216 protein-coding genes, 5 tRNA genes and 4 pseudogenes (1 of these 225 cut by a window edge) are annotated in these 230,686 nt (G+C 43.0%); 85 read left to right on the top strand and 140 right to left on the bottom strand.

The genetic code is table 11. The features are described 5' to 3' along the window. The first annotated feature begins 293 nt into the window (after window positions 1–293). Window positions 294–366 (top strand) — tRNA-Arg (locus NIES1031_RS07910). 185 nt (window positions 367–551) lie between these two features. Here NIES1031_RS07910 and NIES1031_RS07905 read toward each other — a convergent pair. Further along, window positions 552–2,138, bottom strand: a complete 1,587-nt coding sequence (locus NIES1031_RS07905; protein ID WP_073548908.1) for a helix-turn-helix domain-containing protein — start codon at window positions 2,136–2,138, stop codon at window positions 552–554. Window positions 2,139–3,993: 1,855 nt separating this feature from the next. Between NIES1031_RS07905 and NIES1031_RS07900 the strand changes: the two genes are divergently transcribed. From NIES1031_RS07900 to NIES1031_RS07870, 7 genes are all read left to right on the top strand, one after another. Then, complete coding sequence (locus NIES1031_RS07900; protein WP_073548907.1) at window positions 3,994–6,477, top strand: phosphoketolase family protein; 2,484 nt, start codon at window positions 3,994–3,996, stop codon at window positions 6,475–6,477. Between the two features lie 297 nt (window positions 6,478–6,774). Beyond that, the gene (locus NIES1031_RS07895) at window positions 6,775–9,345 is read left to right on the top strand and encodes a glycogen/starch/alpha-glucan phosphorylase (protein ID WP_073548906.1); all 2,571 of its coding nucleotides are present in this window, start codon (window positions 6,775–6,777) and stop codon (window positions 9,343–9,345) included. A 551-nt stretch (window positions 9,346–9,896) separates the two neighbouring features. After that, window positions 9,897–12,122 carry a formate C-acetyltransferase gene (gene pflB, locus NIES1031_RS07890; protein WP_073548905.1) on the top strand — a complete coding sequence of 742 codons (2,226 nt, stop codon included), beginning with the start codon at window positions 9,897–9,899 and terminating at the stop codon, window positions 12,120–12,122. A 318-nt stretch (window positions 12,123–12,440) separates the two neighbouring features. Then, window positions 12,441–13,172, top strand: coding sequence for a pyruvate formate-lyase-activating protein (pflA, locus tag NIES1031_RS07885; RefSeq protein ID WP_073548904.1), 732 nt, complete (start codon window positions 12,441–12,443; stop codon window positions 13,170–13,172). Window positions 13,173–13,187: 15 nt separating this feature from the next. Then, complete coding sequence (gene adhE / locus NIES1031_RS07880; protein ID WP_073548947.1) at window positions 13,188–15,809, top strand: bifunctional acetaldehyde-CoA/alcohol dehydrogenase; 2,622 nt, start codon at window positions 13,188–13,190, stop codon at window positions 15,807–15,809. Window positions 15,810–15,967: 158 nt separating this feature from the next. Next, entirely contained in the window at window positions 15,968–18,757 is a 2,790-nt protein-coding gene (locus NIES1031_RS07875; protein ID WP_073548903.1) for a bifunctional acetate--CoA ligase family protein/GNAT family N-acetyltransferase, read from the top strand. 556 nt (window positions 18,758–19,313) lie between these two features. Next, complete coding sequence (locus NIES1031_RS07870) at window positions 19,314–19,523, top strand: TOBE domain-containing protein (RefSeq protein WP_073548902.1); 210 nt, start codon at window positions 19,314–19,316, stop codon at window positions 19,521–19,523. On the opposite strand, the gene NIES1031_RS07865 is transcribed toward NIES1031_RS07870, so the two are convergent. From NIES1031_RS07865 to nifH, 13 genes are all read right to left on the bottom strand, one after another. After that, window positions 19,497–20,117: a class I SAM-dependent methyltransferase gene (locus NIES1031_RS07865; RefSeq protein WP_073548901.1), complete on the bottom strand. Its 621-nt coding sequence runs from the start codon at window positions 20,115–20,117 to the stop codon at window positions 19,497–19,499. The genes NIES1031_RS07870 and NIES1031_RS07865 overlap by 27 nt on opposite strands. Before the next feature lie 183 nt (window positions 20,118–20,300). After that, window positions 20,301–20,597 (bottom strand): ferredoxin III, nif-specific, encoded by a 297-nt coding sequence (gene fdxB, locus NIES1031_RS07860; protein ID WP_073548900.1) that lies wholly within the window; start codon window positions 20,595–20,597, stop codon window positions 20,301–20,303. Between the two features lie 217 nt (window positions 20,598–20,814). Then, window positions 20,815–21,114, bottom strand: a complete 300-nt coding sequence (gene fdxH, locus NIES1031_RS07855) for a ferredoxin FdxH (RefSeq protein ID WP_073548899.1) — start codon at window positions 21,112–21,114, stop codon at window positions 20,815–20,817. A gap of 18 nt (window positions 21,115–21,132) precedes the next feature. Then, on the bottom strand, window positions 21,133–21,498 hold the full coding sequence (locus NIES1031_RS07850; RefSeq protein ID WP_073548898.1) for a HesB/IscA family protein: 366 nt from the start codon (window positions 21,496–21,498) through the stop codon (window positions 21,133–21,135). A 33-nt stretch (window positions 21,499–21,531) separates the two neighbouring features. After that, window positions 21,532–22,320: a HesA/MoeB/ThiF family protein gene (locus NIES1031_RS07845; RefSeq protein WP_073548897.1), complete on the bottom strand. Its 789-nt coding sequence runs from the start codon at window positions 22,318–22,320 to the stop codon at window positions 21,532–21,534. Window positions 22,321–22,329: 9 nt separating this feature from the next. Continuing rightward, the gene (nifW, locus tag NIES1031_RS07840; protein WP_073548896.1) at window positions 22,330–22,647 is read right to left on the bottom strand and encodes a nitrogenase-stabilizing/protective protein NifW; all 318 of its coding nucleotides are present in this window, start codon (window positions 22,645–22,647) and stop codon (window positions 22,330–22,332) included. Further along, window positions 22,644–22,877 (bottom strand): CCE_0567 family metalloprotein, encoded by a 234-nt coding sequence (locus NIES1031_RS07835; protein ID WP_073548895.1) that lies wholly within the window; start codon window positions 22,875–22,877, stop codon window positions 22,644–22,646. Before NIES1031_RS07835 ends, nifW begins: the two co-directional genes overlap by 4 nt. A gap of 87 nt (window positions 22,878–22,964) precedes the next feature. Continuing rightward, entirely contained in the window at window positions 22,965–23,435 is a 471-nt protein-coding gene (locus tag NIES1031_RS07830; RefSeq protein ID WP_073548894.1) for a NifX-associated nitrogen fixation protein, read from the bottom strand. Then, a complete protein-coding gene (gene nifX, locus NIES1031_RS07825) occupies window positions 23,432–23,836 on the bottom strand; it encodes a nitrogen fixation protein NifX (protein ID WP_073548893.1) in 405 nt (134 codons plus the stop codon). The genes NIES1031_RS07830 and nifX overlap by 4 nt, the downstream gene beginning before the upstream one ends. Before the next feature lie 12 nt (window positions 23,837–23,848). Then, window positions 23,849–26,602 (bottom strand): bifunctional nitrogenase iron-molybdenum cofactor biosynthesis protein NifEN, encoded by a 2,754-nt coding sequence (locus NIES1031_RS07820; RefSeq protein WP_073548892.1) that lies wholly within the window; start codon window positions 26,600–26,602, stop codon window positions 23,849–23,851. 78 nt (window positions 26,603–26,680) lie between these two features. Further along, on the bottom strand, window positions 26,681–28,219 hold the full coding sequence (gene nifK / locus NIES1031_RS07815; protein WP_073548891.1) for a nitrogenase molybdenum-iron protein subunit beta: 1,539 nt from the start codon (window positions 28,217–28,219) through the stop codon (window positions 26,681–26,683). A 137-nt stretch (window positions 28,220–28,356) separates the two neighbouring features. Further along, window positions 28,357–29,823, bottom strand: coding sequence for a nitrogenase molybdenum-iron protein alpha chain (gene nifD, locus NIES1031_RS07810; protein WP_073548890.1), 1,467 nt, complete (start codon window positions 29,821–29,823; stop codon window positions 28,357–28,359). Between the two features lie 83 nt (window positions 29,824–29,906). Continuing rightward, the gene (nifH, locus tag NIES1031_RS07805; protein WP_178378079.1) at window positions 29,907–30,785 is read right to left on the bottom strand and encodes a nitrogenase iron protein; all 879 of its coding nucleotides are present in this window, start codon (window positions 30,783–30,785) and stop codon (window positions 29,907–29,909) included. A 14-nt stretch (window positions 30,786–30,799) separates the two neighbouring features. Here nifH and NIES1031_RS24230 point away from each other — a divergent pair, with 14 nt between their 5' ends. Next, window positions 30,800–30,946: a hypothetical protein gene (locus tag NIES1031_RS24230; protein WP_178378070.1), complete on the top strand. Its 147-nt coding sequence runs from the start codon at window positions 30,800–30,802 to the stop codon at window positions 30,944–30,946. On the opposite strand, the gene nifU is transcribed toward NIES1031_RS24230, so the two are convergent. The 4 genes from nifU to nifB all read right to left on the bottom strand — a co-directional run bounded on the left by nifU (window position 30,943) and on the right by nifB (window position 34,986). Beyond that, window positions 30,943–31,824 carry a Fe-S cluster assembly protein NifU gene (gene nifU, locus NIES1031_RS07800; RefSeq protein ID WP_073548888.1) on the bottom strand — a complete coding sequence of 294 codons (882 nt, stop codon included), beginning with the start codon at window positions 31,822–31,824 and terminating at the stop codon, window positions 30,943–30,945. The genes NIES1031_RS24230 and nifU overlap by 4 nt on opposite strands. Before the next feature lie 83 nt (window positions 31,825–31,907). Continuing rightward, window positions 31,908–33,104, bottom strand: coding sequence for a cysteine desulfurase NifS (gene nifS / locus NIES1031_RS07795; RefSeq protein WP_073548887.1), 1,197 nt, complete (start codon window positions 33,102–33,104; stop codon window positions 31,908–31,910). 74 nt (window positions 33,105–33,178) lie between these two features. Next, the gene (locus NIES1031_RS07790; protein WP_073548886.1) at window positions 33,179–33,544 is read right to left on the bottom strand and encodes a 4Fe-4S binding protein; all 366 of its coding nucleotides are present in this window, start codon (window positions 33,542–33,544) and stop codon (window positions 33,179–33,181) included. 2 nt (window positions 33,545–33,546) lie between these two features. Beyond that, a complete protein-coding gene (gene nifB / locus NIES1031_RS07785; RefSeq protein WP_073548885.1) occupies window positions 33,547–34,986 on the bottom strand; it encodes a nitrogenase cofactor biosynthesis protein NifB in 1,440 nt (479 codons plus the stop codon). 1,151 nt (window positions 34,987–36,137) lie between these two features. Here nifB and cysE point away from each other — a divergent pair. From cysE to NIES1031_RS07745, 8 genes are all read left to right on the top strand, one after another. After that, window positions 36,138–36,836 carry a serine O-acetyltransferase gene (gene cysE / locus NIES1031_RS07780; protein WP_073548884.1) on the top strand — a complete coding sequence of 233 codons (699 nt, stop codon included), beginning with the start codon at window positions 36,138–36,140 and terminating at the stop codon, window positions 36,834–36,836. 111 nt (window positions 36,837–36,947) lie between these two features. Further along, window positions 36,948–37,202 carry an Asr1405/Asl0597 family protein gene (locus NIES1031_RS07775; RefSeq protein WP_073548883.1) on the top strand — a complete coding sequence of 85 codons (255 nt, stop codon included), beginning with the start codon at window positions 36,948–36,950 and terminating at the stop codon, window positions 37,200–37,202. Window positions 37,203–37,243: 41 nt separating this feature from the next. After that, a complete protein-coding gene (dpsA, locus tag NIES1031_RS07770; RefSeq protein WP_073548882.1) occupies window positions 37,244–37,807 on the top strand; it encodes a DNA starvation/stress protection protein DpsA in 564 nt (187 codons plus the stop codon). Between the two features lie 37 nt (window positions 37,808–37,844). Next, complete coding sequence (locus NIES1031_RS07765; RefSeq protein WP_073548881.1) at window positions 37,845–38,081, top strand: DUF2949 domain-containing protein; 237 nt, start codon at window positions 37,845–37,847, stop codon at window positions 38,079–38,081. 246 nt (window positions 38,082–38,327) lie between these two features. Further along, entirely contained in the window at window positions 38,328–39,443 is a 1,116-nt protein-coding gene (gene nifV / locus NIES1031_RS07760; protein WP_073548880.1) for a homocitrate synthase, read from the top strand. 108 nt (window positions 39,444–39,551) lie between these two features. After that, window positions 39,552–39,818, top strand: coding sequence for a nitrogen fixation protein NifZ (locus tag NIES1031_RS07755; protein ID WP_073548946.1), 267 nt, complete (start codon window positions 39,552–39,554; stop codon window positions 39,816–39,818). Then, window positions 39,815–40,018, top strand: coding sequence for a putative nitrogen fixation protein NifT (nifT, locus tag NIES1031_RS07750; RefSeq protein ID WP_073548879.1), 204 nt, complete (start codon window positions 39,815–39,817; stop codon window positions 40,016–40,018). The genes NIES1031_RS07755 and nifT overlap by 4 nt, the downstream gene beginning before the upstream one ends. A 14-nt stretch (window positions 40,019–40,032) precedes the next feature. Further along, complete coding sequence (locus NIES1031_RS07745) at window positions 40,033–40,605, top strand: (2Fe-2S) ferredoxin domain-containing protein (protein WP_073548878.1); 573 nt, start codon at window positions 40,033–40,035, stop codon at window positions 40,603–40,605. A gap of 58 nt (window positions 40,606–40,663) precedes the next feature. Here NIES1031_RS07745 and NIES1031_RS07740 read toward each other — a convergent pair. The 8 genes from NIES1031_RS07740 to rpsP form a co-directional block, all read right to left on the bottom strand. Then, window positions 40,664–40,735, bottom strand: a tRNA-Thr gene (locus tag NIES1031_RS07740). 10 nt (window positions 40,736–40,745) lie between these two features. Further along, a tRNA-Tyr gene (locus NIES1031_RS07735) sits at window positions 40,746–40,828 on the bottom strand. 274 nt (window positions 40,829–41,102) lie between these two features. Beyond that, window positions 41,103–42,920 (bottom strand): ABC transporter ATP-binding protein, encoded by a 1,818-nt coding sequence (locus tag NIES1031_RS07730; protein WP_073548877.1) that lies wholly within the window; start codon window positions 42,918–42,920, stop codon window positions 41,103–41,105. Window positions 42,921–43,055: 135 nt separating this feature from the next. Beyond that, window positions 43,056–43,844, bottom strand: coding sequence for a DUF6816 family protein (locus tag NIES1031_RS07725; RefSeq protein WP_073548876.1), 789 nt, complete (start codon window positions 43,842–43,844; stop codon window positions 43,056–43,058). Between the two features lie 29 nt (window positions 43,845–43,873). Then, a complete protein-coding gene (locus NIES1031_RS07720) occupies window positions 43,874–44,281 on the bottom strand; it encodes a ChuX/HutX family heme-like substrate-binding protein (RefSeq protein WP_073548875.1) in 408 nt (135 codons plus the stop codon). 27 nt (window positions 44,282–44,308) lie between these two features. Beyond that, the gene (locus NIES1031_RS07715) at window positions 44,309–45,262 is read right to left on the bottom strand and encodes a PhoH family protein (RefSeq protein ID WP_073548874.1); all 954 of its coding nucleotides are present in this window, start codon (window positions 45,260–45,262) and stop codon (window positions 44,309–44,311) included. 99 nt (window positions 45,263–45,361) lie between these two features. Then, window positions 45,362–45,751, bottom strand: a complete 390-nt coding sequence (locus NIES1031_RS07710) for a KH domain-containing protein (protein WP_236738751.1) — start codon at window positions 45,749–45,751, stop codon at window positions 45,362–45,364. Beyond that, complete coding sequence (gene rpsP / locus NIES1031_RS07705; RefSeq protein ID WP_015188235.1) at window positions 45,732–45,992, bottom strand: 30S ribosomal protein S16; 261 nt, start codon at window positions 45,990–45,992, stop codon at window positions 45,732–45,734. The genes NIES1031_RS07710 and rpsP overlap by 20 nt, the downstream gene beginning before the upstream one ends. Window positions 45,993–46,253: 261 nt before the next feature. Here rpsP and NIES1031_RS07700 point away from each other — a divergent pair, with 261 nt between their 5' ends. Beyond that, window positions 46,254–46,868, top strand: a complete 615-nt coding sequence (locus NIES1031_RS07700; RefSeq protein ID WP_073548872.1) for a chorismate lyase — start codon at window positions 46,254–46,256, stop codon at window positions 46,866–46,868. 185 nt (window positions 46,869–47,053) lie between these two features. Here NIES1031_RS07700 and NIES1031_RS25505 read toward each other — a convergent pair. Both NIES1031_RS25505 and NIES1031_RS07690 read right to left on the bottom strand, forming a co-directional pair. Further along, window positions 47,054–47,282, bottom strand: a pseudogene (locus NIES1031_RS25505) (transposase); the annotation flags it as partial. Between the two features lie 59 nt (window positions 47,283–47,341). Beyond that, complete coding sequence (locus tag NIES1031_RS07690; RefSeq protein WP_269085995.1) at window positions 47,342–48,658, bottom strand: 3-isopropylmalate dehydratase large subunit; 1,317 nt, start codon at window positions 48,656–48,658, stop codon at window positions 47,342–47,344. Window positions 48,659–49,311: 653 nt separating this feature from the next. On the opposite strand from NIES1031_RS07690, the gene NIES1031_RS07685 reads away from it, so the two are divergent. Together NIES1031_RS07685 and NIES1031_RS24225 are read left to right on the top strand one after the other, a co-directional pair. Further along, window positions 49,312–49,608 carry a cyclic di-GMP-binding domain-containing protein, MshE-related gene (locus NIES1031_RS07685; RefSeq protein WP_073548869.1) on the top strand — a complete coding sequence of 99 codons (297 nt, stop codon included), beginning with the start codon at window positions 49,312–49,314 and terminating at the stop codon, window positions 49,606–49,608. A 16-nt stretch (window positions 49,609–49,624) separates the two neighbouring features. Further along, window positions 49,625–49,789 (top strand): hypothetical protein, encoded by a 165-nt coding sequence (locus tag NIES1031_RS24225; RefSeq protein ID WP_178378069.1) that lies wholly within the window; start codon window positions 49,625–49,627, stop codon window positions 49,787–49,789. A 211-nt stretch (window positions 49,790–50,000) separates the two neighbouring features. On the opposite strand, the gene NIES1031_RS07680 is transcribed toward NIES1031_RS24225, so the two are convergent. From NIES1031_RS07680 to NIES1031_RS07665, 3 genes are all read right to left on the bottom strand, one after another. Beyond that, complete coding sequence (locus tag NIES1031_RS07680; RefSeq protein ID WP_073548868.1) at window positions 50,001–50,336, bottom strand: DUF5615 family PIN-like protein; 336 nt, start codon at window positions 50,334–50,336, stop codon at window positions 50,001–50,003. Beyond that, a complete protein-coding gene (locus tag NIES1031_RS07675; protein WP_073548867.1) occupies window positions 50,333–50,557 on the bottom strand; it encodes a DUF433 domain-containing protein in 225 nt (74 codons plus the stop codon). Before NIES1031_RS07675 ends, NIES1031_RS07680 begins: the two co-directional genes overlap by 4 nt. A gap of 1,004 nt (window positions 50,558–51,561) precedes the next feature. Further along, the gene (locus tag NIES1031_RS07665; RefSeq protein WP_073548865.1) at window positions 51,562–53,010 is read right to left on the bottom strand and encodes an MFS transporter; all 1,449 of its coding nucleotides are present in this window, start codon (window positions 53,008–53,010) and stop codon (window positions 51,562–51,564) included. A gap of 65 nt (window positions 53,011–53,075) precedes the next feature. Here NIES1031_RS07665 and NIES1031_RS07660 point away from each other — a divergent pair, with 65 nt between their 5' ends. Next, window positions 53,076–53,603 carry a phosphoribosyltransferase gene (locus NIES1031_RS07660; RefSeq protein WP_073548864.1) on the top strand — a complete coding sequence of 176 codons (528 nt, stop codon included), beginning with the start codon at window positions 53,076–53,078 and terminating at the stop codon, window positions 53,601–53,603. Here NIES1031_RS07660 and NIES1031_RS07655 read toward each other — a convergent pair. Beyond that, window positions 53,589–54,515 carry an AEC family transporter gene (locus NIES1031_RS07655; protein ID WP_073548863.1) on the bottom strand — a complete coding sequence of 309 codons (927 nt, stop codon included), beginning with the start codon at window positions 54,513–54,515 and terminating at the stop codon, window positions 53,589–53,591. The genes NIES1031_RS07660 and NIES1031_RS07655 overlap by 15 nt on opposite strands. A 193-nt stretch (window positions 54,516–54,708) precedes the next feature. Here NIES1031_RS07655 and NIES1031_RS07650 point away from each other — a divergent pair, with 193 nt between their 5' ends. The 3 genes from NIES1031_RS07650 to NIES1031_RS07640 all read left to right on the top strand — a co-directional run bounded on the left by NIES1031_RS07650 (window position 54,709) and on the right by NIES1031_RS07640 (window position 56,337). Continuing rightward, window positions 54,709–55,512, top strand: a complete 804-nt coding sequence (locus tag NIES1031_RS07650) for a M15 family metallopeptidase (protein ID WP_073548862.1) — start codon at window positions 54,709–54,711, stop codon at window positions 55,510–55,512. Window positions 55,513–55,669: 157 nt separating this feature from the next. Then, window positions 55,670–55,912: a type II toxin-antitoxin system Phd/YefM family antitoxin gene (locus tag NIES1031_RS07645; RefSeq protein ID WP_073548861.1), complete on the top strand. Its 243-nt coding sequence runs from the start codon at window positions 55,670–55,672 to the stop codon at window positions 55,910–55,912. Then, on the top strand, window positions 55,909–56,337 hold the full coding sequence (locus tag NIES1031_RS07640; protein ID WP_073548860.1) for a type II toxin-antitoxin system VapC family toxin: 429 nt from the start codon (window positions 55,909–55,911) through the stop codon (window positions 56,335–56,337). The genes NIES1031_RS07645 and NIES1031_RS07640 overlap by 4 nt, the downstream gene beginning before the upstream one ends. 523 nt (window positions 56,338–56,860) lie before the next feature. Here NIES1031_RS07640 and mrdA read toward each other — a convergent pair. Then, entirely contained in the window at window positions 56,861–58,627 is a 1,767-nt protein-coding gene (gene mrdA / locus NIES1031_RS07635) for a penicillin-binding protein 2 (RefSeq protein ID WP_073548859.1), read from the bottom strand. Window positions 58,628–58,760: 133 nt separating this feature from the next. Continuing rightward, window positions 58,761–59,429, bottom strand: a complete 669-nt coding sequence (locus tag NIES1031_RS07630; RefSeq protein WP_073548858.1) for a tetratricopeptide repeat protein — start codon at window positions 59,427–59,429, stop codon at window positions 58,761–58,763. 341 nt (window positions 59,430–59,770) lie between these two features. On the opposite strand from NIES1031_RS07630, the gene NIES1031_RS07625 reads away from it, so the two are divergent. Together NIES1031_RS07625 and NIES1031_RS07620 are read left to right on the top strand one after the other, a co-directional pair. Continuing rightward, complete coding sequence (locus NIES1031_RS07625) at window positions 59,771–60,235, top strand: hypothetical protein (RefSeq protein WP_015188974.1); 465 nt, start codon at window positions 59,771–59,773, stop codon at window positions 60,233–60,235. 15 nt (window positions 60,236–60,250) lie between these two features. After that, a complete protein-coding gene (locus NIES1031_RS07620; protein ID WP_073548857.1) occupies window positions 60,251–60,808 on the top strand; it encodes a glutathione S-transferase family protein in 558 nt (185 codons plus the stop codon). A gap of 58 nt (window positions 60,809–60,866) precedes the next feature. Here NIES1031_RS07620 and NIES1031_RS07615 read toward each other — a convergent pair whose 3' ends face one another. Next, the gene (locus NIES1031_RS07615; RefSeq protein ID WP_073548856.1) at window positions 60,867–61,004 is read right to left on the bottom strand and encodes a photosystem II reaction center protein K; all 138 of its coding nucleotides are present in this window, start codon (window positions 61,002–61,004) and stop codon (window positions 60,867–60,869) included. Window positions 61,005–62,168: 1,164 nt separating this feature from the next. On the opposite strand from NIES1031_RS07615, the gene NIES1031_RS07605 reads away from it, so the two are divergent. After that, entirely contained in the window at window positions 62,169–62,861 is a 693-nt protein-coding gene (locus NIES1031_RS07605) for a hypothetical protein (protein WP_073548855.1), read from the top strand. A gap of 93 nt (window positions 62,862–62,954) precedes the next feature. Here the strand turns inward: NIES1031_RS07605 and NIES1031_RS07600 are convergent, their stop codons facing one another. The 8 genes and pseudogenes from NIES1031_RS07600 to NIES1031_RS07565 all read right to left on the bottom strand — a co-directional run bounded on the left by NIES1031_RS07600 (window position 62,955) and on the right by NIES1031_RS07565 (window position 68,623). Further along, entirely contained in the window at window positions 62,955–63,305 is a 351-nt protein-coding gene (locus NIES1031_RS07600) for a hypothetical protein (protein ID WP_143167726.1), read from the bottom strand. A 117-nt stretch (window positions 63,306–63,422) separates the two neighbouring features. Further along, the gene (locus tag NIES1031_RS07595; protein WP_073548853.1) at window positions 63,423–64,055 is read right to left on the bottom strand and encodes an SAM-dependent methyltransferase; all 633 of its coding nucleotides are present in this window, start codon (window positions 64,053–64,055) and stop codon (window positions 63,423–63,425) included. Further along, the gene (locus tag NIES1031_RS07590; protein ID WP_073548852.1) at window positions 64,055–65,389 is read right to left on the bottom strand and encodes an APC family permease; all 1,335 of its coding nucleotides are present in this window, start codon (window positions 65,387–65,389) and stop codon (window positions 64,055–64,057) included. The genes NIES1031_RS07595 and NIES1031_RS07590 overlap by 1 nt, the downstream gene beginning before the upstream one ends. A gap of 470 nt (window positions 65,390–65,859) precedes the next feature. Beyond that, window positions 65,860–66,015: a HepT-like ribonuclease domain-containing protein gene (locus NIES1031_RS25495; protein ID WP_084544271.1), complete on the bottom strand. Its 156-nt coding sequence runs from the start codon at window positions 66,013–66,015 to the stop codon at window positions 65,860–65,862. A 13-nt stretch (window positions 66,016–66,028) separates the two neighbouring features. Then, window positions 66,029–66,145, bottom strand: a pseudogene (locus tag NIES1031_RS25960) (nucleotidyltransferase family protein); the annotation flags it as partial. A 155-nt stretch (window positions 66,146–66,300) separates the two neighbouring features. After that, a complete protein-coding gene (locus tag NIES1031_RS07580; protein ID WP_073548851.1) occupies window positions 66,301–66,726 on the bottom strand; it encodes a hypothetical protein in 426 nt (141 codons plus the stop codon). A 259-nt stretch (window positions 66,727–66,985) separates the two neighbouring features. Beyond that, window positions 66,986–68,122, bottom strand: a complete 1,137-nt coding sequence (gene tgt, locus NIES1031_RS07570) for a tRNA guanosine(34) transglycosylase Tgt (protein ID WP_073548849.1) — start codon at window positions 68,120–68,122, stop codon at window positions 66,986–66,988. 48 nt (window positions 68,123–68,170) lie between these two features. After that, complete coding sequence (locus NIES1031_RS07565) at window positions 68,171–68,623, bottom strand: hypothetical protein (protein ID WP_073548848.1); 453 nt, start codon at window positions 68,621–68,623, stop codon at window positions 68,171–68,173. A 358-nt stretch (window positions 68,624–68,981) separates the two neighbouring features. On the opposite strand from NIES1031_RS07565, the gene cobS reads away from it, so the two are divergent. Continuing rightward, the gene (gene cobS, locus NIES1031_RS07560) at window positions 68,982–69,752 is read left to right on the top strand and encodes an adenosylcobinamide-GDP ribazoletransferase (RefSeq protein WP_073548847.1); all 771 of its coding nucleotides are present in this window, start codon (window positions 68,982–68,984) and stop codon (window positions 69,750–69,752) included. A gap of 106 nt (window positions 69,753–69,858) precedes the next feature. Here cobS and NIES1031_RS07555 read toward each other — a convergent pair whose 3' ends face one another. From NIES1031_RS07555 to puuE, 3 genes are all read right to left on the bottom strand, one after another. Then, a complete protein-coding gene (locus tag NIES1031_RS07555) occupies window positions 69,859–70,326 on the bottom strand; it encodes a PPC domain-containing protein (RefSeq protein WP_073548846.1) in 468 nt (155 codons plus the stop codon). Window positions 70,327–70,455: 129 nt separating this feature from the next. Continuing rightward, window positions 70,456–71,151, bottom strand: a complete 696-nt coding sequence (locus tag NIES1031_RS07550) for a ComF family protein (RefSeq protein ID WP_073548845.1) — start codon at window positions 71,149–71,151, stop codon at window positions 70,456–70,458. 88 nt (window positions 71,152–71,239) lie between these two features. Next, window positions 71,240–72,166 (bottom strand): allantoinase PuuE, encoded by a 927-nt coding sequence (gene puuE / locus NIES1031_RS07545; protein ID WP_236738749.1) that lies wholly within the window; start codon window positions 72,164–72,166, stop codon window positions 71,240–71,242. Window positions 72,167–72,482: 316 nt separating this feature from the next. Here puuE and NIES1031_RS07540 point away from each other — a divergent pair, with 316 nt between their 5' ends. Next, window positions 72,483–72,974, top strand: a complete 492-nt coding sequence (locus NIES1031_RS07540; protein WP_073548843.1) for a GNAT family N-acetyltransferase — start codon at window positions 72,483–72,485, stop codon at window positions 72,972–72,974. Here NIES1031_RS07540 and NIES1031_RS07535 read toward each other — a convergent pair. From NIES1031_RS07535 to NIES1031_RS07510, 6 genes are all read right to left on the bottom strand, one after another. Continuing rightward, window positions 72,934–73,863 carry a sensor histidine kinase gene (locus NIES1031_RS07535; RefSeq protein WP_073548842.1) on the bottom strand — a complete coding sequence of 310 codons (930 nt, stop codon included), beginning with the start codon at window positions 73,861–73,863 and terminating at the stop codon, window positions 72,934–72,936. The two genes, NIES1031_RS07540 and NIES1031_RS07535, sit on opposite strands and share 41 nt — an antisense overlap. Window positions 73,864–73,880: 17 nt before the next feature. Continuing rightward, on the bottom strand, window positions 73,881–74,456 hold the full coding sequence (locus NIES1031_RS07530) for an L-threonylcarbamoyladenylate synthase (RefSeq protein WP_073548841.1): 576 nt from the start codon (window positions 74,454–74,456) through the stop codon (window positions 73,881–73,883). A gap of 89 nt (window positions 74,457–74,545) precedes the next feature. Beyond that, entirely contained in the window at window positions 74,546–75,457 is a 912-nt protein-coding gene (gene prmC, locus NIES1031_RS07525) for a peptide chain release factor N(5)-glutamine methyltransferase (RefSeq protein WP_073548840.1), read from the bottom strand. Window positions 75,458–75,460: 3 nt separating this feature from the next. Next, a complete protein-coding gene (locus tag NIES1031_RS07520; protein ID WP_073548944.1) occupies window positions 75,461–76,354 on the bottom strand; it encodes a Tic22 family protein in 894 nt (297 codons plus the stop codon). 325 nt (window positions 76,355–76,679) lie between these two features. Beyond that, window positions 76,680–76,753: transfer RNA gene (locus NIES1031_RS07515), tRNA-Pro, on the bottom strand. 81 nt (window positions 76,754–76,834) lie between these two features. Further along, window positions 76,835–77,305: a GNAT family N-acetyltransferase gene (locus tag NIES1031_RS07510; RefSeq protein WP_369792531.1), complete on the bottom strand. Its 471-nt coding sequence runs from the start codon at window positions 77,303–77,305 to the stop codon at window positions 76,835–76,837. A 597-nt stretch (window positions 77,306–77,902) separates the two neighbouring features. On the opposite strand from NIES1031_RS07510, the gene NIES1031_RS07505 reads away from it, so the two are divergent. Next, complete coding sequence (locus tag NIES1031_RS07505) at window positions 77,903–78,868, top strand: alpha/beta fold hydrolase (protein WP_073548838.1); 966 nt, start codon at window positions 77,903–77,905, stop codon at window positions 78,866–78,868. Window positions 78,869–78,904: 36 nt separating this feature from the next. Here the strand turns inward: NIES1031_RS07505 and tsaD are convergent, their stop codons facing one another. Next, on the bottom strand, window positions 78,905–79,957 hold the full coding sequence (tsaD, locus tag NIES1031_RS07500) for a tRNA (adenosine(37)-N6)-threonylcarbamoyltransferase complex transferase subunit TsaD (protein ID WP_073548837.1): 1,053 nt from the start codon (window positions 79,955–79,957) through the stop codon (window positions 78,905–78,907). Between the two features lie 210 nt (window positions 79,958–80,167). Between tsaD and NIES1031_RS07495 the strand changes: the two genes are divergently transcribed. The 3 genes from NIES1031_RS07495 (at window position 80,168) to NIES1031_RS07485 (ending at window position 81,691) form a co-directional block, all read left to right on the top strand. Next, a complete protein-coding gene (locus NIES1031_RS07495) occupies window positions 80,168–80,662 on the top strand; it encodes a Photosystem I reaction center subunit III (protein WP_073548836.1) in 495 nt (164 codons plus the stop codon). A 33-nt stretch (window positions 80,663–80,695) separates the two neighbouring features. After that, window positions 80,696–80,848 (top strand): photosystem I reaction center subunit IX, encoded by a 153-nt coding sequence (locus tag NIES1031_RS07490; RefSeq protein ID WP_015188951.1) that lies wholly within the window; start codon window positions 80,696–80,698, stop codon window positions 80,846–80,848. Between the two features lie 324 nt (window positions 80,849–81,172). Beyond that, window positions 81,173–81,691 (top strand): photosystem I reaction center subunit XI, encoded by a 519-nt coding sequence (locus tag NIES1031_RS07485; protein ID WP_073548835.1) that lies wholly within the window; start codon window positions 81,173–81,175, stop codon window positions 81,689–81,691. Between the two features lie 242 nt (window positions 81,692–81,933). Here the strand turns inward: NIES1031_RS07485 and gmk are convergent, their stop codons facing one another. Together gmk and remA are read right to left on the bottom strand one after the other, a co-directional pair. After that, the gene (gmk, locus tag NIES1031_RS07480; RefSeq protein ID WP_073548834.1) at window positions 81,934–82,554 is read right to left on the bottom strand and encodes a guanylate kinase; all 621 of its coding nucleotides are present in this window, start codon (window positions 82,552–82,554) and stop codon (window positions 81,934–81,936) included. Window positions 82,555–82,638: 84 nt separating this feature from the next. Further along, window positions 82,639–82,899 (bottom strand): extracellular matrix/biofilm regulator RemA, encoded by a 261-nt coding sequence (gene remA / locus NIES1031_RS07475; protein ID WP_015188948.1) that lies wholly within the window; start codon window positions 82,897–82,899, stop codon window positions 82,639–82,641. A 205-nt stretch (window positions 82,900–83,104) separates the two neighbouring features. Here remA and NIES1031_RS07470 point away from each other — a divergent pair, with 205 nt between their 5' ends. Continuing rightward, window positions 83,105–84,847: an Rqc2 family fibronectin-binding protein gene (locus tag NIES1031_RS07470; RefSeq protein ID WP_073548833.1), complete on the top strand. Its 1,743-nt coding sequence runs from the start codon at window positions 83,105–83,107 to the stop codon at window positions 84,845–84,847. 386 nt (window positions 84,848–85,233) lie between these two features. On the opposite strand, the gene NIES1031_RS07465 is transcribed toward NIES1031_RS07470, so the two are convergent. Beyond that, on the bottom strand, window positions 85,234–86,856 hold the full coding sequence (locus tag NIES1031_RS07465) for an iron uptake porin (RefSeq protein WP_407919486.1): 1,623 nt from the start codon (window positions 86,854–86,856) through the stop codon (window positions 85,234–85,236). Window positions 86,857–87,102: 246 nt separating this feature from the next. On the opposite strand from NIES1031_RS07465, the gene NIES1031_RS07460 reads away from it, so the two are divergent. Both NIES1031_RS07460 and NIES1031_RS07455 read left to right on the top strand, forming a co-directional pair. Continuing rightward, entirely contained in the window at window positions 87,103–88,110 is a 1,008-nt protein-coding gene (locus tag NIES1031_RS07460) for a metal ABC transporter substrate-binding protein (RefSeq protein ID WP_073548831.1), read from the top strand. 6 nt (window positions 88,111–88,116) lie between these two features. Next, window positions 88,117–88,893, top strand: coding sequence for a metal ABC transporter ATP-binding protein (locus NIES1031_RS07455; protein ID WP_073548830.1), 777 nt, complete (start codon window positions 88,117–88,119; stop codon window positions 88,891–88,893). Window positions 88,894–89,093: 200 nt separating this feature from the next. Here the strand turns inward: NIES1031_RS07455 and NIES1031_RS07450 are convergent, their stop codons facing one another. Then, the gene (locus NIES1031_RS07450; protein WP_073548829.1) at window positions 89,094–89,279 is read right to left on the bottom strand and encodes a hypothetical protein; all 186 of its coding nucleotides are present in this window, start codon (window positions 89,277–89,279) and stop codon (window positions 89,094–89,096) included. Between the two features lie 279 nt (window positions 89,280–89,558). Here NIES1031_RS07450 and NIES1031_RS07445 point away from each other — a divergent pair, with 279 nt between their 5' ends. After that, a complete protein-coding gene (locus NIES1031_RS07445; RefSeq protein ID WP_218596703.1) occupies window positions 89,559–91,193 on the top strand; it encodes a metallophosphoesterase family protein in 1,635 nt (544 codons plus the stop codon). A gap of 6 nt (window positions 91,194–91,199) precedes the next feature. On the opposite strand, the gene NIES1031_RS07440 is transcribed toward NIES1031_RS07445, so the two are convergent. Then, the gene (locus NIES1031_RS07440; RefSeq protein ID WP_073548827.1) at window positions 91,200–91,628 is read right to left on the bottom strand and encodes a DUF29 family protein; all 429 of its coding nucleotides are present in this window, start codon (window positions 91,626–91,628) and stop codon (window positions 91,200–91,202) included. Window positions 91,629–91,920: 292 nt separating this feature from the next. Here NIES1031_RS07440 and NIES1031_RS07435 point away from each other — a divergent pair, with 292 nt between their 5' ends. Next, window positions 91,921–92,235 (top strand): hypothetical protein, encoded by a 315-nt coding sequence (locus NIES1031_RS07435; protein ID WP_073548826.1) that lies wholly within the window; start codon window positions 91,921–91,923, stop codon window positions 92,233–92,235. Between the two features lie 95 nt (window positions 92,236–92,330). Here the strand turns inward: NIES1031_RS07435 and hemB are convergent, their stop codons facing one another. The 3 genes from hemB to NIES1031_RS07420 form a co-directional block, all read right to left on the bottom strand. Beyond that, on the bottom strand, window positions 92,331–93,311 hold the full coding sequence (gene hemB / locus NIES1031_RS07430) for a porphobilinogen synthase (RefSeq protein WP_015188939.1): 981 nt from the start codon (window positions 93,309–93,311) through the stop codon (window positions 92,331–92,333). A 611-nt stretch (window positions 93,312–93,922) separates the two neighbouring features. Continuing rightward, window positions 93,923–94,939, bottom strand: a complete 1,017-nt coding sequence (locus tag NIES1031_RS07425; protein ID WP_073548825.1) for a hypothetical protein — start codon at window positions 94,937–94,939, stop codon at window positions 93,923–93,925. Between the two features lie 160 nt (window positions 94,940–95,099). Then, window positions 95,100–95,444 (bottom strand): DUF4870 domain-containing protein, encoded by a 345-nt coding sequence (locus tag NIES1031_RS07420; protein WP_073548824.1) that lies wholly within the window; start codon window positions 95,442–95,444, stop codon window positions 95,100–95,102. 519 nt (window positions 95,445–95,963) lie between these two features. Here NIES1031_RS07420 and prfC point away from each other — a divergent pair. Both prfC and NIES1031_RS07410 read left to right on the top strand, forming a co-directional pair. After that, entirely contained in the window at window positions 95,964–97,595 is a 1,632-nt protein-coding gene (gene prfC / locus NIES1031_RS07415) for a peptide chain release factor 3 (RefSeq protein WP_073548823.1), read from the top strand. A gap of 24 nt (window positions 97,596–97,619) precedes the next feature. Beyond that, a complete protein-coding gene (locus NIES1031_RS07410; RefSeq protein ID WP_073548822.1) occupies window positions 97,620–100,994 on the top strand; it encodes a GAF domain-containing protein in 3,375 nt (1,124 codons plus the stop codon). Window positions 100,995–100,996: 2 nt separating this feature from the next. Here NIES1031_RS07410 and NIES1031_RS07405 read toward each other — a convergent pair whose 3' ends face one another. From NIES1031_RS07405 to NIES1031_RS07355, 11 genes are all read right to left on the bottom strand, one after another. After that, a complete protein-coding gene (locus NIES1031_RS07405) occupies window positions 100,997–102,283 on the bottom strand; it encodes a DNA cytosine methyltransferase (RefSeq protein WP_073548821.1) in 1,287 nt (428 codons plus the stop codon). Window positions 102,284–102,374: 91 nt separating this feature from the next. After that, window positions 102,375–103,553 carry a lipid-A-disaccharide synthase gene (gene lpxB / locus NIES1031_RS07400; RefSeq protein ID WP_073548820.1) on the bottom strand — a complete coding sequence of 393 codons (1,179 nt, stop codon included), beginning with the start codon at window positions 103,551–103,553 and terminating at the stop codon, window positions 102,375–102,377. Further along, a complete protein-coding gene (gene lpxA / locus NIES1031_RS07395) occupies window positions 103,550–104,377 on the bottom strand; it encodes an acyl-ACP--UDP-N-acetylglucosamine O-acyltransferase (RefSeq protein WP_073548819.1) in 828 nt (275 codons plus the stop codon). The genes lpxB and lpxA overlap by 4 nt, the downstream gene beginning before the upstream one ends. 87 nt (window positions 104,378–104,464) lie before the next feature. Continuing rightward, on the bottom strand, window positions 104,465–104,989 hold the full coding sequence (fabZ, locus tag NIES1031_RS07390; RefSeq protein ID WP_073548818.1) for a 3-hydroxyacyl-ACP dehydratase FabZ: 525 nt from the start codon (window positions 104,987–104,989) through the stop codon (window positions 104,465–104,467). A 27-nt stretch (window positions 104,990–105,016) separates the two neighbouring features. Continuing rightward, window positions 105,017–105,928 (bottom strand): UDP-3-O-acyl-N-acetylglucosamine deacetylase, encoded by a 912-nt coding sequence (lpxC, locus tag NIES1031_RS07385; RefSeq protein WP_073548817.1) that lies wholly within the window; start codon window positions 105,926–105,928, stop codon window positions 105,017–105,019. A gap of 52 nt (window positions 105,929–105,980) precedes the next feature. Beyond that, entirely contained in the window at window positions 105,981–108,398 is a 2,418-nt protein-coding gene (locus tag NIES1031_RS07380) for a BamA/TamA family outer membrane protein (protein WP_073548816.1), read from the bottom strand. 97 nt (window positions 108,399–108,495) lie between these two features. Further along, window positions 108,496–109,254 carry a phosphoribosylaminoimidazolesuccinocarboxamide synthase gene (gene purC, locus NIES1031_RS07375; RefSeq protein WP_073548815.1) on the bottom strand — a complete coding sequence of 253 codons (759 nt, stop codon included), beginning with the start codon at window positions 109,252–109,254 and terminating at the stop codon, window positions 108,496–108,498. A 197-nt stretch (window positions 109,255–109,451) separates the two neighbouring features. Beyond that, a complete protein-coding gene (locus NIES1031_RS07370; protein ID WP_073548814.1) occupies window positions 109,452–112,850 on the bottom strand; it encodes an EAL domain-containing protein in 3,399 nt (1,132 codons plus the stop codon). Window positions 112,851–113,533: 683 nt separating this feature from the next. Continuing rightward, on the bottom strand, window positions 113,534–114,037 hold the full coding sequence (locus NIES1031_RS07365; RefSeq protein ID WP_073548813.1) for a hypothetical protein: 504 nt from the start codon (window positions 114,035–114,037) through the stop codon (window positions 113,534–113,536). Between the two features lie 132 nt (window positions 114,038–114,169). Continuing rightward, window positions 114,170–116,341 carry a pentapeptide repeat-containing protein gene (locus NIES1031_RS07360; protein WP_073548812.1) on the bottom strand — a complete coding sequence of 724 codons (2,172 nt, stop codon included), beginning with the start codon at window positions 116,339–116,341 and terminating at the stop codon, window positions 114,170–114,172. 192 nt (window positions 116,342–116,533) lie between these two features. Then, window positions 116,534–116,881 carry a hypothetical protein gene (locus NIES1031_RS07355; protein WP_073548811.1) on the bottom strand — a complete coding sequence of 116 codons (348 nt, stop codon included), beginning with the start codon at window positions 116,879–116,881 and terminating at the stop codon, window positions 116,534–116,536. Between the two features lie 422 nt (window positions 116,882–117,303). On the opposite strand from NIES1031_RS07355, the gene NIES1031_RS07350 reads away from it, so the two are divergent. Then, a complete protein-coding gene (locus NIES1031_RS07350; protein WP_236738748.1) occupies window positions 117,304–117,723 on the top strand; it encodes a hypothetical protein in 420 nt (139 codons plus the stop codon). Between the two features lie 33 nt (window positions 117,724–117,756). On the opposite strand, the gene NIES1031_RS07345 is transcribed toward NIES1031_RS07350, so the two are convergent. From NIES1031_RS07345 to petB, 3 genes are all read right to left on the bottom strand, one after another. Continuing rightward, the gene (locus NIES1031_RS07345) at window positions 117,757–118,131 is read right to left on the bottom strand and encodes a hypothetical protein (RefSeq protein ID WP_073548809.1); all 375 of its coding nucleotides are present in this window, start codon (window positions 118,129–118,131) and stop codon (window positions 117,757–117,759) included. Between the two features lie 317 nt (window positions 118,132–118,448). After that, the gene (gene petD, locus NIES1031_RS07340; protein ID WP_015188919.1) at window positions 118,449–118,931 is read right to left on the bottom strand and encodes a cytochrome b6-f complex subunit IV; all 483 of its coding nucleotides are present in this window, start codon (window positions 118,929–118,931) and stop codon (window positions 118,449–118,451) included. Window positions 118,932–119,033: 102 nt separating this feature from the next. Continuing rightward, window positions 119,034–119,702 (bottom strand): cytochrome b6, encoded by a 669-nt coding sequence (petB, locus tag NIES1031_RS07335; RefSeq protein WP_015188918.1) that lies wholly within the window; start codon window positions 119,700–119,702, stop codon window positions 119,034–119,036. Window positions 119,703–119,966: 264 nt separating this feature from the next. Here petB and ctpA point away from each other — a divergent pair, with 264 nt between their 5' ends. Further along, entirely contained in the window at window positions 119,967–121,205 is a 1,239-nt protein-coding gene (gene ctpA, locus NIES1031_RS07330; RefSeq protein WP_073548808.1) for a carboxyl-terminal processing protease CtpA, read from the top strand. 128 nt (window positions 121,206–121,333) lie between these two features. Here the strand turns inward: ctpA and NIES1031_RS07325 are convergent, their stop codons facing one another. Continuing rightward, a complete protein-coding gene (locus NIES1031_RS07325; protein ID WP_073548807.1) occupies window positions 121,334–122,059 on the bottom strand; it encodes an MBL fold metallo-hydrolase in 726 nt (241 codons plus the stop codon). A gap of 221 nt (window positions 122,060–122,280) precedes the next feature. On the opposite strand from NIES1031_RS07325, the gene NIES1031_RS07320 reads away from it, so the two are divergent. The 4 genes from NIES1031_RS07320 (at window position 122,281) to NIES1031_RS07305 (ending at window position 126,516) form a co-directional block, all read left to right on the top strand. Continuing rightward, window positions 122,281–123,759, top strand: coding sequence for a site-2 protease family protein (locus NIES1031_RS07320; protein WP_073548806.1), 1,479 nt, complete (start codon window positions 122,281–122,283; stop codon window positions 123,757–123,759). A 57-nt stretch (window positions 123,760–123,816) separates the two neighbouring features. After that, window positions 123,817–125,187, top strand: a complete 1,371-nt coding sequence (gene trmFO, locus NIES1031_RS07315) for an FADH(2)-oxidizing methylenetetrahydrofolate--tRNA-(uracil(54)-C(5))-methyltransferase TrmFO (RefSeq protein WP_073548805.1) — start codon at window positions 123,817–123,819, stop codon at window positions 125,185–125,187. A 247-nt stretch (window positions 125,188–125,434) separates the two neighbouring features. Then, window positions 125,435–125,899 carry an Lrp/AsnC family transcriptional regulator gene (locus NIES1031_RS07310; protein WP_073548804.1) on the top strand — a complete coding sequence of 155 codons (465 nt, stop codon included), beginning with the start codon at window positions 125,435–125,437 and terminating at the stop codon, window positions 125,897–125,899. After that, a complete protein-coding gene (locus NIES1031_RS07305; RefSeq protein WP_073548803.1) occupies window positions 125,899–126,516 on the top strand; it encodes a LysE family translocator in 618 nt (205 codons plus the stop codon). The genes NIES1031_RS07310 and NIES1031_RS07305 overlap by 1 nt, the downstream gene beginning before the upstream one ends. Window positions 126,517–126,978: 462 nt before the next feature. Here NIES1031_RS07305 and NIES1031_RS07295 read toward each other — a convergent pair whose 3' ends face one another. The 3 genes from NIES1031_RS07295 to NIES1031_RS07285 are packed head-to-tail and all read right to left on the bottom strand — an operon-like array spanning window position 126,979 to window position 128,613. Further along, complete coding sequence (locus NIES1031_RS07295) at window positions 126,979–127,785, bottom strand: serine hydrolase (RefSeq protein ID WP_178378068.1); 807 nt, start codon at window positions 127,783–127,785, stop codon at window positions 126,979–126,981. A 38-nt stretch (window positions 127,786–127,823) separates the two neighbouring features. After that, window positions 127,824–128,204, bottom strand: coding sequence for an ARC6/PARC6 family protein (locus NIES1031_RS26320; protein WP_084544270.1), 381 nt, complete (start codon window positions 128,202–128,204; stop codon window positions 127,824–127,826). Window positions 128,205–128,208: 4 nt separating this feature from the next. After that, window positions 128,209–128,613, bottom strand: a complete 405-nt coding sequence (locus NIES1031_RS07285; protein WP_073548802.1) for a hypothetical protein — start codon at window positions 128,611–128,613, stop codon at window positions 128,209–128,211. A 405-nt stretch (window positions 128,614–129,018) separates the two neighbouring features. On the opposite strand from NIES1031_RS07285, the gene NIES1031_RS07280 reads away from it, so the two are divergent. Beyond that, window positions 129,019–129,091, top strand: a tRNA-Arg gene (locus tag NIES1031_RS07280). Between the two features lie 8 nt (window positions 129,092–129,099). On the opposite strand, the gene mug is transcribed toward NIES1031_RS07280, so the two are convergent. Next, a complete protein-coding gene (gene mug / locus NIES1031_RS07275) occupies window positions 129,100–129,648 on the bottom strand; it encodes a G/U mismatch-specific DNA glycosylase (RefSeq protein WP_084544269.1) in 549 nt (182 codons plus the stop codon). 75 nt (window positions 129,649–129,723) lie between these two features. Here mug and nudC point away from each other — a divergent pair, with 75 nt between their 5' ends. Continuing rightward, entirely contained in the window at window positions 129,724–130,542 is an 819-nt protein-coding gene (gene nudC / locus NIES1031_RS07270; protein WP_073548801.1) for an NAD(+) diphosphatase, read from the top strand. Between the two features lie 81 nt (window positions 130,543–130,623). Beyond that, the gene (locus tag NIES1031_RS07265) at window positions 130,624–132,531 is read left to right on the top strand and encodes an ABC-F family ATP-binding cassette domain-containing protein (protein ID WP_073548800.1); all 1,908 of its coding nucleotides are present in this window, start codon (window positions 130,624–130,626) and stop codon (window positions 132,529–132,531) included. 230 nt (window positions 132,532–132,761) lie between these two features. Here NIES1031_RS07265 and kaiC read toward each other — a convergent pair whose 3' ends face one another. The 3 genes from kaiC to NIES1031_RS07250 all read right to left on the bottom strand — a co-directional run bounded on the left by kaiC (window position 132,762) and on the right by NIES1031_RS07250 (window position 135,102). Continuing rightward, the gene (gene kaiC / locus NIES1031_RS07260; protein ID WP_073548799.1) at window positions 132,762–134,321 is read right to left on the bottom strand and encodes a circadian clock protein KaiC; all 1,560 of its coding nucleotides are present in this window, start codon (window positions 134,319–134,321) and stop codon (window positions 132,762–132,764) included. Window positions 134,322–134,390: 69 nt separating this feature from the next. Further along, window positions 134,391–134,708, bottom strand: coding sequence for a circadian clock protein KaiB (kaiB, locus tag NIES1031_RS07255; protein ID WP_015188903.1), 318 nt, complete (start codon window positions 134,706–134,708; stop codon window positions 134,391–134,393). 55 nt (window positions 134,709–134,763) lie between these two features. Next, window positions 134,764–135,102: a circadian clock protein KaiA gene (locus NIES1031_RS07250; protein ID WP_143167725.1), complete on the bottom strand. Its 339-nt coding sequence runs from the start codon at window positions 135,100–135,102 to the stop codon at window positions 134,764–134,766. A gap of 524 nt (window positions 135,103–135,626) precedes the next feature. Between NIES1031_RS07250 and NIES1031_RS07245 the strand changes: the two genes are divergently transcribed. Next, the gene (locus NIES1031_RS07245) at window positions 135,627–138,785 is read left to right on the top strand and encodes an ATP-binding protein (protein WP_073548798.1); all 3,159 of its coding nucleotides are present in this window, start codon (window positions 135,627–135,629) and stop codon (window positions 138,783–138,785) included. A 138-nt stretch (window positions 138,786–138,923) separates the two neighbouring features. Here the strand turns inward: NIES1031_RS07245 and NIES1031_RS07240 are convergent, their stop codons facing one another. Next, window positions 138,924–140,714 (bottom strand): ArnT family glycosyltransferase, encoded by a 1,791-nt coding sequence (locus NIES1031_RS07240; protein ID WP_073548797.1) that lies wholly within the window; start codon window positions 140,712–140,714, stop codon window positions 138,924–138,926. A 150-nt stretch (window positions 140,715–140,864) separates the two neighbouring features. Beyond that, the gene (locus NIES1031_RS07235) at window positions 140,865–141,380 is read right to left on the bottom strand and encodes a hypothetical protein (RefSeq protein WP_218596692.1); all 516 of its coding nucleotides are present in this window, start codon (window positions 141,378–141,380) and stop codon (window positions 140,865–140,867) included. 128 nt (window positions 141,381–141,508) lie between these two features. Here NIES1031_RS07235 and NIES1031_RS07230 point away from each other — a divergent pair, with 128 nt between their 5' ends. From NIES1031_RS07230 to NIES1031_RS07210, 5 genes and pseudogenes are all read left to right on the top strand, one after another. Then, window positions 141,509–141,841: a DUF565 domain-containing protein gene (locus NIES1031_RS07230; RefSeq protein WP_073548795.1), complete on the top strand. Its 333-nt coding sequence runs from the start codon at window positions 141,509–141,511 to the stop codon at window positions 141,839–141,841. A 97-nt stretch (window positions 141,842–141,938) separates the two neighbouring features. Continuing rightward, window positions 141,939–143,018 carry a glycerate kinase gene (locus tag NIES1031_RS07225; RefSeq protein ID WP_073548794.1) on the top strand — a complete coding sequence of 360 codons (1,080 nt, stop codon included), beginning with the start codon at window positions 141,939–141,941 and terminating at the stop codon, window positions 143,016–143,018. 125 nt (window positions 143,019–143,143) lie between these two features. Beyond that, the gene (locus NIES1031_RS07220) at window positions 143,144–144,457 is read left to right on the top strand and encodes an ABC transporter ATP-binding protein (protein ID WP_073548793.1); all 1,314 of its coding nucleotides are present in this window, start codon (window positions 143,144–143,146) and stop codon (window positions 144,455–144,457) included. A gap of 244 nt (window positions 144,458–144,701) precedes the next feature. Further along, the gene (locus tag NIES1031_RS07215; protein WP_015188896.1) at window positions 144,702–144,881 is read left to right on the top strand and encodes a chlorophyll a/b-binding protein; all 180 of its coding nucleotides are present in this window, start codon (window positions 144,702–144,704) and stop codon (window positions 144,879–144,881) included. 290 nt (window positions 144,882–145,171) lie between these two features. Beyond that, a pseudogene (locus tag NIES1031_RS07210) lies at window positions 145,172–145,300 on the top strand (high light inducible protein); the annotation flags it as partial. A 301-nt stretch (window positions 145,301–145,601) separates the two neighbouring features. On the opposite strand, the gene rpoD reads toward NIES1031_RS07210, so the two are convergent. Next, entirely contained in the window at window positions 145,602–146,774 is a 1,173-nt protein-coding gene (gene rpoD, locus NIES1031_RS07205; RefSeq protein ID WP_073548792.1) for an RNA polymerase sigma factor RpoD, read from the bottom strand. A gap of 747 nt (window positions 146,775–147,521) precedes the next feature. Further along, a complete protein-coding gene (locus NIES1031_RS07200) occupies window positions 147,522–148,214 on the bottom strand; it encodes a polysaccharide deacetylase family protein (protein ID WP_073548791.1) in 693 nt (230 codons plus the stop codon). Window positions 148,215–148,280: 66 nt separating this feature from the next. Here NIES1031_RS07200 and NIES1031_RS07195 point away from each other — a divergent pair, with 66 nt between their 5' ends. Both NIES1031_RS07195 and NIES1031_RS07190 read left to right on the top strand, forming a co-directional pair. Then, entirely contained in the window at window positions 148,281–148,760 is a 480-nt protein-coding gene (locus NIES1031_RS07195) for a hypothetical protein (protein WP_236738758.1), read from the top strand. A gap of 213 nt (window positions 148,761–148,973) precedes the next feature. Further along, window positions 148,974–149,903: an alpha/beta fold hydrolase gene (locus tag NIES1031_RS07190; RefSeq protein WP_073548789.1), complete on the top strand. Its 930-nt coding sequence runs from the start codon at window positions 148,974–148,976 to the stop codon at window positions 149,901–149,903. Between the two features lie 33 nt (window positions 149,904–149,936). Here the strand turns inward: NIES1031_RS07190 and NIES1031_RS07185 are convergent, their stop codons facing one another. Further along, complete coding sequence (locus NIES1031_RS07185) at window positions 149,937–150,461, bottom strand: DUF4330 domain-containing protein (RefSeq protein ID WP_073548788.1); 525 nt, start codon at window positions 150,459–150,461, stop codon at window positions 149,937–149,939. Between the two features lie 277 nt (window positions 150,462–150,738). On the opposite strand from NIES1031_RS07185, the gene NIES1031_RS07180 reads away from it, so the two are divergent. Continuing rightward, window positions 150,739–151,590 (top strand): M48 family metallopeptidase, encoded by an 852-nt coding sequence (locus tag NIES1031_RS07180; protein ID WP_073548787.1) that lies wholly within the window; start codon window positions 150,739–150,741, stop codon window positions 151,588–151,590. Here the strand turns inward: NIES1031_RS07180 and NIES1031_RS07175 are convergent. Then, on the bottom strand, window positions 151,585–152,337 hold the full coding sequence (locus NIES1031_RS07175) for a metallophosphoesterase family protein (protein ID WP_073548786.1): 753 nt from the start codon (window positions 152,335–152,337) through the stop codon (window positions 151,585–151,587). The genes NIES1031_RS07180 and NIES1031_RS07175 overlap by 6 nt on opposite strands. A 611-nt stretch (window positions 152,338–152,948) precedes the next feature. Between NIES1031_RS07175 and psaI the strand changes: the two genes are divergently transcribed. Beyond that, complete coding sequence (gene psaI / locus NIES1031_RS07170; RefSeq protein WP_015188887.1) at window positions 152,949–153,068, top strand: photosystem I reaction center subunit VIII; 120 nt, start codon at window positions 152,949–152,951, stop codon at window positions 153,066–153,068. Window positions 153,069–153,235: 167 nt separating this feature from the next. Here the strand turns inward: psaI and NIES1031_RS07165 are convergent, their stop codons facing one another. From NIES1031_RS07165 to NIES1031_RS07140, 6 genes are all read right to left on the bottom strand, one after another. Continuing rightward, complete coding sequence (locus NIES1031_RS07165) at window positions 153,236–153,355, bottom strand: photosystem II reaction center protein J (RefSeq protein ID WP_015188886.1); 120 nt, start codon at window positions 153,353–153,355, stop codon at window positions 153,236–153,238. 60 nt (window positions 153,356–153,415) lie between these two features. Beyond that, complete coding sequence (gene psbL, locus NIES1031_RS07160; protein WP_015188885.1) at window positions 153,416–153,541, bottom strand: photosystem II reaction center protein PsbL; 126 nt, start codon at window positions 153,539–153,541, stop codon at window positions 153,416–153,418. A 9-nt stretch (window positions 153,542–153,550) separates the two neighbouring features. Next, window positions 153,551–153,694: a cytochrome b559 subunit beta gene (gene psbF / locus NIES1031_RS07155; protein WP_015188884.1), complete on the bottom strand. Its 144-nt coding sequence runs from the start codon at window positions 153,692–153,694 to the stop codon at window positions 153,551–153,553. A 9-nt stretch (window positions 153,695–153,703) separates the two neighbouring features. Then, window positions 153,704–153,958, bottom strand: coding sequence for a cytochrome b559 subunit alpha (gene psbE / locus NIES1031_RS07150; RefSeq protein ID WP_015188883.1), 255 nt, complete (start codon window positions 153,956–153,958; stop codon window positions 153,704–153,706). A 189-nt stretch (window positions 153,959–154,147) separates the two neighbouring features. After that, entirely contained in the window at window positions 154,148–155,158 is a 1,011-nt protein-coding gene (locus tag NIES1031_RS07145) for a photosynthesis system II assembly factor Ycf48 (RefSeq protein WP_073548785.1), read from the bottom strand. Window positions 155,159–155,337: 179 nt separating this feature from the next. Then, on the bottom strand, window positions 155,338–155,673 hold the full coding sequence (locus tag NIES1031_RS07140) for a rubredoxin (RefSeq protein ID WP_015188881.1): 336 nt from the start codon (window positions 155,671–155,673) through the stop codon (window positions 155,338–155,340). 201 nt (window positions 155,674–155,874) lie between these two features. On the opposite strand from NIES1031_RS07140, the gene ndhC reads away from it, so the two are divergent. From ndhC to NIES1031_RS07125, 3 genes are read left to right on the top strand one after another with little or no spacing between them, the layout of a single operon-like run. After that, entirely contained in the window at window positions 155,875–156,237 is a 363-nt protein-coding gene (gene ndhC / locus NIES1031_RS07135; protein ID WP_015188880.1) for a photosynthetic/respiratory NAD(P)H-quinone oxidoreductase subunit C, read from the top strand. Then, entirely contained in the window at window positions 156,228–156,983 is a 756-nt protein-coding gene (locus tag NIES1031_RS07130; RefSeq protein WP_073548784.1) for an NADH dehydrogenase subunit K, read from the top strand. The genes ndhC and NIES1031_RS07130 overlap by 10 nt, the downstream gene beginning before the upstream one ends. After that, complete coding sequence (locus NIES1031_RS07125; protein WP_073548783.1) at window positions 156,976–157,512, top strand: NAD(P)H-quinone oxidoreductase subunit J; 537 nt, start codon at window positions 156,976–156,978, stop codon at window positions 157,510–157,512. Before NIES1031_RS07130 ends, NIES1031_RS07125 begins: the two co-directional genes overlap by 8 nt. A 15-nt stretch (window positions 157,513–157,527) precedes the next feature. Here the strand turns inward: NIES1031_RS07125 and NIES1031_RS07120 are convergent, their stop codons facing one another. Then, on the bottom strand, window positions 157,528–158,016 hold the full coding sequence (locus tag NIES1031_RS07120) for a GNAT family N-acetyltransferase (protein ID WP_073548782.1): 489 nt from the start codon (window positions 158,014–158,016) through the stop codon (window positions 157,528–157,530). A 95-nt stretch (window positions 158,017–158,111) separates the two neighbouring features. Beyond that, window positions 158,112–159,806, bottom strand: a complete 1,695-nt coding sequence (locus tag NIES1031_RS07115) for a right-handed parallel beta-helix repeat-containing protein (protein ID WP_236738747.1) — start codon at window positions 159,804–159,806, stop codon at window positions 158,112–158,114. Here NIES1031_RS07115 and NIES1031_RS23670 point away from each other — a divergent pair. Continuing rightward, a complete protein-coding gene (locus tag NIES1031_RS23670; protein ID WP_143167724.1) occupies window positions 159,792–160,037 on the top strand; it encodes a hypothetical protein in 246 nt (81 codons plus the stop codon). The two genes, NIES1031_RS07115 and NIES1031_RS23670, sit on opposite strands and share 15 nt — an antisense overlap. A 790-nt stretch (window positions 160,038–160,827) precedes the next feature. Here the strand turns inward: NIES1031_RS23670 and NIES1031_RS07110 are convergent. From NIES1031_RS07110 to upp, 16 genes are all read right to left on the bottom strand, one after another. Beyond that, window positions 160,828–162,531 (bottom strand): right-handed parallel beta-helix repeat-containing protein, encoded by a 1,704-nt coding sequence (locus tag NIES1031_RS07110; RefSeq protein ID WP_236738746.1) that lies wholly within the window; start codon window positions 162,529–162,531, stop codon window positions 160,828–160,830. A gap of 1,150 nt (window positions 162,532–163,681) precedes the next feature. Next, on the bottom strand, window positions 163,682–165,412 hold the full coding sequence (locus tag NIES1031_RS07105; protein WP_073548779.1) for a right-handed parallel beta-helix repeat-containing protein: 1,731 nt from the start codon (window positions 165,410–165,412) through the stop codon (window positions 163,682–163,684). 1,062 nt (window positions 165,413–166,474) lie between these two features. Further along, window positions 166,475–167,647 carry an endo-1,4-beta-xylanase gene (locus tag NIES1031_RS07100; protein WP_073548778.1) on the bottom strand — a complete coding sequence of 391 codons (1,173 nt, stop codon included), beginning with the start codon at window positions 167,645–167,647 and terminating at the stop codon, window positions 166,475–166,477. 48 nt (window positions 167,648–167,695) lie between these two features. Further along, complete coding sequence (locus tag NIES1031_RS07095) at window positions 167,696–168,442, bottom strand: WecB/TagA/CpsF family glycosyltransferase (protein WP_236738745.1); 747 nt, start codon at window positions 168,440–168,442, stop codon at window positions 167,696–167,698. 74 nt (window positions 168,443–168,516) lie between these two features. Further along, window positions 168,517–169,572: a glycosyltransferase family 2 protein gene (locus NIES1031_RS07090; RefSeq protein WP_073548777.1), complete on the bottom strand. Its 1,056-nt coding sequence runs from the start codon at window positions 169,570–169,572 to the stop codon at window positions 168,517–168,519. Between the two features lie 129 nt (window positions 169,573–169,701). Then, a complete protein-coding gene (locus NIES1031_RS07085) occupies window positions 169,702–170,886 on the bottom strand; it encodes a glycosyltransferase (RefSeq protein ID WP_073548776.1) in 1,185 nt (394 codons plus the stop codon). A gap of 121 nt (window positions 170,887–171,007) precedes the next feature. After that, the gene (locus tag NIES1031_RS07080) at window positions 171,008–171,898 is read right to left on the bottom strand and encodes a sulfotransferase family protein (RefSeq protein WP_073548775.1); all 891 of its coding nucleotides are present in this window, start codon (window positions 171,896–171,898) and stop codon (window positions 171,008–171,010) included. A 120-nt stretch (window positions 171,899–172,018) separates the two neighbouring features. Next, a complete protein-coding gene (locus NIES1031_RS07075) occupies window positions 172,019–172,933 on the bottom strand; it encodes a sulfotransferase family protein (RefSeq protein ID WP_073548774.1) in 915 nt (304 codons plus the stop codon). Between the two features lie 151 nt (window positions 172,934–173,084). Next, window positions 173,085–174,371 carry an O-antigen ligase family protein gene (locus tag NIES1031_RS07070; RefSeq protein ID WP_073548773.1) on the bottom strand — a complete coding sequence of 429 codons (1,287 nt, stop codon included), beginning with the start codon at window positions 174,369–174,371 and terminating at the stop codon, window positions 173,085–173,087. 84 nt (window positions 174,372–174,455) lie between these two features. Continuing rightward, window positions 174,456–175,367: a glycosyltransferase family 2 protein gene (locus NIES1031_RS07065; protein ID WP_073548772.1), complete on the bottom strand. Its 912-nt coding sequence runs from the start codon at window positions 175,365–175,367 to the stop codon at window positions 174,456–174,458. Next, the gene (locus NIES1031_RS23205; protein WP_084544268.1) at window positions 175,364–176,311 is read right to left on the bottom strand and encodes a glycosyltransferase family 2 protein; all 948 of its coding nucleotides are present in this window, start codon (window positions 176,309–176,311) and stop codon (window positions 175,364–175,366) included. Before NIES1031_RS23205 ends, NIES1031_RS07065 begins: the two co-directional genes overlap by 4 nt. A 28-nt stretch (window positions 176,312–176,339) precedes the next feature. Continuing rightward, complete coding sequence (locus NIES1031_RS07055) at window positions 176,340–177,173, bottom strand: glycosyltransferase family 2 protein (protein ID WP_073548771.1); 834 nt, start codon at window positions 177,171–177,173, stop codon at window positions 176,340–176,342. A gap of 150 nt (window positions 177,174–177,323) precedes the next feature. Next, window positions 177,324–179,528: a GumC family protein gene (locus NIES1031_RS07050; RefSeq protein ID WP_073548940.1), complete on the bottom strand. Its 2,205-nt coding sequence runs from the start codon at window positions 179,526–179,528 to the stop codon at window positions 177,324–177,326. A gap of 191 nt (window positions 179,529–179,719) precedes the next feature. Then, window positions 179,720–181,009 (bottom strand): cytosine permease, encoded by a 1,290-nt coding sequence (gene codB / locus NIES1031_RS07045; protein WP_073548770.1) that lies wholly within the window; start codon window positions 181,007–181,009, stop codon window positions 179,720–179,722. 121 nt (window positions 181,010–181,130) lie between these two features. Then, window positions 181,131–181,622: an ureidoglycolate lyase gene (locus NIES1031_RS07040; protein ID WP_073548769.1), complete on the bottom strand. Its 492-nt coding sequence runs from the start codon at window positions 181,620–181,622 to the stop codon at window positions 181,131–181,133. A 234-nt stretch (window positions 181,623–181,856) separates the two neighbouring features. Beyond that, window positions 181,857–182,492, bottom strand: coding sequence for a uracil phosphoribosyltransferase (upp, locus tag NIES1031_RS07035; RefSeq protein WP_073548768.1), 636 nt, complete (start codon window positions 182,490–182,492; stop codon window positions 181,857–181,859). A gap of 213 nt (window positions 182,493–182,705) precedes the next feature. Between upp and NIES1031_RS07030 the strand changes: the two genes are divergently transcribed. Next, window positions 182,706–183,473, top strand: a complete 768-nt coding sequence (locus NIES1031_RS07030; RefSeq protein WP_178378066.1) for a Stf0 family sulfotransferase — start codon at window positions 182,706–182,708, stop codon at window positions 183,471–183,473. Window positions 183,474–183,508: 35 nt separating this feature from the next. Here the strand turns inward: NIES1031_RS07030 and NIES1031_RS07025 are convergent, their stop codons facing one another. From NIES1031_RS07025 to apcB, 3 genes are all read right to left on the bottom strand, one after another. Continuing rightward, on the bottom strand, window positions 183,509–184,720 hold the full coding sequence (locus NIES1031_RS07025) for a URC4/urg3 family protein (protein WP_073548939.1): 1,212 nt from the start codon (window positions 184,718–184,720) through the stop codon (window positions 183,509–183,511). Between the two features lie 22 nt (window positions 184,721–184,742). After that, window positions 184,743–185,999 (bottom strand): GTP cyclohydrolase II, encoded by a 1,257-nt coding sequence (locus NIES1031_RS07020; RefSeq protein ID WP_073548766.1) that lies wholly within the window; start codon window positions 185,997–185,999, stop codon window positions 184,743–184,745. 221 nt (window positions 186,000–186,220) lie between these two features. Beyond that, window positions 186,221–186,730, bottom strand: a complete 510-nt coding sequence (apcB, locus tag NIES1031_RS07015; RefSeq protein WP_015188858.1) for an allophycocyanin subunit beta — start codon at window positions 186,728–186,730, stop codon at window positions 186,221–186,223. 423 nt (window positions 186,731–187,153) lie between these two features. Here apcB and glnA point away from each other — a divergent pair, with 423 nt between their 5' ends. From glnA to NIES1031_RS06990, 5 genes are all read left to right on the top strand, one after another. After that, window positions 187,154–188,578, top strand: a complete 1,425-nt coding sequence (gene glnA / locus NIES1031_RS07010) for a type I glutamate--ammonia ligase (protein WP_073548765.1) — start codon at window positions 187,154–187,156, stop codon at window positions 188,576–188,578. A gap of 373 nt (window positions 188,579–188,951) precedes the next feature. After that, on the top strand, window positions 188,952–190,007 hold the full coding sequence (locus NIES1031_RS07005; protein ID WP_073548764.1) for a class I SAM-dependent methyltransferase: 1,056 nt from the start codon (window positions 188,952–188,954) through the stop codon (window positions 190,005–190,007). A gap of 228 nt (window positions 190,008–190,235) precedes the next feature. Further along, window positions 190,236–190,736, top strand: coding sequence for a YbjN domain-containing protein (locus tag NIES1031_RS07000; protein WP_073548763.1), 501 nt, complete (start codon window positions 190,236–190,238; stop codon window positions 190,734–190,736). A gap of 75 nt (window positions 190,737–190,811) precedes the next feature. Continuing rightward, entirely contained in the window at window positions 190,812–191,483 is a 672-nt protein-coding gene (locus NIES1031_RS06995; protein ID WP_073548938.1) for a lipoate--protein ligase family protein, read from the top strand. Window positions 191,484–191,782: 299 nt separating this feature from the next. Continuing rightward, entirely contained in the window at window positions 191,783–193,075 is a 1,293-nt protein-coding gene (locus NIES1031_RS06990) for a purple acid phosphatase family protein (protein WP_073548762.1), read from the top strand. Between the two features lie 34 nt (window positions 193,076–193,109). Here the strand turns inward: NIES1031_RS06990 and NIES1031_RS06985 are convergent, their stop codons facing one another. The 6 genes from NIES1031_RS06985 to NIES1031_RS06960 form a co-directional block, all read right to left on the bottom strand. Next, the gene (locus NIES1031_RS06985) at window positions 193,110–194,189 is read right to left on the bottom strand and encodes an ABC transporter ATP-binding protein (RefSeq protein WP_073548761.1); all 1,080 of its coding nucleotides are present in this window, start codon (window positions 194,187–194,189) and stop codon (window positions 193,110–193,112) included. Between the two features lie 203 nt (window positions 194,190–194,392). Beyond that, window positions 194,393–195,871, bottom strand: a complete 1,479-nt coding sequence (locus NIES1031_RS06980) for an aminobutyraldehyde dehydrogenase (RefSeq protein WP_073548760.1) — start codon at window positions 195,869–195,871, stop codon at window positions 194,393–194,395. A 10-nt stretch (window positions 195,872–195,881) separates the two neighbouring features. After that, window positions 195,882–196,640 (bottom strand): ABC transporter permease, encoded by a 759-nt coding sequence (locus NIES1031_RS06975; protein ID WP_073548759.1) that lies wholly within the window; start codon window positions 196,638–196,640, stop codon window positions 195,882–195,884. Then, a complete protein-coding gene (locus NIES1031_RS06970; protein ID WP_084544266.1) occupies window positions 196,637–197,515 on the bottom strand; it encodes an ABC transporter permease in 879 nt (292 codons plus the stop codon). The genes NIES1031_RS06975 and NIES1031_RS06970 overlap by 4 nt, the downstream gene beginning before the upstream one ends. Before the next feature lie 123 nt (window positions 197,516–197,638). Further along, on the bottom strand, window positions 197,639–198,703 hold the full coding sequence (locus NIES1031_RS06965; protein ID WP_073548758.1) for an ABC transporter substrate-binding protein: 1,065 nt from the start codon (window positions 198,701–198,703) through the stop codon (window positions 197,639–197,641). 197 nt (window positions 198,704–198,900) lie between these two features. Further along, window positions 198,901–199,161: a MoaD/ThiS family protein gene (locus tag NIES1031_RS06960; protein WP_073548757.1), complete on the bottom strand. Its 261-nt coding sequence runs from the start codon at window positions 199,159–199,161 to the stop codon at window positions 198,901–198,903. A gap of 164 nt (window positions 199,162–199,325) precedes the next feature. Between NIES1031_RS06960 and NIES1031_RS06955 the strand changes: the two genes are divergently transcribed. After that, window positions 199,326–201,536, top strand: a complete 2,211-nt coding sequence (locus NIES1031_RS06955; protein WP_073548756.1) for a tetratricopeptide repeat protein — start codon at window positions 199,326–199,328, stop codon at window positions 201,534–201,536. A 34-nt stretch (window positions 201,537–201,570) separates the two neighbouring features. Here the strand turns inward: NIES1031_RS06955 and NIES1031_RS06950 are convergent, their stop codons facing one another. From NIES1031_RS06950 to NIES1031_RS06940, 3 genes are all read right to left on the bottom strand, one after another. Then, window positions 201,571–202,173: a J domain-containing protein gene (locus tag NIES1031_RS06950; RefSeq protein ID WP_073548755.1), complete on the bottom strand. Its 603-nt coding sequence runs from the start codon at window positions 202,171–202,173 to the stop codon at window positions 201,571–201,573. Between the two features lie 51 nt (window positions 202,174–202,224). Further along, on the bottom strand, window positions 202,225–202,818 hold the full coding sequence (locus tag NIES1031_RS06945) for an ATP-dependent Clp protease proteolytic subunit (protein WP_073548754.1): 594 nt from the start codon (window positions 202,816–202,818) through the stop codon (window positions 202,225–202,227). A gap of 102 nt (window positions 202,819–202,920) precedes the next feature. Beyond that, window positions 202,921–203,580, bottom strand: coding sequence for an ATP-dependent Clp protease proteolytic subunit (locus NIES1031_RS06940; protein ID WP_073548753.1), 660 nt, complete (start codon window positions 203,578–203,580; stop codon window positions 202,921–202,923). A gap of 296 nt (window positions 203,581–203,876) precedes the next feature. On the opposite strand from NIES1031_RS06940, the gene NIES1031_RS06935 reads away from it, so the two are divergent. Then, a complete protein-coding gene (locus NIES1031_RS06935) occupies window positions 203,877–205,130 on the top strand; it encodes a vWA domain-containing protein (protein WP_073548752.1) in 1,254 nt (417 codons plus the stop codon). An 81-nt stretch (window positions 205,131–205,211) separates the two neighbouring features. Further along, complete coding sequence (locus NIES1031_RS06930; RefSeq protein WP_073548751.1) at window positions 205,212–205,613, top strand: fasciclin domain-containing protein; 402 nt, start codon at window positions 205,212–205,214, stop codon at window positions 205,611–205,613. 96 nt (window positions 205,614–205,709) lie between these two features. Here the strand turns inward: NIES1031_RS06930 and NIES1031_RS06925 are convergent, their stop codons facing one another. Together NIES1031_RS06925 and NIES1031_RS25955 are read right to left on the bottom strand one after the other, a co-directional pair. After that, the gene (locus NIES1031_RS06925; protein ID WP_073548750.1) at window positions 205,710–207,293 is read right to left on the bottom strand and encodes a B12-binding domain-containing radical SAM protein; all 1,584 of its coding nucleotides are present in this window, start codon (window positions 207,291–207,293) and stop codon (window positions 205,710–205,712) included. 96 nt (window positions 207,294–207,389) lie between these two features. Further along, on the bottom strand, window positions 207,390–207,569 hold the full coding sequence (locus NIES1031_RS25955) for an eL43 family ribosomal protein (RefSeq protein WP_269085993.1): 180 nt from the start codon (window positions 207,567–207,569) through the stop codon (window positions 207,390–207,392). 184 nt (window positions 207,570–207,753) lie between these two features. Between NIES1031_RS25955 and NIES1031_RS06915 the strand changes: the two genes are divergently transcribed. The 5 genes and pseudogenes from NIES1031_RS06915 (at window position 207,754) to NIES1031_RS06900 (ending at window position 210,038) form a co-directional block, all read left to right on the top strand. Further along, window positions 207,754–207,981, top strand: coding sequence for a hypothetical protein (locus NIES1031_RS06915; protein ID WP_236738744.1), 228 nt, complete (start codon window positions 207,754–207,756; stop codon window positions 207,979–207,981). A 544-nt stretch (window positions 207,982–208,525) separates the two neighbouring features. Next, window positions 208,526–209,042 (top strand): annotated as a pseudogene (locus NIES1031_RS25480) (IS4 family transposase); the annotation flags it as partial. A 116-nt stretch (window positions 209,043–209,158) separates the two neighbouring features. After that, window positions 209,159–209,329, top strand: a complete 171-nt coding sequence (locus NIES1031_RS24215; RefSeq protein ID WP_178378064.1) for a hypothetical protein — start codon at window positions 209,159–209,161, stop codon at window positions 209,327–209,329. A 37-nt stretch (window positions 209,330–209,366) separates the two neighbouring features. Further along, a complete protein-coding gene (locus NIES1031_RS06905; protein ID WP_073548748.1) occupies window positions 209,367–209,663 on the top strand; it encodes an MATE family efflux transporter in 297 nt (98 codons plus the stop codon). A 45-nt stretch (window positions 209,664–209,708) separates the two neighbouring features. After that, window positions 209,709–210,038, top strand: coding sequence for a hypothetical protein (locus NIES1031_RS06900; RefSeq protein ID WP_073548747.1), 330 nt, complete (start codon window positions 209,709–209,711; stop codon window positions 210,036–210,038). Between the two features lie 4 nt (window positions 210,039–210,042). On the opposite strand, the gene purF is transcribed toward NIES1031_RS06900, so the two are convergent. The 3 genes from purF to NIES1031_RS06885 form a co-directional block, all read right to left on the bottom strand. Next, window positions 210,043–211,530, bottom strand: coding sequence for an amidophosphoribosyltransferase (purF, locus tag NIES1031_RS06895; RefSeq protein WP_073548746.1), 1,488 nt, complete (start codon window positions 211,528–211,530; stop codon window positions 210,043–210,045). A gap of 181 nt (window positions 211,531–211,711) precedes the next feature. Further along, the gene (purL, locus tag NIES1031_RS06890; protein ID WP_073548745.1) at window positions 211,712–214,030 is read right to left on the bottom strand and encodes a phosphoribosylformylglycinamidine synthase subunit PurL; all 2,319 of its coding nucleotides are present in this window, start codon (window positions 214,028–214,030) and stop codon (window positions 211,712–211,714) included. A gap of 65 nt (window positions 214,031–214,095) precedes the next feature. Next, window positions 214,096–214,797, bottom strand: a complete 702-nt coding sequence (locus NIES1031_RS06885) for a hypothetical protein (RefSeq protein WP_236738743.1) — start codon at window positions 214,795–214,797, stop codon at window positions 214,096–214,098. Window positions 214,798–215,619: 822 nt separating this feature from the next. On the opposite strand from NIES1031_RS06885, the gene NIES1031_RS06880 reads away from it, so the two are divergent. Together NIES1031_RS06880 and NIES1031_RS06875 are read left to right on the top strand one after the other, a co-directional pair. Further along, window positions 215,620–216,354, top strand: coding sequence for a sulfite exporter TauE/SafE family protein (locus tag NIES1031_RS06880; RefSeq protein ID WP_073548743.1), 735 nt, complete (start codon window positions 215,620–215,622; stop codon window positions 216,352–216,354). Between the two features lie 194 nt (window positions 216,355–216,548). Further along, window positions 216,549–216,890: an S-layer protein gene (locus NIES1031_RS06875; RefSeq protein WP_073548742.1), complete on the top strand. Its 342-nt coding sequence runs from the start codon at window positions 216,549–216,551 to the stop codon at window positions 216,888–216,890. On the opposite strand, the gene NIES1031_RS06870 is transcribed toward NIES1031_RS06875, so the two are convergent. Beyond that, window positions 216,887–217,630: a rubrerythrin family protein gene (locus NIES1031_RS06870; protein WP_073548741.1), complete on the bottom strand. Its 744-nt coding sequence runs from the start codon at window positions 217,628–217,630 to the stop codon at window positions 216,887–216,889. The genes NIES1031_RS06875 and NIES1031_RS06870 overlap by 4 nt on opposite strands. A gap of 184 nt (window positions 217,631–217,814) precedes the next feature. On the opposite strand from NIES1031_RS06870, the gene NIES1031_RS06865 reads away from it, so the two are divergent. Both NIES1031_RS06865 and NIES1031_RS06860 read left to right on the top strand, forming a co-directional pair. After that, a complete protein-coding gene (locus NIES1031_RS06865) occupies window positions 217,815–218,159 on the top strand; it encodes a hypothetical protein (protein WP_143167723.1) in 345 nt (114 codons plus the stop codon). A 177-nt stretch (window positions 218,160–218,336) separates the two neighbouring features. Next, window positions 218,337–218,891, top strand: a complete 555-nt coding sequence (locus NIES1031_RS06860; protein ID WP_073548739.1) for a thermonuclease family protein — start codon at window positions 218,337–218,339, stop codon at window positions 218,889–218,891. Between the two features lie 234 nt (window positions 218,892–219,125). On the opposite strand, the gene NIES1031_RS06855 is transcribed toward NIES1031_RS06860, so the two are convergent. Continuing rightward, a complete protein-coding gene (locus NIES1031_RS06855; RefSeq protein WP_218596691.1) occupies window positions 219,126–220,661 on the bottom strand; it encodes an ABC transporter permease subunit in 1,536 nt (511 codons plus the stop codon). 149 nt (window positions 220,662–220,810) lie between these two features. Here NIES1031_RS06855 and NIES1031_RS06850 point away from each other — a divergent pair, with 149 nt between their 5' ends. After that, window positions 220,811–221,575 (top strand): amino acid ABC transporter ATP-binding protein, encoded by a 765-nt coding sequence (locus NIES1031_RS06850; RefSeq protein ID WP_073548737.1) that lies wholly within the window; start codon window positions 220,811–220,813, stop codon window positions 221,573–221,575. Here NIES1031_RS06850 and lipB read toward each other — a convergent pair. Then, window positions 221,572–222,297 carry a lipoyl(octanoyl) transferase LipB gene (gene lipB, locus NIES1031_RS06845; RefSeq protein ID WP_073548736.1) on the bottom strand — a complete coding sequence of 242 codons (726 nt, stop codon included), beginning with the start codon at window positions 222,295–222,297 and terminating at the stop codon, window positions 221,572–221,574. The genes NIES1031_RS06850 and lipB overlap by 4 nt on opposite strands. 517 nt (window positions 222,298–222,814) lie before the next feature. Between lipB and hpf the strand changes: the two genes are divergently transcribed. Continuing rightward, on the top strand, window positions 222,815–223,453 hold the full coding sequence (gene hpf, locus NIES1031_RS06840; protein ID WP_073548735.1) for a ribosome hibernation-promoting factor, HPF/YfiA family: 639 nt from the start codon (window positions 222,815–222,817) through the stop codon (window positions 223,451–223,453). A gap of 60 nt (window positions 223,454–223,513) precedes the next feature. Here hpf and NIES1031_RS06835 read toward each other — a convergent pair whose 3' ends face one another. Beyond that, a complete protein-coding gene (locus NIES1031_RS06835) occupies window positions 223,514–223,981 on the bottom strand; it encodes a peroxiredoxin (RefSeq protein ID WP_073548734.1) in 468 nt (155 codons plus the stop codon). Between the two features lie 160 nt (window positions 223,982–224,141). On the opposite strand from NIES1031_RS06835, the gene NIES1031_RS06830 reads away from it, so the two are divergent. Then, window positions 224,142–224,732 carry a tetratricopeptide repeat protein gene (locus tag NIES1031_RS06830; protein ID WP_073548733.1) on the top strand — a complete coding sequence of 197 codons (591 nt, stop codon included), beginning with the start codon at window positions 224,142–224,144 and terminating at the stop codon, window positions 224,730–224,732. A gap of 34 nt (window positions 224,733–224,766) precedes the next feature. Here the strand turns inward: NIES1031_RS06830 and NIES1031_RS06825 are convergent, their stop codons facing one another. Both NIES1031_RS06825 and NIES1031_RS06820 read right to left on the bottom strand, forming a co-directional pair. Then, window positions 224,767–225,663: a metal ABC transporter permease gene (locus NIES1031_RS06825; protein WP_073548732.1), complete on the bottom strand. Its 897-nt coding sequence runs from the start codon at window positions 225,661–225,663 to the stop codon at window positions 224,767–224,769. Between the two features lie 168 nt (window positions 225,664–225,831). Continuing rightward, a complete protein-coding gene (locus NIES1031_RS06820) occupies window positions 225,832–226,572 on the bottom strand; it encodes a metal ABC transporter ATP-binding protein (protein ID WP_073548731.1) in 741 nt (246 codons plus the stop codon). 247 nt (window positions 226,573–226,819) lie between these two features. Here NIES1031_RS06820 and NIES1031_RS06815 point away from each other — a divergent pair, with 247 nt between their 5' ends. After that, window positions 226,820–227,734, top strand: a complete 915-nt coding sequence (locus NIES1031_RS06815; protein ID WP_236738742.1) for a metal ABC transporter substrate-binding protein — start codon at window positions 226,820–226,822, stop codon at window positions 227,732–227,734. Between the two features lies 1 nt (window position 227,735). On the opposite strand, the gene NIES1031_RS06810 is transcribed toward NIES1031_RS06815, so the two are convergent. From NIES1031_RS06810 to NIES1031_RS06795, 4 genes are all read right to left on the bottom strand, one after another. After that, window positions 227,736–228,923, bottom strand: a complete 1,188-nt coding sequence (locus NIES1031_RS06810; RefSeq protein ID WP_073548729.1) for an LL-diaminopimelate aminotransferase — start codon at window positions 228,921–228,923, stop codon at window positions 227,736–227,738. Window positions 228,924–228,988: 65 nt separating this feature from the next. Continuing rightward, window positions 228,989–229,315, bottom strand: a complete 327-nt coding sequence (trxA, locus tag NIES1031_RS06805) for a thioredoxin (RefSeq protein WP_073548728.1) — start codon at window positions 229,313–229,315, stop codon at window positions 228,989–228,991. Between the two features lie 188 nt (window positions 229,316–229,503). Next, window positions 229,504–230,274, bottom strand: coding sequence for a PspA/IM30 family protein (locus NIES1031_RS06800; protein ID WP_073548727.1), 771 nt, complete (start codon window positions 230,272–230,274; stop codon window positions 229,504–229,506). A 160-nt stretch (window positions 230,275–230,434) separates the two neighbouring features. Beyond that, a protein-coding gene (locus NIES1031_RS06795; protein ID WP_073548726.1) for a PspA/IM30 family protein crosses the window boundary here: on the bottom strand, window positions 230,435–230,686 show its final stretch. Its footprint extends 474 nt past the window's final position; 252 of the gene's 726 nt are visible here — the last part of the coding sequence; the start codon falls outside the window, past its right edge; the stop codon is at window positions 230,435–230,437.

Raw genomic sequence — 230,686 nt, 5'->3', positions numbered from 1 at the left:
CCACTGAGTATCATTATAGCGATTATTTTCGCGTTTGCAGCATTGGGGACCAAGATGAGAAGTTGGAGTTATTTTCTGTGCTTTTATCGCTGCGTTTTCATTCGCCTCTGGCGTTGACTCGCTCAATCGTTTCTTTTCTTTCGATACTCAAATTGGTATCCTTGGTATCCCAGCTCGTGAATGGCTGTACGTTAGACATTGCTAAAATTTTGATACTATGAGTAAGGCGTATAAAAATGAAGAAAACGCCAAACAAGGCTATCTTGTTGCTAATATAGCAAAGTAGTTTTTATCCTGCCGTGGCCGAGTGGATGAGGCAACAACCTTCTAAGTTGTATCACGGGGGTTCGAATCCCTCCGGCAGGGCTTAAGTGTGGTGTAGAAGATGGTAAAGTCACGGAATTACAGCATAAAACTGAACAACACTGGTTCAGCGATCGCACTCAAGCTAAACCTGACGCGCACCAGACACAATAAAGGCATATATCTAAATTCTTATGTTAAATAGCCCCCTTTGCGGGGGCTGACTATTTTCAAAGCAGGTCTAAAGACTAATGCATCCCTAAGACCCTTCGCAACAGCATTTGGTCTTCTAACTTAGCTTGGAAACGCCCGTTTTCAATATCGCGAATCCAACTTTGACTTTTACCTGTTAGCTGTGCCAAGTCTCTTTGACTTAATCCTAATTTTTTTCTTGCCTCAAGAATATATTCTGTAGACAGCGTTGCAGGCGATTTTAAGTTTGTTTTGCGGTTCGTACTGCGCGGCTTCTTCGACTTGGCGAGGGATTCCCAGGCGTGTGGTAGCTCAAAATATAAGATACGGGCATTCATCAATCGATTCCATTTACCACGCGGTGCAGCATCGGTTAAACGGTTGTTATTACTGCCATCATCGGTCCAAAATTCTAACGCGGCTTCTGCATCTTCGGGAATATCACTCAGTTTCGCCCACAATGGTTGAATTTCTGCTGGGTAGGTAACTGGATCGAAGGCTGGTTTGAGTCCATAGTGATTGAGGATCTCTAAATCGCTTTCAAATACTCTCAGCAGACGTTGGCGTTCCGGTTGCAAAGCTACTTGATTCAGTTTGCGATCGCCGTAGGCAATTCGCATGAGTGTAGGAACTGTCACGCGCTGTTCTCTGCCCATTTTGGTTTTAAATAATAACCACAGCATCATCCGCGCTGCCCCCTCATGTTGCTGCCAAATACTCATGATGTTGCTGAGTAAAGCTTTGGGTAAAGTACCATATTGATAAAATGCAGTCCGTTCTTTGCAACCTTGCCGATTTAAAAAATACTTTGCCCATTGACCTGCTTTAATTTTGAACGTCAGCCCGACAAGATGTTTACATCCTAGTTCGTCTGCTTGAAAGTGGTGCTGAATATCTAATAAATGCCACACGCGGCTTTTTTCAAGGCTAACTTGTTTAATTTTGCCTTGTCGAGGCAAACTCAGACACACGATGAACTTACACGGTTGTTGCGCAAGTTGTTTAATCAAAGATAGCTTGGTCGATTTGCCCAAATCTTTGCGCTTATCTAGCCCTAGGTATTCCTCAATTTGGCGATCGCTGATAATAAACTCTTCTTCCCAAGGTTTGTCTAGGTTGGTAACATAAGCGGCATAGAGCAAGTGCAAACACGCTGCTCGAATATCAAACGTTTCAATTACTGATAAAGCCTGTTCGCCTTTAAGGGCGACTGATGACTCTGAATTGATTGTGTCTGTTATGCGAAAAGCGATCACTCCTTTACCGCCGTTAATTTGCCGTTGATAATACACTTCTCCCGCCGCATCCGTTTCCCAAGGCAGCGATTGTCGCTGTGCTAGAACGTTGCATAATTCCCAAATGGCGATCGCAGAAGCAAACGGATGGCTTTTCCCATCTGGAAATAGATCCGGACTAGGAACAGTTCTCGCCTCTACCTTGCATCTACCTTTTTTGGCTTGCCAAGGTACTGGTGAATTGACCGGACAAGACACTATACACTGTGGTGCAACATACCCTTGACAGTTATTGCATAAATTCGGGTCGATCCAGTAGTCACCTTCCATAACTTTGATCGCACCTGTTGGACACTGAGGAACACAGTTGTCACACTGAATACAGCGCTTAGTAATGGCATAGGGCATAGGCTTGTGGGTGATTTTCAAATCGAACTATTCACTAAAGCTGCATATCATAGCGAGTCTATTTTAGGTGTGAAGTTTGGCAGTTGGGCTGTCAATGGTTAATAGTTAAGTGCTATTAATAATCAACGATTAACCGTCTTGATAAGACGTTCACAAATCAAATAGAAACACTATATTAGCGATTTTTAATCAACGCTTCATTCCTCACACTTGTAGAGCTTCTGAAACAAATAGATGCGACGAAATACAATGCAATCACATGAGATTATAGAATCAAGTGCTGTCGCAACAGAAAATTTTATAGTTTTAATTTATCGATCTTAGTTTTAACCAATAGACTCTAAAACTTTTGTTCATTTTGAGCCATTAAATAAAATCTTAATATTTACATCACCTTCTTGCGTGAATTATCTTTCTTTCAAAATTCCGTAACTAAATTTACATTTAACAATTCAGTTAAATAGCAACTTCTAAATTCAGCCCAAAATTAATATTGTTAGCTTTGTCGATGGTGTTAAAGGATCGCCTAAGAAGTGGATTCAAGCCTACAACTCTGGAGAGTACAATCATAGTTATACCTATAGCGCTGTTCCATCTGTTGAAGATGCTGACTTTAGCATTACGCAGCAGATCGCAGATGTATTGACATTAGAAAGCTGCACCGGAGATTGGCAATGATTGCTGACGAACACTTAGCTAAAGAATTTACAACCGTCGTTGATCGCGTGTACCCAAAAACTGGACAGTGGACAGTGAAGAGAGTGTGGGAAGGCTTTGTCAACTATCAACTGTGAACTGTCCACCGCTATACGTGTAGGCAAGTATGCTTTTCAGGGCGTTTTTACTAAGCAGAAATTAGGTTGTTCATCAATTACTGTTTCATTGGTTACAAATTTCGTACTCAGCTACTGAAGGTTCTTTTTATAAAAATTTACTTTCTTAATATCTTTGAAAAACAAAAAAACGAGTGATAGAAAAATCTTATCAGTGTCATAAATAAAAACTTACTTATAATTAATAAACAGGTGATTTGATATACAACTACTCGCAGCAATTGCCAGAAATATTAAAATAATCTTAAAAACTTAGTGCATTGATTGAAAATAAGCTTCTCTGGGAGAGAGGTTGTCACAAAAACTAAAGTTTTGAGTTGAAGTAGTCAATGATACAAGAAAATGAAAAGGGATATATTTTTTCAAGCTTCAGTAAACACAATTACTTTTTTGCAAGTTACTATTATGTCAAAGTAATTAAAGAAAGCCTAAACTGTTAATTAAGTAAGCAAAAAGCTTAAGCAGCAGATGAAAACCTTAAGAACGCAGCTAAAGATAAATAGCCTACGTCTGAAGAAAAACAATTAGAAAGTTCTCCAAGTGTTATTTTTCAGAACTAAGTTGATAGTAAATCTAGAAAATTGCTATAATATAGAACTTGAACAGATTCTTGCAAAGCAAGTACCTATTAAACAGAAAAATCGCTGAAACAGTTTAACCTAAATTGTCAATTATATTGATGGAGATAAAAATAGGTAAAAAGTTTTAAAAAGCGATTTATATAATTAAAATATTAGTCGCTACCTGAGAATTAGTTTTTTACGAAAGAATTTCATAATTTATAGAGTGATTTCTGCCTTCAAGACATCTGGCTTGATACATCAAACACAATAACCTCAACTTAAGTGAAGTAATTTAGTAATCCCAAGTTAGATTTCAGTAAATGAGAAAACATTATTTTTTCCTTGGTTCTCTATTTGTATCTACCTTAAAGTCAGTTTTTTCAGCTTAGTGTTTTGCTAAGCATGAAGCAAAAGCCAGTTGATGTAAGTTTGTAAGACTTCAAAGGAGGGTATATCAGTATGGCTCAAGCGATCGCTTCTACACTCCAAGCAGGTACTTTGTCTGCTGAGGAACTCCGCAAAATGAATGCCTACTGGCGTGCAGCAAATTATCTTTCGGTAGGACAAATTTATTTACTTGATAATCCGCTGCTGCAAGAACCGCTAAAAATTGAACACGTCAAGCCGAGACTGCTAGGACATTGGGGGACAACACCAGGATTAAATTTTATCTACGTTCATCTCAATCGCGTTATCAAAAAGTACGACCTCAACACCATCTACATTGCCGGTCCTGGTCATGGTGGTCCTGGATTAGTTGCGAATACTTATTTAGAAGGGACATACAGCGAATACTACCCGAATATCTCGCAAGACGCTGAAGGAATGCAGAAACTCTTCAAACAGTTTTCCTTTCCTGGTGGTATTCCTAGCCACGTTGCGCCAGAAACGCCAGGTTCGATTCATGAAGGCGGTGAGTTAGGCTATGCGGTTGCGCACGCTTACGGCGCAGCGTTTGATAACCCTGATTTGCTTGTGGCTTGCGTTGTGGGCGATGGCGAAGCTGAAACGGGGCCTTTAGCCGCAAGTTGGCATAGTAATAAGTTTCTTAATCCAGTTTACGATGGTGCAGTGTTGCCAATTTTGCATCTCAATGGTTACAAAATTGCGAATCCGACTATATTAGCGCGGGTTTCGCACGAAGAGTTGCAAAGCTTATTTATCGGTTACGGCTACAAACCATATTTTGTGGAAGGGTCAGACCCAGAAACGATGCACCAGTTAATGGCTGCAACTTTAGATACAGTGATCGCAGAGATCAAAGAAATCCAAAATGAGGCACGCAGTCATGGATTTACAAAACGTCCGCAGTGGCCTATGATTATTCTGCGATCCCCGAAGGGTTGGACAGGACCTAAAGAAGTTGACGGCAAAAAAACCGAAGATTACTGGCGATCGCACCAAGTTCCTTTGGCAAATATGGCAAGTCAGCCAGAGCACGTCAAACTGCTAGAAGAGTGGATGAAGAGTTACAAACCCGAAGAACTCTTCGACGAGAATGGTAAATTCATTGCCGAATTGGCAGAACTCGCGCCGCAAGGACAACGACGTATGGGAGATAATCCCCATGCCAATGGCGGTATTCTACTCAAAGATCTCAAAATGCCAGATTTCCGCGACTATGCAGTGGAGGTCAGTAAACCAGCAACAGTTGCAGCAGAAGCTACCCGTGTGATGGGAACCTTTCTGCGTGACGTGATGAAACGCAATTTAGAAAGCCGCAATTTTCGGATTGTAGGTCCTGATGAAACGGCATCGAATCGACTCAATAACGTATTTGAGGCGACAGATAGAACTTGGCTAGCTGAAATCCTGCCAGAAGACGATCAACTATCACCGGATGGTCGCGTGATGGAAATTTTAAGTGAACATACTTGCCAAGGTTGGTTAGAAGGATATCTCCTTACAGGTCGTCACGGCTTATTCTCGTGTTATGAAGCGTTTATTCATATCATCGATTCGATGTTCAACCAACACGCCAAATGGTTGAAAACAACTCGCCATATTCCTTGGCGTAGACCGATCGCCTCGCTCAACTACCTGCTCACCTCGCACGTTTGGCGACAAGATCACAACGGCTTTTCGCACCAAGATCCTGGTTTTCTGGATCATGTGATTAATAAAAAAGCTGAGGCGATTCGCGTTTATTTGCCACCTGATGCAAACACGTTACTCTCAGTTACCGATCACTGTTTAAGAAGTCGTCATTATGTCAACGTAATTGTTGCAGGGAAACAACCTGCGTTGCAGTACCTTGATATGAATGCCGCGATCGCACATTGTACAAAAGGGATCGGGATTTGGGAATGGGCAAGTAACGATCGCGGCGGCGAACCTGATGTTGTGATGGCGTGTGCTGGCGATGTTCCTACACTTGAAACTTTAGCTGCAACAGACCTTTTACGGTATCACTTTCCAGATCTTAAAGTCCGCGTTGTCAACATCGTCGATTTGATGACATTGCAGCCAGAGACAGAACATCCGCACGGTTTAAGTGATAAAGATTTCGACAGTATCTTCACCACCGATAAACCGATCATCTTTGCCTTTCATGGCTATCCGTGGTTGATTCACCGCTTGACGTATCGTCGGACGAATCACAAAAACTTGCATGTGCGCGGTTACAAAGAAGAAGGAACCACAACCACACCATTTGATATGGTTGTCCTTAACGATCTTGATCGCTTCCACCTAGCAATTGATGTCATTGATCGCGTCTCTAAACTCGGATATACCGCAGCTTATGTCAAACAAATGCTTTACGACAAGTTAATTGAGCACAAGCATTACATCAATAAGTACGGCGAGGATATGCCAGAGATTCGTGATTGGAAATGGCGGTACTACGGTGCTGATGGCGATCAAACACCTCCGCAACGCAGTAGTGGTAGTGATCCGACTCCGTCACATGAAGGCGCTGAAGGAGTAGCAACGCGGGGTTAAGCCCACCACCCACGCCAGTTCGCTCAACGGGGGTTCCCTCCGCACGCGACAGGCTCCCCAATTCTGGGGGCTTATAAACCTCCTTACAGCTACTGTTTGTACATATCTATGCCTCCAGGGGTTTGTGAACTAATTAAAGTCCTCCACAAGTAAGGAATTTAGGGAGACTTTTCTCCGCCTTCAACTTGAACTAATACGACTTACGCAAGAACTCTCTAAAACTCCTATTTCTTCGTGTCCTTTGTGGTTCCTTTTTCATCATCTTGCGTAAGTCCTGACAATTTACACGATAAAGCTATGAGTGAATCGTTTGAGCATGACTACCGCAGATTGGCAAGCGAAGATATGCAACTCAAAGAAAGTACCAATCTGAGTAGGGAAGCACTTAAACGTGCTTTTACAGAGAATCTTTATCACATTCAAGGTAAAGATGAATATTTTGCCACACTCCACGATTACTACATGGCTGTGGCGCATAGTATCCGCGATCGCCTGACGCAACGCCGCATTCAAACCGCAAAAACATATGTTCAACAAGATGCCAAAACGGTCTATTACCTATCAGCAGAATTCTTGATGGGTCGCCATTTAGGTAATAGCCTAATCAACTTAGGTCTTTACGAACAAGTCCGTCAGATCTTACACGAGTCTGGACTAGAGTTGGATAATTTATTAGAACGCGAGCGCGAACCAGGGTTAGGAAATGGTGGTTTAGGGCGGCTAGCAGCTTGTTTTCTCGACTCCTTAGCTACGCTCGAAATTCCCGCAGTTGGTTATGGCATTCGCTACGAGTTTGGCATTTTTGAGCAAGCCATTCAAAATGGTTGGCAACGGGAAATTCCTGATAAATGGCTCAGTTTTGGCAATCCTTGGGAAATTCCCCGCCCTGATTATCGCGTTGCAGTCAAACTCGGCGGTCATACCGAACACTATACCGATGCACAAGGTCATTATCGCGTGCGGTGGATTGAGGGGCAAACTGTTTTAGGAATTCCCTACGATACGCCTGTTCCTGGCTACGACACCAATACAGTTAATACCTTGCGGTTGTGGAAAGCTGAAGCGAGTGAAGAGTTCAACTTTCAAGCGTTTGATGCGGGAGACTATTTCGGCGCAGTCGCTAATAAGATGTTTTCCGAAAATATCTCTAAGGTTCTCTACCCTAATGACAATACAATCCAAGGACGCGAACTACGCCTAGAACAGCAATATTTCTTTGTGTCTTGTTCGTTGCAAGATATCATCCGCTTGCACCTACGCACGCATGAGAGTTTAGATAACCTACACGAAAAAGCCGCGCTGCAACTGAACGACACTCACCCAGCGATCGCAATTGCCGAATTGATGCGCTTGTTGATCGACGAACATCAAATGACTTGGGAGCAAGCTTGGCATATCACCCAAAATGCTTTTGCTTACACCAATCATACTTTGCTACCAGAAGCTTTAGAGCGTTGGTCTGTGAGTCTCTTCGGTCGCATCTTACCGAGACACCTCGAAATCATCTACGAAATCAATTACCGCTTTCTCAATTATGTTTATACCCGTTATCCTGGCGAATTTGATCGCATCACGCGGTTATCGCTCATTGAAGAAGGTCACGAAAAGCAAGTCCGCATGGCGCATCTGGCGTGTGTGGGAAGTCATGCAATTAATGGTGTCGCCGCATTGCATACCGAATTACTGAAAAACGTATTATTGCGGGATTTCTACGACCTATTTCCCGAAAAGTTTAGTAACAAAACAAATGGCGTCACGCCGCGTCGTTGGCTGTTGCTGGGAAATCCTCGCCTGGCAAACTTGATTACGGAAAAGCTCGGCACAAACTGGATCAGAAATCTTGAAGATCTCAAGCAACTTGAAGCCTATGTAGATGATGCCGATTTTCGCGATCGCTGGTGGCAAATTAAACTCGCCAACAAGCAAGATTTAGTCAACTATATTCAACAGCATCACGGTGTCGAAGTCAATATCAACTCGCTGTTTGATATCCAAGTCAAGCGGATGCACGAATACAAGCGGCAGTTGTTAAACGTATTGCACATCATTACACTCTACAACCGCATCAAACGCCATCCAAAAATCGAGATTCTCCCCCGAACTTTTATCTTTGGTGGCAAAGCAGCGCCTGGTTATTACATGGCAAAGCTAATTATCAAATTGATCAATTCCGTTGCCGATGTTGTCAACCGCGATCCCGATGTTCAAGGTCGTTTAAAGGTTGTCTTTTTGACAAACTACAGTGTATCACTTGGTCAACGAGTTTACGCCGCTGCTGATCTTTCCGAACAAATTTCGACAGCGGGAAAAGAAGCTTCTGGCACAGGTAATATGAAGTTTGCCATGAATGGCGCACTCACAATTGGTACTCTTGACGGTGCGAATGTTGAAATTCTTCAAGAAGTGGGCGCAGATAATTTCTTTCTCTTTGGTTTAACTGTTGATGAGGTTTCGGCATTAAAAGCATCAGGATATCACCCGCAGCACTATTACAAAACAAATCGCGAACTTCAGGAAGTACTGCAATACATCGCGCACGGCTACTTTTCGCCTGAAGATCCTAATTTATTTAGACCAATTGTCAACTCGCTGCTACATCATGACGAGTATATGCTGATGGCAGACTACCAATCTTACATCGACTGTCAAGAACAAGTTAGCCAAGCTTACCGCGATCGCGAAAATTGGATCAGAATGTCGATTCTCAATACTGCACGCACTGGGACTTTTTCGTCAGACCGCACAATTAAGGAATACTGCGAAGAAATTTGGCGTGTCAAGCCCGTTAAGGTTGATATGAATTCTTGTGAAAATGCGGAATTAAAGGTACAGCCTGCGTTTCAGTTGAGCGATCGCAAGATTAACTAAGCAGAGGAGATGTAAACTTATGTCATTATCTATTAAGGCAAAAGTCTTATTTCTCAATTCTAATTTTATTTTTGGTGTTGATGCTAATAAAAACCTTTTTGAATTCATTTTTTACTTAATTCTTCACATTTTTCTAATCTAGTAAGAATATTTGTGTGAAATGGCACATCACAATTCTACTTGACTAGTCAGATGTCTATTTTTTTGATATTTTACTCTTGAGTTAATATAAGATTAATTACTAAGCAATTGCAGTACGTTACAATTAATCTTAAGCTAGTGTAAGCCTCTTGGGGCTTGGATTTTAGCTTTTTTCTTAAGTGAAATTTTTACTTGTAACTTTCTTGCAACTGTAGAAAAAGCGAAAAGCAAATTTAATTTAAAATAATAAAATAATTGTTTTATAAAAATATGTAAAGTTATATTTACAAAACATCAAATAAGTCTTTTATTAGCAAGAACAATAATAAAATAGAGGTAGCTACAAAGAATAGAGAGTTAACCGAAGAAACGACTGATTTACTGTTAGTAAATTAAGGATGGTTAAGTCTATGACGCAATGGCAAGGTTTTATACCAGGTGAATGGATGGAAACAATTAATGTTCGTAATTTCATCCAAAAAAACTACAAACCCTACTTAGGCGATGAATCTTTTTTAGTATCTGCTACAAACCGAACTCAAGCGCTGTGGGATAATGTGAAAGCGCTAATGAGTGAAGAAAGAAAACAGGGAATTTTAGATGCAGATACCAAGGTCGTATCAAGCATCACTTCGCACAGTCCAGGTTACATTGATCGCGATTTAGAACAAATTGTCGGTTTACAAACGGATAAACCTTTAAAACGGGCGATTATGCCGTTTGGTGGAATCAGAACAGTCAAAGCATCGCTAGAAGCTTACGGTTACAAGCTAGATCCGCAAACCGAAGAAATCTTCAAGAAGTATCGCAAAAGCCATAACGATGGGGTATTTGATGCATATACCAAAGAGATGCGCTTAGCAAGACATTCTGGCATTATTACAGGTTTACCCGATGCTTACGGGCGCGGTCGAATTATTGGCGACTATCGTCGAGTCCCACTTTACGGAGTTGATTTCTTAATTACCGACAAAAAGCAACAACTCGAATCTTTAGACGTTGATTGCATCGATGCGTGTATCATCAGACGTCGAGAAGAAATTTCTGAGCAAATTCGTGCTTTGTTTGAACTCAAAGAAATGGCGGCTAGCTACGGATTTGATATCAGTCAACCAGCGGCTAATGCCAAAGAAGCAGTACAGTGGCTATATTTTGCGTATCTCGGTGCAGTCAAAGAACAAAACGGCGCGGCGATGTCTTTAGGACGAGTCTCGACGTTTTTAGACATCTATTTTGAACGTGACTTGCAAAATGGTACAGCAACCGAAACGCAATTGCAAGAACTAATCGACCATTTCGTAATGAAATTGCGGATGGTACGTTTTTTACGAACTCCTGATTACAACGAACTATTCTCCGGCGATCCGACTTGGGTGACAGAAGCGATCGCAGGTATGGGCGAAGATGGCAGAACTTTAGTAACAAAAACAAGTTTCCGCTTTTTGCACACGCTGTACAACTTAGAAGCAGCACCTGAACCTAATTTAACCGTTTTGTGGTCAGAACAGCTACCAGTGAACTTTAAGCGTTTCTGTGCCAAGGTTTCGGTTGATACTAGCTCAATTCAGTACGAAAATGATGATTTGATGCGTCCGTACTACGGCGACGATTATGCGATCGCTTGCTGTGTGAGTGCGATGCGTGTTGGTAAGCAAATGCAGTTTTTTGGGGCGCGGGCGAATCTTGCTAAGGCACTACTTTACGCCATTAACGGCGGTAAAGACGAAAAATCTGGCGAACAAATTGCACCACAATTCGAGCCGGTAGCCGCTAATTACTTAGATTATGACGAAGTGATGGCGAAGTTCAACCAGATGATGGACTGGTTAGCCAAGCTATACATCAACACTTTAAACGTCATTCACTATATGCACGATAAATATTGCTACGAACGCCTAGAAATGGCGCTACACGATCGCGATGTTTATCGCACAATGGCATGTGGAGTCGCAGGGTTATCGGTAGTAGCTGATGCCTTATCCGCAATTAAGTACGCCAAAGTCAAAGTATTACGCAACGAAAGTGGTTTGGCTGTTGACTACGAAATTAAGGGCGATTATCCCAAGTTTGGCAACAACGATGATCGCGTCGATCAAATTGCTACAGATTTAGTGACAACGTTCATGAATAAACTGCGGGCGTGTAAAACTTACCGCGATGCTGTACCCACACAATCAATTTTGACAATTACCTCAAACGTTGTGTATGGCAAGAAAACAGGAAGTACCCCCGATGGGCGTAAAGCAGGAGAACCCTTTGCACCAGGGGCGAACCCCATGCACGGAAGAGATACCAAAGGTGCGATCGCAAGCTTAGCTTCTGTTGCCAAACTTCCCTACGAACACGCACAAGATGGCATTTCTTACACTTTCTCAATTGTGCCACAGGCGTTAGGAACAACTTCCGAAGCTCAAGTTAACAATTTAGTCGGAATGTTGGATGGTTACTTCCACGATAACGGTCATCATGTTAACATCAACGTCCTGCAACGCGAAACCTTGCTAGAAGCAATGGATCATCCGGAAAAGTATCCGCAATTAACAATTAGGGTATCCGGTTATGCAGTTAACTTCATCAAATTAACCCGCGAACAGCAGCTAGATGTTATTAAACGCACATTCCACAATTGCCTTTGAGTTTTCGCCCCCACTCCCTAGATTCTTCAATTCTAGGGGACTCAGGTTTGTTCACGGCTAGCTATAAGAATCTGCTGGAGAACGTTATCTAATCCCTCTTTTGTTATATTTGTGAGAGACAAATATCATGCCTACTCTAAACCTTAAGTAGAATCACGAGCAAGCGCAATCATCTCTCGTTTTTGCTATTCAACTACTCTTGTTACGAAAGTGTGTGATTACAAGGGTATTAGATTATTTTCCGTCAAAAGTGACAAAAGAGGGCTAATACCATCTCTCTAAAACAATTAATTTCTCCTCTGCACCTCTGCTACCTATATGACTACCATCGGCAAAATCCATTCCATCGAAAGCTGCGGTACAACCGATGGACCTGGTATTCGCTTTGTCATTTTCACCCAAGGTTGTCCGCTGCGTTGTCTTTATTGCCACAATCCTGATTGCCGAAATATTACAGATGGTAAGCAAGTAAGTGTGGATGAACTGATTGCCGAAATTCAAAAATATACTTCCTATATCCGCTTTTCTGGTGGAGGTGTCACTGTTAGTGGCGGCGAACCATTAATGCAGCCGCAATTTGTCAAGGAAATCTGTAAACGCTGTCAAGAAATTGGACTTCATACTGCACTAGATACTTCTGGTTTTGTTGATTTGGATACTGCAAAAGATGTCTTAAAATTTGTAGACTTAGTTTTATTAGATATCAAGTCTTTCGATCCCGAAATTTATCGAAAAGTAACGAGTGTTTCCCTAGAACCTACTTTAAAATTAGCTCGCTATCTTAGTGAAGTTCATAAGCCTACATGGATTCGCTTTGTCTTAGTTCCTAACCTCACTGATGCTCATCATAACGTTACAGAATTAGCTCATTTTGTCTCTAGCTTGAGTAACGTAGAAAAAGTCGAAGTTCTCCCGTTTCATAAAATGGGCGAATATAAATGGGAACAATTAGGCTATGAATACCAACTTAAAGATACGCTACCACCATCACCAGAGTTAGTCCAAAAAACAATCAACATTTTCAGAAGCTACAATCTTAAAGTCAACTGAAGAATGAGGAAGAGTATAATGGTTACAAATATGCAAGAATTGGAAGAACTCATTCAAAGAGTAAAAGCAGCACAGTTGGAATACGCACATTTTACTCAAGAACAAGTTGACACTATATTTAAAAAAGCTGCGCTTGCTGCCAATGCAGAACGAATTCCTTTAGCAAAAATGGCAGTAGCTGAAACAGGAATGGGGATTGTTGAAGATAAGGTGATTAAAAATCACTTTGCTTCAGAATACATTTACAACAAATATAAGCACGATCGCACTTGTGGCGTCATTGAAGAAGATCAGACATTTGGCATTCAGAAGATTGCCGAACCTGTTGGGATTTTGGCAGGAATTGTCCCAACAACAAATCCCACATCAACAGTTATTTTTAAAGCTTTACTAGCGCTAAAAACCCGTAATGCAATTATCTTTTCTCCGCATCCTCGCGCCAAGAAATGTACGATTGAAGCCGCACAAATTATTTTAGACGCTGCTACGGCTGCTGGCGCACCTGCGGATATTATTGGTTGGATTGATGAGCCGACTGTGCCACTTTCTCAAGCATTAATGCAGCATCCAGATATTAAGCTGATTCTGGCAACAGGTGGTCCAGGAATGGTCAAAGCTGCGTATTCATCAGGTCATCCTTCGTTAGGTGTGGGTGCGGGTAATACTCCTGCGGTGATTGATGAAACTGCCGATATTAAAACAGCAGTCAGTTCAATTCTCATCAGTAAAACTTTTGATAACGGGATGATTTGTGCTTCTGAGCAATCCGTTATTGTTGTTGATGAAGTTTATGAAAATGTTAAACAAGAATTTTGCGATCGCGGTGCGTATTTCCTCACAGCAGAAGACAAAGAAAAACTAGGCAGTAAAGTTATTATCGATGGTCGCCTTAATCCAGAAATCGTCGGGAAATCTGTTAAAAAAATTGCTCAAATTGCCGATCTGAAAATTCCAGAAGCAAAAGTTTTAATTGGTGAAGTAGAAGATATTAGTAAAAGTGAGCCATTGGCATATGAAAAACTATCACCAATTTTAGCAATGTACCGTGCTGAAAGTTTTCAAAAAGCAGTAGATAAAGCTGTTCAATTAATTGACTTTGGCGGACGCGGACATACTTCAGTTCTCTACACCGATCCAGCCAATAAAGAACATATTGACTACTTTGAGTCAATGGTAGAAACTGCCCGCGTTTTGATTAACACACCTTCTTCACAAGGTGCGATCGGTGACTTATATAATTTTAAACTCGATCCCTCCCTAACTTTAGGATGCGGTTCTTGGGGAGATAATTCGGTATCAGGAAACGTCGGCGTCCACCATTTATTAAATATTAAAACCGTGTCAGAACGACGCGAAAATATGCTATGGTTCCGCATTCCACCGAAGATCTATTTCAAGTATGGTTGCTTACCCATCGCCTTACGCGAATTAGCAAGTAAAAAACGCGCCTTCATCATTACCGATAAACCCTTATTCGACTTAGGAATCACGAAAAAAATTACCGATGTTCTTGATGAAATTGGGGTAGGTTATTCAATGTTTTACGAAGTTGAACCTGACCCCACACTTGCAAATGTTAATAAAGGATTATCATTACTACGAAACTATCAACCAGATGTGATTATCGCCGTTGGTGGTGGTTCGCCAATGGATGCGGCTAAGGTAATGTGGCTGATGTACGAACAACCAGAAATTGAGTTTGAAGGTTTGGCAATGCGGTTTATGGATATCCGCAAGCGCGTTTATGAATTGCCAGAGTTAGGTAAACAAGCGATGATGGTTGCGATTCCCACAACTTCAGGAACGGGATCAGAAGTCACGCCATTTGCAGTTGTTACCGATGACTCAGTAGGAATTAAATATCCATTAGCAGACTATGCACTCACACCAAACATGGCAATTGTTGACCCAGAATTAGTGTTAACAATGCCGAAAAAACTCACAGCTTATGGAGGAATTGACGCTTTAACTCATGCACTTGAAGCTTATGTTTCTGTATTAGCCACAGAGTTTACTGAAGGATTAGCATTAGAAGCGATCGCACTCTTATTTAAATACCTACCGCGTTCATACAAAAACGGCGCAAACGATCCCGAAGCGCGCGAAAAAGTCCACTATGCCGCAACGATCGCCGGAATGGCTTTTGCCAATGCCTTTTTGGGAATTTGTCACTCAATGGCGCATAAACTCGGTTCAACGTTCCACGTACCGCACGGTTTAGCAAATGCATTAATGATTTCGCACGTCATTCGTTACAACGCCACCGACGTACCCTTTAAGCAAGCAATATTTCCCCAATATAAATATCCTAATGCAAAAGAGCGCTACGCACAAATTGCCGATCATTTGCGACTTGGTGGCAATACACTCGATGAAAAAGTAGAAAAATTAGTCGCAGCAATAGAAGACCTAAAACGCGCATTAGACATTCCCGCTACGATTAAAGAAGCATTACCAGAAGATGAGCAAGAATTCTACTCACATCTTGAAGAACTAGCAGATCGCGCCTTCGACGATCAATGTACAGGTGCAAATCCCCGCTATCCTCTCATCCGCGATTTAAAAGAACTCTACACTCTAGCTTACCGAGGATGTCGAGTTGATGCCGCTTTATATCACCCAGAAGTTGTAGGATGAGGGGCTTCAGGTGCACAGGAGAGAATATTTGTATTGTATTGTGTCTTGCTCACTCAATAAAAAATCTTTGCACAATCTCTCATAATTTCTTTTCTCCGCGTTCTCTGCGTCTGTGCGGTTCGTTAAAAATCAATTTCCACAAATCAGATTGCTATATTATGCAAAAACTCATCCCATCCACTATCGAGGCTGGTGCGGATCTTAGACAGCGCAATCGCCACCCTCTAGATGCCATCTTTGCACCGAAAACCGTTGCTATCATTGGGGCGACCGAAAAACCCGATAGCGTTGGGCGAACAGTATTATGGAACCTAATTAGCAATCCCTTCGGAGGAACAGTATTCCCCGTCAATCCTAAACGATCCAGTGTTTTGGGAATTAAAGCTTATCCTAATATCGCCACAGTTCCCGAACCTGTCGATCTCGCTGTTGTTGTCACTCCTGCTGTAACCGTACCTGGTATAATTCGTGAATGTGCGGCAGTGGGAGTAAAAGGTACAATTATCATCTCTGCTGGATTTAAAGAAACAGGTGCAGCAGGAATCGAACTCGAACAACAAATCTTAGCAGTGCAAGCATCCAGCAAGATGCGTATTATTGGTCCTAACTGCTTGGGTATCATGAGTCCGATAACCGGATTAAATGCCACCTTTGCCCCACACACAGCGCTTCCTGGTAGTGTGGGATTTATCAGCCAAAGCGGTGCTTTATGTACCTCCATTCTTGATTGGAGTCGTCGTGAAAACGTCGGGTTTAGTGCCTTTATTTCTATTGGTTCAATGCTAGATGTCAATTGGGGTGACTTAATCGATTACCTCGGTGACGATCCCCATACCAAAAGTATTGTAATTTACATGGAATCAATTGGCGATGCGCGTTCTTTTCTCTCAGCAGCACGAGAAGTCGCACTGACTAAGCCAATTATTGTGATTAAAGCAGGTCGAACAACCGCAGCAGCCCAAGCAGCAGCCTCGCATACTGGTGCTTTAAGCAGTCGTGACGAAGTTCTTGATGCAGCTTTCCGGCGTTGTGGCGTATTGCGCGTTAATAGCATCGACGACTTATTCAACATGGCAGAAGTTCTTGCCAAACAACCACGTCCCAAAGGAAAAAGACTCACCATTCTCACAAATGCTGGCGGTCCTGGCGTAATTGCCACTGATGCTTTAATTGCCCAAGGTGGCGAACTTGCAGAATTAGCCCCAGACACGATCGCTGCACTCAATCAGATACTACCACCGCAATGGAGCCATCACAACCCAATTGACATCTTAGGCGATGCAGAACCCGACCGCTATGCCAAAGCTTTAGAAATCGCGGCGCAAGACCCCAACAGTGACGGGTTATTGGTGATCTTAACACCCCAGTCGATGACCGATCCCACGCAAACCGCCGAGCGATTAAAGTCCTATATTGACAAGAACCAGCAAGCGATCGCCTCTAAAATTGGAATGCCAATCCTTGCTAGCTGGATGGGTGGTGCAGATATAGCAACTGGCGAAAAAATTCTCAACTGCGCCCATGTTTCGACTTTTGCTTTTCCTGATACTGCTGCGCGTGTATTTAATTATATGTGGCAGTATAGCTACAACTTGCGCGGATTATACGAAACTCCAACCTTACTCGCGGGCGATTCTGGAATTTTACACCGCGCTGGTGCTGAGGAAATTATTTATAAAGCACGTCAGCAACATCGCACGATCCTCACCGAATGGGAATCAAAACAACTGCTTGCGGCTTATGGTATCCCGACGGTAGAAACTTACATTGCAACCAACATTGAAGAAGCTGTTGCTCTTGCAGAAGCGATCGCTTATCCTGTGGTTCTCAAGTTATTTAGTGAAACGATGACGCACAAAACTGATGTCGGTGGCGTGCAGTTAAATTTACACGATGCTGATGCGGTACGGAGTGCTTATCAAGCGATCAAGTCAGCGGTGTGTGAAAAAGTCGGTGCTGAGCATTTTATAGGCGTTACCGTTCAACCAATGATTTCCCTCGATGGTTACGAACTGATTATTGGTAGTAGCATCGATCCACAGTTTGGTCCAGTCCTACTATTTGGTACAGGTGGACAACTTGTCGAAGTTTTTCGAGATCGGGCGCTAGCACTACCACCACTCAATAGCACCCTAGCACGGCGGATGATGGAACAAACGCAAATTTATCAAGCACTCAAAGGAGTACGCGGGCGTCCAAGTGTTGATTTAGCTAGCTTAGAGCAACTTTTAGTTCGATTTAGTCAACTCATTATCGAGCAACGTTGGATCAAAGAAATTGATATCAATCCGTTATTAGCCAAGCCAGGACAAGATAATAATTTTATCGCCCTCGATGCGCGGGTTGTCCTCCACGAATCAACAACCACAGACGAATTACCAAAACTCGCAATTCGCCCTTATCCAACGCAATACGTTTCATATTGGCAGCTAAAAGACGGAACAAACGTGACGATCCGCCCGATTCGTCCTGAAGATGAACCATTGATGATTCAGTTTCATCATTCACTTTCCGAAGAAAGTGTTTACTTACGCTATGCCCATGTGACAAAGTTGAGTTATCGCACTTCCCACGAACGATTAACGCGGATTTGCTTTATTGACTACGATCGCGAAATTGCTTTAGTAACTGAGTATGAAGATCCCCAAACTCAAGTGCGACAAATTATCGGAGTGGGAAGATTAAGTAAATTACATCAATCGAATGAAGCCGAGTTTGCTTTAGTCGTGAGCGATCGCTACCAAGGTCAAGGATTAGGAACTCAATTACTGCAACAATTATTACAAATCGGTCGAGACGAAAAACTCAGCCGCATGACTGCTGATATTCTCCCCGACAATATAGCAATGCAGCATTTGTGTAAAAAACTCGGTTTGCACGTCTTTTGCGACTCACAAGAAGCAATGGTGAAAGCAGAAATTGAACTTCAAACTAAATCAGAGGCATAAAAGCTAGTGGTAAGAGTTCTGAGCTTTTAACATGTTCTAAGCATTCTTTCAATCGCCATAGCAGTAGTAAATAAACTTGGCTTAGACTTGACGGATTTTCCACTTAGCTGTTGTATAATTGATTTGCGTCATTGCTCGGTTAACTGAAAATCAAGTCGGTCGAGTAGTACAAGTCCTTCTGAGTTGCTCTGATGTCCTAATACCAAATCTCCAAAATCGGGCAACACATTCAGACTCTGAAACTTTGATTTTGCGAGACTTTTGTCATTACGAATTACGAATTGGTACAACTATATTGCTATAATAGTCAGCACAATTGATGCAATTTAATCACCGTCGTGTATCAAAATCAGCCGTAAGGGATCTAAACGCACATACCAGGGAAAAGGACGCTCTTAGAGGTTTACCCATTTTTTAAACGTTTCTTTGTTAAAAAAATAGATTTTAAAATTGAAATACCCAAATAATTCTTAATCTTAAAAAGTGTGTTAATTAACAATGAAAAAAATTAAGCAGTAAATAATAGAGCAAAAAAGTAATAAATAGGAATTAAACTATGAAAATTAGCGCTCGTAATACCCTAAAAGCAACTGTGAAAAAAATTGTACCAGGCGCTGTTAATACTGAAGTTACGTTAGAAATTGCACCAGGGGTAGAAGTCGTTGCAATTATTACAAAATCCTCTGCTGAAAATTTAGGACTTACAGAAGGTAAAGAAGCTTACGCAGTTGTAAAATCATCAGATGTCATGGTTGCTGTTGATTGATTTCTTGCAAGCAACAATGTGAAAGATATGCCAATACTTCTGCTCGCCTAACGCTGTTGTACCAGGGTGTTGTTCTTCTTGCAATACTTCAACGGTAAATGGTTGCAGTAATTCTTCTACTTGTGATCGCGTGTGATGACTCATATTTGGATACGTCGCCCACGAATCGCGATCGCCAAAAAATTGACCGCAAAATCGTCCCCCGACTTGTAACGCTGAGACAATCTTATTCCACAAATCAGAAAAATGCTCTGGCGGACAGAATGGCAAACAAAAGCTAGCATTAATCAGATCCACCGATTTTGGTAATACTAAGTCTTGAAAGCGCATCACGCGAGTTTCTAGGCGATTGAAGTCGATATAAGGACGACTTCGGAGGCGGGCGATCGCTTCAGCTTCACCATCAATTCCAAGTACCCGCCAACCCCGCTTGAGGAGTTCTACTGTATCTCTTCCATCTCCACAGCCTAAATCTACTGCAAATTGAGGTTCTTCAAACTTTTCTAGCGCCATTAGTAGTGTTTCGCGCGGCGGACGCCCTTCTACTGCTTGATAGTAGTCAGACCACTTGCGTTCAAAAACTTGGTTGTTCATTAGTTGTTTACAGGCTGAATAATTCAAGCTTAGCGACTACAGTCGCAGCTAATCAAACGAAGACCACCTGCGTGGTCTACCGTTTCATTTTAAGGTTGTGACAAATGGGTAGCAGAGGGGCTTCATAGTTATCGATTAGTAAAATGGTCTAATCGATGAAATGAATCGCGATGGTTTTCAGGTTTAGTTTTGTGCAAACGGGGTATGGGTGTAACAATTTTTGGGGCAAACCCTAGCGCAAGCTTGACAACCAATACAGTATTCTGGATGAATAATCGACATAACTTTACGCTCGATTTCCTCCGCCTCTTCATCTTCGACAAACTCGCTATCTTCATTGAGTGCTTGCAGTAGTAGCACATTGCGACCACACGCCTTAAAGCATCTACCACAGCCAATACATTTATCTTGGTTAATATCTTGCACAAACTGAGGTGTCCAGACATGACCCCCTAAAGTTAAACCAGTCAACATTGCCATAGTGTTATCCTCAATCGACAAATAGTGATACAAAGCTATTGGTGTTGCAGAATTGGAATATAATTCGCCCCTATTCCTTCTAAATTGCGAGAACCATTCGCACAATGTTATGCAGACATCCCTTTCAAATTCCCCCATTTCTGGGGAATTTAGGGGGCTTAGAATGTCATAGTTACTCAACGATTCACACGTCGATTCAGCAGTACCAAATAAAGTATCAAACTAAATAAGCCTCCTGATGTGTGCGAATCGTACAATCAGAACGGGGATAGGCGACACAGAGAAGTACAAATCCTTTAGCAACTTGATCCTCATCAAGAAATACTTGATCTGATTGATCAATTTCACCTTCAACAACTTTACCGACGCAACTCGAACAAGAACCAGAGTGACAGGAAAAAGGTAAATCGAGTCCTTCCTCTTCTGCCGCATCAAGAATCGTGGTATTTTCGTCAACAGGAATTGTGACGTCAAGCGATCGCTTTTTATTAATTAAATGCACTTGATAAGTCGTCATTATTTTATCCTCCAAAAATTAGCTACAAGGGACACCAGCAGGAGTACAATCGCCCGCTTGGAATGATTTCCCACAGCCACAGGTATCAGTAGCATTAGGATTGCTAAACTTAAAGCCGCTTTCTAGCAAACCATCGACAAAATCGATGACAACACCTTCGAGTAAGGGCGCACTTTGTGCGTCAATGTAAATCTGTAACTTACCTTGTTGGATCACAATGTCATCCGCCTGCGGCGCACTGGTAATATTTAAAGAATACTGATAGCCACTGCAACCACCATCATTAACTGCAACACGAATACCCCGTTGGCTAACGTCTTTGCTAGAAGCTTGTAAAAAGGTACGAAGTCGAAATTCGGCTGCTTCGGTTAAGGTTAAAGCCATAAAATCTCCTAATTGGTAATTTTGTGAGTAGAATTAATGCGTAGCAACCGCAACTCGCTCAACTTGTAGAGAAGTAGAATAATGTGAATTACCGCAAACTGGACAATTGCGATCGCGATAAGAACGACGCTTTGCAAACGTCATCTGATTCAAATCCATCGTTAATAGTTGCGATAAAAGTGGCTGACTAAATCCCGTGATGAGTTTAATAGCTTCTAGCGCCGTTAAACACGCCAGTGTACCAGAAACCGCACCCAGTACAGAAAAACCACGCCGATCCCATTCGGGTTTTTCAGGAAACAAACAAGATAAGCACGGAGTCACGCCAGGGACAATTGTCGTTAGGTAAGCTTCCATCCCATCCATTGCGGCTTCTACCATTGGTTTACCCCAACGCACGCAAGCTGCATTTAATAAGTCACGTTCCACAAAGTTGTGGGCGCAGTCAAGGGCGAGATCCGCAGATTGAACCAAGAAATCGACATTATCTGGAGTGACATAATCAAACACTGCTTCAACTTCAACATCAGGGTTGATACTCTCCAGCGTTTCTTTAGCTTTAAACACCCGTGGCTTACCTACCCAATCGTCACTCATGAGAATCTGTCGATTCATATCATCTCGCCGTAACTCACCACCGCGAACCAGAATCAGCCGCCCAACACCAGCTACCGCTAGATACAGCGCTGCTGTACCGCCTAATCCTCCTACACCTGTCACGAGTACTGTTGCTGACTTGAGTTGCTGCTGCGCCGCCTCACCAAAATTGGGGAGTGTCATTTGGCGACGGTAGCGTTCTAATTCGATCAGTGTGAGTACCATTGTTTTCTCCTAATTTGTCGTGATTTCTGTTAACATGACAATGTTTTTAGGCTTCTCGTTAAATACTTTGAACAACTTTTGTTCGAGGGGTGTTGAATTTAGAAAAACTTCGTAAGCTCGTTCAAGCGCTTGACGGTACAAACTTAGTTTTTCTGTTTGATTAAGGTCTGGATTATTCGCATCAATTTCACGAATATATTGCGAAAACAACTTCAAAATATGTAGGCGATTCACTTGCACAATTCGAGCATCATAAGGAAGTCGAAAAAATTCAAAATATTCTTCTGTATTTACAAGTGAATTGAAACGATCAACATCCCATTTCATATTCTTTTCTCCCAATCTTTAAGCTGAGACTTTAGCTCATGCAAACGATGATAAATTTCATAGGTTTGGGCTGCTAATGTCGTCAGATTTTGGTAATCTTTGGGCAAGCCTTCAGCTAAATCGTGAAGATCCATCTTCATTTGACCAGCTTTACTATTAAGTCGCTTAATTTGCAGTTTGAGATCTTCAATCGTTTGTTCAGTAGGCTCAATTTCTGCTGCTTGTACCATAAATCTCTCCCTTTCAATCTCGTTTAGGAACACACAATATATTACATTGCGTCTCTATATTGAAAGTTCCTTTTACCTTCTGCCTTCTTAAACTTTGGCAACTTCAGTGTATTTCTGTGCTAATTCAATACCTTTTTGTGTCATCTTTTCTCCCTCAGCTAACAGTTTCTCTAAGGAATCAAAACCAAAACGTTGAGCATCGCGTAAAGTTCTAGCAACGAGTAATAAACGACCTGAAAAAATCAGCGCCCAGCCGAAACCTTCATGACTCAAATCGATGACAACTTGCGAAATTAAGCCTGTTTCTTGCTCGATTTGAGCAGCGATCGCGCGATAGAATGACATAATTCTAGCTTTTGTCACAGGGTCAACATCACCCTCAACAGAAATTTTACGCTTAGCTTCTTTGCTGATAACATAAGGTTTAACGAGCAATTCATTCGACCAATTGCGATAAAATCCATAAGAATCTTGAGCGCGAATTTGTCTAACTAATTCTTGAAGAAACGGAGAATTTAGAATTTCTTCATTAATTTGATTAACGGTTTCAGTCGTCATACAGTTACTTCCTCTTCTAAAAAGTTCGATGATTTTTGTTGCAAAGCTTTTCTTAACCAAGGAGGAGGACTACCTTTTAATGTCTGGACTAATCTTTCCAAAACATCAGTAATTTTGTCATCTTCAGATCTTGCCTTGATTGGTGTAATGCGTTTTTTAATCAATCGAGCTGCTGCACTGCCACCAATGGCAGATACATAAACAATTGTGCAATCAGCCAAAGCTTCAATTTTTGGTACTAATTTATCCTCATTGCCATCTTCTTTAAGATCGCCATCAAATCGCAGAGTTTTGATAAACTTATATTCATCTGGTGTCACTTCATAAACATCAATCTTTCTCGCCCAGCCAAAATGAGCATTAATATGAATTTGATCGTTTGTTGTGAAGGCAATTTTCATAATTATCCTCCGTTAGATAAGTGATTGGTAATTAGTAGTGACTTTCCCTGCACCCTCTGCTTCTTCTGCTTCAAGAAACAAGTTGCCAAGATCAAATAGCAGTTGCGTAGTTCCTCGGTAGCCGACAGTACAGCGCTGTCCGTTACCCAAGCGATCAAAGATGGGAAAACCAAGACGATAGAAAAGAGTATGCAAACGATGGCTGATCGCTTTTCCATGAGAATTCGCAATTAATAAGTCAGAACCGACTGCAAGTTGCTCAAAATCTTCCAAATCGCCAACCGTGACGCTTGCAACAGGAAGTTGCTCTAAAAGTGGTGATTTTGTCGTTGTCACAGCCGCGTGAATTTCACTACCCATCGAGCGTAAAAACCAAGCAATTGACCATAGTAAATCAGGTTCAAGTGCTAACGACACTCGCTTGCGCCCGAAGTAAAAGTGAGTATCAAGCATCGCATCTTGCAACTGGCGGCGTTGGTGAAAGTACTTTTCTGGCACTGAGTTACCACTAAGATCGATTAATCCTTGCAAGAAGTCATCGACTGCGGCTAATCCTGTTAGTTGCCCAAACACCTCATAAGGTATGCCAAACTGTTTTTGCAAGCTTTCTGCTGCACCACGTACGCTTTCGCCAAGTGCGAGCGTAAATACCGAACTACCCATTTGTCGTAGTTCTGCCAAAGTTGTTCCCCCACCTGTCACCGCACTATAAGAATCATCCAAATGACCGTCAAGTGAAGCGGAAAGATCCGGTACGACAATCGGTTTTAATCCAAACGCAGATACAATCTCTTTAATCTCGTGTATATCCCCTGGAGTAAACGCCGAACTCGCTAGAATATTGATTTGGTCTAATTTGATTTCGCCAGGCTGCGGTAGTTCTTTGACAATGCTTTCAATCGCAGCGGCAAAACCATCTTGCAATGCACCTTTAAAATCAGGTGTAGCCGCAAAGACAATTGGCAAATCGTATAATTCTGGGTGACGGTTGCGGATATTTCTGAGGATACCCTCCATATCATCACCTCTCGTTTCTGTAAGTCCAGTAGTACACAGACCAAGAATTTCTGGTTTTGACTTTTCCATCAGCGTTATAATTGCTTGTTCGATATTGTCCTCACCACCCAAGATTGTGCTAACTTCAGTCATTGCCGTAGTCGATAGCGGAATAGCTTCACGAAAATGCCGCACCAACATCACTTTGGCAAAAGCAGTACACCCTTGAGAACCATGAAACAGTGGCATAACACCTTTTAATCCCAGAAATGCTAAGGCTGCACCCAAAGGTTGGCTTTGTTTCAAAGGATTGACTGCAACTGATTTTTTGGAATTTTGGATTTTGGATTGGTGATTGGTAATTGCTAACTGGTAATTGGTAATTGGTAATTGCTCCTCTGCTTCCTTTTCCCAAGGTGCAGATTTGCGTACTTGTGCCCAGACAGGGCTGTAAAGGGCTTCATCGAGTTCGCGTGCCATTTCAATCATTCCTACATATCCGGCGTAAGGATGATGGCGTTCTTGATTGATATCCAAAAAGGGAATGCGGGCTTTGAGTGCGGTGTATTGATTGCGACCGCCAGCAATTAACATATCGGCTTTTGTTTGGGCGATCGTCCGTAAAAGTTCTTGAGCATTACCTTTTTCCAGCATGATGCCATCTTTACCGAGTAACTCTTTAATGCGGGCTTTGTCTTCCTCGGTACTTTTTTTCGTGCTAGTGGCAACAACTTCCATCCCCAAGTCTTTAGCCGCAGAGATAATCGACCAACTTTTCACGCCTCCGGTATAAAGGACAACACGCTTACCTTTGAGTCGAGCGCGGTAAGGAGCCAAGGCAACATCTAAAGCCGCCGTTTCTTCAGCAATTAATTGTTCTACTCGCGCTTGCATCGCCGCATCACCCAATTTTGCCGCAATATTCCGCAAACAGCGATTTATGTCATCTACGCCATAGAAAGATGCTTCGATATACGGAATACCGTAGCTTTCCTCTAACTTTCTTGCCACATTGATCAACGCTTTGGAGCAGATGATCACATTCAGCTTGGCACGGTGAGCGTAGCAGATTTCGTTGTATTTAGCATCACCTGTAATCTTGGCAAGAACGCGAACCCCGACTTTTTCGAGTAAAGGTAGAACTCCCCATAATTCTCCGGCAATGTTGTACTCGCCAATTAAATTGATATCGTAAGGAGTCGTATATTCAGGTTCAGCACTACCGATAACGTATTCGAGTAAAGCTTCTCCACCCACGCGATTACCAAGATTTTTACTACCAATAAACCCTGGGGAATTGACAGGAATCACAGGTACACCTGTTTTCTGAGCAGCGGCTTCGCAGACTGCGTTTAAATCATCGCCAATCAAGGCTGTAACACAAGTGGAGTAAACAAACACAGCCGCAGGTTGATAGCGTTGTTGTACTTCTAAGATGGCTTTGTACAGCTTTTTCTCGCCGCCGAAGATGATATCGTTCTCACTCAAGTCAGTCGTAAAACCCATTTTGTAGAGATGAGAATCAGACGAGAGACTACCACGACTTCCCCAAGAGTTTCCCGCACAAGCGATCGGTCCGTGGACTAAATGCGCTGCATCAGTAATCGGGACAAGAGCGATCGCTGCTCCATCAAAAGCACAACCGCCTTGAGCCGCCCCTGGCTGTGCTTGTTGTTGACAAGACTTTTTCTTTTGCCCATGCTTGTGGTGATTGTGTTCGCAACCTGGTTCGCTGAGCAGTTCGTTAATTTTGCCTTGGGTGATTTTCATGGCGGGTGATATCTGTGTTGAGTTAAAGACTGCTTGTGAAGTGAGCAGAGGAAGCAGAGGAAACTCCTCAACTTTTGACTACCGAATCAAGTCGTAAGAAATATCCGTCTTAGCCGGAACAATCGTATTGCGATCGAGTTCGTCAAGCAGTGTGTTGACAATCCAGTTGAGGAGATTGATTGCACCTTGATAGCCAAACGTTGCGTAACGATGTAGGTGATGGCGGTCAAAAATTGGATAGCCGATGCGTACGAGGGGAGTGTGCGTGTCGCGCCATAGGTACTTACCGTAAGAATTACCGATGAGCAAATCAACAGGTTCAGTAAATAGAAGCGATCGCATATGCCACAAATCCTTACCACCCCAAATCTTGGCAGTACTACCAAAGGGACTCGCATCTAAAATCGCTTGCAACTCTTGCTCAAATACCTCATTGCTGTTCGTCACTACAATATGTACAGGTTCCGCGCCAACTTCGAGTAAAAATTGCACCAATCCAATCACTAGATCGGGATCGCCATACAGCGCGACACGCTTACCATGCAACCATGCTTGCGAATCAGTTAATGCATCTACTGCCCGCCCGCGTTCGTCTTCGAGTTCTTTAGGAATCGGCTGTCCGGTCAATTCTGCAAGCTTCATCAAAAACTCATCCGTACCTCGGACACCGACAGGACGACAGACAAAGGTTTTTTGCCCCCATTCTTTCTCAAGATATTCCCGCGTCTTAGTAGTGGAGTATGCTTGGAAGGCAATAGTAGCTTCAGCATTGATCGAATCTGCCGCATCTTCTAAATTTGTCCCGCCTTGATACATCCGGTACTCGCCATCATTAGGTGAATCGAGGTAGTCGGAATTATCTGCGAGTAGCGTGTAATTCACACCCATCAACGATGCTAACCGCTTCACTTCGCGCAAGTTACCGATATAAGTTTCAAAACCAGGAATAAAATTGATCTTGCCGTTAGTCGTTGCTTGCTTTTTGCCTTCCGTTAAATTCGACAAAATTCCTTTCATCATATTGTCATAGCCCGTGATGTGAGAGCCGACAAAGCTAGGGGTATGAGCATACGGTACAGGAAAATTTTCAGGAACCGAACCTTTCTCTTTAGATGTCTTGATAAAAGCACCCAAGTCATCCCCAATAACCTCTGCCATGCAAGTAGTACATAGCGCAATCATTTTAGGCTTGTAGAGATTGTAACTATTCGCCAAGCCATCAATCATGTTATTGAGTCCGCCAAACACTGCTGCATCCTCAGTCATTGAAGAAGAAACTGCAGCGAATGGTTCTTTGAAATGACGGGTAAAGTGCGTGCGGAAATAGGCAACACAACCTTGCGAACCGTGAACAAACGGTAAAGTACCTTCAAACCCAACAGCAGCAAGAATTGCACCCAAAGGTTGACAAGCCTTAGCAGGGTTAACCGTCAAAGCTTCACGAGCAAAATTCTTTTCGCGGTACTCCCAAGTTTTCGTCCACTCAGCAATGCGAGCAACTTCTTCTGCGCTATGTCCACCTTCAAACTCCTTCTTCGCCTGAAATAACTCTTGATACTCGCCTTGATGAAATAGCGTTGCGTGGTCTTGAATTTTATCTACATTATTTTGAGCCATGACTCTTCTCCGACATTAAAAGTTGAGGATATGGAATTAGAAATCAATACTTTTCATTTAGAAGCAGATCAAGTTCTCAGATGATGGGAGCTTCAGGAGAAGATTACTTTTAATTTCTCCTGAAGCTCCTCTGCTCCCTATCTCTTCCACGGTGCGCCAATTAAACTCCAGGTAGGACTATTCAGCGCTAAATCCATATCTCTGGCAAAAATTGCAAAACCGTCATAGCCGTGGTATGGACCAGAGTAATCCCAGGAGTGCATCTGACGGAAAGGCAATGCCATTTTCTGGAAGACGTATTTTTCTTTGATACCAGAGGCGATCAAATCCGGCTTTAATTCTTTAACAAACTGCTCGAATTCATAGGCAGAAACGTCATCATAAATCAACGTGCCATTTTCAATGTAGTGAGTAGTACGCTTGTAGTCATCATTGTGACCAAACTCATAGCCTGTACCAATCAACTTCATCCCCAAATCGTAGAAAGCTGGGACGACGTGGCGCGGACGCAAGCCACCAACCATGAGTGCGACTGTTTTACCTTCTAAGCGCGGGCGATATTTTGCTACAACGGCATCGCATTGGGCTTGATATTTCGCGATGACTTCTTCGGCTTTTTGCTGAATTGTTTCGTCAAACTTAGCAGCAATCTCGCGCAAAGATTCTGCAATCTTAGTTGGACCAAAGAAGTTATACTCTAACCAAGGAATACCATACGCTTCTTCCATGTGGCGGCTGATATAGTTCATAGAACGATAGCAGTGAACTAAATTCAACTTCACCGTCGGAGTCAGCATCATTTCGTTTAAAGTACCATCTCCAGACCACTGAGCAACTACGCGCAAGCCGATTTCTTCTAGTAAGATGCGGCTAGACCAAGCATCACCACCAATGTTGTAGTCTCCAATAATGGCAACATCATAAGGTGTTCCTTCAACGCCCAATTCTTTCTTTTTCTTGTCAGCTTGCGGGAAAACCCAGTCACGGATCGAGTCGTTAGCGATGTGGTGTCCCAGCGACTGCGAAACACCCCGAAAGCCTTCGCAGCGTACAGGGACAACAGTTTTACCAGTTTCTTTTGTTGCCTTTTTGGCTACGGCTTCAATATCATCACCAATTAAACCAATAGGACATTCAGACTGAATTGAAATACCGCGATTAAGCGGGAAAAGGTCTTCGAGTTCGGTAATCAGCTTAGCAAGTTTTTTGTCACCGCCAAAAACGATATCGCGCTCTTGAAAATCAGAAGTAAATTGCATTGTTCCGAAGGTATCAATTCCGGTCGTACCGATGTAGTAGTTACGACGACCAGACCACGAGTAATAACCGCAACCTACAGGACCATGACTAATGTGGATCATGTCTTTGATCGGACCCCAAACCACACCCTTAGAACCTGCATAAGCACAGCCACGGGTGGTCATGGAACCAGGAACGGACTTGATGTTTGATTTAACGCCGCAGTCAGATTTGCCTTCTTCGTAAACGTTGAGGTGTTTTTCCCGCTTTTTCTTCGCTTTGTCTGGGTAAACTGCTAAGACTTCTTTGATGAGTGCTTTCTTGTCTACTGTGGTGGTTTCTAAAATGTCTTCTGGAGGTGTCATATTCTGCCTCTCTTTGTTAAAAATGGGGAGTTAGGGGAAAGTGCGGGTAAGGCACTGCCTTACCCCTGTCGCCCCTCTTTGAATTACACAACGGCAACTTCTGCTGCTGTTTTGCCAACGAGATGCTCGTATTCTTTGTCGTCACCGAGGATTCCGAAGTCAACGAGTAGCTCTTCGAGTTCGTCCATTGAGATTGGGGTAGGAATCGTGAGCTTATCGTTTTCCTTGATTTTCTTGGCAAGGGCGCGATATTCGTTAGCTTGGTTGCAATCAGGTGAATACTCAATGACAGTCATGCGACGGAGTTCTGCGTGTTGTACAACGTTGTCGCGAGGTACGAAGTGAATCATTTGGGTGTTGAGCTTCTCAGCTAATGCCTCAATTAATTCAACTTCTTGATCGACTTTACGGCTATTGCAAATCAGTCCGCCCAAGCGCACACCACCAGAGTGAGCGTATTTGAGAATGCCTCGTGCAATGTTATTGGCAGCATACATTGCCATCATTTCCCCAGAGCATACGATGTAGATTTCTTGGGCTTTACCTTCACGAATTGGCATTGCAAAACCGCCACAAACGACGTCACCTAATACGTCGTAGGAAACAAAGTCAAGGTCTTCGTAAGCACCGTTTTCTTCTAGGAAGTTGATTGCGGTGATGATTCCCCGACCTGCGCAACCTACACCAGGTTCGGGACCACCAGATTCTACGCACTTGACGTCTTTGTAGCCTGTGAGCAGAACTTCTTCTAACTCTAGATCCTCAACTGCACCGCGTTCGGCGGCTAGGTGTAGAATTGTTGTTTGGGCTTTGCTGTGTAGCATCAAGCGGGTGGAATCAGCTTTAGGATCGCAACCTACGATCATGATGCGTTCGCCGAGTTCTGCTAAACCTGCAATTGTATTTTGGGAAGTGGTGGATTTACCGATACCGCCTTTACCATAGAAAGCGATTTGTCTAATATTATCAGTCATGGTTGTTTCTCCTGAAATTGGTTTATGATTTGCGTTTTATCGATGCGATCGCTCAACAGCAAATTTTTTGGTGGCGATCGCTCAACAGCAAAAACATGGGTTCGGAAAGAATAATGGTGCATATTGCTCCTGTATTGCCCAAAGACTAAACTGCTTCTACTAGCAAATTTTGGCTAATCCGTTCTTGTAACTTGGCTTCAATCGCAACTTTGAGCGTTGCTGTACTGCTAGAACACGAACCGCAAGCACCTTGCAATGTCACCTGGACGTGATCTCCTTCTACGTCGTATAATTCGACATCTCCACCATCAGCAATGAGCAGAGGTCTAACTTCTTCATCTAAAACTTTTTGAATCAAGGCAATTTTTTGCACAGTCGTCAGCGGACGTTGCGATTGTTCCTGTGCGGTTGCAATATCTGTAGCCATGTTTAGGGCAGATTCCTTAGTCACCGCAGCAATTAAGTCATCGATGTCTGCAAGACATGAACCGCACCCACCACCCGCCTTTACATAGCTTGTTACTTGTTCAGCAGTTGTCAGGTTATTTTCTTGAATGACGCGGCGAATCTTAGACTCGCTGATCCCAAAGCAACTACAGATTAATGCTCCTTCATCTTCTTCATGTACATCTATTGGAATACCTCGGTATTTGAAAATTGCCGCTTCTAGCGCTTCTTGTCCCATTACGGAACAGTGCATCTTGGCTTCTGGCAAACCACCTAAGTATTCGGCAATGTCTTTATTGGTGACTTTGAGCGCTTGATCTAAAGTTAAACCTTTAATTAACTCAGTTAATGCTGAAGAAGATGCGATCGCACTCGTACAACCAAAAGTTTGAAAACGCGCATCCAGGATTTTTTCGTTGTCTACATCTATTTTGAGGTGTAGTCTTAGGGCATCTCCGCAAGCTATGCTACCCACTTCACCAAAGACAACTGCGATTCCTGGTTCTTGATTGTCTTCTAACAATCCCTGGTTTTTCGGATTGTAGAAGAGTTCCATGACTTTATCTGTATAGTCCCACATAGCGAATTTTAGATTGTGTACTAGTTATCAAATACTGGATATAAAGGCTGTTTTCTCCTCTGCTTCCTCTACACATGAAACTTCTATCCAACCAGCACTTCCCGTCCTTGCAACCAGTCGGCTTGATCGTTGTTGAAGGGAGAAAGGGCGCGGAGGCGTTCGACAATTAAAGGCATAACTTCGAGAACGCGATCAATCTCGGCTGCGGTTGTGTAACGTGACAAACTAAACCGAATTGAACCGTGCAAAGTGGTGTAAGGTAAGCCCATTGACCGTAGAACATGAGAGGGTTCCAAAGAACCAGAAGTGCAAGCAGAACCCGATGATGCACAGATACCGTATTGGTTGAGGGATAGTAAAATTGCTTCGCCTTCGATGTATTTAAAACCAATGTTGGTGGTGTTGGGTAATCTGTTTTTGCGTTCGCCGTTGACTTCACAATCTGGAATTGTCTCTAGTAAAGTTTTTTCTAAGCGATCGCGTAGTTGTTGTTCGTGCTTAATATCTTTTATATATGTCTGCGCTAATTCTGCTGCTTTCCCTAAACCGATAATACCAGGAACGTTTTCTGTACCCGCCCTGCGTCCTCGTTCTTGATGTCCTCCTACTAAGAAGGGACGAAACCTCACACCACGTCGTACATACAAAGCACCAATCCCCTTGGGTGCGTGCAACTTGTGACCTGACAACGTTAATAAATCAACGGTGCTAGTCTTCATATTTAAAGGCACTTTCCCTACTGCTTGCACCGCATCGACATGGAAGAGCGCACCATATTCTTTTACGCGTAACCCGATCTGTTCGATGGGAAACACTACGCCGGTTTCGTTGTTGGCATACATAATCGTGACTAACGCAGTATTACCTGTCATTGATGCCGACAATTCATCAAGATCGATTTGTCCCTGGCGATTAACTGAAAGATACGTAACGGTATACCCTTGCGTTTCCAACTGTTTGCAGACATTCAACACTGCGGGATGTTCTACTTGCGTCGTTACAATATGTCGCTTTTCTGGCTGGGCTTGCAATGCGGCGCGAATTGCGGCGTTGTTTCCTTCTGTACCGCAACTTGTAAAGACAATTTCAGAATCATCTGCACCGATTAAGGCTGCAACTTGTTGTCGTGCTTGTTTGACCGCTTTGCCAACTTGCCCACCAAAGGTATGCATACTCGAAGGATTGCCGTAGTATTGAGTCAGGTAAGGCAGCATCGCCTCTACAACTTCGGGATCTACTTTCGTGGTGGCGTTGTTGTCGAGATAAATGCAAGTTTGCATGGTGAGTTCCTAGAAATTTAGTGCAAGAACTTATTGTTAAGGAAGCAGGGGAGCAAAGGTGCAGGTTTGGGGATTTAATTAGCTGGTGTTGATGTTAAGGTTAAGTTGTGATCGCGTTGAGATTGCAATACTCCAGCGAATTTTTGCGAGTAAGTATCAAACCAACGTTCCCAGTAGTCTTGTTTTTTAGTTAACTTGCCAACTAAGCGGTTGTAGGTAATAAACCATGACTCCCAGTAATCGTTTGGTTGTGGGATACAACCATCAAAGGTGGGACAACCTGCAACACATTGAGGGACGCTGTAAGCGCTACCAACACAGTTTGTACAAAGCGTAGAATCAATCCAGTGTTTGCCGTCGGTTACTTTAATTGCGTTAGTAGGACAGGTAGAAAGACAGCGATTGCAGGAAATACATTGGCTAGTAATTGTGTAAGCCATGACTATTCTCCTTGCTGGTTTTGCAAATACTGTGCGTAAAATTCACGGGCAACTTTTTCAATCACGTCGTAAGCTTCAACCGTTTGAATTCCGGCTTTGTGCAATTCTTCTTGCGGACAGTGACCAATTTTAGAAACCAATACTGCTTTGCAATCGGCGATCGCCTTGATAATGTGTTCTAGTGTTGCTGCTTCGCCGTATCCGCTTTGGCAATAGTGGTCAATTTTGCGGTGTCCGACAAATTTAGCTTCATTGGCATCAACTTCAAATACTTGAAATTCCTTTGCGTGACCAAAGTGCTGGTTCACCAAACCACCGCCTTTGGTAGCGACTGCAACTAAGATTTTTGGACTGTTAGCAATTTTCTTAGCAGCTTTCGCTTGTTCTTTAATAGCTTTGATTTCTGCTTTCGATTTTTCAATTCCTGCATGAACTTCTTGGCGTTGTTCTAAGCTGTATTCTGGAGTCATTTCCATGATTTTTTCTTTGGTAAATTCTTGACTCCGGTCTTCGCCTAGCAATCCCACCGCATCAGCGCGACACTGACGACAATGGCGCATCATTTTCATGTTGCTGTCAGCACATTTATCTTGCAGCGCCTTGAGTTCTTTGGGTGTAGGACCGCGTTGACCTGTTAAACCAAAATGCGTACCGTGTTCGGGTGCAGAAATCAGCGGCATAATATTGTGCAAAAATGCACCTTTAGATCGAATCACTGCATCAACTTCAGCTAAGTGTTCGTCATTTATTCCTGGAATCATCACCGAGTTGACTTTGCACAAAATGTCAGCTTCCTTAAGGGCTTGCAATCCTTCCATCTGCTTTTCGTGCAGAATCTTGACTCCTTCAACACCTCTGTAGCGCTTGCGGCGATAGTGAACCCAAGGATAAATCTTTGCTCCAATTTCGGGGTCTACCATATTAATCGTGATCGTGACATGATCGACATTGAGTTGTTTAATGCGATCAACGTAATCGGGAAGCATCAATCCGTTGGTTGACAAACAAAGTTTGATATCCGGTGCTTTCTCTGCAATCAACTCAAATGTGCGAAAAGTCTTTTCTGGATTCGCTAAAGGATCTCCAGGTCCTGCAATTCCCAGTACGGTCATTTGCGGAATTTTGCCTGCAATCACTAACACTTTGTGCGCGGCTTCTTCTGGCGTTAATAATTCGCTGACAACACCAGGACGACTCTCGTTTGCACAGTCATATTTACGGTTGCAATAGTTGCATTGAATATTGCAAGCTGGTGCGACTGCAACGTGCATTCTTGCGTAGTGATGGTGCGCTTCTTCGCTATAACAAGGATGCTTCTCAATCCGCGCTTTGGTTTTTTCATCTAAACCGCTTGTGGTATCTTTACTGCTACAACCACAACTGCTGGATTTGGTCGTTTTTGCCGTAGGGGCAGTTAAAAGTCCTGTAGGTGGTGGTGTCATTGAATTTCGCTGCTAGGGTTAGGGGTTGGGATTTTGGAAGATGCTCTAGCACATCAAAAAAGAATTAAAATCGCGTTGTCTTTGCTGAACCTGTCTACGCTGGTTGTGTAACCTTTTGGGTGATTGTCCTGACAACTGCGACTTCGTTTCCTTAAAAAGAGGCACTGTCGCATCTTTAACCATTTATCGCTACGTCCTTTAATTACCTACCAAGCTTTTTGTTAGTGCATTAGGTGTTTAGCGATATGTGTTTTATATCAGGTGTCTCAAAAGCGAACGGTGCTAGTGTTCGGTATAGAATTTATTGAATTGATTAAGCTTGTACTCAAAAACTGAAGCTTAGAATTACCAAGGTTTGAGCAGCTTTTTAAAAAAGTTTTTAGGGAGAGGTTCTAGTATTTTTTGGACAAGGGACGAGTATTTATGGTGAAGGGGTTCAAGTATTTTTGTACTCGCCTTGAACTCTATCCTAGTAAAGGTTTGAAGGAAATTTTAGGTGTTTTTTGAACTTTTCGATTCTGTACTCAAATCACGTCAAATAATTACTCAAAGTGATGCATTACTTGAGCTTTTTAGAGATAAGAACTGGAGCAACTAACTAAGAACTACCCCAGATGCTTAGCGAAATTTAATTCTGTATCTAAAATATCACTTTTTTGCTAAAATAGCTAACTTAATTTTATTTTAATTATTTGGATAATCGTTTGATTTTGGGTTAAAGCCTGGCGACTAACGTCACGGCTGATAAACAAAGTCCACCTGCGCGGACTAGAAGGAATAAATAATAAATTGTACTTTAATATACAGAAAAAATTCAATAAAATGACTAAGCGAGTGCAAGTGAGTACAAATTAATATAGATAAAAATTCTGATAAAAATATCTACAAATCCCGCTAGGTTAAAAGTTTAGGCTTGAGTACATAAATACTCACTCCCTTCTTTATAAATACCAGTACCCTTAGTCTAAAAATACTAGTACCCCATCCTGAAAAAAGTTTTTTAAGTTGTCAATTGCAGTTAATATCGTGGTTTAGAAGAATTGAGTACACGTTTAATCAATTCAATAAATCCAACCAACGTTGGCGGTATGAGTGTCGCTAGAGTTGCCTGATATAAGCAGATAGTACACGGATTTAGCCCATTAACTCCGATGCAACACTCCAACGCCTTTACTGCACAAAAAACTGACAAACAGTTTGGTTTATCGTTTTTGGAACCACTATTGACAGATTTTCAAATTATTTTTGAACGCGATCCAGCAGCGCGTCATTGGTTAGAAGTGCTTTTTTGTTATCCTGGGTTTCATGCGATCGCACTTTATCGTTTTGCGCATTGGTTGTATTGTCGTAAAGTTGCGTTTATTCCTCGCTTCATTTCTCACCTGGGGCGGTTTTTGACAGGAGTGGAAATTCATCCAGGGGCGCAGATCGGGAAAGGTGTATTTATCGATCACGGTATGGGTGTTGTGATTGGTGAGACGGCGATCGTTGGAGATTACGCGCTGATTTATCAAGGTGTGACGCTTGGTGGAACAGGAAAAGAAAGTGGTAAACGCCATCCTACCTTAGGTAAAAATGTTGTTGTCGGCGCAGGTGCGAAAGTCTTAGGTAATATTCAAATTGGCGATCGCGTTCGTATTGGTGCAGGTTCAATTATCTTACGCGATGTTCCTGCCGATTGTACTGCTGTCGGAGTTCCTGGGCGTAATATTTGTCATAAAGGAGTACGCGATTGTCCTTTAGAGCACGGAAAACTCCCTGATGTAGAAGCAAAAATCATTCGATCCTTAATCGAACGCATCGAGAAACTCGAACAACAATTGCAGTTACACAATCTAGAAATTCATTAGCTGTTCCTAGTTTACTCATCTAAATTAAAAGCTATCAAAATTCCTATCAGACAGTGCTGCTATTTTTTAATACTTAATAATTGACAAAAACTTTCAAAAGGATTGTGACCTATGTTTCAACATACCAATTCCAAATTTAAGGCTCAAATTGTTGAGATACCTGTAAGCGATCGCTGGCGAATTCATCACCGCTTACAAGAGTTGATGATTCCCGCTTGGTGTCCTGCGGATGGTTCTTTAGTAGTTGAAGTCGATAGTGCGATCACTGCAATTCTCGTACGCAGTACCGTGCAACAATTTGTCGCTACTCGTCAAGAATTACTCAATTGGTTAGAACGCTGTTGGACAGCAGAAGTTATTTCTTAATCAGCAGCAATTAGCGAATAGATTACACAAGGAGAAAAGTAATGACACAAGCAACTGTAGTACGTAATTTTGGGGAAGTTTTAGATAATCCCATCGGTTTAGGACAAGAAGTCACTGTTCCCGTTTGTGAAGGATTAAACATTGTCCTAGCAAGTTTTCAAGCGCTTTATCTGCAATATCAAAAGCATCACTTTGTTGTTGAAGGTGCAGAATTTTATATGTTGCACCAGTATTTCAACGAAAGCTACGAACAAGTTCAAGAACACGTTCATGAAGTAGGCGAACGTTTAGATGGACTTGGAGGCGTTCCTGTAGCAAGCTTCAATAAACTTGCAGAATTATGTTGTTTTACGCCAGAAGCAGACGGAGTTTTTTCATGTCGCCAAATGGTAGAAAACGATTTACAAGCCGAACAAGCCGCAGTTGATTTAATTCGACGTCAAGCATCGCAAGCCGAAAGTTTAGGCGATCGCGCTACGCGTTATTTGTACGAGCAGATTTTATTAAAAACGGAAGAACGCGCGTTTCATCTAGCTCACTTTTTAGCAGAAGATAGCCTGACTTTGGCTTTTGTTCCATCTTTTAATGGCAAGGGTAATGCGTAAATTCAATTGAATAATTCATAGCAAGGGAGTTAGAACAATGAACAAGCGTTACAGCGATAGAGAATTTATCAACTTTTTGCAGACTGAATTAGCCATTTCACCGGCGGATATTGGCGTCATGCTGCGCCATCGCGAGTCAGATTCTGCTCCCTTACCTATGATTCTTTGGCAGTATGGGCTAGTTTCTTTAGCTCAATTAACGCAAATTTTTGATTGGATAGAAGCCAAAACTTATGTTGGTATTTATTCATGGGCAATAGAGATGGAAATCTGACCGTAATTTCTTAAACATCCACTATCATTTTTATCAAAAACAAGGAAAACATCATGTTTACAGTAATAATTGCAGGTATCAGTTTGATAGTTGTTCCAATAGTTGTCAACATATATTTTGCTTATTTTTTGTTGCGAGCGAAGAGGTGAGCTAAGTAAAGTTGAATGTTCGATTTTAGGCAACATACCTAACGTCAAAATTGGCTCAAATGCAAACAACTAAAATGTCATGAGAGGTGTTGTGAATATGAACACGATTGTTATTAACGACACTACACTACGAGATGGCGAACAAGCAGCGGGTGTTACCTTTAATATTGAGGAGAAAGTCGCGATCGCTAAATTTTTAGATGCGATTGGTGTGAACGAATTAGAAGTCGGTATCCCTGCAATGGGTGAAGTGGAAACAACAGCGATCGCCGCAATTTCTAACTTAAATTTGCAAGCTCAACTTTTAGGCTGGAATCGTGCAAAAATTTCTGATATCCAAGCTTCGATTGCGTGTGGATTGCAGCGCGTACATATCTCGGTTCCTGTTTCTGAGATTCAAATTGATGCCAAGTATCACGGACAATGGCGCGTGATGTTGCAAAAACTCAAAGAGACAATTAGCTTCGCGTGCGATCGCGGACTTTGGGTAGCAGTCGGTGGCGAAGACGCTTCTAGAGCCGATGAAAACTTTCTGGTTGATGTTGCGCTTTATGCTCAAGAGTGGGGTGCGTCAAGGTTTCGATTTTGTGACACAGTGGGAATTCTCGATCCGTTTACAACATATACCAAAGTCAAACAATTGGTGATGTATTTGGCGATTCCCGTAGAAATGCACACGCACAATGACTTTGGTTTAGCAACCGCAAATGCTTTAGCTGGCTTGCAAGCTGGCGCTTTATCAGTGAATACCACTGTTAATGGATTAGGAGAAAGGGCGGGTAATGCGGCTTTGGAAGAAGTGGTGATGGCGCTCAAACGCCTGCATAAAATTGACTTAGGAATTGATACAACGCGCTTATTAGAACTATCGCGACTCGTAGCCGCTGCATCCGGTTGCAAAGTTCCCCCGTGGAAGGCGATCGTTGGTGAAAATACGTTTGCGCACGAGTCTGGTATTCACGCGCATGGCATTTTGCAAAATCCTGTAACTTACGAACCGTTTGCACCCGAAGAAGTCGGTTGGGAAAGGCGCTTGGTTGCGGGTAAACATTCAGGGCGACATTTGGTAGCTAATTTACTACAGCAGCAAGGGATTAATGTCAACATCGATGAAACGCAATCGCTTTTAGACGCAGTGCGACAACAGTCGATCCAAAACAAACGCAGCCTCGACATACAAGAACTTTTGAGTTTATACCATTGCACCAGATGAAATAGATAGCCCCTTAAATCCCCCACGAGCGGGGAACTTTGAAACGAAAGGGATGTACTTCCCCTCTTATTCTAATACGAACTTTTAAGTGAAATGGTAGGAAATCCTATGCAAGCGGATGAATTGGAACTCGATTTACCCCCAGCTTTTGAAATTGGCGCAAAAGTTAGAACGCGCAAACTAATCCGTAATGACGGTACTTATCCTGGTCAAGAAATTGGGGCTACACTCGCGAAAAAGGGAGAAATTGGCTACGTCATTAGTATTGGCACATTTTTGCAAAATTCTTATATCTACGCGGTGCATTTTATCGAAACAGGTTTCATTGTCGGTTGTCGCAAAAAAGAACTAGAAGCTGTTGAGGAAATCAAATGAAAGTCATGCTACGTCAAAATGCTGCTGGACATTTAGTTGTTTATGTTGCCAAAAAAGACCTTGAGGAAGAAGTGGTAAATCAAATTGATGGCGATCAGGGTAAGATTTTTACCTTGGCCAACGGTTGGGAATTAGCAATTCCAAATTTACCCGAACCTTTACGATTACCGCAGACGATCGAAGCTAAAAGACTATCTTAAAGGAAGTAGAAAATATGAGTGACGATCAGCGCGATCGCCTATTACCCTTTCGCCTCGAAGGAAAATTCTTAGGCTTTATCACTGATGGATATGGGATACCTAAATACTTGCAACTAGAAATTGAAACAGGAAACCTGAGTATTAAACTCGCGAAACAGTTGCGCTTCAAGCTTGGTTTAAGTTTACAGCCTAATGATTGGCTCGAAGTTGTCGGCGAAAAGAAGCTGAAATCCAAAACAGGTGAATTACGCTGGAAAGCCGATCGCGTTAATCATCTGACAGCATCAGAGAGTAACAGCGTAGAAAATAAAATTAAGATTGTTGCTTGTTATCAATCAGGTTGTCTAAAAAAAGGTGCTAGCAGGTTGTTGTCGAATCTAGAAAGAACATTACACGAGTGGGGTTTGAGCGATCGCGTTGTCATTCAAGCAACCGGCTGTTTAAAACGCTGCTCTCAAGCGCCCAATCTCCTCCTCAAACCTGGGAATGTTCGCGTAAACGGTATGACTCCTGAGGTGATCGTCGTTACGTTACTCGATACAATGAGGACAACTGCAGTTCTCAATCAGGCTAGCAGCATTGAGTAAGAAGCTTGCGATCGCATTGCGCACAATTTAATCTAGCTAGACGCTGACAAATTTCTAAAGCCCGTGGCGAGGATTGAACTCGCGACCTCACCCTTACCAAGGGTGTGCTCTACCACTGAGCTACACGGGCAAAAATGAGGTGGGCCGAGCTGGATTTGAACCAGCGTAGGTGTAAACCAGCGGATTTACAGTCCGCCCCCATTAACCACTCGGGCATCGACCCTTTTAACCCACGATTTATTATGATAGCGCAAGCTTTTGAAAAGTGGAAGTAGTCTTTTACAATTATTTGTCTTTCGCAGTGAAATTTCTAGTATTGGGTAATATCATTCCGGTTAAATAACTTTTCTTTGTGACTAGTGGCTAGCCACCATTTCTATTATCACTAATCAACCGGATTTAATATAGTTGGTAATTGGTCACTGAAAGAAAACCCATTACCGATGACCGATTACCCGTTACCTAAAAAAGTGGAACCTTTAACTATACCCGCTGATTTAATGCAAAAGTTCTCCAGTTTCTTGTAGCGAGTGCAGACGGTGGTAAATACCTTGTTGACGAAGTAATTCATCATGACTGCCAACTTCGACGATTCTACCTTGGTCGAGAACAACAATTTTATCAGCTTCACGGACAGTACTGAGACGGTGCGCAATAATGATTGTAGTCCGCGTACCCAGAATTGAGCGCATAGCAAGTTGAATCGAACGTTCCGACTCGTAATCAAGACTCGAAGTTGCTTCATCAAAGATCAAAACATCAGGATCGACTAACAGCGATCGCGCAATTCCTAATCTTTGTCTTTGTCCGCCAGATAAGCGCAAGCCTCTTTCACCAACTACCGTATTGTACCCTTGCGGCATTTGTTGAATCACTTCATCTAACCTGGCAATTCGGCAAGCTTGCTCAACTTGTGCAAAACTCACGTGCGGATTACCATAGGTCAGGTTATCAAGCAAAGTCCCATTAAAAACATCAACTTCTTGATGCACAATTGCCAAGCGGCGACGATATCCAGCGATGTCTAAATCACGAATATCTTGACCGTCAATTAGAATCTGACCTTGATTCGGTTCAAAATAGCGAAACAGTAGCTTCACCAAAGTCGATTTACCCGAACCTGATCGCCCGACAAGCGCCACAGTTTGATACGGTTCAATCAATAAGTTAATATCCTTTAAAACCGGACGATTCGGGTCATAACCAAACGTCAGGTGCGAAAACTCAACTTTACCTGTAAATGCATACATCGCTGTATTTGCGGATGTACTCACCAAACTTGCAGCATCTTTCCCAGTCGGTTGCTGCATAAATTCATGAAAGCGCAGCATTGAAGCATAGCGACGCGCGAAGATCTCTGCTAAGTTGCTAATTGGTTCAAGTTCAGCATACGCCATGCTAGAAATCGTTAAGGTCGTAACAAAGTGTCCCAGCGAGATTTGTCCGCCTACAGTAGCCGCAAGCGCTAAACCCAAGACACCGAAGACACAAAACTGAACGACGGTTCTTTGCCAAGTTGATAACTTGATGTAACCCAAGTGGATGCGATAAATGACCACATTTAATTCGCGATCTAAGCGCTGTCTTTGGCGTTTTAACTCAGCAGCTTCTGTTGCAAAGGCTTTGACAGTTTTGATATTGGTAATAATCTCTGACGTGCGGCTTTGCGTATTTTCCATATACCGATCTAGCCGTCGTTCTTGATCCATCAACTGCTTTAAGTCTTTCAAACTAAAGCTGAGAATGAATACGAAAGAGACAAGAAACAACAACGCAATCCGCCACTCAATAAACCAAATAATTAGGAAAATTCCTAAGACGCGGAATAATTTAGGAATCAATTGTCCAGCAATTTCTGGATAAGTCCAAGTATGGTTTTCGAGTCCTCGCGCGACGCGTCCTGCAATTCGCCCAGGATTATTTTCGTCATAAAATTCTAGTGGTAGCGTGAGGATTTTCTCTAGCGTTTTTTGCGCGTGATCACGACGGGTACGTAAAGCAATATCCCAGTGAAACCAAAAGCTTAACCAAACTTGTAGTGGTGCGCGAACCACAGTCACTAAGAACACTAAACCTAACAGTACCGCCAGCGAAAATAATCGATTGATAGGTAATTGCGTTAATTGAGAAAATGCGATCACTACACTTTGTACTATCCCGTCAACAGGTTGATTCGATAGTACATTTAAAATTTGTCCGATCGCATACGGCACAACCAGATCAATAATTTCAAATACGCTCGCTGCCGCAATGCTAAAAATTGCGATCGCTCTGTAGTTTTTGTAGTATCTGAGGATGTCCCGCAAATCTGCCATATTGCTGTCTCGATTTCTGCATCGCTGCGATCGCAGCTAATAATACATTATAATACAGATACTACAAAAAACGGCGCGACTTCCTGCGCGAGATAAACAAACCCATTGTGTAAAAACCTGTGAAGACAGTTTTGTCTATGTAGCTGCGGTTTTAATCGCTAGCTCAACATCAACACGAGTAAATTCTAATCGATAGCGATACAGCGCGACAGGCCGAGAAGCCGCCGCGAAGTAATTTGGATCTTGAGGCGATAAATAGACAGCAGTAACTTGATCGGCTGTAATCGCAGGCTCAGATTGTGGAAGATAGTGATAAGCAGTTGTCGATTCAACCTCGTTAAAATAAGGACGCGAATCCTGACTACGAAAGAACTGCTGAAACACCTCAGTTGTAATAAATTGATCGTTTCCTAGAGTTTCTGTCGCACGACCTGAGACAATCGAAACTAGCTGGCGATCGCCCTTAAGTAAAGTAATCTGACGATTCGGAGACTGAGGATCGACTTTAACCGCAATTACTGCATCGCCTAAATACGCCCTCGCCAAACTTAAACCATTAAAAGCGCGATCCGCAATGACCGCGGAACGCACCGTAGTAGGAGCAAAAGAACGAGATTTAAACAATTTATTTTCCCCAAACCGTACAGGAAAACGAATTGGCTGCTGTAGATTACGACGATTACTCTCAAACCCAGGAGACACAATATCAGGCGCTAACGGCGCAACCGCATCAACCAGCGTACTTGTCACATTCCAACTACCAGCCATCCAATCAGGATAAACCATATCTCCCTGCGCTACCTGCACGACAGGTTTATTCCAATGTGGAAAACTTGCCAATCGATCAGCTAATTGCCCAGCCACCGCCTTGCCACCACCTAAAAATAAAGCAATAACAAGACACAATTCCCAAAAAACTCTCACTTTCTCTTATCTCTGCGGTTCAATTCCCACTACAAACTCTCCACAAAAGCCGGTTCCCAAACTTCGCCGTATTGTTCGCGCAAAGCTTGCCAAGCCTCAACTTGACCTGGTTCATACTCTCCAGGTTTACCCCATTGCAAAAACGCACTCAGCGCAGGCTTTCCCTCTTTATCCAAAAACCGAATCGCGTACGTTGTAAAATTACCGCGTTTCGCTTCACCCGTTTCAAACTTCACTTGCTGAATTTCATCCATGTTGAGATGAAACTCAAAACCCTCGGTATGCATATTCGCATATTTTCCTTTCGGCAACTCGGCATAAAATATCTTTTCTAGCTTGCCACGTGCTTCTAAAACCGCTGCACTACTCGTTACAATCAAGCGCAGTGTAGATAATGACTCACAAGCTTCGAGAAATTCTTTCAATGTCGCACTCATAAGAAATTGGTAATGGGTAATAAGGACTTATTTTTCGTAGTGTTCGTAAGCTTCGACGATTCTTTGAACGAGAGGATGGCGCACAACGTCTTTTTGTGAAAATTCGCAGAAGCCAATACCTTCGACATGGCGTAAGATATTGAGCGCGACAGCTAATCCTGACTCTTGGTGTCCAGGTAAGTCAGTTTGCGTCATATCTCCCGTTACTACCATACGCGAACGAAAACCAAGGCGCGTTAGCACCATTTTCATCTGCGCTGGTGTCGTATTTTGAGCTTCGTCAACAATCACAAAAGCTTTGTTTAAGGTACGCCCGCGCATATAAGCTAAGGGAGCAACTTCAATCACGCCGCGTTCCATCAAGCTGGGCATTTTTTCAGGATCGATAAATTCATGCAACGCATCGTAAAGCGGACGCAGGAAAGGATTTATTTTTTGTTGCAAGTCTCCTGGTAAAAAGCCGAGTTTTTCACCTGCTTCGACGGCTGGACGCGTGAGGATAAGCCTTTCGTACTGATTTGCTAAGAGTGCTTGCGCCGCAATTACAACCGCGAGAAAGGTTTTGCCTGTACCAGCAGGTCCTGTACAAAAAGTCAAGTCATTTGTATGAATTGCCTGAATGTACTGTCGCTGTTTGAAGGTTTTCGCACGAACTTCTTCTCCCTGGCGGGTTCGCGCTAGAACACTGCGCTGTAAGTCTTGCAGGTCATTTTCGCGGTGCGTATCTAAGGCTTGACGAGCAGTAAGAATGTCAGCTAATGCTATGCTATTGCCTTTGAGCCATAGATCGGATAGCGATCGCACTAATGTTTGGGCAAGTTCGATTTGCTTTTCAGTTCCAGAAATATGGAGTTCTTGCCCACGCAGTACGATATTTGCGCCAGTTTGTCGCGCTAGAGTTTTTAAGTTTTCTTCATGCTCTCCAGAAAGCGCGATCGCACTTTCTTTACTCGGCAGCTGAATCGTTGATGCCTCTGCCATAAAATCTTTTAAGTCTTGATGTAAGATTAATAATTAAATTTCAGGGGTTAGTCCGAGCAACTGAACCAACCCCTAATTTGTAACTTCGTGCTGCTGTGATCAATTAACGCTCGATTGCGATCGCTGTCTAACGTTAGGCTTAGTTGTTCTGCGCTTTTCTGGAGATGAAGTCACATCGACTCGTTCTTTAGTTACAACAGCTGGTACATCGCGTTCTTGAGCTTCTCCACCATAGATATCTAGGTAAACTGATTGCTCTGCTATTGCGCCGGCTGCTGCGATCGCAGTTCTAATCGCCTGAATATTTCGCCCGCCTCGACCGTATACTCTACCTTTATCATCGCCTTCAAAGGCTACGCGTATCCACACCTTGTTAGTACTACGAGACACTTCACAGTCTACGCTTAAGGAGTTGGGATTTTCTAAAAATGGCTGAATTAGAAACTTAACTAATTCAGTATATTTGGGGCTACTGGTTTGCTGAGGCACTGACTTGTTCAAAGACATTTGCTTTTTCAAGGATGCGACGCACGGTATCGGTGGGTTGAGCGCCCTGTTGAAGTCTTTTCACAATTCCTGGAACATCCAACCGTGTTTCATCGGTTCTTGGATTATAGAATCCCAATTCTTCTAAGGGGCGACCGTCACGACGAGAGCGGCTATTGATAACAACAATCCGGTAACTCGCTTCCCGTTTTTTACCGAATCTCTTTAATCGCAGTTTGATCATGTTAGAAATTAATTTCTCCTGTTTCTAGAAATCAGCTACCAGTTTGTACTTTATGATTGACTGAATAAATTATAATACCACTTTTTCTACTTCAGCTTTAAGCAAATAACAACAATAAGGGTTAAGCAGTGCCTTACCTCTTAATAACTCATCACTCGTCTTTCCCTAACCTCTGACCTTTGACCTTTGATCCCTCCTATCGATAGCGCAGCAGAATTGTTTATAATCTGATGCATAGGGTATAAAGTTTTGTAAAAAAAATTGACTGCAACTTATAGATCAGCCGACAACGTAAGCGCGACAACTTGGCACCGTCTAACACCACTGTGGCAAGGAGGAGAAGAATTTGTACAGCAAGGCTTACCGCATACTCAGCTAGCGCCTGCTTGGCAGTTGCTGTTGTTGGGGGATGGTTCTCCGACAAGACACCTGCAATTGTTAACAGGGGAACCGACCGAAGTTGACGTGATCGATATGTCTGCGATCGGCATGAACTTGGATGGCGCACCAACACAAATTCAAGCTGTTCCAGGACCGCGTTTGCGGCGTCAAGTCTGGCTGCGTACTGCTTCCGGACAAAGACTAGCGTATGCGACTTCTTGGTGGGAAGCAAGTCATGTAGATGAGTATTTACAGAATCGCAATTTACCCATCTGGGCTAGTTTAACTCGCCTGCGTACAGAGTTGTATCGCGATGTCCAAGGACTTTACTACGGTCACTCAGAAGCTTTAGAGTCGGCTTTTTCTGAATCGGGTCCATTTTGGGGTCGCCATTACCTATTTTGGCATCACGGACAGCCGCTAACACTTATTTACGAGGTTTTCTCACCTTACCTAACAAAATATCTCGGCGCAACGCATTTAGAAACTGATTAGCTGTTTGCTATTTGTCAAAAGATCATCTCCAAACAAACGCTGTTGCGTGCAGTTAATATGAGATTTTTATGTATTGCATTTGTAGACAAGCTACTATGTATTTATGAGTAAATACATAGTAGCAATGCTGGACACATCTAACGTGTTTCTAATAGGTGTTGCGTTAGAAGCGCTGTCTGAGACGATGGCATCACAGTAGACAATGAGGTAGAGCGCATCGAGCGGGCGGTTCTGCCCAAGCTTGCGTTCTTCAACTGCAGCGGTGACGTTCGAAATTAAACCAGCCGACACTTCGACACCGTATAACTCCTGCAATTGAGCTTGAATATCGCGGGTCGTCATCCCACGCGCATCTACGGCTAAAATCTTGTCGTCGAACCGGTCAAATCGCGTTTGTCCTTTAAATGGTAGAACAGATTTGCTGTTCCACAATCATAGTAAGGTGAGCAATGCCCACCCTACTATTTTGCTCCCTAACCGATAAATTCGCGCGGATCGGTGACGTAACCTGTCAATGCCGAAGCCGCAGCAGTGTAAGGCGAAGCAAGATATATTTGCGCGGTTTTTTCGCCCATGCGTCCTGGGAAGTTGCGATTAGTCGTGGAAACGCAGACTTCAGGTTTGTTCATGCGTCCAAATGTGTCCTTAGGTCCTCCGAGACACGCCGCGCACGAAGGTGCAGCAGGTTCGATGCAACCAGAATTAAGGAAAATTTCGGAGAGCGTTTGTCCGTCGTATTTGTACGTAAACAAGTCTTCGTAGACTTTTTGTGTCGCGGGAACGATGTATGTCGGAACTTTGACTTGATGACCTTTAAGAATTCTTGCCGCGTTTACAAAATCTGTGGTTTTACCCCCAGTACACGAACCAATATAAACGCGATCTATCTTGACATCGTGACATTCTCGTGCGAGGGCGCGGTTGTCTGGTGAATGCGGTTTGGCGACAACAGGTTCGAGTTGCGAGACATCGTAGGTGCGTTCGCTATAAAACTTTGCATCGCTATCGGTGTAAAATGACTCAAAAGGTTTATCAGTCCGCGCACGGACGTACTCAAACGTTGTTTCATCGGGTGCGATCGTGCCATTCTTTCCACCAGCTTCGATCGCCATATTGCAAAGCGTCATTCGTTCTTCCATCGTCATTAGTTGCACGGCTTCGCCTGCAAATTCCATCGTCCGGTAAGTTGCGCCCGAAACGCTGATATCTCCAATGATTTGCAAAATCAAATCTTTTGCTAACAAGTAATCTGGCATTTCGCCATTGAGAACAAACCGCATCGTCGCTGGAACTTTGATTAATAGCTTACCTGTTCCCATGATGAAACCTGCATCGGTATTGCCAATACCTGTTGCAAATTGACCGAAAGCACCCGCATTGCAAGTATGTGAATCAGTACCAAATAATACTTCTCCAGGACGAGTATGACCTTCTTGAGCTAAAGCAATGTGACAAACGCCTTTGTAATCTGGATTCGCTTTGAAGTTAGCACGATCAGTAATATCGTAGAAATATTTAATACCTTGCTCTTGCGCAAAATCACGCAAAATATCGACGTTGCGATTTGCACGTTCGTCGGTGGTAAAAATATAGTGATCGGGAATTAAAACAATTTTCTCTGCATCCCAAACTTTGGCATCCTCGCCAAATTCGCGCTTGAATACGCCAATCGTACCAGGACCGCAAACATCGTGTGTCATCAAAACATCAACATCGACCCAGATATTTTCTCCTGGTTCGACAACCTTTCGATTTGAAGCTTTAGCCAAGATTTTTTCTGTGAGGGTCATACCCATAGCGATCGCGTTCTCCCTTATGACAAGCTCATTAAATCTATATTAGTTAGTATTTCTACTTTAATAGCCATTGCCGACGGCTAACCAAGTCCTTGCTACTTCTTAAAGTTCGCTGAGTGCAAAAACCAATTACGCTTAGTACTCAAAGCGATCGCACACAGCTAGCTGAAGCATTCCTACGATGTAGAGTAGAAACCAAGAGCAATTGTCATATACGACTTATAATGAGCAACGCGATCACTTTTCAGCGATGAACTCTACAGCTAAGATGCTTCAGCAATTAATTAAGAAGGGTTTATTAACAATGGTGCGATCACCATAATCTTCAATCTGGGCTGGGGCGATTTTTTAAATTCAAATGTTGCAAAGTTTTGGATTTTGAGTTCATCTCATTCATAGCTTTGCGCAGTCGTAGAAATAGTTCTTTTATTATTTTTAGAGTATTTTAATCTTTAGTGGAATCTTATGATATCAAGTATTAATACGTAGGTATTTACTAACTCTTTATATAAATGTTTATCATTTCTAAACCACATATAGAGTAAGAACAGAGAATATATAATAAACACAATTAATAAACTTTGCATAATTTATTTAATATTTAATTTATATCAATTCATCAAAACAGCTATAAATAGACAGATCTGATGATTCAAACACATTTACAACAAGAATTATTAGAAATTCATAAAAAGAATCAAGAACTGGCTGCTCAGTTACTTGCCAAACGAATAATTTCTTCAGAAGAACTCAAAAGAATCTTGACTCCTGACCGAATTAAACTTGGTGAAATTCTTATAAAAGAAAGATTAATTTTAAAATACGAATTAGAGCAAGCTTTGAAAGAACAGAAGATGAGTCAGAAGAAGTTAGGCGAGATTCTAATTGAAAGGCGTATCATTTTCCCTTTTCAGTTAGAAAGAGTGCTGAGAAAACAAGGGTAATAAATTAAATAGCGCTTTGCAACTGCTATACGAAAGCAAACTACAACTTGCAGATGATATGATCGCGACACATCAAGACTTTAAAGTCTTAATAGCGTTGAACTTAATAGCGATCGCCTGCTTAAGTTGGATGCAAGGAAAATCACCATCTGAAAAATCGCTTAGAGGAGCATTATATTAAGTGATTATCATAGAAGGCGATCGCCCCGCTATAAAATTCAAATCCTTCCCTCACCGATAACTTTCCATAATACTTAGGGCTTGCAGGAATATATAAACTACCCCACACAAAAACTTACAGGATACGGCTAAATTCAGATGCCACTAGCAATATTTTCAACTCAACCAATAGACTCAATATCATCGGCTACAATACGGTGTTGTACTGCGGCTCACCAACTCAACACTAGAATACTTTCTTGCTGTGCATCCCCAAACTGGCTAATTGTGGCGAAATTGTCCCGCAATACTTTTACGATTTTAGAAGTTGGGCAGTTACCGACACGAAGATAGATAAATTTTGGCGGATGACCGTAGAGAAGACTGCGTTGATGGAAATCAGAGTCTTTAGAAACAATGACGAATTTGTTAGCTTTGGCACATTCCCAAATCAAGACATCATCGCTTTGGATCAGCGCCAATGTCTTAACGTGTACTGACTCAGGATATAAATCTATGATCTGAGCAACGATTCGATCAGAAAGATTTTCGTCCAAAAGTAGTCTCACAGGGAAGCCACAAATAATTTCTTCTCACGATCAGCAGCAAAGGCAAGACAAGCTTTGATATCTTCAGGTGTCAGTTCAGAAAAATCTTTCAGGATTTCTGCTTCCGTCATACCTCCTGCAAGATACTCTAAAATATCATACACCGTAATCCGCATTCCTCGAATACATGGCTTACCACTACGTTTGCCAGGTTCAATCGTAATGAGTTCTTGGTAGTTCATAACATGGAGACGCTGTTTGCTTGATATACATCATATCGAGAGGATAGAAATTTAGGAAAATTATAACTGCGTGAGCCACAGGCTGACTGCAATGTAAGCGATTATCGTAAACCCAAGGAAATTTTGCTCTGGCGTAATTGTATCTACTAATCTTGCATACCAAACTATAAAAGCAACAACGAGAGCAGAAAAAAAAGTTACAGGAACTACAAAGAGCCATAAAACCACATATGAAAGTACAAACCCACAGAATAGAAATACAGAAATAATGCTACTTTGAACTAATGGATGCAATAAAATAAAAGAATTAAACCCAAAAATTGTAGCAAGCTGCTCAAACCCTGATAACAGTGAAGGGGTTCAAGCTAGTAGGTTCAAGCAGAAACAACAGGGTTATCAGGAAGGGCGTAAGACTATATACTACAATCCATGGTATAAGCTGCTTGAGCGTTGTTCTATGCTCGGTACACCATTTGATAGAAAACCAACTACAAGATGAAAACAAGAACAGGTAAGCAGCAACTGTGATAGCAACAATGCTAGAGCCTTTGAACAATAGACTATAGATTATGATAATCATAAGTAAAACCGCTGCGCTCCTACCATACAATATTTTGAGTAGTTTAAGACCAGCGGAAACTGAGCCATCCTTAAGTTTTGAGTTGAAGCGAGCATAGCCTTCTTCTACTAATCGAACCACCTCATTAATTGCTGGATTTTGTCGTACCGTTGCTCCGAGCCAGTAGATACTTATCAAAGTTTGAATTGTTGTAAAAACAAGTTTAAGCATATTTAGAGAATATCTGACCATTGAATTCGCTAGCAACAGTTCAAGTATAGTTCGACATCAATTTCAAGGATGATTGGAGAACAGCTAACTTGTTATGAGTTCGTTCAGCACTGTCGATATAATTCAATTATTTTGGAGATAAGACCAGGTCTGGACTTGTAAAGCCAAATACCTCATAAATCACGATCGCATTCCTCAAAATCTCATTTCCCAATTAGCCATTACCTCGATTACGTTCTTTTAATTGCAATAAAATCTGTGCGTGAACTTCGCGGGTGATGGGATAAAAATACGCTAAAACCAAACCTAAGATTAGGCAAAGTGTTGGTATAGGAGCGATCGCAAAACGAATTGCTTGCAATGCACTTTCAGGTTGTACAGGAATTGGCTGTCCTGGAACGCTTTCTTGAAAACCCGACCATTCGAGGATAACTCCTAACAAAAATAAGCCAAATGCCAAGCCAAATTTTTGCAGTAGCACCATGAAACCATAAAAAATTCCTTCGCGCCGTTGTCCGGTTCTTAACTCATCAAGTTCAATTACATCTGGCATCATTGACCACGGTATCAGATATGCAGTGGAAACACCAAAGCCTGCTAACACTGCGAGGACATACATAAAAGTTAACTGTCCTGGTTGTAAGAAAAACAATCCAGTCTGCGCAATAATCCACAAACTCATCCCCATGAAATAAACTGCTTTCTTACCGACACGTTCGCTAATATAGCTCCAGACAAATAACATCAGTAAAGCTGTACCTTGAACCGCAATAATTACAGAAGGAACTGTGGTGTCACTAAAACCCATGACATTGACCACAAAGTAGGGAATAATTGCAGCTGTTACCTGAACGCCTAGCCAAGAGAACAGATAAATACCAATGACAAATAAAAACGGGCGATTGCTGAAAACGATTTTTAGTTGCTGTAAATAAGGAAGGGATTCTTCAGTAGAATAATGATCGCGACGCTGGGCTTCAAGTGCAACCACGCGATCGCGTGTTCCCCAAACGCACCAATACAAAGGTAATACTGCCAAAACGCCAATAATTATGGCTAACACAAAATATTGTTCTCGCGGATCGGGAATTGAGGAGAAGACAATTTGGGCGAGTATAACTGAAATAATACTACCACCAATTGAAAAGGCAAAGCGAAAACTTGTGAGACTCGTGCGTTCGTTGTAATCTTGGGTAATTTCGGCAGTGAGTGCAGTGTAAGGGAGATTGACAACGGTATACATCGCATTCAAAAAAATTGAAATGATGACGTAGTACCAAAACAAGCCCCACTGTTGCGCGGTGGGATCAGTGCTAAATTGTGGAATCACCCACTGCAAAACATAGAAAATGCCAAAAGGAATCGCGCCCCAAAATAGCCAAGGTAAACGACGCCCCCAGCGCGATACGGTGCGATCGCTCCACACGCCAACAATCGGATCGTTAATCGCATCCCAAATTTTACCAATCAGTAAAATAGCACCCGCTAACCCAGGGCTAATTCCCGCAACGTTGGTAAAAAATACTAATAAGAAAAATGCGGTAATATTTGCGGTAATTGCTGGACCTAAATCTCCTGCGCCGTAAGCTAATTTTGTTTTTAAATTCAACTTTTCACTCGACTGTGATTTGGCAGGATAGGCTTCAGGAGATGATTCACTCATAGTACTATTGCACTCATACTAAAATAAACTTCCCACCCTAGTATCCGCCCTTGATCGCACTTCCTATGGCAGACCTTTACGTTTCTTGGTCAGATTACAACCGTACAATTGAACAGCTAGCCGTTAAAATCTATCAATCAAATTGGCACTTCAACCAAATTGTCTGTCTCGCGCGCGGTGGACTGCGCGTTGGCGATGTTCTGTCGCGGATCTACAAGCAACCGCTTGCAATTTTATCAACTTCCTCGTATGCTGGCGCGGGTAAGCAGACGCGGGGAAAACTCGTTTTTGCGCGTAGCTTGACGATGACGACTCCCGAAATCGGTTCGCATATTCTGTTAGTTGACGATCTCGTCGATTCGGGCGTGACACTGCAACAAACCATTCCTTGGTTGCACGAAAACTTTGGTGATCGCATCCAGGAAATTCGGACTGCTGTATTGTGGTACAAAGCTTGTTCAGTCATCGTTCCAGATTACTATGTAGATTACTTACCCGATAACCCGTGGATTCATCAACCGTTTGAACACTACGAAAAAATAGACCCCGCAGAACTTGCAGCAAGTCATGAATCGGCTTCAGTTACCAAATAGATAAATCCACATTGGTAGCAAAAACAGAATACCAATTGTACCAACAGCAAGCGCTGTCACAGCTAAATCGCGGTCGAGGTCGTAAGCTTCGGCAATTACAAGTGTGGCAAAAGCTGGTGGCATTGCGGTTTGCAAAACTAAAACAAGCCGAGTGACACCATTAATCCCTAAAAGCGATAAGCTACTGCCTAGGATAAGTGGGACTAATAGCATTTTAATCAATAAGCTCGCCGAAGCACGCGGCAGACTGTGCCAAGAATGCAACTGGCTAAGCCGCATCCCAATTAAAACTAAAGATAGCGCTACCATTGTCCAGGCTGATCCTTGAAGAATTGCAGCGGCGGATGCTTGCAAAGGTACTTGCCGAAAAAAGAACCCAAATCCAAAACTCCACAATGAGGGGTTAATCAAAATTGCTTGTGCAAGTTCTCGATAGTTGTGAACGCTACCCCCAAACCTCGCTGCCATAGCAACACCCAAGCCGTAAGCTCCGAGCGTTGTTCCTAAGAGATCGTAAAATAAGGCAAAACCAAAATATTGCGTACCTGCGATCGCTAGCGTAATCGGATAACCAAGATAACCTGTATTTCCCACCATTGCGGCTAACAGAAAACTACCTTGAGTCGGTCGCCGCCAAGGTATGGCGTTTGTTTGCACGTATCGCCGAAAGTGAATTCCTATTGCAGCAAAAACGACTCCAAGGATCATGGCAATCCAGGCGATCGCTGGTGCAATCCAAACTTGTCCTGAGAGGTCTGCTTGGCGCAAAAATGCCACAATACTTATAGGTACGCCCACCCAAAACAGAAATTGACCTACACGCGTCGCAACAACTTTTGGCAAATATCGTCCGAGTATTAATCCTAATAAAACTAATCCGATGAGTGGTGCGTAGATGGCAATGAGATTCATGGAACAGAGGGGCGAGGGGTAATAAGGGCAAGGTAGTGCTTTGCCCGAATCGAGAAGCAAAAAGAAGCGAGAGTCACTCCCCTATATTTACAAAATATTTCTAAAATCCTGAGTGCTTTTTGAATTTGATTTTTCCTAGGGCGTTGCTAATCTAAAATGAGCTAGTGCTAAAGTCTGATGCAGGAGTGAGCGTGTGAACACTGAATTTTCTAGAAGAAAAGGACAAAATTTGACAACTCACTCAGGAGATGATATCCCAGAAGCTTTGCGGGATGATCGCGCTGTTGTTACTAAACCTCGCAAAAGAGCGCCAGCGTTGATTTTGAGCTTACTCGGTTTGGGTGCGATCGCAGCTGTTAGCGGTGTCTTTTATTTCAATGCAGTACAAAAAAATGCGGCTCCTGTGCCCGCGATCATTGCTAGTCCATCTCCTACACAGTCTGTTGCACCTGTCAACCCCCTAGACAATGATTCTGAATTACTTTTAGGGCATTTTGCCTATGAAGAAGCGCCGCAATCTGAACTTGAACCGATTACGTCTGATGGGCGAATTAAACTACGCTCATCCGCAGCCAAGCAATTTAAGGCTATGGTAGCAGCCGCCAGGGCTGATGGGGTGCAATTAGTACCAATTTCGGGATTTCGCTCTACAAATGAGCAAGAACACCTGTTTTTTGACGTGAAAGCGCAACGCGGACAAGCGACAACAAAACGCGCCAGTGTCAGTGCGCCGCCAGGCTACAGCGAACATCATACCGGATATGCAGTTGATATCGGTGATGCCAATGTCCCCGCCACAAACTTGAGTACTATGTTTGAGAATACCAAAGCTTTTAAATGGCTCGAACAAAATGCTGCACGTTTTAGCTTTGAACTGTCATTTCCGCAAGATAATCCCCAAGGGATAAGTTATGAGCCTTGGCACTGGAGATTTGTAGGCGATCGCCACAGTTTAGAAACATTCTACAAAGCTCGAAATATTAAACCGACTCCTTAATTCCTCATAAGCAATATGCTCATTACAACAAGTGCTGTATCCAGTCTCTTTACAAATAAATTTTAGTAAAGACAGTTTCAGATATCTCTAGTCAAATCATTAGCCAAAATATAGACTAGTGTTAGACTAGTTTAACGAAACAGAATTGTGATTAGCAATGAAGACTGTTGGTTCCTACGAAGCGAAGACTCACTTATCCCGACTACTAGAAGAAGTTGAAAAGGGCGAAACGATCATTATTACTCGGCACGGTATTCCCATTGCCCAACTGACACCATCAACGGCTACTTCTAAAACAACGATTGCACAGGCGATTGAGCAGTTGCGATCGCTCCGACAGGAGATTTCTCTAGATGGAACATCCATTAGAGAAATGATCGAAGAAGGAAGGAGATTTTGAGTCAATTTGTTTTAGACTGCTCGGTAACAATGAGTTGGTGTTTGACGGACGAGACTAACAGTTATGCTGATGCGGTACTAAATTCCTTTAATACTGATAGGGTAGAAGCACTGACGCCGCAGTTATGGTCACTGGAAGTCGCAAGTGTGTTGCTAGTTGCCGAACGCCGAGGGCGAATAACGCAAGCACAAACAACTAGAGCAATCACTCTACTGCGAGCATTACCGATTGTCATCGATCTCCAAACCGCACAACGGGCAATGGGAGATACAATAGCACTAGGTCGGAGTTTGAGGATATCTGCTTACGATGCTACTTACCTAGAGTTAGCAATGCGGGAAGGTTTACCATTAGCCACTATAGATGAGCGGCTAGCTTATGTTGCAAATAGTTGCGGCGTACAGACATACTTGTCAGCAACTTAGAAGCTAGCGCAGGCGATCGCCTTCATGCCAGAGGTCTATTAAGTTGCTAGGTAAAATAGAGATATGGTAAGCCAAATGATACAACTACCATCTCAAAAAAAGGAAAACATAGTGCAATTCAGGGAGAATTGGTATCAGTTATCAATAGTGTAGTTAAATCTAAGCGCATCGCACGTACATTTCCTGAGTTACGTTTGCCATCGTTTGCAAGTGAGCTAGTCTTGACAATAAAAGATTTGCGTGCTTGGCTACTAGAGTAAATATTAGGTTTCTTGCATAAATCGCAGATGCCCTTCGGCTGAAGTCGGGGCTACTCAAACGAAGTGTGCTGCTGTGCACACTTTCAGTAAGAGTTTTGTTAATGTCCACGGAGGTGGACAGGATTAGTTTAGCTGCGAATTTATTCGCACTAGCGTTCATGCAAGATGTCTATTGAACTGCATTGTAATGGACTAGTAGGAAATGTTGGCGCTGACTCAGAGGTTAGTCACAATCTCAAATCATCTTCTCTACACTTGCCAATTCACTTCTTAAAATACGCCTCTAACACTTTTAACACCATCGGTGCAGCTACCTTACCACCGCCACCGCCAGAGTGTTCAGCAAACGCGACAACAACAATTTCTGGTTTATCCGCAGGGGCGTAAGCACCAAACCAAGCATGAGCCTGCTTGCGAAAAGTTTGTGCAGTACCACTTTTTCCGGCAACAGGTGGAAGTGTTGGTACATTAAGAACTTGTCCTGTACCGCCAGAGATGACTTGGCGTAATCCTTGACGCAGTACGCGCACTGTTTCTGGTTTCAAATTCAATGATTCGCGCCATTTTGAGACTTCATTGTCTTTTAATAAATGCGGTTGAACGCGATCGCCACCGTTAGCAGGGACAGCAAACATCACCGCAAGTTGAAGTGGTGTGACTTGCAAAAATCCTTGCCCAATCGACATATTAACGGTGTCGCCTACACTCCAAGGTAAATTGAGATTTTTCTGCTTCCAGGAATTGTCCGCAACTAATCCTGCTGATTCTTCGGGTGCTAATTCGATTCCTGTTTTCTCACCAAAGCCATAACGACGCGTCCAGTCGATTAGCGTTGCTTCGCCGACTCTTTGAGCAATTTGATAATAAAAGGTATTGCTACTCCACGCCAGCGCCCCGACAAACCCCAAACGACCAAATCCTGCACGATTCCAATCGCAAAACGTCGTTCCACCGATATTCATGCAACCATACGTTGGTAGTGTTGCGTTAGGCGCGAACTTCCCTGATTCAATTCCCGCAGTAGTTGTAATCACTTTAAACGTACTAGCTGGCGGAAAACTTTGTAAAGCGCGGTTAACAAAGGGATGCTGTTTACTTTGTAGCTGCTGCCATATTTCAGGAGTTACGCGTTTAGAAAAAATATTAGGATCGAACGCAGGGCGACTGACCATTGCTAAGACTTCACCATTGTTGGGATCGAGGGCGACGATCGCACCTTGACGTTGTCCTAAAGCCGCTTCCGCAGCTTTTTGTACGTTCAAATCAATCGTTAAATGGACATCGCGCCCTGGTTTAGCTGGTTTTTCGCCCAAAAGTCGCAAAATTCGCCCAGCACCATCAACTTCAACCTGCTGACCGCCCCATTCTCCGCGTAGCTGCTGTTCAAACGCGGCTTCTACACCCATTTTGCCAATCACATCTCCTAAGCGATACCCTTCACTACGCTTTTTCGCTAACTCTTCATCGTTCATTTCTCCTGTATACCCAAGAACATGAGCCGCAATTTCTTGGTTAGGGTAATTGCGTACAGCTTCGATATATACTTCAACGTCGCGTAGTTCGTTGCGATATTCAGCCAAAGCGGTAATTTGAGCCGGATTAAGGTCGCGCGCAATTCGTACTAATGTAGGTGAATTATCTCCAGCTTTGTCTAATCGCTGTTGAATTTCGGTTTCTGGGATGTTGAGAATCTTTGCTAGACGAGTTCGCGTAGTTTGCCAAGTTGCTTTTTTAGGCGCTTGCGGCCAAATATAGACAGCATGAGATAGACGACTACTTGCTAGGATTTTGCCATTACGGTCAAAAATGTTGCCACGTTCGGGTTGTTTCGGAATTAACCGTATCCGATTACTGTCTGCTAGCTGTCGCAGTTGCGCCCCTTCGATTAACTGCAAATATGCTAAACGGCTACCTATACCGCCGAATAAGATTATAGTGATACTCAACACGATCGCTAAAGATTGGCGATCACGTCCTACAGTCCTTGCCGCAATATTTTTCCCAGTAAACTGAGGCGAGAATAAAGCCATAGGTAAGTACGTGACAACAGGCTTAATTCAAAAGTTGGTAAACGGTCATTGGTAATTGAAAAGAATATCTATCAACTATCCCCTGTTACCCATTACCTCACAAAAGACAGTATCTTAACTTAAGAATGATTAGCTAGCTACTGATCAACTGCGCGAGCCAATTTTCGACTTGATAACGCAGGTGTGGAGTATCTTTTGATATTAGCTCAAGCGCGCGACGATAGTCAGCGATCGCTAAATTCCAGTCTCCCCATAGATGATACGTCCGACCGCGTTCAGCGTAAATATTTGCGGGCAATTGACCTAAAATTTCAGCAATATCAAAGTTTTCAATAGCTTGTTCGTATTGTCCTAATTCGCGTAATGTAATTCCACGGTTGATCCAAGCTCGCACATAACTAGGATTGAGGTCAATCGCTGTATCATAGTCGGCGAGTGCTTCTGTTAATTGCCCACACGCAGCATAACAATTCGCGCGATTGTTATAAGCACTAGCTAATGTCGGTTTAAGTTGAATTGCGGTGTTATAATCAGCAAGTGCAGGATACAGTTGCCCACTTTGGAAATAAATCAACCCGCGATTATTGTAGTCAATCGCATCTTCTGGATGGCGGGTAATTAGCTGGTCGAGTAAAGCGATCGCTTCTGTATAGTCTCCTTGTTCCGCCTTGGAGCGCGCATAACTACGTAAAAATTTGTCTGGCAAGATTCGTGACTGAGACGCCAACGAATCTTGCTTCCAGGTAAATGGTTGGCGTTGATGTTGATAAGCTTGAGGCGATTTTAATGATTGACTATTCATAATTAGTATTGACTGAGCAATAGCTCAATAACCTATAATGTATAACTTTCTTAGTAGTGATGATGTTGGTTTTGTGTCAGTTATTCAGGTGTCTGAATGTTGATCTTCAAACATGAAATATTCATACTTTCATACTTCACCTCTATGCTTGATCCTTCATCCTTCGTTGGTCCCATTCCAGAAGTGTAAAGATTAATACAGTGGCTAGTAACCTAATACTTGCGACTTCAGATCAATCTTTACGATAGATATGAACTCGTTAGGAGCAGTACATCAAATTGGTACAATGCAACCACTACCACTCTCGTGTGTCAGTCCTTTGAAGAATTGATGGCAATCTTATGGCAACAGCTTCTGTCTATCCTGATGCTCCCGATTTAACGGAAAACGATTATCTTGTGCTTGGCTTAGCGACTTGCTTTGTCAAAGCAGAGGGAGAGGTACATGAATTGCAAATTATCGAACCAATTCCGTCAGCGGCGTTAGAAGCGATCGTCAAAGGTATTCCAACTTCCTATCAACAAGCTTGGGGAACGACTTTAGGTGCGGTACTCGCAGGCGATCAACCCCAGAAACCCGCAGAATGTCCCGCTGCGGCGCAGTTTAGTGAAGAGTTTGTGCAACGCGCGATCGCCGCTGCACGTACCTACAAAGCTCGTCCTGTCGCGCAGGAACATATTCCGCAAGGTACAATCCGTAGTGACTTTAATTACTCGACTGAGCGCAAGCGCGTGTTGAATATGCAACGTGTTGTCACGAAAGAAGACAATGTGAAGCAGCACGACTATACTCACAAAGTCCTGTAAATATCAAAGCTAATTATGCTCAAACTCTATGGTGGCGCGCGTAGCCGTGCGTCGATTGTTCAATGGTATTTGGAAGAATTAGCCGTTCCTTACGAATTTGTCTTGCTGGATATGCAAGCTGGAGAACACCGCCAAACTGATTTTCTCGCGATCAACCCGATGGGTAAAGTTCCGGCGATTGTTGATGGAGATGTTCGACTTTGGGAATCTGGCGCGATTTTGTTGTATCTTGCCGAAAAGTATGGTAAAGAAATTTCGTCACTTGAAGAACGCGCAATTGCAGCGCAATGGGTGTTATTTGCGAATGCTACGCTAGGACCAGGAATTTTTGTCGAAGCAAGTCGCGATCGCGAAACGCCTCGCTTATTAATACCATTGAATGAAATTTTTTCTCGACAACCGTTTTTGTTGGGCGATTCTTTTGGCGTTGCCGATGTCGCCGTCGGCTCGATGCTTTGCTACATCCCAATCATGCTCAAGTTAGACCTTAGCGACTATCCCGATGTGCTCAATTATATGAAACGATTGTCCGAACGACCTGCTTTTCAAAAATCTATCGGTAATCGCAGTTAAACAATGAAGAACAGGCAAAGCTACCTGTCCTCATAAAATTTTGTCTAGTAATTTGTGCTTATCTAAAGCCGATAGCTGCTTGCCACACAAACGCTAGCAACAAGAAAAATACTGGGATTATAGGAAGAACGTCTACCAAGGGGTCTAGAATCGAATACGCCTCTGGGAGTTTTGCTAACAACATTGCAGCTTCCATGTTTAAATCAACCTTTTCAACACAGCTTTCAGAATTGATAAGTATTTTAACACGCTTTGGGAGAGCAAAGTCATCATAAATAGTTTTAAGCTCAACTAGCGCGATCGCGCATATATGTATAACAGCAGGCTGATTCAGAAATACAAAAGTTATTTTTTACTGCTTTTGCTGTTGTCTGTACTCTTACATAAAAAAGTTTATGTTGAACTACACAAATTCGCGACTAGTAATGGATAGATAGAATAGAATGAATTTAATAAGTACTTTTGTACTCGCTCAAATTTCTTTAAAGATAGCAGATGGAGCAAGAAGCACAGATTAGAAAGCTTTTTGGTGATGAGGATCTCAATATCTAGAAGTTAAGGCTAGGGGTGGAAGAAATAACACGAAAGGTAATACATACGAAAATTACTTTGCTATTTATCAAATACCTCTTTTATCTCCAGAAGCGCTTGAAGAACATAAAGAAATACAAATAATATCAAGTCAAATCTTGGCATTTGTTGACGATTGATTTAGTCATTGAGTATATAGACGAAAGCATAATACGGCACTATCAGCTTAAAAATAGTTTAGATACCACTTGAGGTGAAGGTAAAAAATCTCATCAATCAATAACTGAGGATTTTCGCAAGCATTATCAGTTAAACAAGTCGCAATCAAAAGAATCAGAGTTACACTTAGTAGTTTCTTACGAACATCTCCTAGATAAGTTAAAAACAAACATCCCGACTTCTATTGAGAATTAGAAAAAGTTATTAAGAAAGAAGATTCCTTTCGACAAGCGATAAAGTACCTATGTGCTTCTAATAATCCACCAGATAAAATTGAATGTGTAGCATCTGTACTGCTAGGAGCCTGGACTTCTAGCAATAATTCCGATTCTGTTAAGGATATTTTAAAAAAAGCTCAAGCATCTACACCTTCCTTTATTCATTCTTTTAGTAAAGAATGGCAATTAACCCCTGAAGTCGAAGATATTTTGAGCAAGATCGACAATTTCCAATATAATCTGACTAAGGGGTTTCTACATTGGAAGTACAAAAACGGACTCGACGCGGTTACTGTTCCTTATAGTTGTGACACAGAGGAGTTTAAAAGATTTCAGGAAGTTATTAAACGGTGTAAACCTACTTGCTTCGAGGAACTTGAGGGATTCCTAATATGACAAGAACATACTCAGAGTTTGCCAATGAAAGCATCAAGGTATTGTTAGATACTCTAGCAGATAAGAATAGTGCGCCGGAGCTTTACAGAACTACTATGATGAAACTTGGTATGGCTCTGGGAGATGTAATCTTGGCTCAAATTAGTCACGAGCAATGCAATGTATATCTCGCCTGTACAGTTGAAGATGCTGATTTTCTAGCAAAAGGTATGCTCTCGCGCCTAGAGCAACAGCTTCCAAAAGTTGCATTTGTGTGTTTTTGGAATCAGCGTTTTTCTCCATTTGATGTTGAAGATCTTACTGTTGCTCCAATCTTAAGAAAATATCAAGAACCTTCAAGTAGCGTTAACTATTTAATTATCCTCAAGTCTATTATTTCGGGAGCCTGTGTAGTTAAAACTAATCTTGTTAACCTAATTCAGAACATCGAGCCTGAAAATATTTTTATAGTAGCTCCAGTTATGTATCAGGAAGCACAAGAAAAACTACGCAATGCATTTGAAAAATCTATTTATGATAAGTTTCAATTCTTTTATTTTGCTAAAGACGATCAGCGAACTGCTAAAGGAGAAGTTATTCCTGGGATAGGTGGTAGTGTTTATGACAGACTTGGATTTCAAGGACAAGACGATAAAAATAGGTATACACCTGAGATAGTCAAATCTCGCAGACACTTAATAAGTGTTTAAAATGACATTCAGATTGTTTAAAGAAATAGTGAGGCGATCGCTTAGTCGCGGTAATATAGCTAAAGCGTCGCCGTTGCATTAACTGGCAAGAAATTATTGCGTATTCGGAATTTCTAAAGCGTCTAAATTGGCGTCAACGGCATTAATAAATCCTCGATCATTTAATGTTTGTGCAGGTAGTTCCCCAGCATTAACCGCCGCCTGTACGAGTTTTTTGGCACTAATTCGCCCGTCGTTACTATCCGCAAACATACCACTATATCCACGAATACCTTGACTGCGATAATGTCCTTGGTACGCTAAGGAAACCAAAGTAAATGGTGTAAGTTGTATCCTATTAGACCGAATTACTGTAGCATTTGATGCTGTTTCACCTCGCGCAACAGGTACATACATAAGGGTCGTTAGCAGAAATCCGAAAGCAGCGAACGTATAGCGATTCATAAAATAGCTCCTTGTTCAAGATGCGAAATGACTTCCTGTCTCGTCGAATCCTTGCCCTTCTTTTGGGTAATCGGTAAATGATAACTATTCTTTCAATTACCCATGACCAATTACCATTTATGTATTCGAGTCTGTATTGCGTAAATTTGCTGGAATCTGTTCGGGAATTACCCAATAGTAAATTGTTGAACCTTCTTGTGTTTGCACAACTTGATCGGGTTTCCAGTCACCCATATCAAAGTCGTGGGAAACAATCCGTGTACCTGGTTTAAGTTGTTTGAATAATTGAGGACGTAGCTTAACATTCAGTTCCGGTAGTAGATACAGCGTTACTACGGTTGCTTCACTAAAGTCGCTTTGGAACAAGTCTTGTTGGAGAAATGTAACGCGATCAGTGACCCCTGCTTTTTGAGCGTTTTCGTTAGCTTCGCGAATCCGTTCAGGATTAATATCAATACCTACACCACGCGCACCGAACTTCTGTGCTGCGGTAATCGGTATTCTACCATCACCACTACCTAAGTCATAAATAACGTCATCTTTTGTAACTTTGGCAAGTGCGAGCATTTCATCTACGACTGTCTGCGGGGTTGGTACGTAAACGACATCAGGTTGACGTTCGGGACTTTGAGTAGGAGTTTCAACTTGCGGGGTTTGCGCATTCGTTAGAGTTTGTGAGTTACATCCTGCAACTCCTACAGCCAAGCCAATACTTGCCATTAACACCCACGCTGTTCGTCTTAATTGCATTACTCTCTCCTTATGCTACTGTCACGCATCATCCGCGTGATGACTAATAACGGTACACCAGCTAGCAACACTGCAACACCTACTAACGCTCCAACTCCGGTATAAGCCAAGCTAGATTGCAGCATATAAGCGCAGAACACACAAAATAATAGCGGAACGAATGGATACAGCGGAACGCGAAACGGACGGATAATTTCGCGATCGCGTCTGCGCAAAACAAATAGCGACACGCCCGTCAGTAAGAAAAAGAACCAAAACACAGGGGCGGTATAATCTACCATTGTTTCAAAACCGTTACGCGTAATTGTGCCGAGTAATACAAGTAATATGGCGATCACCCCTTGTACAAGTAATGCTGCGGCTGGCGTACTTCCTTGCGTTTTCCATTGTCCTAAAAAGCGAAATAGCGAAAAATCTCGTCCTAGCGCGTAGTTTGTCCTCGCACCTGTGAAAATCGTTGCATTAGTAGAACACAAAGTCGTAACAACAACCAGCAAGCTAATAAATATCGCCCCTGGTTCGCCCACCGCCTGACGCATCAACTGTGCGGCTAAGGCTTCAGATTCTGCCATACCTGCTAAACCTAACCCTCGTAGGAAAGCTATGTTAACGAGCAAGTAAATTGTGGTGATCATGCCAATACTCCACAACAGCGATCGCAGCATATTTTTTTGCACATTGTGTAACTCGGCAGAAATAAACGCGGCTTCGTTCCAACCACCATAAGTTAATAGTACAAACACCATTGCTAAGCCAAAATTCCCTGATGATGTTGTTGCTGGCGCTGTTGTTGTCGCTGCGGGTGTTGCCAACGCAAGTCCAAAGAAAATGAGTAAGAGTAAGCCGAGTACTTGGGCTGCGGCTAACCAATTTTGCGTCCATTTTCCCAAGCGTACACCCAGGATATTTAAACCAGTTAGCAAGGCGATCGCCACTGCCGCATAAATTGAAGCCGAATAAGTTCCCAAGCGCCATAGCTGTGAAGCATAATCGCCAAAAACAAACGCTAAAAGAACAATCGAACCTGTCTGTATGACTGCTAACCGCGCCCAGGCGAATAAAAAGGCAATACTATTGCCAAACGCCCGTTGTAAGTAGTAGTAGTTACCACCTGGATGAGGATAGGTTGTTGCCAGTTCTGCATAGCACAAAGCACCAACTATAGATACGCCACCGCCTAACAACCATGTCAGCAGCGCCATAGTGCTATTACTCGCATTACCAGCAACAAGCGAGGGTGTTTCAAAAATCCCAGCACCGATAACAACACCAACAATAAGCGCAACAGCATCCCATACTAATAGTGTCGGTTTAATCGTATTGACTGTACCCATAGTTGTTGTGAAGTGACATTTAGCAGATTTGCTTTACAGTGTATTCTGCGTACTCCCACCGCAAGTCAAGCAGTGTTCTAAGTGAATGAAAATTTTGATTATGCTAAACGGTAATCGGTCTATGGTAGTATAACTTGTCTGTAATTTACGAGCTATTTGTCAAAGTTCCTTCAATGCTATGACTGCGACAAATATTTTCCAATCACTACTTCGTATTGGTTAAAAAAGTTGCGTGTCATATGACATAACTTGTGACATCCTTAAGCATTAATTCTTGTTAGACTTTATTGGCAAAGCATTCTGTAACTTCGCATTTAAAGGGGGTAACGTTATTCCCAGGCTTTCATGAAAAATTGATTATCCTCCAATAGCGAGTGCAGAAAAAGAAATATTATCTTCTTATTCTCCTGCTTGAGGTAAAAATGGTTCTAGAGCAATAAAAATTCAGGAATGCTTATTTTTACTGTAAGCTAAAGTCTTTGAGTATTAATACCGTGATAACCGTGAACTAATTTATCACGCATTCCAGCAATTGATGTCCAAGGAATATCTAAATGTTGCTCTAGTTCTTGTTGCATATTCACTAAACCTAGTAATGTCCAAGGCACATCTGAAGTAAAAGCCACTTAAAACATCAATATCACTATCCGAACAATCATCTCGCAGTACAGAACCAAACAGCGAGATTTCTATAATTTTCCAACGTTGGCAAAACTCATTAACTTTCTCTTGCGCTAAAAATAAATTATTTTCTATTTTTGGTAGTTTATCTATTTTTTTCTAAATCATCATAGATACATCTACGAATCCAATTACTATTGTTGAAGCCCATTTCTACTCTTATGAAACAAATAAATTTCTTAACTCTTGCAAGTCATGAATAGTAATATTACTTGGTTCATTTTGAATAGCTAATATTTTTCTTTTCTTTTTATAGTCCATAAATGAAGCACTTCATCGGAAGCGTATATTTTAACTCTTTCATCAATTTTTTCTATGAAAGCAGATGTTTCTTCGATAAAAACATACCTTGATCGATTCAAAAAAACTCTAATTTTTTCATAATCATTAACTATTTTACTGATTCTATCTTTCTGCTGATTGGCTAAAATTTCTTTGTGTTTTATCTGAGTTTGAATCGCAATAGATACTACCATACCTATAAGCGCAATGAAAGCACCTATAATAGTTGCACCTGTAGTATTGCCTTCAAATATTTGTTGTAAAAAATCAATTGTAATAACTACTATAGATATGAAGCCAGCAACTATAAACAATTGCAATACATTAGAAAAGATAGACTGAAAAAAAACATAACTGTTCTCAATAGAATGCATGCAGGCAAGCGATATCTTTTCTCTTATATCTTTGAAAAAGTTTCTTATATTAGATTGATCTTGAACATTAAAAATAATCTTATTAAATTTAAAATTTTTGTATTGTAGCTTATTATTCTCTTTAGTATCTGAATCTTGAGTCGATAAATAATCGTTTGCTTTCTAGCATCTACTTCTCTAATTCCTCCTAGAAGGGCAGTCTCCGCTAAATATTGCTCGTTTTGTTTATAAACAATTATATTTACTTTCATAACAACAGCTATGAATTAGATGAATCTGTTGGCGCAGATTGTGTTAGCCAAGGTGCAAATTCGGTTGCAAAAGTATCGCTTAATATTGCTTCGCGCATTCGTTGCGTAAAGCGGATGAGTTCGGTAATGTTGTGAATACTCAAAAGCGTATAAGCTAAAATTTCGCGCGATCGCACCAAATGACATAAATACGCGCGGGTAAAATTTTGACATGTGTAGCAAGGACACGTTTCATCGAGTGGTGTAAAATCTTCGCGAAACCGAGTATTTTTGAGATTCCAGCGATCGCCTTGTTGAACTAACGCCGCACCATGTCGCGCTAATCGTGTTGGAATCACGCAATCAAATAAATCCACTCCTGCGGCGACGGCTTTTGCCATTTCCCGATACGTCCCCACACCCATCAAATAACGCGGTTTTTCACGCGGAAGTAATGGCACAGTTGCTTCAACAATTTGATGAATCAATTCGGGTGGTTCTCCGACACTCACACCACCGATCGCGTATCCTGGTAAATTCAATTTTGCAACTTCGAGTGCAGCTTGGGCGCGTAAATCTAAATGAACGCCGCCTTGAACAATGCCAAACAATGCTTGATCTTGACGTTGATGTGTAGCGATACAACGTTCTAACCAACGGTAAGTCCGATTTGTAGCATCTTCGACTACTTCGCGACTTGCAGGGTAAGGCGGACACTCATCGAATGCCATAATTACATCCGCACCCAGCGTATTTTGAATTTGAATTGATTTTTCTGGTGTGATATTAATCACTTGACCATCGCGCGGCGAACGAAACGTCACGCCGTCATCAGTAACTTGCCGCAATTCACTTAAGCTAAAAACTTGAAATCCACCCGAATCGGTGAGCATTGGTCCGTGCCACTGCATAAACGAGTGCAAACCGCCAGCTTTTGCTACAATTGCTTCGCCTGGTTGCAGGTGGAGGTGATAGGTGTTAGCTAACACCATTTGCGCTCCGGTTTCTCCCAATTGTGCTGTAGTAATAGTTTTTACATTAGCCAGCGTTCCTACTGGCATAAACCGTGGTGTTGCAACACGACCATGCGGTGTAATAAAAAATCCAGCGCGTGCTTTCGTTTGACTACACTCAGCCAAAACCTGAAACGAGAATTTCTCACTCAAAATAGCAACTACTTTTTTTGATATGTAGCGTTTTATTCCTCACCCCTTCTAAAATGGACAAGCCCCGTCATCGTCATTTTCTGCATCCCATCTTGCAGAAAATACTTGCTCCATCATGACTTCTAAAGCTGTTTCATTGAAATTACGTGAAGCACGCTCTTGCATCGGGGTGGACAGCGGAATCAATCGCAAGCAACGGTTATCTTGGACTAAATCAAAATAAGTTTCCTGCTGCGGTGACTGTTGTAATTCAACGTAATCAAAACTATAAACATTTAAATAAAGCGCGTGGTTAGCTACGATTGTAGACTGGTCTGGACTCGCAATGACTTCCACGACATCACCTTCACCCTCGCTTTGTATTTTGCCTTCCTGAATATGCAAATAGCGGACGCGCCCTAAATCAGCCAGCAGTCTCCGCATATCTATTTTGTTAACGACTATACCAGTATGAATAATGCATGGTGCTGGTAATCTAGTGTCGGAGCTATGGTGATTCATAATCAAACAGCCTTTTAGCAATTACAGAGAATACAAACAGAGGGGCAGTTCTTCCGTTAGAGTGTGAAGTACTCAATTACATAACTTTTTTCTGACGTTACACATTAAGACATCTACGAATTCTATATAGATAAGACGTAGATTATGTCATTGATTGACATCAAACTACATCTATGTAACGCAGTCAATAAGTTGGTAGAAGCTTTGTTAGAGAGGCATAGAAAAGGTAAGATGACTGATAGAACAGATTACTTAATGCTCTGTCCCTGTCAATCTTATCTCAAGATTTGGATTACGATCCTGTTGCTGACATCTGATTTTCTATTTATTTTTGTTTACTTTATGTTGATACGCGCTAGTGGTGGATAAGCAACAGTGGTGGAAACAACTCTGGTGTGATGTTGCAGCGGCGCTTGTTTTCTATACTTGTCTTCCGATACCTTGGGCGACAAAGCTAGATTTCTGTCGCGTATCTCGCTACGTACCGCTAGTCGGATTATTGATTGGGGGAATTCTCGGATTTTTAGATGCGGGATTCTACTTTGTCGGAATACCCGTGCTAACTCGCAGTGTTTTAATTGTCGTTAGTTGGATTGCCTTGACTGGCGGATTACACTTGGATGGGGTAATGGATACCGCCGATGGCTTAGCCGTACAAGATCCACAACGCAGGCTGCAAGTCATGACAGATAGTGCGACAGGAGCATTTGGCGCGATCGCAGCAGTCGCCTTATTACTTCTGAAAACGGCGGCGTTGAGTGAAATCAGTTCTGATCGTTGGTTAAGTTTGATGGCTGTCTGCGGTTGGGGACGCTGGGGCCAACAAATCGCGATCGCGCGTTATCCTTACCTCAAACCAACAGGTAAAGGTTCGTTTCATAAAGCCGCATTGCAGCCGCGAGATATTCTGCTAGGATTATTACTTTTACTAGGCTTGAGTGGATTAAAAATTGTCCTCAGTCGCGATGCGGCGATTCATGCGGTAGTTATGGCGACGAGTGGAATTGCGATCGCATTTTTGACAGGTGCTTGGTTCAATCGCAAACTCGGTGGTCACACCGGAGACACCTACGGCGCAGTCGTAGAATGGACAGAAGCACTATTACTATGTGTGCTAACGGTGCCATAATCGTGATGCGTAATTCACAATACTCTAATTCTCTCAATGAGTCCACGAAGGTGGACTTAGTTTGCGCAGCCGCGACCGCCAGGCTATCCCCTAAAATCCAGTTAAATCATATTGGTCGTAACCGCGTCACCCGTAACACAAACGCCCCGCCACCTGTTTCACCAAACGAACGAACGCGGATGATGTAATTTCCAGTTTGGTTGATGCGAGTAAAGAGCAAAGAATTTGTTGTTCCATCAGGACCATCATCATTTTCTGCGAGTGTTGCGCCTTCGGGTGACATCAAGGTAACAATCGTATCAAAGTTATCCGAGGTGAGATCGATCGCAATATTATCGCCCTGGTTAAACCTTACGAGGTAATCGCGCGCAAATCCCCCATCTCCGGTAGGGATGTCTCTTTCTGAGAGCGTATCAGAAACCTGATTACTCGGTGGTAAGGGAATCGGATTATATAACCTTGTTTGTTGAGTTTGTTGGGCGATCGCTGAGGGAACGAAACTTGTTGCACCTGCTAGCAACGTTAGGGAAACAAGGAGATTACTCACCCCTGTTGCCAAAGCTTTTATGATCATTTAACGCAATATTCCGGCAAAACAGCTTAAGTGGGTTTATTATAAGGCGCGTTTAAAGATATTTGCCTATGCTTTCATTAAATTGCTGCATGGCACAAACGCAGAAAGCAGAGAATGACACATTAAACTTTACACTTTATTGTTTCCTGTTGGAACTATATTTCGACTAGAAGTGGCGATCGCGACAACACCATAGACAGAGATTCCTTGTTTTTGTAACGCTTGAACTGCTGAACGCACAGTTGCTCCAGTGGTATAAATATCATCAAGCAACAGCACTAGATCATTTGGACGTTGGCGGTGAAATTCGGTTCCAAGTACAAATGCATCTGCTAAATTGTGTTCTCTTTGCGATGCGGATAAACTAAATTGTGCGTCTGTTGCCTTAATCCGTTTTATCCCCTGAGGCTGCAAAACTAGTCCCGTAAAATCACAAAAGCTCTCGGCTAACAATTCGGCTTGATTGTAGCCGCGCATTTTCAATTTATCGGCGTGTAAGGGTATGGGTACGACAATTAACCTCTGTTGGGGTTGTGAATCAAGCCAGGCTTTTGCCAGCCATTGACCTAGCGGTTTAGCAATTTGCGGTTGATTGTCATATTTTAAAGCAGCGATCGCGCGTTTAAGCGTTCCACTATAGTTTCCCCAGGCGAAGACGGGTAACTCTCCTCGCCAAAATTCTTGAGGATTCGATAATTTACAACGTTGTAGCTGTCTTGTACAGTCTTGACAAAATTCCTGTGGAGTCGGACGCTGACAAAGTGGACACTGCAATTCTAGAAATAAATTGAGTAAGCTATGAAAATTTTGCGTCCAATTTGGCATTTTATGCCTACGGCCATCTTTGAATAAATCGTTTTTGGTTTTAGCAAAATATTAGTGATAGTCGTGTAGCTCAGATCACAGCAGGTAGCTAAGGTTGATGATGCTTGTGCCAGTGTTGGGCAATATCAATGCGACGACAAAGCCAAACGCGATCGTGTTGCTGTACGTAGTCAAGAAAACGAGCTAAAGATGCAGCGCGTCCTGGTCTACCTGCTAAGCGACAGTGTAATCCGACACTCATCATTTTAGGTGCAGTTTCGCCTTCGGCATAAAGAACATCAAAAGCATCGCGCAGATAAGCAAAAAACTGATCGCCAGAGTTGAAACCTTGAGTTGTCGCGAAACGCATATCATTGTTATCTAAAGTGTAAGGAATCACCAGATGCGGCTTACCGTAGTCATATATCCAGTAAGGTAAGTCGTCTGCATAGCTATCTGAATCGTAGAGAAAGCCGCCTTCTTCTACAACTAATTTGCGCGTGTTAGCACTTGTGCGCCCAGTGTACCAGCCCAGTGGGCGACTACCTGTTACTTGTGTATGAATTGCGATCGCTGTGTGTAAATGTTCGCGTTCTTCCGCTTCCCCAAAATACTTATAATCGATCCAGCGCCAGCCGTGACTTGCCATTTCCCACTCAGCTTCGCGCATTGCCGCAACTGCTTCGGGATTGCGTTCTAATGCCATAGCAATACCATAAACGGTGACAGGAATACCGCGTTGAGTAAAAATCCGATGCAATCGCCAGAAGCCAGCCCGACTACCGTATTCATAGACTGACTCCATATTCATATGCCGCAAACCCATCAAAGGTACTGCACCAACAATTTCTGACAAGAATGTTTCTGACGCTTGATCGCCATGTAAAATGCAGGTTTCTCCTCCTTCTTCATAATTAATCACAAACTGCACGGCAATTCGTGCTTGGTTTTGCCATTGCGGATCGGGTGGCGTGCGCCCATAACCAATGATGTCGCGAGGATAATCTGCTGGCATTCTCGTTATGCTTTCTATCATTGCGATTTTCGATATTCCAACTTAGCAGGTTCTGAAGAAAATACTTGCTCTAGATTGGTCTAAGTCGGCGAATCCTGACAATTGGATTTAGAAATTGGACGGTTCTCCCCATCACAAGAATTAATTACCACACACCTCAATTAACCCTAACCTCCGACCTCTGACCCCTGATACCACCATATCAGTAGTTTAATTGGTAACAGTTTTACAAATAACCCTGTGGCAAATTCAGTTTAGTGAATCTACCCAGTAACAACTTTTATTTTGCAAAATATAAAGCAAGCGTTACGATGTATGAAGCTCAAATCAAGACACTATGGACTACAGCCATATTCAATTCTGCGATAGTTCGATTGCGGCAGATGGTCACTGCCAATCTCCGGTCGATATCCATCAACTACACGACTTGTTTCACGTAGCGGCTTTTTGGGCGCAAGATCGCAGTCTTGAAGATTTGCAGCTAGCGATCGCTAATAGTAAACCCGTCATTAGTGTCTGGGATGGCGAAAAATTGATTGGTTTTGCTAGAGCAACATCAGATGGTGTTTACCGTGCAACAATTTGGGATGTAGTCATTCACCCTGATTATCGAGGTGCTGGGCTTGGGCGCAAGCTTGTTGAAAGTGTTTTAAGCCATCCACATATGAACCGCGTGGAACGTGTTTACTTAATGACAACACATCAGCAAAGCTTTTACGAACGAATTGGTTTTGAGTGCAACTCAAGCACGACGATGGTTCTCCATAACCAGCCAAAACTAGGTTTCCCTACTCAAGAAATTCAGCTTCAGGAATTACCAAGGGGATAGTTACCTGAATACGAGTACTTTGAGCTACATCAACATCACGAGCAATTGGCAAAAAGCTCAACTTGGCTTGCATCAGTTCTAACACGGTTTGATTCAATAAAAGTTTGCATCCGGCGGAAAGCGTGTGATTGTCTGCCGCCACAGTAGTGCTAATCTGTTGCTCGAACTGCATTGCGTCTAATGGTTCAGACCAAGTGTCTATTGGTAGTGGTACATCAAAGAAAATATCAACCGATTCGGTATCGAGTGAGGTTTGAGATGATATCGTAATGCTACCGGCTTCCATTTTTGGAATGCAAATATCTACTAAGTTTAAAAGCACTAAGCGCAACCACTGCGGATCTGCCAAAATATAAATTTCTGGATCGGCGGGCGATACTTGTATTTTGATACTACGGTCGGCTGCTACAGTCTGCGTCAAATGAGCGATTTCCTCGATAACCGCTGTTAATTGTAACGGCTGAATTTCTAGGTGATTACTGCTATTTTCAATGCGGGCGACATCGAGAATTTCATCGAGCAATTTTACTAGTTTCAACGCTAGCTGATGCGCTTGGGCGACAAATTCACGCTCTTCGGCTGGATTGTCACATAAATCAGACAGAATTAACTGATGCAATCCAATTAAGCTATTGAGTGGCGATCGCAACTCGTGCGCAGTGCGTACCAAAAATCCGGCTTTGAACTGACTGAGTTCGCGTACTAAGTGATATGCTATTTGTGTTTGTTGTAATTTTAATACTATTTGGGTATCGGTATCAATTACTGATGATGAAGAATGCAAAGGCGTTTTAGCTAATTTATTACCAAACGCTTGTGCAATACGCCGACTTCCCAGCCCTAACCCTAGCCCAAATGCTAGATACACCCAATTCATCCAGCTTGTCATTCGTGTTATGTACAAATTTAAAATTCTAACTTGACTGAGCCTTGGCGCAAAATTTGCCAGCCTTGATCTGTCCATTTCGCGACAGTCGAAGGAACGCCAATATTTGGTGTTGTCGCTTGTGATTGTAATGTTAAGACATCAGGAAACTGAAGGGCGATTTCTGCCATCGTGCGTAGCGGTGGCTGACCGGATAAATTAGCACTTGTTGTCGCCAAAGGACCGGTTTGTTCTAGAATACTTTGCGCGATCGCACAATTTGGCACCCGCAATCCAATTGTACTCGGATCGCTCGGATTCATCTGCTTAGGCACGCGTGGTGAGGCAGGCAAGACAAGCGTTAAAGCTCCAGGCCAATATAACTTAGCAACTTGTTGCCAGGGCGTGCGATCGTCTCCAGCAACAAAATCCCACAGGTCGCTTGCCTTTGCACCCATCAGAATTAACGGTTTATCTTGACTGCGTTGCTTGAGTGCAAAAATTAAATCTGCTTTTTCTGGTAAAGCCGCCAGCGCGGGTACGGTATCTGTTGGAAAGCTAACAACATAACCAGAACGTACTCTAGCGATCAGTTCGTCAAGAGAAACTTGGGGCATAACATCTAGAGGTCAGAGATCAGGGAAGTTATAAGTTGAGAGTGTTGAGTTAAGAAAAATCTGTATAACTCAAAATTCACGCTCCTGCATCATTCCTTGTTGCTGCGATAGGCTAAAGCAAAGCGTTCGATGCCTGCAAGATCTGAATGAATTTTAATGTTGCCGTAGCTACCGTGATTTTGCAACAGTGTGGCAACAACTTCGGCTTGCCCTGCCATCATTTCAATCAACCAAATACCACCAGGTCTTAGGTACACTGCTGATGTAGATATGAGATGACGAATACAGTCTAAACCGTCGACACCGCCATCGAGTGCTAACCACGGTTCGTGCAGTGCGACTTCGGGTTGTAGCTGTGGGACAAGTTCGCTCGGAATGTAGGGTGGATTGGAAACAATACCGCTGAGTTGACCTTTGAGAAACTCTAAAGGCTCCCACCACGAGCCTTGATAAAACTGAATTCGGTGAGTATAACCAATGGCTTGGGCATTTTGGCGCGCGACGGCTAAGGCTGCTGCGCAGCAATCAACTGCGTGAATTGTTGCCTGTGGCATTGCTTGAGCAAGTCCGATAGCGATCGCGCCACTACCTGTTCCTAAGTCTGCCCAGTGTCCTAATTCATGGTGTTTATCGCTTTTTTGGGCTGCACTTACAGCTAAATCAATTAAACACTCTGTTTCGGAACGGGGAATGAGTACAGATGGAGAAACCGCTAGCTTAAACTGTCGCCAGGGTGTCGCTCCTGCAATGTATTGCACTGGTAGGCGATCGTGAATACGTCGTTGCCATAGGCGATCTAAATCGCTCAGCGGTAGTTGCAGTTGAATTTCCGGCAAGTTTTTGAACGAGCCTAAACGCAGTGAAAGGCGGTCTAATCCGGCGACTTCTTGCAGTAACCAGTCTACTTCAGTAACAGGAATACGAGCAGAAAGCGCTGCTCGTTGAGCAGCACTACGCCATTGCCAAAGTGCTAAACCAGATGTTAGCAACTGATCGTTCATGTATTAGCGGGCTGGGCGCTGCGGCGCGGCTTGTTGTGGTGCTGGGCGCTGTGGTTGTGCTTGTTGACCGGCAGATTGTTGGAGCGATCGCACGTACTGAATCGACTCTTGCGGCGGAACCAGCACAATTTGTTGTACGCCTTCGTCGTTGCGAGTTCTCAGAATTTCTAACATTCCTTCTAAATTGAGAACTTGGATATCAACGGTAGAAGCTAACTCAGGTTGCTGCTTCTTGAAGCGATCGAGCATTCCTTGTAATTCTTCTTTGTTGAAGTAGAAAGGAATGACTTCAACTTCTGCTTGCTGATTATTGGCTTGTGGACGGTTTATCTTCATCGTCAGGTAGCCTTTTTCTTTTCCGGCTCGTGCGACAAACAGCGGAGTTCCTACGCAGTCTTCTAATCTTCTTTTATTTTGTTCGCACGCTTTACGCAGTTCTGAGTTGCTACCACTTTGCCGTAGTAAAGTTAAGGCAGCATCAAATTGCTGTTTAGCTGGTATGTAAGCTATATCTAAAGAATTTGGTTGATTTGCGTTGGCTTGTTCAAGCTTGTAGACCTCTCCTAACGGTACAGGGACAACGCGTACTGTATTACCTAGCTGTGGATTTGTTTTCTTCAGGTTGTTGACAAATGCTTGCGCATCTTTTTGGCTAATAAAAACGCCTGCGACGGGACTTTGATTTTGTTGATTTTGGTTTTGTGCGTTCTGCGGCGGAGTCGCGACTAGGGGAGCACCCTTACTATCAGTGATCGTAAATACGGGGACAGACCCTAATTTCTGCAAAATTTGCTCTTGTGGCAAAGCCAGCGCCCGCAGATTACCTGCGAGGGCAGAACTCATAACGGCGCTTCCTAATATTCCTAAAGTTGCGCCCCAACGAAAAATTGATTTCATAACTGCTCCTGGCATCAATAGCCCACTAGAGTATGACAAAGTATCTGATTTGTAAACGCGCTGTCGTGATTTTTGTTATGTTAGCGCTTTGGCGATCGCTTTGTTGGTTGTGTGAGTCATTAACTGATAACATCCAAGCCAGACGTTACAAATAGGTAGATCGTTCCGCACTACATTTGCTTTTGGTTTTAGTTGACAATTGAGTCATTTGCTGAGCAATGACGATTATGACTGCTTGGAGCAATAGCGTTGTGAAAGTCAACAAGGCAGATATATCCCTATTTGCCCTTTGCCTTTCTAGCTAAGTTATTTTACTTCCTAACTATCGGGATGACAGGATTTGAACCTGCGACATCCTGCTCCCAAAGCAGGCGCGCTACCAAGCTGCGCTACATCCCGTTGCTTTAATTCGTATCGTCGCTAGTATAGCATAGCAAAGTTTGGCACAGAAGAGAAAACCTTATGTTAATTTCGTCTAGACTAATTTGGATACCAAAACATTCCTTTAATACCTTCGGGGTCAGACATAAATCCTAAGCCTCGGTAAAAATCTACGACATGGGGGTCGGCAAATAATGTGATATTGCTGATGTCTTCACTTCTGAGTTTTTTAATCATGTACTTCATCAATGCCTTACCCAAACCTTTACCTTGAAACGAGGGATGCACAACAACATCCCAAATTGTGGCATTAAAGGCATGGTCTGAAGTCGCCCGCGCAAAACCGATAAGTCTTCGTTGAGTACCGCGAACTTCCCACATTGACGCCACCAAGAAACTATGCTGTATGGCTTTTTTTACCTTGCGCAGCGGACGACGCGACCAACCGACCGCATCACATAGTTCTTCTAGTTCGTATAAGTCAATTTCACGTTCGCTACTAAAAACAATGCGATCGCCTTCGCCAGATTTTTCTAGGCGATCGCTACTTGGAGAGGAGCCGTTTGCCATTTCAATTGCGTACTCCTCATTTACAGTCGTTTTGGTGCCAGAGGCTATCTCAGAACCGCTAAACCAGCTTTTCCAAAAACCCATGCCAATGTGGTTCGGGTAGATAATTATGATTACAAGTGCATAAACTAGTCTGTCACTTTACAGTTTATTGTGTTAACTCACCTATCTGGTACTCTCAAATTTATTCATTCAGCAATAATGCTGGTGAATACAAGTGTGCCTAAGTCAGTTAAGCAGAATCAATGTATCGTGTCACCAACTAGCTATTCCCAAATGTAGCATTTTTCACTAAAAAGCTGAATTTAGTTTGAGACAGGTTGGATCTTAGGCGTCAGGTGTCAGAAGTTGGGGATCAAACAATCTTAATTTCTCATTTCTGTTCGTTGAAACAAATTTTTCTACAGCGTGCATTCAACGCGTTCGAATCTGATTCCAAGTCACAATCTTTAACCTTGAACCCTAGTTCTGAGAAAAGTGCGTCCCCGCCCTCTGATCTTTGAACTCTTGAGAAATTAGGGAAGCTATATCAAAGCTACAACTCTTTTTTATCGAAAACTCAAGTTTAGTGGGGAGCGTTCAGGATAGGATATAAGCATGGCAACCATTGAAATTCTAGGAGTCCCCCACGCCTACGAGCTAACGACTCCCACAGCAGATACTCATGCTTTAGTATTTATTCACGGTTGGCTATTAAGCCGTGGATACTGGCAGCCTATCATCGAACAGTTATCCCCAGACTTTCAGTGTCTAGCATACGATCTGCGCGGTTTTGGTCAGTCGCAACTGAATCAAGTTAACCGTGAGTTGCCACACTCAGAAAATGTTTCGAGTTTGGTTCCGGCTTCGGTGGGTGCTGCGGCGGTTCACCATTCCTCATCGCGCTACACTGCTGCTGCTTATGCACAAGATTTAATAATTCTCTTAGAGAAACTCAATATTACAAGCGCTTGGTTAATTGGTCATTCGTTGGGTGGTAGTATTGCGTTGTGGGCAGCTGACCAAATGCCAGACCGGATTAAGGGAGTTATTTGTATTAATGCGGGTGGCGGTATTTATCTTAAAGAAGCTTTTGAGCAGTTTCGCAGTTGGGGTTCAAAACTAATCAAATATCGTCCGCGTTGGTTGTGTTATTTACCACTGCTCGATTTACTATTTACTCGTGCTAATGTGGCGCAAGCGATCGCACCTACATGGGGTCGTCAGCGGTTGATTGATTTTGTTGTCGCACATCCTGACGCCGCTTTGGGAACGCTTTTAGATTCAACGACCGAAGCAGAAATTAATCTTTTACCAAAAGTTGTATCCCAACTTCAGCAACCCGTGTATTTTATTACAGGCGACAAAGATCAAATTATGGAGCCGAAGTACGTCCGGCATTTGGCAAGCTTTCATCCGCTATTTGAAGCGTGTGGCAATAATGTCATGGAAATTCCTGAGTGCGGACATTTAGCAATGGTCGAACACCCGCAAACTGTTGCTAATCAAATTCGCCTGCTTCTAGCGCAGCATAACCACAGCAGCAGAGGAGCCGGTGCGGCGCGCAAGTTTCCTCCGTTGTAGCAACTGGCGTGAGCAGAGGAAGAAATGGGACAAATACTATGTCCAACCATTGTGTTGGTATAACTGCATGACTGCAGTCAACGTTAATCGGGATTGGACGCCTAAATTCAGGGGGGAAGTGTGACCGCGATCCAGGTGTTCCGCCGCAGCACAACCAATCATAGCGGCATTGTCGGTACAAAATTTGAGTGGGGGAAATAAGACACGCAAGTTGTGCGCACTCGCAGCAGTCGTCAAATGATGTCTCAAGCCGCTATTTGCAGCAACACCACCACCAACAGCTATTGTGTTGAGATTGTAATCTCGCGCACAGGCGATCGCCCGTTTGGTGAGCGATCGCGCAACACTCGCTTGAAAACTTGCGGCAACATCTTCTACGGGGAGTTGTCTTTCTTTTTCGAGTTGCTGTACTAGCCGCAGAACTGCGGTTTTTAAACCACTAAAGCTCGAATCATACGGATGATACCCGCCACTTGGTTGCGAAACGTTGCCTTCGGGTAACGAAAAGGCTTGTGCGTTGCCTAATTGCGCTAGTTTATCAATTACTGGACCGCCAGGATAACCGAGTTTGAGTAATCGCGCTACTTTATCAAAAGCTTCTCCCGCCGCATCATCGCGGGTTTCGCCTAACGTTTCGTACACACCACAATCTTTGACATAAATTAAACTCGTATGCCCGCCAGAAACGAGCAAACTCAAAAAAGGCGGCTCTAAACTCGGCTCGCTCAGATAATTTGCATAAATGTGTCCTTCAAGGTGATGCACGCCGATAAACGGTTTTTGCTGCACGATCGCTAGCGTTTTTGCGGCGGTAACTCCTACTAATAAGGCTCCAACAAGTCCTGGGGCGCACGTTGCGGCAATTCCATCGATTTCTTGCCACGTGAGATTTGCCTGCGTCAAAGCAAGCTCAATTCCATGATTAATAATCTCTAAATGTTGGCGCGAAGCTGCTTCTGGAACAACTCCACCGTATTGGCTGTGAATCGCAATTTGTGAGTTCACAATACTACTACAAACTTGACGATTTTTAACAATGGCGACAGCAGTTTCGTCGCAGCTAGTTTCTAGCGCTAAAACAGTTGACATAATTTTGAAACAGGCGTCTTAAGTGCGAATTCTAACAATGACAAGCAGAATTTATCCGACTATATTAAGTAGCTTAAACTTTATCCACTGCAAACTTTACTAGGTTCACACGCAAGAGTATGATTGCTTCCATATGAGCGCTTGCCTAGCTTGTCCAGGCTGCTTATCGTACAACAAAATTTAGGTTTTGTAATAAAGGGAAACAATTCCATGCGACGATTGTTTGCTCTAGTCCTTGTCATCAGTTTGTGGTTTAATTTTGTACCGCAGGCATTAGCCGTTGGTGCAGGGCTTGTGCCTTGTAGTGAATCTCCAGAATTTATCCAAAGGGCAGCTTCTGCCCGCAATACTACTGCCGATCCTAATTCAGGGCAAAAGCGGTTTGAGCGTTATGCTCAAGAATTATGCGGTCCTGAGGGTTTACCCCACTTAATTGTAGATGGTCGTCTCAATCATGCAGGTGACTTTCTAATTCCTAGCATTCTCTTTCTCTATATTGCTGGTTGGATTGGCTGGGTAGGACGTGCCTATCTTCAAGAAGTCAAAAAGCGCGACAATACTGAATTGCGAGAAGTCATTATCGACGTGCCTACCGCACTGCCACTCATGCTATCAGGCTTCACTTGGCCCCTCGCAGCTGTGAAAGAACTACTTTCGGGAGAATTAGTTGCTAAGGATGACGAAATCCCAGTTTCTCCACGCTAGTTTGATTTGAATTAATTTTTTGGAGACTGATTTATGCAACAAAAGAAAGGCGAACAACAAAATTATCTACTACGCTATCTTTCTTTAGGTCCAGTACTACTTTTTGCCTTGCTGAGTTTTACTGCGGTTCTGTTGATTGTCTTTAATTATCTGTATCCCGATCTTCTTTTCCATCCGCTGCCATAAATTACAGCGGCTAAGATCATAGTGTTTGTCTCTGCAAAAAATTGTGATGTTTGTGAGGCAAACACTGCTTTTGAAACCTTGAAACTCCATCTATTACTCGTAGATTCTGAGTTTCTTTTTAAAGAATTTACTTTTTAATTGCTAAGGCGCTATATCTCCATATTTAAAATGGTATAGCGCTAGCGCGTTTTGAGTGAGCAATTGTACTTTTTTGAACTCGTAATTACTTAATTAATTTTTCTAAATTTAAGACCAAAGTATGAAAACTAAGGTCATTTATTCCCATAAAATAATGCCACTACCTTATTGAGATTTGACATAAATATGGCACAAGCAATAGATGCATCTAAAAATCGTCCCAGCGATCCGCGAAATCAGGAAGTCGTTTATCCTTCCAAACGAGATCCTCAAATTGGTAATCTGGAAACACCAATTAATAACTCTTCTTTAGTCAAGTGGTTTATCAATAACCTACCAGCGTATCGTCCAGGGATTACTCCGTTACGACGCGGGCTAGAAGTAGGGATGGCGCATGGCTATTGGCTGCTAGGTCCTTTTGCTAAGTTAGGTCCATTACGCGATACTGATGTAGCAAACATTGCTGGATTACTGGCAACTTTGGGCATGGTTGTGATCTCAACTCTAGCAGTATCGCTATACGCTGCAACTGATCCACCGAAACCAGTTGCGACTGTAACTGTGCCAAATCCTCCTGACACTTTTGACACCAGCGAAGGTTGGAATACTTTTGCTAGTGGCTTCTTAATTGGTGGCGTTGGTGGTGCCATTGTTGCCTACTTCATCCTGGCTAATATCGAATTAATTCAAAATATATTCAAGTAATACTGCACGACTCCATAAAGGCGCAAAGGAAAAATTACGCAGTCTTTGTGCCTTTTTATTTTTTATATTTGTGTTAACAGTTATTCAATTGCACCACTAGCTGCATAGTGCGCCCTATTTCTGCTGCTTTGGATTGTCTAACAACTGACGTAACTTTGCGATCGCGTATTCCTAATCCAATCGCAATCAGCGGCCAAAGATCGCGTTCCTATTGTTGTGACAACGATGCGACTCATAGGCGATCATTTAGAAGCATTACCACAAAAACTAAATACTGTAGACGTGATCGCATCCAAAGCTGTCTCAAAATCATCATTGACAATTTGAATATCGAATTCATCCGCAGCACTAATTTCATCTTTAGCGCGTTGCAGACGACGTGCGATCGCATCAGGAGAATCTTGACCGCGACCGCGTAAGCGGTGTTCTAATTCTGCCAAAGAAGGAGGCATAATAAAGATGCGCTTCGCCTCAGGATAAGACTGACAAATTTGGCGCGCGCCTTCGAGTTCAATTTCTAACAAAACGCACTTTCCTTTGGAGATTTGTTCGAGAACTGTATCGCGGGGAGTACCGTAATAGTTACCTGCAAACTCAGCCCATTCCAGCAGTTTGTTTTGTTCGATCATTTGTTGAAACTCACTGCGACTGACAAAATAGTATTGTTTACCGTGAATTTCGCCTGGACGGGGAGCGCGGGTAGTAACAGAAACAGAAAAATATAATTCAGGATGACGCTCAAGCAGCGCTCGTACCAGCGTACCTTTACCAACTCCGCTAGGACCAGTCAAGACAATTAGTTTGCCTTCAGGAAGGCAATTTGGTGGTGTAGCTGAACCCTGAAGCGATAAAACTGGCGTCATCCTAATAAATTAAATACAAACGAGGAAAAGTAACCATAGTAGTCTATTTCCCATCGTACCCCTGATTTCTAGCAATTGAGCAGTCTATTCCGAACTATGATCGCGATTCACCACAAAACGATTCGCCACCGTTTCCGGTTGAATTGCCGAGAGAATTACGTGACTAGAATCGGTAATAATGACAGCCCGAGTGCGACGACCATAGGTGGCGTCAATCAACTGGTTGCGATCTTTAGCATCGCTAATGATACGCTTAATGGGGGCAGACTCTGGACTGACTATGGCAACCACTCGGTTGGCAGATACGATATTGCCAAACCCGATGTTGATTAGCTGAATGTCCATGACATACTAACGCCAAGCGCCGTGTGAGAAGCAATTAGGAACCTAGCTTTCATGGTATCCACAAAAATTTTGACTTACAAGGCAAAATTCACCGAAAAATCAGCTTTTTAGGTTATATGTTCCGAGTTTTTCCACTTTTCTACCTTTAGAAATCGCTCAAAAGATAGAGCAAAAGTTACAAGTTATTGATATTCGTTAATTCATTTTGCAATCTGTTGACTTTACAACACTAACGGCTGCTTCCAGCGACATCTGCGCGAATTGGCTACCGGCGCGGGTGGAACAGGTTTATCAACGCGATCGCTTTTGGATCGTGTTAGGATTACGTACGCTTCAACAGCGCGGCTGGCTAGATATTTCATGGCATCCGCAAGCGGCGCGCATTTGTATCGGCGATCCACCACCGCGCAAACCGGATACGTTTGCTTTTAGCCAACAAATCCTACATCAACTCAGCGGTTTAGCTTTGATCGGCATTGAAGCGATCGCGCCTTGGGAACGCGTTTTAGATTTGCAATTTGCCCGTCGTCCTGGCGAAAACCCCTTATTTCACCTTTATGTAGAAATTATGGGGAAACACAGTAATGTGATTCTCACCGCTGCTAATCAAGAGATTATCACTGCGGCGCAGCAAGTCAGCCCGCAACAATCGAGCATTCGCCCTGTACAAACTGGACAACCTTACGAATTTCCACCGAGTCTGACTAACGACGTTCCCAGCTTGCAAGAATCACAACAACGTTGGCAAGCGAAAGTTAGTTTAGTTCCTGGTGCTTTAAAACGCTGCTTAATTAAAAGCTATCGTGGAACGAGTCCAGCGTTAGTTGAATCAATGGTACGCGCGGCGAATCTCGATCCTGAACAATCGACCGAGACGTTAACACCGTCCGATTGGGAACAGTTATTTCAACGTTGGCAAGAATGGCTAGAAGCATTAGAAAAATCGCACTTTCAACCAGGTTGGACAGCTAAAGGATATACCGTACTCGGTTGGGAGATGATTCAGCCGGTTAAAAATATTCAAGATTTACTCAATCAGTATTACACCGCACTTCTTAATCAGCAGGAATTTCAGCAATTACGCCAGCAGCTAAGTCAGAAATTGAAAAATCTGTTGGAGAAGTTGCAAACAAAAGCGAATAACTTTAGCGATCGCCTGGAACAATCAAATCGCGCCGACGACTACAAACAACAAGCTGACTTATTAATGGCGCATCTCCAAGCTTGGGAACCAGGGATGACAAAGATTACCCTCGCGGATTTTGAGACAGGTGCACCCGTCACAATTGCTTTAGAACCTGAAAAAAATGCGGTGCAAAATGCCCAAAGCCTCTACAAGCGTAGTGGTAAACTAAAACGCGCGCGCGGTGCAGTTGAGCCGTTGCTAGCCGAAGTCAATGCAGAAATTGCATATTTGCAGCAAGTCGAAGCCGCGATCGCCCAAATCGAAAAGTATCACACCGATGCCGATCTGGAAGCCCTCAAAGAAATTCGCGAGGAATTAATTCAACAACGCTATCTCGAAGATTCTGAATACACGCGTCGTAGTGATGCGAATAGCGCTAGCACTAACTTTCATCGCTATCGTACTCCGAGTGGTTTTGAATTGCTCATTGGTCGTAACAATCGCCAAAATGACTATTTGACTTTTCGCCTTGCCGGAGATTACGATTTGTGGTTTCATGCGCAAGAAATTCCTGGTAGCCACGTTTTACTCCGGCTCGATCCTGGCGCAGTACCAGAAACCGCTGATTTACAGTTTACGGCAAATTTTGCTGCTTACTACAGCCGTTCGCGTCAAAGTGACCAAGTTCCAGTTGTTTACACTGAACCGAAATATGTCTATAAGCCCAAAGGCGCAAAACCAGGAATTGCACTCTACAAAAACGAACGCCTTTTGTGGGGACAACCGCAACAAGCCGAAGCGTATCTTAGGGGTGAGGAGTGAGTTTTTTTTACTTAACAGGTGCTACGCAGCGCTACGCTAACAACACTCTTGCCTCATAACTCCTTTGCTTGTTCTGCTTTTCTACTAATAATCCTTGATCCCCAAAACTTGATCTTTGATCCTTTTTTAATCTAAGCTTCACCGTTTGTTTAATTATGCACAACAGAGCATCTATCTCTTGAAAGAGTTATGTCAGGATACTGTAAATTTTGATAAAAAAGTCTGTGTTTCCTGTTACAATGTCTTGATAGAAGACGAGGAATTATCAAGATTTTAACCCGCTATTGCTTTGGGAACGTGTAGTTTGGGTTTCCTCGAATTGAGAAACAACGCATATAAGTTTGGACCAGCTGTGGTAGGCTGGTCATTTTGTATTCTAAATCGATTTAGAACGAGAAAGTCGTGCGGATTGCACCGATAACGATATCCTGATTGGCATCATTAAAATCAGGTGCTGTAATCCAAATTACGCCAGGAGTAATCGCAAAATTGTCGGTGAGTTGTAGCTGATAAAACGCTTCAATGTGCAACGACATATCTTCGTCTTCGCCTAAGTCTGGAAGGACTAAATCGGGATTAGCCGCAATCAGATTCGCCGCTGCAACTGGGTTCAGCGCGACACCAGTGCCCGTTAACCGAGGTTCCATACCGACGATGATACCGAGTAAATTGCCTTCGCGTCCCAAATCAGGGAATGCTAGCGTAACTGCGTAGTTAAAGATGTCGCTATCGCCACGTTCGAGTAGTCCACCTAACGTAGAAAGTAAGCGTGTATTGGTGTAACCCACCCAGCCACCAAGAACAAAGTTGTTACTGATTTGCCACGAAAGCTGTAACCCGTAAGAGTTGCTAATAGTGGGGACATCAACGGGTTCTAGATTCAAATTCTCGAAGAAAGCCTCGTCAAAGCGCGCAAACGATGCGCGGCTACTACCAGCACCAGTATCGCTAGCTTTGTAGGAGTTGATGTAAGTTAAACCAATATTAAAGCGATCGCTCGGTTTTAAGACTAACTGGGCGATACCTGCATAAGGTCCATTAAATAAACCGCTACCGTCGAGAGGACTACTCGCATCGGTTGCTAAATATCCTAAACTCAGTTCCAAGGTATTGCCAAGTTGTTGGCGAATTCCTACGCCTGCGCCGTCACCAAGGTTATATATCGGGTTACGAGTACCAAACGCAGATAGTGCCCCAGAACCACCATCACCATCCATCACGGTTAACGTGTCTGTATAGTCATAGAAAGCACCACCACTAAATCCTAGAACAACTTCTGTTGTTTCTCCCAAAGGAAAGCTATACAAAAGTGATTCGAGTCCAACGTTATTCGCTTCATCTTGCGTAAACGCTAGTTCTCCTTCGGTTATCCCTGTTACATCAGAAAAGCCTGGGAAATTGCCAGTTGAGATTAATGTATATAGTTGGTCGCTACCCGTAAAACTTGTATTAAATTCGAGCCGCGTTCGCTGTCCGAGAATGACTGACTCATCAAGGTCGTTACCGTCGGCGTCTTGTCCAGAAATAATTCCGGCTGCGCCAACAACGACTTCGCCCGTGAGTTGTGTTGTTGTTGAAAATTGATTCGCTTCTAGTTCAGCGACAGTGGCTTCTAAGGCATCGGTACGACCGCGTAGCGTTGCTACTTCCGCTGCAAATTCCTCTTGTAGTCTTTGGAGGGTTGCTAAGTCTTCTCGCGTCACCTGATTGGCGGTGGCTGTCGCAATTAACTCGTTAACGCGGTCGAGACAAGCATTTAAACCGGCGGCGAATTCGTATCTGGTCAACGCACGATTACCGCGATAAGTACCGTCAGGATAACCCGCGATACAGCCATAGCGTTCGACTAACGATTGTAGTGCTTGAAATGCCCAGTCGGTCGGTTGGACATCAGACAACTGCGAAACTGATGTCACTTGTGAAAGCGCGTTTGAGTTGAAGGTTGACACTTCTTGCGCTAATGCCGAATTGCTGACAAGGGCGATCGCACTTGTACTCGCCGCTAGCATCACTCCCGAAACCGCAGAATGAATGAGTAAGCGCTTCGATTTGTGCTGCATTTTATGTTTCCTCACACCAATTAAAATACAAGTTTCCTCGATCTGATGTCAGATGACAATTACTTTTATAAAGAATGAAAAGCGAAAACACCGCTTGATTCTTGTTAAAATAAGATTCATTCTCATTATTGTGATAATAATACCCATATTCACAAGTAGCAGCTATTACCTTTAGCAAAAGAATTAGGAGGGATTGTGATTCGCCAGAAGCTACAACAACGTCGTCACAAGCGTAATGTCTTGTCGCTGGTTGCACTTTTACTGTTATCAATGGCTTCAGGTTGTAATCAAGCGACACAAGAAACTCAAGCACAACAAACACAAGAATCTCCCGCGCCGCAGTCTGAACAAATTCGCGTGGTCGCGACGTTTTTGCCGATATATTGGTTTACGAGGGCAGTTGCAGGCGACAGGGCACAAGTAGAAATTTTAGTACCACCAGGTAGCGAAGTCCATGATTATCAAGCAACACCCGCAGACGTACAAGCGATCGCAACGGCGGATGTGTTAGTGAAAAATGGCTTGGGGATGGAAGACTTCTTAGAAGGTACGATTAAAAACGCTGGAAATCCAAACTTACAGCAGATCGATGCTTCGAGTGGAATTCAAACTATAGGAGAAATTTCACCTGTTGAAAAAGCGACAGATCATGACCATGATCATGGACATAGCCACGGTCACAGTCACGATCATGCAGATGGAAATCCGCACGTTTGGCTCGATCCGGTATTAGCAAGACAGCAAGTCGAGAATATTCGCGACGGCTTAATTGCGGCTGATCCGGCGAATAAAGATACGTATCAAGCAAATGCGGCTGCTTACATTCAACAGCTAGACCAATTGCACAATCAATTTCAACAAAGTCTCCAACAATATCCTAATTGCACTTTTATTACGTTTCATGATGCGTATCCGTATTTAGCGAATCGCTATCAACTCAAGCAAGTTGCTGTTGTTGAAATTCCTGAAGATCAACCGTCGCCAGGCGATATTCAACGCGCAGTTAATGCAGTTAAAAAGTACAATGCACAAGCAATTTTTGCGGAACCTGGAGTTGATAATCGATTGCTACAAAGCTTATCTCAAGATTTAAATTTAACAGTGCAATCAATTGATCCTTTAGAAGCGGGACCAACCGATCCGCAACATTACTTCACCGCGATGAGCGAAAATCTACAAAACATCAAAGCGGCTTGTCAGTAAACTAGGATGACATCGCGTATTAATAACTCACATCCAATTTTAAAAGTCGAAAACCTGACTGTTTACCAGCACAACTATTGTGCGGTGCGTGATGTCTCTTTTGAATTATCACCAGGGACAAATACGGCGATTGTTGGTCCTAACGGTGCGGGGAAAAGTACTTTAGTACAAGCTATTTTAAATTTAATTCCTTACTCCACTGGTAATGTAGAAATTTTTGCTCGTCCCCTCGAACGCCTCGGACACTTACGCCACTTACTGGGATATGTACCACAAAACTTTATCTTTGACCGCACTTTTCCACTATCGGTGAGTGAGTTAGTCGGTTTAGGTTGGGTAAAAAAAAGGAAAAGTCCTTTTTGGTGGAATGCTGAAAAATCAGAAACAAAAGCTGCGATCGCCCAAGCCTTGCGGCGCGTTGGAGTTTATCATTTACGCAATCAAGCCATCGGGACGCTGAGTGGGGGAGAGTTGAAGCGGGTGTTACTCGCTTATTGCTTGGTCATACCCCGAAAACTACTCGTTTTAGATGAAGCGTTTGCGGGTGTGGATATGCAAGGTGCCGCAGATTTTTACAATTTACTCCACGAACTTCAGCAAGAAGAAGGCTGGACAGTACTGCAAGTTTCGCACGATATTGATATGGTTAGTCGGCACTGCGATCGCGTTATTTGCCTTAATCAAACGCTTGTTTGCACCGGAACTCCAGAAGTCGCACTTTCTCCAGAAAACTTACTCGCGACGTATGGTCCACGTTTCAGCCGCTATCACCATCAGCATTGAAGCAAGCATTGTCTTCAGTAAGGGTCAGAGGTCAGAGGACAGGGAAATTGACTAGGGCTATATCAACACTGTGTCTGGTTTCCTGCACTCAAATGAGTATATAAAACAGTCCCAGTTACTGCACTGGGACAGGAATGATATTCACCTGATAAGTTAAGTACAGCTAAGACTCAGTGCAGCGACATCCTCAAGCTTTAACTTCAAACTTGGGCTGTTTCATCTTCACCTAACTGCTGTTCTACTTTACCAATCGCTGCATTGATACCAGCTAATTTGGTTTCTAAGTCATCTCGCATCCACTTCAGAAACCGCAGCCTACGCTCTAAAAAGCTTTTGCGCGACATCGGTTCGCTACCATAGCAGCTACTACCCCAAAAAGGAAACATAGCTTACCTCACAAACTATAACTCTATTTACAATTGTGTCTCTAGAGTTACTACGGCGGGTAGGAAAATCGTAGAGAGAAAACCGATCTAACTCTCAGATTGCTTTAATTATTGAAATAGAAAGTAGAAGCATTATAACTGTGCTACGGCGGACGAAGGAACACTATGTTCAGATCCAAACGTTACTTACAGCATCTGGGTCGCAATGTTATTCTGGCTGCGCTACTTGTGCTGATCTGCTCTAATCTATTAGAGGTGCGCTCATCTGAACAACCAATTATGAATTCTGCGCCACAACTATTAAGCGATCCCTTTTTGCAATTACCAACCGAAACGACGGTTAATGTTGTTTGGTTTACCGAATTTGCGGGAACTGAACACAACGTCTTGTATGGCAAAAATTTAGAACAAAGTGCGATCGCAACGACAACAAAACTCAGCCGCATGCGCGAAGATCAAGATTCTCACGCTAAAAATCAATATCAACAGCCGACGCCACGCGACATCTGGCGACATGAAGCGACTGTTCGCGATTTAACTTCTGGCGATCGCCTTCCTTATCAGGTTACGAGTACAACAGAGGATGGAACAACCGTTAAAAGTCGCGAATTTACTCTCGCACCCAAACCCCAGCTAGGAACACCACTCAAAATTCTTTTAACTTCAGATCACCAACTCAAACCAATGACGGCGGCGAATTTGCAGAAAGTCGTAGAAACCGTAGGGCGAGTAGACGCGGTATTTTTTGCGGGTGATATGGTAAATGTCCCTGATCGCGCCTCTGAATGGTTTGATGATAGTCGAGGTTGTGCTTTTTTTCCTTGTCTTCAAGGTCGTGGCAGTTACGATTTAACCAAAAATGGCACTAAGACGACTTACACAGGCGGAGAAATCATTCAACACGCGCCGCTATTTTCTACGATTGGTAATCATGAGGTGATGGGGCGCTATGCGTACAGCGATAGCTTAGATGGTGAATTTGATGATGCGGTTCCCCGCGCGATCGCCAAAGCAAGACTAAAAGATGCAAGCGATCGCACACTCAAAGATCATTCGTTTAATACCGACACCTACGAAGAGATTTTTACTTTACCCAAAAGTGAATCGGGCGGAAAAACCTACTACGCGCTTAGTTTTGGCGACGTTCGCTTAGTCGTACTCTATGCCACGAATACTTGGCGCTATCCTCATCTTAATGGCAAGTTTAAGGGTAAATATCGCGAACGCGAAGCCGATTTAAATCAACCTGAAAAGTGGGGTTACGGACAGCATATTTTTGAAGCGATCACGCCTGGTAGCCCTCAATATATCTGGTTACAGCAAGAACTTTGTAGCCCAGCGTTTCAACAAGCAAAATTCAAAATTGTGATGTTGCATCATCCACCGCATTCGCTGGGAGGAAACATTGTTCCTGCTTACACCGATCCAGTGCAAAGTATTGAACGCCACGAAGATGGCACGATTAAAGCTATACGCTACGAATATCCCCAAGATGCCGATTATCTCATCCGCGATGTTGTTCCTTTACTAGAAGCAGCAAACGTACAACTTGTATTTTATGGTCATTCGCATTTGTGGAATCGTTTTGTGAGTCCTAATGGAACGCACTATTTAGAAACTTCAAATGTGGGTAATTCCTACGGCGCACACGTCGGCGAAAATAAACGCCCTATCCCTGAGGGTTATCAAGAACACTATGCAGCAATCGGAGATCCCAACGGGCGGGAACCAGTCATGCCAACAATTGCACCTTTCTCGAATGAGAACAGTAAACCCACTCCTTACATTGCCAGTAATGATATTACAGTTTTTAGTATTTTCGATACAGCAAGTGGTTTGATTACTAGCTATGCGTTTGATACGCGAGAAACTAACTCAAAAGTTGTGAAATTTGATGAGTTTCAGTTGAAATAACGATAATTATTTTTGAGACAAAATTAAATGTAATGCATTTTCTAAAATGATTTCCTTATCAACCATTTGAGCAATTTCATCGACTTCATATCGACCCTCAAAAGCTTCTACAGATGCTTTTCTTAGGGCTGATTCATAAGCATCTTGTAATGTTTCTGCTAATTCCTCTTCAGTAAGATAAGTCCCTTTCACTTTATGACGCTGATTAGTTCGTTGAATTTGCTTTACAGCGTTAAAAATAGAAGTCTCCCAAGATTTGGTAGAGCGGTTTTCAGCCGATTGTTTGATTAAATGTAATAATAATATAATTCCATAACTAAAAATTTTATTCAGTTTATCCGATTTACTCATTTCTTCTAATTCTTCAACCAACTCCAGAGCCTCTGTCACTTTGCCCTCATGAAGAAGTTGTTTAAGTGTTATCAATTCTTCCATTAGTCACATATTGAATTAATAAAGCTTTTAGTATTAAATTATAACTTGCTTCGGTAATGGGTAATAGGTAACAGATATTTTTCCCAATTAGCAATTACTAGCCTTCAAGTTACGTCGATCTTCTCTACTTTATGTATTTTGCATCTTTATGCAGTGCGCGATCGCCACTAGCTCTTACCAATCTCTTCGTTTTGTAAAGTCCTGTTGCAAACCTGTCAAAAACCTTTAGAAATCATCTACAACACAGTCAGGGCTTTAAAATTTAGAACTTTAAACAACCTTGCAGAAGATTATGATGAGTAACATCCAAAAGTATCGCTTTGTCTGTACTTTGACCTTTGGTGATATCTACGGTCAAATCATCGTTTGGCTGATTACGATCACCGTGAGTTTAGCTTCAGCAATGGCGCTAATGGGCGCTAGACGTCCAATTTATGCTCTCGCTACAGTAGGGCTAATTATCTTACTCTCACTTCCTTTCCTACTGTTTGCTTTCGTAACAACGCTGTTGAATCATATTGAATTGTCTCCCGTAGATACAGCCACCAAAAAACAACCAATACCAGGTAATGTATCCCAAAAACAGCCCGTAGAGGCTGCTAGCTAAAAAAAAATGCGCATTTGACGGCACAATGCTTGATAGTGAGTCCCTACCAGGAGGTAGGGATTTTGCTTATGACAGCTAAGAGTCACCAATTGAAACTACTGTAACCACCGCGCCGCGTCTTTAGCATGATAAGTCAGAATTAAATCTGTCCCAGCACGTTTAAAGCTGGTTAATGTTTCTAAAACAACGCGTTGTTCGTCAATCCAACCATTAAGCGCAGCGGCTTTAATCATGGAATACTCGCCAGATACGTTATATGCTGCAACAGGTAAATTACTTGCTTCCTTGACACGCCAGATAATGTCCATGTATGCTAACGCAGGCTTAACCATCAGCATATCTGCACCTTCTGCAATATCCAGCGCAATTTCTTTTAAAGCTTCCCGTGCATTACCAGGATCCATTTGATAAGTTCGGCGATCGCCAAACTGCGGTGTTGATTCCGCCGCATCCCGAAAAGGACCATAATACGCCGATGCATACTTCGCCGCATAAGACAATATCGGTGTATCTTGATATCCCGCATCATCCAACGCACCGCGTATTGCCTGCACAAAGCCATCCATCATTCCAGATGGTGCGATAATATCTGCGCCTGCTTTGGCTTGAGATACTGCGGTTTTCTTTAATAATTCTAGTGTCGGATCGTTTAATACTCTTCCTGTCAAGTCTCCAACTTCTAAATAACCACAATGCCCGTGCGCAGTATACTCGCACAAACACGTATCTGCAATGACAATCAAATCTGGAACTGCTTCTTTAACGGCAGTCGCAGCTTTTTGCACAATTCCGCAATCGTGCCACGCGCCAGTAGCATCGGTATCTTTATCTTCAGGAATCCCAAATAAAATAATCCCAGGAATACCTAAGTCATATACTTCCTTGGCTTCTTCAACAATCTTATCGACTGATAACTGGTAAACACCAGGCATCGATTTCACTTCTTTGGCAATACCGTCACCAGGTACAGCAAACAAGGGATAAATTAAATCGCTAGTTGTTAAAACAGTTTCACGTACCATCCGGCGTAACTGCGGATGCGTTCTCAAGCGGCGAGGGCGATGAATGGGAAACATGGCTTTTATTTAAACAATCAAAAATGAAGCTCAAGAAAATTAGCGCGAATTGAGTAGCTTCTTTTTTGCAGTATAGTACGCTCAGTTGCTAAGTTTCCCCCAAAATAGTGATTCTGATAAATTAAGATATATTTCCTGAATACTAGGGAGTTAAGTGCTTGAAATCTTACCTGAGATCTGATAAAATTTTCTTTATAATGGGGATCTATGCTTAGACAAAATTTAATCAAAGTTCTATTATAAAGAAAACACTAATTAATAATACTATAAATAGCTTCCACTAAACAAGAAAAATATCTCAATTTTGTGACTTTTATAATAAAATACAAAGCGATTTGAGTTCACAATAAAAACTGGCAAGTTTCGTTTTAATCAACCGCAAATCTGCTAGTGTGATCGCTCGCGCAACGACTGTGGAATGCACTCTATCAAGGCGCGGTTAAAGACAATCTCCTCCTCAATCATGCTGAAGGGCGATCGCACTAGCTTAAATCTCTACTATGAAACCTTCTCAAGTCTATTTTGTCGATAGTTTGCATCAGATACAATGGCGATATTTTTGTAATCATTGATGACTTATTGAAATACCTAATTGCCTGAATTAGTGTTCGCTAGGTACTAACAACAGCAGTAGACGGATGAGCAGCTTCTTGCAAAATAACTTGAGTAATCGCTTTAACAACATCGCGACTTTCCCAATAGCTACCGTGCGCGTCTCCACCATGTAATAATGCTAAAAACGAGCGGCTAATGGATTGCACTAAAAAGTCTGACAAGTCTGCATTACTAGTTAGAAGGTCTTGAATATCTAAACACTGTCGCTTACCATCGACTAAATCAGGCATGATTGTTGCGAGTGGATACGCAACCGGATCGCCTGGATGTATAAAATTGCGCCACGGTAATGTTTTTTGTCCGCGTTCATTATAAAGCTGCTCTAATAACGCTTCTAATTGTGGCGTAATATCGTGAGTAGCGATTTTTTTGGCTTGCTCTTGTGTGAGTTCGCGTTCGCCCTTCGCTTGATCTTCGCCAGAAACAACATTGATCAAGTTGAAAAAAGCAATCGGCGAACCCATAGTATGGATACTCGAAAGCCGAATTCCATGAAGCGGTTCAGGCTTAACGCCAAAAATTCCTTGACGAATTCTGCGCACACTTTCATACGTGGGTAGATCGGGATTATCCCACCGCGCTGCAAACAAGACGTCAAACAAAATAACAGTACCCCAGCTATGCGCAATTAAGTGCATACGATCGCCTGGTTCAGGATTCGCAGGAAGTGCTTTCTTGAGTTGTTCTGCGATCGCAATAACAACTTTAGAACCAACATGGCGGCTAATATAAAGTGCTGCATCACCAACAAACTGCATCAGTTGCTTTTCGCGGAACTCCTGAAACCACATTTTTTTCCACGTTGGTGACTGTTTTAGTTTGTTCAATAACTTGTCTTCTTCCGGCTTATTAACATCACCCCAATAAAGAGGAATGTATTTGCGAGTGATATTCGATGAATGACTTGCAATTTCTCGATCAATTCGCTCAATTAGCTTATCTGCATAAGTTTTGACTTCGCGTTCCTCACGTGTATTTACACCATGAACGAATACAATGTATTCTGTAGCCATGCAACACCTCTGTAGCGAGTGACAATGGCTAGAGCTTCACTTTAGTGCTAGTAAAATCCGGTGAAAGTTTATAAAAATTCAAATAAGCCTTGTTGTGAAGCGGTGGAACAAGAGTGCAATCACCTAAAGCGTCATAGCGCGTAAGGCGAAGCACTCAAGGTTAAAATACTCGAAAAATAAAAGGATAGCGATAAACTTGATCAGGATTATTCAAAATCTGCACAATTCCTAAAATTGGCAGTCCCCAATGAAATAGAAATAAGATTGGTCCTAAAATTAGCCCTAATGCACCCAAGGTCACAAAAGCAAGGATTGCAATAATGATGCCATATAACCATACATTAAAGTGAAAGTTAATTGCCTCTTTAGCATTATCTTTTACTACAGGATCTGACGATAAAAATAACGCAGCTATCGGAATTCCTACCGAAACTAACGTCGTACTAAAAAAAATTGAGATGTGGCATAATACTGAAAGAATTTTCCTTTGGTCTGAGTCGTACATTACATTTCCTCAATTCTTACTTATCAGCTTACAAAAAGATAAACTCACGATAGTACTATCTTTAGTTATATTTTCTATAATTGTCTAGAAAAAATCCAAAAATATTCGCTTTGATAGTACTTTAAGTAAGTGAAAAGATACCCTTTGTTGAAAAATATACTCAACCCAAACCCAAAATAATCTTGTAGTTCTTTAAAAGAGATTATTTTAAAAGTTTATAAAAGACGTACTCGTAAAGAAAAGGCATAATCTAAAAAAAATACATAGATTTTCAGCAATGCATGAAATTTTCTTTTAAACTCTTTCCTCTGTGTTAACATTCTCCTGACAGAGACGCTACGCGAACGGCAAGCCGTTACCTGCGATAATGCTTCGCCAACGCGTCTACGTAAAAAAATCTTACACCGCAAACAAGAATACTATCGCACCGACCAATAAATAAAAATTTGCTCCAGATAACTTTGTATAATTATCAAAGAACGAAAAGCATAATTCCCATAACACATTAGCATAGCATTCATGACATCTATTGAATTTCAGCCTGAATTGTACACAGAGGTAGAACGTCGGCGTAATTTTGCAATTATTTCTCACCCAGACGCGGGGAAAACGACACTAACAGAAAAGCTATTACTTTACGGTGGAGCAATTCACGAAGCAGGATCGGTAAAAGCACGACGCGCACAGCGTAAGGCAACATCAGACTGGATGGCAATGGAGCAACAGCGGGGAATTTCGATTACCTCAACCGTCCTGCAATTTGAATACAACGATTGTCAAATCAATCTGCTTGACACACCAGGACACCAAGATTTTAGCGAAGACACGTACCGCACGCTCGCAGCCGCCGATAATGCTGTGATGCTCATTGATGCGGCAAAAGGGTTAGAACCACAAACACGAAAGTTGTTTGAAGTTTGTAAAATGCGTCAGCTTCCTATCTTTACATTCGTCAATAAGCTTGATCGCCCAGGAAGAGAACCCCTGGAATTATTAGACGAAATTGAACAGGAATTAGGGCTACAAACTTATGCGGTAAACTGGCCGATTGGAATGGGCGATCGCTTCCAAGGTGTTTTTGACCGTCATCAGCAGCAAATTCACTTATACTCGCGTGTCGAACATGGTAGCCGCGAAGCCGTCGATACGGTAATCGATGTTGGCGATCCCAAAATTGAAGAACTTTTAGAGCAAGATTTATATTATCAACTTAAAGACGAACTTGAACTTTTAGACGAATTAGGAGCCGAACTCGACCAAGATTTAGTTCACCAAGGCAAAATGACACCCGTATTTTTTGGAAGTGCCATGACAAACTTTGGTGTCGATCTGTTTCTTAATTCTTTTCTCGAATACGCGCTCAAACCAGGTAGCCGTAGGAGTACAGTAGGAGAAATTGCGCCAACGTATCCAGAATTCACGGGATTTGTGTTTAAACTGCAAGCAAACATGGACCCGAAACATCGCGATCGCGTCGCGTTTGTCCGCGTGTGTACAGGAAAGTTTGAAAAAGACATGACTGTCAATCACGCCCGTACCGGAAAAACAATTCGACTGTCACGCCCACAGAAATTATTTGCCCAAGATCGCGAATCAATTGATATCGCGTTTCCTGGGGACGTCATTGGTTTAAACAATCCTGGCGTATTTGCGATCGGCGATACAATTTATACAGGTCAAAAAATCGAATACGAAGGCATTCCTTGCTTTTCACCAGAATTATTTGCGACGCTGCGCAACCCCAACCCTTCCAAATTTAAGCAATTTCACAAAGGAGTTTCGGAAATCCGCGAAGAAGGTGCAGTACAGATTATGTACTCTGCGGATGAGTCAAAACGCGATCCGATTCTCGCCGCAGTTGGACAATTACAGTTTGAAGTTGTTCAGTTTCGCTTACAGCAAGAATATGGCGTTGAAACTCAACTGGACTTGTTACCATACACCGTTGCACGTTGGGTCGTCAATGGTTGGGAAGCTTTAGACAAGGTAGGGCGCTTGTTCAACACCGCGACTGTGAAAGACAGTTGGGGTCGTCCTGTGTTACTATTCCGCAATGAATGGAATTGTCAGCAACTACAACAAGATCATCCAGAACTAGAGTTAGCGGCGATCGCGCCTGTCGTCTCCGGTCAACAGCCAGTTGATGGATAACCGCCAAACAATGGCGTGCGGTTTATGGAACCCTGCAAGTACACTAAACCCAAAATTCTCATTCTTGATGACCAATCAGTGTATGAGGAACTTTGTCATACTCTCAAGCAATATGAGGTACTGATTGCATCTGAAACGGCTTTATGGGAAATTTTAACTCAACACGATGTAGCCGTTTTGATATCAGATTACCCAATTTCCTGGGGCGATTGCGCCGCACCTACCGCGACAAAGTATCCGTATCTTCTTTGGCTCATCTTGACGGAAAATACTGACACACCTGAGTTAGTCGAGGCGCTGAGTACAAAGAAAGTATTTAAATGCCTCGCTAAACCTTGCCCGATTGAAGCTTTAGCAACAACTGTACGCCAAGCTGTTGATACACATAACATTCTCAAGCTGCGAACACAAGAACTTTGTGCCACACTCCATCACCAATCGCGGTTGAATACAATTACGAATACAATTCGCAGTGCTTTAGACTCGCGGCAAATCTTACAAACGATTGTGGATACCGTTGGTCAAATGCTAGAAGTCAGCTACTGTATTCTACGTCCCTTTCATGATAATCGCGCCGTTGAGGAATCCTTTATCTATCAAACTGAAGATTGCGCTGCTGCAATCAAAGGTCAAAGTTGGATTTTAGGACAAACACTATGGGAAACGCGAGAATTACAAGTCATCAATGATGTTAGTAACGACGGGCGGATACAAAATGCGATCGCCTATCAACAAGCCAATATTGCTTCTAGCTTAATCGTGCCGCTGATTTATCAGCAAGAACTCCTAGCAATTATGGCGATTCATCAATGTCGCCAACCACGACAATGGCAAGATGATGAAATCGAGCTAGTGACCATCGTAGCAGACCAAGCCGCCTTTACTTTGTCGCAAGCACGCGCCTACGATTGCATTTCTGCACTTGCGCAACGCGAAGCCTTGATTAACAAGATTACCGCAGCGATTCGCTCAAGTCTCGATCCGCAAGATATCTTTGCCGCAATTACCCAACAACTCGGACAAGCGTTACACGTAGATGGTTGTGCTTTATCGTTATGGACTGAAGAAGATGAATTTGTCCAATGTGTTGGCTTATACAACCGTACCGAACCTGAATCATTCTTAAGCCCGCAACAACTACCACAATCGCGATCGCCGATCGCCGGAAACCCCGTTTTACAACTTTTGCTACGCACCCAGCAGCCTGTTGTCATTAACGATCTCAACCAACAACCGCAAATGCGCGGACTCGATTTACCACTTTCCTCACCAGCCGCGCGGGCGTTATTGGTTGTGCCTCTCCTTGCGGATAATACAAGTATTGGTAGTATTACGCTACGCTCATTTTACAAACCACGCCACTGGCAAAAAGAAGAAATTGAATTAGCGCAAGCCGTTGCTGCGCAAGCGGCGATCGCAGTACAACAATCGCGACTCTATCAAAAAAGTTGTGCCTTAGCCGATCGCTTACTCGAATTAGACCGGCAAAAAACGCACTTTTTTCAAAACATCTCACATGAGTTTCGCACCCCCCTCACATTAATGCTTGCACCGCTCGAATCAGCGGTCAATCAACAACAAGACTTACCCGTAGAACAAGCGGCGATCGCTTTACGCAATTCTCGCCGTCTTTTGCGATTAGTCAATCAACTGCTAGACTTGCAACGGCTTGATGCAGGAAGAATGCAGCCGAGTTTCCGCCCCTGCGATTTACTAGAGTTGGTGAGTCAAATTGTCGAATCGTTTCGCCCTTATTGTGAAAAAAAGGAACTCGAACTCATTACCGAGTTCAATCCTTGCCCTTTAGTATACTTAGATACAGAAAAATTTGATAAAATTGTATACAACCTTCTGTCAAACGCAATGAAGTTTACTCCTCCTGGGGGTAGAATTACAATTCGCGTTGAAACGGCAGGAGACCATTGTTTAATCCAGGTTGAAGACACTGGAATTGGAATCGCCAAAGAACAGATTCCGCACTTATTCAAACGCTTCCATCAAGCCGAAGCCGCAGTTAACCGCTCGTACGAAGGAAGTGGTTTAGGTCTTGCGTTAGCAAAAGAATTAATAGAACTGCACGCCGGTCAAATTTCTGTAGAATCAGCCTACGAGAAAGGCAGTAAATTTACCGTTTGGCTCCCCATTGGCAAAGGACACTTACCACTTGACCAAATTTTAGAACTTCCGACTCAAGTCCAACTGCGTAGTGCTGCGATAGAGTTAGCCGATTTAGAGACAGTAGAAGCCGATAAAAATGAGCCAGGACTAGAAGAACAAGAACCGTTAATTCCTCATTCGCTAGCTACTCGTCACCAGCAACCAGCTTCGATTCTTGTTGTCGATGACAATCTCGATTTAAGGACTTACGTTACAACGATTCTGACGCAACAAGGTAGTTATCGAGTTTATACCGCACGTAATGGTATTGAAGGATTGCATTTAGCCTACAGCGTTCTTCCCGACTTGATTGTCACTGACTTAATGATGCCGCATCTGTCGGGTTTAGAAATGATTTGGCAGATTCGCAATGACGAGAAGCTTAAGGGAATCCCCATTGTTCTCCTTACCGCAAAAACGGACGAAGAAACGCGAATTGCAGGAACCGAAAGCGGTGCAGATGCGTATTTAGCAAAACCTTTCAACGATCGCGAACTCCTTGCCGAAGTCCGCAACTTACTGGCGTTGAAAGAAAATGAGCGCCGCGTTGTAGAGTTGAATACCTACCTCACCGAGTCTGTCCTCAAGCGTTTTTTGCCACCGGAGATGGTGAAGAAAGCGGCAATGGGCGATCTAGCACTCGATTTACGTCCAGAACCGCGTTTAATTACGATTTTATTTAGCGATATTGTCGGGTTTACGCAACTTGCTAATACATTGCGATCGCGCCGCGTCGCCGAGTTATTGAACGAATACTTAGAAACGATGATCCGCGCCGTATTTGATAACGGTGGAACCGTGGATAAATTTATGGGCGACGCACTTTTAGCGATCTTTGGTGCGCCCGAAGACATGATGCCCAATGAACAAGTCCGCCGCGCGATCGCCACCGCCCGCGCGATGCATCACGCTTTAACTCGACTTAACCAACGCTGGCACGATCAAGGAATCTTAGGGAAAAACCAAAGTCATCTCATTCAGTTTCGCTGCGGAATTCACCAAGGTACCGCAGTTGTAGGAATGTTTGGGAGTGCGGAACGCGCTGATTACACGGCAATTGGTCCGAGTGTCAATATTGCGGCACGGTTGCAACAAGCTGCTGCACCAGGGCAAATTTTAGTTTCTGCGGCTGTCGCCGATTATCTTGATGACGATGAGATTATTAAATATAGCCCCTTAGAACTCAAAGGCGTTGATGAAACCGTTTTAACATTCTCTGTACGTTCAAAAGAGTTTGGATAGTGCTATTCGCAGCCCAAGTTCCAGTACGATGTCGCCTCTGTAGTTCTAAATCGCAGTAACTGCGTGCTACCCAGATTTAATGACATCGCTGGAATTGAAGGGGTCATTTCTAAAGCGGCGATCGCTTGACGTCCGAGCGCTTGTGCTAAAAGTGGCGGTACTGCATTACCGACTTGCCGAAAACCGTGCCATTTCGTTTGATGAAAGCGAAACCAGTCAGGAAAAGAGTGCAACCGTGCAGCTTCGCGCACCGAAATTACCCGTGATCGCGTTGGATGAATCGGACGTGGAGAAGTATAACTACCGCGTTCTGCACCTGTACCCGCGCGTAAAGTATGGCTCAATCCGTTGAGATCTAAACGGCGTAAATGGCTAATCGGTTCGCGTTGATTCGGCAACATGGAGGCAAACCGTTCGATACTATTTGCTGTATGCTGCGTCCGCATCGAACTTGTTAATAACTGCGGATTCCACGCTCGACGATAGGAAAAATCGGTTGATGCGATTTCACCGCGCAGCAATTTAGCGTAATCGCTAGCTTTTTGTTGTAATTCCAGCAGGTGGCGATCGCTTAACAACACTTCGTCAGTCCACAACAATTCAGGAAATTCTTCAACCTCAGGAAGATCGGCGATTGCCTCTTTGACTGTGACAAAGGTCTTATTGGGATTAGGTAAACTCACAGGTGTCACTTTCTGTTGAGAACCCAGAAAAAACAACCGTCGGCGGCGTTGCGGAACACCAAAATCTGCGGCATTCAGAATTTGCACTTCGACTTGATATCCAGCTTGTTCAAACTGCGTTTTGAGTTGCGCACACCAAAGTTTATACTGCCCAATCGCCATTCCTGGAACATTCTCCATCAGAAAATAGCTAGGGCTTAATTCTGTCACCAAGCGATGAAAATGAAATACCAGATTGTTGCGTTCGTCATCAAGCGATCGCTTACCCATGATCGAGAAACCCTGACACGGCGGGCCACCAAAGACTAAATCAATTCGCCCATCCCAACTTTGATTTGCTTGCGGGTAATGCGATCGATACGCACGCGTCGCCGCTTCTCGAATATCATCACCGCTAATCTTGCTAACATCTGCGGCTAAAACCCGTGTCAGCGGAAAGTTAAACGCGTAAGTACACGCATGAATCGGATCGTGCTCTACCGCCACTAATACATCAAATCCAGCTTTTTCAATCCCTAGAGAAAATCCCCCCGCACCCGCGAACAAATCGACGGCAACCGGACGAGTTTTCGTAGCGAGTAATTGTTGCTTGCTGGCTCGAACCATCGGTATAGTAGGGTCAGAGGTCAAAGGTCAGAGGTCAGGGGATGATCGTGCTAGACCTATGGTTCAGATTACCCATTACTTAATACTCACTTCATTTTGGCAACGTTTGGAGAATTTCTTGGGCTGCGCGATCGCAGACTCCTACTTCACCTAAAGCACGTCGCATTTGTTGATAGTTTGCCAAAATTTGTTGACGACAGCTAGGGTTCAGCAACATATCTAAAGCATTTTGGACAATATTTTCGGGTGTGGCTTGCTCTTGCGGTAATTCTGGCACAATTGATTTCATTTCCACTAAATTTGGCGGCGACATAAAGGGAATTGAGAACTTGAGGATATGCCGCGCAATCCATGCCGTCATTGGACTGACGCGATAAATCACAACCTGCGGTACATCCAATAGTGCAATTTCCAGGTTAACTGTTCCCGATTTGGTAATCGCTAAATCTGCTGCTGCTAAGATTTCTAGTGTTTGACCGGATCGCACCGTAGCTTGCAAACCATAACGCGCGATCGCTTGTTCGATGGGTTGGCGATAAATTTCTAACGATAATGGAATCCAGAAATGCACTTGCGGCAATTTGTCTTGCAGCGTTTTCGCCGCTTGCAACATCACGGGGAGGAGATATTTAATTTCCTGGCGGCGCGAAGCGGGTAAGAGGGCGATCACCGTTTGTTCGGGAGGAATTCCTAACGCTGCACGCGCTGCATCGCGACTAGGGGCAGATTGCATCCGATCAACTAACGGATGACCTACCCAAACGACTTTGCCGCCATGTTGTTCAAAATACCGCGCTTCTTCGGGAAAAATCGCTAAAACCTTATCTGTAATTTTGACAATTTGCTCGGTATTGCGCGAATTCATGGCCCAAACCCACACCTGCGGCGCGATGTAGTAGACTATTGGCACGTTTGGTAGTTTGCGGTGGAGATAGCTACCGATATTTAAATTCGGTTGCGCGTAGTCAATCAGCACAACCAAATCAGGAGGATGTTGCTGAAGAAAAGTGATCGCGCGTTTTTGTAGCTGTAGCGTTGGTAACACAAACGGTAGTGACTCAAATATCCCGACTGAACCAATACTGCTTGTATCTCCGAGTACTGTTGCGCCCGCCGCCGCCATTTTCTCGCCACCCAGCGCGACGATCTCAAGTTTCCAGCCTAAACGCGCTGCTTGACGCTGTAATGCTGCAATTAACAACGCGCCTTGTAAATCTCCTGCAACTTCTCCTGTACTGATGAATACTCGTCGCTTCTCCTGACTTCTCATTCATCGCTCCTTGTATCCAGAGTGCGACCAGGAATCAAGCCTCGACGTCCTGACATTTGTGAAAGTTGCAAAAATTGCCGCAGGTGTTGCAGGTGTTCGTTGTCTTGCAACAAGTCTAATTTTTCTAAAGCTTGATTGAGCGTTAAACCAGAGCGATATAACGTGCGGAAAGCTTTCTTGAGCGTTTGCAAGACTTTTCCATCGTCGAGTTCGCTAATACCCGCCCGCTTTAGCCCGATGAGATTGAGCGATCGCACTCTGGCGGGACTGCCTTCAACTAACATATAAGGCGGCACATCGCGGTCAATGCGGCTCATACCGCCCACCATCGCCAACTTCCCGATATGAACAAATTGATGAATTCCCAGAACTCCACCAATCGTGGCGCGCGATTCAATGTGAACGTGACCTGCCATCGCGACAGCATTCGCAATCACTACCGAATCACCTATAACACAATTGTGCGCCACATGAGCATACGCCATGAGTAAATTATTATTGCCAATCAGTGTGGCTTCGCCCGCACCCGTGGCGCGGTTAATCGTTACATACTCGCGGATGCGGTTGTTGTTACCGATTTTGACATACGAAACCGCACCTTTGTACTTGAGATCCTGCGGTTCTAAGCCAATCGCCGCACCAGGGAAAATATGGTTGCCTACACCGATTTCGGTAGGACCATCCAAGACAACGTGCGCGCCGATGATTGTGTCTGAACCAACTTTAACGTGCTCGCCAATAACCGCGTAGGGACCAACTTGCACCGAAGGGTGCAGATCTGCGCCAGGATGAATTACAGCAGTGGGATGAATCAGTGTTTTCAAGAGTTCGTCTCCGCAAGGAACTAGGGTTCAGGGGTTAGGGGCTAGGGATATGAATAAGTAGCCACTACCTTTTTCCGCTAGCCTCCTTTAATCCACCAAGGAAAACATCAATTCGCCTTCAGCAGCCAGTTGACCGTCTACTTCAGCACGAGCTTGCATCTTACCGAAACGACGCCGCTTAACGCACAACAGTTCCGCGCGCATCACGAGTTGGTCGCCAGGAACGACTTGACGGCGGAACCGCACTTTGTCGATTCCCGCAAACATAAACAAGCCGCCTTCGACTTCGGGGAGTTGCGTCAACACAACGCCGCCGACTTGCGCCATTGCTTCGACAATCAGAACGCCAGGCATAATTGGTCGTCCTGGAAAGTGTCCCTGAAAATGAGGTTCATTGAAGGTAACATTTTTGATGCCAACTGCACGTTCTCCAGGAATATACTCAATAATGCGATCAACAAGTGCAAACGGATAGCGATGTGGCAACAACTTTTGAATATCTTCTACCGTGAAAATTGTTTTACCTGTAGCTGTTGCACCATTTGGAGATTGATGCTTTTCAGCAATGGGGGTAGAAGATTCGGAGGAGTTAATGGGAGTGAGGGTGGACATGGGGTTTTTGAGTTAGAAATTGGGATTTCAGTGTGAAGCTAAAATCTTTTGGGCAAGTTGAATGTGTAGGTTGTGGCTTGCTTTGTAAGCAAAGAAATGAGCAGTTGGTAAATTTCCTAACAAGCTCAAATCTCCCACTAAGTCTAAAATTTTATGACGCACTGGTTCATTTGCAAATCTCAAAGGCGGATTAATCCATCCTTCTTGACCGCAAACGAGTGCATTCTCTAGACTGCCTCCCTTAATTAAACCTTGCTGCTGCAAAAAATCAATCTGATGCGCTAAACCAAAAGTACGTGCAGGGGCAATTTCTGTAGCAAAGCTTGACGTTAATGTTGCTGCGATCGCCTTTCCTGGAGACCAACTGTACCACTGATTCCCAATCGCAGGTAATTCAAAATCAATTCCGTAGGTAAAACGGATTTCAGATGCGGGTAATGCGGCAACAAAAGCATCATCATGACGTACCCAAATTGGTTCTGAAATTGCCGCAGGAGCGACGCGGGATTCACCTTGAGCGACAACACCAACTTGGGCGATCGCCTCTACCCATAATGCTGCTGAACCATCGAGTAAGGGCACTTCTGCCCCGTCAATTTCGATGCGGACGTTATCTATCCCCATAGCTGCTAGCGCTGCCAATAGATGCTCTACGGTGCGCACCGTCGCGTCTTCTTGACTTAATTGGGTCGAAAGCACGGTTTGATTAACAGAACTCACCGCCGCCGCGATCGCGGGTTGATGGGGCAAGTCCATGCGGACAAAGTAACGCCCAGCGCCTACCGGTGCCGGAAGCAGTCGCACAGAGGTTTTTTCACCACTATGTAACCCCACTCCTGACTGCTGAATTTCACCTGCTACAGTGTGCTGTAAGGACGCTGGAGATTGATTCTCAGGGCTACTAGGTGTTGTCTGATTCGTCGTTAACTGTGTATTCATGTTGATTTCACCTCTCCCTTCTTCCTACCCTAGCCCCAACGCTACCTCTGAATTAGAAGCGTTCGCCAATCCCAAAGTGCAGGCGATTGTCACCTTCGCTATTGAAACCGTAGTCAATCCGCAGTGGTCCTAGTGGAGACTGAACGCGCAAACCGATACCATAGCCAAAACCACTACCAGGTTTATCGAGTTGTCCGGCTGGGTTTCCAGGTACATTCTCACCTGTACCTAAATCTGAGGCGACATCAACGAATAACGCACCGCCAACGACGGAGAAAATGGGGAATCGATACTCCGCAGTGGCTTGTACAAAACTGCGACCAGTTCCCAAATCGCCTTCGTTAAAACCTCGTACCGAGTTTACACCTCCTAACGCAAAAGCTTCATACGGTGGTAGGTCGCCTAGAACAGTTCCCGCTTGGATATTAAACGCGAGGGTTTCGGGTCCTTCGGCGAAGTTAGTAAAGTTGACTGGTAGGTATTGACTATAGCTGCCGCGTAGGCGATTGAGCAAGATACTTCCTGAACCGATGGGAACCGATTGCTCAACCCCAAACCGCAGTAGTGAACCAGCCGTCGGGCGCAATACGTTATTGCGGCGATCGCGCACTAATCCAACTTGCAAAGTCAACAAGTCATCAATTCCTGTACCCGAAAAACTAAGGTCAGTTGGTTCGCCATCAGGTCCTACCTGTCCTTGTGGTCTTAAATCGCCATCGGAATCGCGAATCGAAATTCTTTGATATTCCAACCCAGCTGAGGCGGTCCATTCGGATCTTTCTAGCGGATTTCGTGATAAAGGACGCGTAAATGTCACGCCACCACCGAGGCGTAATACACGGGGGCGATCGCCTAAAAGCTCACCGTCATTATTGATAACTTCAAACTGCTCGTCACTACTATCAAACACCAAAGAAATCGAGCGGCGACGGAAGGCATTCACGGTATACGAAGTACGAAATGGATCTCCCGCAATCCAAGGATCAGTAAAGCGGACATCGAACAAGACTTCGCGCTGTCCTACTTGTAATTCGGCGCCAACTTTTTGGTTGTTCCCACCCAAGTTTTGTTCTTGGTAACTCAATGTACCAAACAAGCCACTCGCTGAGCTAAAACCAGCACCAGCCGCAATCGAACCACTATTACGTTCATCCACATTAACAACAACGACAACTTGTCGTGGGTCTTGACCAGGGTTTAAAGAAACATTAACGTCTTCAAACAAACCCAAACCAAAGACGCGCTGCAAATCTTGTTGCACTACCGTGCGGTTAAAAACTTGTCCTGGTCGCAGTGCTAATTCGCGGGTAATGATAAAATCACGCGTCCGACCTTCAATGGGTCGTCCTTCATCGTCTGTTGCTTCGCCTTCGCTAATAAAGCGAACTTGAATATCTTCGACAACACCTTCAGCGACTTCCAGCGTGACCACTCCATCGGCGGAAACTTGCGGCGCTGCCACAACTTGTGCCAAAACATAACCATTATCTTGATACCAGCGGTTTAACTGCTGAATTCCTTCTTGTAGCTGCCGCAAATTCAAAATTCTGCCGTACTGCGGCTGAAAGATATTATTGACAACCTCCGCTGGCAACACCGAAGGAACATTAGTACCTGGGTTAGCTTGCACTTGCACCGAGCGTAAAACTGGGTTAGGTTGCACAATAAATGTAACGCGAACTCCCAAGGGCGTGTCTGTGGGTTCTGCACGGACGTTCGAGAAGAAACCTGTCGCGAAGATCGCATTAATATCTTCTTGTAACTGCGTGCGTGTTGTTGTCCTTCCTGGAACCGTACGCACTGCTTGATAAACTTGATTTTCTAGTTCAGGATCTAATACTCCCGTTTCTGCACTCACAACAACTTCAGAAACAAGAACTTGTGGCGCGGTATCTGGTGGGGTGGCTTCTGGTTGCGTTTCTGGCTGGGGTGTTACTGGTGGGGCGACTTCCGGTTGCACTCCTTCGGGTAGGGGAACCGGTTGCGGAGGCGTTGCAGGTGCTGGAACACTCTCTTCACCTGGTGGTGTATCTAGCGGTGCTTCTGGAGTAATCGGCACTTGTAGGCGATTTGGTGTTTCTTGGCGCGGTACTCCTCCTGCACCTGGAGGCGGAGTTACTGGAACTGGCTGTTGCGGTGGAGTTGCTGGAACTCCCTGAATATTCGGCGACGGAAATACTGGCGATGGTTGTGGCTGCGGCGCAGGGCTTGGTGCTTGCTCGTTTGTTTGATTTGGTATTGTTGGAGTTACGGGCGTTTGTCCGAGGAGCAACTTTGCCTTGTGTTGTCGTTGTTCCGTCTTTGTTTCGACAACAACACCTGTTGCTGAAATTGGCGCTTGTGCCATTTGTGGTGGCTGAGATCCTGATTTGATTTGAGATGGATCTACCGTTTGTCCCGCAGCCGGAACTGTTAAGCTTAACGGAGCAGCGATCGCTACTGTTGCTGCCCAAAAAGGGGATATACGCATTTTCTTCAACCTATTCAGCACGTCCACACACCATGTCTACTTTTAACAGGGACTAGGGGTTAGGAGCGAGGGACGAGAGGTTAACTCAGTCCTTGCTCTAATTTCCCTGACCTCTGACCTCTGACTCCTGACCTCTCAGTTGAATCCGTTCTAAAACTTGTTGGTAAGCGTTTTCCACATTTCCTAAGTCGCGGCGGAAGCGGTCTTTATCCATGACGCGGTTGTTAGGATCGGTGTCTGCGGAGTTCCAGAGACGGCAGGTATCAGGACTGATTTCGTCGGCTAATCGAATTGTGCCTTGGGTATCCAAGCCAAACTCTAGCTTGAAGTCTACCAAGGTTATGCCGCAGCTTTGAAAAAACTCTGAGAGATAACGATTAATTTGCAATGCTTGCTGCTGTAATTGGTCTAGCTCATCAGGAGTTGCTAATTCCATCAGTAACAAGCGATCGCGTGTCAACAGCGGATCTCCCAGTTGGTCATTTTTATAGTAAAACTCCACTAATGGCTGTTTCAAAAGGGTACCGAGTGGCAACCCTGTTTGTTGACAGAGACTACCAGCAGCAATGTTCCTGACAACAACTTCTAAAGGCAAGATTTTCACTCGCATCACCCGCATCTGATTCGGTGCTGGGCAGTCAATGAAATGAGTGCGAATGCCGCGCGCTTCTAAATACTGAAATAATGCTTGAGAGATTTTGCAGTTAATCTCGCCTTTTCCCACAATTTTGCCACGCTTTTGAGCATTAAAAGCCGTAGCATCATCTTTATAATGTGCCAGTAAAATTTCTGGCTCATCGGTTGTGTAAATGATTTTCGCTTTGCCTTCGTAAAGCAAGTTTTTCGCGACAGACATTAGCAATTATCGGCTACCAGCAGGTCTAAACGGGCTTTATTATTGTATCGTTCTAACGTAGACAACAGCTGCTTGAAACGAAAAGGAGTTACGGAACTATGAAGTTAGTAATTCGTTGCTAGTGCTACTAGCTCGTGTGAGCAAAAGAAGTAAAGCAGACGTTCGTGTAGAGACTTTCCTGCACTTTTTTACACTCTCTACACCCACATACATTCTAATTTTGCAGCAATTAAAGCTTCGGTTGCTTGCGCGTCGAGTGGACGCGAAAATAAAAAGCCTTGCCCAAATTGACACTTAAGTTCTTGAAGAAGATAGGCTTGTTCAGCAGTTTCTACACCTTCGGCAATAACATCAATGCCCAAATTCTCTGCCAGAACGATCACTGTATTAACAATTTTGCTTTTTTCCCCATCAGTATTAAAGTCCTTAATAAAGGATTTATCAATTTTTAAGGTATCAATTGCAAAGCGGTGTAAATAGCTTAATGATGAGTACCCAGTTCCAAAATCATCAATTGATAAACCAATTCCTAAAGCTTGCATTTCTTTCAACATGCTTGCAACTAAATCAGCATTTTCGACAAGCGTACTTTCGGTAATTTCTAGCTTTAAATCGCGGGCGTTGAGTCCTGTTTCTCGCAAATTTTGCTCGACTTGCGTTACTAAATCAAGCTGGCGAAATTGTTTGGGCGATATATTGACACTCATTTTTAAATTGCGCGCCGCAGTAAATTTCTGCTGCCATTCATACATTTGACGACAAGCTTCGCGCAGTACCCAGGTACCAATTTGAATAATTAAGCCAGTTTCCTCCGCCACAGGAATAAATTCTGCTGGAGAAATGAACCCGCGTTCTGCGTGCCAAAGACGGATGAGTGCTTCAAAACCGACTAACTCTCGCGTTTTTAAATTAACGATCGGTTGATAGTGAAGCTGAAATTCTTGACGTTCTACGGCGCGGCGGAGATACGTTTCCATTTGTAACAGTGCCACGGCTTGAGCGTGCATACTCGTATCAAAAACGGCGTATCGTGCTTTACCCAATCCTTTGGCACGGTACATAGTTGTATCAGCATCTCGCAATAAATCTTCGGGTTTTTCGTAACCTGTCGTACTAAAAGCAATGCCAATACTTGCTGAGGTAAAAACTTCGTGTCCTTCAAAGTTAAATGGCAAAGCTAATGCGTTTTGAATGCGTTCGGCAATTTGCGTGGCATCTTCTACTTTACGAATATTTTCTAGTAAGATGGTAAATTCGTCACCACCAAGGCGCGCAACGATATCTTCAGGACGCACGCACATTTTGAGGCGACGCGCGATCGCAATCAATAGCTGATCGCCAATCAAATGACCAAGACTATCATTGACAACCTTGAAGCGGTCAAGATCTAAAAATAACACCGCAAACGAATAATCTTCTTGCTGGCGGACACGTTCTATGCTTTGCTCTAACTGTTCGGTGAACAAGAGGCGATTCGGTAATCCGGTTAAAGCATCATGAAAAACTTGATGCAACAATTCGGTTTCTGCGGCTTTGCTGGCGGTAATATCAGCTTGCGAACCTGCGAGGCGATAAGGTTTACCATCGCGATCGCGTACCGCTAATCCGCGACTGAGCATCCAACGATAAGCACCATCTTTGTGTAAAATCCGGTATTCTTTTTCTAGTTGTGGTGTTTGTGCTTGTAAATGCGATGCGATCGCCGCTTTTAGGTGGTCAATGTCTTGTAAATGCACCAAATTAAACCAGTCTTCTACCGTGTTACCAATTTCTCTTTCCTGATAGCCCAACATCGATTTCCAACGCGGAGAAAAATAAACTTCATTTGTATTTAAATCCCAATCCCACAATCCATCGTTAGTACCACTCGTGGCTAGCGCATACCTTTCGTCGCTTTCACGTAAAGCTTCCTGAATTTCTCGGCGTTGTTCTTCAACTCCAATTGCTGCGGCAATAATCCCAATAATTTTTTTATCCGCTTCAGTTAAAGTCAAATTGTGCTGATATGCACACAGCGCACCAACAATCGTCTCTTTACATTTGACCGCTTGACATATATAAGTTTTGGCTTTTTTAGTTAATATCTTTAGATGTATGTTGGCTTCATGTGATTTTTGTGAATCGTGACCCACATAACGATCTTCACAGCATTGTTGAATCAACTGCTCAAAAACACTTTCGGGTGAATTAACCTCAAGCTTGTCTTCTGATGCAATTTGCCATTGTCCTACTAAACAAACTTTTGCCTTTTCTAGCTGATAATAACTAGCACCAACTGCGCCTAAAAGTTCACCACAAAGCGCCGTTAGTCGATTAATATTTGCTGTTGGATCTGTACCGAAACTCAAAAAACATTCGTTAATCTTCGTCAGTCTTTCTTGACTTTGCTTGCGCTCTGTTATATCTTGTGCTACACAAACTATTCCTTGTAGTTTACCTTGCTGATTGTACATGGCTGTAGCTGAAAACGATATAGGTTTCTGTTTGCCTGTATTTGTCAGCCAGTACGTTGCCAAGATTTCTATCTTTCCCCTACTTAAAATTTCTTGAATACTTAATCTTTCAAGTTTTTCTTCTTGTGGAAATAAAGCTTTTATTGATTTTTCAATAATTTTATCTGGGCAAGTTTCTAAAATTTTAGCTGTAGCTAAATTAACTCTAAGAATTACTAAGTTAGTATCTAAAACAATCAAAGCATCTGCCATGAATTCAATGATACTATCTAGATAAGATTTAGATACCATCGTAGTATTCAAATCATCTAGCATTTGATTAAAAGCAGCAGCCAAAATACCTATTTCATCTTGATTTTTGATATTTACTCTTGTAGAAGTCTCTCCTTCACCTACTCTATTTGCTGCTTGAGTAAGTTTAATTAATGGTTTAGCAATTGAACTGGAAATAAAAGACCCTAAGCCAAGTGCAGAAGAAAAAGCCAAAGCTGTTGAGAAAAGTATAAGTTTATTTGCTCGATTGAGCGCTCCTTGAACTTGTTGAACTTCGGTTAAAAGTTCTCCTCTTGCATCGTGATTATATTCCACAATTAGAGGTACTAGCTGTGTTTCAAAGTGAGGTTCTAATTCTTCTTCAAAAAAACTGGCAGCTAATTCAATATCTTGATTAGCCAAACTAAATAAATGAATGATATTATTTTCGTACCCTAAAACCCTAGATTCAATTTCTTCTAAATCTTCTAGTTTTTCCTCTTCTTTTAAACGCTTTTTTACGTCTATGGCAGCAAGTTTAATTCCTTGGGTAGTTGCTTGCTTACTTAGATCTATATGACCACTAACTTTTGATAAATCTTGTAGTACTGTTTTCTTGAGATTGATTATTCTAGTTTGAGTTTCTTCTGTTTTGTCTGTCTGATAACTACTGTGATGTTTTTCCTCTAATAATTCTCGTAATGTAGCTTGTATTTTTTGTAATACTAGCGAAACTTCATTCGAGTTAGCGAATTCTTCTAAAGAGCTTTTTGTTACTTGGTTAATACTATATCTAACTCTTATATTATTTAATAAAGAAATACTACTAGTCACTCCCAACAAGAAAGAAGTACCTAAAAAAGCACAAATTAATTTTTGCTTGAGTTTCATGCGGCTTGACTATTGAATTAGCAATCTTCTTATTGAGTAGTTGCTATCTATAAAAATTTAAAAAAGCAAATTGCGGTTCAACGTATAAAGACATTTTACTTTCAAAGTTTTAGATTGTCATTTGTACGGTTTTTGCTTTAATTTTGCAAAGCAGTAAGCGTTTATCAATTTAAATTAGTTTAATTTATTTTTTCGTAGTGAGCACTATAGTAGATGAATGGCACTATATAATAAATATTTCTTGGTGACTGTAAATTCAACGATAAAAATACTGAACTTCTCAAGAATTTTCGGATTTTACTTAAATTTAGGTAGTTGTAGTAAGCTACCAATCTGAACTATGGTCACTATGGCTAAGTAGAATTTTGTCATTTAACTTAAAACTCTGATAGGTGAAATGTGTTAGATGTTAGAAGGCAATTTAGAGTTGAAGTTTAACATTAGAGTTTGATGCGTTTTACATTGACTGAATGCGAATGATGAATTTCCCTACGCGCAAAAGTACGACTAACTTTTTATATTAGATAGTTAAACTCATAATGACTTGAGAATACCTGTGTCGTATAAAGTAGTTTTATAGAAGGTAGTATTTGCTAGGTCAATAACGATTAACTGCTCCTGAGATATTCATCAGCAGCAGTACCGACGCTTCACCCGCACTCAAGCGGAAAGACAATAGCGAATTACCTAAATCTCAAACCAACACCGCCTTGAATGGATATCGCATTACCACCGCCATCACGGAAAGCATCAAAAGCAATGACTGCATTACCAAATATGACCGTATTGCTATTAGGAACAACGTAATCAATTCCTGGCTGTAGCGCAAAACTGACTTGATCTCCTACCGGAGAAGGCGTATTTCCGTTAGTAAAAACAATTCCAGCCCCGATATATGCATCAGTTTGCCAACTCAGCGGGACATCATACGAAACTGTAGGGACAACAGCAGTATTACTGCCGATAAATGCTTGTGTCCGTAAAGAAAAAGGTGCTTCTAAAATTTTGTATCGTACGGCAACTACACCACCGAGTTGACGACCATCGCCCTCAGCGTCTCGACTTAATCCTACCGCAGGACCAACACCGATATAACTACCATAAGCAGCCTGGGCAAATGCTGGTTGTGTCAAACCGCTGATGAGTGCGATCGCACCTACTCCCACAAAATAATTCAAACGTTGCATTATTCACCACTCCTCACATCAATCGGGGCTAGGGCTTTAAAATCAAAGCAGAGAAGTCATCACGGATGAATGTTGAGTTAATTCAACACTCAACACTAACTACCAATCACTAGCCACTCATCACTCAACAAATTAGGGACAACGAGGATGACGACCACCCTGTGTACAAATATACGCTAGTTGTTTCGCATCTAAATTCTTCGCGTTGCTAAAATCAACACCCTCGATAATCGCAGACAGCATCGCTTCGGGAGGGGCTTGAATAAATTGATCGGGAGAGGGCGATTTAAAAAGAATTGCACCTTGCATATCAGTTTGGACTAGCTGCGCGCCACGTAAATCTGCTTTTCTCAAATCCGCGTTACGCAAGTTTGTATTTTGCAACTGTGCATTGCGAAAACTGACACCACTCAATCGCGAATCACTTAAGTCAGCATCTTTCAAATTAGCGTGAGAGAGATCTGCGCCTGATAAATCAGCACCGCGCCAGTCAGATGCTGTCGCATTAGCATATTGTAACTGCGTCCCTAAAGCACTCGCACGACCTAATCTTGCTGCGCGGAGATTTGCACGCGATAAATCAGCAGCGGCTAAATCGGTACCTGTCAAACTGGCGTTTTCTAACACGACATCTTGCAAGTTAGCTCCGACAATTTGTGTACTACTGAGATTAGCACCCATCAAGTTTGTGCCAGCGAGATTCGCGCGGTTAAGAATCGCATGGGTGAGATTTGCGCCATGCATCGCGATCCGGCTGAGGTTAGCTTCCGTTAAGTTTGCAGCTTTGAGTTGCGCGTCACTCAAGTCAGCAATGCGATCGTCAGCGGTGTTCCAGCGCCGATCTTCACCCACCGATCGCCATTGCGTACCGCGCAAGCTTCCTTGGTTAAGATTGGCACCGCGCAGCTGAATTCCTGATAAATTGACATTATCGAGAAACAGCGCGAAGGGTAAAGCCGAATCAGTCAAGTTTTCTCCGAGAATTGTCCGGCTTAAGTCAACGCCGTTGAGATGACCACTATAGATACTTAGGAGATTGGCGATCGCGCGTTGTGTTGCTTCGAGACGTTGTTGATGCAGTGTCAGTTCTTCGGGTTTACTGCTGTAGCGCACATAATCTAACGCATTAGCTATAGACTGATTGGAGCGCCGCAAATGTGGGATGACGCGTAGCCCAGTACTCGCGATTGTTTGTTGAATCGTATCCAGCAAAAGCGGATCAGTTTCTTGCCCTAAAAGATCGACAAGCATTTGTAGGGCTTGCGGATCGTTGATTGTTCCCAGTGCAGTAATTGCTTTACGACGTTCTTCTACAGTCGTAGGTGCATTGTCACTAAGTTTTTGCACCAATTCTAAAAATTGTTGACTATTTTGCTGTCTTAGCTGACGTTGGTTTGCTTGTGTTTGAATGTAAACTTGAGTACCGACTAAAGTACCAAGCACAGCCGCCATACTGCTAAGAGTAATAAATAGTATCACAAAACCAGGATTTCGCCGCATCCAACGCCACCAATCGGGTTTTTGGCGTTTGCGGGGTAGTACAGCTGTTGCCATTGTCACAGTTGGCGAAACAGGATGCGCGGCATATGGTGCGTACTGGGAAATCAACGGACTCGTTGCGGGGCGTAAATTGCCAAGTAACGCCGCATAGCTGCGATTGGCGTCAACAACATAAGTTCCTGCTAGTAGATCGTGCCAGCAGCGACGGTAACGGTTAAATCGCGCGCTGATGCCTTCTCCGAGTAGTGTCAGTAGCGAAAACCCTGCCAACATTCCCAGCGAAGGAAACGTACTGCTAAAGTGCCACAATATATAAGCGACTAGCAGTGGTACGCCCCAAGCCCCAACGACTTCGCGTAGCAGGATACGTCGCATTCCCGCAGGATTTCCCGCAGCAGTCACAACGCGCACGCCAAACCAACGCTTAGGGAGAGTACTACCTGTTTTGGCGAGGAGATATAGCTGCCAACTACTCAGGATAATCGGGGCGACTAACGCGCCCGTCCAAAGCCAATTTGTCAGTGGGGCGACTTGTTGCGGGCGGTTACTTGGCGGCAGCGCCAAGGTTGTCGTGATCGCGTCTTCGGCTATTGCTAGTACTGGATTTATCGGCTGCGTTCCTTCAGTGCGTGCTTGAGTATAGACTCCTAATCCGAAAGGAACTACAGCACTCGTAATAATTAAAGATACTTCGACTGTCCAAGCCGCAAAGCGCCTCGTTATGAGTGGCAAGGATTTTGATTTTTCTTGCCCCGCACGGCGGCGATCGCGATTGACACTTCTCCTCACAGTTGAGTTCGCCATCACACCTTCCTCTTTGATATTTTGTTTGACACCGTAGCGATCGCCGACACAATTTTAAGAACGTTTCTCGTACAGAGTTCTAAATTATGAGTTGACTTGATTAACTCAGTTTCAACATTCATAACTGATAAATCCCGATTAGCAATTACCCATTACCAATACGTGACATTTATTTTCACCCACTTAACTTAATCAGCTTTTAGTGTCTGAAGTACGCGCCAACAAAAACTGATAGACAAAGTATAGTAGCACCGCCAAAAATGCCAAGCTAATGACAGCAGCAACAAGTTTGAGGACTGCACGCAAGACGGCAAGCCCGATGACCAGTCCGACAGCGACGACAATCAGTTTCCCGATATTCGATAAGCCACTAAACCAGTTGACAAAACGATACAGCACCCTAGGTATAACTGAAGCGCGATCAGTTAGCGATGCGGGTGGTTGCGGTTCGACAACAACAGGCGGTGAGGTAGGAGAATTTAATTCTGCCTCCAGTTGTTGCAGTCGTTGTTCTAATTCCTGCTCAGGTTGAGAGTTCATGTTAATTTCCGCTGCACTGTTTGCATGATGTTAAACGAAAGCGCTTGCTTCGGCAAACTATCATGTTTTAGCGACATCTTAGCGGATATTAAGCTTTTACATACTACGATTGCCGCAAAAAAGCAAATTAATTTCACATGAACAATATAGATGCTATAGCAGTGAACAGAGTGTGGGAAGTGTGGGAAGGCTTTGTCAACTGTCAACTATCAACGCGCGCGGGAAGTGTCAAACCATGTCCTAAGCATCGCTGCAATTGCTATATTTGGCTACTTCAGAAAGTGGCATACATCGTTCGATAATCGATTTTTTGCCTTTGTAGAATGAAGTAACAAAAGGAACTAGGGTAAATACCCAATCTTCTTAAAAATCACGCTCAATTGCGTGGAAACAGTCGGAGCAAAATTAAGATGAAGATGCGCATGAATTGGCTGGTTGTTCCCACAGCGTTAGTCGCTAATTTAATTCTCACCACTGCTGCACTAGCTGATGCACCTGTCATCAAAATTGCGCCCAACTTTCAACCAGATCCGATTGTTGTGCAAGGAACTTCTGGCGGCGCGAAAAATAGTAATTGCGGCAACATTTCTGGGACACCCAGTCAAGTTATCCAGGTAACACAACCACTACCGTACTTACAACTACAAGTAAAAACCGAAGGGCAACCAACACTACTGATTGAGGGACCAGGAGGGCGCTTTTGCGTACTCGCCGACCAGTTTTCTGGCGGAAGCGCTCAAATCTCTGGCTTTTGGCAACCAGGAAGATACTCGCTGTACATTGGTGAAAGATCGCCAGCAAGACATCCTTACACGTTATCGATCTCGCACACAAAAAAATAATTGCTATCAATTGAGGTGCGATCGCGTTGTTACTCAATCTTCAACCCGTTGACTTTTAACTTCAACTGCTTGGACTTCAATTGTCCCAGGTGGTGTCAAGCGGTGAAAATGACCTTGCTCAATTTTCAGTGGTTCACCGCAATTAGGACACTGTAACTCGGTTTTGTTTAACCCTGTAAACTCATAACGACATACAGGACACTTATCTTGAATTAAGTTACGCTCAAGCCACCAACGAAAACCGACAAAGGCAATAACGGGTGCAAGCAGCAATAGCCCAAATAAAATTAAAAACGAATTAACTAACCAGCCCAATCCCACTGCACCTAACAGCCAAATCACTGCAAAAATAGCAAGCCAACGGGCTAAGTTCCCTAGAGTAAATTGTAGTGATGAATTCAATCGCATTTTTTTATCCGGCTCTGCCTCTAGGATAGCTAGTTCTGGCAAATGATCAACGGTAGGTTTTCCAGAGTATGAATCACAGATGCGCTTCGATCCCCTTCGGGGCTACCTCAATGAAGTGTGCGCAGCAGTACACTATAGGACAAGGTAGGTCTTACCCGTCTAGTCCACAAAGGTGAACTTTGTTCGTCTAGTAGCGAATTTATTCGTAAGCTCTCTATTTAAGCTACAACAAAGAACGCCTGTAAATGTTTCTTGCACAGTACCTCAGTACTTAAGAAGAAACCTACAGGCGTCATGAGCGCGATCGCTCGGCTAGATTAGAACAATCCTAGTGTAAAAGACTTATCAATAGGGAATGTCGCACCAATTCCGAGCCAAAGCGTCACTAAAGTACCAATCATGAATACTGTGGTTGCAACTGGACGACGGAAGGGATTTTGAAATTTGTTTACATTCTCAATAAACGGTACCAGGATCAAGCCCAATGGTACAGCTGCCATTGCTAGCACGCCTAGTAGTTTATTTGGCACCGAGCGGAGAATCTGGAATACAGGGTACAAATACCACTCAGGTAAAATTTCTAGCGGTGTTGCAAATGGGTTTGCTGGTTCGCCTACCATTGCTGGGTCTAAAACCGCAAGCGCAACAATGCAAGCACCAGTCCCTAAGATCACGACAGGGAAGATGTAGAGTAGGTCATTAGGCCAAGCAGGTTCGCCATAGTAGTTATGGCCCATGCCCTTGGCTAGTTTTTCGCGCAATTTTGGATCGCTTAGATCCGGTTTTTTCAATGTTCCCATTGTTAAGAGTGCTCTCCTTTATCGGTGAGTCAAATAACTTATTTTAGATTTTGCACCTAGGCAGCGGCAAACTTAATGCTTACCGCTTGCTTAGCGCTACGATTACAACGGACCAGAAATACCTTGCTTACGAATCATGATAAAGTGCAGCAGCATGAAGACCGCAGTCAACCACGGCAGCACGAACGTGTGGGCGCTGTAGTAACGAGTCAAGGTTGCTTGACCGACACTCGAACCGCCACGCAACATATCAGAAATCAAGGTTCCGACAACTGGAATCGCTTCGGGTACACCGCTAACGATCTTTACCGCCCAGTATCCAATTTGATCCCAAGGTAAAGAGTAACCAGTTACACCAAATGAAACCGTCAGCACCGCCAGAACGACACCTGTTACCCAAGTGAGTTCTCTAGGCTTTTTAAAACCACCAGTAAGGTAAACGCGGAAAATGTGCAGGATCATGATCAGAACCATCATACTGGCAGACCAGCGGTGAACCGAGCGGATCAGCCAGCCGAAGTTAACATCGGTCATGAGTGCCTGTACAGAGGTGTAAGCTTCCGCCACTGTTGGCTTGTAATAAAATGTCATCGCGAATCCAGTAGCAAACTGGATTAAAAAGCAAGTTAACGTCATCCCGCCGAAGCAGTAGAAGATATTAACGTGGGGAGGGACGTACTTGCTGGTAACGTCTTCAGCAAGTGCCTCAATTTCTAGACGTTCTTCAAACCAATTGTAAAGTTTTGAGTCGGTTACCTGCTTGGAAAACATGAAGCAAGAGTTCCTAAAAATAGATTGCGGTTGATAAAACTCCCAGTCTTAAACAAGAAAGGAGAGGCTGTGTCATGATTTGGCAATTACTGGAAATCCAGTTTGTTGTCAAATAAGCGCAACTGAGAGCAGTTGCAGGTGCTTTGTACTTTCCCCAATGAGGGTCAGCAGATAGGTTTGACTGCACTCGTACTATAAAAAAAGTAACATAATCGAGAGAAGGATTTCATAATTCGGGGCGGCAACCAAGGTTAGATACGTGTGATGTATAAAAAAGTATTTCAGATTGGGCTATTAGCAATTTTGCCAATTTTGCTAGCTGTAACTTGTTGGGTACAACCAGCAGCTGCATTGACCGAAGAACAAAAGTTAGTATCTGAAGCTTGGCGAATCGTTAATCGCGTGTATCTGGATGACACTTTTAATCATCAAAACTGGTCAAAACTGCGGCTGAATACAATTAAGCAGCCTTTCAAAGACCGCGAAGCGGCGTATGAAGCGATCCAAAAAATGCTTGCAACCTTAGACGATCCGTTCACGCGATTTTTGAAACCAGAGCAGTACCGTAGTTTACAGGTAAATACGTCGGGCGAATTAACCGGAGTTGGCTTACAAATTGCGCTGGAGCCAAAAACCGGACAGTTAGAAGTTGTCGCGCCGATCGCTGGTTCTCCAGCAGAAAAAGCGGGAATTCGTCCCCACGATCGCATCCTCGCGATTGATGGCGTTTCAACCACTGAACTAACCTTAGACGAATCCGCAGCCCGAATGCGCGGTCCTGCGGGGAGTAAAGTTTCTTTAGTACTGCAACGCGCGCCAGCCCAAGAAAGTACCGAAATTCAACTTGTGCGATCGCGGATTGAATTAAATCCTGTTGTCGCCGAGTTACGTCAAGTTACAGACGACCTTAAAATTGGTTATCTTCGCTTAACACAATTTAATGCGAATGCAACAGCAGAACTTGCTCATGCGATCACCAATCTCGAAAATCAAGGCGCAAATGCTTATATTCTCGATCTCCGTAACAATCCAGGCGGCTTGCTGCAAGCAGGCATTGAAATTGCGCGTTTATGGTTAGACGAAGGCACAATTGTGTACACCGTTAACCGTCAAGGCATCCAAGGCAGCTTTGAAGCGTTTGACTCAGCAATCACACAAGATCCACTCGTCGTTTTAGTCAATCAAGGAACCGCGAGTGCAAGTGAAATTTTAGCAGGTGCGCTACAAGACAACGGACGTGCTCAAGTTATCGGCGAAACAACTTTTGGTAAAGGATTGATTCAGTCACTATTTAACCTATCCGATGGTTCAGGTTTAGCGGTGACTGTGGCTAAATATGAAACTCCACAGCATCGCGATATCAATAAATTGGGTATTACTCCTGACTTGGTTGTTTCACAAGAACCGATTACCCCCGAAAAAATGGCAACCGAGGCAGATCGGCAGTATTTAGCTGCAATAGAACAGTTTGCGACACATTCAGTTTTAGCAGGCAAGTCTTGAACTAGGGGTGAGGAGTGAGGAGTGAGGAGTAAGGAGTGAGTTTTGAATCCTCAAGAGTTTTGTTCGCTAAGAAAGGTACCAGAGGCATTCATTAAAAGCATTTTCTTACCTCATAACTCAACACTCTCTTAAAGTGGGGCTTGAAACTGCACCAATGCTGCTAAATCCAAAGCCGCTAAATGCTGATATGCCTGGTCAATGACTTTCTTACCCCGAAGAAAGCCAGTATTCGCACCAGGACAAATATACTGGAGTGTTTCTGGAGTAAAACGCTGTAAAAGTTTCTCTACGCTGTTGATTTGGCGTCGCCAGTGAAAAGTTTTGGCGGTGCGTAGCGGCGTTGGCTCACCTTGTTGATTTGGTAGCAAATGGCGACCAGAAAACAAAATACCACCGCGACGCTGGTAGTAAAGGCACGCTGAACCAGGCGAATGTCCTGGTGTCCAAATACCTTGTGTCGTTGGGCTGAGTGATATTTCGTGTTGAAACGATGTCAATTGAACTTTTGGAAGTAAATAAGCTTCCTGTTCTTGAATCACAACTTCACAATTCAAAAAAGTTTGAATTTCTTTGACGGATTTGCTAATAGCACCTCGGTGCGTGAGAAACAGCCACTTCACTCCCAAGAGGGATTGCAAAAATTGTTGAATATCTTCATTCCAAGGCGGACAATCGATCAGGATATTCCCATCGTTTTCTACAATAAGATAAGCGGTTCCTCCTAAAGTGTCCCGATTAGGTGGAAAAGCAAAGATGTGGTTCCAAATAGCCTGTGGTGGTTTGGAGCGACTCGCCTGCTGAGGCAACGTGTTTTGAGCATTATGATTAGCAAGCTGTTCGGGATTTTGTGTCATTAGGCAGCGATCGGGGTTAACAACTTTGTTAGAAATATCGGCTTTTAGGGAAAAAAGGTGTGGAGGTCTACTTGATTAAAGGAGCGAGGGATTAGGGGCGGGGAGCGAGGGAAGAATAACTAGTTTATCTTTAGCTCTAAAAGTGGTTTCTAGCCTCTCGATTCTTTTAACTAACGCAAATAGAACAAGTTGGACCAATTTTTAAACTAACTAAAATCAGCATGAACTTTTGGCTTCTCCTCCTCCTGGGAATTTTTACATACTTGATTGTGCAGCGCAGCGTGACGCGAATTACACGCACACCAGTGTGGATTTTATGGCTGGTTCTCATGACACCGGCGTTCATCTGGAGCGCTTGGACAGCTAGCGCCGGTTCAAATCAATCGATTCCATTACCGTTGGTTATTGGACCATTTATTATTTGCCCAATTTTGTATTGGTTGCTCATCCAGTGGGGGCGTAGAGACGCAAATTCCGCCTCAGCACCGCCAAATGAATCTTCTGAAATCAAACCTGCAATCGCACAAAAAGCCGAACCCACACCACCAGTACGACCGATTGACTCTTCTGAAGAGAAGCAGTTGCGCGATTGTTTTCCTTGGTCGATATTTTACATTCATAATATCGAGTATCGTCCCCAAGCGGTGATTTGCTACGGACAGTTGCGAACGACGCCAACCGCTGCTTACCAACGAATTAAAGAAAATATTCAAGCTCAATTTGGCGATCGCTTCCAACTAATCTTACAAGAAGGTTTAAACGGCAAACCATTTTTTGCCTTAGTCCCCAACCCTCAAGCACGGGCAAATCGCGCTCAACAAAAATTAACTCGACCTGTTCTCGCGCTAGGACTATTACTAGCAACGCTTTTGACAACAACCATCGTCGGCGTAGAAATTGCCGGTGCTAATATTACAACTCTTAGTTCAGATCCTAGTGTTTTGTTGCAAGGCCTGCCGTATTCCCTCGCGTTAATGACAATTTTAGGAATTCACGAACTAGGACACTATAGCGCAGCACGATACTACAAAATTCGCGCCACATTGCCTTACTTTATTCCCGTGCCGTTTTTCTTGGGAACTTTTGGGGCGTTTATTCAAATGCGTAGTCCAGTTCCCAATCGTAAAGCATTATTTGATGTCAGTATTGCCGGTCCCCTTGCGGGGTTTATTGCGACGATTCCCTTTTTGGTATGGGGTTTAGCGAATTCTACTATCGTACCGCTGCCAGAGCAACCAAGTTTATTCGACCCCAGTGCATTAAACCCAAATTACTCATTGTTACTCGCGCTATTGAGTAAACTAATGTTGGGCGCTCAACTAACGGCTAACACTGCGATCAACCTCCATCCCGTAGCGTTTGCTGGATTTTTGGGACTCGTCGTTACTGCACTAAACTTAATGCCTGTAGGGCAACTTGATGGCGGGCATATCGTTCATGCTATGTTTGGACAACGCAGAGCAATCGTTGTTAGTCAGATTGCGCGATTTTTGGTACTGGCGCTCGCTTTACTACAGCCAGGATTTTTGCTATGGGCAATTATTTTATTCTTTATGCCCATCTACGATGAACCTGCATTAAACGATGTTACCGAACTTGATAATTTACGTGACTTCTTCGGTCTACTTGCTTTGGCTGTGTTGGTTGTGATTGTTTTGCCAGTCCCGAATGCGATCGCGCAGTTGTTGCAAATTGGTTAGATACGGTAATGGGTAATCGGTCATTGGCAAAGCGAGTCAAGAAAATTGGAGGGATTAATGCAAGAACCTATTCATGTTATAGGTGGAGGAATTGCAGGTACAGAAGCTGCCTGGCAAATTGCCGTTTGGGGAGTGCCTGTAATTTTACATGAAATGCGCCCGACAAGGTTTAGTCCAGCACATCACTCGCAAGAGTTAGCTGAGTTGGTTTGTAGCAATTCTTTTGGGGCGCAAGCAAGCGATCGCGCCGCTGGTTTATTGCACGAAGAACTACGCCGTTTGGGTTCGGTTGTGATTTCAAAAGCCGACGAACACGCAGTTCCTGCGGGTGGCGCATTAGCGGTGGATAGAGGACGCTTTAGCCATGATTTAACCGAAACTTTGGCAAATCACCCCTTGATTGAATTGCGGCGTCAAGAAGTACCAGAAATTCCGCAATCGGGCGTTGTTGTCCTCGCAACTGGTCCTTTGACGAGTCCTGCTTTAGCTGAAGCGTTGCGGCGCTTCACTGGGATGGAATACCTCAGCTTTTTTGATGCTGCTAGTCCAATTGTGGTTGGTGAGTCAATTAATCGCGACGTTGCGTTTCTAGCTTCGCGTTACGACAAAGGCGATGCGGCATATCTCAATTGTCCGATGAATCGTGAGCAGTATTTGCGATTTTGGCAAGAACTATGTACAGCAGAACAAACTGAACTGAAAGACTTTGAACGCGAAACCGCGAAGTTTTTTGAAGCGTGTTTACCTATTGAGGAATTAGCGCGGCGTGGCGAAGATACTATGCGTTATGGTCCCCTCAAGCCTGTAGGATTATTTGACGCACGTCAGGGAGATTTCCGCGCCCCAGAAAATCAATCGAAGCGTCCTTATGCTGTGGTGCAACTGCGTCAAGAAGATAAGGCAGGTAAACTGTGGAACATGGTAGGATTCCAAACAAATCTTCGTTGGGGCGAACAAAAACGCATATTTCAGTTGATTCCTGGTTTAGAAAATGCAGAATTTGTGCGGCTGGGTGTGATGCACCGCAATACTTTTATCAACGCCCCAGAGTTACTATTATCTACTTTGCAGTTTAAACACCGTGCGACTTTACTTGCTGCGGGACAGTTAATTGGTACAGAAGGTTACACCGCTGCTGCTGCTGGTGGTTGGTTAGCCGGAACAAATGCGGCGCGGTTGGCATTGGGTAAAGAACCGTTAAGATTACCGCCAACAACGATGATGGGGGCTTTGTTTGAGTTTATTAGTTCTGCATCACCGAAGCATTTTCAGCCAATGCCTCCCAATTTTGGGATTTTACCAGATTTAGCCGAGAGAATTAGAAATAAGCAACAAAGGTACGGAATGTATCGCGATCGCGCTTTAAATGACCTGAATTGCTGGCAGGTAGAAAATATAGTATCTAACACAATTCAAGTCGCTGTTTAAATATTATCGTTGTGAATCTTAGACGCTCTCTGACTTTAGTCAGGGGCTATTTAAGCGAAGTGTACCTTCGTACACTATAAACAAGAATTTTAGCGGTCATTCCACGAAGGTGGACTTTGTTTGTGTAGCAGCGAATTTATTCGCCTAGATCTGGAATTAATCATTCCAGTTTTTTATTGAAAGTTTTAAATTTAAATTACCTTTTTAAATAATCTTTTTTAGCTTTTACACCTTATAATATAAAGCCATGGATGAAATAGATATGAAAATCGTTGAGCAACTTATGGCTCAAGGTAGAATCACTTGGTCTGAACTTGCAGGAATTTTGGAACTGTCAGCCCCAGCGACAGCGGATAGAGTGCGTCGTCTTGAAGGTGGAGTTATTAAAGGCTATACAGCCATAGTTGACTCAGAAGCGATTGGTTATAGTCTGACTGCTTTTATTGCTGTCACCTTAGAACGCCCAGAACATCGAAGTGCTTTTTTGCAAAGAGTCAACGACTTACCACAAGTACAAGAATGCCATCATGTCACTGGAGATGACGATTACTTACTTAAGGTACGCTGTCGCAATACTAAAGATTTAGAACGGTTGATTAGTGAATCACTCAAAGAATTACCAGGAATTGTGAGAACCCGCACTACGGTAGTTTTATCCACACTCAAAGAAACCGCAGCAATGCCTTTACCGCCAAATAATTCTATACACTAATGAATATCAGCTTTTTGCTGCAAGGTATTATTCTAGGCTTTTCGATTGCAGCACCAGTAGGACCAATTGGTGTACTGTGTATCCGACGCACTCTTGCACATGGGCGTACTGCGGGTTTGATTTCGGGTTTGGGTGCGGCGACGGCTGATGCTTTTTATGGTTGTATTGCTGGTTTTGGATTAACTCTAGTTTCCAATTTTTTAGTCAATCAGCAGTTATGGATTCGTGTAATTGGGGGAATTTTTCTCTTTTATCTCGGTATTAAAATATTCTTGAGTAAACCAGCAGAAGTTTCTGCTTCGGTTAAAAGTAATAGTCTATTTGGTAGTTATAGTTCTACATTGTTTCTGACATTAACTAATCCTGCAACAATTCTTTCATTCGCGGCAATTTTTGCGGGGTTGGGAGTGTTAGAAGGAAGTTATTTTGATGCAATAATTTTAGTGATAGGTGTGTTTGTTGGTTCAACTTTATGGTGGTTGTTTCTCAGTTTTGGAATTGATGTTGTGCGAATGCGCTTTTCTCAACGCGGTTTTGTCTGGATTAACAGAATTTCAGGAATGATTCTTGTAATGTTTGGTGCGATCGCCTTGGGAGGTGGGCTGTTCTCGTTATAATTTAGTTTGTGATACCAAATAATGCTATCACGTTATAGTTCCATAAAACGGAAGAACGAGAATCTTTGACTGTGCGTTTTCCAGTAGGATTACTTACTTAGTTGAAATTGCACAAGTCGCAAGACGAGTCTTTGAATGATGTGGTGATTAAAGCTCTGGAGCGAGAGATAAGGTACCGTAAAGGTTTAGCCGCGCATCATAGGATTGGTGCTAGACGCGAAAGCATAAGGCGAAGAACAGGAACTCAACAAAAATCTTAATTCGTCAGCTTAGAGAAGGCGACGGACGAGATAACTAAAGCTTTGTGTTTAGATAGTAGTGTTCTTATTCAGTAGCTTGTTCCAGAAGAACTACAACCCCAAGCGGAAGCTCTTGTCTTATTAAACAGTTAGCAAAAAGCCGTCCTCCCTATGTCAGAGAACTAGGAACGTAGATGGGTAAAGTTTTTAAGAGCGATCGCATTCATTTAGGTTCATACATATCTTCAGAGGGAATAGGAAAAGTTTTTTGACTAATATTGATATTTTCATATCCTGCTTTTTGAAAAAATCTATTGACAGAGTATCGTTGATTTAACCAACTTTGATATTCTTGCGAACTTAATTTAGCCCCAGATTTAGTGTTAGTGATTGAATTTAGTAAACGACTGGCAGCTTCGTTGTCAGATTTTTTAAGCATTTTGTATAAATCAGGATGAAATTGCTCTAAATTTTGTAAAATGCCTGCTTCAAAATAGCTATAGATAGCTAACAACCAAAATAATTTGACAACACTAGCTGGATATCTCAATTTCTCTGCTTGATACTCCGCTACTTCCCCTGAGTTAACTTTAATGAGACTAATTGATAAGTTTTCTGTTGATAAATTCTTGCTTCTAATAAAACTAACAACTCTGTCTACAACCTTTTGTAATTCTTGGCTACTTTGCAAGCTGGAAGGATAAAACTTATAGAAGTTTTCTTGGCTTAAGTGGTTGCCTTGCGTTGCAAACTCAGAAGAATAAAGAGAAGGTTGAGTTATAGGACTAATAATACTTGGTGTAGGTGATACAAGTGAGGTTACTTGAGGTAAGGGAAAAACTACATCATTTTCTTGAGATAAACTCTTAGAATTATCTAACAAGTGTTTATCCTTAAATTGTATTAATAACACTCCTAAAATAGCAAATACACTAGCTACAAATGTGGTAATTATTAAGAAGCAGATTTGATATATTAAGGAAGGATTTAGATCTAAATCTTTCCTTCTTATTCCTGATTGTTTATTCACAGAATTAAGTGTTTTTTTATATTGAATAAAAACTAAATTTATCTTCTTGGGATAGTTCTAACTGTGTGATAATCTGCAATTTTCCACTGTCCATTCACCGATTGGAGGTTGTATCGGACCAATCTTGTATCAAAAGCACTACCGTTGCGATCTATTCTGGCACTACTGCCATATAGAGTACGTTGTTCAGTGACTATTAACTCAATAGTTGCTTGACTACCACTTGCGGCAAAGCTTTCAATAGAATCAATACTTTGTATGCCATAGGTATAGTAAGAACCATTATTTTCTAACCATTCTGAGGAACTTTCTTTACCATCTGCTCTACTAATATTGTCGTGATAAGCTTTATCTGTTAGTATTTCATCACCTAAATATCGCTCGTAAGGTGGTGCAAATAATCGGCGTTTGTATTCCAGCCATCTATATAATTAGTGCTACTGCTTCTTGTTGGGAAATTGATGATGGCGGTGGAGAATAAGAAACTTGATTTTGATTAGAAACTTCTTGTTCAACTGATACTAGACTTGAAATTAATGGTGCTTCCTCGATTGTTCTAATGCTAGGTTCAACTGAAGATGAAGTTTCTAGCGATGGCGAGGGTTCTTGTTGTGCTACTGGTTGTGGTGGTGATGCTTGAATATATTGTGGTTGCTGTCTTGTTAAAAGCAAACCAACAAAAAGAAATACTCCAATTATGCTGCCAGTAAGAACTGCTTTTTGCCATTCTGGCAAACTAGCTTTTGTATTTTGAGCTAGCTGTTGAGGTAAAGTAGTTGCAGGTATAGAGCTACTGAGAGACTGTGAAATTGATGGTATTGATGGCAATTTTGTAGTGTTCTGACTAGCTGTAGATACACGAGAAATTCCTAAAACCGTAGGTACTGAAGCTGTACTAGGATTACCAGGAAAAATATCGACGCCAAGCGTTGCTTTTCTCTCACACCAGTAGCACTTTCCATAACTACGACTATAGTGATGACTGTCGAGTGTGTTGCAGGCGGCTAAATCATTAACTGCAACTATAAGCGCATTGTGCCAATCTTCAGCAGTGGGGCGCAGGTGAGGCGCAGTGTGTCCATCGTTAAAGCATTGTAGAAAGCAGCGTTTGATTTCTGGATGAACAACATCAAGGGGAATTGTGTTTAAATTGCCAAAGGGCGATCGCTTCCCAACACAATTAATTTGATCGCACTTCCAGCCGCGAGAAATGCTATGCTTTTATAAAGATAAGGGCATGTAGCTCAGTGGATAGAGCATCAGATTCCGGTTCTGAGGGTCGGGGGTTCGAATCCCTCCATGCTCGTAGATCGCTCAAGTTTCAATTGCAACGAGCAATTCTCGATATACTCGTTTGAGATCTGCGAGTTGATAATGGGCATTTAACCCACTAGGGTTAGGTAATACCCACACGATCGCACTATGTAAAGACTCATCCTGTTTCCCCATGACAGCCTTGGGACGATAAAATGCAGTGCGATAAGCACTAATACCCAAGATGGCGAGAAATCGCGGTTGATACTGCTGTACTTTTGCGCTTAACTGTTGTTGACCTTGAATGAGTTCTTCAGGTGCTAATTGATCGGCTCGTGCGGTTGCGCGATCGACAATGTTGGTTAAACCATAGCCAAATTGCAGCAAGTCGCGATCTTCAAAGGGAGAGAGTAATCGATTTGTAAAACCTGCATTGTGTAGCGATCGCCAAAAGCGATTTCCTGGGCGTGCAAAGTGATGTCCCACAGCAGCACTATAGACGCTAGGATTGATACCACAGAACAAAACACGCAAATTCGGGGCAATAATATCTGAAACCGTCTTCCCCGTTGCGGCAATAATTTCTTCTGATGTGGGTTTGCGCTGCACAATTTATCCATCAAGATACTTTTTTCGCGGCTTAATCGCAGTGATATTATAAAGGTCGATTGCTTTCTACTAATAATGCATCGTATCTTTAATCCTGGCATTGCCCCACCTGTACAAACTTCTGAACCTGCTTGGTGGTTTGCTTTTGTCGGCAATCAGCTGCTAGTTCGCCAGGAAGAAACTATTGGTCATGTACCTTATCTCATTAGCTTAGAAGAAATTGGCTTAACGCCTGTACGCACGCAATTTCTCGGAACATTAGACGATCAACCGTGTTATTCAGCCGAATTACCTAAAGATACGCTCCTGCCTGATGGAATGTCTTTGTGTGGACTGCGTGAATTATACGGCATATTAGACGAAGACTTATTTATGCTCAGTGGTCGGGCAATTCAAATCGTTGAATGGGACCGCACTCATTTGTATTGCGGACACTGCGCGACGCCAATGACACAACTACCGCACGAACGTGCTAAACGTTGTCCTAGCTGTGGATTAGTCAATTATCCACGTCTTTCACCCGCAATTATTGTCCTTGTCTCGCGTGGTGAAGAGTTATTGCTAGCCCGCGCGCATCGATTTCCCCCAGGAATGTACAGTATACTCGCTGGCTTTGTGGAACCAGGAGAATCTTTAGAAGAAACTGTAGTGCGGGAAGTGCGTGAAGAAGTTGGCATTGAGATTACAGATATTCGCTATTTTGGCTCACAACCGTGGCCTTTTCCTAATTCTTTAATGATTGGATTTACTGCGACTTATGCAGATGGTGATATCACAATTGAACCGCAAGAGTTAGTCGATGCTGGCTGGTTTCACAAACACAATCTGCCAAAGCTTCCACCACCGTTAAGTATTGCTCGAAAACTGATCGACTGGTTTATCGCGACACACTGAGGTAGTTTATAGGGTGGTAATTGTTGCTATTCATTACGCATGAACTCGTTAGACTGGTTACTAGTGGATAAGCTGTGACCAATGACTATTTTTACGCTGCGATCGCTCAAAAAAGACTTTGGTATCAAAGAAATTTTTAAAGATGCCAGTTTTAGCCTTGAAGAAGGTGATAAAGTTGGGCTAATTGGCACCAATGGTTCTGGCAAATCAACGCTACTGAAAATGATTGCTGGCTTAGAATCAATCGACAGCGGGGAAATTTGGGTCAATTCAGGAGCAAAAATCGTTTATCTACCCCAACAGCCAGAGTTAGACGAAAGTCACACCGTTTTAGAACAAGTCTTTGCGGATAGTGGCGAACAAGTGGCGTTGGTGCGCGAGTATGAGGCACTATCTGAACAACTTACACACCAGCAAGGCGATACCGAAAAGCTAATAGCGCGCCTTTCTAACTTGTCGCAACAAATGGAAGCAGCAGGGGCGTGGGATCTCGAAACGAATGCTAAAATCATTCTCACAAAGCTGGGTATTCAAGACTTTGATGCCAAAATTGGCAATTTATCTGGTGGTTATCGCAAACGCATTGCACTTGCGGCGGCGCTGTTGTCAGAACCTGATGTGTTACTGATGGATGAACCGACAAACCACTTGGATGCATTATCTGTGGAGTGGTTGCAAAGTTATTTGAATCGCTATCGGGGTGCATTACTACTCATTACACATGATCGCTACTTTTTAGATCGCGTCACCAATCGCATTCTCGAAATTGATCGCGGCGATCTCTACGCCTATGCAGGTAATTACACTTACTACTTAGAGAAAAAAGCTGAAGCCGAAGAAACCGCAGCCAGTAGCCAACGCAAACACGTAGGAGTATTGCGGCGCGAACTCGAATGGCTAAAAAGAGGACCAAAAGCGCGTAGTACCAAGCAAAAAGCGCGGATTGACCGCATTCGGGAAATGCAAGCGCAGGAATTTAAACAAGCGCAAGGTAAAGTTGAGATTTCTACCGCCAGTCGTCGAATTGGTAAGAAAGTTATTGAGCTAACAAACATCAGTAAATCTTATAACGAGCGGACAATCATTCATGACTTTACTTATACTTTTAATCCCGAAGATCGCATTGGAATTATTGGTAGTAATGGAGCCGGTAAGTCTACACTGATGGATATTATTACCGGACGCGTGCAACCTGACGCAGGAACGGTAGACATTGGCTCGACAATTCACATTGGTTATTTCGATCAGCACTCGGAGGATGTCACCGTCAACGAAAATCAACGAGTCATCGAATACCTCAAAAGCGTTGCGGAACTTGTCAAAACAGCCGATGGTAGTGTTATCACTGCATCGCAAATGTTAGAACGATTTCTCTTTCCGCCAAATCAACAGTATGCACCAATTCATAAACTTTCTGGTGGTGAAAAGCGGCGGTTGTTTCTCTTGCGCGTGCTGATGAGTGCGCCGAATGTTCTGATTTTGGATGAACCGACAAACGATCTCGACGTGCAAACGCTGGCAGTTTTAGAAGAATATCTTGAAGATTTTAACGGTTGTGTGATTGTCGTCTCGCACGATCGCTATTTTCTCGATCGCACGGTTGATACGATTTTCGCCTTTGAGCCTGGCGGTAACTTACGGCAATATCCTGGTAACTACTCGGTGTATCTAGACTATAAAGCAGAAGAGGAGCAGGGGAGCAAGGAAGTAAAGCATAAGCAGGACATCAATTCAAAACCTGCATTTCAAGAACCAAAATCAGATAAGCCACGTAAGCTTTCGTTTAAAGAAAAGCGCGAGTATGAAACGCTAGAAACTCAAATTCCGCAGATGGAAGCAGAAAAGGAAGAACTTGAGAAAACTCTCTATAACAATCCTCCGAGTGGCTTTACCCAAATGCAAGAATTATCCGAACGCTTAGCACAACTTATTCAAGCAATTGATACTGCAACAGAGCGTTGGTTAGAACTTGCTGAACGTGAAAATTAAATAGCCTAGCGCATAAATATCGCGGCTTAATATCTGTCTCGTGGACTCTTTCAAAACCTGTGAAGATAGGTTTTGTTGATGTAGCTGCGGTTTCAACCGCTAAGCTTTTATCCGTCTATCGTAGCAATTGAAGAGATGCTTAGGGAATGGTAAAAGGTCAATTTTATTGCTAATTAACCCTGTCTGAACCGTAAGTCTGCGCTGCGGCGCGTCCTCTAAACCCTGCTATATCACGAACCGGCGCTATCTTGAAAACCTTTAACAATGCGCGATAATTCAGCTTTTTCATCGGTGCTAACACGCGTTGGAGAACCACTGATAATACCTTCGTAATGGCGGAAGGAATCACTAATTTCAGGTCCATCAGCGCTAATAATATACTCACGAATTCCTTTATCGTGCCAAGAACCGCGCATTTTAAACACGTTGATTGCCCGTGACATTTCACCACGAATTTCTACGTATTGCAGCATAATAATAGTGTCTGTAATCGTCGAAATATGCGAGTCAGTAATCGAATGCGAACCCATAAATTGATCGGTGGTGTTCGTAAAGAATCCGGTAATTTCTTCTTGCTTTGCATATCCAGTGACACCGATTACGAACTGACGAAACGCGTTATTACTAACTCCACGCGCTAAGGCGGAAAGCGAATCGATCGCAATCCGCGAGGGTTTGAATTGCGCAATTTCGGATTTAATACTTTGTAAGTGATCTTCTAAACCTGCGGATTCAGGATAAGCACAAATAATTTTGAGTAATCCTTGACGTTCTAAATCTTCAAAATCAATTCCCCACGAGTAAGCATTTCGCGATAGCTGCGCGCGCGATTCTTCATAAGCAAACAAGATCGCGCGATCACCGCTAAGACACGCATTTTGCAAAAACTTACTGACTAATAGAGTTTTTCCAGTTCCCGTTGCGCCAGTTGCGAGAATAATTGAATCTTTGAAGAAGCCACCGCCACACATTTCATCGAGTGTCTTGACACCTGAAGAAACGCGAATATTAGACGAGCGTTGCGTTAAGCGCATTGCTCCTAGTGGGAAAATACTAATTCCGCCTGTGGCGATCGTAAAAGGATATTCGCCTTTCATGTGCGATGAACCGCGCATTTTTAAAATTTCGATTGTGCGTCGTCGCCGTTCGCCTTCTAAAACATTGCGGACAACTACCACATTATCTGAAACAAATTCTTCGACGCCAAAGCGAGCGATCGCACCATATTCTTCGGTTCGCTCGGCTGTAATAATGTTTGTAATGCCAATTTGCTTCATGCGCGCAATTAGTCGAAAAATTTCGCGGCGCACTACCGAAGCCGCTTCGTATTGCTGAAAGAGTGCGGTAATTGAATCAATAGAAACTCTTTTAGCTCGGTATTTATTAATTGCATATTGCAGGCGCTCAATTAAAGCCGAAAGATCGAAATTACCAACAACCTCTTGCCCTTCAGGATCGGGTGTTGCATCTAAAATAAACAGTTTTCCTTCATTGATTAACTGTTGTAAATCCCAACCAAAACTACCGGCATTTTTGATAATATCAATGGGATCTTCTTCAAAAGTTACAAAAATTCCAGGTTCATCAAAATAAACGATACCATTATAAAGAAAGTGCATTGATAATAAAGTTTTACCCGTGCCAGACGTACCACTTACTAACGTTGTTCTTGCCAAGGGAAGTCCGCCGTGACTAATGTCATCAAATCCTTCGATCATTGTGCGGATTTTTTGCACGCCCTCTGGTAATTTGGTATTTTTTGAAATAACTTGATTACTAATATCATCCATTTTTTATTGCTGTAATGCTTACTCAAACCAGGTTGTAAACAACTAATTTTTCTTATGGAGCAAAAGGAGTTACTCGCTAGCGTCCTCACCTTCTCTTAACTCTTCGTATAGTAAGTCTAACCCAATGAGTACTTTTTCCCTATCAGATAAGTCACCGATAATTTTACGCACCGGTAGTGGTAGTATTTTAGCTAAAGTTGGCGTTGCGAGAATTTTATCCTCTTCGGCTAACTGCGGATTTTTCAGTACATCAATGACTTTGAGCGCATAAATACCTTGAAACTCTTCTTCCAAAATTTTTTTGAGAGTTTTAATTGCTTGTACCGATCGATATGTATTTCCAGTTACATAGAGCTTCAGCACATAAGTCTTTTTGAGTACGTTCATAACAGCAAGGTTTGAGTCATGTAAGATGATTAAGCACTACAGGTGTTACTATAATCTAGCGATGCGAACAACGATACATTTCGCATAAATGCGCCAAAATATCGATGAGTGTCAAACGATAGTCGAGTAATATATCATCACTCCGCCCTTCGACTTTTAACTGCTTAGATAATTCATCAATCAAATCCATATGGATTTCTATAATTTTCGGTATAGGAAGGTTATAATCAAACACTTTATTAATAAATTTATCAATTCTCTCCCTAGATGCTTCATTATTGACAAAGTAATTTATGATAATTTGGCGATAGTCTAACTTGAGTTGTTCGAACAGATTTTGTTCTAAAGACATTTGTTGAAAAACTGGCGCTTCTTCGTTATCGCGGTCATCCATAACTCCAAAACAGACATTCTATTGCTCTGCAAGTGGTTCAATCGTGACAAAGTAGTATGACTTAATTTAAATAATTTATGTAATGCTCAGATAAAAAATTGCTTAAATATAAGCTGGATAAAAATAGCAAGCGTTACTATCTCAAGGTAAGCCTTCGCGTTCTTAAAATAAAGGGCACTCTCAACTGAGTAAGGTCAGCCGTCGTGCGATCGCATCTGTTGACAAACCCACTTCGCAAAAAGTCACTTTTTTTGAGTGCGGCAGTACTTGTATAAATTGAGGTGTGTCTGTTAGATAAATTAAGAAATTTGAACTAAGTTAAACCATTATCGCATTGTAATTCATTATAATTCCCCAAGGCTCAGATTCTCGATCTTGGCAGTCATAATAATGGTAATTGCATTGCGGTACGAATCTGTAAAAAGCATAGGAAAGCTGACAAAGGAAGCATCCTCAACAAAGATCATCTTAAAGCGGTTTACTGTATCGTCAAGCTAACCAGAATACCCCACTGCATCGAATCAATGTCAAATCCTGAGCTATATGATTTCATCACTAATATACCTAGCTGTAGGCAGACAACACAGCTAAAAGCAGTGCTGGAAATTTTGCAACAGACGCAGTGCGATCGCGTGGTAGTGGTCAATAATGAACAGATTCCTGTAGGAGTCTTATCCGCAGCACAACTTTTATTGCATTTATTGCCTCAATTCCAGGCAGGTCGATATGAACAAACGATACACCAAGCAGTAAAGACCATCGGTAGAGAACTCATCAAGCCGATCGCAGTCTTACCCGCAAACTTAAGTATTGCAGAACTCAGCTTGCGTTTGCAATCTTTACACGAACGTCAAAACACGCGTTGTGACTGGGTAATAGTTGATACCGAAGGAAAATTTCTTGGTGTCATTGATCGCGTGCAGCTATCCGAATTTTTCTGCTTAAACTTAGCGCAAGTTAGTAGCGAAGCCGTTAAACAGGTAAGCGATCGCCAAAATCAGCTGGTCTTAGATTTACTCGTACAGCTACTCGAAAAATTACCATGTCCGCTGATTTTGCAAACAACTACCGGAGAAGTGGTGATGCAAAATTCTGCATGGAGTCGGCATTTTGGTGGACTCAGCGATCCGGAAGAAGTGCGGCGCAAAGTCGAGTCGATTTTAGATGCGGCATACACACAAAATTCCGAGGCGGTGGCGACGTCGGCTTATCGGCACCATAGTTTGGTAAATAGCACCTTTGGGACTCAGCAGTTATTATCAACCCGAACTTCTGATGAGTATGATGCTGTAAGCGTCAGCGATCGCACTTCGGAATTCGAGCCAGCAGAATTTATCGCAACCGCAAATCGCTGTCAGTTAGGTACACAGGCTAATACTTGTATTTGTATTTGGTCGCTACCCAACGGTCAAGAGCGCGTGTGGGAATTCATCAAAATTCCTTTACAAGAAGATCGACAAACGAACGATACCGAGTCTGAAGCAAAAAGTGACTTTGCACATCTGTTACCCGTGAGTTCTAAATTGTGGTTATTACTCGCGACAGATATCACCGAACAACAGCAGCTAGCCCTAGAATTAGCCGCAAAAAATGCCGATTTGATTCAACTTAATCGGTTAAAAGATGAATTTTTGTCGTGTATTAGCCACGAACTGAAAACACCGTTAACCGCAGTCCTCGGCTTATCGACGCTACTAAAGGATCAAGCTTTAGGAGAACTCAACGAGCGACAAAGCCGTTATGCAAAATTGATTCATCAAAGCGGTCGTCATTTGATGAGTGTCGTCAATGACATTTTAGATTTGACGCGGATGGAAACGGGACAAATTAAGCTGAATTTTGAGCAAGTAAAAATTAGAAATATTTGCGATCGCGCGCTAGAGCAAGTGCGAGTGATGCAAGCGCAAGATCGTCAAGCAACAACAGAAGCGATCGTCCAAGATGAATTAGAACATCGCTTTTCCTTAGAAATTGAACCAGGCTTAGATACGATAATTGCCGATGAATTGCGGCTGCGACAAATGCTCGTTCATCTTCTAGGCAACGCATTTAAGTTTACAGAAAGCGGAGAAATTGGATTACGCGTTAGTCGTTGGGCAGGTTGGATTGCTTTTACCGTTTGGGATACAGGAATTGGCATTCCTGAACAACAACAACACTTAATTTTTCAAAAATTCCAACAACTCGAAAATCCTTTAACGCGTCGCTTCAAAGGCACAGGACTGGGCTTAGTCTTGACAAGAACATTAGCACGCTTACATGCGGGTGATGTTAGCTTTTTATCAAAAGAAGGCAAAGGCAGTGCTTTTACGCTGCTACTACCACCGCATCCACCGACAGATTTTCGGCTCACAATTGCCGATCAGGAATTGCAGAGTACGAACAACTCACAAACGCTACACTATACTCCAAACTCGACGCAAAAGCCAAAATTAAGTCACCGTTTGGTGTTACTTGTCGAAGCTGCGCCGCGATACATTGCCACTTTAACCGAACAACTTAGTAGTTTAGGTTATCGCGTTGTCAATGCGCGTTCTGGAACCGAAGCTTTAGAAAAAGCGCGCCGACTTCAACCGGAAATCATCTTTTTAAATCCTTTACTACCGTTGCTTTCGGGTTGGGATGTGTTGACTTTATTAAAATCTGACCCGGCAACGCGCCAAATTCCAGTGATTGTGACGGCGACAAGAGCCGAGAAAGAGCAAGCATTGGCGAATCGAGCCGATGACTTTATCAATTTGCCCGTGTCCTCAGAAATTTTACCACAAGTTCTGGCGCGTTTTTGTCACGAGCCAGTTGCTCATCCTCAAGCCCAAACTGAGATGGGGATGACTAAAGACCGCATTACAATTCTCCGGCTAGTATATGGTGACGCTCTACCCCTCGTCCCACAACCGTCACAAATTCATTACCGAATTTTAGAAGCTGATGACTTAGAACAAGCGGAAATTTTGGTAAGTATTTGGCAACCTGATGTTGTCTTACTCGATGGCGACATTGCTGAACCTGTTACATATCTAGAAAGTCTCAGTCAGTTTTCTAAGCTAGCAGCGCTACCAATTGTTACCTTAGATGCCGCAACGACGCAAGCTGCCAATCAAATCGAAGGGCTAGCGGTTTTTCCTTGCTTGCTTCCCCGCGATCAACGCGATCTAGAGACATTGCTATCGGTGTTGCAATTTGCCGCAGGAATGCCATGGAAGCCTAATATTTTAGTTGTTGATGTGGCGACGCTACCTGATTTGCAGACGAATAGTCCGCTTTGTCGTGCAAGTCATTCCTCCGCGCACGGTACTGAGTGGTTTCAAGCGTTAATTCCCTATCTAGAAACAGCAGGTTTCAATGGTGCGATCAGCCACTCTTGGGCAGAAATGTTAAACCAAATCCGCCAAGCGAGTGTTGATTTAATTTTGATTTGCCTAGCAGATATACAGCTAAACGCGGACGTTTTGCAAGCGCTGCAAAATCTAGAAAATGAGAAGTTACCACCTATTTTGGTACTTAATGGACAATTACATCCACAACTTGATACACATCAGGTAAGCTTAAATCGTAGCTTTGATTTGCAAACAACGCTTGATCGCGTTTTACAAGCGATCGCCACAGAAATTCTACCGCCGCTGTCAATCCAAGAATTATTAGACAAGATTGTTAAAACATTAGCACTCAGCGCCGCGCGCTAACACGCTTTCCTAGCCCTGTATTCAGTGTTTGTGCGGAATAATACTCGCCCCCTAAATCCCCCATGAATTGGGGACTTTGAGTGATTTAGAAGCCCTCCGCTTCTCAGTTTTCCTCAATGCTGGGAAACAAGATCTGATTTATGCAGGTTGTCTAATGCGGACAAGCTGATACGCACCAGCTGCCCCAAGGGTTTGATACTGTGGTAGCTGCGGTTGGAGTTGTTGCAGTCTTGATGGATAAGACAATAGCATCACCGAAAAAGGTTCTGTTGTTTGAGCTTGGAGTTCTTGAAGATGAGCGATCGCCTTTTCGATTTCTCGAACATAAGTCACTGGGCGTTGGCTGTAAAAAACAACACTCGGCTTTTTGAACCCGATCATCATTAATTCTTCGGTGGGTTCGACTTGACGGACAATCGTAGATAATTCGCGTAGTGGTAACTGGCGTGCTTGATCCATCCAAAAATAAGCGGGTGTGACAACGAAAACAAGAAACACCACAAATCCGAGTAAGTTTACGGCTAATAAACCTTGCCAGCGCTTCCGGACAATAAAGACTATGCCAGCGATTGCCGCGACTAGCCAAATCATCGCCGCGAGTATTGGTAAACCGGATTGTTGAATCGATTCGCGTAAGTTTGGAATTGCTGGATCAGATCCAACAAGATGAGGAAGCGCAAACAATCCAGCCGACAAGCTTAATAAGAACACAATATTGAGCCAATGACTCCACAGCAGAAACGGCGAATTTCGTTGAATATCACCGACACGAGGATGAAGCGGATTGCTCCAAAGAAGTGCTACTAATATAGCTGCCGCAGGCATCAAAGGTAGAACGTAGCTCGGAAGTTTCGTCACGGCGATGGTAAAAAAGCCAAAGATACTGGCAAACCAAAACAGTGCGAATAAACCTAGGTGCGTTGATCGATGAGTAGAACGCCAATAAGCACGCTGCCAAAATCGAGTTTGGGCGATCGCCACCGGTAAATAAATCGACCAAGGCGCAAAACCAAGGAGAACAACCACAAAGTAAAAGTACCAAGGTGCCGAGTGATTATTCACAACACCCGTAAAGCGTTCGATATTGTGGTAACCAAAAAACGCGTTGATGTAATCCCAACCATTCGCACCGATTACAAGAATATACCAAGGAATTGCGATCGCCAAAATCAACAAACTGCCCCAAACAATCCGCATCTCGCGCAGCACTTCGCGAAATTTCCCAACATACAGGAGAAATAAGCCGATAATGATTCCTGGCAAAACAATGCCAACAGGTCCTTTGGCTAAAATTGCTAATCCTACAAGTACATAAAACGCAAGATACCACCGCGTTTGAACTTGGGGTTTTGATGGTTGCGCGTATCCCACAAAAAAACACAACAACGCACAACACATACACCCTGTCAACAACATATCCGAAACGCCAATTCTTGCCCAAGCAATTGTTTCGGGATTCAAGGCGATGAGCGCTGCACCCAACCCAGCACAGAAGAATGATCGCGGAGTTAACGAAGAGGAACGAGTGTAAGAGTCAGAAGTCCCAACGCCGAAAAATAAGAGTGTATAAAAGCCTAAGCAAATTAACACAAAAGCACTGATCGCCGAAGGTAGACGTACTGCCCATTCATTTACGCCGATTGTTGAGTAAGCGATCGCCATCAGCCAGTAAACCAAAGGCGGCTTATCGAAACGTGTTTCCTCGTTAAAGTACGGCGTGATGTAGTCCCCTGTAACTGTCATTTGCCGCGCCGCTTCTGCAAACAGTGGTTCTGTTTCATCCACCAAACCAGTACTGCCCAAATTCCAGAAGAAGGCTAGCCAACCAATGACTAATAACCACAGGATTGACACAACCCAAGCCAAAATTGGGCGGTCTACGGTATTTTTTCCCCAAGCATCTAAAGCACGGTCGAACCTAAGTTTCATGCAGCTAACTGTATATCCTTGTGGGCAATTGCAAATTGTAACCCCATGATAAATTAGATGACTCGCTGAGAGTTTGGCAGTTCCAGAAAAGAGCAGAGGGGCAGAGGAAGAATAGTGTTTTCTATATAACTAACCACTCACCACTCACCCCTATTTCAAAGTCAGTTGCCATTCTTGGGTTTGACTGTTCCAAACTGGAGTAGGCGTTTCACCGACAACGTACGGTCCCCAATAGCGCCCAGAACCATCTTGCGCGAAGGCGACGATAATATCTCCTTTGTTGAGTGTGAGATTACCCTCTGGTAGAGATAAAATTAACCCTCCGGTACTACCTTCATAGGGAGTAAAATCCCAATGCGCTGGGTTTTCACTGTAAGCGTTGGGCGATCGCTTCGCGAGTAGCGCTACACGCACGGGCTGATCAGTTTGGTTACTCATGCGCAAAGATCCTGGAGTTGTTCCCGCCATCGGGGTGGGTGCAGCACTTTGTGCTGGTGTTGTTGGAGTCGGAGTGGGTGATCGCGTGGCGGGAATTGTCCCAACTGGTGAAGGTTCCGGTTCAATCTCAATTGTGACGCTAAACTGTAGCGCGAACCACACTAAACCTAAAATTCCTAATACTGAAGCAATAATAACCGCAGGATGCACCAACGATTTCATATTCATAATTTTAAGGATTAAAAGAGTAACAGGTTGTATTCTGTATCTATACGCGGTAAAAAATCCTCCCTCCTCCTATTACCATTGAAACAGGCTAAAGCCAGCTAGCAGCTTATTTTGAGCATTTACTGAAGATGCAAAATACTCGTCTCAACGATCTTTTTAATTCCATAACCGGACAACTCGGAAGATGGTTTCTCAATCCTTGGCGAAAGCTATCCCTACTAATTATTAGTTTATTGTTTGGCTTTTTTCTTGGCTCGGCAATTTCGACGATCGCAGGACAAGCGGCTGACTGGGATATCATTGGTGCAGGCGTTTTAGTCGCGTGGAGTGAAATCGTTGACCGAATTTATTACAGTCGTACCTGGCGCAAACAGCGGGGACTCTGGTTAGAAGCATTAAATGCTGGCAAAATTGGTCTAACTTATAGTCTGTTCTTAGAAGCGTTTAAACTTGGTTCTTAAATAGGGCTGGTAATTGGTAACTGGTAATTGGTCATGAACATAAAATTTACCTATCTATCACCCATTACCCATTACCGGATAAACAAATCGTTAAGTTATGCAAACGGCGATCTGGTTAAGTCAAATTCTCGCGGGAGCATTACCCGACGAACGTCTAGCACAACTAATGCTTGCCGATCCTCTACGCGCTCAAGCTTTTGATATTACAGCAGCGAATGTTGAGCAAGTTGTGCAAAAGCGATCGCATTTACTACGTGCGGTTTATCCAGCTTTTAGCGAATTTTGCCAAACGCGGTTGCATCTTGCACCAAACCAGTTACTCGATACACTGTGGGATTTTTGGCTACCGTTAGCGATGCAGCTAGCATCATCGCGCCAACAATTACAAAGAACGCTCATTCAAGGAATTTTAGGCGGACAAGGTACAGGCAAAACCACCTTGGGGGCAATACTGACGCTCATTCTCGCGCACCTGGGATACCGTACTGTTAGCTTATCGCTAGATGACTTGTACAAAACCTATCACGATCGCCTAGCGTTAAAACAGCAAGATCCGCGCTTAATTTGGCGTGGTCCACCTGGAACACATGATATTGATTTAGGGTTAACAGTACTAAAGAAGCTACGTCAGCCTATTGAGCAACCAATCGCGATCCCTCGGTTTGATAAGTCGGCGTACGATGGCGCTGGTGATCGCGCGCAACCTGAACTTGTCGATTCTATCGATATTGTTCTATTTGAAGGCTGGTTTGTCGGCGTGCGACCAATCGACCCTGCACACTTTGACACGGCTCCACCACCGATTGAAACTCATGACGATCGCGAATTTGCCCGCGATATAAATGCTCGATTGCACGAGTATCTACCTTTGTGGTCACAACTCGACGCGTTAATCTTGCTCTACCCTGATGATTACCGCCGCAGCTTGGCATGGCGTAAAGACGCCGAACGCGATATGATTGCCGTCGGTCAATCAGGAATGAAAGACGCAGAAATCGAAGATTTTGTCAAGTACTTTTGGCGATCGCTTCACCCAGAGTTATTTATTAAACCTTTATTAACTCCTCCTACCTGGGTTGATTTAGTCATAGAAATTAACCCAGACCATTCTCCAGGCAGCGTTTATCGTCCAGGCGATCTTGCTAGCTATGGCAGGGATCAAAGGTCAGAGCAATGATTCTGAAATTCTCTAATGTCTAAACGATATCAACCATTGCTATAGAATTCAGTATAAATCGGTTCGCTACTTTGACGCGATGCTGAGTTTCATCAAGAAAACGCAAATAGTAGGAATTAACGATCGTGGCGCAGGTTGTTCTGGAAAACGTTTATAAAAGCTTTCCCACTCGACATAACGAACGAGTTACTCCGGTAGTCGCGCAGTCATCTCTCCTTGCGCCAATCGATGCGCCATCAGTGGTTGAAAAAGAAACTCAAGAACCTAAGCAAACTGTGAGTGTCCTGCGCAATATTAACTTGAGCGTAGCTGATGGTGAATTTATGGTCTTAGTGGGACCTTCCGGCTGCGGTAAAAGTACGTTGCTGCGCTTAATTGCAGGGCTAGAGAAGATATCTGGCGGGAATGTTTGGGTAGGCGATCGCTTAGTTAACGAATTACCACCCAAAGCTAGAGATATCGCGATGGTTTTTCAAAACTACGCGCTTTATCCGCACATGACAGTTTACGATAACCTAGCATTTGGACTGCGGCGGACATTGAGGAGTGACAAGCAGCGCACGCCATCGTTAGATAATTTGTTAGTGAGAGTGACGCGAGGATTACCTAAGCAGCTACGTTATACTACGGCACGCGAACGCGCAGTTGACGACCGAGTACGGAATGTAGCGCAATTACTGCAAATTGAAGCACTACTCAATCGACTGCCAAAACAACTTTCTGGTGGACAAAAGCAACGTGTAGCCTTAGGACGCGCGATCGCCCGCAATCCACAAGTTTTTTTGATGGATGAACCTCTATCAAACCTCGATGCCAAACTCCGCGCCGAAACGCGCGCGCAAATTGTGAAGCTACAACGTCAACTTGGTACAACCACCGTTTACGTTACCCACGATCAAACCGAAGCAATGACAATGGGCGATCGCATCGCGGTGATGAATCAAGGACAAATTCAACAAGTCGCGCCTCCTCTAGAACTTTACAATCGTCCCGCAACGCGCTTCGTCGCCGAATTTATTGGCTCACCTCCAATGAATTTTCTCCCAGTGCAATTTCACGCGCCGTTGTCAATTACTCACCCGCAGTTTCGCTGCACACTCCCAGATCGCTGGGCAAATGTCTTACAAAATTATGACCAGCAAACACTGATTCTCGGTATTCGACCCGAACACTTTCACCTCAGTACACCTGCACCAGAAAATCTCTTAGTTCAAATAGACTTAGTTGAAGCGTTGGGTAACGATACGTATCTCGCCGTCAGCTTTGTCAAACAAGGTATACAACCATCTTTAATCGCGACTACCGCGACAAACACTCTACAAGTACGAATTCCACCCGACCAAAAAGTATCAATTGGCGAGCAACTATGGCTATCGCTGTCACTAGATAAACTGCATTTCTTTGAATATGAAAGCGGTAAAGCAATTTGGTCTGACTAGTCAATGTAAGAGGCGTCAGGATTCAGAGGGCGCGCTTTGCAAACTGAAACAGCCAAAGCTTGAAAATCAATTCGCTGCTTGCTCACTTAACTCCTCAAAATTCTTGTGCTGACGGAGGCTTCTTCACTGGGCAATAACCTCGTCTTTCATACCTTAGAGAGAGATATTCTTAATTTCTCCACGTTACATTTATTTACAGATTGAGCTACATTACTTAACAAACAATCTTTTTGGAGCCAAAACCATGCAAGACACAACCAAAATTACACCTCCCGTCGTGGACGATCGCAATGCTTGGCGCTATGGTTTCACTCCCCAAGCAGAAATTTGGAATGGTCGTTTGGCAATGATTGGTTTCCTAGCCGCAGTCCTTATTGAGCTATTTTCTGGTCAAGGTTTCCTTCACTACTGGGGCATTATGTAATTTTCTGTCTTCTGGTACCGACACAAGCGCTCTCAAGGTTCTGTATGTACTTTCAGGGCGCTTTATCGATATGAGTTCGCTATAACGCCTTACAGTAGTCCTCGCCGAGTTACATAAATATTGCCCCAGCGCTCACCTTTGACTTTAGAAACTTATTTGTTGCTTTTTCGTAAATATTTGTTATATTAATTTACAGAGCGAAACAAACCGTTACCGAAATCAATTCTGGAGTGCCAACTATGCAGAACACAACAAAGGTTACAACTCCCGTTATGGAAGACCGCAATGCTTGGCGTTGGGGATTTACTCCACAAGCAGAAATTTGGAATGGTCGTCTGGCAATGATTGGTTTCTTGGCCGCAGTTTTAATCGAACTGTTCTCTGGTCAAGGCGTACTACATTTCTGGGGTCTTCTGTAAGCGACACGTAGCTAGCTAGTAATTTGACCTACAAATTTTCAGTGGTGTGAGTTTTAGTGTAGAGAAATTCTCTAGTCCTAACTGATAGCAACATAGACCGATTCAAATAATCCAAGCAAAGCAGATTAATAGAGCAAATACCAAAAAACGCCACAGTCTTATTGTGGCGTTTTTCGTTAATGTGTATTGAGCTTTAGTTGATGAGGTACTGTATAGTAAAGTCAATATAGTTAGGACATGATAGAGAAATCCAGAATGAGTGCTCTGACCTTTGATCTCTAACCCTTGACCTCTGCTATATCTATCGGATATACTCCTTCAGCACGCTATTACGGTTAGGATGACGTAGCTTACGTAGTGCTTTCGCTTCGATTTGACGAATGCGTTCACGAGTGACATTAAAAATCTGTCCAATTTCTTCTAGCGTTTTCATTCGTCCATCATCTAATCCATAGCGTAGTCTTAAAACATCTCGTTCGCGAGGGCTAAGACTATCTAAGACTTTTTCAAGATCTTCGCGCAAAAGGCTCTTGGAAACTTGATCTTCAGGTGTTTCACCATCAGACTCAATAAAATCGCCCAAGCGAGAATCTTCTTCTTTACCGATGGGCGTTTCTAAGGAAATTGGCAACTGAGCCGATTTAGCGATAAAGCGTAGCTTCTCAATCGTCATTTCCATGCGGGTAGCAATTTCTTCTTCAGTAGGCTTGCGACCCATCTCTTGCGAAAGTAGCTTGGTAGTTTTCTTAATGCGCGAGATTGTTTCGTAAAGGTGAACGGGTAAGCGAATTGTCCGCGACTGATCGGCGATCGCGCGTGTAATTGCTTGACGAATCCACCATGTCGCATACGTCGAAAACTTGTAACCTTTCTCGTGGTCAAACTTTTCGGCTGCGCGAATTAGCCCTAAGCTTCCTTCCTGAATCAAGTCTTGGAAAGATAGACCGCGATTCATGTATTTCTTAGCGATGGAAACCACCAAACGCAAGTTTGACTGTACCATTTTGTCTTTTGCCCGCCGTCCTACATGGAGGCGATAGCGGAAAGTTGGTAAAGACAACTGCACAGCTTCTGCCCATTCGCTATCTTGTGGTTCGCGATCTAACTGTTCTAACAGTCGTTCGCGGACTCTTTCCATTTCCAACAACTCTGCGATTTTCCGCGCAAGTTCAATTTCTTCATCTGCCCGTAGTAGCCGAATCCGTCCAATCTCTTGTAGATAGAGGCGAATAGAATCTTCTGTATAGTGCTTTTTCTTGGTTTGCGCCCGCCGACGAGATTTAGCGGCTTTACCAGACTTAGCGTCGTCCTCATCAGGCTGAGTTTCTAGAAAATCATCAGTGTCCTCCGTGTCAAGGATTACTAAATCCTCGTCATCTTCGAGTATGAGATCTAAATCGCCTTCGGGTTGATTAGCAGTTTCTTCGATTTCAGGCTGATGAATGGTTTCGAGTACGTTGTTAGCCGGGTTCATGCCGCGTTCCTCATGCTCCTTAATGTCAACAATCAATTACTCATGATTTTGGTAGGTGTCTTTGTCAATAAGCTGTTACTTATTGGAAAGAGCGTTTACTAAAAAAGGTTTTTGGCGATCGCAAGCATCAAGCAGTGAATAATATTCCTCACAACAATTTGTTGACGGATTGGTTTCCTACGGGAAACTACTTGCTTGTATAACTTAACGTCCAACTGATTGAGCTATGCCTCATACAACTCTTTAAAAGAGTCGTAAAGATCGTTTTGATTGTAGCCTGTTTCACAAAAATTGCACGGATTTTATGTGTTGAATCATCTAAATTTTTGCGGGAATAGTGTGATTTTTAATAAAGTCACGTTATGTAAGATTGTTTTTTTAGTTGTGACTCGTCTGAATCGCTTTAAAAATTAAACAATCTAGGCATTGTTTTCAGCACACTCAACAACTGTTTTGCTGAATTGCGATGTCTTTACTTTTCTTCATGTATCCTCGCTGAAAATTTACTTTGTGGAAATTAAGCGATGTTGCTGACTAGAACAAATGAGCTAGCTTTCATCGGCTATTTTAATTTCAACACGCTGCCTTTACCTCAACTTAACCGAGGTATCATGCAAATTTCAACCCAAATAACCTTGACAAATTAGTAAACAGTTCCCTGATATTGTAATGAATTCTATATCCGAGTGACAGCCCACACGGAAGAATTTAATTTGATAAAAGTAAGGATGCAAAAGAGAAAAAACGCTAGGAATGTCTCCTTGTAAAGGCTTGGGCTTGTTGCCACAAAGTATCTACCGTTACAAATTGATAGCCTTGATGCAGCAATTGAGGCACTAACTGCGCAGTCGTTGCGGCGACATCTTGCCCACCACACACGCCATCGTGTAAGACAATCATCGAGCCATTACTAACTTGCTGAAGTACGCGCTGCACAACCGTTGCAACTCCTGGGCGTACCCAATCTTCAGGTACAACACTCCACATAACAGCGCGATATTGCCATTGATTTAAGGAATTTAAGATTTGTGGAGTAAATAACCCGTTGGGTGGTCTGACATCGCGAACCGAATTAGGGTCGATACGGCAAGCTTTGGCGATCGCATCTTGTGTAGCGCGTAAACTTTGCTGAAGTTCAACTGTCGTGAGAACTGGAAACGACCGATGATCGTAGCCGTGAAGTCCAATCCAGTGTCCGCGATCATAAACTTGCTTAGCAGTAAACGGCGCGCGATTGACGCACGCGCCTAACCAAAAAAAACTGGCTGGGATAGCATAGTAATCCAAGACTTCGAGCAATTCGGGCGTGTAGGTCGGGTGTGGACCATCATCAAAAGTCAGCGCGATGGTTTTTAAGTTAGGGTTGCCAGCCCAAAGACAGTGCGGAAAGGTGGGTTGTAAAATTCGGTAAAGGATTGGAAAAAAAGGAGCCAACTGCATTGTGATTGTTTGGAATTCTGTAGTGAGTGTGAGTAGGTTAACGGTTTGAAGAATATTTTGAGAGTTGTGGTTGGAATGATGAGCGCGATCGCCCTCACAAGCTGCTCCACTATGACGATTGACCAGTATGAAGCAACAGCACAAACGACTTATACCTGGCAAGTTAGGTATTCGACGAGTCCGAGCGATAAGCTACCACGCTTTGAAACGTTTGCTACCACTTCTTTACTCAATCGCAACGGTCAACAGCCTGCTGCCGCAGTGACAGGACCCGATGACCAAGGTTTGTGGTGGCCTGCATTACCACCTCGACCAACGGTCGATCAAATTGAACAAAGACAAAGACCGCAAGAAAAACCCAGCACACCTGAATTATTAAAATCTGTAAATTATCAAATCACGTATATCGAGGGTAGCAAACAAAGAACCCTCCCAACTAACTCTCAGGTCTATCGTCAGGTCGTAAAAGCCTACCAATCACAACGTCCTTTACGCTTAACTTTAGGAGTCAACAATGCTTCGGTGGAAAAAGCTGAACCGCTGTAGAGGTCAGAGATCAGTTGATAGTGAAGATGTGGAAAGACTTTGTCAACTATCAACTGTCAACTTAGCGTGTTCGATGTCCTAATTACCTCAACGAGACTGCTATATGTATAGTTGATGTAAATGAGTGGAAGATGTACGGATATCTGCCCAGATGACGAATAATACTAGAAACGCGCATCATAGAAGAAAGAGTCAACCGCGGGAGATAGAGTTATGTTTCTGCCACTCGGTTTTGAGCAGCGATCAGTGCTGACTTCACTTGGCAGAATGGTTTACTACACTGCAAGTGATACGCCTTGGCGTCAAACATCTGAAGACGACAATCGAGAACGATTAGTTTTTTTGCACGGTTTTGGTGGCGGTTCTTCTGCCTATGAATGGTCAAAGGTTTATCCGGCGTTTGCGGCAGAATATCAGGTAATTGCGCCTGATTTGATTGGGTGGGGGCGTTCGGAGCATCCTCCGCGCAATTACACGATTGATGATTATCTGACGATAATTACGGAATTTCTCGAACAAACCTGCGATCGCCCCGTTACAGTTGTGGCATCTTCGTTAACCGCAGCGTTTACAATCCGAGTCGCGATCGCGCGCCCAGAATTATTCAAATCGTTGATTTTGACTACTCCTGCGGGATTATCTGATTTTGGTGAAAACTACTCGCGGAGTTTCTTTGCGCAGATAGTCAGCACTCCGATTTTAGATCGCTTGCTTTATAGTGCTGGAATTGCTACTAGTAATGGCATCCGCAGCTTTCTTGAGCAACGTCAGTTTGCGCGCGCCAACCGGATCTACCAAGAAATTGTTGAGGCTTATTTAGAGTCAGCACAGCAGCCGAATGCTGAGTACGCAGCACTTTCGTTTGTCCGTGGCGACTTGTGTTTCGATTTATCGCTTTATGTGCCGCAGTTGCGCGTTCCTACCGCGATTATCTGGGGTCAAAGGTCACAATTTACAGGTCCAGAAATTGGACGCCGATTTGCAGCGATGAATCCCCAAGCAATTCGCGTATTTCAATCGCTCGATGACGTTGGGCTAACACCGCAATTGGAACTCCCAGCGGTCACAATCGGTCTGATTCGACGTTTTTTGCCCATCCTTACGCAGGATACAGAGCCACAGGAGGTAGAAGCCAGAGGTTAAGCAAATGTCATACCCTGACCTCTCGCCCCTAGATCATGTCCGAACGTCAATTACGGTAGCGTTAAAGTTGTAGTTAAAGCCTTCGAGTTCGACGGGCATACCAATTTTCAGCTTACTGTTGCCTAATACGGGTCCTGTACTGGTAATTTGCGCCCTACCGTTGAGCGTTAATAGCATATCAGTGCTGAATTGATTGGCGCGCGGATCGGACATCTCTCGAATTGAACCATCAGGTTGGGGTACAAGGATAGTTCTAGGTAGTTGTTTAACCGATTTAACTTCAATCTGACCGTAAGGCTGGTTACGAATAATAATGTTGGTTTTACCTCCTTCTTTCAATCCTTCGCTGAATAGTTGTTGAGGATCGCGGACGTTTAAACCCCGAACAACTAAATCAACTTCGATGGGTTTTGTTGTTACACCAACTTGCGCAACCGAACCGGAAGTTCCTGGAAAGAAAAAGATGCCAACGATCACTAGGAGGATTACTAAAGCAGCCCCTAAGTCGAGAATACTAAGCTTGCCAAACAAGCGTCCTTTAGAATCCAAAATAGCCATGATTCTTAAAAGTTAACTACCGTCGCCCAGCTTATCACGTCTGCTGTCGGATGTTAGGTTTAGTTGCAGATTATGTTACTCGATAAACTCGATAAAGTCGCTAATTGGTTAACAGTAAGGCTCACTACTATTTTGTTTGAATTGCAACATATAGACAAATCATAACGTCTGGTATTTTAGTGATTTTCATTTTCAGCAGCGTCGTTTACTCGAAAAATCTTGGGTAGGAAGAGCATTATGATCGCTGTTCATCTCGTTTTAGCTTCAGCAACGGAGTATGTTTAATTTTTCTTTTATTTTGCATCGTTTCCGACGTCGCTTAATTTATCCGCTATTGTCGCTGTTTGTGGTGCTGGCGCTGTTGTTGGGTACGCCAGCGGTATCACAAGCGTTTTCGATTTTTGATTTGCTCATTCGTGGAGTTCAAATTATTCAGCTATCAAACATCTCTGACAGTCAAGAAGTTCAGCTAGGAAGACAAATTAATCAACAACTTGTCAGCCGCGAAGTTCGTCTCTATCGCAATTCTGATATCAATCGCTATATCAATCAAATTGGTCAACGGTTAGTTCCGGCGAGCGATCGCAGTGGAATTCCTTATACGTTCCAAGTCGTTGATGATAATGGTATCAATGCTTTTGCAACAATGGGTGGCTTTGTCTATGTCAATACGGGTTTAATTCGACTCGCTGACAATGAAGCCCAACTCGCTAGCGTACTTGCGCACGAAATTGGTCACATCGCAAGTCGTCACGCGATTCAACAGATGCGTCAAATGGCAATCGCGGGTGGTGTTGCTTCGGTTGCGGGCTTAGATCGTAGCCGTGCTGTCCAAATTGGTGTAGATTTAGCACTACGGCGTCCGAACAGTCGTGAAGATGAGTTTGAAGCCGATCAACGTGGATTAGCGAACTCTAGACGCGCAGGTTATGCTCCATCGGCGACGATCGCTTTTATGGAGAAACTCCTTAGGCAAAACGGGCGATCGGTTCCGACTTTCCTGAGTACCCACCCCGCAACGGGCGATCGGATTACGCGGCTACGCAATGCGATCGACTCGCAAACGGCTAATGTCGGAGATGGCTTAGATACTGCGGCTTATCGTGCGAGGATTCGACCGTTGTTATAGCCGTGCTGAAGCACGATTTACGACGTCTATCGGGTTAACTGCGGTAACAATTTCAGTTAATGGTAAAGTCCGCAAGACGTTGCGAAATACGTTTACCTGATAGACTAGGCTATTTGTGATGTCTAGTCCAGTTAACCAGCCGCTTTTACGATGATATGCACCGGTGTCAATGTCCAACCAACCTCTACCTTGGGCAATTTCTCCAGAGTTTACTCCTGGTAGAGTAAAGGTGATCGTATGTCCAGTAATGATGAGTTTATCGGGAAAGTAGGGTTCAAGCATACCATGAAACTCATCGCGTACCCAGCAAAACTGTTCAGCGGATTGTTTCTCTAGCGGAATTTTGGGGTTTACCCCCGCATGGACTAACCAAACATCTCCTAAGTCTAAGTATGTTGGTAGATTTTGCATCCATTCCGCATGACTTTGAGGAATTGTAAAGTCTTTGTAGCTACTTAACGTCGCATTGCCCCCACTATACAACCATGCTTGCTTCATGTGGTTTGAGGCACGATCGCTCAGAACGTTGAGTAACATCTGTTCGTGATTGCCAAGTAAGCAAGGGTAAGAATTTTGTTGTACAAAGTCTACAACGAGGGCGCTTTGTGGTCCTCGATCAATTAAGTCCCCCAAAAAGTATACTTCGTCGCTGGTTCCAGGGGCGATCGCTTCTAGTAGTTTGATTAAACCGTCATAGTGACCATGAATATCGCCTATGACAATGCGACGGTGGCTTGTCTCGCTCATGCGATAACCCCGTAAAAAATATAACTTAAGTGTTTAAATATAATTTGCATAATGGGCGCTGCCTCAACTCATCAATTTGATGTGAAGCAGTTATGCACAGACATAGTTTCATTCTAGTAGTTTCTCGGAGTAGAAATTTAAAGATTTGCCAGTATTTTATTAAAGTATACGTATATTTTTTTACGGCACTCTTGATAGAGAACGCTATCATTATCCGTTAATATAACTACAGTTTAAATGAGGAGAAACACTGAAATTTTCCGGTTTTATCTACTTTTATACCCAAATTTACGGTTGTCTTGTTTCAAACTCCTCAAGAATTTTCTGGCGATCGCTCTTGTATAAATTCTCTAGTGTCGCTCCCGCCTCCAAGCCAGAGCCAAAGGTTTACGCGTGCAGTTGTTACAAATTTTACGACTAGCAGGAAAAACTTAACACTGAGTTTAATATTATAAAGAAAGATTAAATTGAACTGGAAACTTATTCTGGACGTGCTACTTCTTCCAGTCAATAACTTCAAAATTTGTTAAAAATTTTGAGATTTTAGAAATCTGGAGAGAAATTGCAGTACATTCATTCTCAATCGTGACTTGATTGTAGTAGGATTACATATGTTTTCAGCTTCTTTTCTCCCCTCGATTTTAGTTCCGTTAACTGGCTTAGTATTTCCTGCTGTTGCTATGGCATTGTTGCTCATCTACATTGAGCGTGAAGATCCATCAGGAATCTAAGGGTCAAGGCATTGCCCCGTCCATAATTGGAGCTATAGCTTAATCGTTAATTACCTTCAATAATGAGCTAAAAACCGCTTATCTTAGTAAGATAGGCGGTTTTTCCTGCAATGTTGCCAATTAACTACAGTTGTATTACTTGGCTATGATTCATTTAGTAAATTGCTCTATAAAGAAGAGCCTAAGTGAGTGTAAGAACCGTAGAAGAAAGTTCCTACAATCGTGATTACACCCAAACCGGCAATGGTCGCAACAACCCATAAAGGAATTCGTCCACTTCCAGACACAGCTTAATTCTCCTTCAGCGATAACAATTTAAATTGACAAAGACACGGCACAAGTTTCAACTAGTTAAAGAAATAGCTAGAAAACAGGATACCGAGAACGAAAACGAGTAGTAAACCGAGGTAAAGTGAAGTGCGGTTTAGTTCAACAGGTTGGTTGTTAGGATTCGGTGTTCTTTGCGGGGGCATAAGTTCCTCCTAGCGTTGAATAAACTGCATAGCGGCGATCGCACCCAAGAAGAAGATCGTTGGTACAGCCAGGGTGTGAACCGCCAGCCATCTTACCGTAAAAATTGGATACTGAATTGGTTGATTGATGTTACTTCTAGTATTACTCGTCATGATTTTGAATTAATCGTTGCTATTGATAAATTGTTTAATCTCTTGTTTTGCTTGATAGCGATCGCCAATGATCGGCAATTCTTGTCGCTCTTGGGGATAGTACTCGTTAGGTCGAGGTGTGCCAAACACATCATATGCTAGACCTGTACTAACAAACAGCCAACCAGCAATAAATAAAGCTGGAATGGTAATACTATGAATAACCCAGTAACGTACACTTGTAATAATATCCGAAAACGGACGTTCTCCTGTTGAGCCTGACATTGTGATTTCCTCCCGCTACAACTCTTATGACTAAATTATCCTATGAAACCTTAAGAAAAAGTAGCTAACCCACTATCTTTTCGCTTATTAGGTACCAATGCTTAGAGCATTGCTAGAACGCAGAGACACGATAGGAAAAACTACCTTTGTATTACATAATCTGGCTTCATTCATCTTTTGAGAATCATTTCATGCAGTTGCACTCGATCCTTGATATTTGAGCAAAACTCCGCGTTGACCGACAATAAATCCCTTTTCTGGTGTCAGAAAAACTATTTTGTAAAGGTTAGAAGGAACTTCTTCTACATCGCGGTCTTTTTGCCAAGTTTTACCACCATCAAAACTACATAATAAATTGCCGCTACCTCCCGCTATCCAGATTTCTTCTGGAGTCCGATATGCTAGATCCAGCAAACCCCAACTCGTAGAAAACTCAGGGTATTGAGCTTCTTCCCATTCATCAGGATTATCAGGTTTAGTAAATTGCACTTGACCACCACGTGCTAGCATCCACAAGCGCCCATCTGGAGCAAAACCCATATTCTGTACGCGGCGGGAACTATTGCGGTTATGCCCTTCCCAAGCTTCTTTACCAGGTTCCCAAACCGAATAAAAATTTCCTTTTGCCGAAACCGCCAAGTACCTGCCATCTGCGGCGCGGGCAATATTACGGACGACGCCAACAGCTTCTTGCACCATTGCTTTCCAGGTTTTACCGCTGTCGGTTGTGCGATAGATTGCGCCTACATCCGTCGTCATTTCGGCTGCGTGCGATCCTAAAGCAACGATCATGTTGGGATTTCCAGGAAGTTTCTCACTCAAAGGAATTTGTTCCCAAGATTTTCCGCCATCGGTAGTGTGTAATAAAAGCCCCGGTTCACCGACAATCCACCCTTCTTGTCCTGCAAAACTCACTGAAGAAAAAAGATAGTTCTGCTCACCTAAATCTAAGGTTCTAGGTTGCCAGGTTTCCCCACCGTCGGTTGTTTCCAAGAGTGTTGCCTTACTACCTACAAGCCAGCCATGTTTATCGTCGGTGAAGGCAATATCTTGAAGGTTAGATTCTGTTGGTACAGTAATCACCTTCCACGGGTTATTACTGATGGAAGGCGTGTTACTACACCCAACACATACAACACATAACAGAATAACTGTTAATAAAACAATGGCTCGTTGCCAAACTTTGAATAATGAACGCATTAGTATCTGTATATCTTGTAACAAAAATCAAAAAATTAAGGATCAAGGTTCAGCCGTTAGAGCAAGAGAAAAATTTTCCATTGTAAGTTTATAGCTTACCTAAGACGAGTGAAATTTGGTTCAAGACAACAATACGTCCTGCTCTCTGAACCCTGAGCTATATCAATCAAGAAGCGGACTTATTTTAGCCCATAAAGGCTCATAAACAACAAAAAACCTAGTGCCAAACCGCCAAAAATCAAAAGATTTTTTTGGGCTGGGGTTAGCTTGTTTACGCCAATACCATAGCCAAGATTTGATTCAAAGCCAGAGGCTTTTCCAGTCGGACCAATATTTTCAAATTGGGAAGTCCTTGCGCCACAAACAGGACACCGCCAAGAAGATGCTAGTTCTGTAAAAGGTGTGCCAGCAGGAACCTCTTCCTTGCTATCTCCCTTTGTCGGTTCATAAACGTAGCCACAGACGCGACACTCATAGCGATCTAGTCCTTGGCTCTCTACAACTGATTCGCTCATAGCAAAAGACAAAGTGGATAATGTGGGGGCAATTCTTAAATATACGTTAAAAATTATGACACAATTTCACTTTAGTTATTACCTTTGGCTATCTAGCTGAAAACTCAGTTTAATCAGTTGGTGTTAAGTTTTGCCAGGCTCCGTAACCACTGGGGATATATAATGTAAAAGTAAGTAACAAAATTATTTACATCAACAATTGTGTTTGTTCTTAGTGGTTACGAGTACCTTTTAGGCTTCCTATTAGTCTGTAGTCTGGTGCCTGCACTTGCGCTTTCTGCATCTAAGCTACTGCGACCAAGTGGTGGTGGTCCTGAACGGCGCACTACCTACGAATCGGGCGTAGAACCTATCGGTGGAGCTTGGATACAATTCAACATTCGCTACTATATGTTTGCCCTGGTCTTTGTGATCTTCGATGTGGAAACAGTCTTTTTGTATCCTTGGGCGGTTGCTTTCCATCGACTAGGGCTTTTGGCGTTTATTGAAGCTCTCATTTTTATTGCAATTCTGGTTGTTGCCCTTGTCTATGCCTGGCGCAAAGGAGCCTTGGAATGGTCATGAATCCAACTAACATCACGAACCAAGCGAATGATGGGTGGGATCAACAAAAAGAGAAGATCCTCAATCCTATTGAGCGCCCCACAGTTACACAAGATCTCTCAGAAAATGTCATCCTGACAACAGTCGATGACCTTTATAACTGGGCAAAGCTATCGAGCTTGTATCCGCTATTGTTTGGTACAGCTTGCTGCTTTATTGAGTTTGCGGCACTAATCGGCTCAAGATTTGATTTTGACCGCTTTGGCTTAGTTCCGCGTTCGAGTCCGCGACAAGCCGACTTGATCATCACTGCCGGAACAATCACGATGAAGATGGCACCTCAACTTGTACGTCTGTACGAGCAAATGCCTGACCCAAAATATGTCATCGCGATGGGTGCTTGTACGATTACGGGCGGTATGTTTAGCGTTGATTCGCCAACAGCGGTAAGGGGTGTTGATAAGCTTATGCCTGTAGATGTTTATCTCCCTGGCTGTCCACCTCGTCCAGAGGCAATTATGGACGCGATTATCAAGCTACGTAAAAAAATCGCCAACGAATCACTTCAAGAGCGGGGTCAAGTTAAGCAAACACATCGCTACTACAGTACAACGCATAGTATGAAGAGTGTTGCGCCGGTGCTTACGGGTAAGTACCTCCTCTCAGAGACGCGCACCGCAGCACCAAAAGAATTAACTGAAGCAATAGGAATGCCTATACCACCTGCACTTCAAGCAGTTGAAAAGGAGGAAGCAAGCCGTGGCTGAAGAACCCGAAAAGTCAGAAGCAGTTGAAAGCAGTGAAGCATCGCAGATCGTCGAAGCGGGCAAGATTTCGCAATGGTTGAGTGAAAATGGCTTCGAGCATGAATCGCTGGAGCCTGATCATTTGGGCGTAGAAATTATTAAGGTAGAGAGCGAGTATCTCTTACCAATCGCTACGGCGTTATATGCTTATGGGTTTAACTATTTGCAGTGTCAGTGCGCTTACGATTCGGGACCTGGACAAGATTTGGTAAGTGTTTATCACTTGATTAAAGTCAGTGACAATGCTGACCGACCCGAAGAAGTACGGCTCAAAGTCTTCTTACCTAGGGAAAATCCGAAGGTACCTTCGGTGTATTGGATTTGGAAAACTGCCGACTGGCAAGAGCGAGAGTCTTATGATATGTTCGGTATCATTTACGAAGGACATCCGAATCTCAAACGTCTCCTCATGCCAGAAGACTGGGTAGGTTGGCCGCTAAGAAAAGACTATATTTCACCTGAATTCTACGAATTGCAGGATGCTTATTAATTAATTGAACAGTTGTCAACAAGACACTATTTGCTTAACGTAAACGCGATCGCACCGTGCTGTTTCTACGCCGCTGGCAGGCTGATATCCATAACTTTCGTACAGCTTGACCGCCGTAGTTAAAACACTCGCAGTTTCAATCCAGATCTGTCTAAAACCACGTGCCGCGATCGCTTTTTCCAGCTGTTGTAATAAGTACTTTCCTAATCCTAAGCCTCTAACATGAGGCAGCAAATACATCTTCCGGATTTCTACTGCTTGTTCGCCACGCATTACAGGGTAGTATCCGCCCGTACCAACCAAGCGATCGTCTTGTTGAATGACCCAGAACTCGCCTTTTGTTGTTAGATAATAGTTTTCAACATCGACAACATCACAATCGGCGGCATGAGGCTCAAAATCAAGATGGTACTCGGCAAGAACCGAGCGGATAATGTCAGTAACAGGAGTGCGATCGCTTGGTTGCCAGTCGCGAATCAAAAAGTTTTGATACACCGCTTCCATTCACACTCCTTCAACTACAAATCGTAGAAGCAAAGGTGCAGTTAGCTGCGAGCCTCTTACGTCTATCACGTCACATGAGTTATCTCATTATAGTGCTAGAATTTAAGCGCTCCTAAGTTGACGGTGGTACCAGCAGCGACACCGATCGCATTCGCAATATCAGCAGGTAGCGGTTCGCCGCGCCCAATCGCTGGACTACCTGATTTGAGGCGAAAGTCATTGTCATTGGCATTCACAAAGAATGGGTCGCTGGAGTTAACCACATCAAGACTGTTCGATTCTAGACCTGTTGACGACTGGAAGCTTGCTAGCGAAGTGAACGATTGCGAACACTGGCTGCTACTGAGTCCCCATATCAGATTTGCTGGTTTTGTAGCCGAAGTTCGATAGTACGCGTTATTGTTTGTTGTTGGCACCATCAAGCTCGATGGTTCTTTGACTGGACAGCCAGAAGCAAAAAACATCGTACCACTAGAGTTCCAAAAGATGTTGTTTTTGACAATCGTGTTGCGTGTCACCCACGTGATTCCTTTGGAGATTTCGTTAGATTTGGTATTATTGCGCGAGGTTTCTTGAACTAAAAGATTAGCTTGGTTGCGGGCAAGCGTGTTGTTGTAGATGCGTGCGCTTGAGGAGTTGAGAATAATAATACCTGCGGGTGCATTGCCACTAATCACATTCGAGGCAATGATGGCATTATGCGATATTTCCATCGAAATGCCATTGCTGCTGTTGTTGCGAACCACGTTATTCACCACGGTCGAATTGGTTGAGGACTCATCAATCCACAAGCCGATTGACTTGTTGTTGTTGACCGTGTTGCCACGCATCACCGCACCATCGGTCCAAATTATTTTCGCACCCCCAGCACTCCAAGACTTCGAGAAATTTTCGGTGTTATTGTGGCTAATCACGTTGTTTTCCAACTGCAAGCGGTGTGAACGCACACCGTTGACTCCTCGGCGACCGTTGTAGCTGATTGTATTACCGCGTAGTTTGGCATCAGAAGATTGAACTATAAGACCATCCAGACCATTCCAGGCAAGGGTGCTGTTTTCCACGGTGATTCCCGATGCACCAATTTTGAGTCCTTGATTAGCGTAGTGTGCTAAGCCTAGTCCACGGATAACTGAGCCTGAGGCAGCACTATTCCATGCCATAATGCCTTCGGTTTGCGTCGTAGCTTCTACCGTTTTGCCACTAGGGTTCGTGCCAATATAAAGCTTATTGTTACGACCATCAACAAAGAATGTTCCAGGTCCGACATTCGCTTTGCTACCCACTTGCTTGAGTGCCACGCCATTGATGTACACCATGTCCCGATGTCCTGCCATCGGATACTTCGGATCAATTGCTTTGCCTTCTTCAACTGGTAAAAACGAGAAGTTCCAACCATCTTTACGCCAAATACTGCCTTCTTGCACCCAACCATCAACCACCGTGCTACCTTTGAGCCACGGTTGCTCATTCGGATATGCTTGCAATGTCAAGCGCTTATTTAATGCGATTTGCACGTTGCGATACGTTCCACCACGAAACACAATTGTTGCCCCACTTGGTGCCGATGCGATCGCTTTGGCTACTGGCCATGGCGAGTCTGCTGATCTTCCTGAATTACTTTCGCTACCTGTGGGCGATACAAAGTAAGCACCGCTGGGAATTGCGTAGTTCGTGTTTTTGATGTTGAGTGTCGCGGAATTTGCTTTTAGTGGTATTGTCGCTAATCCTGCTAGCAGTAGATGCGTGAGTATGAACCAACAAACACGTTTGTCGCCTTGATTGTTCATCATTGCTCTCCAGATTCTTTGGTATTCGACATTTATTCTGCTTTGGCACTGCTGCGTGCAGTTTGTTCGCTTATTGTCATTGCCCTTTTGCTGGTTGCCGATGAAGCGCTGGCACACGGCTTCAATAACGAAATCATTTCACAGCTATCGTTGTCGAAGTTATCGCTATTTAGAGTTATTGATAACCTTCTCAATAAGATGAGCCGTGTCACTATCAATTCCTATAAATTATGAGTTGTAATCTAGATAAACAGGTTACTTAAAACGACTTATTAAGCAAGTTCATAACCTTCTTTATTTTTAGGCATAAAAAACTACTTTCTGTAATTAAGTGGTGCCACCTGGCAAGCCAGAATACAGAAAAATATCTGCTGATTACTTGTTACCTTAATCAAGGAACTTATTTGAGATGAAAACGACTCATATTCTATAGCTCTATTCTATTTTTCAAGTTTAAGCTCGTAGCAAAAAACGATGAATTGCAAAGGAACATTGAAAATCTTCTACATCAAAAAAAATGTCCTCCTATGATGTAAAATTATGAGTCTAAAACAAAATATAATTACCGAAAAAAGCATACAATTTTTTTAATAAAAATTCAAGTAATTTTTTAAGGAAAAATTGAAATATCTCATAACAGCTTTTTGAAGGAGTGAATGCATTAAGGTATCTCAAAAACTCTGTCAAGAACTGAATCAACTATATTATTGATAGGTAATATTATGAAACGAAGACAAATACTTTCTTCATGACGTTTACGCAAATATTTAGTTTAGTATTGTCAATTTCACTAGATATTGACTCTAAATTTAAATACTATATATAGATAAAACTCTACATAGAATTGAATCGTGATAGTGAAAGGAAAGGCGATCGCGTCTCATAAGTAAAAGCCTAAATGTAAAGCAAATCTTACCTCAAAGGAGAGAACTCAGAGTTTTAGGTGCGATCGCCAGAAGGCGACAGGAATATTAGGACCTTGAGAATACTTGAGAAGCACAAATGTCGTTACTTGCAGTACTATTTATCGCAATGCACCAAGATTGACTTTTCGTCCAGCAGCAACACCGATTGCATTCGCAATATCAGCAGGTAGCGGTTCGCCGCGCCCAATCGCTGGACTACCTGATTTGAGGCGAAAGTCATTGGCATTAGCATTCACAAAGAATGGGTCGCTGGAGTTAACCACATCAAGACTGTTTGCTTCTAGACCCGTGGCAGATCTAAAACTTGCCAGCGAACTAAAAGTTTGAGAGCATTGATTGCTATTAAGTCCCCATATCAGATTTGCCGGTTTCCCAGCAGAACGACGATAGTACGCGTTATTGTTCGTCACCGGAATCATCAACTTGGAAGCTTGTTTGACTGGACAGCCAGAAGCAAAAAACATCGTACCACTAGAGTTCCAAAAGATGTTGTTTTTGACAATCGTGTTGCGTGTCACCCACGTGATTCCTTTGGAGATTTCGTTGGACTTCGTATTTCTACGTGAGGTATCTTGAACTAAAAGATTAGCTTGGTTGCGGGCAAGCGTGTTGTTGTAGATGCGTGCGCTTGAGGAGTTGAGAATAATAATGCCTGCGGGTGCATTGCCACTAATCACATTCGAGGCAATGATGGCATTATGCGATATTTCCATCGAAATACCATTGCTGCTGTTGTTGTGAACCACGTTATTCACCACGGTCGAATTGGTTGAGGACTCATCAATCCACAAGCCGATTGACTTGTTGTTGTTGACCGTGTTGCCACGCATCACCGCACCATCGGTCCAAATTATTTTCGCACCCCCAGCACTCCAAGACTTCGAGAAATTTTCGGTGTTATTGTGGCTAATCACGTTGTTTTCCAACTGCAAGCGGTGTGAACGCACACCGTTGACTCCTCGGCGACCGTTGTAGCTGATTGTATTACCGCGTAGTTTGGCACCGCTGGAAAGGACGGCAACACCATCCAGACCATTCCAGGCAAGGGTGCTGTTTTCCACGGTGATTCCCGATGCACCAATTTTGAGTCCTTGATTAGCGTAGTGTGCTAAGCCTAGTCCACGGATAACTGAGCCTGAGGCAGCACTATTCCATGCCATAATGCCTTCGGTTTGCGTCGTAGCTTCTACCGTTTTGCCACTAGGGTTCGTGCCAATATAAAGCTTATTGTTACGACCATCAACAAAGAATGTTCCAGGTCCGACATTCGCTTTGCTACCCACTTGCTTGAGTGCCACGCCATTGATGTACACCATGTCCCGATGTCCTGCCATCGGATACTTCGGATCAATTGCTTTGCCTTCTTCAACTGGTAAAAACGAGAAGTTCCAACCATCTTTACGCCAAATACTGCCTTCTTGCACCCAACCATCAACCACCGTGCTACCTTTGAGCCACGGTTGCTCATTCGGATATGCTTGCAATGTCAAGCGCTTATTTAATGCGATTTGCACGTTGCGATACGTTCCACCACGAAACACAATTGTTGCCCCACTTGGTGCCGATGCGATCGCTTTGGCTACTGGCCACGGCGAGTTTGCTGATCTTCCTGAATTTCCTGGCTTACCAGTAGGTGAGACGAAATAGGCTCCATTTGGGATACCATAGTTCGTCCTTTTGATATTGAGTGTCGCGGAATTTGCTATGCGTGGTACTGTCAATGGAACTGCAACTAAGACCGCCAGCGTTAGTTTAGCTAACGTTGACAAAGAAAAGTATGTATTGCATTGATTGTTCATCATTGCTCTCCGTATTGTTGAGGTTTCAGGTGATGGAAGTATTGTGTGGATTAGCTATTTTCGCAAGCTTAAATCTGATGAACTAACTTGCCGTTAAGTCTCCTAAAAGCTGGTTGTTAGATGAAGAGAGAGGGGTGTCAAGTAATACCCAGCAGAAATTCCACAGCTATTGCTGCACAAATGTAGCGTTTGTAAGTTTGCAGTATATTAGCAAAGAGCAAAAGTGAGAGTAGCTTTTTGGAGTGATTGTGACTTGTTCTTGTCTAAGGGTTAGAAGAGTTATGCCTTTGGTAGCTAAACGGCTACACGCACGATGCAAGGCTACAATACAAGTCAAAGAAAGTTATGGGAGGGATACCTAGGATTTCAAACATCTGGTATCTACATAAGAAACAATCCGTGCACCCAATAACTATCTAGTAATGCAAGGTTGTGCAGTGGAGAATAGGTGTTTGTTCAATACTTCAAAATAATAATTAATTTTCCTCCTCTGAGTGACATTTCCACATTTTGAGATATAACAGAATTACACGCTAAACTAACGAAAAAAGATTACGCTTCTTAATAGTGAAGGTTCAAGCGTAATTTTACTGAAAAATTTTGAGCTTTATTGAGTTAGAAAGTTATAACAATTAAGGTAAGTTAGGTATTTCTACTGAGGTAAATTGATAAGCTGCTGGGAACTTGATCGCTAGCTGTAGTAAAGAATTAAAGCTGATTTTAAGACAGTAGTTCCTCATAACATTGCAGACAAATACTATACATTATAACTCCAGTAAAGCTATTGAAAGTATCTTGACAACCTTGATTGCTGTTTAAGCTTGCGAGTAAGCTCTGATGCCTCATCATTGGAGGACAGATAAAAAGGAAATTAAAGCCCAGAAATTTAAAATAAGCGATCGCTTCACCACTTAAGCTATGTATAGTAAATTTAATTAGTAGAAAATAAAATATCTTTTCATAGCAAATATCGCAGGAGAAATATCGCCTGCGATCTTGTTTTAATTGAAGCATTACACTTTGTTATTCTTTTATACAGGTAGCAAATAAGCTTTTTCTAGAAAAGATACCTGCATTATTGTAGATAGTTGACTTCTATCGCATCTAGATAACCAGCATTTAGGTAACTCAGAATTGACAATTTAGTGGATGCTTAATGTGCAAAGAATACCTGAGATTGCACGGCACCCAAATCGACTGCTCTACCCGAAGCTACTCCAATCGCATTCGCCACATCTGCAGGTAATGGCTCGCCGCGCCCAATTGCAGGGCTACCTGCTTTCAAACGGAAGTCATCAGCTTGTGCATTTACAAAAAATGGATCATTAGTATTCGTAATCTCTACTCCATTGGACTCTAAACCTGTAGTTGAGGCAAAAGCACTAAGAGTTCTGAAAGTATTGAAGCATTCGCTACCACCTATTCCCCAAATGAAAAGATTTCGTGTTTGAGTTGCTGATTGACGGTAGTATGCATTGTAGTCAGCCACAGGAATCATGTTTTTTGATGGTTCTCGCAATTCACAGCTAGGAGCAAAGAACGGAGTGCCTTTAGCATTACTCCATAAGATGTTATTTTTAACAACGGTATTTCTCGTAATCCAAGTAATTCCTTTTGCGATTTCGTGTAGCTTTGTATTGTTACGCGGTGTTTCCTTGATTAAGAAGTTAGCTTGGTTACGTGCCAGTGTATTGTTGTAAAGACGTGCGCCCGAAGAATTGAGTATGAGAATACCTGCTGGCGCATTTTCATAAATGACATTTGAGGCAATTATTGCCTTATGCGAAATTTCCATGGAAATTCCATTGTTCTTATTGTAGCGAACAACATTGTTAACAACTGTGGAATCAGTTGTAGACTCGTCAATCCATAAACCAATCGAATTATTATGTTCTACTAAGTTACCACGCCAGACTAGCCCATCAGTCCAAATAGTTTTAACTCCAGCAGCAGCCCAGTGTTGAGCAAAATTTTCAATATTATTGTGACTAATAATGTTGTTCTCCAGAAGCATACGATGCGCGTAGACGCCAGATATACCTTTATGTCCGTTATAGCTAATATTGTTACCCCTTAATACTGCATCTGATTGAGTCACTAAGGCACCGGTGATACCATTCCAAGTGAGCGTGTTATTTTCGAGTGTGACATTTGGTCTTCTAATATAAATTGCGTTGTCAGCATAGTGCGTAATACCCAATCCTCGGATTACAGAATCACCTCCATTTTGGATGATATTAAAACCTGTTTTTTTGGCAGTAGCTTCAACTGTATTACCTATTGGATTGCTACCAATATAGAGTTTCTTATTAGCAGCATCAACATAAAAAGTGCCAGGAACAACTTTAGACTTACTATCTACTTGCTTAAGTGCAACATTATTAATAAAAACCATGTCGCGATGACCGGCTAACGGATATTTTGGATCAATGGCTTGACGCTGTCCTTCAAAAGGAAATGAATGCTCCCAGTTATCTTTGCGCCAGATGTTGCCTTCTTTTACCCAGTCATCGACGATAATACTACCTTTAATCCAAGGCTTCTCGTTTGGATAGGCTTGTAAAGTCAGCCTTTTTGTAAGATTCGCTTCTACATTGCGGTATACGCCACCACGAAATACAATCGTAGCACCACTTGGTGCATCTGCTAGTGCCTTGGCAACAGACCAAGGAGAGTCGGGAGTTCTACCAGTGTTTGTATTTTTTCCATCGGGTGATACGTAATAGGCATCGTTAGGGATTGCGTAATGAGTAGTTTTAATATTCGGAACAGAATGATGACTATTAGTTGCAGCAGCTACTCCAGGAGTAAGCATTAAAATTGTTAGTAAACCTTTAGTAAATAGAATATTCTTGAGATTTTGCAAATTGATTGTATTTTTCATTGTGCGATGATATAAAGTTAGGTTTATGTAGAAGAACAATGATTTTATGTCAATAAGATCTCTTCACTTAGTCTTGACATTGGCACGCACTTATTTAAATCTTTAAGTCCTACTTGAGGAAAAGATTGAAATTCAGTATTTTGCTTGTCTTTTTTAAGAAATTCTAAAAACTAATCAATAGTTCTTTGAATAGTATGAAGACTAATTGAATAACCTCATCTTGGGTATATCCTATTCAATCAATTCCCCAATCATCATTAGTGTAAATACGACTTTTCTGCTTTAAATTCTAAAAGAATAATTCGGTAGATCTGCGGCTGCTCGTAAGCATTGACAACTGCCTACTTATAAGTAAATTACTGTAAGTAAATTACTGAATGATGTTTTTACTGATAAAAAAACTGGTATGTTCATCACTATATTGAACTAACAGGTAAGAATGCTCAAAATTGAATATTGAATGTGTTTGAATAGGAATAGCGACAAGTACTCGATAAGACTGATCGTGTCTCATCGAGCTATCTGTATTACGTATTCATATTTAGTAGTTCTTCCCTATAGTTCCAAAAGGAACAAAGGTACGAAAAGTTTAATAATCAATAAAAATTTCAATGACAGGTAAAAAAATGTTAGTGCTCGCAGAAAAAAAATACTATTAACATTGACTGCATGTTCTAAAGAAATATAATTACAAACACGCAAAACAACTAAGGTAGATATTCGTAACTCGATTGAGTACTTTAAGAGTAGGTAATAGTGAATAATAGCAAGGTATTTTTACGATAAGTAGAATTATCTTTGCTACAGCTTAACTGCGGTAGACCTTTTACGCAAATATTACTAGCCCTCCAAACCTACCGAGTTCGACGCTATTTGCTGCAACGGAAGGAAATAGCATAACGCAGTGGGTTCTCAATATTGGGGGAACTTTAAGTGGTTTAAAAGCTCCCGTCCCCTCTTACTCTGCTCTAATTCCAAAGCAGAAGATATGGAAATACGTTTGTCCACGGATTGAGGAGAAATCGAGAATTTGCGGTTGATCCAACAGCCTAACCTTATGATTTAAAAATTATATTTAATGTTACGCGGTGAAGCTTGATCAAAAGCCGATGCGATCGCGTTCCAGGCAAGCTTACGCTCAAGTTCAGCATCAAGTGGTAGCGGGCGCACTGGAACACCATCTTGACGAGGCGCAAAATGAGAAAGCCAAGTATAGCGATCACTGAGTCCCCAGGTGATCACAGTATTTACCGCAGGCTCGTCTAAAGCAAGCGACAAATAATCATGATAAACTCCGGCAATAATTGTATCGCGGTCGTCTGCTACCAGAAGTTTTGTCTCCGACACGTCCATTTCTGTGATCAAAATTTGCAGATCGAGACTGGCGACGTCTTTGAGAAAATTTCTGAGTCGTTTGGCATTGAAGCCACGAGAACTTGCACCGAGATGCGACTGAATCCCCAACCCATGAATCGGAACTCCTTTTGATTTCAGCCGCTCTAGAAGTTTAAGAACGCGGTCTCTTTTCGTTTCGGTCTTCGCGTTGTCGTATTCTAAATTGTTGTCGTTATATATAAGTAATGCTTGCGGATCAGCAGCGGCGGCTGTCCGAAATGCCATTTCAATGTAATCTGCTCCTAGTAACCGCAGCCAAGGAGTTTGCCGTAGTCCCTGTTTTGAGCTATTCGGAAGTATTGCTTCGTTAACAACATCCCAGGAGTATATCTTACCAGCGTAACGCTGCACGACGGTGTTGATATGTTCCGTTAAAAATTTTTCAGCATTTTTGCGATTAACTTTGTCCTCAAACCATTTGGGTAAAGCTTGATACCAAACTAACGTGTGTCCCCGAAACAGCATATTATGTTTTTGGGCAAATTCAGCCATCCAATCGCTACGACTAAAATTAAATTTTTCTGGTGTTGGACGCAGTGTTTTCCACTTTAGTTCATTAGCGGGGACTAAAACAGCACACTCTTGCGCAAAGTGTTGAGCAAACCTCTTGTTTGTAGTGAGTGGTTTGTATTGAGCCGCTGCTCCATAAATAATTCCTTTATTGGCTGCGCGTTCTTGTAAAGTAGCTTTGCCAACTACCGTAAAATCTCTTACTTTTTGGCGGTCTTCGAGCGGTGGTTGGGCAGATTGTTGTTGATTCTGGAAGTGATTAGCGATCGCAACCGCACCTAAACCAGTTGCTGCTCCTAAACCTAACAATACAGTACGCCTTCCCTTCATAGTTCGTCTAGCTATTTGCGATACCGTTGCCTGACTGTAACAATTGCATTATGAAGTTTTCTTAGCCAGCGATTGCCTCATCCATTGCCCAAATACTAACCAGATAAAATGGGGATTGCCAAGAATATAGCGTTTCCAAAGACGACGTGGTTCAGCTATTAAGCGAAAAAACCACTCTAAACCTGATTTTTGCATCCATATTGGTGCTCTAGGTACTGCACCAGAAACCAACTCAAAACTTCCACCTATACCTATTGAGATAGGAACCTCTAGTTCTTGATGCACTTGATACATCCAATACTCTTGTTTGGGTGCTCCCAACCCGACAAATAATAAATGAGGTGCTGCTGTTTTAATTTTTGAATTGATTGATGCTAGTTCTGCTGGATCTGTCTCAAAACCGTATGGAGGACAATAAGTACCCACGACATTAAGGTTTGGGTGTCTTTGTTGCAGCAGTTTCGCAGCGTTTTCTGCGGCTTGAGGGCGACCGCCTAGCAGAAAGACTTTTAATCCTTTTTCTGCGGCGACTTGGCAAAGTCGTTCAAATAAGTCGGTACCATTAATACGACCAGGTAATGGCTTTTTTAACAGCCGAGATGCCCAAACAAGCGGTACACCATCTGCTACCACTAAAAACGCTTTTGCGTAGATTTCACTAAAATGCATATCGTTTTGTAGCAAGAGAATATGCTGCGCATTGGGTGTTACAACATACTTTGGTATGTTGCCAAGAATTGCACTATCTACAATCAAATTAATCGCTTCGTCAAGCGTAACCTGATCAAGTTTCACCCCACAAAGATTTATGCTCATGAATAGTTTTTCTTTAAAACTATCACGCTTTAGCAAACAAGTTGCAATTTCTATCAAGAGCTAGAACTAATAACGGCTTGCGATTTTTGTCTTGACTGATCCTTGAGAATACGACGTCGCTGATTTGCACTGATGAACTTCAAGCCTAGGTTTTTTATCTGGGTGTAAAAAGGCTGAGGTAAAAAATAAAGTAAATAAGCTGCTGTGAGTGTGACGAGTGTACGGCGTGGTTCCTCTAAGAGAATTTGCCAGTGTGTAGATATAGCTTTGTGGCTCAGCTTGATCGCCATTGCGCCATCACTCATGGTCACTGCTTTCCGTGCTAGATAACGCAAAGTATAAGCCATTGCTGGCTTTTCCCACTTCGCTACACTTTCTGGAGCATAAAGACGAGCCTTTTCGGTCAACTGCTCCCAAGACTCTAATGTTTTCACCAGGTTAGCAGAATTACCTATTGAATGCAGTCTATATGTTGCTAAAAGTTCAGGAATAACCTCTATTTTCCAGTTTGTCTTGACACAAATACGCAACCAGCATTCAGCATCTTCTGATTGTCGCAAGCTTTCATCAAAGTAGCAGTCTTCGACAAGACCATTCACTTCTTGTTGAAATTTGATTTCTTCGAGAACCTCTCGCCGAGTGACTAAGCATGAAGGATTAGCGATCGGATTACGACAGAGGATTGCTTCTGGAGTAATAACTTTATATTCTGTGGCGTTGTATAAACCTAATGGTTTACCAGCTTCATCGATAAAACTGCAATAACTAAAACTAACTCCTACATTAGGAGATTTTTCTAAATGATTGATATGCTTTTCTAGTTTTTCAGAAACCCAAGTATCATCTGCATCTAAAAAAGCAATATATTCCCCTTGTGCGTGGCGAATTCCGTTGTTTCTTGCTGCCGAAGCACCTCGATTTTTTTGCTGAATAATTTTGATTCGGGGGTCTGTGAATTGTTTGCAAATTTTGATACTGTTATCAGGCGTCCCATCATCAACGAGAATTATTTCAAAGTTTTGATAAGACTGCGACAAAACAGATTGCAATGCGTCTGCAATATATTGTTCAACTGCATAAACTGGGATAATAACAGAAACTTTCTTCATACTTCATTTACACAACAAATAAAAGGTAGTTTTTATTATGTCTACACTAGTAAAACTTTTTAAGGCGCTCTTTTAGTTAATGGCTTGTAACTATAAAAATCTCCTTCTAGTTTGATTAGATAACCTAAACTATGTTGGTAGCGAAGCTATTCTTACCTTTTGCTTTTGATTATTGTCTATTAGAACTTGCTGATAAATATCTTCGAGTAGACCTGCTTGCTTTTGTACATTAAATAGATTACGCACGCGTTGCGGGCCATAGGTACTGAAACGATGCCATAAATGTTGATCTTGTGCGAGTAATAGAATGTAGTTCGCAAGTTCTTCCCAATGACGCTCGGCTGCCAAAAATCCAACTTCGCCGTGGGCAACAGCTTCAGGAACCGCACCGCTTGCGAAGCTAACAACAGGAAGTCCCATTGCTTGCGCTTCTGCAAAAACCATTCCAAACCCTTCCGCTTCACCTGATGTAGCAGTGATACTCGGAACGCAAAAGATTTTCGCTCGATTCATCCAATCCTTCACAACTTCTGGTGGTTGCACGCCCAGAAAATGATATTTTTTTAGACTTGCTTTAGCCATATCTTCTAGCGAAGAACGCAGTTCTCCATCACCAATGATGACTAATTCCATATCAGGCTGCGCTGTCTGCACTTTGCTCATAGCCCGAATTAAGTATTCACAACCTTTTTTTTCTACTAGACGGGCTACAAATAGAACAATTGGTTCGCGTTTGATTGAAGGCTCTGGTTGAAATACTTCTGTATCTATACCAGTGTAATGGACAATAATTTTATCTGATGGAAATCCTTGGCGCAAAAGATATTCTTTTGATTGCTGCGATACAGTCAGAAATAAACAGACCTCCTGCTTAATAATTTCTCTGCGCTGCATGTATTGTCGATAGCTGAAATATGATTTTTGAGCAATTTCATCAGCAATCATTTCCTCATAGCCATGATAGGTCACTATCATGGGAATTTGTAAAGAACGTTTCAGGGGCAAGGCTAAGCTACCACCTATGCCAAAATGGGCATGAATGAGTCGTGGATTTAATTTTTTAGCATGAGTCACCAAACTAGGAGCAAAGCCAGCAATTTTGAAGCAAGCTTCACGGGCCCAACCAAGTGGACTACCTTCATTCAAGAGTAATGTTCTTTCGCGAGGAGTGCGTAAGCCTTGTTTGATTAAGCGGGAACCTATGTAGTACGGAATAAAGCGTTCTAAAGCTTCCGCCTGTGCTAAAACAAACGTTTCCGAAGGCGGTAACAACCAATCTCGGTAAATTAGCACAGCTGGCTTTTCGCTAAACATTCATTATTTCCCTTTAACGTAAAACTTTTGCACAGAATTGCTGGCGAAATCTTAATAACTTAATTTATTAATCTAAGTTGTAACAGGAATAAGCTTTCCATCTCGCCTTGACTTCCTAGATTTACTTTAACCATGGGGATAAATCACGGTGTAGGAAATTTTGTAAATTTAAAATATCCTCGCGGTAAACTTCAATAAGTTTTTGCCGAATGTCATACGAAAGTGCTGGTGGCTTTTCAAAAATTTTGCTTCTCACGTAATGGCGCACTTTATCTGGAAGCAAAAAATTCATTGCTGGCTTGACAGTATTGAGATTTTTAATCATGGCTTTTATTGCTTCATTTTTAGGTACGCCAGCTACATTGTATTTTAAAGATGTATCAGGTAGAAATGTATCATCGACACCAAGGAACCTAAAAACATCTTGTACTAAGCTAATAGGATCTGCTTTTAAATCTTCGTAAAGATATACTTTAATCTGTTCTTTATTAAAAAGAGCTAAATACCGCTTAAGTTGGGTATGATAAAATCCTACATTGACGTAATGCCCCCATCCCCAGTTATTACGTATTCGGTTTTCTTCTTCTTGTAATGCTTCAGCAAAATCTTTTGCTGTTTCTCTTCCTTCCCGTACATGCATAATATACCCTGAGTAAGCGCGCTCTATAGGGTTTCTCAAAATAGCTATCAGTTTGGCATTAGGTATATATTTTTTAATACGCTCGGCAGCTTTAGGACTATAAAGATATAACGGCGAAGCTTCACCTATAGCAATTTCGTTGGTTACGCCTTTAAACAGTTGACGATATGCTTCAATATCAGTAATTGCACTTTTAACAATGTTCTCGCGATCGCCTGGTCCTCGGAAGTCTAATTTATCTCCTTCAAGTGCAAAGAACTTAGGTTCTTTTTCAGGACTCATGTAAATCTGAGGGTGCTGCTTAAGATAATAATATAGTGCAGTTGTACCTGCTTTAGCTGCGCCGATAACGAGAAAATTTGGCATTGTCATATATGATTCCCCTTAGCTATAGTTAGCATGAACTAGTTTATGAATAGAGCTACAAGCATTTTAAAAAATAAAATCATCTTGGATATAGTTCTAATATTTGAACAAAATATTTAGCTTCTTTCATTCCCGTAACCATTTTGAAAAGTCTTTTTTTAGTAGATCTTGTAACTTTAAAATGTCTTCTTTGTATACTTGAATGAGTTGCTTGCGAATTTCTTGTGCAAGTGGGGGGGCTTTTTCTAAATTATTATTGTGTAGCTTGAGCATAACATTACGACGTAAAACTTTAGGAATAAGAGGCTTAAAAAAAGTTTTGAGGGGATGATTTTCTGCTCTTAGGAACTCATGTAAGGCTTTATTTTTAGGAATTCCTGAAACATTATGTCTAGCTTTGGTATCAGGAGTAAATGTATCATCAACACCCAAAAAATTAAAAGCATCTTGCAAGATATGTAAGGGATTTGACGTAAAATCATCATAAAGATAAACTCTAAGTTGTTCTGGAGGAAACAAGTCAAAATAACGTTTGACTTGATGATAGTAAAAGCCCATGTCTTGATAATAGTAAATAGGAACCCAGTTATTTTTCTTTCGTGATTCTTCCGCCTTGAGGGCTTGAGCAAAATCTAAGTTAGGTTCAAGTCCATCTCGTTTTTGAAAGATAAATGCAGAGTATGCTCGGTCAACTGGATTGCGTAGAATAGTAATTAGCTTTGCTTCTGGTATGTGATGTCGAATTCGCGCAGCAGCTTTAGGAATATATAGATATAACGCGGATGCTTCTCCAATCGCTATTTCTTTGGAAGCTTTACTAAATTGCTGTTGATAATCATTAATATCAGTGATAGCAGTACGATTCAACCATTCTTTTTCGCCTGCCGTTCCATTAAAGTTGACCTTTTCACCTTCAAAAGCAAAAAAATGTGGTTCCTTCTCAGGACTCATAAAAACCTGCGGATGCTGATTGATATAATTGTAGAGTGCGGTTGTACCTGCTTTAGCTGCACCAATAATTAAAAAGTTAGGCATGATCATTTATTTGATATTCTCTCCACGATTATTTGACTTGATAAGCGCTCACAAATGTTAGCAGAGAAAGGATTTTTATACAGAATACTTTTTGATGAGCAGCGAGAATATAGCACTGTAAGTTTGCTGAGAAACAAAACACTTTTATTTGATTGCCTTATCTAGCTAATGTAGTAACCGCATTACTATAGCTAGGTTTGATAGGTTGCTTATAACTAGCTGGTCTGGCAAAAACTGTGATCACATAAAGTATCCACAGAATATGATTTCGCTCTAATAAAGTGCTTTCTGCTACGTTATACAGTAGCGTAGCTGAGAGAAAGAGCAAAGGCCAAAGATCTTCAATTTTTTTGGTCAGGCGCAACCATCTAACTGCCCGAATAGTACTCATTAAAAATGAGAGTAAAAAGATAGATAATCCTACAATACCTAAATTAAGTGTTAAGTCTAAAAAGCCGTTGTGGGCGTGTGGAACAGCCCAACTAACTGCATCTACAACGAATGCAGAAGGTCCATCTAGTCCTCTCCAAAAACCTTGGTATCCATATCCTAAAATTGGACGTTGTTGAATCATTTGCACGACGTACTCCCACAAGATAGTACGCCCAGTAAAGGTAAGATCTTTACCTAATACATCAACAACTATAGTCTCTAAGTTTCCTATCAGGAGTAAAGCTATAATTGCACCCATTAACACGGAAATAATAAAAAAGGGTATGGCAACTGTGTATCTCCACTGTAGTGACTTATATAAGTAATACAAAGTTAGTAACACGAAGAACGATACTAACGCTCCTTTAGATGTTGAAAGAAAAACAAGGCAACTACAAAGCACTACACCAGCCCACATGAACCTACGGTATTTTTTGGATGTCGTAGAAGGAATAAGAAGAAGTAAAAAGACTGCGTTCAAACCCATAAGGCGACCCATCAGGTTTTTATGCATGTAAAAACCTTGCCAGCCACCTTCAGGCGATATTCCCAGGCTAGGAAATGCCAGAGACACTACAGGGCTAAGGATTGCTCCTATACTTAGTGTCCATACAAGAAGTTTAAGAATTTGGTGAGAGTTGTAGCGAGTAACGATGTAAATTCCAAACAGAGTTGTCCCAGCTAAAGCGAAAGCACGACGAATTGTAATTGCAGGAAGTGCAGACCAGTAATAAGAAAACAGGGCAAGTCCTACTAATAGTATTAGAAGTTTCTCTCTTTTAAGAACAAGAATTAATTCCCGAGGTCTCGCTAAAACTAAAACTAATGAAACAACATAAATGCTCAGCCAAATTGCCTGCATGATAGGATGATCTGTTGCAAGTCCCTCAGTGCGATCTTGAACACCAGTTAAAAATATATTTCTGATTAAACTTCCTGAAGCTAGTTGCAAAACGAAAAAAGCAAATAGCCACTCTAGTTTGTCTATAACTTTGGTGGTTTCAATTTTCAAAATCGACCTCCTGATATGTTAAATAGTTATGCACTTGAGCCGAATTTTGCGTTACATTAGCATTTTGAAGCATATTAGTGATAGCTAATATGCTTTGATAAAATGATAGATAGCTCGTGCATTTATATTAATTTTTTCTTTGAGTGAAACATTAGAAATATATTTGTTAACTACTTGTTGGATCTCTGTTTCTAATCCTCCTATTCTCCAGAAGAGTCCAAGTCCACGTGAGAATAGCTTATTTGTGTACTTAGCTAAAAATGGCCACTTGCTGTATAAATTGTCTGCTGTAAGAATGGCGACTTTGGAAACTAAATGTAGTTTGTTGGGTTTGTCGGTATAATTATTACCACCATGTAACCTTAAAAAGGCTAGTTGCTCGTCTAAGAAAAAGCCTGAACTCAAAGCGGCTGCTGCAATTTTTAAATAGTTATCACTTGTAATTCTAATAACTTCGGGCATTGGCAAGATTTGCTGTAGAAGGGATCGCCCAAAACACAATCCTGAAGTTGCTGGAGCATAAAATGGTAGCCTACCATTGTTTTGCAGCTGCGCTCTAAAGTCACATTTTCGTGTCCCACTTTCGCGGCTTAATCTGATGTATTCTCCAGTCTTGGCGTCTACAAAGCGCAAGCGATGAAAGCACCAACCAATATCTGGATACTGATTGAAGATGTTTACGATTTCTGTAACTTTCTCTGGAACGAATACATCATCAGCATCCAGCATACATATAATTTCACCATGAGTGGCTTTAAACCCTGCGTTAAAAGCTGATGCTTGTCCACCATTTTGTTTGAGAACAGGAATGACTTTATCTTGATAACGTGCAATGACTTCGGGTGAATTATCGGTTGAACCGTCATCTACTACAATGATTTCAATATCGGGGTAAGTTTGATTTAAAACACTATCTATTGCTTCAGACAAAAAGCGACCATAGTTGTAATTATTAATTATTACACTAACTAAAGGTTGAAAATTCGCTTCGTTCATGTTTCTGCGCCTTTCTTGAAGCTTAAGTTGATAGCCAATAAAATTGTCTTCAAACCAAACTTGATTGTTTTTTTATTAATTCCCCAACTTGGAATTTTGCGGAGTAACATTAATAAGTCTTTCCTTGAACCATTGAGTAGATAGTAATTCCTCGCATCCATAGACTCAAAGTAAGAAACAACGGGCTTCTTATTGTTTTCTTTCAGCTTTGAATTTAAAAAAGACTCAATTATGGCAATAAACTCTTTATTCTTAACTTTTGGTTTTCCATACCAATTATTCGCATCATGAAGCCGATACTTAGCTAATACTTGATCAACTCCATAAACTTCTCCTATAAGTAAAGCTGGTCTCACAACAAATTCATCAGCAGAAGTGAGTACGCCTTGTTCAGGAATTGGAAATATTTTCTGGGCTAGCATTCTACTCATAGCAATTCCACTTGTAGGAGAAGCTGCGTACGGAAAAAATCTGTATTGACAAGTGTAGCTATATAAATTTGCTGGTACGTTATAAGGTGAACTAGGTACTTTGTGTCCTAAAGAAATTCCTTTCGTGTCAATGCATTCTAATAAGTGGTAGACCATCACGTAAGGGTTTTCTACCATTTTTTTGCAGAGAAAATTGCAAATTTCTTGTACCTTATTTACCGAGAAGACATCATCTGAATCTAAGAAAAAAATGATATCTCCTTGCGATGCTGCAAACCCAGCGTTAAAAGCTGATGCCTGCCCTCCATTTTTTTTTAATATTGGAATAATGCGATCGCCGTATTGCTGAATAACGGTTGGCGATTCGTCTATTGAACCATCATCGACAACGATAACTTCTACATGAGGATAAGTTTGATGAAGCGCGCTGTCGATGGCTTCTTTTAAGTAACGACTATAGTTATAGTTGTTAATGATGATACTTACTAACGGAAGCTGGTTGTCAGCATTCATGGGATATCTAGCTGTGCAACTAAGGTATTTAAGATGGTCGGATTCCTAATCTTTTGCCAATTCGCGGTAAAATTTCGTTGGGATTTTTTGAGAAATATTCTAGTCGCTTTTCAGCTTTATAGTACTCGCGTTTAACAGCTATTAGCCATTGCTTGTACACTGGAAGCTGTTGCTGATATTTTTGCATGAGTTGCTCAAGACGGATCGCGTTTTGACCACTGTTAATATCGTTTACAGTTTTTGTTCCGGCGATCTGGCGATAATTACCCCAAGTTTCGTTAATATACTGAACATTCGCTGCTTGTACTGCTTTCAGCAGAAAATCTACATCCATAGCATAATGTTCATCAACCTCGTACAATCCCACTTTTTCATGCAGTTGTTTGTGGTAAAAGTACGCTGACGGATTGAAAGGAAATGGATTGATATTGTAGCCAACTAAGAGATCGGTAATTTTGAGTCTTTTTGGTTTATTGACCCGCTTTAGCTTGTCATCATCGTCTAGAATGTTACAATTCCCGACCAGCAAGCTTGGTTCAGGTAAATTTTCAAAGATGACAGATACGCGATTCAAAACATTAGGTTCATAAAAATCATCAACGTTCAAAATCGCGATGATATTTCCTGCCGCCATGCGAATACCTTTATTCATCGCATCCGATTGCCCGCGATCTTTTTCGGATAGCCAACGAATATGTGAATACTCTTGAGCGTATCTTTTGATAATATCTACCGTCGCATCAGTTGAACCACCATCAATAATAATATGCTCTAGATCTGAGCAATTTTGTTCGATAACAACTTTGAGGCAATTCTCAATATATTTCGCGCCATTGTAGACTGGCGTAATTACGCTGATCATGAGTATTTTTTGTTGTTTTCCTTTCGTTATTTGTGCTTTTGTGGGTGATACTACTGATACTGCACAACACTTATACCACAATCAGGTTATCAATAGTTAAAAAAATATTAAAGCCACGCACAAAATTAAATGCTGTGGCTTTAACAAGTACTATCGTGGAGTTGTTACGGTCGAACTTTCTTCGATTGGGAAGTTCTTTTCGTTGGCGTACTCTTTAGCATAGTAGAAGTAACTATCTGATTCATTTTCTGGGATAACACCATTAACAACTAGGCCAAGAACATTTTGTCCCGAACGCTCTAAGGATTCTTTAGCCGCAGCGGCACTGGAAGAGTCTAAAACGCCTGGGCGTGCTACTAATAAAACGCCATCGGTCATTTTACCAAGTGTCACCGCATCGGCGGCGAGAACTAGAGGCGGTGCATCAATAATCACAAAGTCGTAGCGATCGCTGAAGTACTGTACCAACGAAGCCATCCGTTTGGAGTCGAGTAGCGCCATCGGGTTGGGCGGAATCACACCGGCACTCAATACATCAAGCTTGGGAATGACTTCTGTTACAACTGACTCAAACTCAGCTTGGGAAACAATCACATCGCTTAAACCGGCGGCGTTTGTGAGTTCCCAAATGTGGTGTTGCAATGGGTGACGCATATCCGCATCAACAAGTAAGACTTTACGCCCAAGCTGCGCCATTGCGGCTGCTAGGTTCGCCGATACGGTTGATTTACCTTCTTTGGGAACCGCACTTGTCACAACAATCACTTTCAACGGCTTATCCGAACTGAGGAATTTTAAATTCGCTTGCAGCATTCGGTAAGCTTCACTGATGGGCGATCGCGGTAGATTAATGACTGGTAACTCAGGAATCGACCATTCTTGATTGCGCCGATTCGCGTAGCGTTTGCCAAAGTAAGGAATTGTCCCCAACAGTGTGTAATCGAGTCTTTCGCGAGCTTCGCGCAGCGTTTTCACTGAGCGATCGCTTAGTTCTAAAATACAGATCGTCAGAATTGCCAGAATCAGTGCCAAGATGTTGCCCAGCGCGAGAATCATTGCCTTTTTGCGGACAGAGGCATTCTCTGGTACTGTAGCAAACTCAATGATGCGGGCATTACCCATATTTTGGTTCTCGGCTACCCGAACTTCTTGCAATCTCCTCAATAAAGTTTCGTAGGTAGATTGAGCAGCTTCTAGGCGTCGTTCTAATTCTCTTTGTGTTTGCTCTAACCGAGGCAGAACATTGACTCTTTGGCGGTAGGCATTATATGTATTATTGAGCGAATTGAGGCGACTAGTTAAACCTAATCGTTGGATTTCTGAGTTGACGTAGTTTTGCGTCAGTTCTTGGCGAATTTCACCCATTTGCAAGTTGCCTGGTGAAACTTCTGTTGCTGCGGCATTCCCCCCGATCGCACCTTGAACGCGTTCTTCTAGTAAAGCTCTTAAAGCATCTCTGCGTTCAGTCAAACCCAAGAGAGTAGGATGATCACCAACAAAGCGAGTTTGCTGTACTGCTAATTCCGCTTCTACTTGTTGATACTCTGCTAGAACTTTCTGTATTCCTGGTGATTGGTTAAGCGCCGTCAGCGTAATTCCTTCTTGGGGATTCATTCCCACTTGTTGTTGCAGCGTTGCGCTTCTGGTTGTCGTATCTGCTAGTTGCGCTTGCGTCTCAGTGATTTGATTTTCTAGTTGCTTAATCGCGGCTACTGCGGTTTTAGCTTCTTCATCCAAAGCAACAACTTGATTTTGTTCTTTAAACTGCCGTAGTGCGAGTTCGGCTTGTCGCACTGTTGTTTCCATCTGCGGCAATTGCTTGGCGATAAATTCTCCCGCCGCCGACGCTTCAGCGCGATTGGTGATAATGTTGTTTTCAATGTACAAATTCATCACTTTATTGACAACTGCTGCCGCTTCTTCTGGATCTTCACTTTGGTAAGAAATCTGCAATACGTCTGTGAGTGGGATATTTCTCGCACTCATTTTGCCCGCGAGTGCTTGTGGTTTGATTAATGAACCACTATCGTTTCTTAAATTGAGCGACGCAATTGTTTTTTCAAGAAAGGGTACAGAGCGAATAATTTCTATTTCTGTATTCAGGGGATTAGCTTTTGTTGCTATTGCTTCTAGCTCACCAACGTTGATATCTTTTAAACCGGAAATTGCAGTTGTTCGATCTGCTTTTCTAAATAATAGCTTTCCCTGCGCTTCGTAAACGGGTCTTTGCATTGATGCAAATGCGGTTGCCGCAGCTACAACAACGCCAAATACACCTGCCGCAGGCAACCAGCGCCGTTTTAAAATCAACCAAACTCTTTTAAGGTCTATGTCGATAGTATCGTTAGATTGCATAGCTGACTCATCCATGTGTAAAGGGCGGACAGGTGTGTTTTGCCAATCAGCCTATCGTAGCTCTAAAAAAATGTCCATGTTCAACTGTGATTAGCTATACACTGTTACTCGGACAATTTTTCCCGTAGATCTACGTAGGCAATTGTACCATTGAGCGTGAAAAGACAGGAAACATTAAATGATCATTATAATTAATTTACCGCGTTCGTTTTTCTTGTATTAAATATCAATTTACTCAAAATAAAGTAAAGAATGACTGCGGCAACAATGCCATTAATCGGCTTAATTCCAGGTACAGCCCAGGCGATCGCCGAGGCAATAATATAAGCAATAATTCCTGCCCAGTTAAACGCTGGCTGTCTTTGATTTAATGTGGGAAATTGTCCTTGGTGCAGTAACCAATAATCTGCCATGACAACACCGCCAATCGGAGGAATAAATGTCCCAAGCAAAATCAAGTAAGGAACGAGCAAGTTATAAATTCCACCCCAAGCTAGGACTAACGCAACCGTAGCACCACCTAGAACAAAGGCAGTACGTTTATTTGTGCGGAACATATGCGCACCCGCTACCGAAAAAGCATAGATAGTATTATCTTGCGTAGTCCACATATTCAAGAACAACAGTATCAATCCCCAAAAGAGCAATCCTTGCTGTGCCATAACTTGTACAATGTCTTCATTGCCATAAACTAAGGCACAGAACGCACCGCTAAAAAGTAATAAGCCATTTGCGAGGAAAAAAGCCGCCAAGGTACTCCACAACGCCGTGCGTCCATCCTTAGCAAAACGACTCCAATTTGTTGCTTGAGTTCCACCAGAAACAAAAGTCCCAACGATAATTGTAATCGCTTCACCGAGTCCCAATTGCTGTTGCGGAACGATCGCTTGTAAACCAGCAAAACCACCAACATCACGTGCGGCGATCACCAAACTCCAAACGATTAAAATCAGCATCGCCGGAACTGCAATACGACTTAGCCAATCCATCGCACGATAGCCGATATAAGCTGTCGAGCAGAAAAAATATGTAAAGAAAAGAATAATCAACCAATTAAACGAACTCGGAACTCTAGCTAATTGATTAAGTACATCTGCCATTAAAGCTGAACCCCAAGCATACCAACCAATTTGCGTAAAGCCCAGTAGAAAGTCAACCCAACGCGAGCCAACACTACCGAAACTAAATCGTGCCATCAGTACTGTACTTAAACCACTACGCGCTGCGATATAGCTTAGTAGTGCCGCATAGATACCTAAAAGCAGATTACCTGCCAAAATTAGACCGACTAAATCAGTAAAGCGGTAAGCAGGACCTACTCTTCCTCCAGCGAACAAAGTTCCAGAATATAACGTAAAGCCAATCAACAAGGGAGCTAGCGACCAAAGTGACTTACGCGCTTCTAGAGGGACAGCACTAAGCGGATAGTCTTCACTCGCTGGCGATCGCGTTGCTAAGTTTTGTTCCGACGTGCTACTCATGCCAAATCATAAACTACTATTGCAGCTATCTTGACTTTGAGTGGCATCTCAGAACCGTATTGTAGTTAACCAGATTTTAGGAGTGTCGAGTTAAATCAAAACATAAGTCGCTTTGCATCTACTACACTATTTCCCATTCCAGATTTGCTTGCTGCCGAAAATTATAGGTGTCATGGTCGTTGATGTTGGTGTCACTCAGTTCTAAATTATAAAAATCGACAAACTCGTGTTCAAAATAGGGTCCCGCGTGCCAAGTACCGACTTCTAACTTAATAAAGCGATCGCCAGGAATGCGAAACGCGGCAATTTTGTCAATTTCCGGCTGTGGCGCAGAACTTGGGGGTGCGACAGCCAACAACCATTCTTTACCTGCAAGCGAACCTAAACATTGAGTACATTGGAGGTGACGGGTAATCGTGTGGAATTTCCGCCCGCGTCGGTGCAAGCGCATAATGTAAAAGCGAGGAATGCCGTTATTCAATACCAACTGTGCATCGGTGTGGTCATAAGCCTTACCGTCAGTGCTAGCAGCAATAACTTGACCATAAGGCTGAAAGTTTTCTGGTGTAATTAACTGCGCGGTTAATTGGTGGAGCGATTTAGCTGGAGCCATATACTAAGAGAGGTCAAAGGTCTGAGGTTAGGGATATTATGTTGGCTGGGGCTTTGTGAAAGCTAGAAACTAGCACGCGATCGCGTTTTTCGCTTAACTCTTACCCCTCGGTGATACTTTTCACTTTAAGGTTGCGACAAATAGGCACCAGAGGAAGCAGAGGAGAAGTTACTTTTAGTTCTTATTTAGTTAGTATAATGCTCTACCTCTGACCCCTGATCCCCGACCCCTTTCTTAGCGCGTACCAAATAAGCGATCGCCTGCATCGCCTAATCCTGGCACAATGTACCCATGCTCATCTAACTGCTGATCAATCGCCGCAGTGTAAATTGGCACATCAGGGTGTTGTTCGTGAAAATGTTCAATTCCTTCGGGTGCAGCCAGTAAGCAGACAAACTTCAAAGAAACTGGATTTGTTAACTTCAATCGCGTCACTGCCGCTGCTGCTGAGTTTCCTGTCGCCAGCATCGGATCAACCACTAACATATCGCGCTTATCAACGTCGTGAGGGACTTTGAAATAGTATTCAATCGCAATCAGTGTTTTCGGGTCGCGGTATAAACCAATATGCCCGACTCTAGCTGAAGGCATTAGCTCTAACATTCCATCTAAAATTCCCTGTCCCGCTCTTAAGATAGAAACAATAACTAACTTTTTATCTGGGGCGAGGACTGGGGCTTCCATCGTCGCTAAAGGCGTTTTAATTGTTTCCGTTTTTAACGGTAGATCTCGCGTCACTTCGTAGGCAAGCAGCAAGCTAATTTCCTTTAACAGCGTGCGAAATTTGGCTGTACTCGTTTCAGCTTTACGCATCAACGTCAGCTTGTGCTGAATTAAGGGATGACTAATAACAGTTACTTTGTTTTTCATTTTAGAGAGTTAATTTATGGCACAAAATTATTCGAGCATATTTTTATTTATGCATAAAAAATACTCCAAAACGACTTATGAGGTTAATACGCTTGAAAAGATTTTTTTGTTTATAGAATGTTTTCTTAACTACCAACTTGTTTTTATAGAATCCTATATTTTTAAATAAAAATAACAATAAACCAAGTAGTGAACGCCCTTAAGGAGCCTACATTGACAACAACCAAATTTATTCTGGTAACAACACAAAGAAGTGGGTCAACATGGGTAATAGATATGCTAAACAGCCACCCTCAAATAGCTGCATACGGCGAGCTTTTTTTAGACAAAGGAAAAGGTAGCCCAACCTGGTGTGGCGGAAAAGATGTAACTTTTTGGAATACTTATTTTGAAGAAGTACAAGTACCTTTTAAAAAAACTATTAAATCATTATTTATTTTTAAGTATCTTAATCATGTCTATTCACCTAGATCTTCAATAAAGTCAGTTGGGTTTAAACTAATGTACCCACAAATGGAGCGATTTCGTCGCGAATTGTTAGCGTACATATTTTTAAATAAAATTCTTATAATTCATCTAATTAGAGCAAATCATTTAGATGTCATATTGTCTCAAAGCACTGCTGCATTTAGAGGGGTGTATCATTTACGTAATAGTGAAAGCACAGAAAACGTAAAGCTTCACTTGAATGTTTTACAATTAGTTGAACAGTTGCAGCAACAAGAAGAAAAAATTCTTCAGGCTAAAAGCTGGTATTCTAAATTAGGTTTACCATATATGGAAGTAATATATGAAGAACTTGTTGCCGATTGTCGTAGTTTCAATGCTGTGTTGAGTTTCCTTGGCATTAAAGTAGATGCTACAAAGCTATCTTCTTCTTTAAAGAAGATCAATCCTAAATCTCATGCTGAACTTATAGAAAATTATGACAGTGTTAGAGATGTATTACAAAATACTAAGTTCTGCGAACTTTTACGATAAATTATCTCAAGTTTATTAAAGCAATAAACAAAAAGCTAAAATACGGTACCATCGCTGTCAATTTGAATTGGTGGCACACCATCGCTTCTTAAGTGTGCTGCAATCTTACGTCCTGCACTCCACGTTCCACCTTGGAGGACTTTAACTAGCGGTAATGCTTGAGCATCCATTCCCAATTCTTCGCGAATCGTCGCAGCAATATAGTCCAATAAAATCACTGTTAAAGCTCGCCATTCAACAATCACCTCTGAATCGACTTTATGGGCTTGGTGTAATAGGTTTGGGTGTTTGGGCTGCAATAATCCGAGATCGAGACATAAACCGCCGTTGCGATACTCTGGTAATCCAGTCAAGGTATCTAACCCAGTAATTTCTAAACCAAGTTCTTGGAGTGGTTCGAGTAGAGAATAAGTAAGCCACTGCGAAAGTTTGTGAAAAGGTACTAACCTGTTGTGACTAAGTGCTGAATGACACCAAACATCACCTAGATTTATTCCATCAATTGTTAATCTCCCTGTCCAAATATCTCCTAATCCTTCTAAGACTGCACTGAAAACCGTTTCAGCCGCGATTTGCCCGTGAGACGCTTTCGTTAATAAGTAGTTGACTAGCCCACCAGGACGGGGATGATCATTGCCAAATAATTGCGGATGACCAACGATTGTTTGTCCTAATCGACGCAACAGATTCAACCTTCCAGGTAAACCTACTAGCGGATTTTGGTGACTGAGTTGAAAGCCAGCAGCAAGGACATCTTCTGTGAGTTTTTGCAAGCCTAAGGCATCCGCTTGCAGCTTGTCAGAATGACTCGAAAAAGTTCCCTGACAAAACATTTGAAAACTTGCAACCGCAAGACCTTCGGAGCGACGAAACACTAAATTCGTACCAGGTTCATGATACTGCCATGTTGCGCCTGCGCCCGCATCGAGCAATACACTCACGATCGCTAAATCAAACTTTGCTTGGGCTTTGGCAAGCGGTGTTAATTTTGCTAACTCTCGATCTAGCTGAGTTAAACGCGATCTCCCTGCTTCAAAATGACGCCAGCGACTATGAAAGGGAATTTGTAAATCGGGATAATCTTCACGCATGACCTCAATGACATAATCTGCCGCGGGTCTTAACTGCGTCAAATCGCAGCGAAAATGTTCTAGGCGATCCTCACGTGCTAAATCAAATAGAACGCCACAGCGATCGCGAATTGCTTGCGCCGAACGTATATACGCGATCTCCTTTTGAGAAAACACAATTTTCAATTCCTTCACGCGATTAATCCAAGCTTCGCCCTTTAATCTCAGATAAAGTTACGGTATCGGCGACTTCTCCATTGGTATAGTATCCCGCTGCCTTTTTCGCCTCAATTTCTACGCGTGCATCTTGCGGAATCAACTCCTCTGGAATCGGTACGCGTTCAACAATTTCAATTCCCGACTGCGTAACGGCATCGTATTTCAAATTACTCATCGATACCATGCGATCAATGCGCGTAACTCCTAGCCAATGTAAAACATCAGGCATCAATTCTTGAAAGCGCATATCTTGAACACCTGCGACGCATTCAGTACGTGCAAAGTAAGCATCGGCGCGATCGCCTCCTGATTGGCGTTTGCGCGCGTTATAAACTAAAAACTTCGTCACCTCGCCCAAGGCGCGTCCTTCTTTACGGCAGTAGACAATCACACCCGCACCACCTTCTTGCGCAGTTTGGACGCACACTTCAATGCCATGAACTAAATAAGGACGACACGTACAAATATCCGAACCAAAGACATCAGAACCGTTACATTCATCATGGACTCGCACCGCTAAAGGTTTATGCGGATCAGCGATCGCGGCGACATCTCCTATGATGTACACGGTAATACCGCCAATGGGTGGTAAAAAGACTTCTAAATCTGACCGCGTGACTAACTCAGGAAACATACCGCCAGTTTGTTCAAACAAGGCGCGGCGTAAATCAGCTTCGGTAATTCCAAAGCGCTTGGCAATTCCTGGTAAATACCACACTGGATCAATTGCGGCTTTTGTAACGACTAAATCGCCGCGTGGCTTGAGAATTTCACCATCGATGCGTAATCTGCCGGCGGCTACCGCATCTTGTAGCTCTGGCATATTAATATGAGCTTTGGTAATCGCGATCGTCGGGCGGATATCGTATCCTTGCTCGCAGTAAGTCGTAAATGCTTCTCCTACCATTGCCCCAAACGGATCGAGTGAGACAATTTTTTCAGGATCTGCCCAGCTTGGATGCGGTCCAATTTGCTCAACGGGAGAGGTGTCTGTTAAATCCGCACGATAATCAGATTGCAGCACTCCTCTAGCGACTGCTAAAGCACGATAAACAGCATAACTTCCTGAATGCGTACCAATAACATTGCGGTGGGTGGGATTAGTCAATGTTGCGATGATTGGACCGCGATCGCCTGGTGCTGCTGCACCCCAAGCAATCAGAATCGGTTTAGGACCAAATTGACTGGGATGCGAAGTCAGGACAATATGCCGAGGAACGTGCTTTTTGTTTGGCATAAATGCAATAGCTATGAAGGTAGTGTTTTAAAACTGGGTGCGGAACTGCGATGAGTTTAAATTCACCATCATAGGACTTTTGTCAAGGAGTTGCCAAGTTGGTATTGATACCGTTTTGCTTGAGAGTTGCTTCCTAAGCAAAAGCGATCGCACTTTAACCTAAACTCGTCAAACCGCGATCGCTCAATTTTTATATTTTAGCAAGGCATTGCCTTGCCCCTCTAGATATCTTGTTCGCCCAACTCGCTTGTCATATAATCAAACGGCTCATCGACAAAACTGGTATCGCTGACTCCGGCTGCGGCAACTTGCTCTTTAACAATGTCCTTCATAATTTGGATACCTTGAATCGTGGGGCCAATTGGCACGCCCAAGGAATTGTAAGTTTCCCGCAGACCTTGCAGCACGCGTTCATCTAATACATCCATACTGCCAGCGACGAGCGCATAAGTAGCATAGCGTAGGTAGTAGTCCATGTCGCGCAAGCAAGCAGCGTATCGCCGTGTGGTGTAAGCATTCCCACCAGGACGAATCAGTTCAGGGAGTTCTTCAAATAATCGCGAACCTGAGCGCTTGACAATTGCTGCGGCGTTGCCATTGATTGCGGCGGCGGCTTGGACTCGTGCTGTCCCTGTTTCAAAATAAGATTTCAGCCGTTCCATCGCATCGCGGTCAAAGTACCGACCTGCGACATCATAAGTTCCAATTAAAGTTGTAATCGCGTCCCGCATGAAATTGCTCTCCAAATATTTCCTATTTGTGGTTTGATATTCTTACTCGATTTTTTTGTACCTAGTATTTATGACTATGGTGCCTGAACTATGAAATAGTGATACAGGCAATTCACTGGCTACTTATGGATTCTATGCCAATTTGACTACCGATTTGAGATTTTATGAATAATGATGTCGTTACATACTGCATCTTTAGATAGTCGTACTCGATGATATTCAACTTTACAAGTCGTATTGTTGGACAAAGCGAGTCAATCTCACAATCTTTCGCAAAGAATCCTAATAGAAACAGTAAAAACAGTTTTTTGTATAATAAACTACAAAACTACCCCAATTCTATCCTTAGGATGATCCCAAAGTGGCACAGTTTTAGTCTGAACTTAGTGGCGGCAGCAGGATAAAAAAGTTAAGGAGTTACCCATGTCTGAAGAGAAAACCCCGCAAGATGTCTTGAAGATGATTCAAGACGAAAATATTGAACTGATCGATTTAAAATTTGTCGATCCCTTAGGTACGTGGCAACATCTCACGGTGCATAAATCGCTGATCGAAGAAGAAAGCTTTGTTGAAGGGGTAGCGTTTGATGGTTCCAGTATTCGTGGCTGGAAGTCAATTCATGAATCAGACATGGCGATGCGACCAGACCCCAATACTGCCTGGATCGACCCGTTCATGGCAGACAAAACGCTCTCAATGATTTGTACAATCTTAGAGCCACGTACAGGAGAACTTTACGATCGCTGTCCGCGGGCGATCGCACAAAAAGCGTTAGATTTCCTCCAAGCAGCAAACCTTGGCGATACCGCGTTCTTTGGCCCCGAAGCCGAATTTTTCATTTTTGATGATGTCCGCTTCGACCAAACCGAAAACACAAGCTACTACTACGTTGATTCTGCCGAAGGTCGTTGGAATTCAGGTCGCGAAGAAGCAGGCGGAAACTTAGGCTATAAACCGCGTTACAAAGAGGGTTATTTCCCTGTTTCGCCCACCGACTCGTTGCAAGATATGCGCAGTGAAATGCTGCTGACAATGGCAAAGTGTGGCGTCGTCATTGAAAAGCATCACCACGAGGTGGCGACAGGCGGTCAGTGCGAGTTAGGCTTTAAGTTTGCCCCGTTAATCAAAGCCGCTGATGACTTGATGACGTACAAGTATGTGATCAAGAACGTCGCGAAGAAATACGGTAAAACAGTCACGTTCATGCCTAAGCCGATCTTTAACGATAACGGTTCGGGTATGCACACGCACCAATCGATTTGGAAAGAAGGTCAGCCTTTATTCGCAGGCGATCGCTACGCAGGCTTAAGCCAAATGGCACTGCATTACATCGGTGGTATTCTAAAACACGCCCCAGCGTTGTTAGCCTTTACTAACCCCAGCACCAACTCTTATAAGCGTCTCGTTCCTGGTTTTGAAGCACCTGTAAACTTGGCATACTCCCAAGGAAACCGTTCAGCTTCTGTGCGGATTCCCATCGCTTCTAGCCCCAAAGCAAAGCGTTTAGAGTTTCGTTGTCCTGATGCTACCGCCAACCCCTATCTTGCGTTTGCGGCGATGTTATGCGCGGGTATCGACGGTATCAAGAACGAAATTGATCCTGGCGATCCTTTGGATGTCGATATCTATGAACTTAGCCCTGAAGAGTTAGCCAAAGTTCCCTCGACACCTGGTTCTTTAATCGAGGCTTTACAAGCACTCGAAGACGATCACAGCTTCTTGACTGCGACCGGAGTCTTCACAGAAGACTTTATCAATAACTGGATTACGTACAAAATTGATAAAGAAATCAACCCGATGCGGCTGCGTCCTCACCCTTACGAGTTTGCCCTCTACTATGATGTGTAATCAGGTTAGAGATCAGAGGTCAGAGGAAGCTGCGCAGATTTACGGTTCAGGATTAAAACAAGAGCAAGCCAATGTCTAGCCAGTAATTGGATCAATAGTTCTGAACCGCTCGAATCTCCTTCATCATACACTGCTATAAGTTGTTGCCACCTAGTAAAGGTGGCTTTTTTGTTAATGATGAAAGGGTCGGCGGTGAGACAACAGTAAAAAAACGCGCGATCACTGTTTCATTACAAATTCCTACATTTATCCGCACAAAAAAATGTATCAGCAAGAATTCCCTGACCCCTGATCTCAGACTCCTGACCCCTCGTAAATTCGTTACAATTATTCACAGTAAATCGCCGTCATCAAGATAATTTACGCCACTCTCATGCCTGACACTTTAACCAAGCTGACTTATCAAACTTTTCAGCAGGGCAAAAACTACTTTGGTTTAGCGCACAAAATACTCAGTACTCGGTTGATGAATCTGGTTTCTCCCACTGAGATCCAATCTAGACCGATAGCACCCGACACTCTATTAAAAATTCAACAAAGGCTAAATCAGCTACTCGAAACCGACTGGCAAGACGCAGAACAGGGTATATATCCTGAAAGTTTATTATTTGATAATCCTTGGGATGAGTTTTTCCTTTACTACCCAGCCGTTTGGTTAGATCTACCACAAATTTGGCAACGGGCAAAGCAAAAACAGCATCAAGACTTTCCACCAGATATCAACACAGAAGGTTATCCAAATTACTACGTCCGTAACTTCCATCATCAAACAGGTGGCTATTTTAGTGATTTCTCTGCCAAGCTTTATGACTTACAAGTAGAAATTCTTTTTGGTGGAACAGCCGATCCGATGCGGCGACGCATTCTTGCACCACTTAAGCAGGGCTTGCAAGCATTTGCAAACGTACCGCCACACCAAGTACGTATTTTAGACGTTGCGTGTGGTACTGGGCGTACACTCAAGTTAATTCGCGCAGCTTTACCCGAAGCATCGCTATTTGGAACAGATTTGTCGCCAGCGTACTTACGTAAAGCCAATCAACTGCTATCACAAAATCCTGGCGAGTTGCCACAACTGTTGCAAGCAAATGCCGAGGAGTTACCTTACCTCGACAATTATTTTCATGCAACAACTTGTGTATTTTTGTTCCACGAGTTACCAGGTCCAGTACGGCAAAAAGTGATTGACCAATGCTTCCGCGTAACCCAACCAGGAGGAGTATTTGTTATTTGTGATTCAATTCAAGTTAGTGATTCTCCTGATATGATTCCTGTCATGGAGAGTTTTCATGAAACTTTCCACGAGCCTTTTTACAAGCACTATATGACCGATAATTTGGTTGAGCGCTTGGAGAAAGCAGGCTTCCAAAATGTCACGACTCAGACTCACTTTATGAGCAAGGTATTTGTAGCACACAAACCTGCTTAAAGATAAGGTCAAGAGTGTAAAGTATAATTTAATACTCAAATTTCTAGCTGCGGGCAAGGTACTACCTTGCCCATCTTATTTACTCAGGAGCGTGTCTACAGACGATACATTGGGTCTATACCGTTTTGGATTGAGACTGAAGGGTGAGGATTCTACTGTCCAAATATGGCAGTCTTGAAATCAATTGGTATAAGTCCATTTCACACATCAGCACAAATCTAAATTTCTATGACAAGTTATCAAGCTGATCCAGAAACAGTTGCTACTCAATCGTTATCTACGAACGAAATGATCGATGAGTTGCTTGATTCAGCAACCAATGACGACCCTGTGGCCGTTATTCAAACAGTCATCGCCAGTCTAGAGGAGGATGACAGCGCGATGGTCAGTCATACTCAGGAAGGTCATTTGTGGAAGTTTAAATACGGTAGCGTTGAAGTATTTGTACAACTCACTGGGCTAAGTGACGATGATACCTTAACCATTTGGTCTGCAGTGCTAAAACTTCCCGCCAAAAATGAAGCGCAATTGATGCGTAAACTGATGGAAATGAACTGGTCAGGAACTTTTGAAGCGTGTTTTGGAATTTTTGATGAGCAGATTGTTGTTTTGGCTTCGCGTACCCTAGCAGGAGTCACCCCAGGCGAAATCTCGCGATTAATTACCATAGTCGCAACGATCGCTGATGACAACGATGACGCTTTACAATCTGAATTTGGTACAGCTTAGTATTTGACTTCGTTTCCTCAACCCTCAACAAAATGGCGGCTAATTCCCTTATTAGCTGCACCAGGACGGGTGCAAATGGCAATTGACCGCTGGTTAGTTGAACAACACGCTGCGGGTTTGCATCCGTCTACTTTACGATTTTATACATGGTCACCAACTGCCATTTCTTTGGGGTATCATCAGCATAAATACCCAGAATCTTGGCAGCATTTAACTTATCAAGGTCAGCCTGTTGATTTAGTGCGTCGTCCTACCGGCGGACGTGCGGTTTTGCACCAAGGCGATCTCACCTATGTGGTAGTTACCTCAGGTTTAACTGGTAGCCGCGCGCAAGTTTATCAACAGCTTTGTGAGTTTTTGATTCGCGGCTGGCGATCGCTAGGCGTAGAGTTACACTACGGTAATGCAGGACGGGGCTATATTCACAACCCCAACTGTTTTGGTACGGCGACGAACGCGGATTTAGTGTTAGCTGATGGCACGAAGTTGATTGGTAGCGCCCAACTATTCGACAAAGGCGCTGTTTTACAACAAGGTTCAATCCGCTTAGAACCTGATCCAGAACTTTTTAGTGAGGTATTTGGCATTCATCCAAAAGCGATCGCGCTACCAATAACCGCGCACGGTGAAAGCTTGATTGTTCAGGTAACGGAGGCTTTGAGTGCTGCTGCTGAAGATTGCTTTGGCGTTCACTTAGAAGTGCAACCACTCTCCTCAAGTGAATGGACAGCGATTGAGCATGAGTAAAAATATCTATGGCTAAGTGTAGATTTTGTAAAAAAAGTGATAAAAGCGATCGCGCCAACATTCAAATTGTAAATAAGTGCGTTACACATAGAGGTGGTGTTTAGCTACAAAAGTTCATGAATTGTTCTAACTGTCAGCACCGTGCTTCTATTGCTTGTCCTTTGCAGCAAAAAGTGTTATTCGTTCCTGAGACACATGATGCAATCTCCAAAGGCTTTTGCACGCATTGGACGCCGAAAACTCATAATTAAGCGTTGATTGAGTCCAAAAGCGTGTAATGATTTTCAGAAGTGGCACAAATGAGTAAAGATTCAAGTTTTGATTTGCTGGAGGTACAAACCGCATCAACCCAAGCAACAGCAACTGAAAAACACCAAAAAACATTTCACTCAGTAGTTATTCGCGGTCCCTATCTACAGCAGGGAACAGAGTCTAGTATCATTATCCGTTGGGCGACTGATACTTCTGTTCAAGGGAAAGTTTTGTATGGTACTGAACCCGATAACCTATCGTTTAGTGCTACAGAAGCAGCAGTAACCCGCGACCATACGGTAAAACTCCAGGAACTTGAGCCAGATACAAAATACTACTATGCGATCGCGACTTCAGCAGAAATGACTCACAGCAGTGAAGATAATTTTTTTGTCACTGCGCCAAAACAACCAAAGCCAACTCGAATTTGGGTTGTCGGTGATGCAGGACGCGGCAATGATATTGCTGCACAGGTACGCGATGGATATCTCAAGTTTACTGGCACGCGGCATACTGATTTGTGGCTGATGTTAGGAGATAATGCTTATGACACTGGTACTTGGGAGGAGTATCAGCAAGGTGTTTTTGAGATGTATCCGCAAATTTTACGCAATAGCGTACTGTGGACTGCAATTGGTAATCATGATGCTGGAAGTGCGAGTTCAGAGTGGCAAAGTGGACCATATTACGAGTTGTTTAATCCTCCAACCCAAGGTGAGGCGGGTGGTATCCCATCGGGAACAGCAGCGTATTATTCGTTTAACTACAGTAATATTCACTTTATTTGTCTCGATTCTTACGGTAGCGATCGCACATCTACAGGAGCGATGTTAACCTGGGCTGCTGAAGATGCAGCAAAATCGAATCAAGATTGGCGAATTGCATTTTGGCATCATCCCCCATACACAAAAGGATCGCACGATTCGGATACAGAAATCGAACTCATTGAGATGCGCGAACATGCCTTGCCAATTTTGGAAGCTGCGGGTGTAGACTTAGTACTATCTGGTCACAGTCACTCTTACGAACGTTCGTACTTAATTGACGGGCATTATGGCACCTCAGACACTTTTAAATCTGAGATGAAAAAAAATCAAGGTAGTGGTCAGGAAGATAACTCAGGAGCCTACTATAAATCCTCAGTACCTCATGCAGGTACAGTATATATTGTTGCGGGAACTTCGGCGCGTGCTGATGAAGTTTCACCGCATCCGGCTATGCATACGTCGTTAAGTATTCCTGGATCGTTGGTGATAGATGTACAAGGAAAAAGACTTGATGTCACGTTTGTTGATGATCGCGGCGAGGTTCAGGATTATTTCACGATGATGAAGGGGTAATGGGTGATGGGTAACAGGTGATATCTGGTTGCGGTTAATTATCACTTGTAGCGGGAAAGATTAATGCTTCTTGCCATTCCCAGGAAAGGAAAACGCGATCGCCTTCTTGATAGGGAGTTGCGCCGCGTCGCCGCAGTTCTAAGACGTGAAACTCTAGACCAGACATTTCAACAAGGTAACTTGTCGCGTAGCCGAGATATTGACTTTGAATAATTTTGGCTGCACAGGCTGTATCGCTGGTAGCTTCAGCAGTAAAATTGATATTTTCTGGACGAACTACGACTTTGACTGCGCTATTAGGTGAGATTTCTGCGGCTAGAGTACCTGTAACCACTTGGTCGTCGATTTTTATTTGACCTTGCTTACCATTAACTTGTACGAGAACTCCTGCTAAAAAGTTAGCACGACCGATAAATTCTGCGACGTAAAGGTTGACAGGATGCTCATAAACTGCTAGAGGTGTCCCTATTTGTAAAAGTTCGCCATTGTGTAGTACGGCGATGCGATCAGATAAGGCTAATGCTTCTTCTTGGTCGTGCGTCACGTAGACGAAGCTAATTCCAGTTTGGCGCTGGAGGTGTTTTAATTCCTCGCGTAGTTCAACGCGGATTTTAGCATCCAAAGCAGATAATGGTTCATCTAACAACAACACATCAGGATGATCGACAATCGCGCGGGCGATCGCAACGCGTTGGCGTTGTCCTCCAGAAAGTTGGGAAGGAAGGCGATCGCGCATTTCCAATAGTTGAACTAATTTGAGTGCGTCGGTGACTCGTGTATGAACTTCGTCACGCGACAAGCGTTTAACTTGTAGGGAAAAGCCGACATTTTCAAACACTGATAAATGCGGAAACAAGGCGTAGTCTTGAAATACAGTATGCACGTTACGGCGATATGCAGGTAAACGGCTAACATCTTGATTGCCAATCCAAATTTTGCCACTATTGGGGATTTCAAAGCCACCAATCAGCCGCAAAAGCGTCGTTTTCCCACAACCGGAAGCGCCAAGAAGCGTGAAAAATTCACCTTGGTTGACTGTGAGAGTGACTTCTTTGACGGCTTGTACTGTATCGTATGTCTTGCTAACTTGTTCTAGTTGGACTGCTGATTTCATTTATTTTGTCTATGGGGCTACAGTAAGTCCTCCGGCTCAAATTTGTAGCAATGGTCAGTATAGTTAGGACATTATAGAGTTTCAGAACCATTACTCTGACTTTCACCCCTGACCCCTAACCTCTGAACTCTGAGTGCCCCTAAATCCCCCACAAGTGGGGACTATGAGTGGTTGGGATTCCTAAAATGAGGGTGCAAGATTCGTTATTCGGCATCACCAAATGCAGTGAAGTGCCAGGGCTTTTTCACATCTCCACTGAGATCGAACATAATGTGTTTGGCAATGGTGTATTCCTCCATGGCGTAGCGTGATAAGTCTTTGCCAAAACCAGATTCTTTAAAACCACCGTGAGGCATTTCCGAGGCTAAAGGTAAGTGATCGTTAATCCAAACTGTGCCAAATTCTAAGGCACTAGCGACGCGCCAAGCTTTAATGATATCTTTTGTCCAGACTGATGCAGCTAAACCGTATTTGACATCATTAGCAACAGCGATCGCTTCTTGTTCCGAATCAATGGGATTAACAACCACTACAGGACCAAATACTTCTTCTTGCATAATTTCACTCTGAGTTGGTGCATCACAAAAGATTGTTGGTTGGTAGAAAAAGCCTTTACCATCGGGTATTTCTCCACCTAATTTGAGAGAAACACTATCATTTTTGGCACGTTCGACAAAACCATGAACACGCTGTCTTTGATCCGCAGAAATTAATGGTCCCATATCGGTAGTTTCGGCTTGTGGTGTGCCTAAACGCACCTGTTGCGCCAACTCAGTAAATGCAGCGAGGAATTCTTGGTAACGCGATCGCTCGACTAAAATCCGCGTCGCAGCAGTACAATCTTGACCAGTATTCACATAAGCGCCCACAACTGCACCTTGCGCAGCAGCGGCGATATCCGCATCTGCAAAGACAATCAACGGTGCTTTACCACCAAGTTCTAAATGTACCCGCGTCACTTTTTGGGCGGCGAGTTCCATAATGCGTTTTCCGGTACGCGTCGAACCTGTAAACGACACCATCCGCACATCAGGATGCGATATTAATGGTTCTCCCACACTCGCACCACCTGTGACAACATTAATCACACCAGGAGGAAAGCCGACTTCTAACGCGGTTTGTGCCAACATCAAAGTCGTTAATGGTGTCTGCGGTGCAGGTTTAATCACAACAGTGTTTCCAGCGGCGATCGCAGGGGCAATTTTCCACGCTGCCATCATAATCGGATAATTCCACGGTGCGATTGAGGCAACAACTCCCACAGGTTCGCGGCGGATTGTAGAAGTGTAACCTGAAACAAATTCTTTTGTGGCAATTCCTTCAATTACTCTTGCTTGACCAGCAAAGTAACGGATATTATCAATGGCAAAAGGAACGTCACCATTGGCGACAAGTTTCATCGGTTTACCGGCGCTGAGACTTTCTATTTCCGTAAGTCGATCGGTTTTTGCTTCTAAAGCGTCGGCGAGTTTATAGATTAATGTACTGCGTTCTGCTGGGCTTAATTGCGACCAACTTGTAAAAGCAGATTTTGCGGCAGTAACCGCATTATCGACATCTGTATAATCAGCTTGGGGAACTTCGGCGATTCCATCTTCAGTTGCGGGGTTAATCACGGTTTCCCAATCCGCGCTGACGGCTGCTACTGCTTCGCCATTGATGATCATCTTGTACTGTTCCATAGCAAGTATCCTACTCGCGGACAAATTTTTGACTTAACAACACCAAACAAATCGAAAACAAAAGAATTAATGTCACTGTAGCGTTGATTTCGGGTGTAATTCCAAAACGCAACCTCGCCCAAATTTCCATTGGTAAAGTATTGTCTTGACCTGTGAGAAAAATTGTGACAATGATTTCATCAAAGCTTAAGGTAAATGCTAGAAGTGTCGCGGAAATCAATGCTGAACGTATTCCTGGAAACACTACTTTCCAAAATGTTTCCCAGGGTGGTGCGCCTAAATCAGCAGCAGCTTCTTCTAAACTGCGGGGTAGCTGCGAAATTCGCGCGGCGATGGTATTAAAAACGACTGGAAAACCAAAGGTGGTGTGACCGATAATCACACTTAAAAGTCCCAGTGGTAAATCTAATGTCGAGAAGAAACTCAACATAGCCACACCAGTGATAATTCCAGGTAGGATAATCGGTAATACAGCGGCGGTACGAAAGACACTTTTACCAAAAAATTGATATTTTTGTACAGCTAAAGCTGCGAGGGTTCCCAAGATGGCGGCGATGGATGTCGCGGCGATCGCAACTCGTACACTATTAAATAAACCTGCTTGTAAGCGATCATCTGCTAAAGCTGCACTGTACCAATCCACAGTCCAACCTTGAATGGGTAATGCTAAAACCCTTCCCTGACTGAAGCTAAAAACAACTATCACCAAAATAGGTAGATACATAAATGCGTAAACTAGAATTGTGAATCCACCCAAAAGCTGTTTCATAGATTTTCCAGCAGACCTTGACGCGAGAGAATTGTCATTAACCCAAATAACATTAGTAAAATTATCAGTGCAAACGCCGCACCTAAAGGCCAATTATCCGCTACGCCAAACTGACTAGCAACAATATTTCCTACTAAAATATCTCCCGCACCACCAACTAATGAAGCGGTGATGTAGTCTCCTACGGTTAAGCTAAAAACTGAAACTCCTCCTGCTAACAATCCAGGTAATACCAAAGGAAATGTCACTTTGCGAAAGGTATCCCAAGGATTTGCACCTAAATCTGCTGATGCTTCGAGTAAATTTCTGGGTAATCTTTCTAAGGCGGTAACTAACGGCAAAATCATAAACGGTAGCCATACATAACACAGCGTTACTACCATCGAAAATTGATTGTAGAGAAATAAAGAAGACGGTTCTGTAAATATTCCTAGTGAAATTAAAAAGCTGTTAAGAACTCCGTTGTAACCTAAAATAATCCGCCACGCAAATACTCGTACTAAGTAGCTTGACCATAAGGGTAATAAAATTAATAGTGTTAGCAGTTGTTTATATTTTTCTGCATATAGTGCCAGATAGTAAGCTACTGGAAAGGCTAATAATGCGTTAATGACTGTGACAATTGTTGCAATATATATTGTACGAAATAGTGTATTACGATAGCCTGGATTACTAATAATTTGAATGAAGTTTTCCCAAGTGAATTTAGGAATAATTTGCACGTATTCGTGCTGCATGAAAGCGTAACTAAGTAAGACTACTATGGGAATAAAGTAGAAGCCCAACATCCACAATGATGGTGGCAGAAAGCTTGCCCAAAATCCTGTAGGGAGTGTTTTTTTTTGCTGTTGTTTGATAAGGGTTGATGTTGCCATTGAGAAAGAGTTTTGAACAAACCTTACTAGGCACAGAGGATGCAGAGAAAAGAGGTACAAAGGGATAATAAATTTACCTTATGTTTTTACCCTAACCTCTGAACCCTGACTCCTAACCTCTAGTTATTGTCCTCGGAATTCGTTCCACAGTGCTACCCAGTTGTCGTAGTTGGAAACTGTTTCCCAAAAGTGTATTTTGCTGTAGAAATTGGCTACGTCGTCGAGATGTAATTCTGCTTGTTGTTCGGCGGTCAAGAGTGGTAAAATTTGGCTGGAAACTGGCCAGTAGCCTGTAATTTCGGTCATTTGTTTTTGGGCTGCACCGGTTAGCATATAGTCCATCCAAGCGTAGGCTACGTCTTGATTGTAAGAGTTTTTAATCATCATCCATGAGTCACTCCAACCGGTTGTTCCTTCTTGCGGAATTGTTGCAGCGACAGGAAAATTGGCACGTTTGAGTTCTTCAATCGCAACGGGCCATCCCCAGGCTAATGCTATTTCTTTATTTAAGAATAATTGGGCGAGTTCGCCTTGGCTATTCCAAAATTTACGCACTTGCGGACGTAGTGGGAAAAGCTTGGGTTTAATCTCTTTTTCTAACTTTTCTTGACTGAGTTCAAAAATATTAGGATACCCATTCCAAAGCGCAATATCTGCGTTAAAAATTGGGTAGTCGGGTAGTGAAACTTTACCTTTGTATTGCGGTTCGTAGAGAATTTTCCAAGTTTGTGGTTCTGATTTAATAACTGTTTTATCGTAAATTAGAAAATCTGGTCCCCACGCAATAGAAACACCGTAAGGTTGACCGTCAAAAGTGTTGTAAGGTGGTTTTTGAAAAGTTGGTAGTAGGTCTTGATAATTTGGTACTTTGGATAAGTCTAGTGGTTCAACTAAGCCAGCATCATATAATCTTTTTGTCAAGTCTCCTGATGCGGTGACTAAATCATAAGTTTTCCCTTTACTCGCTTTGATTTTGGCGTACATTTCATCTGAAGAACCTGCATAGGTAGCAACAACTTTGCACCCATACTTTTGTTCAAACGGCTTAGCAAACGATTGATCCATGTAACCTTCCCAGCCGATTATCCGCAAAGTACAGTCTTTGGCTTGTACGGACTCTGGAAAGAAGAAAGCCACTAAAGTTGCAATGCAAATACTGAGAATGAACATTAATGGCTTAATTTTCATCGTTCGTTATTCCTAGTAAGAGTTATTAGCGAATCAAATGTATAATCAACTACAAATTATTGAAGTCTATCCTCAACAAGCTTTTTCCTAATAGCAGATTAAAACCTAGCTCGTAAAAGATAACGCTTTCTATAAATTTTGCTACATTCTGCAATAAAAGTATTCAAATGTTTAATGATTCTTGCTTACTTGATAAATTAACCCCCACTGACTGGCGGAATCAACACTACCTCATCACCATCATTGAGAAGAGTTTCTGGTTCGACAAATTGAAGGTTTACTCCAAACCGAGTGATATCACGCCACTGGCTAAGTTCAGGGTGTTCTTGAATGAGGCGATCGCGTACTTCAATTACGGGTGTACCTTGCGGAAATTCTAGTATCAACTCTGACGTGCCATAAGCTTCTTGATATGCAGCAAATAATTTAACTGTTACCTGAATTTTATTGTTAGACATAATCAGTATTAATAATAACTTTAGTTTAGAATGCTACCGTTGATATTACTGTGATTAACGACAGCCGCTAAAAACATTTATCATACCAGTCGAATAATTAAGAAATGTTAGCAAACTAGGTTTTTAGGGAATAACAATAGAAACCTTGAATTCATAAAAAGTTTATGCTAACTCACTGGCGAATACCACTAGGAATAATTGGTGCAGTAACTATCGTAACAGGGCACTCAGGCAGTACTTTAGCGTTACCTGATTCAAGCCTGAGTAAATTATTAAGTCAATCTTGTCATATTTCCACAATTAAGCACGATCGCCAAAATCTTTATACCGCGTTAAAGGATACGAATGCATTTATCAAACTTAATCCTGAGTATGCACCAGCATGGGTAAGGCGTGGTGAACTACGCTTCGCAATGAGAGATCATAAAGGTGCAATAGAAGATTACAGCCAAGCAATTCGCCTTAATCCTTCGTGTACCGCAGCTTACCATAACCGAGGTGTTGTGCGTTGGCAGCAGCGAGATGCACAAGGGGCGATCGCCGATTACACTCAAGTTATTCAGCTTGCTCCTCGTTACGCTGTATCCTATTATCATCGTGGCAGTATTTATCATAAGTTAGGAAACCATAACGCCGCACTCGCAGATTACAATTCGGCAATTCGTCTTTCGCCTGACTACGCCGCAGTTTATTATAATCGAGCAATTGTGCGCGATCGCCTACGCGACAAACAAGGTGCGATCGCTGATTATGGAGAGTATTTGCGCTATTACCCTAACAATGCCTCAGTTTACTTTTATCGAGCGTCACTATTCCATCAATTAAAAAACTATCAGCAAGCACTCGCAGACTACGATCAAGCACTGCGTTTGAATCCTAATTATGCAGAAGTTTATTACAACCGAGGAACTGCTTACTCAGCTTTGGGTTATCAGCAACGAAAACTTGCAGATTATGAACAAGTGTTAAAGCGCGATCCTGATTTATTTGTTCGTCATCGCTACGGTGCTAAAGCATTTCTCGACCGCGCTACAATTCGCGCTGAAATTGCTGAAACGAAGCTTACAAATAAAAACTACTCGCAAGCAGTTGAACACTACACCCAGGCGATCGCTGACTACACTCAAGCAATCCGCATCGATCCTAACTATATCGATCCTAACTACGCCCTAGCCTATACTCATCGAGGTGTTGCTCAAGCAAAATTAAATCGACACCAACTCGCTGCTCAAGATTACAACGAAGCCTTACGGTTAAATCCTGGTGACGCACAAGTGTACTATTATCGAGGGAATTTACGCTACCATCTCACTGATTATCAAGGAGCGGTTGCTGATTATGATGCCGTTGAAAAGCTGAATCCAGATTTGATCGAAGTTTACTATGCTCGTGGCGATGCTTATCAGGCTTTAAAGAAATACGAACAAGCAGAATCAGATTACAGCAAATTTCTTCACTTTAATCCGCGTCATGCTAGAGCATACTACAAGCGTGGTGATGCGCGTTTAGAACTAGGAAAATATCGCGCAGCTGTTACCGATTACACGATATTCTTGCGATCGCATTCCAACCACGCAGAAGCATACTACAAACGTGGTGATGCGCGTTTCTATTTAGGAGATAAGCAAGGTGCTATTGAAGACTACAATCACTTTATTAGCTTGAAGCCTAATTACGCCGAAGCATACTACAAGCGGGGTATGGCGCGTGAAGATGTGGGCGATACCCAAGGCGCAGCAGCAGATTATCAACAAGCTTTGCAACTCAATCCGCAATTGGCAAGAATCTACACTAACCGAGGAGTTCCTCGCAACGATATGGCAAGCAAACCAGTGAGTTTAGAAGATTTTCCGATTCGCTCGAATCCTCCTTCACCTGTTGCTTACAATAATCGAGGTGTCGCGCGTCGTCAATCTGGAACACCAAACGCACTTGCAGATTATGAGACTGCGTTAAGTCAAGGGTTACGCCGTAGTATATCTGCGAACAAAGCAGATGAAATGGATATCGATCAAGCCATTGCTTACAACAACCAAGGTATCGCGCGTCGTCAAGCTGGAGATTTACAAGCAGCACTTGCGGATTATGATACTGCAATTCGATTAGCACCAAACTACGCGATCGCTTACTATAACCGAGGAGTTCTTTATGACGAATTGGGAGATCAGCAAAAAGCGATCGCCGATTACACTAAGGCAATACAACTCAATCCCAATCATGCTGAAGCTCACTATTATCGAGGTATCTTACTGTATAGATCAGATGATAACCAAGGTGCTTTAAGCGATTTACGCACAGCCAAAGACTTGCTAATTCAACAAGGAAAAGTGGACTTGTATCAGCAGGCAATTGAAATTATTAAGTCACTAGAATAAACTTCAACAGCCCTCGTTTTTGTCGAGGGTATATTTATCTAAAAATTTTTTCCATACGGCGAAAATCGCGTTCAACTTCCGACCATAATGAACGGTTATGCGGATCAGTCTTCAAGGCTTTTTTCAGATAAATTCGCGCGGTTTCGAGTTGGCGATCGCCGATGAGTTGTCGTCCCCTGCGTTGATAACTGCTTGCTAGCCACGATCTGACTTCCGGATCTTGCGGTAGTTTTTGGGCGAGGGTTTCGGCGAGTGCGATCGCTTGTGTAAATCTATTATTTTTCCACAATTTCTGCAATTCTCGGTAGGAATTCCACTTCACCTGAAATTCAAACGCAGATAGCGGGGGTATATAGGGAGAGGTATCTTTGCGAGTAACTTTTGTTGCGGGTGGCTTTCGTTGTACTGACGGTTGCTTTTCAGTTTTATTTTGTTGTAGCGCCTGCTTTGATTGTACGGAATCAAGTAATTTCTTATAAGCCTCTGTAATCGCAATAAATCTCTCCCTAGCTTGCTGATCTCCAGGATTAATATCAGGGTGATACTGCTGCACTAATTTACGGTAAGCTGCTTTGATTTCCTCAAGCGTTGCTTCCGCCGTTAATCCTAATACTTGGTAATAACCTGTCATTTTCATCACGATTAACGATTAGCCATTAGTAAGAAGCTACTCACTAATGGCTAACTTCTACGGTCTTTCTTCAATCACTTTATCAATCAAACCGTATTGCTTCGCTTCTTCAGCCGACATGAAAAAGTCACGATCCATGTCTTTTTCGATTTTTTCCAAGGGCTGACCAGTATTCTCTGCATAAATTTGGTTCAACTGGTGACGAATGCGGAGAATTTCGCGGGCTTCGATTTCGATATCGGTTGCTTGTCCACGAGTTCCACCCGAAGGTTGGTGAATCATGATGCGCGAATGGGGTAATGCGAGTCGCTTACCTTTGGTTCCCGCTGCTAGCAAGAAAGATCCCATCGAGGCGGCTAAACCGACGCAAATTGTCACGACATCTGATTTGATGTGTTGCATTGTGTCGTAAATTGCCATACCCGATGTTACCATCCCACCAGGCGAGTTGATGTAAAGGTAAATATCCTTACCTGGATCTTCGGAATCCAGATACAACATGACCGCGATGATTTGGTTAGCAATTTCGTCATCGACATCTCTACCTAAGAAAATAATACGTTCACGGTAGAGGCGATTGTAGATATCAATCCACTGTGTATAAGCTTCCCCTGGCATTCGATAGGGGACTTTAGGAACGCCAATTGGCATAGTACACTCCAAGTTTAGTATAGAGAGTTTTGAGTTTTAAGTTTTGAGTTTGAGAGAGTTTTGAGGACTCAAAATTCAAAACTAGCCACTAGCTACGAATTACTAAATAACTCCTGCGGGTAGTTGCGGACTCGCGAGGTCTTCTTTTGTCAACACGCGATCAATTAAACCGTACTCTACGGCGTGTTCAGGAGATATATAGAATATCCGATCCATATCTTTTTCGATTTTTTCGCGGGCTTGACCAGTCGTGCTTGCTAAGATGTCGAGCATTGCAGCTTTATTCGCTAGCACTTCTTTGGCGCGAATTTGAATATCACTTGCTTGACCTTGAGCATAGCTCTTGGGTTGATGCAGTACGATCGTCGCATGAGGTAAGCTAGCGCGACAGCCTTTTGTTCCCGCACTGAGTAACATCGCAGACATCCCCATCGCCATTCCAATACAAATAGTATGGATTGGGGGCTTGATGTACTTCATCGTGTCATAGATCGCAAAAGCTTCGGTTTCAAAGCCAACAAGTTCGCCACTGTAACCTGAAGTACCTGTCGAGTTGATGTAAACTCGAATCGGCTTGTCGGGATCTTCTGACTGTAGGTATAGTAGTTCAGCAATGAGTAATTCCGTTACCGCAGGAACTAAAGGCATCCCTAAGTAAACGATTCGTTCCTTAAGTAGCAGCGAAGGTAAGTCGGGGGGCGGTGTACGGTAGAAGTTATCGCCATAATAGGGCGCTTGAACAGCCTTGATGGGTGATTCCATAGACAATTAATTGCCTAAAATATAGCTTTTATCTTTAGTACATCCTAACGTGTGCTGAAACGAAGCAGGAGTACGGTTTACTCGCTATCAGTACACATTAAGCCTGTGGACAATTCCAAGCGTAGGATATTCTGAGTATTAGTTATAACTGTTTATATCAGTAATTCGTAAAATAAACGTCGTTTTAAAGATGGTAACTGGTTATTGCTAATTGGGAATTGTTGAGAAAATCTTTGTTACCGATTACCCATTACCAAATCCCTATTACCTTGCACAGCAAATAGGAATCTAAAGTTATGAAAGTCTTTATCCAACCGGCGCTCAATGATGCTAATTTAGATGCAACGCAAGCCAACAGTCAACGGCAGTTAGCGATCGCGATCGCTGCGGATACGCAAACTGACTTTGAGTTTGATCGCAGTATACCACTCAATCTTTGTCTGATTCTCGACCACAGCGGTTCGATGAAAGGACATCCCCTCGAAACTGTAAAACAAGCAGCAAATGGACTTGTTGATCGCCTTACCCCTGGAGTAGATCGCTTAAGCGTTGTCGTGTTCGATCACCGTGCCAAAGTTTTGATTCCCAGTCAAATTGTTGACGATCCTGAAAGTATCAAGCGCCAAATCAATCGTCTCTCAGCAGCAGGAGGAACTGCAATTGATGATGGAATGCGATTAGGAATTGAAGAACTTGCTAAGGGTAAAAAAGAGACTGTTTCCCAAGCGTTTTTATTAACTGATGGTGAAAACGAACACGGCGACAACCAACGCTGTCTTAAATTTGCCGAACTTGCGGCAAGTTACAATTTAACACTAAATGCTTTGGGTTTTGGCGATCACTGGAATCAAGATATTCTAGAGCAAATTGCAGATGCGGGAGGTGGCACTTTATCTTATATTGAGCAACCTGAACAAGCTATTGATGAGTTTAGCCGTTTATTTAACCGCATCTCGACAGTGGGATTGACTAATGCTTATTTGCTATTTTCACTGATACCAAAAGTGCGCCTTGCTGAACTCAAACCGATTGCCCAAGTTGCACCAGATACAATTGAGTTACCAGTTCAACAAGAAGCTGATGGACGTTTTGCGGTGCGTTTAGGAGATTTGATGAAAGTACAGCGGGTTGTCTTGGCAAACTTGTATATCGGACAATTACCCGAAGGTAGAAGCGCGATCGCCCAGTTACAAGTCCGCTACGACGATCCTGGCATGAATCGCACAGGATTACTTTCAGAAACAATCCCTGTTATCGCTAACGTCACTCGCGCTTATCAACCCGCAATTAATTCACAAGTCCAAACTCACATCTTGGCATTAGCAAAATATCGCCAAACGCAACTCGCTGAGACAAAACTTCAACAAGGCGATCGCGCAGGCGCAGCCACAATGCTACAAACCGCAGCCAAAACCGCATTACAAATGGGCGACAAAGGCGCGGCGACTGTGTTACAAACCTCTGCAACGCGATTACAAGCCGGAGAAGAACTTTCACAAAGCGATCGCAAGAAAACGCGGATTGTTTCTAAAACTATATTGCAGGAATAACTATAAAACATTGAGATCAATGCGATTTCTAAGAAAGTAGTTTATAATTGTTAATAGATTACACAAAACTAGGTAACACACTTGGCTGACATTGTTGATACTGCCGTTAAGGCTGGTTCGTTTGATACCCTAGTTGCTGCAATCAAAGCTGCTAATTTAGTCGATACTTTAAAAGGTAAGGGTCCATTCACTGTCTTTGCACCCACAGATGAAGCTTTTGCTAAGCTTCCTGAAGGTACGGTAGATGCACTACTGAAGGATATTCCAAAGCTTAAGAAAATCCTAACTTATCATGTCGTTTCAGGCAAGGTAATGGCTGCTGATGTTGTCAAGCTGAAGTCAGCTACCACAGTTGAAGGCTCAGATGTAAAAATTGATGCTTCTAATGGCGTTAAGGTAAATGATGCCACAGTTGTAACACCAGATGTAGCTGCTGATAATGGTGTTATCCATGTCATTGACACAGTGTTACTTCCTGCATAAGCACCTGGATAAGTAAACGCTGCGATAGGCAATATTAATTTGTGGGATAGTAGATCTAGTATTTGCTATCCCACACTTATATGAATCTACGGAAGCTTAAGTATTGACTAACACTGGTTTTTGCTCAGGTAGTGCAGATTGTAATGGATCGTAGCCTAATTGTTGAGTAATCCGTTCTCTGGCTAAAACGCGATACTCCCAAAAATGCTCTCCAGCAGCACATAAACCTAAATACATATTGAGAACTTGCGGTTTTCTGCGTAGAATTATCCAGAGTTGCTGCCAAAACTGCATCCTAATTTCAGAACGCCGTATGCCCTGATGCCACAACACCTGGGCAACAAGTCGCAACCCCTTACCAGAAGGAAATTGCATTGTCTGCTTCCGCCCTGTAACTGAACCGATACTGAGACATTGCTGCAAACAGCGTCTGAGATAATTCGCAGGGTCATACAATGTCCAAAAGCCTTCGGTATACTCTTTCGCAATTTCACCGATAGGGCGAGTAGGGACAAAATTCATCAAGTTATTCTGATCCCCTACAGGAGTCATACCATTATCCGCAATTAAACGTTGCTCTTGCTGAAGTCGGTTCCACAACGCAGTATTAGGTAATGCTTGCAAAATACCTAACATAGGTTGAGGAATACCTGTTTGTTCAACAAATGCTTGTATTCGTTGACCTGCACCCGAACGTTCTCCATCAAAGCCAAGGATAAACCCTGCATAAATCAGCATACCTGCTTGATTAATTTTGCGACAAGCTTCGACTAGTGGATTGCGAGTATTTTGCAGTTTACGCGTCACTTGCAGACTATCTTGATCGGGTGTTTCAATACCAAGAAAAACTGCATAGAAGCCTGCTTCACTCATGAGATGGAGTAATTCATCATCTTCTGCTAAATTCACCGACGCTTCGGTCATAAAGGTGAATGGATAGTTGTGCTGCTTTACCCAAGGAATCAATTCGCGTAAAAAGCGTTTGACATTACGCTGATTGCCAATAAAGTTGTCGTCAACAATAAAGAGTGACCCGCGCCAGCCTAAATCATAAAGCGCTTGTAATTCTGCTATGGTCTGGTTTGGTTCCTTGGTACGTGGTTTGCGACCATAAAGCGAGATAATGTCGCAAAACTCGCAGTTGAACGGACAACCGCGAGAAAATTGAATCGCCATCATGAAGTAAGCATCCCGCTGTAGCAAATCAAAGCGCGGCATTGGGCTAAGGGTAACGTCTGGTTTTTCAATCGAGCGAAAGATTCCCTGTGCTTTGCCTTGCGTCAGCGCTTCGAGAAATTGGGGAACCGTCATTTCCCCTTCGTCTAGAATTAGATAATGCGCGCCAGCGTCAAGCGCGTCTTGCGGAACAGATGTCGGATAAGGTCCACCAACAGCGACTTTTTTGCCTAATCGCACTGCTTTTTGAATGAGGGCAAGAAAATCCGGCTTCTGCACTAACATCGCCGAAATAATGACCAGATCGCACCACTTCCAATCAGCTTCAGTTTCATGATTGACGTTGCGATCGCAAAATCTAACTTCCCAGTCTTGCGGTAGCAGTGCTGCGACTGTAATGATTCCGAGTGGTGGAATGACCGCTTTGAGTCCTGCGATTTCCATGAAGCGATCATAAGACCAAAACGACTGGGGAAACTGAGGATAAAGCAATAACGCTTTCATAAGACCTCGGCGTAGCTTTGGTATATTTTGACATAACCGGTTGCCTTGACATCCTCCCTCAGTTAGAATGTAGGTGTCAATGCTTGCAATCGTTGTCTAAACAGGCATTTCTTGATAACAGTGGCTACAACGCCAGTAAAGTTTTCCTAAGCGTATGTGACACAGTAAAGTATCTGAACAGCAAGGGCAAATATGCGCGCTATTCATGGATTGTTCAATTGCTATCGAAGTCTTCCTTAAGCTATCTCCAGCGATAAATCGAACTGGGGATTGCATTGAGCTTTTTAACAAAGCTTTCATTTTAATGACCTCTTGTTATTAATTTAAGTATAAACTACCTTGACAGAAAAATACCGAATCTGATAAAAGAGATGTTTCTTTCGATTATGTGATAAGATCAATAATAAATTTGCTGGGTAAATAGAGCGTAGCAAGATATATCTTTAGCTCAGCTATTTCCTTGTCTAAAGTCGAGAATTACTTGAAAATTAAAGCGTTGAATATCAAGGCTGGTGATCGCATTGTTGCCTACTGCAATAATAAAAAGCAGATCTGCACAGTAAAACATATTCTAGAAAGTAATCAAAACAAAGTCACGCTCTCGGTATTTACATCCGAGCATTATCGCAATTCAGTCTTACGTGTTATCCGCTTTCAGTGGGACGCTTTAGTTGATTTAGCAAACTAAAACTTTCTCCAGCACTCTACTTGGTGCGTGCCACCAAATTCTCAAATTAAGTATTTAAAACCTGCCCCCGATTTTTAAATCAGAGGCATATTTGGGTAATTAAGGAACAACGGAAAGAACTATGACTTATTTCCCTGCTAGCCCATCATGCCTATTTGGATCTTTTTTCTGCTTCTTTGTGCCATCAGATTTTACCTTGGGCTTTTTGGCTTCTCTGTTGCCTTTCTTCTCTTTTGACATACCTACTCCTCAATAGAGGTTCTCTCCATTGTGGCTTAGATAACTACGCTTTAGGAGATTTTCCAGAATATCGGTGCTGAACAGAAGTATGATTTGCCCCTTGCATCCCCCAGGGACTGAAGAAACTGGTTCTCCAGGAGGACAGCACACCATTGTGTGCAGGTCTTGGCGTGTCCTCCGCACATTATGCTCTTAACTTGTGGCGCCCGCACTGGTTCGCCTCGCTGACCGCTGCGATTCGACAACTGGCGCATGATGTCCAAAGGCTTTTTTCCTTCTGTCAATGAATCAGCCCTGCCACAAGTGGGAGGTTTTAGAGGAGGTGGGAAATAGCGATCTCAAGACGCAACAACGACTGCTCAAAACGGTGCTACTTGTGTTTCGCACGCAACTTTCGGGTTTTAGTACTAGGAGACCGAGAGTTACATAGTCCTAAACTCGTGGCTCAGTGGCTAACAAGACGAGGCATCTCCTTTGCACTGAGACAGAAGAAGAATTTCCAAGTCTCCTCTGAGCAAGACTATCAAGTTCTCAAAGACTTAGGCTTTAAGCCAGGAATGCCCAAGTTTTATCACGACGTCTTATGCAGCAGTGGATGAGAAAATTCAACATCGACACGTATGCTGGTCGTAGCCAAGAACACCAAGACAAGACACTACGGCAGAGCGACTTTAGTCTGGGACTGTATGGACAACGATGGCAATGTGGCATGACCTTCTGGGCGGATTGGGTTCTCCGCCTGATTGCCCTCTAAGCTCTATAAACGGCTTTATTTTCAGCGTGGTTTTCTTGCCCTATCCCTGATCCAGCAAGCTCTCTAGCTATGTTGTCACCCGTTAAGCTCCCAAACCTTTGTCCTTGATGCTTTAGAACCACTTTGTCACCCGCTAAGCTCAATGTCATGCTTTGGTGATTGTTTCCTGCGGTTGGCTTTGCCATGCTCAGAGGAGTTATCTCTGGATTGTCACAAGCTCGTCCTATCATATTTATTGTGATAGGAGGAACGCTTTTTAATATAGCGGGCAACTACGTTTTGGGTTTTGGTAAATTTGGTTTTTCGCGTATGGAGTTAGCAGGGTTGGCATTAGCTAGCACTCTATCGTGGTAGGGAATGTTTTTGGTGTTGGTTGTTTACTTGTTCAAACATGCATCCACAGCTAAGAATCTACCGCTTGTTTCAGAAGTGGTGTCAGCTTCGATTAAACTTACTGCGAGAATTGCTCTTTGTCGGTGTGCCGATTGGAGTTTCCATCACCTTCAAGTATGGCTTGGTATTGATAATGACGTATCTGATGGGAACCGATGTGCTAGCGGCGCATCAAATAGAAATGTCGTTTGCCACTACGGCGCGTGTTGGTCAGTGGTTAGGGTGGCAAAACCTTGAAGGTATAAGACGGGCAGGATTTGTGAGTTCTGGCATTGTCATAGGGGGACAATACTAGTTGCGATCGCCCTACTAATCTTTCGTTCGTCAGCAAGTCGTCGGGTTGTATATAGATATTCGCAATCCTGAGAATGCCAAACTACTGCAACTTGTTATTCCTATGCTCAGCGTTGTTGCGATCAGTCACGTTTTTGATGGACTACAAAAGACAGCTTTGGGTGCACTATATGGGCTTCAAGATACTTGCATTCCCGTGCGGCTTGGTATTTTGTCCTTTTTGGGTGTTGGATTAGTCAGTGATTATGTTTTAGGCTTTTCTGTTGGCTTAGGCGGTGTCGAATTGTGGGTGGGTTATTACCTTCGACCAAGCTTTTTATTAATGCATTTAGTGCAAAGGGCTGCGGCTCTATCTAAAATCAGCAGCCACATTTAGTAAGTTAAACGACAACTTTTTCGAGCATGAGTTTGGAGCGCTTGACAGTTTCAGGTACAGTAATTGGATAGTCGCCATTGAAGCAAGCAGTACAGAAAGTATCTGTATCTTCTCGAGTAACTTTCAGCATTCCTTCTTGAGTGAGATACGCTAAAGAATCAACTTCAATTTGGGCAGCAATTTCAGCTACAGATTTAGTTGCAGCAATCAATTGGTCTTGGCTATCTGTATCAATACCGTAGAAACAAGGGTGAGTAACTGGAGGTGAAGAGACGCGCATATGCACTTCAATCGCCCCTGCATCGCGCAGTGTACGAACGAGTTTGCGGCTTGTTGTCCCGCGAACAATTGAGTCATCTACAATAATTATTTTTTTGCCTGCGAGGACATCTTTGAGAGGATTAAGTTTCATGCGTAAACCTGATTCACGCATCATTTGTGTTGGTTGAATAAAGGTGCGTCCAACGTAACGGTTTTTGATGAGTCCTTCAGCATAAGGAATTCCCGATGCTTGGGCAAAACCAATTGCAGCAGGGATACCTGAATCAGGAACACCAATGACAATATCTGCTTTAGCAGGAGATTCTTGGGCAAGTTGTCTTCCTAAACGCAGGCGATAGGTATACAAACTTTCATCGTGCATCACGCTATCAGGTCGGGCAAAATAGATCATCTCAAAAATACACAGCTTGCGTTGTGGCTGTTGCGCCCAATGAAATGAAGCGAGTCCTGCTTCGGTAATCCAGACTAACTCCCCTGGTTCGACATCGCGGAGATAATCTGCTCCAATAATGTCTAAACCACAAGTTTCGGAAGCTAATACGTAGCGTTGCGGATTGTCAGGAAGAGTCCCAATCACTAAGGGGCGAATGCCATTTGGATCGCGCGCACCCATCACACCCGCTGGAGTACCAATGACTAAGCTAAATGCACCTTGACAGCGTTGAAAAGCCGCGATCGCACCTTCTAACCAGGCTTTACCACTGTTGACTTCATCGGCGATCGCCAACGCGATTAATTCTGAATCGGTGGTGGTAACTAAGTTACAGTGTGCTTTTTGTAGTTCTTCGCGCAGTTGCACCGTATTGACTAAATTGCCATTGTGTGATAAAGCAAGCGAACCTAAACGCGTGGGGACGACAGCAGGCTGGGCGTTAACAACGCGGCTCGATCCTGTGGTGGAATAGCGAGTATGTCCTACGGCAATATCACCAGGTAATTCTTGTAAAATTGATTCGTTAAAGACTTGGGAAACTAATCCCATTTCTTTATGCAAGTAAACTTTATCCCCGACAAAGGTCGCAATCCCTGCTGATTCTTGACCGCGATGCTGGAGCGCATACAAACCAAAGTAAGTGAGTTTGGCAACATCTTCCCCTGGTGCATAAACACCAAAAACGCCACAGGCTTCTTCAGGTTTATCAGGACGCGCTACGCCATCGATATCTACTGCTTCGGCGTTGGGCAATATACGGGAATGGTTGGGAATCATGCTGCTGCTTTGCTCCTGAGCGGGATGTTGGTTCAGTAAAGTTGGTCTCTAGCTGAAATTTCAGAATGTTTAACTGAGCTTAATAAATCGTTAACTATTCCTCTTACCACAGTAGCGTAAGAATGCTTATTGTAGAAGAGGTCAGGGGACAGGGTTATTTTTAAAACTCCTCAAACTTGAGCTAGACATCTAGACGTCTGGGAATTGCATTGCAGTAGCGATCGCGCATCAATTCGATTGTAACTTCGATTAATAGCTGATCGGACGTAGAAATTCGTAAGAATGTGTCGGATTCGACCAAGCCAATTTTTTGCCAATGCGCAGCCGAGTGCTGTTGTAAATAAGATTCCCACTGCGTTTGTTGTTCTGGCGAGACAGAAACAAGAATTCTTGCACCACCTTCGCCAAAAAGAATTTCATCCCAGCGCAAATCCGTGTCGGGGATAAGTGTAATGTTTGCGCCTAAGTTACCACCGATACAAGATTCAGCGAGGGCGATCGCAATTCCACCTTCTGCACAATCATGCGCCGAATTGATCCAACCTTGACGAATTCCTTCGCGACAAGCTGCTTGTACCTGACGTTCTAAATCAAAATCAACTTGCGGCGGTAATCCAGCAACCATATCGTGAATTGTGGCAAGATACTCAGAACCACCCAAAGTAATGTGCGATTTTAAGGATGAGCCGAGAAGATAAATAATATCGCCTGGTGTTTTCCACCCTTGAGTGCAAATTTGCGTTAAATCAGGAATTAGCCCTACCATCCCCACGACAGGAGTCGGATAAATTGGTTGTGGATTACCAGAAGAATCCAGTGTTTCATTGTAAAGCGATACATTACCACCTGTAACAGGTGTTTGAAATTCTCGGCAAGCGTCTGCTAAACCACGACAAGCTTCTGCTAATTGCCAATAACCTACAGGTTTTTCTGGACTACCAAAGTTTAAATTATCTGTGACGGCTAAAGGTTCTGCCCCAACACAGCTAAGATTTCGCGCGGCTTCAGCAACAACGGCTTTTGCTCCTTCATAAGGATTGAGATACACATAACGCGGGTTACAATCGACTGTAGCGGCGACTGCTGAGTTTGAAGGCGCAGATTGTTTTTGAGGGCGTAAGCGGACAACTGCTGCATCTGCACCCCCAGGAAGAAGTACAGTATTATTTTGGACTTGATAATCGTACTGGCGATATACCCAGCGTTTCGAGGCAATTGTGGGTGTATCTAATAAGGTGAGTAGAATCTCACTCCAAGAGTGATTGTCTTGGATTTCCATACCAGATGCACTGCATGGCGGGAGGCGATCGCTTGTCCATTCCCAAGCTTGACGCGCGTAAGCGGGGGGTTCGCTGAGTAATTGGCGGTCATAAATCGGTGTATTTTCGGCTAAAGCCGTTGCGGGAATTTCTGCGGCGACTTTACCTTGAAAGAGAATGCGGACAATCGGTTCGCTAATCACTGTACCAGCAACGACCGCGTGCAGTCCCCAACGGTGAAAAATAGCAATTACTTCTTGTTCTCTACCTTTTTGGGCAACAAATAGCATTCTTTCTTGCGATTCGGAAAGTAGATATTCATAAGGAACCATCCCCGTTTCGCGTACCGGAATTTTATCTAAATCAAGTTCAATTCCGACTTTACCTTTCGCCGCCATTTCTGATGTTGAACAGGTAATACCTGCTGCGCCCATATCTTGTGCGGCGACAACTGCACCTGTTTTAAACGCTTCTAGACAAGCTTCAATCAAAGATTTTTCTAGAAAAGGATCGCCGACTTGTACTGCGGGACGATCTTTTTCAGATTCATCACTAAGTTCTGCACTTGCAAAACTTGCACCGCCCATTCCATCGCGTCCTGTGGTAGAACCGACATACAGCACTGGATTTCCTAATCCTGAAGCACCAGACTTGACGATTTCCTCAGTTTCCATTAATCCTAATGCCATCACGTTAACTAACGGATTTCCTGAGTATGCAGAATCGAAATAAACTTCGCCGCCAACTGTGGGAACACCTACGCAATTACCATAGTGGCTGATACCTGCGACAACACCGGTAAATAAACGTCGTGTTTTGGCGTCTTCTAGCGAACCAAACCGCAGCGAGTTGAGTAAGGCAATCGGACGTGCCCCCATTGTAAAAATATCACGGAGAATACCGCCAACGCCTGTCGCCGCTCCTTGAAATGGTTCAACCGCTGAAGGGTGATTGTGCGATTCAATTTTGAAAGCAAGTTGCAGTCCGTCACCCAAATCTACGACACCCGCATTTTCTCCAGGTCCAACGAGAATACGCGAGCCTGTTGTGGGAAACTGTTTAAGGAGCGATCGCGAATTTTTATAGCAACAATGTTCTGACCACATGACGCCAAACATCCCTAACTCAGCTTTGTTTGGATGGCGTCCTAGTCGCCGCACAATTTCTTCGTATTCTTCAGGTTTTAAACCTTCGTTTGCAATTTCTTCAAGCGAAAAAGGTGCAGAAGAGAGGACGGACATAACTGTATTAGGAGACAGGATAAAGAATTATTTTATCGATTTGAGCGCATCCCTTCACATAAGTTTCAGCTTGAATTTAATGAATTGATATCTAAGTTTTGCAGAATGATATTAGCTCTGGGCATAAATCCATCTCCGTATTCTACTGGGTAATGCGTCACAACATAGAACGCATTCCCTGCCACTTCTCCAAGATATACAGTACCTGTTATATTTTTTTCGGGTTGATGAAAGACGATTTTTTCCTTAGCCCAGGGATGCGTAGCTGCTTGCACAACCTCAACAATTCGCCAGCCATTTGATGCAAGTAAACCGTTTTCTCCTTCAATCCAACTTTGTTTCAACTGGTTGAGTGTATTAGCATAACCTGGAAAGAAGAGTTGAACATACGCTGCTTCATTTTTTGTCCCACCAAAATTGGTATAAAATCGAACTGTAGTGCCTTCGCCTGAACTAACTGATTCAGGAATAAAATCTTGGTTCGGGAAGTAGGTTGTAAAGAGTGGGTGGCTATACAGTTCTAAAGAAACAGTTGTTTTTTCTCCTTCAATATTAATAGTGGCTGTTTTTGTCGATGGTTTCTGTGTATCTCTACGTGACTCAACTTGAGTCAAACTTGAACTGTTGTTATTTATGCCTTTTGTACTAGCAAGAGAACAAGCTGTCGCACTCAATAAGAATAAACTACTTATTAAGTAAGTAAGTTGATAGGGTTTCATGGCTAATTTTGAATATTTTTCAGCGTCAATAAATATTTTGATATTCATGACAATATAAGCGATCGCCTAACTTCCTATATTGTTCCCTCACTTGATTATCGCCAGAAATTAAATACGTCGTTATATAGTATTCCTAAATCATTCGTAAAGAACCTCTCTTTGTTTCCTGTGTAGTTAAAAAAATGATTTTCACAACTAAAATAGGACGCTATATCTCATTCATATAGTTGGAGTTATAAAGTCCTGCCCTTACCTATAAGATTCAAAACCTCAGATTAATGGCGAAGTGCTGTGCTGTTTTATTATAAAGTAGCTAGACGTTTATTAATTCAATTTAGCTCAAAAATCTAAAAAAGAAAATTTGAACCTAAAAAGCTTGAGTTAATTCATGACAAGTTACAGAAGTGTTAAAAATATGCGCTTGAATTCTGCATGATTTATTCAGAAATACTACTAATTGTCTCAGTTTTCAGATTTTAACCTCCCAGAAAACCCCGAAAATAAATTATCTATTAACAAAAAAAACCGTGATTATACTGGAGATTGTGCGAGAACTTAGCGATTACAATTAATTTAGTAAACGCGATTCCTCTCCTGCTTCTAGACTCACCGCCAGTAATCCTGCACTGGCGGATTTTTCAATATTAATTTAGTCAAATAATGTTGACGCTAGTGTAAGTCATCGAGCAGGTAAGGGGTAATAGGTAATTGGAAGCTATACTCATTAGTAGAACAAGTTAATAATAAGTTTAGGTCACAGTCTTTGGTGATAAAGATTGAAGAATGCAATCTTGACTTCGTGGAGGAAACAGACTAAAAGTAGAGTGAATGCGATCGCATTTGTGATAGTCGTGTCTGAGTAGCTTTTTAGTGAATGCCACAATCTTAATACTTGCTGTTTTAATTTTTGCAGCAGCAGTATTGTATTCCTCTGTGGGTCATGCAGGTTCATCGGGTTATCTGACAATTATGGCATTGATGGGTGTCACGCCAGCGGTGATGAAACCGACGGCTTTGACACTGAATATATTAGTTGCAGCGATCGCGACAGTGAAATTTTATCGTGCGGGATATTTTTCTTGGGCGTTATTTTCGCCACTGGCGATCGCTTCGATACCATGTTCGTTTATCGGTGGGTATCTGACTTTACCTGCGAGTATCTACAATCCGATTACAGGTGGCGCTTTACTCGTTGCAGCTTATAAACTTTTTCGCACGCATCACACAACTACAGCAACATCTCAAGCAATACCGCTACTTGCTGCACTTTTGTCAGGCACAGCGATCGGTTTTTTATCAGGCGTCACGGGTATCGGTGGCGGAATTTTTCTATCTCCGCTACTTTTACTTATGGGCTGGGCAGATCCGCGCCAATCTGCGGGAATCTCCGCTGCATTTATTCTTGTCAATTCAATCGCTGGATTACTCGGACATCTTTCGCACACTACATTATTGCCCAAAACAATTATATTTTGGGCACCATCAGCTATTATTGGTGGTTTTATTGGTGCTGAATATGGTAGTAAGCACAAAAGTGCAAATTTACAACAGCTACTATCGATATTATTAGTTATTGCCGGACTAAAACTGCTGTTTTCGTGGTAGCGATCGCACTTGAATAAGGGCAGAATATATAGTAGGAGTAAGGGTTAAACTCTAGTGAAGAAAATCACTATTGACCAGCAATTAGCTATTTTACAAAAAGATATTATTGATTTAAAAGCGGGACAAACAGAAATCAAATGCGATTCATACACGAGGTTTACTAGACTAGAAGAAAGCAGCGTATTAAAGCATCTATGAACCTACGGATTTTAGCAACAACAATATTTTTATCTACCGCAAGCCTTGTTACTCCTGTAAAAGCCCAAACACCAGCAACCGCACCAACTGTACCAATATCTAACCCAGTTGCAAATGCTTGCATTCAAAACCAAGCAGAAACCTTACCCGTACCTTTTAGTGACGTTTCTCCCGATCACTGGGCTTTCAAAGCTGTGATGACGATGTATTATTGTGGTGCCTTCCGTCAGGCTGCACCACCGTCTTTGTTTCAGCAAGCAACACCGACACAAAGTCAGCAGTCTAACCCTACAGAAGGCACCATCGAGTTTACTGCACCAGTTGCACCCAACAGTTAAGCCGCAGTTAGTTCATCAGACACGTCTGCGGGTGCAGCATCTTGTACAAGTGATGGCATTTGTCCGCTACGTTGTAGCAAACCACCAACCATTGCTAATAACGCATTAACCTTACGAGTGCGCCATTCATCAACGAGTTGTTGTACTTCAACAACTGACATTCTACGGGTCATTGCTTCATATAAGTATGCGGCATGACCTGTTTCATCTTGGGCAATACTTAGCATTCCTTTTTTGAGGTTTCGCGCAGTTGCGTCATCTTCTGGTAACACATTTGCCATCCGCGCAAAGTCTTTACTTGCGTCTAGCTCTAAAATGTAGGTGCTAGGCATAAAAACTTTCCAGTCGATATTGTCTGGTTTAAGCTGTTCAGGAGAATATCCCTCAAAGTAAGCTGCAAAGAAAGGACTGCGCCGCTCATTTGGCTTATCATCAGACGGTTTGGGAAGGTTTTTGAAGTCTATAACTTGTTTGTCGAGTTGTTTTAAGGCATGAGCAAAAATATGACCGTGTCGAGTTTCATCTGCGGCGTGTTTTGTCAGTTTTTCTGCAAGCCAAGCATCGCCTTCTGCTGCTGCGCGTTTACTCAGTGCTTCTAAAAATGGAACTGAACCTGATTCTGCAAGTTGGAACCCAGCTAATACATTAGGACGCGTTAAGGGATCGCGAATTTGCCGCGCTGCTACATACGATGCAGCACTAGAACCAGCTAAGTGTAGAACGAGTGTGAGAAAGTTCATGATCTACTTATGCTGTATGAGGAGGTTACATCATTGATCCTAATCACTAATTTCTAATTAGGGTGGCAATATCTGATACATCAGTAAATTATATTTGGCAGTATTTTAAATGTTGTGCAAAATTAAGAACAATCTTACGCATCGTAAGATTAATTCAGAAGTTGTCTTTTTACCGCAGAACATTATGAAACCAAGTCACCTCATTACTCTTGTCTCGGTTGCGGCGATCGCGGGAACCACTTTCGTTAATTCTAATCCGGCTCAAGCGTGTCCCTTTAGCTCTAAGCTTGCGGTCAATTCTGTAAATCAGTCATCACCAAGCATGAATCCGACAACGAATAATTCCAACGTAGCAGGATTCGCGCTACTCTCAGGTTTACTCGCAGTGGGTGGCGTTTATTGGTCGCGCCGTTCGCGTCAATCTGATCCTGTTATTGATCGCGCTGAATACGAAGCACTAGAGATGCTGGATACTCCAGCGGTTGAACAAGTAGTAGAAGAACGCGAGTTAGTTGGTAGCCGCAAGTGATGAAAGCAGAGAAGCAAAGGGGTCTTGAGAGAGTTAGGAGTTATTTATCTAATGGCTTTGGCACCTTTCTTCGCGAACAATTCAAAACGTGCTAACGCATTGCGGTAGCTAACAAAACTCACTCCTCACCCCTCACATCTGCTAATATCGCACGGGTAGCAATTCGGGTTTGAGGTTGTGAAACTACCTGTGCGATCGCTTCTTCTAGTGTGCGCGATTATTCTCTTAGGATTGGGTGCGTGGCAATTTCTAATTCCACACGCACAATACACTGTACTAAAAGTCAGCGATGGCGATACGATTACGGTGATTGATACCAAAAAAGCTAAAATTCACGTCCGCTTCGCGTGTGTTGATGCTCCAGAAATACCGCATTCTCATCAAGAAAAATACACGAAAAATAAGATTGCGCGTAATCAGTTTAACTGGGGAATGAAAGCGCAACAGCGCGTTCAGCAACTAATCGATCAGAAAGGCGATCGCGTTGCTTTAAAGATTACGGATAGCGATCGCTATGGTCGCCAAATTGCCGAAGTGCGTCTTGCTGATGGCACTTTGATTCAAGAAGTTTTGGCACGTGAAGGACTCGCACTGGTTTACCGTCCTTATCTCAAAAATTGTCCGAGTGCTACTGCTGTTGAACAAGCGGAAGCTAAAGCTAAAAGTCAGCGCACAGGTGTCTGGAGTGATGCACGTTTTGTTGAGCCTTGGCAATACCGAAGCCGAAAGTGAAAAAAGCAGGAAAGTTAGGATGAATTTATGATGCGAAGATAGGAGATGATAAGGCTTGCTTCTCCCCTAGTTTCTTGCTGTTATTGTTTTTTGATGGAAATATAAACAATAAAACTTTCGTTTAAGACACCCATTATGAATAATATCATACTATAAATATGGATGAAAACGCAAAGTAGCTAAAAAAATTCGTTTTGAAAGTATCCAAAAGACAATACTGTAGCAGTTTCATTTTTAGGCGCGAGCTTTGCGGCGAGAACGCACAGCAGGATTCATCCACCGCTCGAAGTAGCTGAAGGCTTGGGACGATAGTAGGGTGAGACAGAGATAAATGATGGCAACGGTGGCGTAAATTTCAAACGAGCGATAGTTTTCAGCAACGATCAGTTGACCTTGGCGGAATAGTTCTTCAAACCCGATTACCGCAACCAAACTTGTATCTTTTAGCAAGCTAATAAACTCATTTCCTAAAGCAGGTAACATCCGGCGGAAAGCTTGGGGAAAGATAATATAACGCATCGTTTGCACCGAACTCATCCCCAATGATTGCGAAGCTTCTGATTGTCCAGACTCAATCGATTGAATCCCACCACGGACAATTTCTGCAATATACGCCGCGCTGTTGAGACTTAAGGCAAGTACAGCGGCGGCGAGACGATTGAGATTGAAAGTAAAACCGAGTTCTTGGGCGATCGCAGGTATGCCAAAGTAAATCATAAAAATTTGTACGAGTAAAGGCGTACCACGAAAGAAATCGATATATGCTCTAGCAGCCCAACGAATTGGCAAAATTTTAGAAAGGCGGATAATTCCAATCAGCGAACCCGCGATCATACCCAAGACGACAGAAAACGCCGTCAGTTGCAGTGTAATTAAAGCACCACGAAGTAAAGAAGGTAATGCGCGAACAATGACATTAACTGCGGTGACGATAAACGGTGCGCCACCTGTGGCGGTTTCTTCTTGGAACGGTAGTCTTTCAGGTAAGGGGGGAGGTTCTACACCAAACCATTTTTGATAAATTTGGTTATACGTGCCGTTTTCGAGTAGAGTTGTTAATCCTTGATTGATTAAGGCTAAGTTTGGCGAACCTTTGGGCGTGGGAATGCCAAAATATTCTTCAGTCAGGAGATCGCCAACAACTCGAACTCCTTGGACGTTACCCGTTTGAATCGCGTATAAGATGACAGGCTGATCGTGGAGTACTGCGTCAACATTGCCATTGAGTAATTCGCGTAAAGTTGTCGGCGCGTCATCAAAGCTGCGAACTTGCGCACCAGGAACTTTCGCGGCTTCTAGCGCCCCAGTTGTACCGATTTGAACCGCAATGCGTCGATTTTGGAGCGACTCAAAACTGGTAATATCTTGATTGTTTGCACTAGTTGCGATCGCCAGTCCTGATTTGAAGTAAGGACGCGAGAAAGAAACGGTTTTGGCACGTTCTTCGGTAATCGTCATCGCCGCAATCGCCGCATCGATTGTTCGCGCTTGTAGTGCAGGAATCATCCCTGCAAACGGCAAATTTTGATAGCGAATCGTAAATCCTTCTTCTTGGGCGATCGCATTCATCAAGTCAACATCAAAGCCTTGCAACTCGCCATCGGGTGACTGAAACTCAAATGGCGGATATGTTCCTTCAACAGCAACGGTGAGGGTTCTACCAGCAGCAGGAGAATCAGAATTATTTTGACAACCTGCAAATAAGAGTAAACAACATAAGCCCACTACCACACTCAGACGCAGCCAGTGCTTAGCCAATCCCGCCATCATTGTCTTTCTCCTCGGTATTCTCTGCGCCTTGAGTAGATGTCAATCTAAATTCAATCCTAAGTTAGTTGACTCGGATGTAGACAAGATTACAATCAACTGTGGTGCATCTGAAATAATTTCTACAAAACTTCGCCTTGTGAGACAGGGATATGGTCAACTCCACCGCTGCAATTACGTTTGAAAATATCGAAAAAAACTTTGGTTCGCTGCGGGTACTGCGCGGAATCAGCGGTGAAATCCATCGTGGTGAGGTTGTGGCAATTATTGGTTCATCGGGCTGTGGTAAAAGTACGCTGTTGCGTTGCTTTAATCGCCTCGAAGCCATTGATGGTGGACGGTTAGTTGTCAACGGGATGGATTTATCTAAGCCCAAGTTGAATTATCGCCAACTGCGACAATTGCGATCGCAAGTGGGAATGGTCTTTCAGCAATTTAATTTGTTTCCACACTTGAGTGTATTAGAGAATCTGACGATCGCGCAGCGGAAAGTCTTAGGTAAATCAGCCAAAGAAAGCGCGCAACTTGCAGCATTTTATTTAGAAAAAGTCGGGTTATTTGATAAAGCCAGCGCCTACCCCGAACAACTTTCTGGCGGACAAAAGCAAAGAGTTGCGATCGCGCGAAGTTTGTGTATGAATCCGCAGGTAATTTTATTTGACGAACCAACTAGCGCCTTAGATCCTGAACTTGTCTGTGAGGTTTTGCAGGTAATGCAACAACTAGCTGCGGATGGAATGACAATGGTTGTTGTTACTCATGAAATGCAGTTCGCACGAGAAGTTGCAAGTCGAGTTATGTTTTTAAATCAAGGTCAAGTTGAGGAACAAGGTTCAGCGCGAGAAGTGTTAACGCATCCTAAAAGCGATCGCTTACGTGCGTTTTTGAGTCGTTTGAATGAAGGAGTTAGGAGTTAATGACTATTGGCTAGCGTATGTAAACAAGTTACTTCAGCTTCTTCCATCTCAACCTCAAAGACTGTGGCGAAAGCTTGAGTAACGTGCGGGATGACTTGCTCTAAAGTAATATCAGGAATCCATTGCGATAGACTGCCAACAGGTTTATCAGAAATACCACAGGGAACAATGCGTTCAAAGCCTGTCATATCAGGACATACGTTTAAGGCAAAGCCGTGCATTGTCACCCAACGACTCACTTTAATTCCGATCGCCGCCACTTTGTAACCTTCTAGCCAAACGCCTGTTAACCCTGGAAAACGTTCTCCGTGCAATCCGTAAACGGCTAAAACGCGAATTAAGACTTCTTCTAACTGGCGCAGATACCAATGCAAGTCTTTGCGATGATATTGCAGATTTAAAATCGGGTAGCCAACGAGTTGACCAGGACAATGATACGTCACTTCGCCGCCGCGTTCAACGCGTTGCACATTATAGATACTTTTGTCAATATCAAAGTTAATAAAATTGGGGTCGGCACCTTGTCCTAAAGTATACACTGGCGGATGTTCGAGCAAAATTAAACCATCTGCGAGCGAAAAATCATTGATCCGCTGTTGCAAAAGCGATCGCTGCCATTCCCACGCTGTTTTATAGGGTACGGTTCCTGGTTTGTATAGCAAACATTGGCGACTTTGGCTCACAACGAAAGTATAAAATAATGACTTTTTCTCAAGCAACATAGCAGAATTTCAGCATAACGATCAACACAGTTCATTTCATTTTCAAATTATGAAATCAAGAAATGTCAAAAGTTGCAAAGGTTCTTAAAGAGAGTCTCAAAGTGCTATATTAGGTAGAATACAAAGTGTTAAGGTAAATATATAACCTCAAATGAACATGGAGGAAACAGCTTCTTAGAAAACCACGCCTGCTACAGTCGGGAAATGATATGCAGCCATTGACATCTATAGCGGCAGTTAATGCATAATAGAAAACCTCCTAATAAGGTAACAAAGCAAGCAAATCCTTACAGGGAAGATATCATTCTCGTCACAACTATAAGATTTAGTTGTCTTATGTAGTCAAAAGTGTGGTAGAAGTAGCAACGAATTTTGAGTTTATACTTGAAGACTAAAAAAGTAAAACTTGCGCTTTAATACTGAGTGATTCAAGCTGCAATTTGTTGTCACAAGAAGTAGTCGTTTCCCTAACATTTTGTTTCATTTTAGACAGAGTACGTCAGCCGGAGAATTGAATATGAAGCTAGTCATCCACGGCAAAAACATTGAAATTACTGATGGAATTCGCGAATATGTACATCAGAAAATTGAAAAGGCAGTAAATCACTTTCAAAATTTGACGAATGAAGTGGATGTGCATTTATCAGTCGCACGCAATCCGCGAATCAATGATAAGCAAGCCGCAGAAGTAACGATTTACGCCAACGGAAGTGTGATTCGTGCCGAGGAGAGTAGTGAAAACTTATACGCTAGTATCGACATGGTAGCGGATAAAATTGCCCGCAAACTCCGGAAATATAAAGAGAAGCGCCACGATAAGAAAACACAAGTTCCCGAAAAAACGAGTATCGCAGTTGAACCAGCACCGGTGGTCGAAGATCTCATCGGCGATCGCACTCCTGAACTTCCTGAAGAAGTCGTGCGGACAAAATACTTTGCCATGCCACCAATGACAATTACTGAAGCGTTGGAACAGCTACAATTAGTCGATCACGACTTTTATATGTTCCGCAACGCCGAAACCGGAGAAATCAACGTCATCTACGAACGCAACCACGGTGGTTATGGCGTGATTCAACCGCGTAATAGCAATGGTAATAGCAAAAACGGTAACGTTGAAACTACCTCACCAGCAGAAAAAGCACATCATTATTAAGTTGTAGCTTTACATAATTTTAGCGCAGGGGTGCACAGAAGTTAAGAAAATCCTATTAACTCACCCCTCACCCCTTACCCCTATTTGTTGCAAAGTCTTCAACGATTCGTCTACATGACCTTGAAAGTTAAACTGTGAGTTGAAAATATGCTGTACGACTCCCTGCGGATCGATCACATAAGTTACTCTTCCTGGTAATAAACCAAGTGTAGCGGGAACTCCGTACAGCTTTCGTACTTGATTACCAGTGTCACTTAAAAGCGTAAAAGGTAATTGATATTTAGCTGCAAATCGTTGATGTGATTCGGGTGAGTCAGCGCTAACGCCAATTACTTCTGCACCAGCATTTTGAAAAACTTCATATTGATCGCGAAAAGCACATGATTCTTTTGTGCATCCTGGTGTGTCATCTTTGGGGTAAAAGAACAAAACAACTGATTTGCCACGAAGATCGCTTAGCTTAACTGATGTACCTGTTTGCGAAGGAAGCGTAAAATCAGGAGCGGTATCTCCAACTTTAACTGCCATAGATAGCACCCTCAAATATGAACTTTTGTTATCTTAGCGTGATCGCATCTTTAAGGCGAACTTGTTATAAGAAGCAACGACGATCAAACCAGTTAAGCTAGAAGAATAAAAAAGCTCGTTTTATACCAACAGTTATCTGTATCTCCAAGCGGAGTTGTTAATGAAAAAGCGTTGTACTGGAATAATCGTAGCGGGATTTGCAAGTGTTCTTCTGACTCAACCAAGTTTGTCACGAGAAGTATCTGTTGTGTCAGCGGTGCATAGTGAAATACAACAAGCGGAAGTTCACAACAATCAGGGAGTGGAATTAGCTGAACAAGGAAGGTTAGCTGAAGCGATCACCGCGTTTAATCGGGCTATATCGATTTATCCAGAATACGAACACGCGCACAATAACCTTGGGTTAGCGCTAGGTAATCAAAACAAATTTGCTGAGGCGATCGCCGCATTCAATCGGGCGATTGAAATTAATCCGAGGAATTTTGAAACTTACAACAATTTGGGAATTGCACTTGGTAGCCAAGGTAAATTCGCCGAAGCGATCGCGGCTTTCAATCGGGCGATTCAGATTAATCCCAACGATCCGGTTTCGCGACAAAACTTAGGCGTTGCGCTTTGGAGTCAAGGCAAAATTTCGCAAGCGGTGGCGTCGCTACAAAAAGCGAGAGAACTTTACGCGATGCAAAACAACTCCGCAGGTATACAAGAAGTCGGCGTGATTCTCAATCAGATCTCATCACCGGCAAATTAGCCAATTTTAGCAGAGGCGAGAGTTTAAATTACTATTAAGAACGCGATCGCAGTAAATTTTTAATCTCTTTCCAAAAAGCCCATTTTTGTGCATTTGACTGCGGATAAGTTAGGATACCTTGTCTTGGGCTAAATAATAGCGCTAGCGTAAAAAAGCCTGAGGCAACTAAGACGATTGCAGGTCCCGAAGGTAAATTATAAAAGTAACTAAGATACATCCCTGTAATACTGGCAAGAATACCAATAATCGCCCCTAAAATCATCATTTGATTGAGGCGCTTTACGAGCAAATATGCGGTAGCGCCTGGGGTAATCAGTAGCGCTAAAACTAAAATGACACCAACCGCAGTTAGACTGGCAACGATTGTTAACGCAATCAATACCATCAAGCCAAAGTTTAAGAGATTGACAGGTAATCCAGCGGCTTGCGCGCCTACTGGGTCAAACGTGTAAAATAATAATTCTTTGTATAATAAGAAAACAACGGCAATTACGAATAAAGAAATAATGGCTGTATTCCAAACATCTTGAGAAGTTACGCCCAAAATATTGCCAAACAAAAAATGGTTGAGGTCGATTTTATTCGTTTTTTGTACAACAGTAATTAACGTAATTCCTAAGGCAAAAAAAGCCGAAAAAACAATTCCCATTGCAGCATCTTCTTTAATCGGTGATCGCGTGCGAATCAAGGCAATAGCCAATGTACTCACAACACCCGCAATAAAAGCACCGATAAAAATGTCTGCACCAACAATAAATGCGATCGCGAGTCCTGGTAACACTGAATGGCTAATCGCATCTCCGAGTAGCGCCAAGCGTTGTACCATCAAATAGCTACCGACAATCGCACAAATCACGCCAACTAAAACAGCAATCACGAGCGATCGCTGCATAAAACTGTACTGCAACGGTTCAATAATAGCTTCTAGCATACAGCAGGGTTTAGAGGTCAGGAGTTAGGATAATTGAGAGTTATGATTATTGAGTGTTAAGAGCCTAACCTTTACTTCCAATGCAATATGTTCAAGTATAAGGTCAATTAGCACTATTATTAATTTTATGCCAATTACCAACTACCAATTCAGCTAATAGCTTTTAAATTATGCTGCTTCTCCATTGAAAAATACAACTTGACCTCGATAAGCACGGCTCATATTTTCTGGTTGCAATACAGTCTGACGCGAACCACTCGCAATAACTTCTTTATTCAATAAAATGAGGTCGTCAAAATTAGTAATTGCTTCGCCCAAATCGTGGTTAACAACTATCACAGTTTTGCCATCTGCGGCTAATTCGTGAAAGATTTCAAAAATGACGGCTTCGGTTTTTTTGTCAATACCTGCTAACGGTTCGTCAAAACAAAAGACATCGGCTTCTTCTGCCAAAGCGCGGGCGAGAAATACGCGTTGCTGTTGTCCGCCAGAAAGTTGCCCAATCGAGCGATCGCGGTATTCACTCATCCCGACACGTTCCAGCGCCGCCGCTGCGACTTGACGACTAACGTGCGAAAAACGACGAAACCATCCAGCTTTACGGACTCGCCCCATCAGAACGACATCCCACACCGTAGCCGGATAACTCCAATCAATCGCTGAACGCTGCGGAACATAAGCGACTTTATCTAACTGCGACTTCAACGGCTTTCCTTGATATAAAACCGTACCGGTTGCGGAGATCAGCCCTAACATCGCCTTGATTAAGGTACTTTTACCCGCGCCATTTGGACCGATAATTCCCGTGATTCTTCCAGGATAAATCTCAAAATTGACATCATGCAGCGCTTCAACATCACGATACTGCACTCCTAAATGGCTGACAGTAATTGCTGCATCGTCTAGCATTCGAGTGTCCTTTTGCACGGATGAAGTGAAGTGAGCGCTATGAGGAAAGGGAAGAATCGTCATAATCTTGCTTGATGGTGGCGTAGTTAGAAATCACAATATGAACGCAATGAGGGATAAAAATGAAAAGATTATGAAAAAAGTATAGAATAAAAAATGAAAAGAATATGAAAACTAATGTATCAATTTCGTGAAAGTGAGGACTCGGTCGCAAGGCAGAAAATATAGAGCAATCATCGTTGGATTCTTGCTAGGCTTATTGCTCAGTGCATGTGGTGCAGCGATTACCAATCAGGCTGATTTAGAAGTTAACGATCAGCCAAACGTTGTTGCTACGAGCACAATCATTACCGACTGGGCTGCTGAAGTAGGAAAAGAGCAAATTCAACTGACAGGCATTTTGCAACCAGGGGACGATCCCCACGTGTACGAACCCGTACCGCGCGATAGTATCGCGTTTGAAAAAGCCGATTTAATTCTCTACAACGGTTATAACTTAGAGCCAGCGTTGATCAAGTTGATGAATGCAGCGGGAGTCAATGCGCGCAAACTCGCCGTGGGGGAAGTCGTACCACCGCTACAGTTAGAAGAACAAGGAACAACAGTACCCGATCCGCACGTTTGGGGCGATGTGAGAAATGCGATCGCAATGGTGGATGCGATTCGCGATGCGTTTATCGAGTTATCGCCAAGCGATCGCGAAACTTTTACGCAAAACGCGGCACAATATACCGCGCAATTACAGCAACTTAATACTTGGGTACGCGAACAAATTCAAACGATTCCGCCAGAAAATCGCCGACTAGTAACAACCCACGATGCGTTTCAATACTACGCTAACGCCTATGGGTTAGAAGTTTTTGGAACTTTAATTGGTATTAGTACCGAAGAACAACCCAGCGCCCAGACGGTGCGACAATTATCGGATGCGATTCGAGCAGCAAACGTACCGACAATTTTTGCGGAAACAACGATTAATCCAGCTTTAATTCAAACCGTAGCCGCAGAAGCCGGAGTTGAGCTAGCGACGCGACCTTTGTACTCTGATTCAATTGGTTCTCCAGGAAGCGAAGCCGATTCTTACATTAATATGATTGTCGCCAATACGCGCACAATTGTCGAGGCACTCGGAGGAAATTACACGCCGTTTTCTCAAAGTTAAATTAACGCGAATGTAAAAACGTCGCGATGCGCTCAACTGCAGTTTCTAAGATAGCGGGATCGCGAACCAACGCAAACCGCACGTAGCCTTCACCAAATTTACCAAAACCCGCACCAGGAGAAGCCGCAACGCCTGTCGTTTCGACGAGTTCGGTACAAAATTGAATCGAATCGTTCCACTGTTTGGGTAATTTTGCCCAGATGTACATCGTCGCATCAGGTGTAGGAACTTGCCAGTTGATGCGGTGCAACGCATCAATAAATGCATCGCGGCGTTGCCGAAAAGTCTTGACAACTATTGACACTTGTGATTGCGAACCAGTAAGCGCTGCGATCGCACCGTTTAAAATTCCGCGATATTGGTTAAAATCAACCGCCGCTTTGACTTGACGTAATGCCCGAATCAACTTCGCATTACCGATCGCATACCCTACGCGGAACCCGCCCATATTGTACGACTTCGAGAGCGTGAAAAACTCAATCGATACGGACTTTTCTGGATCGGCTTGGAGAATAGAAGGCGCGAGCAATTGGGAATTTTGGCTTCCTTGTGTAAAGACAAGATCGACATACGGAAAGTCGTGAACTAACACAAGATTGTGTTGTTGACAAAACGCCACCGCTGCTTGAAAGAAGGCCAAAGGCGCGATCGCACTTGTCGGATTATGCGGATAGCTCAGTACCATCATCCGCGACTGCGCGAGTACGGGCGCGGGAATATCTGCAAACACAGGCAAAAAGCCATTTTCTGCGCGTAATGGCATCGGGTAAATTTGACCACTTGCTAAATAAACGCCACCCGCGTGCGAAGGATAGCCAGGATCGAGTAATAAAGCAAAATCGCCAGGATTTAATACCGCCAGTGGTAAATGCGCTGTTCCTTCTTGCGAACCAATCAGCGGTAAAACTTCGGTTTCGGGATCGACAGAAATGCCAAACTTGCTTGTATACCAACTTGCTGCGGCTTCTCGAAACGCCCGTGTACCGTGAAACAGTAAATAACCGTGCGTGCTGCGATCTGGTAAAGATTGGGCGATCGCATCAAGTACATGGGGTGCGGCTGGAAGATCTGAAGATCCGAGCGACAAGTCAATCAAGTCTTTTCCTGCGGCGATCGCTCGTGCCTTTGCTTGATCCATATCTGCAAAGACATTGGCTTGGAGATATTCTAAACGCTTAGCAAACTCCATAGTTTTTAGTGGTTAGTGGCTAGTAGCTAGTAGTACTAATTCGTCATTTCCGCAGCTTAATCTCCCTAGTGGAAATGGGTATCTAGGATCTCAATCAATTTTTGTTTGGGAATCACGCCTTCGGTAGCTTCTAGCACTTGCTGATTTTGAATGAGCCGCAGCGCGGGTACACCTTCGACTTGATACTGCTTGACAGTTTCAGGATTGGGGTCTACTTCCATTTTGACAACTTTTAGGCGATCGGCGTATGTTGTTGCTGCCCAGTCAATTGTTGGTGACATTAAACGACAAGGACCACACCAGGAAGCCCAAAAATAGACTAATACTGGTTGGTCTGCTTGCAAAACTTCAGTTTCAAATTCTTTATCTGATATTACAGTAACGCTGCTCATGGGGTTATTGTTCAAACAAGATTGGACAAAACGACTGACCCTTCAGTATTTTGACTTGTTTTGTCGCTCTCCAAACGCTATTAGGAAAAAATTTGCGTGTTTTGTTTTGAAAAGAGCTAAGCCCTGATTTGACCTGGCGCTCTTAGGTACTGATCAAGGCTTGCATCGCATCAAGTTAATAATGACCTTTACAATTGGTCTAGCTGTTTTTTCAGTTGCTCTAATTCAGCATCAACTGGCTCAGATTTGGGTGATGATTGTTCTGAGGGTGGGAGCGATGCTTGCTGCGGTGAACCTCCTGGCAGCGACATTTGCGCTTTAAGCGCGGCGAGTTCGTCGTCAACATCACTGCCGGCTTCTAGCGCCGCGAACTGACTTTCGAGATTATCTGTTGCTAACTCAGCGGCGGATTGTGCGCGGGCTTCTTGCAGCATGACTTTTTCTTCCATCCGCTCAAACGCTGCCATTGCACTGCTTGTTCCCATTCTACCAACAGCACCTTGCAGTTGTTCTTGGGCTTTCGCCGCGGTGATCCGTGCCTTGAGCATATCTTTCTTCGTTTTGGCTTCGGATATTTTGCTTTCTAGGGCAATTAGGTTACGCTTGAGCGTGTCAATTTGGCTTGTTTGTTGCTCGAGACTACCACGCAAGGCATTCGCTGTTTCGGCGTAGGTTTTCTTGCGTTCGAGGGCTTGGCGGGCTAAGTTTTCGTCGCCTTTTTGCAGTGCGAGTTGGGCATTACGCTGCCACTTGTTTGCTTCGTTTTGTGCTTGATTGTACTGTTGTTCGGTGCGTCGTTGCGCGGCGATCGCTTGGGCGACACTCTGACGTAGTTGCACTAAGTCTTCCTGCATTTCTAGCAGCGACTGTTCGAGCATTTTTTCTGGGTCTTCGGCTTTGCTCACCATGTCGTTGAGGTTAGCTTTGACGACCCGACTGATTCGATCAAATAATCCCATAACTTTGTTCTCTTAATGTGTGCAAGATAGGTTGAGCGTTGTAATTTTGTTTTACTCAGTTCAACACCAAAATCAAAAGAGTTTCTATTCCTAACATAAGCCTAGTACTTAGTTGGCGTTGTGATAGTTAGGCAATTTTTATTAATTTCTATAGAAAATGCTATTCCCTACGTTCGAGATTTCTATCTTGAGTAGTAGACATTCCAGGTAATTGCGGTGAGTTTGGCTTACCTGGTAGTTGTGCTTTCATGCGTGCGAGTTCAGCATCAATATTATCATCTGTTGCTAGCGAGTCGAATTGTTTTTGTAAATCGTCGGTTCCCATGTCGGCGATTAATTCTGATTGCGCTTCGAGTTGCATCACCCGTTCTTCCATGCGTTCAAAAGCACCTAAGGATTGACTCGTATTCAC

It is taken from the genome of Chroogloeocystis siderophila 5.2 s.c.1 (assembly GCF_001904655.1).
Taxonomy (GTDB): domain Bacteria; phylum Cyanobacteriota; class Cyanobacteriia; order Cyanobacteriales; family Chroococcidiopsidaceae; genus Chroogloeocystis; species Chroogloeocystis siderophila.
The sequence above is the reverse complement of the archived record's forward strand: the minus strand, read 5'-3'. Positions and strand labels throughout refer to the sequence as shown.

What these genes read in the sequence shown, in the direction of transcription:
- lpxC (WP_073548817.1), bottom strand. Translation starts at nt 105,928, where the DNA reads ATGAATACACAGTTAACGACGAATCAGACAACACCTAGTAGCCCTGAG.
- NIES1031_RS07715 (WP_073548874.1), bottom strand. Translation starts at nt 45,262, where the DNA reads ATGGCAGAGGCATCAACGATTCAGCTGCCGAGTAAAGAAAGTGCGATC.
- NIES1031_RS07520 (WP_073548944.1), bottom strand. Translation starts at nt 76,354, where the DNA reads ATGAAATCAATTTTTCGTTGGGGCGCAACTTTAGGAATATTAGGAAGC.
- NIES1031_RS07005 (WP_073548764.1), top strand. Translation starts at nt 188,952, where the DNA reads ATGCCTGACACTTTAACCAAGCTGACTTATCAAACTTTTCAGCAGGGC.
- NIES1031_RS07235 (WP_218596692.1), bottom strand. Translation starts at nt 141,380, where the DNA reads ATGAATATGAAATCGTTGGTGCATCCTGCGGTTATTATTGCTTCAGTA.
- nifT (WP_073548879.1), top strand. Translation starts at nt 39,815, where the DNA reads ATGAAAGTCATGCTACGTCAAAATGCTGCTGGACATTTAGTTGTTTAT.
- NIES1031_RS07830 (WP_073548894.1), bottom strand. Translation starts at nt 23,435, where the DNA reads ATGACGACTGAAACCGTTAATCAAATTAATGAAGAAATTCTAAATTCT.
- NIES1031_RS07065 (WP_073548772.1), bottom strand. Translation starts at nt 175,367, where the DNA reads ATGAACGAAGCGAATTTTCAACCTTTAGTTAGTGTAATAATTAATAAT.
- NIES1031_RS07180 (WP_073548787.1), top strand. Translation starts at nt 150,739, where the DNA reads ATGTTTAATTTTTCTTTTATTTTGCATCGTTTCCGACGTCGCTTAATT.
- NIES1031_RS07355 (WP_073548811.1), bottom strand. Translation starts at nt 116,881, where the DNA reads ATGAACTCTCAACCTGAGCAGGAATTAGAACAACGACTGCAACAACTG.
- NIES1031_RS07505 (WP_073548838.1), top strand. Translation starts at nt 77,903, where the DNA reads ATGGCAACCATTGAAATTCTAGGAGTCCCCCACGCCTACGAGCTAACG.
- prfC (WP_073548823.1), top strand. Translation starts at nt 95,964, where the DNA reads ATGACATCTATTGAATTTCAGCCTGAATTGTACACAGAGGTAGAACGT.
- nifD (WP_073548890.1), bottom strand. Translation starts at nt 29,823, where the DNA reads ATGACACCTCCAGAAGACATTTTAGAAACCACCACAGTAGACAAGAAA.
- NIES1031_RS07675 (WP_073548867.1), bottom strand. Translation starts at nt 50,557, where the DNA reads ATGAACTACCAAGAACTCATTACGATTGAACCTGGCAAACGTAGTGGT.
- NIES1031_RS23205 (WP_084544268.1), bottom strand. Translation starts at nt 176,311, where the DNA reads ATGAATGCTGACAACCAGCTTCCGTTAGTAAGTATCATCATTAACAAC.
- NIES1031_RS07765 (WP_073548881.1), top strand. Translation starts at nt 37,845, where the DNA reads ATGAACAAGCGTTACAGCGATAGAGAATTTATCAACTTTTTGCAGACT.
- NIES1031_RS06825 (WP_073548732.1), bottom strand. Translation starts at nt 225,663, where the DNA reads ATGCTAGAAGCTATTATTGAACCGTTGCAGTACAGTTTTATGCAGCGA.
- NIES1031_RS07425 (WP_073548825.1), bottom strand. Translation starts at nt 94,939, where the DNA reads ATGGCTACAGAATACATTGTATTCGTTCATGGTGTAAATACACGTGAG.
- NIES1031_RS06975 (WP_073548759.1), bottom strand. Translation starts at nt 196,640, where the DNA reads ATGAAACAGCTTTTGGGTGGATTCACAATTCTAGTTTACGCATTTATG.
- nifV (WP_073548880.1), top strand. Translation starts at nt 38,328, where the DNA reads ATGAACACGATTGTTATTAACGACACTACACTACGAGATGGCGAACAA.
- NIES1031_RS07595 (WP_073548853.1), bottom strand. Translation starts at nt 64,055, where the DNA reads ATGCAATTAAGACGAACAGCGTGGGTGTTAATGGCAAGTATTGGCTTG.
- NIES1031_RS06875 (WP_073548742.1), top strand. Translation starts at nt 216,549, where the DNA reads ATGAACCTACGGATTTTAGCAACAACAATATTTTTATCTACCGCAAGC.
- gmk (WP_073548834.1), bottom strand. Translation starts at nt 82,554, where the DNA reads ATGACGCCAGTTTTATCGCTTCAGGGTTCAGCTACACCACCAAATTGC.
- NIES1031_RS07510 (WP_369792531.1), bottom strand. Translation starts at nt 77,305, where the DNA reads ATGGCAAACGGCTCCTCTCCAAGTAGCGATCGCCTAGAAAAATCTGGC.
- lipB (WP_073548736.1), bottom strand. Translation starts at nt 222,297, where the DNA reads ATGTTGCTTGAGAAAAAGTCATTATTTTATACTTTCGTTGTGAGCCAA.
- nifW (WP_073548896.1), bottom strand. Translation starts at nt 22,647, where the DNA reads ATGAAATGGGATGTTGATCGTTTCAATTCACTTGTAAATACAGAAGAA.
- prmC (WP_073548840.1), bottom strand. Translation starts at nt 75,457, where the DNA reads ATGAACGATCAGTTGCTAACATCTGGTTTAGCACTTTGGCAATGGCGT.
- NIES1031_RS07305 (WP_073548803.1), top strand. Translation starts at nt 125,899, where the DNA reads ATGAATATCAGCTTTTTGCTGCAAGGTATTATTCTAGGCTTTTCGATT.
- NIES1031_RS07365 (WP_073548813.1), bottom strand. Translation starts at nt 114,037, where the DNA reads ATGCAACGTTTGAATTATTTTGTGGGAGTAGGTGCGATCGCACTCATC.
- apcB (WP_015188858.1), bottom strand. Translation starts at nt 186,730, where the DNA reads ATGCGGGACGCGATTACAACTTTAATTGGAACTTATGATGTCGCAGGT.
- purC (WP_073548815.1), bottom strand. Translation starts at nt 109,254, where the DNA reads ATGTCTGTCGCGAAAAACTTGCTTTACGAAGGCAAAGCGAAAATCATT.
- NIES1031_RS24215 (WP_178378064.1), top strand. Translation starts at nt 209,159, where the DNA reads ATGCTCAGAGGAGTTATCTCTGGATTGTCACAAGCTCGTCCTATCATA.
- NIES1031_RS07870 (WP_073548902.1), top strand. Translation starts at nt 19,314, where the DNA reads ATGAAAATTAGCGCTCGTAATACCCTAAAAGCAACTGTGAAAAAAATT.
- remA (WP_015188948.1), bottom strand. Translation starts at nt 82,899, where the DNA reads ATGGACATTCAGCTAATCAACATCGGGTTTGGCAATATCGTATCTGCC.
- pflB (WP_073548905.1), top strand. Translation starts at nt 9,897, where the DNA reads ATGACGCAATGGCAAGGTTTTATACCAGGTGAATGGATGGAAACAATT.
- NIES1031_RS07000 (WP_073548763.1), top strand. Translation starts at nt 190,236, where the DNA reads ATGACAAGTTATCAAGCTGATCCAGAAACAGTTGCTACTCAATCGTTA.
- codB (WP_073548770.1), bottom strand. Translation starts at nt 181,009, where the DNA reads ATGAGTAGCACGTCGGAACAAAACTTAGCAACGCGATCGCCAGCGAGT.
- psbF (WP_015188884.1), bottom strand. Translation starts at nt 153,694, where the DNA reads ATGACGAGTAATACTAGAAGTAACATCAATCAACCAATTCAGTATCCA.
- pflA (WP_073548904.1), top strand. Translation starts at nt 12,441, where the DNA reads ATGACTACCATCGGCAAAATCCATTCCATCGAAAGCTGCGGTACAACC.
- NIES1031_RS07455 (WP_073548830.1), top strand. Translation starts at nt 88,117, where the DNA reads ATGACATCGCGTATTAATAACTCACATCCAATTTTAAAAGTCGAAAAC.
- NIES1031_RS07410 (WP_073548822.1), top strand. Translation starts at nt 97,620, where the DNA reads ATGGAACCCTGCAAGTACACTAAACCCAAAATTCTCATTCTTGATGAC.
- NIES1031_RS07090 (WP_073548777.1), bottom strand. Translation starts at nt 169,572, where the DNA reads ATGAAGAAAGTTTCTGTTATTATCCCAGTTTATGCAGTTGAACAATAT.
- NIES1031_RS07905 (WP_073548908.1), bottom strand. Translation starts at nt 2,138, where the DNA reads ATGCCCTATGCCATTACTAAGCGCTGTATTCAGTGTGACAACTGTGTT.
- NIES1031_RS07550 (WP_073548845.1), bottom strand. Translation starts at nt 71,151, where the DNA reads ATGCCAAATTGGACGCAAAATTTTCATAGCTTACTCAATTTATTTCTA.
- NIES1031_RS07895 (WP_073548906.1), top strand. Translation starts at nt 6,775, where the DNA reads ATGAGTGAATCGTTTGAGCATGACTACCGCAGATTGGCAAGCGAAGAT.
- NIES1031_RS06935 (WP_073548752.1), top strand. Translation starts at nt 203,877, where the DNA reads ATGAAAGTCTTTATCCAACCGGCGCTCAATGATGCTAATTTAGATGCA.
- lpxB (WP_073548820.1), bottom strand. Translation starts at nt 103,553, where the DNA reads ATGAGAAGTCAGGAGAAGCGACGAGTATTCATCAGTACAGGAGAAGTT.
- nifS (WP_073548887.1), bottom strand. Translation starts at nt 33,104, where the DNA reads ATGCAAACTTGCATTTATCTCGACAACAACGCCACCACGAAAGTAGAT.
- NIES1031_RS07850 (WP_073548898.1), bottom strand. Translation starts at nt 21,498, where the DNA reads ATGGCTTTAACCTTAACCGAAGCAGCCGAATTTCGACTTCGTACCTTT.
- NIES1031_RS06865 (WP_143167723.1), top strand. Translation starts at nt 217,815, where the DNA reads ATGAAACCAAGTCACCTCATTACTCTTGTCTCGGTTGCGGCGATCGCG.
- hpf (WP_073548735.1), top strand. Translation starts at nt 222,815, where the DNA reads ATGAAGCTAGTCATCCACGGCAAAAACATTGAAATTACTGATGGAATT.
- NIES1031_RS06980 (WP_073548760.1), bottom strand. Translation starts at nt 195,871, where the DNA reads ATGGAACAGTACAAGATGATCATCAATGGCGAAGCAGTAGCAGCCGTC.
- NIES1031_RS07080 (WP_073548775.1), bottom strand. Translation starts at nt 171,898, where the DNA reads ATGACAATGCCAAATTTTCTCGTTATCGGCGCAGCTAAAGCAGGTACA.
- NIES1031_RS07685 (WP_073548869.1), top strand. Translation starts at nt 49,312, where the DNA reads ATGATTCAAACACATTTACAACAAGAATTATTAGAAATTCATAAAAAG.
- nifX (WP_073548893.1), bottom strand. Translation starts at nt 23,836, where the DNA reads ATGAAAATTGCCTTCACAACAAACGATCAAATTCATATTAATGCTCAT.
- NIES1031_RS07310 (WP_073548804.1), top strand. Translation starts at nt 125,435, where the DNA reads ATGGATGAAATAGATATGAAAATCGTTGAGCAACTTATGGCTCAAGGT.
- NIES1031_RS06970 (WP_084544266.1), bottom strand. Translation starts at nt 197,515, where the DNA reads ATGGCAACATCAACCCTTATCAAACAACAGCAAAAAAAAACACTCCCT.
- upp (WP_073548768.1), bottom strand. Translation starts at nt 182,492, where the DNA reads ATGAAAAACAAAGTAACTGTTATTAGTCATCCCTTAATTCAGCACAAG.
- nifK (WP_073548891.1), bottom strand. Translation starts at nt 28,219, where the DNA reads ATGGCTCAAAATAATGTAGATAAAATTCAAGACCACGCAACGCTATTT.
- NIES1031_RS07405 (WP_073548821.1), bottom strand. Translation starts at nt 102,283, where the DNA reads ATGGTTCGAGCCAGCAAGCAACAATTACTCGCTACGAAAACTCGTCCG.
- nifB (WP_073548885.1), bottom strand. Translation starts at nt 34,986, where the DNA reads ATGACACCACCACCTACAGGACTTTTAACTGCCCCTACGGCAAAAACG.
- NIES1031_RS06960 (WP_073548757.1), bottom strand. Translation starts at nt 199,161, where the DNA reads ATGTCTAACAATAAAATTCAGGTAACAGTTAAATTATTTGCTGCATAT.
- NIES1031_RS07130 (WP_073548784.1), top strand. Translation starts at nt 156,228, where the DNA reads ATGGTCATGAATCCAACTAACATCACGAACCAAGCGAATGATGGGTGG.
- NIES1031_RS06945 (WP_073548754.1), bottom strand. Translation starts at nt 202,818, where the DNA reads ATGCCAATTGGCGTTCCTAAAGTCCCCTATCGAATGCCAGGGGAAGCT.
- NIES1031_RS07540 (WP_073548843.1), top strand. Translation starts at nt 72,483, where the DNA reads ATGGACTACAGCCATATTCAATTCTGCGATAGTTCGATTGCGGCAGAT.
- NIES1031_RS07240 (WP_073548797.1), bottom strand. Translation starts at nt 140,714, where the DNA reads ATGAAACTTAGGTTCGACCGTGCTTTAGATGCTTGGGGAAAAAATACC.
- NIES1031_RS07115 (WP_236738747.1), bottom strand. Translation starts at nt 159,806, where the DNA reads ATGATGAACAATCAAGGCGACAAACGTGTTTGTTGGTTCATACTCACG.
- NIES1031_RS07120 (WP_073548782.1), bottom strand. Translation starts at nt 158,016, where the DNA reads ATGGAAGCGGTGTATCAAAACTTTTTGATTCGCGACTGGCAACCAAGC.
- NIES1031_RS07605 (WP_073548855.1), top strand. Translation starts at nt 62,169, where the DNA reads ATGACAAGAACATACTCAGAGTTTGCCAATGAAAGCATCAAGGTATTG.
- NIES1031_RS07485 (WP_073548835.1), top strand. Translation starts at nt 81,173, where the DNA reads ATGGCACAAGCAATAGATGCATCTAAAAATCGTCCCAGCGATCCGCGA.
- NIES1031_RS07625 (WP_015188974.1), top strand. Translation starts at nt 59,771, where the DNA reads ATGGCAACAGCTTCTGTCTATCCTGATGCTCCCGATTTAACGGAAAAC.
- NIES1031_RS07535 (WP_073548842.1), bottom strand. Translation starts at nt 73,863, where the DNA reads ATGACAAGCTGGATGAATTGGGTGTATCTAGCATTTGGGCTAGGGTTA.
- NIES1031_RS06810 (WP_073548729.1), bottom strand. Translation starts at nt 228,923, where the DNA reads ATGGAGTTTGCTAAGCGTTTAGAATATCTCCAAGCCAATGTCTTTGCA.
- NIES1031_RS06850 (WP_073548737.1), top strand. Translation starts at nt 220,811, where the DNA reads ATGGTCAACTCCACCGCTGCAATTACGTTTGAAAATATCGAAAAAAAC.
- NIES1031_RS07615 (WP_073548856.1), bottom strand. Translation starts at nt 61,004, where the DNA reads ATGGAAGCTGCAATGTTGTTAGCAAAACTCCCAGAGGCGTATTCGATT.
- NIES1031_RS07360 (WP_073548812.1), bottom strand. Translation starts at nt 116,341, where the DNA reads ATGGCGAACTCAACTGTGAGGAGAAGTGTCAATCGCGATCGCCGCCGT.
- NIES1031_RS06995 (WP_073548938.1), top strand. Translation starts at nt 190,812, where the DNA reads ATGGCAATTGACCGCTGGTTAGTTGAACAACACGCTGCGGGTTTGCAT.
- NIES1031_RS07370 (WP_073548814.1), bottom strand. Translation starts at nt 112,850, where the DNA reads ATGAAACTCAAGCAAAAATTAATTTGTGCTTTTTTAGGTACTTCTTTC.
- NIES1031_RS07055 (WP_073548771.1), bottom strand. Translation starts at nt 177,173, where the DNA reads ATGATCAGCGTAATTACGCCAGTCTACAATGGCGCGAAATATATTGAG.
- fdxH (WP_073548899.1), bottom strand. Translation starts at nt 21,114, where the DNA reads ATGACGACTTATCAAGTGCATTTAATTAATAAAAAGCGATCGCTTGAC.
- trmFO (WP_073548805.1), top strand. Translation starts at nt 123,817, where the DNA reads ATGCAAGAACCTATTCATGTTATAGGTGGAGGAATTGCAGGTACAGAA.
- purL (WP_073548745.1), bottom strand. Translation starts at nt 214,030, where the DNA reads ATGTCCGTCCTCTCTTCTGCACCTTTTTCGCTTGAAGAAATTGCAAAC.
- NIES1031_RS07775 (WP_073548883.1), top strand. Translation starts at nt 36,948, where the DNA reads ATGTTTCAACATACCAATTCCAAATTTAAGGCTCAAATTGTTGAGATA.
- NIES1031_RS07790 (WP_073548886.1), bottom strand. Translation starts at nt 33,544, where the DNA reads ATGGCTTACACAATTACTAGCCAATGTATTTCCTGCAATCGCTGTCTT.
- NIES1031_RS06940 (WP_073548753.1), bottom strand. Translation starts at nt 203,580, where the DNA reads ATGGAATCACCCATCAAGGCTGTTCAAGCGCCCTATTATGGCGATAAC.
- trxA (WP_073548728.1), bottom strand. Translation starts at nt 229,315, where the DNA reads ATGAGCAGCGTTACTGTAATATCAGATAAAGAATTTGAAACTGAAGTT.
- NIES1031_RS07835 (WP_073548895.1), bottom strand. Translation starts at nt 22,877, where the DNA reads ATGGTACAAGCAGCAGAAATTGAGCCTACTGAACAAACGATTGAAGAT.
- NIES1031_RS07530 (WP_073548841.1), bottom strand. Translation starts at nt 74,456, where the DNA reads ATGCCCCAAGTTTCTCTTGACGAACTGATCGCTAGAGTACGTTCTGGT.
- petD (WP_015188919.1), bottom strand. Translation starts at nt 118,931, where the DNA reads ATGGGAACATTGAAAAAACCGGATCTAAGCGATCCAAAATTGCGCGAA.
- hemB (WP_015188939.1), bottom strand. Translation starts at nt 93,311, where the DNA reads ATGTTTCCCATTCATCGCCCTCGCCGCTTGAGAACGCATCCGCAGTTA.
- NIES1031_RS06800 (WP_073548727.1), bottom strand. Translation starts at nt 230,274, where the DNA reads ATGGGATTATTTGATCGAATCAGTCGGGTCGTCAAAGCTAACCTCAAC.
- fdxB (WP_073548900.1), bottom strand. Translation starts at nt 20,597, where the DNA reads ATGGCAATGTTGACTGGTTTAACTTTAGGGGGTCATGTCTGGACACCT.
- NIES1031_RS07020 (WP_073548766.1), bottom strand. Translation starts at nt 185,999, where the DNA reads ATGCCAAACAAAAAGCACGTTCCTCGGCATATTGTCCTGACTTCGCAT.
- NIES1031_RS07755 (WP_073548946.1), top strand. Translation starts at nt 39,552, where the DNA reads ATGCAAGCGGATGAATTGGAACTCGATTTACCCCCAGCTTTTGAAATT.
- NIES1031_RS07630 (WP_073548858.1), bottom strand. Translation starts at nt 59,429, where the DNA reads ATGAATAGTCAATCATTAAAATCGCCTCAAGCTTATCAACATCAACGC.
- NIES1031_RS07440 (WP_073548827.1), bottom strand. Translation starts at nt 91,628, where the DNA reads ATGGAAGAATTGATAACACTTAAACAACTTCTTCATGAGGGCAAAGTG.
- NIES1031_RS07145 (WP_073548785.1), bottom strand. Translation starts at nt 155,158, where the DNA reads ATGCGTTCATTATTCAAAGTTTGGCAACGAGCCATTGTTTTATTAACA.
- rpsP (WP_015188235.1), bottom strand. Translation starts at nt 45,992, where the DNA reads ATGATCAAACTGCGATTAAAGAGATTCGGTAAAAAACGGGAAGCGAGT.
- NIES1031_RS07565 (WP_073548848.1), bottom strand. Translation starts at nt 68,623, where the DNA reads ATGAATCACCATAGCTCCGACACTAGATTACCAGCACCATGCATTATT.
- kaiC (WP_073548799.1), bottom strand. Translation starts at nt 134,321, where the DNA reads ATGGATGATATTAGTAATCAAGTTATTTCAAAAAATACCAAATTACCA.
- NIES1031_RS07600 (WP_143167726.1), bottom strand. Translation starts at nt 63,305, where the DNA reads ATGAATCGCTATACGTTCGCTGCTTTCGGATTTCTGCTAACGACCCTT.
- NIES1031_RS07745 (WP_073548878.1), top strand. Translation starts at nt 40,033, where the DNA reads ATGAGTGACGATCAGCGCGATCGCCTATTACCCTTTCGCCTCGAAGGA.
- NIES1031_RS07040 (WP_073548769.1), bottom strand. Translation starts at nt 181,622, where the DNA reads ATGGCTCCAGCTAAATCGCTCCACCAATTAACCGCGCAGTTAATTACA.
- NIES1031_RS06870 (WP_073548741.1), bottom strand. Translation starts at nt 217,630, where the DNA reads ATGAACTTTCTCACACTCGTTCTACACTTAGCTGGTTCTAGTGCTGCA.
- glnA (WP_073548765.1), top strand. Translation starts at nt 187,154, where the DNA reads ATGTCTGAAGAGAAAACCCCGCAAGATGTCTTGAAGATGATTCAAGAC.
- NIES1031_RS07110 (WP_236738746.1), bottom strand. Translation starts at nt 162,531, where the DNA reads ATGATGAACAATCAATGCAATACATACTTTTCTTTGTCAACGTTAGCT.
- tsaD (WP_073548837.1), bottom strand. Translation starts at nt 79,957, where the DNA reads ATGTCAACTGTTTTAGCGCTAGAAACTAGCTGCGACGAAACTGCTGTC.
- ctpA (WP_073548808.1), top strand. Translation starts at nt 119,967, where the DNA reads ATGTATAAAAAAGTATTTCAGATTGGGCTATTAGCAATTTTGCCAATT.
- NIES1031_RS07590 (WP_073548852.1), bottom strand. Translation starts at nt 65,389, where the DNA reads ATGGGTACAGTCAATACGATTAAACCGACACTATTAGTATGGGATGCT.
- NIES1031_RS07820 (WP_073548892.1), bottom strand. Translation starts at nt 26,602, where the DNA reads ATGAAAATCACCCAAGGCAAAATTAACGAACTGCTCAGCGAACCAGGT.
- nudC (WP_073548801.1), top strand. Translation starts at nt 129,724, where the DNA reads ATGCATCGTATCTTTAATCCTGGCATTGCCCCACCTGTACAAACTTCT.
- NIES1031_RS06820 (WP_073548731.1), bottom strand. Translation starts at nt 226,572, where the DNA reads ATGCTAGACGATGCAGCAATTACTGTCAGCCATTTAGGAGTGCAGTAT.
- kaiB (WP_015188903.1), bottom strand. Translation starts at nt 134,708, where the DNA reads ATGAACGTACTCAAAAAGACTTATGTGCTGAAGCTCTATGTAACTGGA.
- NIES1031_RS07140 (WP_015188881.1), bottom strand. Translation starts at nt 155,673, where the DNA reads ATGAGCGAATCAGTTGTAGAGAGCCAAGGACTAGATCGCTATGAGTGT.
- NIES1031_RS07690 (WP_269085995.1), bottom strand. Translation starts at nt 48,658, where the DNA reads ATGACCCTCACAGAAAAAATCTTGGCTAAAGCTTCAAATCGAAAGGTT.
- NIES1031_RS07620 (WP_073548857.1), top strand. Translation starts at nt 60,251, where the DNA reads ATGCTCAAACTCTATGGTGGCGCGCGTAGCCGTGCGTCGATTGTTCAA.
- NIES1031_RS07265 (WP_073548800.1), top strand. Translation starts at nt 130,624, where the DNA reads ATGACTATTTTTACGCTGCGATCGCTCAAAAAAGACTTTGGTATCAAA.
- NIES1031_RS07245 (WP_073548798.1), top strand. Translation starts at nt 135,627, where the DNA reads ATGTCAAATCCTGAGCTATATGATTTCATCACTAATATACCTAGCTGT.
- NIES1031_RS07465 (WP_407919486.1), bottom strand. Translation starts at nt 86,856, where the DNA reads ATGCTAGCGGCGAGTACAAGTGCGATCGCCCTTGTCAGCAATTCGGCA.
- psbE (WP_015188883.1), bottom strand. Translation starts at nt 153,958, where the DNA reads ATGTCAGGCTCAACAGGAGAACGTCCGTTTTCGGATATTATTACAAGT.
- NIES1031_RS07200 (WP_073548791.1), bottom strand. Translation starts at nt 148,214, where the DNA reads ATGCAGTTGGCTCCTTTTTTTCCAATCCTTTACCGAATTTTACAACCC.
- NIES1031_RS07105 (WP_073548779.1), bottom strand. Translation starts at nt 165,412, where the DNA reads ATGAAAAATACAATCAATTTGCAAAATCTCAAGAATATTCTATTTACT.
- purF (WP_073548746.1), bottom strand. Translation starts at nt 211,530, where the DNA reads ATGATTCCCAACCATTCCCGTATATTGCCCAACGCCGAAGCAGTAGAT.
- NIES1031_RS06885 (WP_236738743.1), bottom strand. Translation starts at nt 214,797, where the DNA reads ATGAATATCAAAATATTTATTGACGCTGAAAAATATTCAAAATTAGCC.
- NIES1031_RS07345 (WP_073548809.1), bottom strand. Translation starts at nt 118,131, where the DNA reads ATGCGATTGAATTCATCACTACAATTTACTCTAGGGAACTTAGCCCGT.
- NIES1031_RS07865 (WP_073548901.1), bottom strand. Translation starts at nt 20,117, where the DNA reads ATGAACAACCAAGTTTTTGAACGCAAGTGGTCTGACTACTATCAAGCA.
- NIES1031_RS07450 (WP_073548829.1), bottom strand. Translation starts at nt 89,279, where the DNA reads ATGTTTCCTTTTTGGGGTAGTAGCTGCTATGGTAGCGAACCGATGTCG.
- NIES1031_RS07380 (WP_073548816.1), bottom strand. Translation starts at nt 108,398, where the DNA reads ATGCGTATATCCCCTTTTTGGGCAGCAACAGTAGCGATCGCTGCTCCG.
- NIES1031_RS25955 (WP_269085993.1), bottom strand. Translation starts at nt 207,569, where the DNA reads ATGCAATCCCCAGTTCGATTTATCGCTGGAGATAGCTTAAGGAAGACT.
- NIES1031_RS07420 (WP_073548824.1), bottom strand. Translation starts at nt 95,444, where the DNA reads ATGTACGACTCAGACCAAAGGAAAATTCTTTCAGTATTATGCCACATC.
- NIES1031_RS06855 (WP_218596691.1), bottom strand. Translation starts at nt 220,661, where the DNA reads ATGATGGCGGGATTGGCTAAGCACTGGCTGCGTCTGAGTGTGGTAGTG.
- NIES1031_RS06925 (WP_073548750.1), bottom strand. Translation starts at nt 207,293, where the DNA reads ATGAAAGCGTTATTGCTTTATCCTCAGTTTCCCCAGTCGTTTTGGTCT.
- NIES1031_RS06950 (WP_073548755.1), bottom strand. Translation starts at nt 202,173, where the DNA reads ATGAAAATGACAGGTTATTACCAAGTATTAGGATTAACGGCGGAAGCA.
- NIES1031_RS07555 (WP_073548846.1), bottom strand. Translation starts at nt 70,326, where the DNA reads ATGATCATAAAAGCTTTGGCAACAGGGGTGAGTAATCTCCTTGTTTCC.
- NIES1031_RS06835 (WP_073548734.1), bottom strand. Translation starts at nt 223,981, where the DNA reads ATGGCAGTTAAAGTTGGAGATACCGCTCCTGATTTTACGCTTCCTTCG.
- puuE (WP_236738749.1), bottom strand. Translation starts at nt 72,166, where the DNA reads ATGATAGAAAGCATAACGAGAATGCCAGCAGATTATCCTCGCGACATC.
- NIES1031_RS07580 (WP_073548851.1), bottom strand. Translation starts at nt 66,726, where the DNA reads ATGCATTCTATTGAGAACAGTTATGTTTTTTTTCAGTCTATCTTTTCT.
- NIES1031_RS06955 (WP_073548756.1), top strand. Translation starts at nt 199,326, where the DNA reads ATGCTAACTCACTGGCGAATACCACTAGGAATAATTGGTGCAGTAACT.
- NIES1031_RS07645 (WP_073548861.1), top strand. Translation starts at nt 55,670, where the DNA reads ATGAAGACTGTTGGTTCCTACGAAGCGAAGACTCACTTATCCCGACTA.
- NIES1031_RS07660 (WP_073548864.1), top strand. Translation starts at nt 53,076, where the DNA reads ATGGCAGACCTTTACGTTTCTTGGTCAGATTACAACCGTACAATTGAA.
- NIES1031_RS07250 (WP_143167725.1), bottom strand. Translation starts at nt 135,102, where the DNA reads ATGGATGACCGCGATAACGAAGAAGCGCCAGTTTTTCAACAAATGTCT.
- NIES1031_RS07350 (WP_236738748.1), top strand. Translation starts at nt 117,304, where the DNA reads ATGAATTGGCTGGTTGTTCCCACAGCGTTAGTCGCTAATTTAATTCTC.
- NIES1031_RS07875 (WP_073548903.1), top strand. Translation starts at nt 15,968, where the DNA reads ATGCAAAAACTCATCCCATCCACTATCGAGGCTGGTGCGGATCTTAGA.
- NIES1031_RS07320 (WP_073548806.1), top strand. Translation starts at nt 122,281, where the DNA reads ATGAACTTTTGGCTTCTCCTCCTCCTGGGAATTTTTACATACTTGATT.
- nifU (WP_073548888.1), bottom strand. Translation starts at nt 31,824, where the DNA reads ATGTGGGACTATACAGATAAAGTCATGGAACTCTTCTACAATCCGAAA.
- NIES1031_RS07185 (WP_073548788.1), bottom strand. Translation starts at nt 150,461, where the DNA reads ATGGCTATTTTGGATTCTAAAGGACGCTTGTTTGGCAAGCTTAGTATT.
- NIES1031_RS07845 (WP_073548897.1), bottom strand. Translation starts at nt 22,320, where the DNA reads ATGGTACTCACACTGATCGAATTAGAACGCTACCGTCGCCAAATGACA.
- NIES1031_RS06965 (WP_073548758.1), bottom strand. Translation starts at nt 198,703, where the DNA reads ATGAAAATTAAGCCATTAATGTTCATTCTCAGTATTTGCATTGCAACT.
- fabZ (WP_073548818.1), bottom strand. Translation starts at nt 104,989, where the DNA reads ATGTCCACCCTCACTCCCATTAACTCCTCCGAATCTTCTACCCCCATT.
- mrdA (WP_073548859.1), bottom strand. Translation starts at nt 58,627, where the DNA reads ATGGCTTTATTCTCGCCTCAGTTTACTGGGAAAAATATTGCGGCAAGG.
- NIES1031_RS07085 (WP_073548776.1), bottom strand. Translation starts at nt 170,886, where the DNA reads ATGTTTAGCGAAAAGCCAGCTGTGCTAATTTACCGAGATTGGTTGTTA.
- NIES1031_RS07215 (WP_015188896.1), top strand. Translation starts at nt 144,702, where the DNA reads ATGCAAGACACAACCAAAATTACACCTCCCGTCGTGGACGATCGCAAT.
- NIES1031_RS07175 (WP_073548786.1), bottom strand. Translation starts at nt 152,337, where the DNA reads ATGAGCGAGACAAGCCACCGTCGCATTGTCATAGGCGATATTCATGGT.
- NIES1031_RS06905 (WP_073548748.1), top strand. Translation starts at nt 209,367, where the DNA reads ATGCATCCACAGCTAAGAATCTACCGCTTGTTTCAGAAGTGGTGTCAG.
- cysE (WP_073548884.1), top strand. Translation starts at nt 36,138, where the DNA reads ATGCAACACTCCAACGCCTTTACTGCACAAAAAACTGACAAACAGTTT.
- NIES1031_RS07495 (WP_073548836.1), top strand. Translation starts at nt 80,168, where the DNA reads ATGCGACGATTGTTTGCTCTAGTCCTTGTCATCAGTTTGTGGTTTAAT.
- psaI (WP_015188887.1), top strand. Translation starts at nt 152,949, where the DNA reads ATGTTTTCAGCTTCTTTTCTCCCCTCGATTTTAGTTCCGTTAACTGGC.
- NIES1031_RS07720 (WP_073548875.1), bottom strand. Translation starts at nt 44,281, where the DNA reads ATGAGTGCGACATTGAAAGAATTTCTCGAAGCTTGTGAGTCATTATCT.
- rpoD (WP_073548792.1), bottom strand. Translation starts at nt 146,774, where the DNA reads ATGAACCCGGCTAACAACGTACTCGAAACCATTCATCAGCCTGAAATC.
- NIES1031_RS07445 (WP_218596703.1), top strand. Translation starts at nt 89,559, where the DNA reads ATGAATTCTGCGCCACAACTATTAAGCGATCCCTTTTTGCAATTACCA.
- NIES1031_RS07075 (WP_073548774.1), bottom strand. Translation starts at nt 172,933, where the DNA reads ATGATCATGCCTAACTTTTTAATTATTGGTGCAGCTAAAGCAGGTACA.
- NIES1031_RS07730 (WP_073548877.1), bottom strand. Translation starts at nt 42,920, where the DNA reads ATGGCAGATTTGCGGGACATCCTCAGATACTACAAAAACTACAGAGCG.
- petB (WP_015188918.1), bottom strand. Translation starts at nt 119,702, where the DNA reads ATGTTTTCCAAGCAGGTAACCGACTCAAAACTTTACAATTGGTTTGAA.
- NIES1031_RS07225 (WP_073548794.1), top strand. Translation starts at nt 141,939, where the DNA reads ATGCAAACGGCGATCTGGTTAAGTCAAATTCTCGCGGGAGCATTACCC.
- NIES1031_RS07490 (WP_015188951.1), top strand. Translation starts at nt 80,696, where the DNA reads ATGCAACAAAAGAAAGGCGAACAACAAAATTATCTACTACGCTATCTT.
- NIES1031_RS07665 (WP_073548865.1), bottom strand. Translation starts at nt 53,010, where the DNA reads ATGAGTGAATCATCTCCTGAAGCCTATCCTGCCAAATCACAGTCGAGT.
- NIES1031_RS06830 (WP_073548733.1), top strand. Translation starts at nt 224,142, where the DNA reads ATGAAAAAGCGTTGTACTGGAATAATCGTAGCGGGATTTGCAAGTGTT.
- NIES1031_RS06985 (WP_073548761.1), bottom strand. Translation starts at nt 194,189, where the DNA reads ATGAAATCAGCAGTCCAACTAGAACAAGTTAGCAAGACATACGATACA.
- NIES1031_RS07325 (WP_073548807.1), bottom strand. Translation starts at nt 122,059, where the DNA reads ATGACACAAAATCCCGAACAGCTTGCTAATCATAATGCTCAAAACACG.
- dpsA (WP_073548882.1), top strand. Translation starts at nt 37,244, where the DNA reads ATGACACAAGCAACTGTAGTACGTAATTTTGGGGAAGTTTTAGATAAT.
- NIES1031_RS07655 (WP_073548863.1), bottom strand. Translation starts at nt 54,515, where the DNA reads ATGAATCTCATTGCCATCTACGCACCACTCATCGGATTAGTTTTATTA.
- NIES1031_RS07190 (WP_073548789.1), top strand. Translation starts at nt 148,974, where the DNA reads ATGTTTCTGCCACTCGGTTTTGAGCAGCGATCAGTGCTGACTTCACTT.
- NIES1031_RS07050 (WP_073548940.1), bottom strand. Translation starts at nt 179,528, where the DNA reads ATGCAATCTAACGATACTATCGACATAGACCTTAAAAGAGTTTGGTTG.
- psbL (WP_015188885.1), bottom strand. Translation starts at nt 153,541, where the DNA reads ATGCCCCCGCAAAGAACACCGAATCCTAACAACCAACCTGTTGAACTA.
- NIES1031_RS06990 (WP_073548762.1), top strand. Translation starts at nt 191,783, where the DNA reads ATGAGTAAAGATTCAAGTTTTGATTTGCTGGAGGTACAAACCGCATCA.
- NIES1031_RS07230 (WP_073548795.1), top strand. Translation starts at nt 141,509, where the DNA reads ATGCAAAATACTCGTCTCAACGATCTTTTTAATTCCATAACCGGACAA.
- NIES1031_RS07435 (WP_073548826.1), top strand. Translation starts at nt 91,921, where the DNA reads ATGATGAGTAACATCCAAAAGTATCGCTTTGTCTGTACTTTGACCTTT.
- NIES1031_RS07100 (WP_073548778.1), bottom strand. Translation starts at nt 167,647, where the DNA reads ATGAAGGGAAGGCGTACTGTATTGTTAGGTTTAGGAGCAGCAACTGGT.
- NIES1031_RS07900 (WP_073548907.1), top strand. Translation starts at nt 3,994, where the DNA reads ATGGCTCAAGCGATCGCTTCTACACTCCAAGCAGGTACTTTGTCTGCT.